Source organism: Streptosporangium sp. NPDC053982 (genome assembly GCF_055585205.1).
In genome coordinates, this window is sequence record NZ_JBVJKQ010000008.1 from 137,415 (window position 1) to 368,100 (window position 230,686).

The following is a 230,686-nucleotide window of genomic DNA, read 5'->3' on the forward strand; positions in this document are numbered from 1 at the left end:
GTCGCGGCTCGGGGGCTCTTACCCGGTGTCTTCCCTCGTCACTCCGTCGCTCCGCTCCCTGTTGATGGCGACACTGCGTGTCGCGGCTCGGGGGCTCTTACCCGGTGTCTTCCCTCGTCACTCCGTCGCTCCGCTCCCTGTTGATGGCGACACTGCGTGTCGCGGCTCGGGGGCTGGTGACCGGTGTCTTCCCTCGTCTCTCCGTCGCTCCGCTCCTGCGTTCCTCAGTCCAGACACCGGCGCCCCCTCGCGGCGTTCCTCAGTCCAGACACCGGCGCCCCCGAGCGGGTCCAGTCAGCGGCGCCCCTCGCTGGTTGAGCGATGATCATGCGTAGAGGTCGTCGAGGGTGACCAGGCGGACGTCGCCCGCCGCTTCGGTGCTGAACCCGGCCCCGGAATAGCACGTCAGAACGGTGTCCCGGGTGTCGAACCCCTTGGCGGTGAGCAGGTCGCGCGCGCGCCGGAGCCGTGCCACGTGCTCGGCCCCCATGACCCGGTCCCACTTGACCTCTCCCAGGGAGAGAACCCGGCGCGGACGTCCGTGGTCGGCGGGCGCAAGTACGGCGACGTCGATCTGGATCTGCGTGCGGCCGGCCGGATCGGGGACCACGCCGCTGCCCACCTCACCGGCTTCGGCGTCGCTGGACAGGGCGTACTCCCGGCAGAGCATCTCGATGTGGGGGCCGACCACCTGCGACAGGAAACGCGCCCGGCTGCCCCGCCAGACCGTCGCCGCGTCTCCGCGTTCCAGGCGGGACCACTCCCTGGCCATGATCGCCTGATAGAAGGTGACGAGCGGCTCGGCCACCCGGTAGTAGCTGCGGTTCGGCCTGAAGAGGTCGTGCTCCTTGACCAGGAGATGGCTGTCTCCCAGCACGCGGAGGGGATGGGCGATCTCGTTGGACTTGCGGCCCACGTAGCCGGCGATTCCCCCCGACGTCGTGTTCCCATCGGCGACGGCGGCCAGGACGGAGTGATAGAGCGACGGGTCACGGATCTCCGTCTCCTCCGCCAGCAGGTAGCGGGCCTCCCTGAGCAGCGGTCCCTCGGCGTTCAGGACGGTTCTGATCACCCAGTCGTCGAAGTCGCCGAGACCGGACGGGGTGTCGCCGCGGACGAACTCCCTCCGGTAGGCCGGAGTCCCGCCCACCACCGCGTGGACCAGCGCCGCCAGCCGGGCATCGCCGATACCCCAGAACGCGGCGGCCTGGCGGTACTCGAAGGGTCTGACGACCATCTCCAGCCCGGCGCGTCCGCGGAGCGGGGCCGTACCGGCCAGTAACCCGCCCATCACCGACATGGCTGACCCGCAGAGCAGCATCCGGGCGCTGCTGGAACCCCCGGAACCGCCGGGGCCCAGTTCCCGCTGGATGATCGAGGGCAACTCGGGGGACGCCTTGACCAGGTAGGGGAACTCATCGAACACGACGGGAACCGCCCGGTCGCGGACGACGCCGAAGAGGTGGGGGACGGCGTCGATCCAGTCGCGGAAGGCGGGCACCGGGGCACCGGTGAACCTGATCAGCTCGTCCGTGAACAGGCGAAGTGCCACGGCCTCGGTCACTTCCAGCGCGGGAAAGTAGATGCCGCCCATGCTCGCGGCCAGGGCCTGCAGGATATAACTCTTCCCCTGCCGGCGGCGGCCGCTCACCACGCCGAGCCGGGCTCCCACGCCCTCTTCGGAGGTGAAGGAGACAAGGCTCGCCCATTCCCGCTCACGGTCGAAGACGTGCCCGGGTTTGCGCATGAGTCGAAGTGTAGTTGACCGAAGTATATTTGACTCAACTGTAGTTGACTGAATTTGTCACCGATTTCTCCGCCGGGCTTGGGCGAGAACGGCCGAGGGGTGGCACCCGGGATCCCCCGTCAGAGAAGGGGATGGCGGAGGGGCACTAATTGTTAGTAAGGTTTACTTTTAATAACGTGCTATCCGTCGGCCGTTGGACATGTCCGCCTCCATTCCCCGAAGGAGGAGTCCACGTGCTCCTGCGACACAAGGCGGCGGCCGGCGCCGCCGCGCTCACCATGACGTCACTGGTCGTCCTGCTGCCCTCCGCCCCCGCAGCCGCCCACGGCTCCATGTCGAACCCGCCCAGCCGTGCCTACGTCTGCCATCTGGAGGGCCCGGAGACGCCGAAGTCGGACGCCTGCAAGGCCGCCGTCGCCGCCGGCGGCACCCAGGCGTTCTACGACTGGCACGAGGTCTCGCGGCTGGAGGCCGGGGGCAACCACCGCGCGATCATCCCGGACGGAAAGCTGTGCAGCGCCGGGCGCGACAAGTACCGGGGCCTGGACCTGGCCCGGGCCGACTGGCCCGCCACGCGCGTCTCCCCGGGCCCGCTGACGATCACCTACCACGCGACCGCGCCGCACGCGAACAGCAACTTCGAGTTCTACATCACCAAGCAGAGCTGGAACCCGACGCAGCCGCTGCGCTGGTCGGACCTGGAGCCCATCAAGACCTTCACCAACCAGAACCCGACCACGTTCACCAACTGGACCATCAACCTCCCGCAGCGGACCGGCCGTCAGCTCGTCTACTCGATCTGGCAGCGGGTGGTCGGCAGTACGGAGGCGTTCTACACCTGCTCCGACGTGGACTTCGGCGGGGGCACCACCCCCACCCCGACGCCCACCCCGACCCCGACTGTGACCCCCACCGCGACCCCGACGGCGACGCCCACCGCCACCCCGACGGCGACCGCCACACCACAGCCGGGTGACGTGTGGAAGGCGAACACCGCCTACGCGGCGGGTGCGCGCGTCACCTACGGCGGCCTGACCTACCGGTGCCTGCAGGCGCACACCTCCCTGCCGGGCTGGGAGCCGCCGAACGTCCCCTCGCTCTGGGCGCGAGCCTGATCCGCCGGCGGTCCGGGGCGTCATGTCGTCCCGGACCGCCGTAGCCTTCGCCGAGGAGGTCTTCCGTGAAGCGCATCGCCAGGGCCGTGCCGGGCCCCGTCCTGTGTGCCGTCCTGCTCACCGGGTGCGGCACCGACGCCCATGAGTTCTACGGCACCGGCCCGGGTCACGGGGCGCACGGCGGAGGGAGCGCCGCCGCGTCCGCCCCCGCCGCCGCGTCCGCCCCGGCCGCTCAGCCGGACGCCCCGGCGACCGCCCCGCCCGGGGACGTCAACGCCGCCGACGTGATGTTCCTGCAGATGATGGGCCCGCACAACGGCCAGGGCGTACGGCTGGCACGGCTCGCCCGCGACCGGCCGGCCCGTCCGGAGGTCAGGACCCTGGCGGCGGCCATCGCCACCACCCAGGAGGCGGAGGCCGCGACGATGACCGGCTGGCTGAGAGGCTGGGGGCGGCCCCTGACCGCCGACCCCGGTGAGCACGCCGCCCACGGCGGCATGCCGGGACTGACCGAGACGGAGATCGGTTCCGTCGCGGACGCGCCGCCCGCCGAGTTCGAGCGCAGGTTCCTCAACATGGTGATCGCCCAGCAGGACGACGCGGTCCAGCTGGCCAGGCTGGAGGCGGCGACCGGGGTGAACCCCGAGGTGCGGGCGCTGGCGGGGCGGATCGAGGCGTCCCGCACGGCGCAGATCCGGCGGATGCTGGCGCTGCTCGGCCGGTGACCGCCTGCCGTCGCACCCGTGACCGGACGGCCCGACGCCGACGGCCGTGCGGCCCGGACCGGCCGGGACCGGTGGAGCCGCCGGCTCCGGCCCGGACCAGCGGTTTCCGGGCGAGCCGGGCACTCGGGCCGGGTCAGCGGTTTCCGAGCGAGCCGAGCACCCGGGCGGCGACCTCCTCGGCGGTGAGCGCCGAGACGTCGAACGTCAGGTCCGCGACCTCGGCGAACAGCGGCCCCCGGACCGCGCGCTGCCTGGTGAGCATGGCCGGGAGGTCCGGCTCGAAGTGCGGGCGGTGCCCGCTCGACAGCATCCGCTCGGCGAGTACGGCGGGCGGGGCGTCCAGCCAGACCACCAGCGCCGGGGCCAGCACCCGGCGGCAGGCGGGGTTCTCCACCACGCTGGCCGCGGCGGCGACCACCACCGGAGGCCGTTCGGCGAGGGCCTCGCGAAGGTGCAGGGCCTCCCGCTCGTGGAGCATGTCCGCGCCCTCCCGGGCGGCGGTCTCGGCCGCCGTCGCTCCGCCGTACCGGGCGGCCAGGTCGGGATCGCTGTCACGCAGCGGCCGGTCCAGCTCGCGGGCCAGGATCCGGGCGACGGACGACTTGCCCGCGCCCATCAGGCCCGTGACGACGATCGGAAGGTTGAATTTCACGCGTACTCCCGTGGGGGATGTTTGAGATCCGTGGGTGGGATAGGAGATGGGACGTTGGCTCGAAGGAGGTAATCCCATGACCATCGCAGGCGGCATCATCCTCATAATGCTCGGGGCGATTCTCACCTGGGCGGTCGAGTTCGACATCGCCGGGTTCGACATCAACGTCGTCGGCGTGATCCTGATGCTCGGCGGTCTCGTGTGGCTGCTGTTCGCGCTCTACCGGCTTCGTACCGCGCGCCGGGCCGTGCAGGCGCCCACCACCACGGTGATCGAGGACCCGGTGACCCAGCGCCGCGTCTACGAGGAGCGTCGCTACGACGACCCGCCGGTGGTGTGACCCCGGGTGGTCCCGGGTGGTTCCGGGCGGGGAAGACGTCCTTCCGCCGTCCGTTCCCCCGGTGCGCGCCGTTAACGGCGGCTCCCGCCGGGTAGACGCGGCTCCATAGGACCTGAACGGAGGACGCGAAGTTGAGCAAGATCGTATCCAAGGGCACCGGAGCGGTGACCGGCATGGTCGGCGGCGTCGTCGCCGGAGCCATCTTCAAGCAGGTCTGGAAGTTCGCCTCGGGCAAGGACGAGGCTCCGGACCCGACCTCCGACCAGTATGCCTGGAAGGAGATCCTGGTCGCGGCGGCCATCCAGGGTGCGATCTTCGGCGTGGTCAAGGCCGTCCTCGACCGGACCACCACCGGAAAGATCCATCGAGCCACCGGCCGCTGATCCTCGCGGGAGCGCCCCGGCCGCACCGGACCACCGGTGCGGCCGGGGCGCTTCCGTGTTCCCCGTGAACGTCGGGCGGTTTCCGCGCTCCCGGGTTCTTCCCGGCCGCCGGACGGCGCCGGCGCCCCGGAAACCGCCGGCGCCCCGGAAACCGCCCGCGCCCCGGAAGCCGCCCGCGGCCGTCGGGCGGCTTCCGCGCTCCCGCGGTCCCCGCGGCCGTCAGGCGGCTCCGGTGCCCCGGAACGTGCCCGCGGTCCTCCGGCTGCGGCCCCGCGAGGTGAGCACCTCGGCGTAGACCGCGAGGGTACGGCCCGCCACCTCGTCCCAGCCGTAACCGGACCTCGCCCGCTCGGCCGCGGCGGCGCCGTACGCGTCGAGCCGGGCCGGGTGGGCGAGCAGCTCGCGCAGGGCCCGGCCGAGCGCGACCGGGTCACGCGGCGGGACCAGCAGGCCGGTGACACCGGGGACGACCGTGTCGAGATGCCCGCCAACCGCCGAGGCGACCACCGGCGTCCCGCAGGCCATGGCCTCCAGCGGCACCATCCCGAAGGGCTCGTACCAGGGGACGCTGACCACCGCGTCCGCCGCGCGCATCAACGCCGGGACGTCCTCGCGGGTCACCCGGCCGATGAACCGGACGCGGTCCGCCACGCCGTACATGCGGGCGATCCGCGCCAGGCGGGCCGGCTCCGGCTCCCCGGAGGAGCCGCCGGCGACGACGAGGGTGGCGTCCGGGACATGTCGCAGCGCCCGGATCGTGGTCTCCACCCCCTTACGCGGCACGGGCCGTCCGATGGCCAGCAGAACCGGCCCGGAGGCGTGGGGGCCGAGGTCCGCTCCGGGACCGTCCGGGGTGAACGCGGTCAGGTCGACGCCGCAGGGGACCACCCGCACCGCCCGCTCGGGCGTCCGCATCCGGGCCAGCTCGGCGACCTCGTCGGCGCAGGTGGCGATCACGGCGTCCGCCTGACGGGCGACGAGCGTCTCGGCGCCCACCCGCTCGCGCGGGCTGGTGTCGCCCTTCCCCTGGTGGCGTCGCTTGACCGTGCCGAGGGCGTGGAAGGTGTGCACGATCGGCACCGCGGTGTCCCGCGCGGCGGCCAGCGAGGCCAGCCCGCTCATCCAGAAGTGGCTGTGCGCGATGTCCGGAGGGGCCGCGTGCCAGCGCAGGGCCAGCCATCGGCCGAAGTCGGGCATCCAGGCCAGCAGGTCGTCCTTGGGCAGGGTCACGGCCGGACCGGCCGGTACGTGGACCACGGTGACGCCGGGGGCGAAGGCCACCTCGGCGGGCTGGAATGGGCACTCCCGGCGGGTGTAGACGGTGACGTCGTGCCCCCGCTCGGCGAGCGCGCGGGAGAGGGCGGCGACGTGGACGTTCTGGCCTCCGGCGTCGGCGCCGCCGACGGTCGCCAGAGGGCTGGAGTGTTCGGACACCATTGCGATCTTCATGGGCACGGCTCCGCGGCGGTGAAACGCGACAGGAACGTGCCTGCGTCCTAGGCATCCAATCGGAGGTAATTCCCTGGTCATGGGATCTTTAAACGCGTTTGACCTCGGCGTTCTCGGGAAAGCGAGCGTTTTGGACGAAAGGAGTTCAGGCGATGGAGGCTCCGCAGTACGTCGCCGCGCGCGTGCAGAGCGCGCTGGCGGAGGACGAGAGGACCCACGAGCTGGGCATCCGCGTGGTCGTCCGGGGTGATCAGCTCTTCCTGCACGGTCAGGTCTCCTGTGACGAGCGCCGCGGGCTGATCGCCGACGTGGCCGGCGAGGCGGCTCCCGGGCTGACGGTTCGCAACGAGATCGCCGTCATGGACGTCAGGGAACCGGGGGAGAGGGAGGAGCTGTGAGAGAGCTGCGGATCGCGGCTGTCGGGGACGTGCACCTGGACGAGAGCATGCGGGGGCGCTACCGCGAGAGGCTGGGCGACCTCGCCGACCACGCCGACGTGCTGCTCCTGGCCGGTGACCTCACCCGGCACGGCACGATCGAGGAGGCGCAGGTGGTCGCCGACGAGTTCCGCGATCTACCGGTCCCGGTGGTCGCCGTACTCGGCAACCACGACCACCACTCCGACGTCCCCGCGGAGATCGCGGCTCTGCTGAAGAGCGTCGGGATCACCGTCCTGCACGACGACTCGGTCGTGCTCGACATCGACGGGGTACGGCTCGGCGTGGTCGGCGGCAAGGGCTTCGGCGGGGGGTACGCGGGCAAGTGCGCCAGCGACTTCGGCGAGCCCGAGATCAAGGCGTTCGTCGGGCACACCAAACGGATCGCGGAGCGCTGGCGGGTGGCGCTCAAGGAGCTCCAGGCCGACCGCAAGGTGGTGCTGTCGCACTACTCCCCGGTCAAGGACACCCTTGAGGGCGAACCCCTGGAGATCTACCCCTTCCTCGGCAGCTACCTGCTCGCCGAGGCGGTGGACGGGGAGGGCGCCGACCTGATCATCCACGGCCACGCGCACGCGGGCACGGAGAAGGGGGAGACGCCCGGCGGCGTCCGGGTTCGCAACGTGGCGCTGCCGGTGCTGAAACGCGCCTACGGGCTGTACTGCCTTTGAGGCGGTGGACGGCGGCGGGCCGTACGGCCGCTGAGGCGAGTCGTACGGCCCGCGGGAAAGGATCCTCTCCGGAAAACCGCGGGCCGTACGGCCTCCGGGAGGAGGGCCGCCGCCGGGGAAAGAAGGCGCCGCCGGGGAAGAAGGCCGCGGGGAAAGAAGGCGGGGAGAGAAGCCGGGAAAAGAAGAAGCGGGCCGGGTGTGAACCCGGCCCGCTGAGGCTTCTGTTACGAATTCGGGGCGACTTCGTGTTCGGTTGTTCGGTACGCGGGCTCATTCGCCCGCATCAGACATTGAAGATGCTCACGCCCCCGGGGCCGACCAGGAAGCCGAGGACGATGAGGACGATCCCCCAGAGGAGATCGCGACGGGCCAGGATGACGTAGATCCCGGCGATGACGAGAACGACTGCGATGATCCAGAGCAAGGTAGCCATGACAATGCACTGCCCCCATGTCTCAAGGCTTAACATCCTTGCCGCGACGAAGGTCGACAATGGGCTGAAGGATCCACAGCCACGCGCTGGACAGGGCGATCGCACCGCCGAACAGCGCGGCCGGCCAGGCGTTGATGACGGTCTCCGCGACCAGCGCCACCGAGGCGGTCATCGCGATCGCGAGCCCGACGGCCCCGGCGATGCCGAGTTCGTTGGCCCGGTGCAGCATCCTCTCCTTCAGCCCGGTCCGGAACAGCAGGCGGTGCTGGGCGGCGGGGGTGATGAAGCAGACGGAGGCGAGGGCGGCGCTCAGCAGCGCGATGAAGAACAGCCAGCGGCCCACCGAGTCCACCTTGTGGAAACCGCTGGCGAACGGCAGGGTCAGCAGAAAGGCGAACAGCACTTGGACGCCCGTGACGGCGACCCGGAGTCCCTGCAACAGTTCCCCGAGTTCGCGGTCGACCCGTTCCTTGTGGCTCTCTCCCGGCCTGGCGTCATCCTCGATCGGCTCTTTTTCGGCAAATTCCTGCTGAATCATGACATTCCAATGCCCTGGTAAAGGATTGCCATGCCTACCTGCGGAGACACGGGGTAAGCGAGTCCCATGGGAAGTCACAGCCATGAGGTAACGGATTCGATCCTGGAGACGTTGAAGCGGGCGAGCACGGCGCTGAAGGACGCGAAGGTCAGGTTCGCGCTCGCCGGCGGGTGTGCCGCCTACGCCCGCGGGGCCGCGCCCTCGCTGCACGACGTCGACTTCGTCCTGCCGCAGGAGGACGTGCCGACGGCCCTGGAAGCGCTGCGCGAGCTGGGCTTCGAGACGGCCAGACCCCCGGAGGACTGGCTGGTCAAGGCGTACGACGAGGGCAGGCTGGTAGATCTGATCTTTAACATCTGCGGCAACCCGGTCACCCCGGAGCTGCTTGAGCGGTCCGAGCAGATGAAGGCCTCGGCCGTCATCGTGCCGGTCCTGGAGGCGACCGATCTGGTGATCTCCTGGCTCCTGCCGCTGTCGGAGCACAGTTGTGACTATGGTTCGCTCCTGCCCCAGGTCAGAGCTTTGCGTGAGCAGGTCGACTGGAACCGCGTGGCGTCGGTCGCCCAGGTCTCGCCGTACGCCTCCACCTTTCTGACCCTGCTGGAGCGGCTGGGGGTGATCCCCGGCCCCGTCGAGGCCGCGGGTGATCCTTCGTGGCCCTGAACCCCCCGACGCGAACCTCCGTACGCACGAGCAGGGGCCCCGCCTGACAGGCGGGGCCCCTGCTCGTGCGTATCGCCGTGGCCGGTCAGAAGGTGCCCGGTCCGTCGTAGGGGAAGCGGCCGTAGTAGTCGCCCACCGTCTGGCGGTAGGCCGGCTCCTTGAAGGCCCCCTCGTCGAACTCCGGAGCGTTCTTGATCTCTTCCTTGGTGCGGGCCAGGTAGACCCTGCGCTCCTGCGGGTCGATCCTGGTCACCGTGCTCGCCGGAAGCATGACCTTCTTGCCGAAGATCCACGGGCCGGTGTCGACGACGATGTAGCTCTCGCCGACCTCGTAGGTCGCCTCGTCTACGGAGCCGATCTTCCCATCGGTCGCCTCGACGTGGTAACCCGCGAGATCCAGGGTCTTGTCGTCACCGTAGACGTCGGATCGGTAGTTCCAGAGATCAGGCTGCATGGTGTCTGTCTCCTTCGGTTCGGTTCTCCGGACTCCACCCTGCTACCCCGGAAACGAGACCTAAACGAGACCCGGCGGCGTCTGGGGGAACCGGGGGAACGGCTTGCCCCGGCCGGGAGAAAGGATCATCGGCGTCGACCAGGGGATGGGCGTACGGCGACGCGGGCATGCCGATCGATGCCGGACGGCGAAATATCTCCTCGGAGTGAGGGGGCGCTTACCGGCGCGGGTCCGGGGCGTGCGGCTCCTCCGAACCGGCGGCGACGGACGGGATGGGTCATTTCGGGTACGGACCACTGCCGTGGGTCCGGTAGTCTTGTCGAGTCGGGCGCCGCTAGCTCAGTTGGTTAGAGCAGCTGACTCTTAATCAGCGGGTCCGGGGTTCGAGTCCCTGGCGGCGCACGGAAGGAAAGCCCAGGTCGGCATCGCCGACCTGGGCTTTCTTCGTCATTTCCGACTCTCGAGGTCAGCGGCTCCTCGCCGTTCCCGGCCCCGTGTCGCCGGTGCCGCGGGGAACGGCGTCAGCAGAAGTCGTCGGCGTGGTCGATCGCCCACCGGAGGAACGGCGTCGCCGGAACCCCGGTGACCTTCTCGAACGTGGCGGTGGTCGTCTCCGGTGACGTCACCATGGCGCCGTGGGCGGCGACGATGCCCTCGGCCATGGCGGCCGGCATGCCGCCCGCGACGAGGTCCCGGAGCGTGTTCTCCGGGGGGACCTCCTCCCAGCGCACCGGGCGGCCGATCGCCTCCCCGATGGCCGCGACCTGCTCGGCCTGGGTCAGGGTCTCCGGCCCGGTCAGCTCGTAGGCCGCCCCGGTGTGGCCGTCCCCGGTCAGCGCGAGCACCCCGACGGTCGCGATGTCCCGCTCATGGATCAGCGCCCGCCCCGCCGCCCCGTGGGACCTGCGGACCACGCCCGTGGCGCGGATCTCCGGAGCCCACAGCAGGGTGTTCACCGCGAACCCGCCGGGACGCAGGAACGTCCACTCCACGCCGGTCCCCCTGATCAGGCGCTCCAGGTAGGCGTGGGAGCCCAGGATCGAGCCCGGCGCGCGCTCCAGGTCGTCGGACACGCCCCGCGCCGAGACGTAGACCACGCGGCGCGCCCGCCCGGCGATCTTCTCCACGGCCGCCTCGGCGGCGTGGTCGGCCGCCAGCGTGGGCCAGAGCAGGAACACCGCCTCCACCCCGTCCAGCGCGGCGTCCAGGGAGGCGGGGTCGGCCAGATCGCCCCGCACCGCCTCGGCGCCGTCCGGCAGGGCCGCCCCGGCGGGATCGCGGGTCAGCGCGCGTACGGCGACGCCCCTGCCCAGAAGCTGGGACACGACGTGCCCGCCGACGTTGCCGGTCGCCCCGGTTACCAGAATCATGGAAGAACTCTTTTCTCGGTGGAAGTGCCGAGATCAGCCTGCAACCTCGACCAAAGTCGAGGTCAATCCGGCGGAGCCGGGGCGGCGGGTCCGTCGTGCGGCGGTCAGGTCGTGGGGGAGGGGTCCTGCGGGGCGTAGGAGAGGACGACGACGCCCGAGTCGAACCTCAGCGTGTCGAGGAGCCTCAGCCGGGCGTCGGTGCCCTCCCGGAACAGGCGCCTTCCTCTGCCCAGGATCCGCGGGTGGACCCAGATCCGGTACTCGTCGAGGAGGCCGTGCTCCATCAGCGTGTCGGTGAGCCGGCCGCAGCCGTAGATCAGCATCTGCCGTCCGGGACGCCGCTTCAGCTCGGCCACCGTCTCGGTGACCTCGCCGCCCGGGATGACCGAGGTGTTGTGCCACTCGTCGGCCTTGTCCAGCGTCGAGGACACCACGTACTTGGGCATGTCGTTCATCCGGTCGGCGAACTCCCCGGTCCTGCCGGGCCAGGCCAGTGCGAACCCCTCGTAGGTCACGCGGCCCATCAGCAGCGCGTCGCTCGCGAAGAGCTGGTCATGGGAGTACGCGGCGGCCTCGTCCGTCCAGTACTCGAGCGACCAGAGGTGCGGGTCGTCGATGAAGCCGTCCAGCGTCGTGTAGACCGACGCGATGACCTTTCTCATCCTGCTCTCTCCTCCGTAGGGGCCTCCGCCGGAGGCGGTGTGCCGTACAGGTCCGCGGCGCCCGGCGGTTCATGACTTTCTGCCATGCAAACACTACGGAAAGTGATCGTCGCATGGTGGCTCCAACGCGGCTTCGTATCGTTTGCCGCTGGGCGAGCCGGGGGAGGCAGGTGTGGGTGAGGGGCCCATGGGGACATGGAGGCCCACATGACCTGGGAGAACGTCATGGCGGCCAGGGGGCGCGCGAGGAGCGGCGGGGCCGCCGTGCGGGGGGAGGGGGCGCGGTGTCCGGGACGCCCGGGGTGACCGGCCTCGTCGGCCTCGCCGTACCGGCGCTGACCGCGGCGGCCGGCCCCGCGAGCCCGGCCGACCTGGTCGCGGCGCGCACACAGATGGCCTTCTCGCTGGGCTGGCACATCGTGCTCGCCTGTCTCGGGGTGGGGATGCCCGCGCTGCTGCTGTTCACCGAGTGGCGGGCCCTGCGCACCGGTGACGACGACCACCTGCGGCTGGTCCGCCGCTGGGCCAAGGCGGTGGGCGTGCTGTTCGCCGTCGGAGCGGTCTCCGGGACGATTCTCAGCTTCGAGATGGGGCTGCTGTGGCCGGGCCTGATGGGCGTCTACGGGGAGGTGATCGGCCTTCCCTTCGCGCTGGAGGGCAACGCCTTCTTCCTGGAGGCCATCTTCATCGGCGTCTACCTCTACGGTTGGGGCCGGCTGTCGCCCCGGCTCCACCTGCTGAGCGGGGTGCCCGTGCTGGTCGCCGGGGTGGCCTCGGCGTTCTTCGTGGTGACCGCCAACGCCTGGATGAACCAGCCGGTCGGCTTCACCCTGGAGGGCGGCCGGATCCGCGACGTCGACCCCTGGCGCGCGATGATGAACCCGGCCACGCCGCCGCAGACGTTGCACATGATCGTGGCGGCGTTCATGGTGACCGGTTTCGCGGTCGCCTCCGTCTACGCCGTGGCGCTGCTGCGCGGGCGGCGCGACCGCTACCACCGCCTCGGCTTCGCCATCCCCTTCGCGCTCGGCGCCGTCTTCGCCCCGATCCAGATCGTGGTGGGCGACTACGCGGCCCGGTTCCTGGCCGAGTACCAGCCCGTCAAGCTCGCCGCGATGGAGGGGCTCTTCCAGACCCGCTCGCATGCCCCACTGAGTCTCGGCGGCATCGAGTCCGGCGGCGCGTTGCACTACGCGGTCGAGATCCCCAGCGGCCTGTCCCTGCTGGTCGGTGACAGCCCGGGCACGGTGGTCCGCGGCCTCGACATGGTCCCGGCGGCCGACCGGCCCCCGGTCAACCCGGTCCACCTGGCCTTCGACGCGATGGTGGGGATCGGGTTCTTCCTGCTCCTGCTGTCGGTGTGGTTCGCCGTGGCCTGGTGGCGCCGGCGCGACCTGCCGCGTTCCCCGTGGTTCCTGCGCCTGGCCGCGCTCTCCGGGGTGGCCGCCGTGGTCGCGGTGGAGGCCGGCTGGATCGTGACCGAGGTCGGCCGCCAGCCCTGGGTGGTGTACGGCAGGCTCCGCACCGCCGACGCCGTCAATCCGGTGCCGGGGCTGTGGGCGGGATTCGCGGCCGTCCTGCTGGTCTACGCGATCCTCACCGTCGCCACGGTCTACGTGCTGCGGCGCATGGCGCGCGACTCCGGGACGCCGGAGACCGCGGGAAAGGGGGCGCATGCCCCCCAGGAGCCGGAGGAGCCCGCCCAGGGCGCGACGCCCGTGGCCGGGGACCGGGGGTGACCCGGTGGACCTGGTGCAGGCGACGCTGGTGGTGCTGTGGGTCGGTGTGACGCTGTACGCGCTGCTCGCCGGGGCCGACTTCGGCGGCGGAGTCCTCGACCTGCTGGCCGGACGCGCCACGACGGGCATGCCGCAGCGCAGACTCATCGAGCACACGATCGGGCCGGTGTGGGAGGCCAACCACGTCTGGTTGATCTTCGTGCTCGTCGTGCTCTGGACCGCCTTCCCCGCCACGTTCGCCGCGGTGATGTCCACCCTGTACATCCCGCTGACGCTCGTGGCGCTCGGCATCATCGCCAGGGGCGCCGCGTTCGCCTTCCGTAAGGCCAGCACCGAGCCGTGGCAGCAGCGCCTGTTCGGCGCGGCCTTCGCGATCTCCTCGCTCCTGACGCCCTTCTTCCTCGGCGCGGTCGCCGGGGGGATCGCCTCCGGGCGCGTCCCGCCGGGACTGGGGGCCGGGAACATCGTGACGAGCTGGGTGAATCCCACCTCGATGCTGGGCGGCGTCCTCGCGGTCGGCGTCTGCGTCTACCTCGCCGCCGTATACCTGTGCGACGACGCGCGGCGGGCCGGGCTGCCGGATCTGGCCGAGGGGTTCCGGCGCCGGGCGCTGGTGACGGGCCTCGTCGTGGGCGCCGTCGCGCTGGCCGGCGTCGCCGTGCTGCGCTGGGACGCGCCCCGGCTGTTCGGCGGGCTCATCCATCGGGCGCTGCCGCTGGTGGTGGGCAGCGCCGTGCTCGGCCTGGTCTCCCTGGTCCTGCTGTGGCGCAGGCGTTTCCTGCTCGTCCGGGTCACCGCCGCGCTGGCCGTCACGGCGGTGCTGTGGGGGTGGCCGGTCGCGCAGTATCCCGCGATGCTGCCGCCCGGCCTGACCGTCTACCAGGCCGCCGCCACCCGGTCGGTGCTCGGCGCCACGCTTCTCGTGCTCGCCGTGGGCGCGTTGCTGGTCCTGCCGTCCATGGCGTGGCTGCTGCTGTTGCAGCGGCGCTCGCCGTACGACGCCGGATCCCACGGCTGACCCGCCCCGAAGCGGTGCCGGTGGCCGGTGCCGCCCGGACCCGGACAGGGCTCTGGCCAGACCCGGGGGAGGTCTGGCCAGAGTGGGGGAGGCGGGTCAGCTGACGTTGGCGCAGATCGCGTAGACGCTGATGCCGACGTCGCCGTAGCGGTTCTGCCGGCCGAGGCCGATCCAGCCGGTGCCGTCGTCGGTCGGGAAGGAACCGACGAGGATCGCGTCCGCGCCCTGCGCCTCGGCGCCGCCGCCGACCGCCCGCTTGCCGTCGGGGCACCGGACCACGCGGCGGGTGAAGTTGGGGACGTTGGCGTTGGGGAGCTTGACGATCTGGTAGCCGGTGAAGTCGGCCGCCGAGCTGGCGGCGGTGTCGACGGTGGCGGTGGCCGGGGAGGCCGCCGCCGCTGCCAGGCCCGCGCAGCCGGTGACGGTCGCGAGGGCGATGGCCATGAGTTTTCCGTGCCGCATGATTCCTCCTGAAGCAGGGGGTGCCGGAGTGAACACACAAAGTAAACGAACAATCACTCTTCGTGTCCAGTCATGATTCTGTGGCCCCTCCGCCAGTTGCGGCGCGCGGATCCGCGCTCTCCGCGCCGACGCGGGATGAGGGTGCGGCCCGGCCTGCCTGGCGTTATCGGGAGAGCGCTCTCAAGATATCGGACGGCTGTTCGTGCCACCGGTCAGGCGACCTGTCAGTTTCCCGGTGTGCGGATGAAGGAGTTCCCGTCAGCGATTAGCTCGGTTGTAGGGGCGAAGAAAATTCATTCCGGGGTAATCGCGGCGAAACATTGACGAGGGCCGGGCGGCTGACTAACTTCCGCTGTGAGAGCGCTCTCTCAGCCGCACCACTCCAGATCCGACCCCTCCCCTGGAGGCACCCCCATGGATCAACCGACCCATGCCGTGAAGCCGGACACGTCCCGTCCCCCTCGAAGAGGCCCCGCCCGCCGACGGGCCCTGGCCACGCTCACGGCCGTCACGCTGCTGGCCGGCGTGTTCGGCCTCGGCGCCGGGCTCGGCGCGGCGCGTCCCGCCGAGGCGGCCACCGTGGGCGCCGGCGGCTACGCCGACACGCTGCCCGCCGGCCGTCCCCTGCCGACCGGCTGCGCCGACCTCTCCACCAACCCGCGCCGCTGGGTGACCGCCAACGCCCCCAAGGGGGCCGTCCCCACCAACGACTGGTGGTCCTCGATCCTCTTCAAGCGGGACGACTGCTCCTACGGCACCCCCCTGCACGCCCACCCGGCCTCCTACGACACCTTCGCCGACGGCCTCGGCTTCTCCTACGGCTCCAAGCCGACGGCGATCACCGGCACGGCGACCGGCGTCGGGGAGTACAAGTACGCCTACAGCGAGGACATCCGGGTCGGCGTCACCGGGATGAGCTCCCCCGACGTCAAGGTGGACGGCTGGAGCGACTGGACCGTCACGCCGTACTGGAGCGACGGGACCCGGACGATGAAGGCGACCATCGGCCACGGCCTGCCGTTCACCTACTTCCAGGTCACCGGCGGTGACGCGCGGATCAACGGCACCGCCGGCGCCCCCGCGGTCTGGTCGAACGACGGCTCCATGATCGGATTCACCGTGGGCGGCAGCGACTACGTCGCCTACGCCCCGCAAGGAGCGACCTGGACCGTCAACGGCGCGGCGATCACCTCCTCCCTCGCCGGCAAGGGCTTCTTCTCGGTGGCGGTGCTGCCCGACGTCCAGGACAAGGCGGCGCTCGCCGCCACCTACGCCCGGTACGCGCACGCGCACGTCACCGGAACCCGCGTCTCCTACGCGTACGACCCGTCGAACGGCACGGTCAGCACGACGTACGGCTTCACCACCACGGCCAGGCAGGGCACGGAGAAGGGCACCGTCATCGCCCTGTACCCGCACCAGTGGAACCACCTGACCGGCTCGACCCCGCTCACTCCCACTTACGCCTCGGCGCGCGGACCGATGAAGATCATCACCGGGACGGGGTTCAGGACGACGATGACCTACACCGGTGTGCTGCCCGAGGTGCCCGCGGTCGCCGACGGTTCGGGCGCCGACCTCACCGCGATCACCGGATACCTCAACGCCGAGCTCGGCGACCCGATGGCGATCCGGGGCGACGACACCTACTGGACCGGCAAGGGCCTGGGCCGCGCCGCCCGGATCGCGGAGATCGCCGACCAGCTCGGCCTCACCTCGGTCCGCGACACGGCGCTGACCGCCATCCGCGCCCGCATGGAGGACTGGTTCACCGCCACCGCGGGCAAGACCTCCCGCGTCTTCTACTACGACCGCAACTGGGGCACGCTGATCGGCTACCCCGCCTCCTACGGCTCCGACACCGAACTCAACGACCACCACTTCCACTACGGCTACTACATCGCCGCCGCGGCGACCCTCGCCAAGTTCCAGCCGGACTGGGCGAAGAAGAGCCGGTACGGCGGCATGGTGGACCTGCTGATCCGAGACGCCAACAACTACGACCGCGGTGACGAGCGCTTCCCCTACCTGCGTGACTTCGACATCTACGCCGGCCACGACTGGGCGTCGGGCCACGGGGCGTTCGTCGCGGGCAACAACCAGGAGTCCTCGTCCGAGGGCATGAACTTCGCCAACGCCCTCATCCAGTGGGGCCAGGCCACCGGCGACACCGCCGTCCGCGACGCGGGCGTCTACATCTACACGACCCAGGCGGAGGCGATCAAGGAGTACTGGTTCGACACCCGCGACCAGAACTTCCCCAAGGAGTTCGGGCACGGCGCCGTCGGCATGGTCTGGGGCGACGGCGGCGCCTACGCCACCTGGTTCAGCGCCGAGCCGGAGATGATCCAGGGCATCAACATGCTCCCGATCACCGGCGGCCACTTCTACCTCGGCGACGACCCCGGCTACGTGCGCCGCAACTACGACGAGGTGGTCAGGAACAACGGGGGAGAGCCCACGGTGTGGCAGGACATCCTGTGGGAGTACCTCGCGCTCGGCGACGGCGACACCGCGCTGGCCAAGCTCCGCGCGGCGCCCGGCTACACCCCCGAGGAGGGCGAGAGCAGGGCGCACACCTTCCACTGGATCCGCAACCTCGCGGCGCTCGGCACGGTGGACGCCACCGTCGTCGCCGACCACCCGCTGGCCAAGGTGTTCAGCAAGAACGGCGCCCGCACCTACGTGGCGTCCAACATCACCGGCACCGACATGACGGTGACCTTCTCCAACGGCACCCGGCTCACCGTGCCGGCGGGCAGGACGGTCGCCTCGGGCGCCCGGAACTGGAGCGGCGGCGACGCGGACGGCGGCGTCACCCCGACCGCCACCCCGACGGCGACCGTGACCCCGACGATCACCCCCACGGCGACCATCACGCCGACCATCACCCCCACCCCGACCCCGACGGTGACCGTCGCCCCCTTCACCGCGACCCGGTACCCGCAGGCGGACGGGACGCTCCCGGGCGCCAAGGGTGCGGCGGGCGCCGTCACGATCGCCTCGGCCGGCGGCGTCAACCACGACGGCGCCCCGGCGAACGCGCGGGTCTTCACCGCGACCGGCCTGACCGCCGCCTACAACGGCGGCACGACCGCCTTCGACCTTTCCGTGGACGCCGGGACCACGGTCGGCAACGGCACCCAGCTCAGGATCTCCTACGACCTCACCGGGAACGGGACCTGGGACAGGGTGGAGACCTACCGCTACTTCGCCACCGACCCGCTGGCCGGGTGGGAGCACTACACCCAGGCGGCAGGGCTGCTGTCGTCGTCCGGGGCGTACGGCGACCTCGCCGGCGGCACGGTGAAGGTCGAGGTCTGGAACGCCATCGGCAACGGCGCCACCACCCTCGGCGCGGGCGACACGTCGCCGGTGCGGCTGCCGTTCGGCTGATCCGCCGCGACACCGGCGGCCGGCCGTACCCCTGGGCGGGGTGACGGCGCGGCGCGGCCAGGTGGAAGATGAGACGGCCGGGGCCACGATGGCCCCGGCCGTCTCGTGTGGCACGGATGGGCGTTCTCACCCCGTACCGGGGCATAGGGAGGCGGGACGGAACCGTTCAGGACTCGTGGGCGTGCCGGAGGCCGGCCCTCTCCGCCATCGGAGACGCAACGCTCACCAAGCGCAAGGAGACAGGGTGACCACGTCCGCCTCGCCGGACACCGGGTCGGGGGTCCGCAGGTGGCTGCTGCAGGGCCTGCACCGCGCCGACCTGAAGACGCCGGGCCCGCATCACGAGGAGACGCCGCACCGGCAGCACCGCTGGTGGCAGGTCATGTGCCTGACCGGCGTCGACTACTTCTCCACCCTCGGCTACCAGCCGGGCATCGCCGCGCTCGCCGCCGGAACGCTCAGCCCGGTCGCGACGCTGCTGCTGGTCGCGCTGACGCTGTTCGGCGCGCTGCCGACCTACCGGGCGGTCGCCAAGGAGAGCCCGCACGGCCTGGGCTCGCTGTCCATGCTGGAACGCCTCCTGCCCGGCTGGCCCGGCAAGCTGCTCGTGCTGTTCCTGCTGGGGTTCGTCGCCACCGCGTTCATCGTGACGATCACCCTGTCGGCGGCCGACGCCACCGCCCACGTCCTGCACAACCCGTTCGTCCCGGCGGTGTTCCAGGGCTGGCAGGTGCCGGTCACACTGGTGCTGATCGCCCTGCTCGGCCTGGTGTTCCTCATGGGGTTCAGCGAGGCGATCTCCATCGCGGTCGTGCTGGTCGGCGTCTACCTCGCCTTCAACGTGGTCGTGCTGGCCGTCGCCCTGACGCACGTGGCCGGTACGCCCGGCCTGGTCGTGAACTGGTGGTCGGCGCTCACCGCCGACCACTCCAGCCCGATCGCGATGGTCGCCGTGTCGCTCTACGTGATGCCCAAACTGGCCCTTGGACTGTCCGGGTTCGAGACGGGCGTCGCGGTGATGCCCCTGGTCGAGGGCGACCTGAAGAAGCGGATCCACGGCGCGAGGAAGCTGCTGACCACGGCCGCGCTCGTGATGAGCGTCTTCCTCATCGCCTCCAGCTTCGCCACCACCGTGCTGATCCCGGCGAAGGAGTTCGCCCCCGGCGGCGGGGCCAACGGCCGCGCCCTGGCCTACCTGGCCCACGCCTACCTCGGCGAGTGGTTCGGCACCGCCTACGACGTCAGCACGATCGCGATCCTGTGGTTCGCCGGAGCCTCGGCGATGGCGGGCCTGCTCAACATCGTGCCGCGCTACCTCCCCCGGTACGGCATGGCCCCCGACTGGTCGCGCGCGGCCCGCCCGATGGTGCTGGTCTTCACCGCCGTCTCCTTCGTGATCACCCTGTTCTTCGGCGCCGACGTCGAGTCTCAGGGCGGCGCCTACGCCACCGGCGTGCTGGCGCTGATCCTGTCGGCGGCGGTCGCCGTCACGCTGTCGCTCTGGAAGAAGGGACGGAGGAGGGCCGCGGCGCCGTTCGGGTTCATCACGCTGGTCCTCCTCTACGCGACGGCGGCGAACATGATCGAACGTCCCGACGGCCTGGTGATCGCGCTGTTCTTCGTCCTGGCGATCGTCGTCACCTCGCTGGTCTCCCGGGCGACCCGCTCGACCGAGCTGCGCGTCACCCGCGTCGACCTGGACGAGACGGCCCTGCGCTTCATCAACGAGTGCGGGGACATCCACCTCATCGCCAACGAGCCGCACGCCCGCGACAAGAAGGAGTACGTCGACAAGGCCCGCGAGGCGTGGCAGCGCCACCGGCTGCGCAGCGCCGAGAAGGCCGTCTTCCTGGAGATCACGGTGCCGGACGCGTCGGAGTTCGCCTCCGAGGTGTGCGTGAAGGGCGAGGAACGGCACGGCTTCCGCGTCCTGCGGGTGGAGAGCGCCTCCGTGGCCAACGCGATCGCCGCCGTTCTGCTCCACCTGCGCGACAGGACCGGCAAGCTGCCGCACGTCTACTTCCACTGGGCGGAGGGCAACCCGGTCGGCGCGTTGCTGCGCTACCTGGTGTTCGGCGGGGGCGACGTGGCGCCGCTCACCCGGGAGGTCCTGCGCCAGGCCGAGCCCGACGTGGAACGCCGTCCCATCGTCCACGTGGGCTGACCCGTCCACCCGCGGTCCAGGACGAGCGGCGCAGGAGTGGCCGTTACGCACATGTCTCCTGAGCGTCGCCCGGGCGACTCGGCGCCGGGGGTATACCTTGATCACTGGCCGGCTACCGGCGCGGGTGGCACCTCAGCCGCGTGGAATGAGTGGATGACGATGAGTAGAGAGCTGTTCGTCGACGTCTCCCACCATCATGACGCGGGCTGCGCCGTGGTCACCGTCACCGGCGACATCGACCGGACCTCCAGCCCGCTGCTCAGAGGCGCCGTGGACCGCCTGGTCTCCGGCGGGCAGGCGCACATCATCCTCGACGTCGAGGGCGTCACCTTCTGCGACTCCACCGGCCTGCGGACCTTCCTGAGCGGGGTGAACACGACCTACGAGGCGGGCGGCTGGCTGCGACTGGCCGGGGTGAGCGGCCACCTGGAGCGGCTGCTGCAGATCACGGACCTCTACACCTTCTTCGCCATCGACACGGACGTCGCCCGTTCCCTGGCGAGCGCGCGGACCCGCGGCTGACGGCCCCGCCCGCCCTCCGAGAAGGGGCGGCCGAGCCCGGCGCCGCGGGTCCGGGAGGCGCGGTTCCGAGGGCCATGGGGCCGAAGTCATGAGCCGGGGTGTCACGGAGCCCGGTCGTCCGCCGGGCCGCCGGTCAGGCCGTCCACCGGTTCGGGCGGCCACGGCATGCCGACCGGGTTCGGCACCGGGAACGTGCCCGACCCCATCACCGCGGACGCCAGCGGCCACAGCAGCCGGGCGAGCGCGGAGGTGGACTCCCCGCCCAGCGCCCGCCAGGGACCGGCCGCGGCCTCGTCGGTCAGCCGTTCGATCCGGTCGCGTTCCCGCGCGCCCTCCCCGGTCAGGCGGCCCCCGCCGTCCAGCCACCCCCGCGCCCGCAGGGAGCCGAGCGCCGCGTCCCACTCCGCCTCGTCCCACTTCCTGGCCAGGCGGAGCCCGTCCGCGTCGGCCTCGGTCGCGGCGATCTTGAGGAGGTGGGCCTCGACCGGGGACACGCCACCGGCGACGAGGACGGCGACATGCCCGTCGCCGCGGTGCTCGCGTAGCGTGGTCGCCGCCTGCCACAGCCGCAGGTACGGATCCTCCGGCTCGGGAACGGCCTGGTTCGCCGCGGCGAGCACCCGCCCGGCGGTGTCGGCCCGGCGGGCCGCCTCCCAGGCGAGCGAACCGGCCTCCTCCAGGCCGTCCGGCGGCGAACCCGCCCGCGGGGCGCCCGGCTCCTCCCCGCCACCCGGTCCCTCCACGGCGTCCGGCGGTTCCGGGGCCCCCGGCGCCGTCGCGTCCGTGAGCAGCCGTCGCAGCGCGGCCCCCGCCCCGTCCATACGGGCCCGGAGCACGGCGTCCGGGGACGCGAACCCCCAGGCGTCCGGCAGCGCCCTGGCCACCCGGGCGGGCGGGAACCCGTGGAAGGCGGCGGTGACCACCTCCGGGCCCACCGCGCCGAGCGGGGCCGCCCGGGTCGCGAAGTAACCCATCCAGAAACCGCGCAGGCCGGCCGCGTCGGCCGCCGCCCGCGCCTCCGGCGCGAAGTAGGTGACGGCGTGCAGGGGCTCCAGCAACTGCCACATCAGCCGGGGCACGTTTGGGTCCACTCCGGACTCCCTCCTCGTTGAAGATCCTCCGTCCCCAGCATGCGTGACGGGCACGAGACCGTCACGTGCCGTCCTGAGTGAATCGTCCGGGTTCGGGTAGCCGGGCGACATGGCGACCTATGGCTTCCATTCATCACACGAGCAGATCCACCCGGCCGAGCTGCTGAAGGCGGTGACGCAGGCCGAGCAGGCGGGGTTCGCGGCGGCGATGTCCTCGGACCATTTCTCGCCCTGGAGCACGCGGCAGGGCCAGTCCGGGTTCGCCTGGTCCTGGCTGGGCGCCGCCCTGCAGGCCACGAGCCTTCCATTCGGCGTGGTCAACGCCCCCGGCCAGCGCTACCACCCGGCGATCATCGCCCAGGCGATCGGCACGCTGGGGGCGATGTTCCCCGGGCGGTTCTGGGCGGCGCTGGGCACCGGGGAGGCGAGCAACGAGCACATCACCGGCGACCGCTGGCCGCGCAAGGACGTCCGTACGGCGCGGCTGCGGGAGTGCGTCGACGTCATCCGGGCGCTGCTGGCGGGCGAGGAGGTCAGCCACGACGGCCTGGTCACCGTGGACCGGGCCCGGCTGTGGACCAGGCCGGAGGTCCCGCCGGAGCTGTTCGGGGCGGCGGTGAGCGCGAAGACCGCCCGGTGGTGCGCGGACTGGGCCGACGGGCTGATCACCGTGAACGCCCCCCTGGAGACGCTGCGCGAGGTCCTCGGCGCCTACCGGGACGCCGGGGGGAAGGGCAAGGCGGTCCTGCAGGTCCACCTGAGCTGGGCCGAGACCGACGACGAGGCGCTGGCGATCGCCCACGACCAGTGGCGGAGCAACGTCTTCGGCCCGCCGGCGAGCTGGGACATCGACACCGCCGAGCTGTTCGACATGGTCACCGAGGAGGTACCGCCGTCGAAGGTGACCGAGTCGGTCAACGTCTCGGCGGACCTGGGATGGCACGCGGCCCGGATCGGCGAGTACGTGGAGCTGGGCTTCGACCAGGTCTATCTGCACCATGTGGGCCAGGAACAGGAGGCGTTCATCGACGCCTTCGGGGCGAAGGTCCTGCCGCAGCTTCCCTGAACCCGCCGGCTCTCCTGAACCCGCCGGCTCTCCTGCGCCGGCGCTCTCCTGACCCCGCCTGCTCCGGGCCCGCCCGCCCGCTCCGGGCCCGCCCGCCGGTCGCGGGCGGATCCGGCGGGTCCGGTGGGTCCGGTGGGCCCGCCCGCGACCGGCGGGTCCGGCATGCCCGGCGAGGAAATGAGAACTGGACGAAACAGTTGTGTCGCAATCAGTTCACATAAGCCGGTCATCTCCTCTACATTGGATTGTGGGAGCGCTCCCACACAGAGGAGAAGCAGGTGACCCTCCAGCCCAGCTCGTGCGTCGAGCCGCTCGGCCCGGCGTCCGCTCACGGATCCGCCACCCACGCCGCTCATGAGCCCGCCGCTCACGGACCCGCCACCCATGCCATGACCCACCGGGCGGTGTCCGCCCGTACGGTGTTCACCCGCACGGCCGAGCGCCTGCTGCCCGCGACTCCCACGAGCGTGCGCGATGCGCGCTCCCTGGTACGTGACGAACTGGTCCTGTCCGGAGCCGGAGACCTGGTGGACGACTGCGTGCTCGTCGTCAGCGAGCTGGTCACCAACGCGGTGCGGCACGGCGGCGCGGCATGCGCGCTCAGGCTGCGCTGCGGCACCGGCCACGTGTACGGCGAGCTGTTCGACCCCGGGGCCGGGGCGCCCCGGGTGTGCGAGGCCGACGACGAGGCCACCGGGGGGCGCGGCCTGCAGATCGTCGGCGTCCTGACCGACGGCTGGGGCGTCACCTGGCCGGCCACCGGCGGGAAGATCGTCTGGTTCGTCTTCGGCGCGCCCGTCCCGCATCCGCGGACCCCGGGCATCCCGGTGACCGGGATCGGACGGGACCGCACGGCGTGACGGGCCGGCCGGTGGGCGTGGCCGTACGGTGTGGTGGACGCGCCGTGACGAGCATGGCCGTACGGTGCGACGAGCGGTGTGCCGGATGGGAGCCTCACGGGACGGACCCGGCCGGGCGACGGTCTGGGCGGTGCGACGGAGGCGGAGGGGATCGAACCGTCACCCTCTTTTGAACATATTGTTTAAATCAATACGTTGACAATGAAGTGTTGACGCGGCCATGCTGGTCGCATGTCTTCCGATACCGATCAGCCACCGCAGTCGCTCGACCCCTTCACACCCCCGGACCCGGGGCAGGCGCGGGCGCACCGCGTCTACGCCGCGCTGTCGCGCATCGCCGACCGGCACGCCGCCACCGAGGAGCAGCGCTCCCGGCAGGTCCACCCGTCGGTGCTCGGCCCGCACGAGGCCGTCAGGCTCGTCTCTTTCCTCGCCGCGGGCTCCGCCCTGCCGGAGGAGGGTGAGCCGGAGGTGGACGAAGCCGACATCACCGCCGCCCTGACCCTCATCCCGCTGGCCCGCGCGGAGATGGACCAGCTTGAGGCGGGGCTCCTGCAGATGGCCAGGGGCCGCGGTCTCACCTGGCAGGAGATCGCCTTCGGGCTGGGGCTGGGCACCTCCCAGGCCGCCCGGCAGCGCTACGAGCGCCTGGCGGGCCGGATCGCCGCCGAGACGGGCGGCGCCGGCTGACCTCCGGCGGCACCGCCACGGCCGCACCGCCACGGCCGCACCGCCCCGGCCGGGCCGTAGCGGTCGGCCGGGGGCGACCGCGAGGAGGCTCGCGGCGAGCCGCACGACCGGGCCGTGCCGCCGGGCCGTGCGATAGACCGGGTCGTGCCGACCGGGCCGTAGCGGTTGAGTCGTGCCGGTCGGGGCCGTAGCGGCCGGGCCGTGCGGTCGGCTAGGGGAGCCTGTAGTCCCAGTCGAGGCGGCCCGTGCGGAGGTCCTCGGTGAGGCCGCGGACGTAGCCGAGTTCCGCGGCGAGCACGGCCCGCTGGTGCTCGCTCTCCACGAGGAAGACGCGCGGCAGGAAGGCCGCCCCCTCGGCCATCTCCTGTTCCAGCGAGGCCAGCCGGGCCTCCAGGGACGCGACCCGCTCCTCCAGCGCCGCGTGCACCTCGCCGGGCTCCAGCACCGGCAGGAAGGCCAGGGCCGCGGGGAACTCGGGGAACTCCCTGGCGGGGGTGGAGAGCATCTCCCGCATCCACCGCCGCAGCGTCTCGCGGCCCTCGCCGGTCGGCTCGTAGACGGTCCGCTCCGGGCGGTTCTCCTCGCGCGAGGTCTCCCGGACCGCGATGAGCCCGGCGCGCAGCAGCCGGTCGATGGTCTGGTAGACGCTGTTGCGCTGCGCGACGTTGACCACGTCGTCCTTGTGCCGCTCCTTGATCATCTGCTGCATCCGGTAGGCGTGCATCGGCGACTCGCAGACCAGGGAGAGCAGCGCCACGGCCAGGGGCGATCGCCTCGTCGACATGCCTGACATCGTAACGGCGGCCGTCCCTGGTCCCCGATAGTCATTTTATGTATATTCATCTTATGACCAAGAAAGCTCTGATCATCGGCGGGGGCATCGCCGGTCCGGTGACGGCCATGGCCCTGCGGCGCGCAGGCATCGACGGCGAGGTGTTCGAGGCGTACGACCGCGGCTCCGAGGGCGTGGGCGCCTTCCTCACGCTCGCGGTCAACGGGATGGAGGCGCTGCGCCTGCTCGACCTGCACGACCTCGTCCGCGACCTGGGCATGGACACGCCGCGGATGGAGATCCTCAACCGGCGCGGCAGGCTGCTCGCCGTCCAGCGCCAGCCCTCCCGGACGATCAGGCGCGCCGACCTCTACCGGGTGCTGCGCGACGAGGCCGTACGGCGCGGCGTGCCGATCCACTACGGCAGGCGTCTCACCGACGCCTCGGTCACCCCGGACGGCGTCAGGGCCGTGTTCGCCGACGGAAGCACCGCCGAGGGCGACCTGCTGGTCGGCGCCGACGGCCTGCGCTCACGCACCCGGACGATCATCGATCCCGGAGCGCCGCGGGCCCGGCACGTCGGCCTGCTGAACACCGGCGGCTTCGCCCGCGGCGTCACGGTGCCGGGCGTCCCGGGGACGAGTCACTTCATCTTCGGCAGGAGGTGCTTCTTCGGCTACCTGATCCACCCGGACGGAGAGGTGTGGTGGTTCGCCAACCCGGCGAGCCCCGGGGAGCCGACCCCCGAGGAGCTCGCCGCGATCACCCCGGAACGGTGGCGGGCCAGGCTGCTGGAGCTGTTCGAGGGCGACACCGGGCCGATGGCCGACGTCATCGGCGCGACCCGCGACATCCTGGGCCCCTGGAACACCTACGACTTCCCGACCGTGCCGACGTGGTTCAACGACCGCATGGTGCTCCTGGGCGACGCCGCGCACGCGACCTCGCCCTCCTCCGGTCAGGGCGCGTCGATGGCCGTCGAGGACGCGGTGGTGCTGGCCAGGTGCCTGCGCGACGTGCCCGGCACGCGCGACGCGTTCGCCGCCTTCGAACGGCTGCGGCGCGGGCGGGTCGAGAAGATCGTGGCCCAGGGGAGGCGCAACGGCAGCGGAAAGGCCCCGGGGCCCGTCGGCGCGTTCCTCCGCGACCTCACGCTGCCGACGATCATGCGGCAGGTGGAGAAGAGGGACATGCTGGCCTGGATGCACGACTACCGCCTCTCCTGGGACGACCCGGTGTCCACAATGGTGGGAGAGCGGCCGTGAGGCGGGCGGAGGTGGTCCGATGGCCGGCCTGGAGGCCCTGCGGCGGGCGATCGGGGAGATCCCGCTGGTGGACCACCACGTCCACGGGGCGCTGGTCCGCGACCTGACGCGGCGGGAGTTCGAGGAGGCGCTCACCGAGTCGGACCGGCCGGTGCCCGCCTGGATGAGTCAGTTCGACTCCCAGCTCGGCTTCGCCGTCCTGCGCCACTGCGCGCCCGTACTCGGCCTCGTCCCGTGTCCCGAGCCGGACGCCTACCCCGTCCCGTGTCCCGAGCCGGACGCCTACCCCGTCCCGTGTCCCGAGCCTGACGCCTATCTCGCCCGCCGCGCCGAGCTGGGCGCCGAGGAGGCCACCCGGAGGCTGCTCGCCGCCGCCGGGGTGGACCACTTCCTGGTGGAGACCGGCCACCGGCCGGGTGAGCTGCTGGGACCGTCCGGGATGTCCGCCCTGTCCGGTCGTCCCGCCGACGAGATCGTCCGGCTGGAGGCGGTCGCCGAGCGGGTCGCCGCCGAGGGCGCCGGCGCCGCGGCCTTCGCCGCCGCCTTCGAGGCGGCCCTGTGGGAGCGCAGCCGTACGGCGCGCGGGCTGAAGACCGTCGCCGCCTACCGCTGCGGCCTCGACTTCGACCCCGCCCCGCCCTCCCCGGGCGAGGTGACGGCGGCGGCCGGCCGCTGGCTGCGGCGGATCGAGCGGGCCGGGCAAGCCGGGCAAGCCGGGCGGGCCGGGCGGGCCGGGCGGATCGAGCAGGCCGGGCAGAGCGGCACGGTCCGTCTGGACGACCCGGTGCTGGTGCGCCACCTCGTCTGGACGGGCGTCGGGCGCGGGCTGCCGCTGCAGTTCCACACCGGGTACGGTGACCCCGACCTCGACCTCCGCCGCGCCGACCCGTTGCTGCTGCGCGGCTTCGCCGAGCTGGCCGAGCCGCGCGGGGTCCCGCTGCTCCTGCTGCACTGCTACCCGTTCCACCGCGACGCGGGCTTCCTGGCTCAGGCGTATCCGCATGTCTTCTTCGACGTCGGGCTGGGGGTGCACCACACCGGGGCGCGGGCGGCGGCCGTCGTGGCCGAGAGCCTGGAGCTCGCGCCGTTCGCCAAGATCCTCTTCTCCTCCGACGCCTGCGGGCCGGCGGAACTGCACCACCTGGGCGCCCTGCTGTGGCGACGGGCGATGACGAGGGTCCTCGGCGGTTTCGTGACCGAGGGGGAGTGGAGCGCTGAGCAGGCGGTGCGGGTGGCCACGATGATCGGCTCGGCGAACGCCCGCCGGGTCTACCGGCTGGGGGACGGCGGTGCGGACGATGTGACCCGGGCAACAGCCTGAGCCGCATCATCCGCGTCCTCTGGGGAAGCGGAACACGTATTAAGTGGACGTAACGGACTTACCGCATGTCTATCTCGGGGAGGAAGCATGTACGGCACCCACGCCCACCGGCCCACGGGAAGCCCGGAAGGAAGCGGGGTGACCGGCGCCCATCGTCACGGGGCCGGGGAGGCCAGGTGAAGGACGTTCACGAGCGACTCTACGCCGCGCTCCACGAAGAGCTCCCCGCCGCCTACGAGCTGCGAAGGGAACTGCACGCCGAGCCGTACGTCGCGGGCACCGAGGAGCCGACGCTCAAGCGGATGCTCGACGCGCTGCCCGAGGACGGCGTCCTGGAGCGGGTGGCCGGAACCGGCGCGATGCTCCGCATCGGCGACGGCGGCTCCGCCGTCGGGGTGCGCGGCGAACTGGACGCCCTGCCGATCACCGAGGAGACGGGCGTCCCCTGGGCCTCGCGCAACGGCGCCATGCACGCCTGCGGCCACGACGTCCACCTCGCCGCGCTGGCCGCTCTGACCAGGGCCGTCGACCGCGTCCGGCCGGACACCCCGATGGTCGCGGTCCTGCAGCCCCGCGAGGAGACCCATCCCTCGGGAGCGCTCGACATCGTCAAGTCCGGCGCGCTCGCCCGGCACCGGATCGGCGCGATGATCGCCGCGCACGTCCAGCCGGTGCTCGACGCCGGTCAGACGGCCTGCACGTCCGGTGCGGTCAACGCCTCCGCCGACGAGTTCACCCTCACCGTGCGGGGCCGCGGGGCCCACGCCGCCTACCCCCAGCTCGGCCGGGACCCGGTCCTGGCGCTGTCGCAGATCGTCGTGGCCGCGCAGCAGCTCGTCAGCCGGGACGCCGACCCCATGGTGCCGACCGTCATCACCTTCGGGACGGTGAGCGCCGGCACCGCCCCCAACGCCATCCCCGGCCGGGCCGTCGCGAGGGGGACGCTCCGCGCGATGTCGGAGACCTGGCGCTGGCGGCTGCAGGACAGGTTCCGCGAGATCGCCGAGGGGATCGCCCGCGCCCACGGCTGCGAGGCGGAGGTGTGGATCGCGCTGGGTGAGCCGCCGCTGGTCAACGACGAACTCCTGGCCGGCGAGACGGCCCGGCTGCTCGCCGAAGCCGCCTGGCACACGCCCGCCACCCTGCGCTCCTGCGGGGCCGACGACTTCGCCCACTTCGCGTCGGCCGTACCGTCGCTGATGCTCTTCGTGGGCACCGACACGGAGTCGGGGCTGCACACCCCGACGTTCCTACCGGGGGACGAGACGGTCAGGGCGGTGGCCGAGAGCCTGCTGGCCGCCTACCTCGCCGCGGCCCGCGTCGTCGCCGGCGGCGGGAAACGGTCCGCACGGAAGTGACCGCGCCGCCGAAGGCCGGCGGACGACCGCGGCGGTCGCGGGGCCGCCCGGACGTGGCCGCCGTGGGCCCGCGCGGACACGACGGCCGCGGGACCGCCCGGACGTGGCCGCCGTGGGCCCGCCAGGCCGCGACGGCCGTGGGCCCCGCGCCGCGACGGCCGAGGCCGTCAGCCCAGCCTGAACGTGCTCGCGAACGTGTTGATGTACGAGGTGGCGCCGGACCGCTCCGCCGGGGTGGAGAACCAGAACATCCCGGCGCCGCCGCCGTCGCGGACCAGGCACCGGGCGTAGAAACGGACCTGCTTCGGCGACCCCTTGCGGGTGAAACGGAACTCCAGCTCGGCGCCCTTCCCTCCGGGGAAGGCGACCGGGCCCTTGTGTAACTCCCGGTAGGAGCCGCGCTTCATCAGCAGCGGCTTCAGCCCGTCGCGCAGCTCGGCGAGGATGCGCTCCGGAGAGCGTTTCTCCTTCTTCCCGGGATCTGCCAAGACACCCAGGAGCCGGACGGAGGGGCTCTTGCTCTTACCGGACGTCCAGCCCACCTGGCCATTCCGTACCTCCCGGCGCCAGCCCTCGGGGACGGCTAGGGAGAAGTGGCGCCTGCCGTCCCGGTAGAGGCGGAAACCCGGCGGCGGTGTGGCCGGTGCGGCGGGCTCTCCGGTGGACCCCGGACTCGGGCTCCCCGACGGACCGGTCGTCCCGTTCGGGCCGGGACTCGCGGCGGGAGCGGCGGTCCCGCCCGGACCCGGTCCGTGCGTGCGGTTCGCCACGGTCGCCGGAGTCCGGCCGACGGCCGGACCGGACGTCGGAACGGTGGACATCGCCGACCCCTCGGCGACGGTGGACGTCCGGCCGGTGCTCTCGCCGGGGGCGACGGCCTGGGCCGCCACGACCACCGCGATCGTCACCATGGCCGCCAGCAGGGCGGCACCCGTCGCCACGGCCGCCCGGGCGCGCAGCCCGGCGGTCCCGGCCGCCGCCGACATCAGGGAGCGCCGCCGCGCCGTGTCCCCGGTGAGCAGGGCGTGCGACCACGCCGCCACCGCCCGCGCCCCCGGCAGCGGCGCGCGCAGCCGTTCCGGCGCGGTCGCCGTCAGCGCCCGGACGTATCCCGTGCCCGCCGCCGCGGTCTTCCGCGCCCGCGATCCCGCCCCGGCCGCCCAGGAGTTCCACCTCGGGGTGGTGGTCCGCCCCCGAGGCTCCGTGTCGCTCAGGTCCCGCGGCCCCGCCTCGCTCCGGTCCCGTGGGTCCGTGGCACCCGGGATCCATGAGTCGGCGGCGCCCGGGTCCTGCGGCTTCACGGTGTTCGAATCGTGGGGCTCGGCGGTGTCCGGGTACCGGGACCCGGCGGCGCCGGGGATCCGCGACTCCGCGTCGGCCCGCCGGGCGGCCGATCCCGGCCCGTCCGCCGCGTACCGCCGGGCCGCCGCCCGCTCGCCCGGCCGGGGGCTCGGCGTGCCCGCCCACGAGTCCTGTTCGCCCGCCTGCGTGGCCGGGATGTCGGCCGCCGCCGGGCTCCGGCCGGGGCCCGCCGTACGGTCCCGGCCTTCTGCGCGGCCGGGGCCGGTCGCCGGGGACGGGGCGGCCGCGCCGGTCGCGCCGGTCGCGGCGACCGGCGCGAGGAGCGCGAGCGCCTCGGCCGCGGTCAGCCGTTCGGCCGGGTCCTTGCGGAGCAGCCCCTCGATGACCGGACGAAGCCGGTCCGCGTGCTCGGCCGGGTCCGGGAGCCCGTTGATGATCGACGCGATCGTGGCGGCCGTGCTTCCCCGGGCGAACGGCTTGCGGCCCTCCACCGCCTCGTACAGCGTCACGCCCACCGCCCACAGGTCGGTGGCGGCGGAGGCGGGAAGGCCCGCGAAGCGCTCGGGCGCGAGATAGGGGATCGTGCCGACGAGCCGGCCGGTGCCGGTCAGGTCGGTGTGGTCGTCGTCGGCGGCCGCCGAGATCCCGAAGTCGGTCAGCACGGCCTGACCGTCCCCCAGGAGGATGTTGGCGGGCTTGACGTCACGGTGCACGATCCCCGCCGCCTCGGCCGCGATCAGCGCGGCGATCACCTGCCGTCCGACCACGGCGACCTCGGCCTCGGGCAGCCGCCGCCGGGCCCGGATCGCGCCGGACAGGGTCGACCCCTCGACCAGGGCCATGATGATCCACGGACGGTCGTCCTCCTCGACGACGTCGTAGACGGTCACGATGCCGGGATGGTCGCGCAGCGCGGCGGCCGTACGAGCCTCCCGGAGGGTGCGCCGCAGCCGCTCCTCGCGGTCCTGCTCGGACAGGTGGGCGGGCAGCGAGACCTCCTTGACCGCCACGCTCTGGTGCAGCAGCTCGTCCCTGGCCCGCCAGACGACGCCCATTCCGCCCGCGCCGAGCGGGGACAGCAGCCGGTAGCGGCCGGCCAGCAGGCGCGAACCGCCCTCCGGCACGCCGGGACCGCCCAGCGCGCCGGGACCGCCCAGCGCGCCGGGACCGCCCAGCGCGCCGGGACCGCCCAGCGCGCCGGTGGCGTCCGGCATCCCCGGACCGCCCGGCAGGCCGGGACCACTCAGCGCGCCGGGACCGCCCAGCGCGCCGGTGGCGTCCGGCTCGTGGGAGCCGGCCGGCGCGCCGGGGCCGCCCGGCACATGGGAGCCGTCCGGCGCGTGAGAGGGGCCGCTCGTTTCGCCGTGTCCGATCCGCATTCCGGTCCCCTGCCCGATCTAAGCCTCTTCTCCCTCATCCGTGGCGCATATCCCCGGCGCACCGGCGGACGGATCACTGGGAAGCTGACGGTATGCGCATCGACCTGCACACCCACTCCACCGCCAGCGACGGCACCGACTCCCCGGCGGAGCTGACGGCCGCGGCCGCCGCGGCCGGGCTGGACGTGGTGGCGATCACCGACCACGACACCACGGCCGGATGGGAGGCCGCCGTGGCCGCGCTGCCCGCCGGACTGACGCTGGTGCGCGGCGCCGAGCTGTCGGGACGGTGGTACGGCACGGAACCGACGATGGGACTGCACCTGCTGGCCTACCTGTTCGATCCCGCGTACGAGCCGCTGACCGCGGAACTGGCCAGGGTGCGGCGCTCCCGGGAACGGCGGGCCGAGAGGACCGTCGAACTGCTGAACGCCGACGGCATCGACGTGACCGTCCCCGAGGTGCGCGGGTACGCGGCGGGCGGCACGATCGGCCGCCCCCACCTGGCGCGGGCCCTCGTCCGGCGCCGCCTGGTCGGGAACGTGAACGAGGCGTTCCGGCCGGAGTGGCTGGGCCGCCGCTACCGCCTGCCCAAGGACGACATCGACGTGTTCACCGCGATCCGGCTGGTGCGCGAGGCCGGCGGGGTGTCCGTGCTGGCGCATCCGAAGGCGGAGGTCCGCGGCCACGCCCTGCCCGACGCGCTCATCGCGGACCTCGCCGGAGCGGGCCTGTGGGGCGTCGAAGCCGACCACACCGACCACACCGAGGCCGACCGGGCCCGCGTCCGCGCCCTCGCCGGGGACCTGGGCCTGCGGGTCACCGGCTCCAGCGACTACCACGGCACCAACAAGACCGTACGGCTCGGCGCGTTCACCACCGACCCGTCCGTCTACCGGGAGATGGCCGACGCCGCGACCGGCGCCGCCCCCGTCATCGGGGCATGAGTCGCGCCGGGGCGTGAGCCGCGTCGGCGTCTACGGCTGAACCGGGAAGAGCCACGTCATCGCGACGACGCTCTTGTCGGCGTACGCCTCCTGCCCGGGCTCCAGGCCGTAGGCCAGATCCTCCAGGGCTCCGCACCTGGCGTAGAAGACGGCCCGTTCGCGCAGGGACGCGGGCTCCGCGCCGCCGCGGTAACCGCCGACGGCCGCGTCGAGGGCGGAGGGACCGAGGTCGCGGTACAGCAGGCCGAAGTCGTAGACCGGATCGGTGATCGCCGCGTCGCCCCAGTCGATGACCCCGGTCACCCGCCCGGTGGCGGGATCGACGAGGACGTGCTCGACGCCCAGGTCGTTGTGAGAGAACACCGGCTCCCACCCGCCCGCCGGCGGTGGCGCGGCGAGGAACTCCTCCACGGCGGGCCGGTGCGCCGCCGGAACCCGCCTGGATACCGTCTCGTATGTCTCCGCGGCCTCCCGCAGCCACTCCTCCGGTGGGAAGTCGTCCCGCTCCACCAGACCCGCCAGCCGCTCGGCCGGTACGGTGTGCAACGCGGTGAGCAGCCCGCCGAGCGCCGCCGCGACCGACGGGCCGTACGCCTCCCGCGTCGGGCCGGGCAGGCGCAGCAGGGGCAGACCCGGCAGCTTGGCATAGGCCAGGCAGCCTCGGCCGGGATCGGTGAACATCGGCTCGGGGACGGGCAGCGGTGACATCTCCGCGACGGCGGCGAGCAGGCGGGACTCGTGCTCCACCCGCGCGGCCCGTTCGGCCGGGTCGTCCTGGAGGCCGAAGCGGACGATCAGCTCGCCGTCCACCTCGTAGGCGACGTTGTCCTGGCCCGCGCCGCTCCGCACGACCGTGCCGGCGCGATGGCCGGGCAGGTGCGCGGCGACCACGGCGCGGACATCGTCGACGTGGTGGTCGTTCCGTCCGCCCATCGTGACACCGTGCCTTTCGCAGGGGTCTTCCATGAGCGGAGCGACGCGCTCGGCCTCATGGCGCCCGAGACCGGGCGGAGGCTGGGAGACTACCGCGAGCCGAGCGGGTGCCGCCATCGGGCGCCGGGGCCGTCCTCCGCGGCTGAAGACGCGCTCCGGGAGATCCCGCCGCGCGCCCGGCGACGCGGTCAGTACCCCGCGTCGGGGTCGATCACGCCCTCCAGGGGCCGGCCCGCCAGCAGGTTGCGCACGTTGCGTTCGACCCGTTCGCCGAGCACCCGGGTGGTGTAGTCGGCGGAGTCGGCGCTGTGCGAGGTGATGAGCACCCGGGGGTCGTCCCACAGCGGATGCCCCTCGGGCAGCGGCTCGGGGTCCGTCACGTCCAGCCCGGCGGCGGAGATCGTCCCGGAACGGAGGGCCTCGACCAGCGCGCCGGTCCGGATGTGCTCGCCCCTGGCGACGTTGACCACGACGGCGTGCGGCGGCAGCAGCGCCAGCTCGGCGGCGTCGACGACGTACCGGGTCTCGGGCGTCAGGGCGAGGGCGAGCACCAGGACGTCGGTGTCGCCGAGCACGTCGTGCAGGGCCGAGGCCGGCAGCGTCTCCTCGGCGCCCTCGACCTCGTCCGGCCGGCGGCGCAGCACCCGGACCCGGCAGCCGAACGGCGCGAGCAGGCGGACCAGCTCCGCGGCGATGCCCCCGCCGCCGAGGATCGTCACCCGGCGGCCGTGCAGGGAACGCGGGTCCGTCGAGCACCAGCGGGGCGTGCGGGCCTGCCGTACGACGCTGCGCAGACAGGCCAGCGTCAGCAGCAGGGCGTGCTCGGCGACCTGCCCGGCGAACGACCCCTTGGCGCAGGTGAAGGTCTGCGGCCGGCGGAAGATCCCGGCCTCGGCGAACTTCTCGACACCCGCCCAGGGGAACTGCACCCACCCGATCCCGGGATTGCCGTCCAGCAGCCGCGCGAGCCCGTCCGGGTCGCCCGGCGTCAGCCACACGAGCCCGTTGGCCTCGGCGGGCGGGACGTTGGAGCCGCCTCCGGCGGTCACGGCCTCGGCGACCCGGGCGCGCAGGAGGTCGAGGGCGGGGGAGTTGGCGCGGTCGCCGTCCCCGTCCGCCTCCGGACCGGGCGGCGGCGCCGTCGCGATGCGGGCTTCTTCCATAGGGGGACATTCTTCCGCGTCCCGCCCGCCGGACGGCCTCCGGGGGCGGCCCGGACGGTCACGCGTGGACGGGTTCGCGGTCGTTCTCGGCTAGCTGGAACCACACCACCCGTCCGGCCGGGTCGTCGCGCCAGCCCCACGAGGTGGACAGCTCCCGCACCAGCCACAGCCCCCGCCCGCCGCCGCAGTCGGTCCGGACGTCCGACCTGAGCTCGGGGGCGGTGCCCGGCGACCCCTCGTCGACCACGTCGATGAGGATCGTCCCGTCCCGGTTCATGATGATCACTGTGATCGTCCCGCCGGGCTGACGGCCCGAGTCGGAGTGCCGCACGGCGTTGCTCACCAGCTCGGTGACGAGGAGGAGGGCGTCGTCCGTACGAGGATGGCCCGCGGCCTCCAGGAGGTCGCGGACGTACCGCCGGGCCTGCGGAACGGACGCGGCGTCTCCTGGTAGTGAGATGTGCCCCAGCAGCTCGGATCCCTTCACGAGATCACCGTCCCCGCAATGAGCCGGGTCATGTCTTCCAGACGGCTGTGCTTATGGCGACGCTGTTCTCATGGCGACGCTGCGCGTCGCGGCTCGGGGGCTGGTGACCGGTGTCTTCTGTTCTCATGGCGACGCTGCGCGTCGCGGCTCGGGGGCTGGTGACCGGTGTCTTCCCTCGTCACTCCGTCGCTTCGCTCCTGCGTTCCTCAGTCCAGACACCGGCGCCCCCTCGCGGGTCCAGACACCGGCGCCCCCTCGCGGGTCCAGACACCGGCGCCCCCTCGCGGGTCCCGACCACCGGCGCCCCCTCGCGGGTCCCGACCACCGGCGCCCCCTCGCGGGTCCCGACCACCGGCGCCCCCTCGCGGGTCCCGACCACCGGCGTCCCCGAGCGGGTCCGGACACCGGTGGCCCGAGGGGGGTCCGGTCGGCGGCACCCCTCCGGGGCGGGGGTATTACGGTTTATTCAAGAATCTTGTCAAAGTAGGATCGGGTGTATGAGACAGGTGAGCGGTGACGCGTCCGTTCTGAGAAGGCTCAACTCCGACGCGATCCTGCGCATCCTGCGCGGACGGGAGCTCGCCACGCTGACGGAGCTGGCCGCCGCCGCCGGTGTCTCCAGGCCCACGGCCGAGGGGATCGTCGAGGACCTGCTGGCCGACGGCTGGGCCGAGGAGTGCGGCGAGGACGAGCGCGCCGACCGTCAGCGCGGCCGTCCGGCCCGGCGCTTCAGGTTCCGGGCCTCCTCCGGGCACGTGGCCGGCGTTCACATCGACAGTTCCAGCCTCCAGGTCATGGTCTGCGACCTGGGCGGGGAGGGCAGGGCGGTGCGCAGGCAGCCGCTTCCCGCCGACACCCCGGCGGCCGACCGGCTGTCCGCCGTCGCCGAGCTGGTCCGGCTGGCCGCCGCCGACGCCGGGCTCGCCGTCGCCGAGCTGGCGGTCGTGGGCGTGGGCACCACCGGTGTCGTCGACGGTGAGGGCCGCGTGGTCAAGAGCATCGTGCTGCCCGGCTGGACCGGGCTGCACCTGCACGCCGAGCTGTCCGCGCGGATCCCCGCGCCGGTGGTGGTCGAGAACGACATGCGCCTGGCCGTCATGGCCGAGCACTGGCGCGGGGCCGCCCGGGGCTGCGACGACGTGGTCTACCTCTTCGCCGGTGACCGGATCGGCATGGGCCTGCTCATCGGCGGCCGGGTGCACCGGGGCGCCCACGCCGCCTCGGGCGAGATCGGCTCCCAGCCCAACGACAACTGGTCGGCCTTCCGCCACGTGATGGACTACTCGATGGCGGTGGAGCCCGGCGAGCTGCGGGGCGGCCGGCAGAGCGCGGAGTTCGCCGTCGGCAGGGCGCGGGCGGGCGACGAGAAGGCACGCCTGGCGGTCGGGGAGTTCGGGCGCGCCCTGGCGGCCGGGCTGATCACCGTGGTCAACCCGCTCGATCCGGAGATGGTGATCATCGGAGGCGGCCTCTCCTCCGCGGGCGACCTGCTGGTGGAGCCGATCCAGGAGTCGCTGGACGAGCACTGCCTGTACCCGCCGCGGGCCGTCGTCTCCGGGCTCGGCGGCGAGTGCATCGTCCTGGGCGCCGTACGGCTGGCACTCGACCACGCCGAGCGGCTGCTCTTTACGCTCCCCGCTTGAATATTCCCTCCCGGGCCGCAGCGGTCCGTCCGTGACATCGCGCCCTGGGATCGGGCGTGTCCCAGAGCAGTTCAGGCATGCCTGGAGGCGGCCGGTCCGCCGTAACCCTTGGGTCACGGCCGGATCGCCGCCGCGCATCGATTGCTCATTTCTGCGCTATTTACTCTAGTTACTTGCATAAATGAGCGCTAGCCTCCAGGGACTTCGTTCCGACCCTGGAGGTGAGACGTGGTCGCATCCACGGCGGCCCCCGCGGCGGAGGTCCAGGTGGCCGCCCGCCCCCGACGCCGGACCCTCCGCGATCGGCTGAGACGTGACTGGACGCTGCTGCTCCTGTGCCTGCCGGGCGTGCTGTACTTCGTCGTCTTCTTCTACGTCCCCCTGCTCGGGAACGTGATCGCGTTCAAGGACTACGCGCCGTTCCTGGGGATCGACGGGAGCCCGTGGGTGGGGCTGGAGAACTTCGTGACGCTCCTGGAGGAGCCGGAGTTCTGGACCGCGGTGGGCAACACCCTGCAGATCACCGCGCTCCAGCTCGTCCTCTACTTCCCCGCCCCGATCGCGCTGGCGCTGCTGCTGAACTCGCTGGTCGGCGACCGGGTCAAACGCCTCGTCCAGACCGTCGTCTACCTGCCGCACTTCCTGTCGTGGGTGGTCGTGGTCGCGATGTTCCAGCAGGTCATCGGTGGCGCCGGCACCATCACCACGTTCCTGGCCGCGCACGACGTCACCATCGGCAACCTGATGGCCGACCCGGGGCTGTTCAAGCTCATGGCCACCGCGCAGGTGATCTGGAAGGACACCGGCTGGGGGACCATCATCTTCCTCGCCGCCATCACCGCGATCGACACGAGCCAGTACGAGGCCGCCGCGATCGACGGGGCCGACTGGAAACGCCGGCTGTGGCACGTGACGCTGCCCGGAATCCGGCCAGTGATCATCATGCTGCTGATCCTGCGGCTGGGCGACATCCTGTCGGTCGGCTTCGAGTAGATGGTGCTCCAGCGTGACGCCGTCGGGGCCGAGGCGTCCGAGGTGATCGACACCTACATCTACTACCACGGCGTCATCAACGGCGACTGGGGGATGAGCACCGCCGCCGGCCTGATGAAGGGCCTCATCGGCGCCGCCCTGATCTACGCCGCGAACAGGCTCGCCCATCGCTTCGGAGAACAGGGGATCTACCGATGAGACCGCCGCGGACGCGACGCCCGGCAGCCGCGGGCCGCGCACAGAGGTTCACGAGGCCGCCGACGAGGCCGCCGTGGATGGAGCGCCCGACCGTCGCGGGCCGCACGCTGAAGACCGCCGCGCTGACCGTGATCGTGCTGGCCGTGCTGTACCCGTTCGGTCTGGCCGTGGGCACCAGCCTCACCGGGCGCGCGGAGAGCGTCGCCAACGGCGGCGGCTACGTGCTCCTCCCGTCCCACCCGACGCTGGAGGCGTACCGGCTGGTGCTTTCCGGCGGCGCGGTGACCCGCGCCGTGCTGACCAGCGTCGGCATCACCCTCAGTGGCACCGCGCTGAGCCTGCTCTGCACGGTCTTCCTCGGCTACGCGCTGTCGCGCCGGGGCATGCTCGGCGGCAGGCCGATCCTCGTGATGGTGCTGGCCACCTTCCTGTTCACCCCCGGCATGATCCCGACCTACCTGATGGTCAAAGAGCTCGGCATGCTGAACACCTACCAGTCGGTGATCGTGCCGGTCCTGGTGAACGCCTTCAACGTGGTCGTGGTCCGCGCCTTCTTCCAGGGGCTGCCCGACGAGCTGTTCGAGGCGGCCCGCATGGACGGCGCCGGCGAGTGGCGCATGATGTGGCGGATCGCGATCCCGCTGTCCAAGGCGGTGATCGCGGTGGTCGGCCTCTTCTACGCCGTCGGCTACTGGAACAGCTGGTTCAGCGCGCTCCTCTACATCGACGACCACGACAGGCACCCGATCCAGCTCGTCCTGCGCCAGTACATCTTCCGCGGCGGGGCCGCGCAGGGCACCGACGTGGCGATCGTCCGTGACCTGCCCACCGCCTCGGTCCAGATGGCCGTGCTCGTCATCGCCCTGGTGCCGATCCTCCTCGCCTACCCCTTCCTGCAGAAGTACTTCACCAAGGGCGTCCTCACCGGCGCCATCAAGGGCTGAGAACCACCCCCCAGGAGAGACCCATGTCCATGAGCATGTCCCGCCGCGGTTTCCTCGGACTCGCGCTCGCCGGCGCCACGGCCGCCGGGCTCGCCGCCTGCGGAGGCGAGGGCGGCGGCGCCGCCGGAGCCGCAAAGGGCGGCGCCGACCTGTCCAGGAAGCTCCGGCTTCCCACCTACACCCCCGCGCAGATCCCCACCCCCGACCTGCCGATCGACGCCGGCCAGGACCCGTCGTACCTGAAGTACCCCGAGAAGCTCGTCAGGTCGGTCCCGGCGCCGCCCGGCGACGGCAGCCGCATCACCTCCCTCACCCAGACCTGGGACGTGGCGCCGCCCGGCGCCGACAAGAGCGCCTACCTGCAAGAACTCGGCAAGCGCCTCAACGCCCAGTGGGACATGAACATCGTGGTCGGTGAGGGCTACCCCGACAAGTTCAACGCCGTCATCGCCAGCGACGACCTGCCCGACCTGGTGTGGTTCCCGCCGAACCAGGGCCTGCAGCGCGTGCCCGAGCTGCTGGAGGCCAAGTTCCACGACCTCACCCCGCACCTCGCCGGCGACGCGATCAAGAAGTACCCGAACCTGGCGAACCTGGGGGACGTCGCCTGGAAGTCGGCCGTCACCAACGGCAAGATCTTCGGTGTGGCCGTCTCCTACAGCCGCTTCGGCCAGGTCTACCTGGTCAACCAGGACTTCTGGCGGCCGGTCGGCGGCATCGGCTTCACCGGCGCCGACGACTTCTTCCAGAAGTCCGTCCAGCTCCTGGACGCCAAGCGGAACAAGTACGTGCTCGAACCCTCCTACGTCAACCACGTCCACATGTTCAGCCAGTGGTACGGCGCGCCGAACACCTGGCGGCTGACGGGGGGCAAACTGGTCCACCAGTACGAGACGCCCGAATACCAGGCGGCCCTGGAGTTCGCCGTCAAGTGCTTCAAGGCCCGCCTCTTCTGGCCCGACGCCACGCTCGCCACCACCAAGGAGAAGGTGGCCAACGGCCAGCTCGGCGCCTACGTCGAGTCCTTCCCCGGCTTCTACAACGACGCGCGGACGCAGAAATACGAGCTGGGGGCCATCGTCCCCTTCGCCGCCACCCCGGACGCCAAGCCCGTCTACAACGCGGGCCTCGGCTCGGTCGGCTTCACCGCCATCAGCAAGAAGGTCGATCCCAAGCGGATCGAGATGCTTCTCAACGTGCTGAACTTCATGGCCGCGCCGTTCGGCACCGAGGAGAACCAGCTCGTCAACTACGGCGTCGAGGGCGTCCACTTCACCCGGAAGGACGGCGAGCTGACCTTCACCGACCGGGGCGCCGCCGAGGTCCCGGCCACCCAGCAGCCGATCTCGTTCGTCGTCGGCTCACCCGCCGCGATCTACCTGCCCGGCAAGCCGGAGGGGACCCGGCTCATCCACGACTTCGAGACGAAGGTCGCGCCCCTGCTCCAGGAGCGCGTCACCACCGGCCACTTCTCCGACACCTTCACCACCAAGGGCGGCGAGCTGTCCACCATGGGCTCGGACATGGTGGTTGACGTCGTCACCGGCCGCAAGCCGCTCTCCGAGTGGCAGGGGTTCGTGAAGAAGTGGATGGACCGCGGCGGCGCCGCGATGAGGGCCGAGTACGAGGCGTCCATCGCCAAGGGCTGACGCCCCGCCGTACCACCCGCCCCGCCGTACGGCCTGCGGAGCCGTACGGCCCAGGGACGCTCCGCCGTACGACCTGAGAGGCCGTACGACCTGAGAAGGGATGAGAAGTGGAAGACCTGCGCATCGGAGTCATCGGCCTCGGCCTGCGGACCAGCCTGGCGCTCTCGGCCCACCGGCCGGGCCGGGGGTCGGTGGTCGCGGCGCTGTGCGACTCCGATCCTGCGGTGCTCAAACGGCAATCCGCGCGGTTCGACGCCGACGTCCTCACCGAGGACTACCGCGAACTGCTCGGCCGCCCCGACCTCGACGCGGTCATCGTCATGACCCCCGACGACACCCACGAGCGCGTCGCGATCGACTGCCTGCGCGCCGGAAAGGCCGTCTACCTGGAAAAACCCCTGCACATCACCGTGGAGGGCTGCGACGAAATCCTGCGCACCGCCAGGGAGACCGGCACCCGCCTCTACGTGGGGCACAACATGCGGCACATGGGCGTGGTGCGGACCATGCGCGACATCATCCGCAAGGGCGTCATCGGCGAGCCGAAGACCGTCTGGGTGCGCCACTTCGTCTCCTACGGCGGCGACTACTACTTCAAGGACTGGCACGCCGACCGCACCCGCACCACGGGCCTGCTCCTGCAGAAGGCCGCCCACGACCTCGACGTCGTCCACTGGCTGGCCGGCGGCTACACCACGCGCGTCAACGCCTTCGGCGACCTGATGCTCTACGGCGACCTGCCGCGCCGCGCGCCCGGCACCCCCCGGCCGGAGAACTGGCTCAAGGAGTTCGAGTGGCCGCCCGCCCGGCGCGGCGGCCTCAACCACGTCGTGGACGTCGAGGACGTCTCGGTGATGAACATGCGCCTGGACAACGGCGTCATCGCCGCCTACCAGCAGTGTCACTTCAGCCCCGACTACGTGCGCAACTACACGGTCATCGGCACCGAGGGGCGGCTGGAGAACTTCGGCGACGGACCCGGCGACACGGTCAAGGTCTGGAACACCGGGCCGAGCGGCTACCGCGACGACTGCGACATCGCCTACCGGGTGCCCGCGGCGGTCGGCTCGCACGGCGGCGCCGACACCGGGATCATCGCGGAGTTCAACCGGTTCGTGCGCGAGGGCGGGGCCACCGACACCTCACCGGTGTCGGCCCGGATGAGCGTCGCCGCCGGGTACATGGCCACGATGTCGCTGCGCGACGGCGGCACACCGTACGACGTGCCGCCGCTGGACCCGGAACTGGCCGCCTACTTCGAGCGCGGCCAGCGATGACCCGTTACCACCTGCGCTACCAGGTCCTCCCCGGACGCGACCCCGGCCCGCTGGCGGACTTCTGCGCCGCGCACGGGGTGGAGGAGGTCGTGCTGATGACCGGCGCGGAGGAACTGCACGCCGGGCACCCCGCCGGCGACGGCGAGGACCTGTGGTTCGAGACGGTCCGCGCGGCCCGGGACGCCCTGTCCGCCCGGGGCGTCTCCGTCAGCCTCAACCCGTGGGTCACCGTCGGCCACGCCGACCGCGGGCGGATCCAGGACCTCGGCTTCGCGCCGCTGGTCTCACCCGCGGGCGAGACGTCCACGGCCGCCGCGTCGCTCGCCTGCCCCGTCTGGCGTGACTGGCTGGCGGCGCACTACGGGCGCTTCGCCGGCATCGGCTTCCGCGTCATGTGGCTGGAGGACGACTTCCGCTTCCACAACCACGCCCCGCTGACCTGGGGCGGCGGGTTCGAACCCGGGATGCTGGCGCGTTTCCACCGCCTCGCCGGGGAGGAACCCACCCGCGAGGAGCTCGTCGCCGCGATCACCGCGCCCGGCGAGCCGCACCCGTGGCGGGCGCTGCTCCAGCGGACCTGGCGCGAGGCGCAACTCGAGGTCGTCACCCTGGTACGGCGGGCCGTCGCCGGCCGCGCGCGGCTCGGCCTGATGAGCTCGGGCCTCGGCGTCGCCTCGGCCGAGGGCAGGTCGTGGGGCGCGCTCTTCGACCTGGTGGAGGCGCACCGCCCGCATTTCGCCCCGTACGGCGACGCCCCCGGCCGGCGGCTCGCCTACTCCATCGCGATGCTGGAACTGCAACGGCCGCCACGCCCCGCCGGCGTCGAGGTGGCGCCCGAGGTGGAGAACTGGACCCACACCGAGTGGAGCAAGTCCGACACCCAGACGTGGTCGGAGATGGTGACCGCCCACCTGTCCGGTGCGGACGCGCTGCTGCTCGACGTGTTCCCGTTCGTCACCGGCGACCCCGGCCGTTACCCCCGGGTCGGGCGGATGCTCACCCGTTCCCGCCCGGCGCTGGACGCCACGGTCACCGGTGAGCTGGAGACCCTCGGCGTCGGAGTCCCGTGGTGGGAGGACACCGCCGCCCGCGTCCACGGCGACGGAACGCTCGGCGGCCTCGTGGCGGACCCGCTGCGGGCCGCGGAGTACCTGCTCCCGTACGGCATCCCGATCCGGGCGGGCGTCGCACCGGTCACCGCGGTGTTCGGCGCGACGGCCTGGGCGGTGCCGGACCCGGCGGAGCTGCTGCGCGGCGGGGTGCTGCTGGACGGCGCCGCCGCGGCGATCCTCACCGAACGCGGATACGGCGAACTGCTCGGGGCGTCGGTGTCCGAGGTCGTCACCCGCGAGACGACGTCGCCGCGGCCGTACGCCGTGGAGCGCGTCCGGGACGGCGGCGCGCTGCTCAGCGTCAACGTCCAGGCGGCGGTGGCACGGCTGACGGCCGCGCGGGACGCCGAGGTGTGGACGGACGTGCTCACCCCGCGCGGCGAACACTGGGGCGCCGGACGGGTGGCGCACGTCAACACCCTCGGCGGGCGCGTCCTCACCATGGCGGCGTGCGCGCCGGAGCGGCTGGGCCGGTGCGACGACGGGCTGCGCCTGGCGCAGGCGGCGGTCCGCTGGCTCGGCGGGTCGCCGGCGGTCACGGGCGGAGCGGACGGCGGACGGTCATCGGCGTCGGACGGCGGGTCGCCGCCGGCCCCGGGCGGACCGGACGGCGCATGGTCGCCGGCGTCGGACGGCGGGTCGCCGATGGTCTCGGGCGGGCCGTACCTGATGCCGCAGTACGCGCGGGTGGGCGGCCACCGGCGGCTGGCCGTCGTCAACGGCTCGGCCGACCCCGCCGTGCCCGTCGTCACCGGCTTCCCCGCGGGTGAGGGGCTCCGCGCCACCCTGCTGGAACCGCTCACCGAGCCGCGGGAGGTCCCGGTGCGGCGGGACGGCGACCGGGTGACGGTCGACGCGGAGGTGCCACACCGCGGCTACCTGATTTTGGAAAGCTAGGGGAACTCGAAGCGGGGGGCGGAGGGGGTCAGGACCGCGCTCTGCGATGTGATTCCCCACACGCGGTGCAGTTCGCCGGTGACCGCGGACACCAGTTCCGGGATGTCCGCGGACGCGGTGCCGTGCACGGCCTCCGTGACGATCAGCACGGTGGCCGTCGTGTCCCGGACGGCCGAGTGGCCGCTCTGCCGGTTGGTCCAGCGCCGGGCGTGCGACCGTCCCGCGGCGTCGGCGAAGATCACCTCGCCCGGGTCGGGGTGCTCCGTCTCCCCGGAGAAGGTCCGGTAGACCTCGTCGCCGTCCGCGTGCCGTACGTCGAGCCCCTTGGAGACCCGGGAGAGGTCGAGCGCCGCCACCGGGATCGCGAACGCCAGCGAGATCGCGTTGCACAGGTCGATCAGGGGGTGGATCCGCGGGAGCACCCCCTCCTTCCTGAAGCGCCGCAGCAGCGCCTCCGAGGCACACCGGTACTGGGTCGGCTTGAGTCCCATCCTGGAGAACGCCCGCCGCCAGGCCTGGATCTCGGGGAACCCGGTCTCCGGGCCGGCCGCGAGCCGGGACTCAGCGATCGCGGTGTACACCGCGATCCGGGACTCGGCGGAGACGTCCGCGGTGATCCCGGTGGCGAACACGGCGCCGGCCACGAGCTCCGGATGTTCCGCCCGGACCTCGGGCGAGTGCTGCAGATGCATGGGATGGACCTCTGTCGTGGATCGGGCTGACGGTCGGTGAGGGCGAGCCGGACGCCGAGCGCCACGAAGGAGACGGCGAAGACCCTCCCCGGCCACGCCGTCACCCGCGGCCGGGAGACGGCCCGGTCGCGCACCGAGGCGGCGAAGAGCCCGTAGACGGCGAAGACGGCGAAGGTGATCAGCATGAAGACCGCGCTCAGCTCCAGCGTCCGCGCCTGGCGGATCCCAGGCTCGCGAGTTCACCCTGCCGCCACATCGGTCCAACGGACAGGTCCAATGGCGTCGCGTCAGACAGGTCCATACGGTCCACCGCGCGTCCGGTGTCCGGTTCCGGGAGGCGGGACCGCGCCGTGACCGGAAACGCCTGGTTAGGGTGAAGCGATGGCGAACTCTGCGGCGAGGGAACACGGACGGGCGGAAGAAGGCGGCCGGGAGAGGCGGCTGCGCCGGTACTGGGACCGGCAGGCCGACTCCTACGACCGTCGGATGGCGTTCGCGGAACGCAGGTTCTTCGGTGACACCCGCCGCTGGCTGTGCGGGCAGGCGGCCGGCGACGTGCTGGAGGTGGCCGCGGGCACCGGCCTGAACCTTCCCCACTACCCGCCCGGCATCCGGCTGACCGGGGTGGAGTGGAGCGACCCCATGCTCGTGATCGCCCGCCGCCGGGCCCGTGACCTCGGCCTGGCGGCCGATCTGCGCCAGGGCGACGCGCGGGCGCTGGAGTTCCCCGACGCGCGCTTCGACACGGTCGTCTGCACGTTCTCGCTGTGCGCCATCCCCGACGAGGAGGCGGCGCTCGCCGAGATGGCCCGGGTCCTGCGGCCGGGCGGCCTGCTGCTCCTGGCCGACCACGTGGTCTCGACCTCCTGGCCGGTCCGGGTGCTGCAGACGCTGGCCGACGCCGTCTCCGTGCCGTTGCAGGGCGAGCACTACCGCCGCCGGCCGTTGCCGCGGGTGCGGGCGATGGGGCTCGGGATCGAGCGCCACGAACGCCTCACGCGCGGCGTCATCGAACGGTTCGCCGCCCGCAAGCCCTCCGCTCACGAACCCTCCGCTCATGAATCCTCCGCCCGCGAGCCCTCCGCCTGAGGCCGCGGTATCCGCCGGGCCGAGCCCGGAGAACCGGTCCCCACGGTGCGGGCCCCGGAAGTCGCCGCGGTCCCCGCGGCGCGGGGACCGGCGAGGACGGCCACGGGCGTGGGGGAGCGGAGCCCGTTTCACGGGCAGGCGGGATCAGCCGCCGCAGCCGGCGAACGACATCGTGTCGGACAGGACCTTGTAGGACTCCCGGACCCTGCTCTTCCCCGTGGCCGTGTCGATCCGCACGACGCGCACCCGGGTCGGCCGGATGCCGTTGACGTTCCCGCCGTACGTGACGAAGTGGGCGGTGACCTCCTCCGGACCCGTCCAGGCCAGTGTCTCGGGCGGGTTCTTGCCGACCGGCACCCGGGTCAGGACCCTGCCCGACGCGAGGTCGTGGACGACGACGTCCCACCGGCCGTGCTTCTCCTGCGCCGTCACCACGGTCGTGCCGTCCGCGGCGAGGCCGTAGGGGGCGTAGACGCCCTCGGCGACGTCCAGGGTCCGGCCGCGCAGCCGTTCCCCGGACGGCCCGAGGACGCGCAGGACCGTGTCGGTCGTCTCGCTGTGCGTCAGGAGTTCGTCGTCGTCGGCGCTGAACCCGAGGAGCACCCGGTTCCACGGCACGGTCCAGAGCAGCGCGCCATTCGCGGTGTCGTACACCCGGGAGTGCAGCTTCCGGTCCTCCGGCAGGACGACCGCCAGGCGGGCGCCGTCCTGGGACAGGATCAGCGTGACATCGTCCATCCCGACGCGGGCGGGCAGCACGCCGGCCATGGCGCGGACCTGCCCGCCGATCTCCCGGACGACCAGCCGGCCGTCGGACTTCCTGAAGTAGGCGACGTGCAGGCCGTCGCCGCTGACCTCGATCGGCGCGACGGAGTACTTCCGCGGCCTGCCCTTCCCGTCCACCGGCGTGGTGCGGGCGTCCGGCAGTTCCCGCCGCTCGCCGCCGTGGGTGACCAGGCGCCACCTCCCGCAGGGGTACCGCACCTCGTGCTTGTCGGTGCAGCCCCGCACCGAGGCGTACCGGATCGCCTCCGAGTGCGGTGCCGCGTCCGCGTGATGTCCAGCGTCCGCATGACGCGCGGTCCCGCCGTACGGTGCCGCGCCGGCGTGGAGTGCCGTCCCCGTCGGCGACACCGCCTTCGTCTGCGACGCCGGTGCCGCGTTCGCGGTCCCGATCCCCCCGAGCGCCGTGGCGGTCAGGATCGCCGCCGTGACCGCTGCGACCTTCGTTCTCATCGGACCTCCCGAGTCGATGAGTCCCCCGTGTGGACTTCACCCGGTTGGACCGCCGGATCCGGGGAGAAGTTCGATGGGATCGATCCCGGTTAAGGAGGATTTTCCCACGCTTCCCGCACCGGGGACGGCACGGACCGCCGTCACCCGCGGCCCGCCGGGACCGCCGGTTCCGGGGCGGAGGCCGCGGCACGCGGGCGCAGGGCCACGGCCAGGAACGGCACCAGCGCGATCACACCGGTGATCACTCCGAACGCCGCCGGATAGGACAGGCCGTCGGCGATCCAGCCGGTGACGGCGGGGGCGAGCAACCCCGACAGGTACGTGATGGTCGCGACGCCCGCCACGCCGTCCCCCGGCGTCGGACCGATGTTGCCCGCCGTGACGAACACCAGCGGCACGATCACCGCGATTCCGAGCCCGAGCAGGGCGAACCCGGCGATGCCCGGGACGGGCGCGCGGGAGGCGACCACGATCACACCGCCGATCACGGCCACGGCGCCGCCTGCCCTGACGGTCGCCACCGCCCCGAAGCGCCGGACGAACCGGTCCCCGATGAGACGGGTGCCCGCCATGAAGAACATGAAGACCGTGTAGCCGGCGGCGGCGACGCCCGGCCCGGCATCGGTCACCTCGGTCAGGTAGAGAGCGGACCAGTTCGTGCTCGACCCCTCGGCGAAGGTGGCGCAGAACCCGAGCAGGCCGACGACCGCGATGGCCCGCGAGGGCAGGGCGAAGCGGCGCGGCGCCGGGGCGCCGGCGGAGGTGGTGTCGGCCAGCAGGCCGCGCCCGGCGACGGCGGCGAGGGCGACCAGTACGAGCGCGGTCACCCCGAGGTGCAGGCGGGCGTCGATCTCCGCCTGGGCGGCCAGGGTCCCGGCTCCGGCGGCGACCAGGCTGCCCACACTCCACATGCCGTGCAGCCCCGACATGATGGACCGCCCGAGGTGCCGCTCGACCACCACGGCGTGGGAGTTCATCACCACGTCGCTCATGCCGGCGGCCGCGCCGTACAGCAGGAACGTGGGGAACAGCCAGGCGGGCGCGGGCATGAGGGCGGGCAGAGCGAGGCCCGCGCACCACAGCGCGATCAGGAGGCGGGTGGCGACGGTCCCGCCGAGGCGGTGGGCCAGCCGGGCTGCCATCGGCATCCCCACGAAGGCCCCGATCGAGGGGCAGAACAGAACGAAGCCGAGGACGGCCGGGCTGAGGCCGAGGTGGTCCTGGATCCAGGGGACGCGGGTGGCCAGGCTGCCCGCGACGGCGCCGTGGAGGGCGAAGACGGCGGCGATGGCACGGTGGGGGCTCATGCCGGAGAATCTAACAGGCAGGCTTCCTGATTAAAAGATGAACAGGCAGGATCCCTGACTAATATGGCGGGATGAAGACCGCGACCCCGGCGACGGCCCGGGCGATCAACGATCGGCTCGTCCTCGATCTGCTGCTCGAACGCGGTCCGCTGACCGCCCCGCAGCTCCGCGAGCTCACCGGTCTGTCCAGGCCCACCGTGTCCGACCTGATCGAGCGGCTGCGGGACGGCGGCCTGATCGAGGTGGCCGGCGAGTGCGGTGAGAACCGGCGGGGACCGAACGCCCGGCTGTTCGGGATCGTGGCCGGCCGCGCCCACGTGGCCGGGGTGGACGTGCGGCGCACCGCGGTCGACGTGACGGTCGCGGACATCACCGGCCGGACGGTCGGCTCCGCCGTACGCGACTTTCCCTGGACCGGTCGCGGTTCCACTCCCTGCTTCGGAGGGGGCGCGGTCCCGGGCGGGCCCTCCGGTCCCCTGGGCTCCTCTGATCCCTCCGTCTCGTCCGGCACTTCCGGCACTTCCGGTACGGCGGGGCCGGACGAGGCCGGCGCCGCTTCCGCGTCCTCCGGCGCCGACGGGACGTCCGGCCTGTCCGCGCTCATCGAAAGCGTCGTCGCCGAGGCCGCCGCGGGCCGGGCCCTGGACGCCGTCGTGCTCGGCGCGCCCGGCCTCGTGGACCCCCGGCGCGGCGACCTGGTGGCCCCGAACGACGTACCGGGCTGGGAGCCCGGCCTGCTCCAGACGGTACGGCGCGGCCTGGGCGTCCCGGTGACGCTGGAGAACGAGGTCAACCTCGCCGCCGTCGCCGAGCACCGCACGGGAGCCGCCACCGGGCGCGACGACTTCGTGCTGCTCTGGCTCGACGAGGGCGTGGGCGCCGCGCTCGTGCTGGACGGCCGGATACGGCGCGGCGCGTCGGGCGGCGCGGGCGAGATCGGCATGCTGCGGACGGACGGCGGGTTCTTCTGCGACCTCGTGGGGCCCGACGTCCTGCGCGATCTCGACAGGGACGAGACGGCGGGGCGGATCGCCGCCTGCGCCGCCGCCCTCGTCACCATCCTCGACCCCGGTCTGGTCATCCTCGGCGGGAGCATCGGACGCGAGGGCGGCGCCGGCCTCGCCGAGCCGGTCGCCGGGCGGCTGCGCGACCTGTCCCCGGCTCCGACGGAGGTCCGCGCGAGCACGGTGGCGGGCAACGCCGTCCTGCAGGGCGCGGTCCTGACCGCCCTGGACCTCACGCGCGACAGGGTCTTCGGCTGATCCCCGCCGCCGGCGGAAACCGGAACCGGAAACCGCCGGGAAAACGCCCCCGGCAGGGCAAGCGGAGCCTGACGGGCCCGGCGGAAAACGCTCATCGAGGCGATGGCGGGAACTGTGGCCGTTCCGCCGGAAAACGTCCGTCAAGGCGGCGAGAGGGGCCGGGACCGTGCGACCGGAAAACGCCCCGCCGACGGGGTGACGGAGGCCGGGATCGGCCGATTGCTGAGACGCCTCGGCGGCGCGGCATGCGAACCTGTATTTTTCCGTCGTAAGGTTCTCCGGATTTATCCGACAAGTTGACGCCTTTCCTGGAGGCGGGGTTTTGGGCAGAGGAACCGTCATCGGCGGACGTTACGAGCTGGATCCCGCATCCCGCCGTTCCGGCGGAATGGGGGAGGTCTGGTTCGGCTACGACAACCGCCTGGACCGGCGGATCGCCGTCAAATTCATCAAAACAGCCCGGTTTCCCGATGGCCGCCCGGACAAGGAACTGGCCCGGCGTTTCGTGCGCGAATCGCGAATTACGGCCAGACTGGAACACCCCGGCGTTCCCACCGTTTATGACTGCGGCCCACATGGCGACGACCTCTACATGGTCATGCAGCTCATCAGGGGGATCCCGGTCTCGGCGCTGCTCGACGAGACCGCGATCCCCGTGGCCTGGGCCGCGGCGATCGCCGCGCAGGTGTGCTCCGTGCTGACCGTGGCCCACGCCGACGCGCTGGTGCACCGGGACCTCAAACCCGGGAACCTGATGCTCTGCCCCGACGGCACGGTCAAGGTCCTCGACTTCGGCATCGCCGCCGCCCTCGCCTCCGCCGGGGCGGACGCCGACGGGGGGATCCGCCTCACCGGGACGGGCGAGGTGCTCGGCACTCCCGCGTACATGGCGCCCGAGCAGGCCATGACCGGGGCCGTCAGCCCGCGGAGCGACCTGTACGCCCTCGGAGTGATCCTCGACGAGATGCTCGCCGGGGACAACCAGTTCGCGGCCCCCACGGCGCTGGCCACGATGCGCAACCACACCGACGTCCCGCCCAGGTCGCTGCGCGCCAGGCGGCCGGACGTCCCCGAGGAGCTGGAACGCCTCGTCCTGTGGCTGCTGGCCAAGGATCCGGACGACCGGCCGGACGCCGCGGACGTCGTCTACGACCGGCTGCTGGACTTCTGCCGCGAGCTGCCGCCCTTCCCCGGCTACGTCGACCTGGACACGCCCCATCCGGCACGGATGTACGCCACGGTCGTGGGCCGCATCACCGCCCCGCCGCACGCCGACCGGGTCCCGTACGCCGACCGGGTCCCGCACCCCGACCGGGCCTCGCACACAGACCGGGCCCCGCAGGCCGAACAGACCCCGCAGGCCGAACGGATCCCCCACTCCGGCCGGGCCGCGCACCCCGAACGGGCCCCGCACGCCGAACGGCAGCAGCACCGCGAACGGCGGGGCCTCGCCCACCCGGTGCGGCCGCGGTTCCGGTTCGCCGCCGGGTCGGTGCAGATCGGGCACGAGGACATCGAGCGGGCCCGCCGGGAGGCCGAGGCGCTCAAGGCGTCGTCCCGTTTCGGCCAGGCGGCCGACGCGCTGGCGGAGATGGTGGGCCCCGCGGCAGGGTCGTTCGGCCCGACCAGCTCCGAGGTCATCGGCCTGCGGATCGAGCTCGCCGAGCTCCTCTTCCTCGGCGGGGACTACCGCAGGGCGGCGCCGGAGTTCCGCAGGCTGGCCGCCGACGCCACCGCCGTGGAGGGGCCGGGCAGCAACCTCGCCCTGCGCTGCCGGCTGATGGAGGCGAACTGCCACGCGGCCGTGGGCGAGACCGACCTCGCGTTGTCCGATCTCCGCCGGCTCCTCGACGACGAGAGGCGGCTCGGCGCCGAGGAGGACCGCATCCTCGAACTCCGCTGCCAGATCGGCCTGGTGGAACTCGGCGCGGGCCGTACGGCGCGGGCCGGGCACACGCTCGGCCGCCTGCTGCCCGACCTGGAACGCAGGTACGGCCCGCACCACGCCAACGCCAGGAAGGTCCGCGCCATCCTCGAGAACCTCGGCGACCGCTGACACGGAGCCGATGAAGATCGGCGTTCCCGGAGCGGCTCGCCGCAACCCGGCGTCCCGCCCATCCCGTCCGTCCTCCTTTTCCGTCCCCTCACCCCCCAGAGAAGTACTCGTGCACCGCTTCCGTCCCGGTCACCGCGACCGTTCCAGCGGCACCTCCTCCGAAGGCGCCGGCCCCTCCCACGACGCGGGCCCCTCCCACGATGCCGGTGCTTCCCGGGACGCCGTCCCCTTCGGGGGCGCCGAGGTCCCCGGCGGTGAGCCCGTCGGGGGCGGCGAGGTCCCCGGCCGCCGGTACCGCTTCGGGCGGCTCGCCGTGCTCGCCGCCGCCGGCTACGCCGTCGCGGCCGTCGTCTCCGTCATCGTCGCCGCGATCACGGGCGAGGGCGGCGCCGCCTGGTGGCTGGTGACCCACGAGACCTTCATGGAGCCGCCCGCATCCCCGGGATGGTTCTGGCTGCCGCTGCTCCTTCCCGGCGTGCTCCAGGGGTGGATGCTCTGGCAGATCCTCCGCGGCCGAGCGGCCGGGCCGTTCCGGGCGCCGGACGGAGACGTCCGCCGGCTGCGGGCGGTCCTCTACGCCGACCTGGTCTGGTACCTGGTCGCGTGGCTGACGCCGCTCCCGTCACCGTTGACGGGTGTGGTCCACGGGTTCATGGCGCTCGCCCTCGCGGTGCTGTTCCATCGGGTGCTGACCGGCGCCTCCCCGCTGCTCCGCCGTACCGCGCTCGTGGCCGGGCTGGCCGCCGGGATCTCCTCGATCGGCCAGGAGACGGCCGGCCTGCTCGACCTCCTCGCCGTGGAACGGCTCTTCGACGTCGCCGGGCTGGGCGGGCTGCTCTCGTCCCTCTGGATGGTGCTGGTCCTGGCGGCCCAGGCCGGGGACGGCCGGTGGGGCCGGGTCACCGTGTGGTCGGGGGTCGGCGCCCTGTTGCTGCCCCTCGCCCTCACGGCCCGGTTCTTCGGTGACTTCACCGGGGCCGGCGAGTTCGTCGGGTTCGGCGGCTTCGCCCTGCCCGGCGACCCCGGCCTCCTGCTGCTCCACGGCGTCACCGCTGTCCTCCAACTCTTCGGTCCGGTGTGGCTGGCCCGGTCCGCCCACGACCTCGGCGACCCGCGCGCGCGGGCCGTGCCGTATGGGGAGCGGCCGCGTCCGGTCCGGGCTCCGCTCGGACCGTGGCCGCTCGCGGCCGCCACGGTCGCGCTGCCGGTGGTCCCCGTGGCCCTCAACCTCGCGTACGGCCTGCCGTTCTGGATCGGGCCGAGGGGAATGATCGAGTACGTCCTCCCGGTCCTCCCGGTGCGTCTCATGACCGTGAGCCCGTCCCCGCTCTGGCCGGGCCTCGACCTTCTCGCCGGGCCCGTCGGCCTCACCGCGGCGGCGCTGGTCGCGGTGGTGCGCAGGACTCGCGGTTGGGCGCGGTGGACGGCGGGCGCGTTGCTGCTCAACGCCGCGGTGGGGGTGATCGTCGCGTTCGGCGCCCCGGCGGGCCTGCCGGGAGACGCGATCCGGGACACCGTCGGTGTGGCGGGTGAGGGGCCGGACTTCGTGTCCGAGGGCCTGCGGGTCTACCCCGACTGGACGTTCACCGCCGAAGCGGGCGCCGACGGGCCGTTCCGTGCCTTCTCACCGCTGTGGGGTGGCGCCGCACTCACCGTCTCCGCGCTCATCCTGCTGCTCCGGTACGGCGGCCGCCCCGCGCGCCCGCCGTACCGGACGGCGTAGACCGTTCAGCGGGCCGCCGTCGCCGCGAGTGCGTGGTCCCAGAGGCGGTCCGCGGCGACCGGGTCCATCGACCAGTCCGCGACGCCCGCCGTCGTGCCCGCGCCGCCCGGCACCCGTTCGGCCTCCTGGTTGTCGGAGGAGAAGTACCGGCCCGTCACGCCGTCCAGCAGCGGGGACGCGGCGAGCAGCACCGAGGTGGCCGCGCCCTGCTCGGGGGACTTGTAGTAGTCGGGGGTCAGCAGGTTCCCCTCGTCGTCCATCGCGCCGAGCGCCCGCATGGCGTCCGCGTCGAGGTGCCGCTGCAGGTTGGTGTGGATGTAGCCGGGTTCGAGGGCGTTCGCGGTGATGCCGTCGGCGGCCCAGCGACGGGCGATTCCGACCGCGAGCAACACGTCGGCCGTCTTGGACTGCGCGTACGCGACCCACGGGTCGTACGGACGACGCTCGAAGTGCGGGTCGTCGAAGTCGAACGGCGCGCCCAGCTGGGCGCCGGAGCTCACCATGACGACCCGGGCTCCGGCGGCCCGTCGCAGGTTCTCGTACAGGCCGGTGATCAGCGCGAAGTGCCCGAGGAAGTTCGTCGCCAGCTGCAGTTCCCAGCCGTTGGCGGCGACCCGGCGGGTGGGCAGCGCCATGATCCCGGCGTTCGCCACGATCGCGTGGACCGGCCCGGTCCAGCCGGCCGTGAACGTGCGGACCGAGTCGAGGTCGCTCAGGTCCAGGGGCCGCTGCCCGTCGCCGGGGTCGCGGGTCGCGACGGTGACCTCGGCCCCCGCGTCCCGCAGTGCCCGGACGGTCTCCAGGCCGATCCCGGATGCGCCGCCGGTGACGATGATCCGCCGCCCGGTGAGGTCCACGCCGGCGAGGACTTCGGCGGCCGTGGTCCTGGCGTTGAACGGAGTGGTGATGCGTGTCATGACCACAACGGTAGGAACCGGGCGTTGGACGCGGAATGGTTCAGGGTCCACCATGGTTGCGTGAGCGTCCAGCAAGCCGATCCCCTCGAAGACGTCCTGGCCCTCGTCGGCACGACCAGCCGCCTGTCCGTCAGGCTGGTGGCGGGCGGCGAGTGGGCGCTGTCGTTCGAGCCGCCACCGGCGGTCAAGTTCAACGCGGTGCGCCGCGGCCACTGCCTGCTCACCGTCGAGGGTGTTCCGGAGCCGTTCGAACTGGCCGAGGGCGACTGCTTCCTGCTCACCCGGTCGCGTGCCTTCACCCTGGCGAGCGGTCCGGGGGTGCGTCCGGTCCCGGCAGGCCCGATCTTCGCGGCGGCCGACGGCGACGTCGCGCGGGTCGGCGCCGACGAGGACGTGGTCCTCATCGGCGGCCGGTTCGACTTCGGGGAGCGAGCCAAGGAACTGCTGCTCGACGTGCTGCCGCCGGTGATCCACGTTCCCGGGCACACCGCCGAGGCCGCGACCGTACGCTGGGCGCTGGAGCAGATCGACGCCGAGCTGCGTGCCCGGCCGCTCGCCTCGACCCTGGTCACCGGGCATCTCGCCCTGGTCATGCTGATCCACCTGCTGCGCCTGCACCTGGCCGGTGCCGGGGCGGAAGCGGCGTCCGGCTGGATGGCCGGGCTCGCCGACCCGGTCGTGGCGCCCGCGCTGCGGGCCATGCACGCCCGGCCGGCCCACGCCTGGACGGTGGCCGAGCTGGCCGGGGTCGCGGCGGTGTCCCGGTCGACGCTGGCCGCCCGGTTCAAGCACGTCGTGGGGCAGGGGCCGCTCGAATACCTGACCGCCTGGCGGATGGAACTGGCCGCCGACCGTCTGCGCCGCGGCGACGACACGGTGGCGATGATCGCCCGTGAGGTCGGCTACGGCTCGGAGAGCGCGCTGAGCAGCGCGTTCAAGCGGGTCACCGGGGCATCCCCGCGTGAGTTCCGCCGCCGGGACCTCCGCCTCCGGCACGGCGGACGGGAACCGGCGTCCCCGCGTGAGTCCCGCCGCCGGACCGGCCCGGCGGGTGACGGGCGGCCGTGAGACGGGCGGTCATGAGACGGGCGGTCATGAGACGGATGGTCGTGTGACGGCGAAACGCCGGGCGGCCGTGAGGCGGCGAAAACGCCGGGAAGCCGTGGGACGGCGAAGACGCCGGGCGGCTGTGGGACGGCGAAAACGCCAGGAAAAGGCGGACAAGCCGGTGTTATCGTTCCAGGGCCGGCCGCGGGACTTCGGTGCGACTTCCGGAAACGGCTGTGAAACGTTGGCTTGCAGTTCGTGCCTCCACACCCCGGCCGGCGCCGTACCGTCGCGACCACCGAGAACGGGGCGATCACCGTGGCCGCTGAGAGCACGGAGACCTTCGCGGACCTGGTCGCCGCCGAGGACGTCCTGCTGTTCGTGAACGCCGCGATCACCTCCACCGGGCAGAGCGAGTTCCACTCCGGCGCGGGCGAGCAGAGCCTGTCCCTGGCCTTCCTCCACGACTACATGGTCGGCAACTACCGCGACCTGTACGCGGCCACCCTCGCTCTGGACGTCAACCACCACAACGCCGCCCGGATCATCCGGAACCTGCTGGTCACGGCCGCCGAGGCGGACCCGGGACGACGCCGGGCCGAGGGACGTCTGATCGCCCGGCGGCTGGCCCTGCTGCCGCCGCCCCGGGTCTACCGGCTGTTCCACGAGCTGCGCCGCGCCCGGGTCAACAACCGCCGCACCAGGGCGATCATGCGGGACTGGCTGGCCGCCCGTCCCGACCTCGCGTTCGACGCGGTGAAGTACCGCGGAGCCGTCAAGACCGCCTTCCGTCACGCCCACCTGGCGCCGGGAGGGGAGCTGGGCACGTTCCTGTTCGCCCCGCACCGCAAGGCCGCCTACGCCACGCCGATCCTGGAGAGCTGGCGGCAGGCCCACCACCGCAAGGCGGCGATCTACGACCTGCCCTACACGGTGGCCGAGGGGTTCGCGGCGAAGCACGGCATCCCCCGCGCCGCCTTCCTGGAGCGCATCGCGCCCCGGCTCACCCGGCTGGAACGGCTGCGCGTGCAGGAGTCGGCCCACACCCTCGGAGCGGAGGCGGCGCGCGCCGACCTCACCACGATGCCCCTGACCCGGCTGGCGTCCTACGTACTCGGTCTCCCACTGGACGACCGGGTGCGCCGCCGCGCCGAGCTGACGGAGGCGCTGCGCGCGGCGGCCCGCCGTACCGCGGGGGAGCAGGCCGGACGCTGGGGCCGGGTGGCCGCCGTGCTCGACGACAGCTTCTCGTCGTACGGCTCGGCGCAGAAGCGCCGCCGCCCGCTCGCCGTCGCGCTGGCCTGTGACTTCCTGCTGGAGGCGCTGGCCTCGCGGTACACGCCGCTGTGGTTGTCGGGCCGTACGGACTCGCTGCTCGTCCGCCCCCACGGCGCGACACCGCTCGGCGAGCGCGTCCTCGACGCCCTGGAGGCCCGGCCCGAACGTCTCGTCATCGTCTCCGACGGCTGGGACAACGCGCCGCCCGGCCTGGCGGGAGAGGTGCTGCGGGTCTGGCGCACCCGGCTCGACCCGGACGGCGCGTGCGGCGTCGTGCACCTCAACCCGGTGTACGACGCCGCCGCCTTCGACGTGCGGCGACTGGCGCCCGGCGTGCCGACCGCCGGGATCCGCGATGCCGAGGACCTCGTCGCCCTCGCGGAGCTGGCCCGGTTCGCCGAGGGCCGCACCGGGCTGCCGGAACTGCGCGCCCACCTGGCACGCCGCGTCGCGGCCTTCCTGGGCGCGGAGCCCCCGGGGGCCGGGGAGCTTCCGAAGACGGCGGAGCTTCCGGGTACGGCGGAGTCCACGGAGACCTCGCAGTCCCCGGAGCCCTCAGAGACGGCGGACCCGGTGCCGGACGAGGGCGACCGGACGGCCCGTACGACCGGGGAGGCAGGGGAGAACGCCCGGCGGACCCCGGGGGAGGACGCATGACGGAGGAGCTCACCCTCACCGGGCTCACCACCCGCCCGGCACAGACATGGGGCGGCGTGCGGCTCGTGCCGCTGGTCCGCGACGAGCCGATCGAGGACCTGCGGCTCGACGCCCTCCTGCACGACGACCCCGGCCTCGACGAGGACGCCCGCCCCGACGCCTTCCGCGGCCTCGACGTCGTCGAGGTCAGGCCGCGCAGGCACTACGTCTCCTACATCCCGCACGCGTTCGTGGCGACCTGGACGTCCGACGGCACGCCCGCCGCGGCGTACGGGACCCAGCTCCGCGACCCGGCGAAGAACGGTGCGCCCGCGCCCCGCCGCATGCCGCTGCGCTTCCACCACCGCATGGTCCGCCGCGAGGCGCGGAACCGGCTGCGCTTCATGCCCCAGCACCTGGCAATGGAGGGTTACCTGGCGCTGCACTTCGGCGGACCCGAGATCGCCTGGGAGGAGTGGTCGCGGCGTGCGATCGACCACGGGCTCTCGCCCCGCGCCGAGGAGGCCTACACCGGCGTCCAGGTCCGGGGGCTGGCGGACGCGCTGCGCGTCTTCGAGATCCACCCCGGCCAGTGCGGCGTCGTCGTCTACGCGGCCGACGCCCTCGCCGCCGCATTCGTGGTGCCGCACCCCGCCGACTACCGCGCGCTGCACGCCACCCTGGTCCACGACCTGTACGGCGAGCTGATCCACCACTACGCGACGCTCACCATGCCGGTGCCCGACTTCCGCGCCCGCGTCGTGGACGCCGAGGTGCGCTCGCTCGCCGACCTGCGCGCCGCGGCCCGCCGCCAGACGGAGGAGTGGGCCGCCTTCCACGACCGGACCATGGCGGCCGACCTGCTGGGCCTGGGATACACCCGCCGGAAGGTGTACACGATGGGCCGCTACCGGCTGTCCCGTTTCCTGCCGCCCTTCGAGCCGCAGCGGGGGAACCACATCGGCGAGCTCATCACGGACGAGGACGGCCGGCTGGCGTACCTCAAGACGTTCCGGCTGTCGCAGAGCCAGGTACGGCGCGGCCGCCTGCTCAACGACCTGGCCGTGTGCGAATGGAACCTGGCCGCCACCGCCGCCGCGCTCGGCGTGACCGAGCCCGAACTGGGCCTGCGCATCGAGGACGCGGGCTTCGGGCACCTGCTGCGCCAGGACATCCTCGACCACTACCGCGCCCACGCCCGCCGCTCGGACCGCGCCCGCTGACCTGTACCGCGTCCCCGGCGGGGAGGGCGGGCCGTACCGGGCGCGGGTGCCGGACGGCGAGCCGCGCCGGGCGCTCGGCTCCGGTCTCCGGAGCCCGCCACGGGCCCGCCCTTGACCTTGTCACCGGCGTCACGGTCTAGCATCGCGGTCCTTCGGCCCCGAAGGGGTTCCCTTCGGTCCCGAAGGAGTTCCCTCGGCGTCGAAGGGGTTCCCTCGGCACCGAGGGAACGGACACCATCGATGAACGGACACGACCGATGACCATCACCGCCACCCCCGGCGACCGCGCGTCCCTGCTGGACCACGACCGGCGTTTCTTCGACGCGCTGGTCACCGCCGACACCGCCGCGCTGGGAGACCTGCTGGCCGGCGACTTCGTCATCGTCGCCGTCAACGACGGCGCCGTCGCCACCGCGGCCGACCTGCTCGGCGCGATGTCCTCCGGAGACCTCCGGTTCCCGGCCGTGCGGTCCTTCCCGGAGGAGGCCGTCGTCCGCCGCGTCGGGGACGTCGGCATCGTCGTCGGGCGGACCGAGATGAGCTTCACCGGCGACGACGGGACGGCCTTCACGGCCGGCAGCCGCTACACCCACGTCTTCGCCGCCGACCCGGCCGGAGGCTGGCGCCTGGTCTCCGCCCAGGGTACGGAGATCAAGCCGGCGCCGTAGCCGGGTCCTGCCGGAGCGGCCCGGCACACGCGACCGGCGGCATCCCCCGGAACCGGCCGGCATCGGGACATGACCGATCGCCGGTCGGCGCCGGGGTACGACCGATCGTCGGCTGGCCTCCGCGGACGCGTCGTGCTACTAATTGGACGAGTGACCAAGTCGTTCGACCAAGGCGATCGTCCGATGAGAGAGGCGGCACGAGGGTGAAGACGTCGGCGGAGCGCGGCCGGGAGGTGCGGCGGAAGCTGCTGGACGCCGCGGCCGAGCTCATCCCCGAGCGGGGGTGGGCCGCGGTCAGCACGCGGATCCTGGCCGAGCGGGCGGGTGTCGCACCCGGCCTGGTCCACTACCACTTCCCGTCCCTGCAGGCGCTGCTGAGCGAGGCGGCCCTCGACGTCATCGGCGGCGTCGTCGCGCAGACCGGTCCGCTGCTGGAGCGGGCCGAGACCCTGGACGACGGGCTCGCGGCGATGTTCGGCGCGCTCGACGCCTTCACCGGGAGCGACCCGGTGTCGGTGCTGTTCACCGAGACCTACCTCGCCGCCGCCCGGGACGAGGACCTGCGCCGCGAGTTCACCGCCCTGGTCACCCGGTTCCGGCGGGAACTGGCCTCCTGGCTCCGGGCCCGCGGACAGGAGGAGCCGGAGGAGACCGCCTCGGTGCTGGCCGCCGCCCTCGACGGGATGATGCTGCACCGGCCGCTGAATCCGGAGCTGACGTCGGCGGCCGTCACGACCGTCCTGCGCCGCCTCCTCACCCGCCCCGGAATCCGCCCAGGCACCCGCCCCGGAGGTGACGATCGCCGCGCCCGACGATGAGGCGCCGACCGGGTCCCCGTACCGAAGAAGCCGGAAGGATCGAGATGAGAAGAGCAGTGATCTGCGGGGCCGGCATCGCCGGCCTGGCCGCCGCCCAACGCCTGGACGCCCACGGCTGGGACGTCGTCGTGGTCGAGAAGGCGCCCGGCCCGCGCAGCCAGGGATACATGATCGACTTCTTCGGGCTCGGCTACGACGCGGCCCGGAGGATGGGGACGCTGCCCCGTCTGAAGGAACTCGGCTACCGGCTCGACGGGGTGCGCTACCTCGACGAGGCGGGCCGTTCCCGCGCCCGCCTGGACTACGAGCGCTTCGGCCGCGTGCTGGACGGCCGGCTGCTGAGCGTCATGCGCCCCGACCTGGAGCTGGCGCTCCGCGAGCAGGTGGAGGACCGCGTCGACCTGCGCTACGGCAGCGGCGTCACCGGGGTCGAGAACCTCGGGGCCGCAGGGAACGGTGGACGCGGCGGGGACGGCGGACGTGGCCGGGACGGTGGGGGCGATGGGGGCGGCGGGGCCGGCGTCCGGGTGACGCTCGGCGACGGCACGACGCTCGACGCCGACCTGCTGATCGGCGCCGACGGCGTCCACTCGGCCGTGCGGCGGCTGGTCTTCGGCGAGGAGGAGCGGTTCCTGCGGTATCTCGGCTTCCACACCGCCGCCTACGTGTTCGACGACCCCGAGATCTACAAGGCGGTGGACGGCCGCTTCTGCCTCACCGACACCGTGGGCCGGCAGATGGGCCTGTACGGCCTGCGCGACGGCCGGGTGGCGGTCTTCACCGTCCACCGCTCCGCCGATCCCGCCCTGCCGGAGGACGCGCGGGAAGCCGTACGGCGGGCATGCTCGACCCTCGGCTGGCTCGTCCCCCGGGCGCTGGAACGCTGCCCCGAGCCGTCGGAGGTGTACTACGACCAGGTGGCCCAGATCGAGATGCCGCGGTGGAACAGCGGCCGGGTGACGCTGCTCGGCGACGCCTGCGGCGCGGTGTCGCTGCTGGCCGGTCAGGGCGCCTCGCTCGCCGTGGCCGGCGCGTACCTCCTCGGCGAGCGGCTCGCGGCCGCCGACCCGTCGAGCCCCGCGGCCTCCCCGGACTCCGTGGAGTCGGCGCTGGCGGGCTACCAGGAGCAGTGGCTCCCGGTGGTCACCGAGAAGCAGAAGGTCGCGCGGAGCGGGGTGGAGTGGTTCCTGCCGTCGTCCCCGGCGCGGCTGCGGCTGCGCAGGATCGCCCTGAGGCTGATGAACCTCCCCGGCCTCGACAGGTACTTCGGCACGGCCCTGATCGGCAAGTCCGGCGCCTCCCTCGAATCCCTCAGCGGCTCCCGCTGACCGGTGACGTCCTGGAGTCGCACGCCCCGGACCGGGGTGAAAGAGGGGGGAGATCCGGGGGCGGACGCCGCCGAGGATGTGAAGCCCGCTCTCGGGTGTGGAAGCGGACGCGCCAGGTCAGACGGAATCCAGGGGGTGTGGATCAGGCTGCCGGGCTCCGGCTGACGTCTTCGTGCCCGGGAAGGTGACGGCGACCGCCACCGCGACGACGACGGCCAGCAGCGCGTCGAGCAGGAAGACGAAGTCGAACCGGAAGTGATCCGCGATGACGAGGCCGAGCACCGACCCCGTCATCAGACCCACCATGGCCGCCACCAGGGGCGCCACGGCCGCCGTCCACACCCGAGTGCCGGGGAAGGCGCCGGTCATGAACATGATGCCTGCCCGGATCACGACCGCGGCGGCCAGGCCCTGCAGCACCCGGCCACCGATCAGCACGCCGACGTCGGTGGCGAAGGCGCACACCAGGGACGCGAGGAAGAAGGCCGCGAGCCCTGAGATGAGCAGGCTCTTGCGCGCCTTCAGCGGAAGAACGACCGCGACGAAAGCCAACAGATACGAGTAGGTGATGCCGAACTCTGAGGTGGGGGGAACCGCCAGGCCGTCTGCGAGCGCCGGTCCCAGCGCGTTCAGCACGGTCACATTGGTCGCGAAGAGAAGGACGGCGAGGGTGAATGAGGCGAGCATCCATCGGCGTCTGGTCATATCCCGAACTCTAGTGATCGGCTGGTGATCGTGGTGAGAAGTGACCGATGCCCGGAGCCGGCCCCTCCCGAAAGGCCCCGGCGCGGGTCCGGGCGGGTCTCCGGAAGAGGGGGCCCTCTCTCACTCACCGGCCCGGAAAAGGGCATCCCGCGGTCCACATCGGACAGGCGTCCTCATGGCCGATCGCTTTTCTACCGGTCGGAGATGTGCGCACGGTGATACGCCTCGACCACTCCTTCGGGAAGACGGCCGCGCTCGCCGACGGCGTATCCCTGGCTGCGCGCCCAGGAGCGTATCCGAGCCGTGGTCGATTCCGCGGATGAACCGGTCAGGGGGACACCCGTCAACGCGCCGGCCGTCAGCGTTCCCACATCGTCGAGCACATCGAGTCCGTCGAGCAGGTCGTCGAGCCGGTCCCAACCGTCCTCTCCCGGCAGAGCGAGCGCGTTCCACGACGAGGACGCGCCGCCACTCTCCTCGCCCGCGACCTCGCCCGGCCGGATGCCCCGCCGGTCGAGCTCGGACCAGAGGGGTTCCAGGGCGGCCTCGGGGTCGAAGTGGAACTCGCTCTCACGGACCCGCCAGAACCGCCAGCCCGCGCGCTTGAGCTCCCGCTCCCGGTCGAGGTCGGCCTCCCGCTGCTCGGGCGTGCCGTGCCAGAAGTCGCCGTCGCACTCGACCGCCAGACGTCCGCCCGCACCGCTCACCACGAGGTCGATCCGGCGGCCGTTGACCTCCACCTGGGGGACGACGTGGTAGCCGCGCTCACGGATGCGCAGGAAGACCCGCTGCTCGAAGAGCGAGTCGAACTCCGGATGGGAGACATCCGGGGTCACATCGTCCAGCGTGGCCGAGAGCAGCGCCGACGGGGGGTTCAGCAGGTAGGTGAGCAGCGATCTGCGCAGGCAGGCGGGAGAGAGCAGGTCAGGCGTGACGGAGTGGAACAGCCACATCTGGTCCTTGGCCCGTGACGCGGCCACGTTGAACCTGCGCTGCCATTCGGTGCTCGTCAGCGCGGACCGTCTCTCGGCGACCACCATGGACAGGAACACCACGTCACGCTCGTCGCCCTGGAAGTCGGGCGGCGTCCCGACGCGCAGCCTGCGCTTCTCCCACTCCTTGGTGTCCAGCCGGTCGAGCAGCATGCCGTGGATGAGCTGCGCCTGCGCTCCGCCCTGCAGCACGACGACGCCGAAGGTCCGCTCCCGGTAGGCCGGATCCTCCGTACAGGCGAGGATCCGCTCCACGATGGCCTCGGCCTCGGCGAGGTTGCGCAGCCGGGTCGTCGTCCCCTCGGTCACGGCGCCCGGCACGTACTCCGTCCGCAGCGGGGGCAGCCGGTCGGCGCCGAACTGCCGCAGTGGCACCAGCGGCTCGTCCGCGTAGAACTGCCGCGAGGAGAAGTCGATGATCTCCGGCATGCACCGGAAGTGCTCCTTGAGCCGCAGCACCGAGCCGAACCGCGTGGCCAGCAGGTCGAACAGGCTCGACTTGGGGGTGAACGCGTCCCGCAGGTACGCCGGGAGGTCCGGCAGATAGCTCGACAGCTTGGCGAAGATCGGTGCGAGCTCGCCGTGGCTCACGGTCGAGGGCGCGCACTGCTTGTCGTCCCCGACGACGATGACCCGGGGAGCGAGCCACAGCAGGAAGAGCGCCTCGATGCTCGCCTGGCTGGCCTCGTCGACGATGACCACGTCGAAGGAGTCCCGGACCGGCGGGATCGTCTCCAATACCTGCTGCAACGGCATGATCCAGGCAGGTACGGCGTCGCGGGCGTGCGACATCGCCTCGCGGGCGAGCGACTGGAACTTCGCGGCGTACCGGCCGGTGCCCTTGCCGAGCTTGCCCATGTGGTCCTGGTAGGAACGCAGCGCCGTGGTCTGCCGGGAGTTCATCCTGCTCAGCGCCGCCTGCCAGGACTGCTCGGCGGCGAGCTCCGCGGTCAGTCTCATCTCGCGGGCGGTCGCCGACTCCAGCTCGGCCTCCAGCCGCTGCTCCAGGCCGGGGCGGCGTTGCTCGGTGAAGAACGTCTGCGCCTTCGCCCACGCCCACGCCCTCTCCCACGTGGAGAACCCGGGCCGCCACGACCCGGCCTCGGACAGCAGGTGGAGCAGCGCCGGATGGGCGGCGCGGACCCGGCCGGCGAGCTCGTCGCAGTGCCGCTGCTCGGCCTGCTCCCGGTGCGCCTCGGTGAGCGCGTGCAGGCACCGCCGGTAGGCGGCGTCGTCACGTACGGCCACCGCGTTCGCGGCCTCGACGAGCTCTGGGGCGGGGGTGCCGAGCTCGACCTCGCGCCGCAACGCCGCGTGCAGCTCACCCAGCGCTGAGGTGGCCCGCGCGGCCTCGGCCCGGAGCCGTACGGCACGCAGCGCCGCGGCATACGCGGTCCAGTCGGCGGGCGTGCCGAGTCTGACGTGCGCGCCCGCCATGGTGAGCAGCCGCGTGGTCTCCGCCACCGCCGACAGGACGTGGCGCACCTGGCCGAGCCGGTCGAAGGCGTCCCCGAGCTGAGCCACCGCCCGCTGGAGCGGTACGTCCTCGGGGAACTCCACCCCGACGAGCCACCAGCCGCGCCGCAGTTCGGCCGCGGCGGCCCGGCCATCGAACTCCGCGACGACCAGCGACAGCAGCTCGGCGTTGGACGGGGGGATCCCGTCGACCAGCGTCCCTTCCAGCCATGGCGCGGCCCGTTTCTGCACGGCGGGCCTGAAAGGGCCGCGCTTGAGCTGGTTGCCTGCGGCGAGGTGGTCGCGCAGCTCCCGCATCGCCTGAAGGTAGGCTCCGGTCGCGCCCGGCGTGTCCAGCGGCGGGTGGCTGATCGCCCGGAACCCGACCGTCCTGACGGCGTCCCTGGCAGCGGCGAGCCGATCGGCGTGTGCGGCGAGTTGTTCCCAGACCGTGACCTCGCGTCCGGCCAGGCCGTCCCGCAGCGCACGGACCGTCCAGTCCTCGGAATCCCAGGCCGCCGCCTCCTCTGGCAGGTCGAGCCGGTGAAGACGCGCGGCGACGTCGGCCGCGATCCCCTCCAGCCGGGCGAGCAGGGCGGGGGTGAGGTGCTCGATGCGCCGGGAGACCTCCGTCTCGGCCTGCCGCGCCACGTCGTGCGCGGCGGACTCCGCCGCGATCAGGCCGTTCAGTCTCTCCACACCCGGCAGGGAGGCCACGTCGGGAAGGCGCTGGGAGAGCCGGGCCTTCCGCCGCGGCGTCTCCCCGGCCAGCAGGGTGATGAGTTCCGCCGCCTCACCGACGGTGATCGGGGCCGCAGGCGGCGCGGAGGCGGGCAGCGGTACCGGCATCCACGAGCACTCCGCCGCCTCCTGCCGCAGCCGCCGCGCGATGCCGGCGAGGGTGCCCGCGTAACCGGTCGCGACCTCGGGGTGGTGGTAGGTCTCCGACTCACGCAGAGCCCGGATCCGCTCGGTCAGCTCCGCGGTGGCACGGCGGGCGCCTTCGAGCTGACTCCGCTTCTCGGCGATGCCCCGGGCCTGCCGGGCGGGGTCGAAGGAGGAGAAACGGCCGGACAGCGCCTTGACGCCGCCTTCGAGCTCCGCCGAGCCGCCGCGGCCGAGGTCGGTCATGGAGACGCACAACGCGGCGATCTCCGCCGGGAGCTTGTCCCGCAGGACCCGCAGCGCCTGCGCCTTCTGGCTGGTGACCAGCACCCGCTGCCCCTGGGCGAGCAGCGCCGACAGCAGGTTGGCGATGCTGTGGGTCTTCCCCGTCCCGGGCGGCCCCTGGACGACGACGCCGTTGTCCGCCCCCAGCCGGGTCATGATCGTGCGCTGCTCGGGGTTGGCGGGCAGTGGGAACAGCGGGTCCTGTCCGAGGACGTCTCCTGAGACGGCCTTCCTCTCCGGAAGCTCCCGGAGGAAGGCCATGCGCTCCTCCGGTTCGAGAGAGCCGACGAGCTGGGCCAGCCCGAGAGGCGTCTGGGCGTCCGGGCCGGTCAGCGCGGAGATCATCTCGTCGTAGTAGGAGATGAGGGAGCCGTGGTCTCGCTTGCGCAATACGAGCGCGGGCGCCGGCCGTACCTCGGTGGGGCCACCGGACGCCTTCCCCGGCGCCCAGTCAGGCAGGAAGCGGGGCGTGGGCCTGACGTCGAGCCCGCGGTCGCACCATGCCTCCAGCAGACCGGTGACGCCGCTCTGCAACCCGGTGGCCTCCCCCTCCCGGACGCGCCGCCGCAGGGGGTCGGTCCGCTCAGGGGTGAACCCGTCGAGGTCGGCCAGAAGCTCGCGGTCCTGCAGGGCCGGCGCCGCCTCACCCAGCAGGACGTCGACCCGCTCGGTATCCGGATCCACCCGCAGGTGGAGGCGGGTCGCGATCAGGTGGTTGCGGATGCCGACGCCACCGGGGGCGGCCCAGGACAGCAGTCCGGTCGCCAGCACCAGCTCCCACTCGTCGTCGATCTGCCCCAGCTGGTTGGCGATCGAGTAGAGGTCGCGGTGCCAGCGCTGCTGCCGGACCCGCTCCCGCTCCCGGTCCGCCCACGCCCGCCATAGGGGAAGCCACGTCTCGTACGCGGTGACCACGTCGGGCCGGTCGTCCTCGGTCTCCGGCCGGGACACCGGGCGACCGTCCTCTCCGGGCTCCTCGATGAGCCCCGGTCCGGTCTCCGACAGTTCGGGGGCGTCCAGCTCGGGGTCGATGAGCTCGTTCGGCCGCAGCCAGCCGTGGAGTTCCTCGGGTGGGGACGGGTGGGGGACGCTCCGGACGTGGTCGACGGAGAGGAGGACCTCGCCGGGCCCCGCCTCCGGACGGGGCCGTACGGCGTCGGGCAGGTCGACCAGCCAGAGCACCTGGCCGTGTTGCCGGACGTCTCGAACCGGGGCGCGGCGCGCGGTCGCCAGGTCGCGGAGGAACTCCACCAGGCGCGTGGTGGAGTCGATCAGACGGGGGTCCCGGGCCCGGGACTGCTGCGCGCTCACGCGGCTTGTCTCCTTCACGTCGTACGGCTCGTGCTCGCCGCATGATGTCCGTGCGAACCCGGCCCCTCCCGCCCAGGTGATCGGGCGGGTGGCGTGATGCTAGTGGTCGGTGATCTCTGATTGTTGGAACGTTCCCGGAATGAGATCACATCGGTGGACTCATCACCGCAGCGCCACCTGCGTGCCGCCGGAGAAGAGCGAGTCGTGCAGTTCGATCGCCTTGATCTTGAAGTCGTCGGGGACGTCGAAGAGCAGGATGCCGCTGACGCCGTTGCCGGGATTGATGTTGTTGAGGAAGGCGTTGGAGTTCTTCAGACCGAGCACGGCGGCCCCCGAGTCGGCGTCGTACTCGCGGCCGGCCGTGTCGATGAGCTTCTGCGCGGAGTCGAGGAACATCTGCGCCTCGTCGCCGATGTTCCTCACGGTGACGTGCACGAGGACGTACTGGCCCTGGGCGTCGGACCCGACGTACTGGTCGCCGACGCGCTCGACGCCCTTCTCCACCTTGGTCACGGTGAAGGAGAACTTGCCGTCCTTCACCGTGTCGCCGATGCCGGCCGCGGCCTGTTCTCCGGCTTTCCCGTCCTTCCGGTCCTTCTCGGCTTTCCCGGCGGGGGCGGAGACGCCGACGTCCGATCCGGGGGAGTCGCCGCCCCCGCCGCTGAGGAGCACACCGACGCCCACCAGGACCAGCCCGGCCAGGAGGACCACAGCGACGACGAACGCCCGCAGGCAGCCACCCCTCTTCGGCGCGGCCACGAACCGGGGGTGGACGGGCGGCGGACCGTACTGCGGCGGCGGGCCGTACCGCGGGGGCCGACCCTGCGGTTGGGGGCCGTGCGGGGGCTGCTCGTTTCCGTGCATGACGAGGGCTCGCTTTCGGGGGACGCGAGTGAATGGACTCTCGGGGGAACGCGAGTGGATGGACCGGGCGGCGCTCGCACGCCGCCCGGTCCTACGAGTTAACCACACTGTGAATTGAGTCAACAATAGCAAATCTGGTTTCCGGCGTATGGTGTGTATCGTCTTCCTCTGGTGGATCTCCCCTCCATCTGCTTCAATCTCCGCCCAAGCCGAACGAACCCCCGTGGAGGCCGCGTGCTGTCGCTGCTGTCAGGTGATCCACGCGAGATCGGCCCGTACCGGCTGGTGGGACGTCTCGGCGCGGGCGGCATGGGGGTCGTCTACGCGGGCGTCGACGACACCGGCCGCCGGGTGGCGGTCAAGCTCGTGCACGAGCCGCTCTCCGTCGACCTGGAGTTCCGCCGCCGCTTCAGCCGGGAGATCTCCGTGCTGGACGGGGTGGAGGGCGTCTGCCTGGCCCGGGTCCTCGGCTCCGATCCCGGTACCGAGCGCCCGTGGCTCGCCACCGAGTACATCCCCGGTCCCACGATCGAGCAGCACGTACGCGCCGGGGACCCGCTGTCTGGGGACGCCCTGTACGGCCTGGCCGCCGGGGTCGCCGAGGCGCTGGTGGCCATGCACGCGGCCGGCGTGGTCCACCGCGACCTCAAGCCGTCCAACGTGATCCTCGCCCCCGACGGGCCGCGGCTGATCGACTTCGGCATCGCCAAGGTGCTGGACGGCGGCACGGTGACGCACACCGGCACGCTCGTCGGCTCACCCGGCTGGATCAGTCCCGAGGAGTACGGCGAGGGCTCCGCGGGCACCCCGGCCGACGTGTACGGCTGGGCCCTGCTCGTGCTCTTCACCGTCACCGGCGAGCCCCCGTACGGCGCCGGCCGACCCGAGGTGCTCGCCTACCGCGTCCGCGAGGAGACGCCGGACACCGGGGCCGTCCCCGCCGACCTGCGCGACCTCGTCGAACGGGCGCTGGCCAAGGACCCCGCGGAACGGCCGGCCGCCGCCGAGGTCCTGGCCGGGGTCACCGACGCCTGGCGGAACCGGGCCGACGGCACGGCGGAGCCGGAGGCCGACGCCACGGCGATGATCCAGCGCACCTGGGTGCTGTCGCCCGGCGAGACGACGGAGTGGCCCGAGCCGCCCGCCGCGTCGCCGGCGACCGTGGCGGCCGCGCCGGTTCCGAAGGTTCCAGAGGTTCCGGCGGCTCCGGAGGTCAAGGCGCTTCCGGCTGGCGACTCCGCCGAGATCGCGCGCGGGCGTTCCGGGCCGTCGTGGGTGCACGCCTACATCGCCACGGCGGCGGCCGCTGCCCTGGTGGCGGTCACCGCGATCATCGCCGCCGCGGCGACCTCGTCCCCGGCGGAGCCCCTCCGGGAACGCTCCAATGAGACGACCGCCGGACCGAAGGCACTCGCCCAGTTCGCGGCCACGACTCCGCCCGCGCCGGTTTCAGGCTCCCCGACTCCGGCGACAGCACAGCAGACCTCGACCGGGGCGACGGAGAAGGCCCGGACGGTCCCGCGCTCCGGCGGTGAGGCCGTCTCCTTCCGGGGAATCGCGATGACGTTGCCGAAAGGATGGCGGCTGCTGCGCGTCCGCAAGGACCTGGCCTGCATCGAGTCGCCTAACGCGCGGGGGAGCAGCGGCCCGTGGGAACTCGCCTGCCGCCCCGACGCCATGGTGCTGGAGACCGGTTCCGGTCCCGACTCCTGGCCGGGCCGCTCCATCGACGACCCCTATTCGGGCTGGGCGATCGGTGACCCCGCGCCGTGCCTGGCCGGCGGTTCCGTGTTCCGCGATCCCAACGGCTCCTACGACGACCAGGACATCGGGGAGTTCGGTCTCTACTACGGCGTCTACGGGGACGGCGCCCGCCTGCGTCGTTCCAGCCTGGCCCGCATGTCGGACGGCAGGAAGGCCGCCTACCGGGAATGGTCGATCCCCTGCATGGTCAACATCGAGTACACGATGAAGATCTGGCATCTCCCCAAGTCGAAGGTCTCGTTCTACGTGCTCAGCGCGCGCCCGGAGGACGCTGCGGGCTACCGGCGGATCATCTCCTCGGTTGATCTGTCCGGATATCGCTACGCGGCACCATTGTGAGGCGGATTCGCGGTATGAAACGCGTATGAGACGCCGCGGGGGCCGACCGGCCCCGCCCGCCTTCGAACCACCTACCGGGCGCGGGACCACGGCCCCGACCTGCCCGCGGACGCCACCTCCCCCTGGCATGATCGACCGGCATCTCTACACTGACCCCGTGCGAGACATACGGCGGCCATCCGGTGTGCCGGTGCGGAGAAGGTGAGATCGCCGATGCGGGACAGCGCCACGGTGGCGGCGGCCGACATCGCCCGGCTGGCGGGGGTCGGCCGAGCCGCCGTCAGCAACTGGCGAAGACGCTTCGAGGACTTCCCCGCCCCGGTCGGCGGGACGTCGAGCAGTCCTTTGTTCTCCCTGACCGAGGTGGAGGAGTGGCTGCGCCGCCAGGGCAAGCTGGCGGAGGTTCCGCTCGGCGAACGCGTCTGGCAGGAGCTGCGGGCCGACGTCGAGGACCTCCGCCTCGCCGAGGCCGTCGGCCGGGTCGGCGCGTTCCTGCTCTTCCTCGACCGGTCCCCGAAGACGTGGGCGAAGCTCGCGAGGAAGGACGACGACGCGCTGTCCGAGTCGCTCGCCGCCGAACTCGACATGGACGACCTTCCCGAGCCGACGGGTGCTCCGTCTGTCGCGGTCGCCGTCCAGTTGCTGCGCTCCGTCGCCGAGCTGGCCGCCGGGCAGGGCGCCGCCGCGACCTTCGACTTCCTCTGCGAGCGCTACCTCGACGCCCACTCCCGGCGCGTCGTGACGCTGTCACCCGAGGTCGCGGACCTCATGACGAGCCTGTCCGCCGCCGGGGACGGCACCGTCCTCGACCCGCTGTGCGGTCTCGGCACACTTCTGCTGTCGGCCGCCGCCTCGGGCGCGACCGCCCTCTCCGGTCAGGAACGGGACGAGCACGCCGCCCGCATCGCCGCCGTACGGCTCCTGCTGCACGGCCACCCCGCGACGGTCCGCGTCGGTGACGCCCTGCGCGACGACCGTTTCCCCTCCCTCCAGGCCGACGCCGTCGTCTGCGGCCCGCCCTTCGCCGAACGCGCCTGGGGCTACGAGGAACTGTCCGGAGACGTCCGCTGGCAGTACGGCCTGCCCCCGCGCGGCGAGCCGGAGCTGCCCTGGGTCCAGCACGCGCTGTTCCACCTCAAACCCGGCGGCCATGCCGTGGTGCTGATGCCCTCCGCCGCCGCCGACCGCCGCTCCGGCCGCCGCATCCGCGCCCAGCTCCTGCGCGCGGGCGCGCTGCGCGCCGTGGTCGCCCTGCCCGCCGGGGCCGCCCCGAACGCCCTCGGCTCACCCCACCTGTGGATCCTGCGCCGACCCGAACCCGGCGACCCGATCCCGTCCCACGTTCTGATGATCGACGCCGCCGACCTGCCCTGGCCCCGGGTACGGGAGACCGTCCTGGACGGCTGGCGGTCCTTCACCGGCGTCCCCGGGGAAACCGCGGACGAGCAGGGGGAAGCGGGTCCCCGGGCAGCCGCGGCTGGGCGGGGAGGACCGGGTCTCGGGGGGACCGCTGAAACACAGGTGGGCGCGGACATCCAGATGGGCGCGGACACGCCGGGAGCCGTACCGCTCATCGAGCTGCTGGACGAGGACGTCGACCTGACCCCCGCCCGCCACGCCACCGTCCGCTCGGCCGCGAGCACCGGCCAGGAGTTCACCACCGCGCTCGACGCGCTGGCCGCCTCCGCCGCCGCGCTCCAGCGGGCCGCCGAGGACCTGCGCGCACTCACCGCGTCGGCGGACGAGCTGCCCAGGACCACGGTCGCCGAGCAGGTCAGGGCGGGCGCGATCGTCGTCTGCCAGGCGCCCCGCGGCGAGCCCGGCGCGGTCGCCGTTCAACAGGCGCCTCCCGGTGAGCCCGGCGCGGACATGGTTCCGGTGCTGACCGTGGACGACGTGATCGCCGACCGCCCGCCCACCGGCCGCGCCGCGCCCGCCCCCGTCGCGTCCGCCCCTGCCCCTGTCACGTCCGGCTCCTCGACCACGTCCGCCCCCGGCGTTGTCGTCCTCGAACCCGGCGACGTCGTCGTACCGGCCGGAAGCCGGGTCCTCGCCGCCCGTGTCGTCACCGAGGGCGGCGCGTTGCTGGGCCCCGGCCTGCACCTGCTGCGTCCCGACCTCGAACGGATCGACCCCGACTGCCTCGCCGGCTTCCTCCGGATCGCCGGCTCCCAAGGCCCTCGGCGCGGCCAGACCGGCGGCTCCCGCTCCGACATCCGCCGCGTGGAGCTGCCCCGCCTGCCCCTGGCCGAGCAGCGCCGCCTCGGTGACGCCTTCCGGCGGCTGGCCGCCGTGGAGACTGCGGCGTCCGGCCTGGCGGAACAGGGCTCGGCCCTGGTACGGCTGGCCCTCCAGGGCCTCGGCGACGGCACCCTCCGCGGCTGACCGCCTCTTCGGGGTCGGCCCATGCCGCCCCGTGACGCCCGGCTTTTTCCGGCCCGTCCCGATTCCGCGGCCTCAGGCTCGGCTGCCGTCCTCGTGCTCGCCCCAGCCGGGCCGCGGCCCACCCCCTGTGGTGCCGGCCGGTGGCGCCGGCGCACTAGCTCGGAGGAAGCACGGCGACGGCCACGACGACGCTGTTGACGACCGTGGCCGTCACGGTGCGGTTCACGGCCTCCGCCGCGGCGTGGGCGCCCCAGTCGCCGCGCTCGAGCTCCTCGGCCCGCTCGATCACGGCTGACGTCCAGGGGATCTCGGGGTGGAACCGCGGAAGCGTCCCGCTCGCCGAGAGCAGCGCCGCGAGCGCGGCCACGCGGGCCGACGGCTCCGTGCCGTCCACGAGGACCCGCCGGACATCGGCGAGGAGACGGGCTCGTCGCCCGGTCCCGCCGTCCCGGAGGGCCGTCGTACGGAACAGGCCGAGCAGCCTGTGCGGCTCCCGGTCGATGTCGCCTCGTCTGACGAGCCTCTCCAGCACCGGTTCGCGCAGGGCGGGGCCGATCGCCGCGAGCGCCGCCTGCACCCCCCGCGGCTTCTCGGACAGGTGGTCCCACGCCGGGCGGAGGAGATCATCCGAGGGCGGGTGACCCTCCGTGCCCCTGACCCGGTCGCGGGCCTCCACGGTCAGGTGGCCGCCGAGGGCGAGGTCGGCGAGCACGGCTCCGCCGAGGACGTAGAAGAGCGTGTTCTCACCCGCGATGGTCCCGGACCCGGGCTGGAACAGCAGGAGCAGGAGGTCTTCCGCCAGGGCCGGGACGGCCGGCGGGGATTCGGCGGTCATCGGCGGGGCTCCCAGCGGAAGAGGCGGGTGGCGAGGACGACGGCGACGACGACCCAGCCCAGGGTGGGCGCGAGCAGGAGCAGGGAGTCGGCCACGGCGACGCCGCCGTTCCAGGCGTTCACGGTCAGTTCGGTGGCCGCGCCGCCGGGCAGCAGCCGTTTGAGCCAGGTGAGGTCCGCGGTGCCGCTGATGCCCACCCAGCTCGCCACGGCGATCACGCCGAGGGTGACCGGCAGGGTGGTGACCTGGGCGTGTTCGGGGGAGTTGGTCAGCCCGGCGGTGGCCAGGGCCAGTCCGACCATCATGGCCAGGGCCGCGAGCGCCGCCGCCACGAGCAGGGCGACGTCGGCCGGTCCACCGGCGACCACGGCCAGGGCGATCAGGATCGCGGTCACCTGGATCACGGCCAGCACGGTGACGGGCAGCAGCAGGCCGGTGAGGATGCCGGCGTCGCCGGCGGCGGTGGAGCGCAGCCGCTTGAGGAAGAGGTTCTGGCGCCGGGAGGCCAGGGTGGTGACGGCGGTGGTGTAGAGCCCGAACGCGGTCACGGTGAAAAGCACGATCGCCGCGATGTAGCCGAGGCTGCCGATGGCTGTGAAGGTCTCGTGCTGGCGGACGAAGAGCACGCAGACGGCCACGGGGATGATGAGGCTCGTGATCAGCACGAGCCGGTTCCTGAAGATCTGGACCAGTTCGCTGGACGCGATGGACAACACGGTGAGGCTCCTTCCCGAAGGACGAATCAGTGGTCGATGGCCCGGAACACGTCGTCTAGCCGGGTCGGCCCGGCCTCCAGGTCCCGCAGCTCCACCGCGTGCTCCTCCGCCCACCCCAGCAGAAGGTGCAGGTCCTTCTGCAGTTCGAAGGTCTCGACCACGACCCTCCCGTCCGCGTCGGCGACGGCCCGCACCGGCGGCGACGGCATCGGCGCCGGTGACGGCGACGGGAGGGAGAAGCGGATGACGGCCGGCAGGGTGCGGGTCAGCTCGGAGACGGTTCCCTCCCGGCGGAAGGTCCCCTCGTGCATCAGCCCGATCCGGTCGGCGCGCTGCTGCGCCTCCTCCAGATAGTGGGTGGTGAGCACGATGGTCGCGCCGTTCTCGCGCAGCCGGTCCACGGTCGCCCACACGGCGTCGCGGGAGGAGATGTCCAGGCCGGTGGTCGGCTCGTCCAGGAAGATCAGCTCCGGGGTGCCGTAGACGGCGGTGGCGAAGTCCAGCCGTCGTTTCTCCCCACCGGACAGCTGGGACACGCGCCGACCGGCCCGGCCGGTGAGGTCGACCAGGTCGAGCACCCGGTCGACGTCGTCGGCGCGCCGGGTGAGCCGGCCGATCAGCCGGACGGACTCGCGGACGGTGAGGTCAGGGGAGAAACCGCTCTCCTGGAGCATGACGCCCATCCGTGAACGAACCGCTCGCCGGTCACCGGGGTCGTGCCCGAAGACGCGTACGGTGCCCGAGGTCGGCGCGCGGTGCCCCTCGACGGTCTCTAGCGTCGAGGTCTTCCCGGCCCCGTTGGTGCCCAGCAGAGCGTAGAGCTCCCCGGGCCGCACCTCGAAGGACAGATCCTTCACTGCGTGGAAGTCACCGTAGGTCACGTTCAGCCGGTCGACCTCGATGACGGGCGTGGTAGACATGTACCCATGACAGCGGGTACGCACGCGACGCGTCAGTGGCGCGGTGTCACGACCGCATGTGACGTGGTGTCACTGGTCATGGCCGGTGGGAGCCGGAAACTGGGGTCGTGACCGAACGACCACCGCGTTTCACCGAGTCGACGCAGGGACGACTGCGCCGCCTCAACCTGGCGACGTCCCTGCCACCGGTCGTGTTCGCCGCCGTGTTCCTGCTCTACACCGACACGCATGCCTGGTGGCACCTCGCCGTCCTGGCGCCGGGCGCCGTGGCGGCCGTGGTGGCCTTCGAACGATGGACGGCGGACGACCTGGCGCGGGTGGCGCTTCCCTGCATGATCGTCGCGGCGGTGGTGTGGCCGCTGGGGGTGCTGGTGACCGGCAGCCCCAACGCGTACTGGGGGGTCTGCGCCGTGGGCTCCTTCTCACTGCGCGAGGTCCGGCGGCGTCGAGGGCCGGCGGCGGCCGGTCTGTTCGCCTACGTCGCCGCCGTCGGCGCGGCCCGGCTGCTCGTGCAGCGGGACGACGTCCGCGAGGTCCTGGTCGTCTACGCCCTCGTCCCGACCGTGCTCACCGCGCTGGTGATGCTCATGACGGCGGTGGGAGAGCGGTTCTACGACCTCATCCGGGAGCTCGAACAGACCCGGGAGCGCGAGGCGGAGCTGGCCGTGGTCCGGGAGCGGTTCCGGTTCGCCAGCGACCTGCACGACATCCAGGGCCACACTCTGCACGTGGCCAAGCTGAAGATAGCCCTGGCCCGGAGACTGCTGCCCCACGACACCGCGCGGGCGGACAAGGAGCTGCGGGAGACGTACGCGCTGGTCAGCGAGACCATCGCGCAGACCAAGGAACTCGCGCACGCCCAACGGAGGCTCAACCTCACCGCGGAGATCGAGAACGCGAAGAACCTGTTCGAGGCCGCCGGCATCCGGGTCCGGGTGACCCGGGAGGCCGAAACCGACTCCCGCGTCGGTGAGCTGCTCGGCCAGGTGCTGCGGGAGACGACCACCAACATCCTGCGCCACGCGCAGGCCACCCAGGTGCGGATCACGCTCGCCGAGTCGGGCATCACCATCGTCAACGACGGCGTGACCGCCACGACGCCCCCCGAGCTCAGGGGGCTGGCGGTGCTGCGGCGACGGGTGGCGGGCGACGGGGGCGAGCTGACCGTGGAACAGACCGGCGAGCGGTTCCTGACGGCGGCGGTCTTCCCGCCCGTCCGTGCCGGCGCGGCGCCGGAGGTATCAGCGGCCCCGGCGGCCCCGGGGGAGAACGGCCGATGACCACCATCGTGCTCGCCGACGACGAGGCGCTGCTGCGCACGGCCCTGGCCGCGCTGCTGCCGATGGAGGGCGACATCACCGTCCTCGCCGAGGCGCAGGACGGCCGGACGGCGATCGACGCCACCCTGCGGCACCGGCCCGACGTGCTGGTCATCGACCTGGAGATGCCGGGCGTGGACGGCCTCGGCGCGGTCGCCGAGATCCGCCGCGCCCACCCGGAACAGGTGGTCCTCATGCTGACCCGGCACGCCCGCCCCGGCGTGCTGCGCAAGGCGTTGAGGCTCGGCGTCCAGGGCTTCGTCAGCAAGTCCGCGGAACCGGCCCACATCGTCTCGGTCATCGCCACCCTGCACGCGGGCAGACGCTGGATCGACTCGGACGTGTCCGCGCTCGCCGTCACCGACGACTGCCCCCTGACCGACCGTGAGGCCGACGTGCTGCGGGTCACCGGCGAGGGCTACTCGGTGGTCGACATCGCCGCCCGGCTCCACCTTGCGCCGGGCACCGTACGCAACTACCTCTCCAACGCCATGCGCAAGACCCAGACCCGGACCCGCCACGACGCGGCCCGCTACGCCCGCGAACACGACTGGCTGTGACGGGCGATCCCGCGGGTATCCGCCGTGGGACCGTACGACACCGATCGATGGACCGAGGACATGACCACCACCTGGATCACCACGCCGATCAGCACGGACATCCTGCGCGGCGCGCTCGACCTGCAGCGCACCGCCCGCGGCCTGCTGCCGCACCGGCTGCCCGCGTGGGCCCGCGCCCAGTACACCGACGGGCAGCTCGCCATGGTGGAGGCCCAGCCCGCCGGCGTACGGCTGGCCTTCCGCACCCGGGCCACCGCGGTCGAACTCGACACGCTGCCCACCCGGCACACCTACACCGGCCTGCCGCCCCGCCCGGACGGCGTCTACGACCTGCTCGTCGACGGCCACCTGACCGACCAGGCCGGGGTGACCGGCGGCGACACGGTGACCATCGACATGGCCGCCGGGACCGCCGACCACCGGTCCGGCCCACCCGGCACCGTCCGCTTCACCGGCCTGCCCGACCGGGTGAAGGACCTCGAGATCTGGCTGCCGCACAACGAGACCACCGAACTCGTCGCCCTGCGCACCGACGCCCCGGTCGAACCCGTACCGGAACGGGGCCGCAGGGTCTGGCTGCACCACGGCAGCTCCATCAGCCAGGGTTCCAACGCGACCAGCCCCACCGCCACCTGGCCGGCCGTGGCCGCCTCCCTCGGCGATGTCGAGCTGGTCAACCTCGGCTTCGGCGGCAGCGCGCTGCTCGACCCGTTCACCGCCCGCACCATGCGGGACATCCCGGCCGACCTCATCAGCGTGAAGATCGGTATCAACCTGGTCAACGCCGACCTGATGCGGCTCCGCGCCTTCACCCCGGCCGTGCACGGCTTCCTCGACACCATCCGCGACGGCCACCCCACCACGCCGCTGCTGGTCGTCTCACCCATCCACTGCCCCATCCACGAGGACACCCCGGGGCCCGGCGCGTTCGACCCCGCCGCCTTCAGCGCCGGACAGGTGAGCTTCATGGCCACCGGCGATCCGGCGGAGCGGGCGAACGGGAAGCTGACCCTCGGCGTCATCCGCGACGAACTGGCACGGATCACCGCCCAGCGGGCGGCCGGCGACCCGAACCTGCATCACCTCGACGGCCTGGACCTCTACGGCGAGGCCGACTTCGCCGAACTGCCGCTGCCCGACCGGCTCCACCCGGACACCGCCGCCCACCGGCGCATCGGCGAACGCTTCGCCGAGCGGGCGTTCACCGCCGGCGGCCCCTTCGCGGGGCACGGCTCCTGACCGGCCCCCGGCCCCCGGCCCGCTCCGAGCCGGGGCGGGCCGTGAGCCGGTCGGGCCGGCGCGCTCGGCCTTGCCGTCCGCATTGGGGAACTCCCCGGTGTCTCCTGACGACCAGGCCAGCCGCATCGGGGAACTCCCCGGTGGCCGACGCCGGGCGGGTCTCCCGTCGTGCCCGGCGCGGAATGTCACGGCGAGGTGGTGACGTGGTGACACTGCCCGGAGGGACGCGGTGAGCGTTGCAATGGAGGGCATGTTCACCCCGCGGGGCATCGACCTCGCGATCCGGGTGTGAGCACCGATGTGCCCGCCTGGACGGACGTCATGGTCACCGGTGGCGGCGCTCTCCGGCGTGCGCCCAGGAGGCATGGCGTTTCGCCCGCGGGCCCACCTGCCGGCGCAAGCCCGAGAGGAATCCCCCGATGCACGCACCACGACCCGACGGACCCGGAGACGCGACGGGTCACCCGATCCCATCCGACGCGGGACGTTCGCGTCTCCTGACGCCGGAGCGTTCCCGGCCGGCCGTCGACGGCTCCCGGCCGTTCGGCGCCCATCTCCGCATGAGCCGGTGGAAGCCGCTCGTGGTCATCATCGGGTCGCCGCTGCTGCTGCTGGTCCTCCAGGTGCTTCTCTACCAGGTCGTAGGCGTCCTCGAGGGCAGCGACGACCCGATGGCGCCCGCCTTCACACCGCTGAAGTTCCTGGCCGTCAACCTGAGCACGGGCGTGACGGGCGTGCTGACGATCCTGCTCCTGGCGTGGCTGGCCAAGGTGCCGTGGCGCAGCCTGATCAGTTTCCCGCGGGCCTTCGACACCCGCCGCCTGACGTACTACCTGATGGGCGCGGTGCCGCTGGTGGGCGCGGTGATCGGCGTCGTGGCGCTGATCGCGCCGGACTCGCCGGGCTGGACCGCCTTCGGCGTCACCGGCACGACGATCGTCATGCTGGTCATCGTGGTGCTGAGCACCCCGATGCAGACCGCCGGCGAGGAGCTGATGTTCCGAGGCGCCATGCTGCCCGCCGCCGCGTCCTGGGTGCGTGCGGTGCGCCCGGCCATGGCCGTCGGACTCGTGATCTCCAGCCTGGCCTTCGCGGCGAGCCACGGGTCGGCCGACCCCTGGCTGGCCGGTTACTACGCCGTGTTCGCCGTCAGCACCGGCCTGATGGCGATCATCAGCCGGGGCCTCGAAGCGTCCATCGCCTTCCACACCGCCAACAACGTCCTGTGGACGGCCGTCAACACGCTGATGGCGGACGGCGAGGCCTTCGCGATCGACCGGTCCGCCGGCAGCGGCGGCCCGTCCGTGCTGATCCTCGCCGTCGCGAACATCGGCATGGTGGCGTTCGTCTGGCGGCGTGAGCGGCGGCTCCGGCGGGAAGCCGCCTGACTCCATCGGGGCGGGACGTCCGTCCGCAGTCGGCCCGGGGAGAAGGTGGCGCGGCCTACCGACAGGTGGCCGGGTGCGCCGCCCGGCCCCATCGCCCGGGGTTTCTGTGAGGAACGGCGCCGCGGCCGTCAGGCCTGGCTGCTGTCCTTGTGCTCGCCCCAGCCGTGCCAGCGGTCCACCTCGATCCAGGCGCTGACCCGCTTGCGGTCCCGCCGCGGGTACGGGTTGCCCCCGTAGTGCGTCGACAGCCGGTCGATGTCCTTCAGGCCCTCGTCGTCACGCATCTCGACGACGTGCCCGATGATGCTGACGTGGGTGTACCAGTTGCCCTCGTCGAGCACGGTGAGCGTCACCCGGGGGTCGTTGCGCAGGTGGTCCAGCCGCTTGCGGCCCTCGTCCATGTTGACCAGGATCCGGCCGTCGTCCTCCCAGAGGTACCAGGTGGCCGTGGACACGGGCTGGCCGTCGGACCGTAGCGTCGCGATGACGGCGGGGTTCGGCTTCTTCAGCATCTCGACGACGCCCTCGGGAAGCGGCGGGTTCGACATGGCTCTCCTCGTTCGGCTCGGCGTCCCCGAGGTGTTACGGGTGACGCGGGTGTGATTCATGAGAAGTATGTCCACAGCGTCACGTCGGAATCCGCCGGAGGCCCACGCCTCGCCGTACGCGTGCCGATGCTGAGACGGTCCGGCGCACCCGGGGAGACCAGAGGCGCGGCCGGATCGTCGCTCCACGGTCCGGCAGGTGTCTCGACGCGACCGGCATCAACGTCGCCGACGGCACCCGGTGACGGATCTGGACCGCGACGGTACCGACCGGCACTGGACATGTGGCTGAGCGAGGGGTCCCTTGCGCACGGCAGGCCCTGTCTTCCCCCAAGAACGCGCTTCCCCGACCAGGACGGAGCGTTCTTGATCACGGTTTGGTCTCGCGCAATCGGCTGATCTTGACGGGATGGAGATCATGGGAGGTTATTAGAACACACGTTCCCATCTGTGCAGGAGGTCTTGTGCGCCACCCACTGGTTCGTCGATTAGTCGCTCACTGCGGCGTCGCCGGTCTGATCACCGGCCTTCTCACCGGTCTGCTCACCGTCGCGGCCCCCGCCGCCTCGGCAGCCGACATCACGACCGACCTCGGGGTGACCTTCGACTCCTACACCGCCGACCTGGCCGTCGGCGGCGGCCGGGTGTTCGTCTCCGCCACCGATCGGATCATCGTGGCCGGCACCGACGGAAACCTCACCGGCGGTGTCGTCACCGGCCTGTCCGACGTCCGCGAGCTGGCCATGAACGCGGACGCCACCCGCCTGTACGCGGCGCTCACCGGCTCGAACGAGGTGGCCGAGATCGACACCGCGAGCCTCGCCGTCACCCGGCGGATCGACCTTTCAGCTCACCCGTGCCCGTCCACCCTGGCCCTGCTGGGCGAGCGACTGTGGGTGGGGTACGGATGCGACGATCCCGGCGGCGTCGTCGGCCTGGACCTGAGCGTGGCCGTACCGACACCGACGGCGGTCGGGGGCGAGCACCTGAGCGCTCCCGTGCTCGCGGCCGCCGGCGACACGCTCGTGGTCGGCCGGACCGGCCTGCACCACGCCGACATGCTCGTCTATGACATCGGCGGCGGCACCCCGGAGCTGCGCGGCACGATCGACGGCACGAAGTGGCGCATGGACTACCTGCGCGACCTCGCCCTGACCTCCGACGGCGCCACCCTGTACTCCGCGGCCGACGGTCCCGGCCGCTTCAACAGGTACGACACCCGGACCCTGGCGGTGACCGGCACCTACGGCGACGGCTGGGACGGGTACCCCTCGGCCGTGGCGCTCGGCTCGGACGGCGCCTACGTCGCCGCGGGACGCCAGTACGGCAGCACCGACCTCACGCTCTACGACGCCGCGACCGGCGCGAAGCTGTTCGCGGCCGACAAGCCGGACGCCGAACTGCTCCCGGACGGTGTCGCGTTCTCCGGCTCGGACGTCTTCGCGCTGCTGCGCAATTCCGCGGACCGGCTGCTGCTGTGGCGGGTGACGGGCGTCGCGCTGCCGGCGTCCACTCTGAAGGTGACGGCCCCGGCGCGCGAGTTCATCGGCTCGCCGGTCACCGTCGAGGGGCGGCTCACTCGCGCCGACGGCAAGGCGCTCGGGCTCAGGCCGATCGCGGTGACCCGGCGCTCGGTCGAGGGGAGGAAGGATCCGATCGCCGGCGTGACGACTCGGAAGGACGGCACGTTCACCTTCCAGGACACGCCGCCGGAGGTCGGTGAGGTGACCTACCAGGTGTTCTGGGACGGCGACGACAGCTACCGCCGGAGCGACGCCTCCGTCACCGTGATGATCAGGCACGTGTCCACCCTCACCATGGACGGGCCGCAGTCGGGTGTCGCCGGCACGCCCGTCACACTGACCGGCGTGCTGACGGCGGGTGACCATCCGCCCGTGAGGGCCACGCTCACCGTGCAACGCAGCGTGTACGTCGACGGCGTCAGCGGTAAAAGCGTCACGCTGCCGCCGGTGAGCGTGAACGACGACGGCACGTACACGTTCACCGACACGCCCGCCGTCGCCGGCAGGTACGACTACCTCGCGATGTGGTCGGGGGAGGCCACAGCCGGACCGGCCAAGGCCACCCACCGGATCACGGTCGAGTGACCTGAAGGCCGTGCCCGGCCATCGGGCCGGGCACGGCCGTGGGCGCGTTCCCGGTGAAAGCCGGTGCGCGCTCGCTCACCGAGGGCGTGCCGGGCCGGTAACAAGATCGGAAGACCCGGTGGCGCGGTAAGGTCCTGGAACCCCCCGTAGACCAGGAGAGACCCACGTGCAGGCTGAGGAGAGCCCCGGTTCCCGGACGCTGTGCGCGATCCTGCTGAACCCCGCCCTCCGCCCGGCCACGGAGACCATCTCGTTCCGCAACCTGGGCTGTGCCCTTCCCCTCGTGGGGTGCGACCGGCTCCGGCTGGCCAACCTGCTGGACGTCCCCTCCAAGGACCAGACCCAGCTCGCCGTCCTCCCGATCGGGGAGCCGGAGGTGACCCGGTCCCGGGCCCTGCTCGCCGAGGCGCTGCGGGGAGCCGACGAGGTCCTGTTCGCCTGGGGATCGAACCGGGTCAGCGGCCGTACGGGCGCGGTCCTGCGGGAACAGGTGGCCTGGCTGCGCCGGCACCTCGAGACGTCGGGCGTCCGCCGGGCGTGGATGGTGGCGGGCACGCCACGGCACCCCTCCCGCTGGCGGCAGTACGTGGGGCCGGAGAAGGCCCGCGTGCAGGGCAGCACCTTCGAGGACCGGCTGGCGAAGGTGCTCGCCGCGCACCACCTCGACGCCCCGAGTCTGACCCGAACCCCGGACTCACTCGAAGCTCCGCACCCGGTCGGGGCCGCGCCTCCGCTCGAAGCTCCGATCCTCATCGGAGTCGAAGCCCCTCACTGAGGGGGCCCGCTCCAGAAGCAGGGGCTTCTGTCCGGTTCCGGACATACTTCGGTGTCATGCCTGATAAGTCCCTGCGATCGGCGCGATCATCGGTGTAACTTTGCCGGATGGCGAGGCTCCGGGAGGGCTGGTGACGGCGGGACGCACGGTCGTCGGCGACCGCTACGAGCTGGACCCCCTTCCCCTCGGCCGGGGCGGGATGGGCGAGGTCCACGGCGGCTACGACCAGAAGCTCGACCGCAGGATCGCGGTCAAGCTGATCCGCTTCCCCTACGGGCAGCCCGACGAGGCCCTGGTGAAGCGCTTCGTCCACGAGGCGCGGATCATGGCCAAGCTGGAGCACCCCGGCATGCCCGCCATCCACGACGTGGGCGTCCACGACGATCCGCGCGTCGGGCCCCGGCCGTTCATGGTGATGCAGTTCGTCGAGGGCGCCACGCTGGACCACGTCCTGGGGGAGCACGAGACGCTTCCCGTCGGGTGGGCCACCGGGATCGCCGCGCAGGTCGCGGCCGTGCTCAGCGCCGCCCACGCCCGGGGCGTCCTGCACCGGGACCTCAAGCCGTCGAACCTCATGATCTGCCCGGAGGGCACCGTCAAGGTGCTCGACTTCGGCCTGGCCATGTTCCACGACCCCGAGCTGTCCCGGCTCACTCGCACCGGGACCGTCATGGGAACCCCCTCCTACATGTCGCCGGAGCAGGCCCAGGGGGCGGCGGTGGGCCCGCAGAGCGACCTGTACTCCCTCGGCCTCGTCCTGCACGAGATGCTCACCGGGGAGCGGGTGTTCGACGGGGCGACCGAGTACCGGATCCTGGAACGGCAGGTCCACGAGCCCGCCCCGCCGGTGCACGACGGACGTCCCGACGTGCCCGGAGAGCTGGACCGCCTCGTCCTGCGGCTGCTGGTGAAGCGCGCCGAGGACCGCCTCGCACGGGCGGAGGAGGTCCACCGGGCGCTGCTGCCCTTCGCGACCGGCCTGCGGCCGCTGCTCGGGGTGGTGAGCCCCGGCCCCAGCCCGCTGCGGATGTACGCCGAGGCCGTCGGCCGGGTCCTCGACGGCGTGGACCCGCGTCCCACTCCCGCCCCCGAACCGCGCTCCGACCTCGACTCCGGCCAGTCGCAGTCGGCCCGGCAGCCCGGCCCAGGTGACGCGGCCTTCGACCGGGACTCCCTCTCCCGGGCGCGCGGCGAGGCCGAGGCCCTGGCCGGGGCGTCGCGGTACGGCCAGGCGGTCGAGGTGCTCGACGCCGCCGTCTCCTCCGCCGGGCGGACGCTGGACCCGCTGGACGAGGAGGTCCTCGCCCTGCGTCTGCGCCTGGCCGAGGCGCTCTTCGAGGGCGGCGACTATCGCCGGGCGGCGCCCGCCTTCGGTGAGCTGCACCGCGACCTGGCCCGCCGGTACGGCCCGCACGACGAGCGGGCCCTGCACTGCCGCCGCCAGGAGGCGACCTGCCAGGCCCTCATGGGCGAGACCGGCGGCGCGCTGGAGCGGCTGCGGCGCCTGCTGATCGACGTCCAGGCCGTCCACGGCCGCACCGACACGCGTCCGCTGGGGCTGCGGCGGCAGATCGGCCTGCTGGAGCTGGGCGCGGGCGACACCGACCGGGCTCACCGCACGCTCTCGGCGCTGCTGGAGGACCTCGTCGAGCTCCACGGGCCGGAGCATCCCGACGCGGTGAAGGTCCGGGAGAGCCTCTCCCGTCTCGCTCTGTGATCACAGGGTAACGCCACCTCTTCGACATTCAGGCGACGTGAATTTGATACACACAAACTTATTGTGTGAGTTGAAAGTTTGATCTATGTTTGACCCGTCCTTGGGGAATCTAACACGCCCCCATGGCTGCAAGTGGATCATGCGCGAAAGTTGCTGTGAAGCGGGAGGCCAGGGTGGCGGGCGTCAGACTCGAGGAGCTGACTCCGGGCGCGGTCGTCGGCGGCGTGACACCTGGAGGAGACGTCTCCGTCGTCGCGGTCAAGTGGTACGGCTCCAACGCCGTCAACCTCACCTACCGGACCTCCGGCGGCCGGATCGAGGATCAGCTCCTCTCCCGCGACCACGAGCCCCGGCTCAGCCTGCGCAAGCCCTCGGCCGCCTACGGCTTCGACGGCGACGGCGCGCTGTTCAAGCTCGCCGCCGAGGCGCTCCGCATCCGCATGGCGGCCCGCTTCGACCCGATGCTCGCGGTCACCACCAGCGACCTGGAGCCGCTGCCGCACCAGATCCAGGCGGTCTACGGCGAGCTGCTCGACCGCACCCCCCTGCGGTTCGTCCTCGCCGACGACCCCGGGGCCGGCAAGACCATCATGGCCGGCCTCTACATCAAGGAGCTGATGCTCCGCGGCGATTTGGAACGGTGCATGATCGTGGCGCCGGGCGGCCTGGTCGAGCAGTGGCAGGAGGAGCTGCTGGAGAAGTTCGGCCTCCGCTTCGAGCAGCTCACTCGCCAGCTCGTCGACGCCCAGCTCGACCAGAGCGTCTTCGAGCGCCACCCGCTGCTGCTTGCCCGCATGGACCAGCTCTCCCGCAACGAGGAGCTGCAGGCCCAGCTCGCCCGGAGCGACTGGGACCTCGTCGTGGTCGACGAGGCCCACCGGATGTCCGCCCGTTACTTCGGCGACGAGCTGAAGAAGACCAGGCGATACCAGCTCGGCGAGCTGCTCGGCCGGCATGCCCGCCACCTGCTGCTGATGACCGCCACCCCGCACGCCGGCAGCGAGGCCGACTTCCAGCTCTTCATGGGCCTGCTCGACTCCGACCGCTTCGAGGGCAAGTACCGCGAGGGCATCAGCTCCGCCGACACCGACGGGCTCATGCGCCGCATGGTCAAGGAGGACCTGCTCACCTTCGACGGCAGACCGCTGTTCCCCGAGCGCCGCGCCTACACGGTGCCGTACGACCTGTCCGACCCCGAGCGGGAGCTGTACGAGGTCGTCACCGACTACGTCCGCGAGGAGATGGGCCGGGCCCAGCAGCTCGCCGCCCAGGGCGAGGGCCGGCGCGGCAACACCGTCGGCTTCGCGCTCACCGTCCTGCAGCGCCGCCTCGCCTCCAGCCCGGAGGCGATCCTGCAGTCCCTCGTCCGCCGGCACAAGCGCCTGCAGCGGCTCCGCCACGAACTGGCCACCGGCGGCAGCGCCATGGAGTCCCGGCTGAAGGACCGGCTCGCCGCCGCCCTCGGCAAGGCCCCGGACGACCTCGACGCCGAGCTGGACGAGCTGCCCAGCTCCGAGGTGGAGGAGCTGGAGGACGACGTCGTCGACGCCGCGACCACCGCGCAGACCATCGCCGAGCTCGACAAGGAGCTGGGCATCCTCGCCGACCTCGCCGAGCTGGCCCGCCGGGTGCGCAACTCCGGCACCGACCGCAAGTGGACCGAGCTGTCCGACCTGCTCTGCGACGACCCGCTGATCCGCGACGCCGACGGCAGCCCCCGCAAGCTCATCGTCTTCACCGAGCACCGCGACACCCTGGAGTACCTCGTCGAGAGGATCCGCGGGCTGATCGGCCGCGAGGAGGCCGTCGTCGCCATCCACGGCGGCGTCTCCCGCGACCAGCGCCGCCGCGTCAAGGAGGTCTTCACCCAGGACAGGGAGTGCCGCGTCCTCGTCGCCACCGACGCCGCGGGCGAGGGCCTGAACCTTCAGCGGGCCCACCTCATGGTCAACTACGACCTGCCGTGGAACCCCAACCGGATCGAGCAGCGCTTCGGCCGCATCCACCGCATTGGCCAGACCGAGGTCTGCCATCTGTGGAACCTCGTCGCCGCCGACACCCGCGAGGGCGCCGTCTTCCTGCGCCTGCTGGAGAAGATCGAGGAGCAGCGCCGCGCCTACCGGGGCAAGGTCTTCGACGTCCTCGGTGAGGCGTTCCACGGCGAGCCGCTGCGCAAGCTCCTCGTCGAGGCCATCCAGTACGGTGACCGCCCCGAGGTCCGCGACCGGCTCAACCAGGTCATCGACGACTCGGTCGGCCAGGGCCTCGACCGGCTGATGCGCGAGCGCGCCCTGGCCCACCAGCGGCTGGCGGAGACCGATGCCGCCCGGTGGCGGCTGCGCATGGAGGAGGCCCAGGCCCGCCGCCTGCAGCCCCACTACGTCAAGGCGTTCTTCCTCGCCGCGTTCAAGCTGCTCGGCGGCCGGATCGCCGAGCGCGAGACCGGCCGCTACGAGATCACCCACGTCGCCGGCGACCTCGTCGAGCACGACCGGCAGATCCGGGCGGGCGTCCCGGTGCTGCGCCGCTACGAGCGCGTCACCTTCGACCGCGAGCTCGTCCGCGTCCCCGGCCGCCCCCGCGCCGACCTGCTCGCCCCTGGGCACCCGCTGCTCGACGCGGTGCTCTCCCTGGTCGTCGAACGGCACGGCACCCAGCTCAAGCAGGGCGCGGTGCTCGTGGACCGCCGCGACCCGGGGGAGGAGCCGCACCTGCTGGTCGCCGTCTCCCAGGAGGTCGCCGACGGCCACAACCGCGTGGTCAGCAAGCGCTTCGACTTCGTCGAGCTCGGCCGGACGGCGGCCCGTACGGCGGGCGCCGCGCCGTACCTCGACTACGCGCCCGCCTCGGAGCGGGAGCGGCGGCTGGTGGCCGGTGTGCTGGAGGAGGACTGGCTCGCGGCGGGCGTGGAGGACCTGGCGATCGGCTGGGCCGTCGAACACGGCCTGGCGACGTTCGTCGACGACCTGCGGACCCGGCTCAAGGCGCAGACCGCCCGCACCCGGACGCTCGTCCGGCAGCGTCTCCTGCAGGAGATCAACTACTGGGACACCCGGCACGCCGACCTGCTGGACGCCGAGCTGACCGGCAAGAAACTCAAGATCCGGCCGGAGACCGCGCAGCGGCGGGCCCGCGACCTGGAGGCCCGGCTGGAACGCCGCCTGGCCGACCTGGAGCGCGACGAGCTGCTCCAGGTGCGGACCCCGCTGGTGGCCGGCGGCGCGCTGGTCGTCCCGCAGGGCCTGCTCGACCGGCTGGACGGCCTGCGCACCGGCCCGCCGGAGGCGTACGCCAGGGACACCGCCGGGGTGGAGCGGCGCGCGGTGGACCGGGTGCTGGCCGAGGAGCGCAAGCTCGGGCGGCTGCCGGAGGAGATGGCGCACAACAACCCCGGCTACGACATCCGCTCCCGGACGGTGGACGACCACTGGGTCTTCCTCGAGGTCAAGGGCCGGATCGCCGGGGCGACCGACTTCCACGTCACCCGGACGGAGGTGCTGACCGGCAAGAACTCCGGCCGGTCCTTCCGCCTCGCGCTGGTGAGCGTTCACCCGGACGGCCCGGAGCACGACGAGGTCCGCTACCTCGTCGACCCCTTCCGGGACGTGGAGTTCGGCGACTTCGCCGCCACCGACCTGAGTGGCGACTGGAACAAGGAATGGGCACGAGGAGGAGCACCGGTATGAGCGACATGGGCGTGGGCACGGGCGGCACCGGTGTGGATGGCGGTACGGGTTCGGGCGGGTACCGGAAGAAGCTGATCGAGGTCGCGCTGCCGCTGGAGGAGATCAACAAGCAGTCGGCCCGGGAGAAGTCGATCCGGCACGGCCACCCGTCCACCCTGCACCTGTGGTGGGCTCGGCGTCCGCTGGCGGCCTGCCGGGCGGTACTCTTCGCCCAGCTCGTGGACGACCCCTCCTCGCGCCCGGAGGAGTTCCCCACCGAGGCCGAGCAGGAGGTGGAGCGCAAGCGCCTCTTCGGCATCATCGAGCGGCTCGTCGACTGGGACAACATCAACGACAAGGCGCTCTACGAGGAGGCCCGCCGGGAGATCTGGAAGTCCTGCGACGGCAACCCGCCGCCGATCCTGGACCCGTTCGCGGGCGGCGGGTCGATCCCGCTGGAGGCGCAGCGGCTGGGGCTGGAGGCGCACGCCTCGGACCTGAACCCGGTGCCGGTGCTGATCAACAAGGCGCTGATCGAGATCCCGCCGAAGTGGGCGGGGCAGCCTCCGGTGTTCCCGGGGGCGGCCGAGGAGCGGATGGGGGACTGGCCGGGGGCGACCGGCCTGGCGGAGGACGTTCGCCGGTACGGGAAGTGGATGCGGGACGAGGCGGAGAAGCGCATCGGGCATCTGTATCCGAAGGCGAAGCTTCCGGATGGGACAGAAGCCAACGTTATTTCCTGGATATGGGCGCGTACAGTTACATGCCCTAACCCGGCTTGCGGTGGAATCACCCCCTTAGTTAGCTCCTTCTGGCTTGGCAGAAAGAAAGGAAAAGAACGTTATGTAGAACCCATTATTGAAGGAAATCGGGTCCGTTTTGAAATTCGTGGCCCAGGAGGTATCCCTAAAGATGGAACGGTTAAGCGGACTTTCTTTACTTGTGTTATATGTGGCTCATCAGAAAAGCGTATATTTCTTAGCAAGGAGGGCAAGGCGGGGCGAATTGGAAGTCAGCTCATGGCGGTTGTTGCGGAAGGAGTCAGGGGCCGTTACTACCTGGCGCCAAACAATAAGCATGAGGAGGCCGCCGACGTTTATCGCCCGGAAAACATTCCTGACGCAGATATAGCCAAAGAAGTAAAAGATGTCTGGTGTGTTAATTATGGAATTAACACCTATGACAAGCTATTCACTAATAGGCAGCTAGTAGCGCTTTCGGTATTCAGTGACTTAATCTCCGAGGCTCAGGATAAGGCTCTCAGCGAAGCTGTTGCTGCTGGTCTCCCGGTCGGCGATTCTCTCGTGAGTGGTGGCCTGGGGGCTCAAGCTTATGCAGAGTCTGTTGCTGTTTACCTCGGAATTTTGGTTAGTAAGGCTGCGGATAGACTTTCGAGTGTTTGCGGATGGGACTCAAGCACAAAGACCGAGGGGACTCGTAATGTCTTCGCGCGTCAAGCAATTCCCATGGCATGGGATTACTCGGAGGCTAATCCCTTTATTGAAGCGTCAGGGGGGGTGCAAAAGTCAGAGCAGGCAATATTTTCGGTATTGCGTAATCTTCGCGCTCAAGGTGTAGGGACGGCAGATCAGGTAGATGCCGCTTCCCGTTCTTATGAGGGTGTTCTTGTATCTACAGACCCTCCATACTATGACAATATTAGCTACGCCGACCTGTCTGATTTCTTTTATGTATGGATCCGTCGCTCGCTTGGTCGAATATTCCCCGAACTTCTTGGGACAATGCTTACCCCCAAGGACCAAGAACTCGTTGCTAAGCCTTATCGTCAAGGTGGAAATGATGGGGCGACGCGGTTTTTCGAAGACGGATTCCGTCGCGTATTCTCTAAGATCCAAGAGGAGGCACCAGCGGATTACCCCATAACGGTTTTCTATGCCTTCAAGCAATCTGAAACAGAAGGTGAAGGCGAGGCTTCGACAGGCTGGGAGACACTCCTTGAAGGAATGATTAAATCCGGATGGTCGATCACCGCAACTTGGCCGATTCGAACCGAATTGGGCAATAAAATTCTAGGTATCGGTAAAAATATACTTGCTTCTTCAATTGTCTTGGCCTGCAGGCCAAGACATGGGGCGGCTGGATTAATCGATAGAAGAGGATTAATAAACGCACTTAAGGTGGAGCTTCCAAGCGCGCTGCGAGATCTACAGCAAGGTGGTGTTGCGCCTGTGGACTTAGCTCAAGCGGCAATTGGTCCAGGAATGGCAATTTTCTCGCGGTATGCTCAGGTTGTTGATCCTGATGGTTCTCAAATGCGGATTCGAGCAGCGCTCGTTTTGATCAATCAAATCCTTGCCGAGGTGCTCTCTGAACAGGAGGGCGACTTCGACTCCAATACGCGATTCTGTATTAAATGGTTCGAAACTCATGGTTTTGATGAAGGTGTCTATGGTAGTGCTGAGACACTTTCCAAGGCTATGAATACGTCTGTTGATGGCCTCGACAGATCGGGTGTTCTGAGGTCACGGGCAAATAAGGTTCGGTTATATAGCTTTGATGATCTACCAAGTGACTACGACCCCCGGGGCGATGACCGGATTTCAACCTGGGAAGTCGTGATGCACTTGGCCAAGCGGCTGGACGAGGAAGGCATCGAGGCGGCCGGGCGGCTTATGGCTGCCGCGAAGACCAGGATTAGTAGCCTCGACACCGCGAAGGAACTCTCCTACCTGCTCTTCTCGATCTGCGAGAAGCGCAACTGGGCCAAGACTGCCCTGCTGTTCAACGCGCTCGGTTCCTCCTGGCGGGAGATCGAGAGCGCGGCGCGCAACGCGCCGACCCCGATGACCCAGGGAATGTTCGACTTCACCCCCGAAGAGGACTGACGAGATGGCGCTCAGCAACAGGGACAGGATCGGTCGGGGCCTGGAGATCCTCGGGAAGGGCCTGGAGCCGTTCGTCGAGTTGATGATGAGCATGGCCACGACCGGCAGCCATGACTGGCTCCAGGTCATCGAGGCCCGTGACGCGGCCAAGCACGGCGTGAACAGGTCCTACGAGAAGACCGACGTCCGCTTCCTGCTCCGGGTCCTCACCGAGGAGTGGCGGGTCTTCAAAGACCGCTTGTCCCGGGTGGAGCAGAACTTCGCCAGTGAGCTGCGCGAGGTCGGCAACAAGTGGGCGCACACCAAGCCGTTCTCCGGTGACGACACCTACCGCGCCCTCGACACGATGGAGCGGCTGCTGACCGCGATCGGCGCCATGGACCGGGCCGACGAGGTGCGCAAGCTCCGGTTGGACCACCAGCGCGGCCTCTACGACAGCGAGGCCCGCAGGGCCGCGCAGTCGGTGACCTCCATGCCCGTCGTCGAGGCCAACGGGCTCAAGTCGTGGCGGGAGGTCATCACCCCGCACCAGGACGTGCAGCGGGGCAGACTGGACGCCGCCGAGTTCGCCGCCGACCTGCACATGGTCTCCATCGGGGAGAGCGTCGGCGAGGAGTACTCCCACCCGGTCCAGTTCTTCCGGCGCACCTACCTCACCGAGGGTCTGAAGGACCTGCTGAAGCGTGCCGTCGAGCGGGTCGGCGGCGACATGAACGCCACCCCGGTCTGGAACCTGCAGACCAACTTCGGCGGCGGCAAGACCCACTCGATGCTCGCCCTGTGGCACCTCTTCTCCGGCACGCCCCTGCACGAGTTCCCCCAGGAGGTCGTGGACCTGCTGCAGGAGACCGATGCCCGAGCGGTCGGCACGAAGGTCAACCGGGCCGCGCTGGTCGGCAACCACATCGACCCGAAGGCCGGCAAGGTCAAGGAGGACGGCACCCACGTCCGCACGCTCTGGGGCGAGCTGGCCTGGCAGCTCGGCGGCCGGGAGGCGTACGAGTTCGTCAGGGAGTCCGACCAGGCGCACACCAACCCCGGCGACGCGCTGCGCCGGCTCCTGGCCGCGTACTCGCCCTGCCTGATCCTCATCGACGAGTGGGTCGCCTACGCCCGGCAGCTCTACGGACGCGAGGACCTGGAAGCCGGGACGTTCGACACCCAGTTCACCTTCGCGCAGACCATCACCGAGGCGGCCAAGGCAGTGCCCGGCGCGCTGCTCGTAGTCTCCATCCCCGCCTCCAGCCACAAGGAGGCGGAGGAAGGGATCATGGGCAGCGCCCTGGAGGTCGGCGGCGTCAACGGCCAGGCCGCCCTCGACCGGCTGCAGAACGTGATCCGTCGCGTCGCCCAGCAGTGGCAGCCCGCCCGTGCCCACGAGTCCTTCGAGATCGTCCGTCGCCGTCTGTTCGAGGAGCCCAGTGCCGCGGCCAAGGCCGAGATCGCGGCGATCGCCAAGCAGTTCTGGAAGTTCTACAACGACCACAAGGGCGAGTTCCCACGCGAGTGCTCCGAAGTCGCCTACGAGAAGCGGATCATCGCCGCCTACCCGATCCACCCGGAGCTGTTCGACCGGCTCTACGAGGACTGGTCCACCCTGGACCGCTTCCAGCGCACCCGAGGCGTGCTGCGGCTGATGAGCATGGTCATCCAGCGGCTCTGGCAGTCCCAGGACGCCGGGCCGCTGATCATGCCCGGCTCGCTGCCGCTCAACGATCCATTGGTGGTCGGTGAGCTGGCGCAGTACCTCCAGGATCACTGGAAGGCCGTCCTGGAGACCGACGTCGACAGCGAGACGGCCACGCCGGTCCAGATCGACCAGGAGCGGACCGTCTTCGGCAAGCGGGCGCTCACCCGTCGGCTGGCCCGGACGCTCTTCTTCGGCTCCGCCCCGACGCTGACCAGGCCGCACAAGGGCATCGAGCAGCAGAACATCCGGCTCGGCGTCGCCCTCCCCGGCGACGTGGTGGGCAATTTCGGCTCCGCGCTGCACGTCCTCACCGACCGGGCGACCTTCCTCTACGTGGACGGGTTCCGCTACTGGTACGACACGCAGGCGTCGGTGACCCGTACGGCCAAGGACTACGCCGAGCGGCTGCACGTGGAGGACGTCTGGCTGCAGATCACCGATCGGCTCAAGAAGGAGCTCAGGTCGCGGGGCGACTTCTCCGCCGTACACGTCACCAGCGGCGGCGCGGACGTGCCGGACACCGGTGACGCGCGCCTGGTCATCCTGCACCCGAGCGTCGTCCACGCGAAGAACGACCGCGGCTCCTCGGCCATGGTCCGCGCGCAGGAGATCCTCGACAGGAAGAGCAGCGCCCAGCGGATCAACCGCAACATGCTCGTCTTCCTCGCCGGTGACGCCAAGCGGATGGAGGAGCTGGCGGAGGCCGTACGGGAGTATCTCGCCTGGAAGAACATCACCGACCGCCGGGACGAGCTGGACCTCACCGTCCAGCAGATCAAACAGGTCGAGACCCGGCTCGCCAACGCCGACCAGGCCGTCGAGCTGCGGATCAGGGAGACCTACTACTGGGCGCTGGTCCCGGCGCAAATGCCGGGGGCCCACATCACCTGGCAGATGGAGAAGGCGGACGGCAGCAAGGAGCGGCTCGCCGAGCGGGTCAGCGCGAAGCTGCGCCAGATCGACGCGCTCCGGGTGATCCAGGCCGCCTCGGTCATCCGGGGAAACCTGGACAATGAGCTGGCCAGCGTCTGGCAGCGAGGCCACATCTCCGTCAAGGAGCTGTGGGACTACTACTGCCGCTATCCCTACCTGCCGAGGCTACGGGGCCGCGAGGTGCTGGAGGACGGCATCGTCGCCGGCCTCGACGAGCTCGACTGGGAGCGCACCGGGTTCGCCCTCGCCACCGGCTACGACGGCGAGCGGTTCGAGGGCCTGGTCCTGCCCTCCCGGGCGGGCTTCGGGCAGGTCACCGACGGCACCCTGCTGGTCCGGCCGGACCTGGCCGTCGCCCAGCGCGACGCCGAGGAGCGGGCCCGCGCCGAGGCCGAGGCTGAGGCCGCCCGGCGGGCCGGGGGAGTCGGCGACACCGTCGTGCCGGCCGGATCGGGCAGCGGGATGGACGAGGTGACGGTCACCGTCCCGGGACCGGGAGGGGCGATCCCGCCTCCGCCTCCGCCGGGGCCCAAGAACGTCAGGTTCTACGGGGCCACCAGTTTGGACCCGGAGTTCTACCAGAAGAGCTTCACCAAGCTGGCCCAGGAGGTCATCCAGCACCTGGCCGCGGCCGAGGGCGTGGAACTGGAGCTGAGCATCGAGATCACCGCGCGCAAGGCGGACGGCTTCCCTGAGGACAAGGTGCGGATCGTCTCGGAGAACGCCCGCGTGCTGAGGTTCGACCAGTTCGGCTTCGAGGACCGCTGAGCGCGCCGATGTGCCCGCCCGTTACCACCGGGCGGGCACATCGGCCCAGGTAGACCCTCATGCGATGGCAATTTGCCGGATTTACCCAATTAGTTACATGTCTGTCCTTAGCAAAAAATCGCCTCGCCTTGCCGGTCTGTTGGAAAGAAGATTTCGCCTCAGTAAGGTGAAAATTCAAGCGATATCCCTCGACTGATTGCACGGAGTCCGCATGCCGGTGGAGAAGACAGAGCGCGACATCCAGACCCTGGTGGGGCAGATCTCCAGCGGAGAGATCAAGCTTCCCGAGATCCAGCGTGGTTACGTCTGGAAACCCACCCAGGTCGCCAAGCTGATCGAGTCGCTCTACCGGGGCTATCCCACCGGATCACTCCTCTTCTGGAGGACGGTGGAGAGTCCCGCCACCCGGTCAGTCGCGATCGGCAGCCAACCGGCGAACCCCGCAGTGCAGCCACTCTTCCTGCTCGACGGGCAACAGCGCCTGACCTCCCTCCACCGGGTGCTGAACGACCATCATGAGGCGCAGATCGTCTTCAACGTTGAGACCGAGGCGTTCCAGAACCAGAGCGCGGCGACAGCGAAGGATCCGCGCTGGATCAAGGTCCATGATGTCGCCCGGCCGGGTGTCAAACAGTTTCCGCTCGTCAGCAAGATGCACGCTGCGGTGCCGTCCCTCGACCCGGATCTCATTGGGGAGCGGCTGGGGCATCTGGCGGCCATCCGCAACCGTGCGTTCCACCTGGAGATCCTCACCGAGTTTCCCTACGAGGAGATCGCGCAGATCTTCGTCCGGGTCAACAGCGGTCGTCCGCTCAAGACCAGTGACCTGGCGCTGGCGACCCTGTCGGCCCGCTGGACCGGGGTGCTCCAGAAGCTGGAGGACGAGGCGGACCACTGGGCCCAGCAGCACTACCAGGACCTCGACATCACCTTCCTGACCCGGGCGCTGACCGGCACGGTGCTGGGCCGCGGCCTGTCCACCTGGTCGCACGGCCGGCTCGTCGCGGCCAGTGACGAAGAACTGGAGAAGGGGTGGGCCACCGTCCAGCGCGGCCTGCGCCACCTCATCCCGCTGCTCCGGGAGAACCTCAAGGTCAGCAACAGTAACCTGATCCCCTCCCACGTGGCGCTGCTCCCACTGATCGTGCTGCTCGGCGAGCACCCGGACACCGGGCTGGACGTCGAGACGGCGAACGGGATCATCTACTGGTTCCTGCTCGCCAACCTCCGCAACCGCTACAGCAGTTCGACCGACACCCGCCTCGGCCAGGACATCCCGGCCGCCCGCGGTCCCGAGCCGGTGAAAAAGCTCCTTTCGAACCTCGGCGTCAACGGCGCCCACTTCGAGGTGACCCCGCAGGACCTGATCGGCCGTACGGTCGGCAGCCCGTACTTCTTCCTCAGCTTCCTGGTGGCCAAGAACGCCGGCGCGCGGGACTGGTGGTACTCCACGGAGATCTCGGCGACCGCGGAGGCGGGCCAGAAGCTGGAGTATCACCACATCCACCCGCAGGCGACGCTCCGGAACCACAAGAAGGACTACAGCAAGACCGAGATCAACGATCTCGCCAACCTGGCCTTCATCTCCGCCAAGGCGAACCGCAAGATCAGCGACCGGTCGCCCGGCGAGTACTTCGTGGACCCGAAGCCGCCGCTGCTCACCGAGGAGGAGCTCGCGGCCCACTTCGTGCCGTACGACGAGTCGCTCCGGCACGCCGGCGCCTACCGCGACTTCCTGAACGCCCGCCGTACGCTCCTCGCCCGGGCCATGACCGAGCTGCTCGACCGCTTCCGGCCGGCGTGGATGGACGAGACCGCGGTGGTGTCCGACCCGCTCGCGGGCTGCGCCCTGGAGTTCACGCTCTACCAGAGCTCCTGGGACGCCGGCCGCATCGTGGTCAACGCCAGGCGGGAGGACGACGAGTGGACCGGGACGTTCGGCTTCGCCGACCTCGAGTCCGTCATCGAGGCCGCGAACGGCGGCCTGGACAGTGACCTGGAGATCGCGGGGGAACCCGTCCCCGTGCGGACCGAGAGCGACACCGTCACGATCCCCATCGGGCCGTTCCTGGCCTCCGGCACCATCGACGCCTGGCGTAAGAGCCTCGAACGCGAGAAGGCCGACGCCCAGCCGCTGTCCCGCTGCCCGGTCGTCGAGCCCCGGCCGTGGGAGGGCGAACGACTCCTCTTCCCCGTCACCAGCATCGAATAGCGACCGCCGCTTCCCGCGAGGTGCCCCCCACATGAGAACATCGCGCACCGGCGGCCGGGAGGAACGGTGACTTCCGGCCGCTACCGCACCGTCTTCCACACCGACCTGGCTCCGGCTGACGCCTTCGCCAGGGCCAAACGAGAGCTGCGTTCCTGGCTGGTCGCCAAGGCCAGGCACAAGGACATCGACATCGCCGCCTACGATGCCGAGCAGGCGCGCCTGGGGGAAGGGATCATCTTCCTCCACAATGCCCGTTCGGATGGGGACGGCGCCCACACCCGGCGGTGGCAGCTTCGTGAGAACCAGGACGGCGGATACTGGCTCAGCTCCCTGATTGTTCACGCGCCTTTCAGCCCCAGAAGCCCTGAGCAGCGCACCTGGTTCTGGCTTGATGTCGAGTACATCCAAACCACCGATGAGACAGAGGAGGAACGTAAGCCACCACGAGCCGCCGTACCGGGCCTCGCCCGTCAGTTGCTGGAGGTCGTGGACGCTCGTGACCACTGGGCCCAACTGACCCCGAAGCCCACCGTCATCAGGCCGAACAGGGTCGACGAGCTACTGGAGATCCTCGTCGACGAGAAGCGGCGGCTTCCGGCCGTCGTGGCGTCACCGCACAACCGCACTCCCTTCGAGGAATGGCGGAAAACGGTCGAGAAACTCCTGAGGTTCCTCCCCGGCCTGGCGAGCCTTTACATCCTCGATCCGCTGGCGGTAGATCAGTTCAATAACGCGGTGCCTGCCCCTTTCGGTGTCTGGGGTGGGGCGGTCAGGACATACCTTCCCGACCTCGACCTGGCGGTCGATGGGGACGCCGCTCGCCATCGAGTGCTGTCCGAGCCACGTATTCAGGCTGAAGGCGGTCGAGCCGCACAGCTCCTCGCAGGTCTTCCCCGAAGACTCGCGGCCGACGGCCACCTGCCCGATCCGCTGAACAGGCTGGCTCGTACGGTTGCTGCCAAGCCAAGGACGGCTCCTCCAGCAGAGGACAGCAGGATGTCCTTTGCGGCACTCCAGCAGGAGATAGTGAGCCTGCGTCAGGAGAATGACGAGCTTCGGGAACTGTTCGACATGGCGGGGCATGAGGAGAAAAAGCTCCGAGGGGAACTCGCCGAGGCGCAGGACAGCCTGATGGGCGTCACTGACGACCTGGAATCGGCGAACAAGAAGATCGCTGAGCTGGCGGACTGGGTGCGTGTTCTCCGAAAAAGGCTCATGGACGCCGGTCGTCCCGCCGAGGCGCACGCACCGATCGAGGAGCCGACCAAGCTCCCCACGGAGCTGTCCGAGGTGCTGGAGCGGCTCGACGATTTCGATCGGGTGGAGTTCACCGGAGATGTCGACAAGGTTCGGAAGCTGGAGGAGAAGGCACAGTCATCGGCGTGGGCACAGACCACCTGGCAGGTCGTTCTCGCGCTCCAGGAGTACGCCGAGTCGGTGATCGAAGGGAAGTTCAAGGGCGACTTCTGGCGCTGGTGCAGCGAACCGCCCTCCGGGGTCTCGGCCATCCCCGCCGGAAAGGTGAAGCCGAACGAATCCAAGACGGTGCACACCAACTCCAGGATGCGGCGTCAGCGGGAGCTTCCGGTGCCGCAAGAGGTCCACCACTCCGGACGTGTCCACATGTGGTCGCACATCTACATCGGCGGGAACGCGGGGATGAGCTCCCCGCGCCTGCACTTCCACGACGACGTGCATGGGACCGGGAAGATCTACATCGGCTACCTCGGGCCTCACCTGGAAGTGAAGTCGACTAACTGATCCGGCGAGGTGGGCGGTCCCGGCTTGCCCGGCGCCGAAGGCTGCTTTCCGGGAGGTGGCGCTACACGACGGCCTCCCGGAAGCGTCTCGCCTCCAACGGGGTGAGCTCGCCGATCAGGTGAGGTCGTCGAGGCCGCCGCGCTTGATGTCGCCGACGAAGGCGGCCCAACGGTCGCGATGGAAGACGAGCGTGCCGCCGTCGCGGTCCTTGGTGTCGCGGACGGCGACGGCATCGTTGACGAACGCCACCTCAACGCAGCTCGGGCCGTCGGCGCTGAGGCTGCTCTTGCGCCAGCGCGCACCGGAGAGGTCGGGCTGCTGCATCCTGCTTCCTTCCCCTAGCGATCTTCACGCAGGGACGCGATGAGAGCGGCCGTGTCGGCGGGGCTGAGGGCTATCGCGCGAAGATGCTGGCATGTGTCGTTGTATTGCCGGATATCCGCCTCTTTCTCAAGAAACAGACCGCCGGCCATGCTGTCAATGTGAATCACGTCGGGGCCGTCATCGTCAAACTTGAGCACGATGAAGCTCCCCGGCATGCCGGGATGGGCTCCGGCTGAGAACGGAATGACCTGGACGGTGATGTGTGGGTGCTGGGCCTGCTGAGCAAGGTGCGTGAGCTGGTCACGCATGATGGCGTCATCACCGACCGTCCGCGACAGCGCGGCCTGATCCAGGATCGCCCATAGCCGCAGAGGCGTTTCGCTCTCCAGAAGCGCTTGGCGGTGCAGCCGGGCGGCGATCCGCGTCTCGATCTCGTCGTCGGTGATGGTGGGCCGCACGCCGCGCATCACCGCCCGCGCGTAATCCTCGGTCTGGAGCAGTCCCGGGATGAACAGCGACTCGTAGTTGATGGCCTCGCGGGCCTCCGCTTCCAGGCCGATGTACGCGCTGTATTTGTCGGGAAGGTCTACCTCGAACCCGTGGATCCAGCCGCGTTGCTTGGCCTCCTTCTGTAAGGCCACCAGTCCGGTGCGGCGGTCGCCGGTCACGCCGTAGGCGTCGAGCAGAGCGTTGAGGGTCCGGAGCTGCGGTTTCGCCTTGGCCGTCTCGATCCGGTGGAGGGTGGCGAGGTTGACGTCGGTCTTCTCGGCCACCTCGGTCTGGGAGAGTCCGGCGTCCTCGCGGAGGCGACGCAGCTCGGAGGCCAGGCGGCGCAGACGCACCGTAGGCGGCTGGCGTTTGGGCCGTGGCAGGGGTCCGACCGGGCCCAAATCGGGCTTCACCTGCATCTTTAACGCCTTTCTGGATTATGCGGCCAGTGTGAACGCCTGTATTGCGTTCACTCATTGTGATGGTGCATGCTCTCAGCGTAAAGCCTTCCGAGCCGATTCTTCTCCGGAAGGCGAAACATCTGATTTCCCTGGACAGCCGGGCGGATGATCTTCCCTCCCGAAGCGGCCCACCCCGTTCGGGGTCCGTCCGGCTCAAGCGGCATGACCCGCGCGGCAGCCCCCTGCCGCGTCCCAGGTCGTGCCCTCATGGGACCGGCGTCGTGCTCCCATCCCCCGTGGGGAGAGCAGCCGCCCCCGTCTGCGAACGGCGCCGGTCCCATGCCCTGCCGCCTGTCATGCCGACCAGGAACGGGTAGCCGATGACCGACTTCAGCACCGGAAAGCACCACCTGGAACTCCCCCTCTTTGCGACCTCGCCCTACTACGCCCGCGTCCACGTCCAGCGCGTACTGGAGGGCTGGGGTCGGGACGACCTGGTCGATACGGCCCAGCTCATCGTCTCCGAGCTGGTCTCCAACGCCATCAAGGCCCACCTCGCCCCCGTCCCCGGCGCGGACCTGGAGACGGCGACGCCCCCGCCCCCCGACCACATCTGGCTCGACCTCTACCGCCCCGGCGACCCCGACCACACCGAAGCCCGTGAAAGCACCGGAAGTGAGGGGTCCACCGGAGCTGCCGAAGAGCCCGGAAGCCCCAACCCTGGGAGCGCCGCGAACGCGCAGGACGCCCAACGATCCGGTGACCTGGTCGTGCTGCGCGTCTGGGACGCCGCCGGCCGTACCCCGCCGGTCCTCCGCGATCCCGGCCCGGACGACGAGGGCGGTCGCGGCCTCTGCCTCGTCGACCTCCTCGCCCGAAGCTGGGGCCACTACCGCCTCGCCACCGGCGGCAAAGTCGTCTGGTGCGTCCTGACCGCCCCGCCGATGCTTTCCGGCGGCTCGCCCGGTCCCGATGACCCATACGTCCCGCCAGCGGGATCGAAGGCCGGGAGAGGATCGCATAATGCCTGATCAACAGCGGGATATTTGCGATGATGGCCGGGCGGGAACGGGCTTCGCAGCACGGGGAAGGGGTGGGACGGTGGCGTACGATCCGAAGCTCACTGCGGCGCTCTCGGGTGCCACGCTCCGCCAGCTCGCCCACTGGCGCAAGTCCGGAGCGAGCCGGGGCGCGGTGCTGGTGCCGGAGATCTCCGGCACCCGGCCCGTCCTCTACTCCTTCCGTGACGTGGTGGCGCTGCGGACCTGCGTCAGGCTGCGTAATGACGCCTCCCTGCAGAAGATCAGGCGCGCGCTCGACACCCTCCGCGAGGACCTGAAGGAGCGCGACCACCTGTCGTCCTACACGCTGGTCGCCGATGGCAGCAGCATCTACCTCGCCGCCCCCGACCAGGCAGTTGACCTGGTGCGGACGAAGGGCAACGTGGTCATCCACGAGATGGTGGACGTGCTGCGGCCGTTCTACCGCGACGGCCGGCACATCCCCGACCTGTTGCGGCCCCGCGAGCACGTGGCGGTGGACCCGGCGATCCGCGGTGGGGTTCCGGTGATCGACGGCACTCGCGTCCCCTACGACGAGGTCGCCGCGCTGCTCCGGGACGGTATACCACCGGAGCGGATCTCCGACTACTACCCGAGCGTTACGGCTTCGGCGGCGCGCGACGCCGCCGACTTCGCCGACTACGTCGACAGCTACGATCCCCCCAAGGAGCCACGTGAGGCTGCTGCTGGGTGAGAACGTGTCCAAGCCGCTCCACCAGGCCATCGGCGCGTTCGTCGTCGGACACGAGATCGTCCATCTGCTCGACCTCGATCGATGGTCGGGTACGCGGGACGAACGCCTCTACCCTCGGGCGGCGGCCGAGGGGTTCCACGTCATCCTGACCAACGACGCCCGCCAGATGCAGCGCCCCCGGGAGGTCGAGGCGATCGCCGCTTCCGGACTGCACCGGATCGAGTATCCGCACAAGCACCCCGGCCTGATCGGCCTCGGTCTCGCGATCGCCACGGTCGCGGCCGGGCTGCCCGCCGTCCTGACGCTGCTCGCCGAAGCAGATGGGCAGCGCCTGGTGACGCTACGCGGCATAGGCCCGGCCCCGGCAAGCCGTCTGCACGTGATCGACCCGGCCATCGCGCCACCGAAACACTGGCCGGACCTGACGTGATGACTCGCTCATCGTGCCGTGAAGCGTCAGAGGCGTGACCGGAGAAAACGCGAACGCCGGGCTCCCGATTCCATCGGGGGGTTCCTGGCGCCGCTTCCGCGCCCCCAGGGACGCGGCGTCTTCAGTATCTCTCGCGAAGGAGCAACGGTGGGTGGATTCCGTGAATCGCCCATCCCTCTGGCGCGTGCCGTACTGGCGGTGCTGAAAGCGGCTCGTGAGCTGCACGTGGAGATCACCCGAGCGAAGCTCGCACCCCTTATCTACCTGACCGATCTGGACGCCAGCGAGTCGGGGCGCGTCCGGTTCAGCGGTGCCGCCTGGCGCTGGGACGGTCACGGCCCCTACGACCGCGCGCTCATCCACGCCGAGGAGTGGACCGTGGAGAGCGAGTCGGCAGAGCGCCGCTACTCGCCGCCCGCCGAGTACGGCTCGCACGTCCTCTCCCTGACCGTCGACATCGACGACCCACTCGGCCCGGCCGACATGGACTGCGTGCGAACCGTGATCCACCTCCACGGCGGCCGGAGCGAGGCCGACTTGAGCGACCTTTGCCGTGAGACCGCTCCGATCGTGGAGGCGTACGCGGCCGGTGGGCGGGGAGTCCTGCTCGACCTCGACCGGGCGCGTCGCCGTAGGCAGGCGGAGGCGCTCCGCGAGCGATGCAGGACGCGACGCGAGGCCCGGCCGCCGCAACACGACGACCCCGGTGTCGGCGAGGTGCTCAGGTCGGAGTTCCTGGAAACGCGAGACGGTCTGCGCCGAACCAACACGAGGGTCCTCGGCGATCGGTGAAGATGAAATCCGCTGAAACGCGATGGCCGGGTGCCCGTCATGCGGCGGGAAACCCGGCCTCACTTCGCGGTTCGTACCCGACCGAGCACTGCTCATGTTAACCGGGCCACCGCACGTATCAACCGCTTACGCCGACCCGCGGGCCGGAGGGGAAAGGTTTCGAGACGCTCCATGAAGACACCGCCTTGCGAAGCATCAGCTGGATCTGACGTCGCTCTCCTAGCACGCGTTGTCGGTGATTCTTCCGGTGATCCGCGCGTTGTTCATGGCGGCGAGCCGCGACGCCTCATCGAAGTCGGCGGCGCAGACGAAACCGTGACGGGTGACGGAGTAAGGCTCCGACACCCAGCGTCCGGGGTTCGCTATACAGGCGGCTTCGCTGTAGCCGACGGCAGAGCAGGCCGGGCTGCTGATGTGGACCTGCCTCGTCTGTATCGCGGTCCACTCGGTCTCGTAGGCCAGGTCGGCCCCCGTGGCACCCCCATCGTCGGTGGTGCCTGAGTCGTCGGCCGAGCCATCGCTGACCGACAGGGTGTCGCCGTTTCCATCCGAGGCCGGGGTCGAGTGTGGCCGAAAGACAACGACCCAGAATACGAGAACCATGACTCCGACCAGAAACCCCGCGATCACAGCGGTCTTCGTGCCGCTGTGCCGCGACGCCTTCGGCGGCGGCCCAAGCTCTCTGTCCGAGGTGGGGACATCGGTTGCGGAGTCGGCGGCCGATACGCCACTATCTGGAACGGTCCACCAGTTCCAGTACGGCGGAGCGGCGGGCCAGTCTTCGTCGGGACCGCCCCAACCTGGTGTGGGCTCCCAGTCGGCCGGAACGGGAGGCCATCCCGGTGGAGGATTGAACTGCCATTCGGCACCTGGACGCGGGGGGATGCGCACGGTATTCCTGTCGGTCGAGACCTGGTGGGCCGGGAGGCCAAATTATGCATGCCGAGAAGGTTCGATGTCCATCGGCCCACGATCCCTATGTAAGGGACAAGTAAGGGCAGGCCATCGACGCTTTCTCGTGTCGTTGAGAACGCTGTTCTGGATTATCTGCATGATCTGAGACGAGCACCCTTGAACACTCCTCCATGCCCGGGCATCGGCTGGCGATTCAATGCCCCTCCTGGTTGGCCGACTCCCCCTGAAGGCTGGGTTCCCACTGTGGCCTGGGGAGGGCCTGAAGACGATTGGCCCGCGGCGCCCCCGTACTGGCGCTGGTGGATCCCGGAGGAAAACGCCGGAGACCTCTCTGTTTCCAATGTGGATCCGACACCGGAGAGGTCGTCAGGGAAGCGCGGGCTGGTCGCGGTCATCGCACTCGTCGCGGCGGTGGGAGTCGTGATAGCGGTCTTCGTCTCCGTTCATCGCTCAGGTGAGAGCGAGTCCCGTGTGCGGCAGGTCGCCGCCGAAACCGGGATGATAACGGACTCTTCAACTGCTGTTGCCGTCTCAGCGCCGGCCTCTCCGGCATCGGCCTCTCCGACGGTGCAGGAGACGGAGAGCGAGGAGGAGGCGTCTGCGGCGCACGAGCAGGCGGTAGCGGTCGACGAGTTGCTCGGTTTGAGCGAGCCCAGTCGCGGGGCCCTGCGTCGTGGCATCGAGCAGGTCCTCGGCTGCGCGGACGCCGAAGAGGGAGCCGAGACCATCCGCCGGGTGATCGGCGAGCGAAAGAAACAGCTCGCCCAGGCCGAAGAGCTCACCGTCGCCGCCCTTGAGGGTGGTGACGCGCTGAAAACAGCGCTCGTGGACGCGCTCTCCGCCTCCTACCGCGCCGACCGGTCCTATTCAAAATGGGCTGAGCGCTTCAGATCCGGTCGCTGTCACGGGAAAACCGTGGGTGATCCCGCCTATGACTCCGGGAATTCCCTGTCCGCCGTCGCCTCCACAGCTAAGGAGAGTTTCGTGGCGTTGTGGAATCCGATCGCCGACCAGGAGGGGCTGGCGACCCGCGCTCCGGATGAGATCTGATGCTCCGCCCAACCGGTGTCACCGTACCGGCAGACCCGCCGGGAGGGCATGGAAGGGACAACGCGGATGACGCTACCCGCCCGCGACGCTCTCGGGCGCCACACTCCGCGAGCGCGCCCACTGGCGCAAGTCCGGAGCGAGCCGGGGCGCGGTGCCGGAGATCTCCAGTACCTGACCCGTCCTCTACTCCTTCTGCGGCGGAGTTCCAGCGATCGGAGACACCGGTGTCCCCTACGACGAGGTCGCCGCGCTGCTCCGGGACGGGATCCCACCGGAGTGGATCTTCGACTATCACCCGGGCGTCACGGTTCCGGTGACCTAGGATGCCACCGACTTTGCCGCTTACGTTGACAGCTACGACCTCTTAGAAGCCGCGCGCGATTACTGTCAATGAAGGCATATCCCATGGCCACAGTTCTCCGGCTCCATCTCTGACAACGTAACTGAGCGCCAAGGGCACTGGCACAGCGGCGGCGCCTATGGCGATGACACAAAGATCATCGGCCGTAAACAGGTCATCACCAGCGGAAATCTTGGTCTGCTACTGACGGTGATAGTTGGCGCGACCCATGCGCAACCCTACTGAGGTACGAATTGTCAAATATGTACCTATTTCATGCTTATTGAGTGCTTTTCGGCAGCTAGGGCTCGTTGGGCGACTAGTGAACCTGGGCGCATTAGCGGCAATCGGCGCGCCTCCACGGTTGACTATGCGGAGACTCCCTGGTCAAGGGCCCGGAGCGAGGTCAATCGGGCAGGGCCGATGTGGCGCATATCAGTTCCCGAGCGTCTTCTGGTTCCTGTGAGGCTGTGTCGAGATGTCCTCATGTGGCCTACTTTCACAGCAGAAAGCTTGATTGTGCTGCGAAAGATAGGAGTTTCAGGCTAAAGTAGGACGTTCTGGCAATGTTACGGCAAGGGGACACCATGGTGGAGCAGGAAGAGACGGGTCCGGAGTTTGAGGAACGTGCTCTGAAGTTAGCGAGATCCATCCATGACCATCTAGGAATTCAAGGAGCGGTGATGCATGGAGGACGTGAAAGAGACGCTGTGTTTATCGGCGACGACTCCATTCACGCCTACGAGTTCACTATTCGACGAGATGCTGAAAAAGCGAGAGGAGATACTAGGAAGCTACGCGATCTGCTAGTCGAATTGCAGCGTCAACCAGCTAATGCTTTTAAGAGCTTGACTGGCTGGTTCGTCACTAGAGATGAGCCGACCGCCGATCAGAGGGCCGCGATCGCGCGTGAGCTTAAAAATTCTAAGGTAGTGGTTCATGCCATAAGCATTGGCACCTTACAGCGGCGCCTTTGCGACTCTGAGGCGTATCTTTCGGCTAGAAGCAATGCTCCGTTCGGGAGTATTTCTTATTCTGTTCGTCAGAGTCTTCCAGATGTGAAGGTTCAAATATCCTTTGCTGGAAAGGGTATCTCGGAACTGACCATTAAAGAACTCGCGGATAAGCTTCTTTCGGGGCAAGACTTCCTTCTTATTGGCGAGTTCGGGGTAGGTAAAAGCCATGCGCTGCGCGATGTCTTTGTGGAGCTAAGGAAGCGTCATTTTAGAAGCAAGAAGCTCACTCCATTTCCTATGCATATAAATCTAAAAGATTGTGTAGGTCTTAAAACGCCGGCCGAAATTATACGACGTCATGCTGAGGAGATAGGATTTCCTAACGCCAGTAGCTTGATTTCTGCTTGGCGAGCAGGTGCCTGCGTGCTTTTGCTTGACGGCTTTGACGAGATCGTGCCCCCTCGTTGGTTGGGTAGCGCGTCCGATTTGAAGGACTTTCGCTGGGAGGCTCTGTCGCCTGTGCGGCGTCTAATTGAGGAGGCTCCCAGTAATGCTGGAGTCATTACGTGCGGACGTTCGCACTATTTCTCATCACTTGCTGAGATGGTTACTGCATTAGGGTATGAATCAGAGTCCAATATTCTGAACCTTCAAGATTTTACACGAGAGCAGCTCGATAAGTACCTAGAGCTTGTCGGTGTGCAATGGAAGATCCCCGAATGGATGCCGGCCCGTCCGCTTCTTCTCGGCTACTTGGTGGCCATGGGAGCATTTAGCGATGTTGATCCCACGCTTACTTCTCCTGTAGTGGCATGGCGTAGGTTCTTTCAGTTGCTGTGTGAACGGGAGTCCCGGATGTTCACTGCAGTGCGCCCAGAGATCATCAAGCACTTAGTTTCCCGAGTAGCCACAATTGCTCGTTCAAGAGGAGATGAGACCGGACCCGTAAACATGGATATGTTGCGGGAGGCGTTCATTGACGTCAACGGTAGGGAGCCCGATGCCGAGGGGTCCCAGGTCCTCCTCCGTCTTCCCGGACTAGCCCTTGGTGATTCCAGCGCCGAGAGCAATTCGGATGATGAACGACGTTTCTTTGTGGATAGAAACCTCGCAGAAACAGCTTACGGGGAAGACCTCGCTCGATACCTTACAGCTCCCTATGATAATCACCCGCTATCAAGAAGCGCCTCTTGGGCTTCAGCGGCAGGCGAACTCGGGATCGGAGCGGCTGCCGCAGCACTCTTAGAAGAGAATACGACCTCTAGCGCTGTGCTTGCGGCAGCAAATAGGCGCCAGAATAATCATCAATTCGATGCTGTTTTGGCCGATGCGCTTAGGGTCTGCGCCGAGCTGGGAGTAGAACAAAAATCTGTTCGTAACAACTTTCTTGTGGAAGGGGTTCTTTTTCACTTCATCTCGGTTTCTGGGGACGATCCCATCTTATCGCGAGTCACATTTAAAAACTGCGTATTCGAAGTTCTGGATATGTCCGATGCGGAGCAAGATGCTCGGCATCCACTCTTTCAGTCGTCGCTCATTGGCTACATGGATGGGCTATCTCGGATCCCCTCGTGGCTGGAAAGCAGCTTTGACCAGTGTGACATCGAGTCATATTCGGATCAGCTCCAAACAACTGCAGGCATCATGGAGCTAAGAATTCCACCTGAGCGGCGTATTGCGCTAACGATTCTGAAGAAAATATATAATCAACCAGGTAGTGGGCGCAGGGAAGGGGCTTTGTCGAGGGGTATCGATATGAGAAGCCGCGAACTCGTTCCCGAGGTCATTGCGAAACTTATTTCGAGCGGCTGGATCCTGCGGGCTCCGACTGGCAGGGAAACGATATATGTCCCCGTTAAGGGGAGAAGGGCTGAAGCGCTGAGGATCCTTAACGATCCTGCGAACTTTCGCCTTTAGCTTCTATGCTGGTCGGACCATTAGTTAGGCGGAGGTCGGTGAGGAGGACTTGTCGGGGCGGAAGCACGGGGACCCCACCGACAGCAGGATCTGCGGGGTGGAGTCTCGTTCGACGGTGTCCAGGGCGAGGCGGAAGTCATCGCCGGTCCGCCCGGAGAGCTGCGGCTCACCCATGTCGAAGGCGTATTCGTTGGTGATTCTGTGCCCGGCCTTCTTCCAGTTGGCCTGGATCTGTCGGGCCGCCTCGACGATACGGTCCTTGGGAATCCCGGTGAGGTAATACTTCCTGATCACGTAGACCTTGCCGGTAGGGGTGTTCCCCTCATCGGGAAGGCAGGTCTGACTGCCGGGACTTGTCGGGATGAGGTCCATGCCGGGGGCCGGCGTCACCCCCACGAGGACCGTGTGAATGAGATCCTCCGCCCGGGCGGTGGCCTGGGCTTCGGTGATGTCCGGTCCGTCATCCATTGGCGACTCCTTCGTGCAGCCACTGAGCCAGCCGATCATCGCCAGCGCGGTGAGCACCGCGAACACACGCAGTCGCCGTTCCATGGGTTCCCTTCACCATTCGTTTGGCTGATCGACGGCTGTCCCGGCCGGCGCCCGGTGTGATTCTCTTCATGACGTGGCTTCTCATGAGAACGTGCTGCCGTTCATAGAAAGGGTACGAACATTTTCTCGACTTTGTCGGTCTTCCCGGTGACGATGCGGCCGATGTTACGCAGGGAGTCCGAACGATCCTGCCAGTAGTCGGAGTGGCCGCCCTCGCCGGCGCGGAAGCGGATGGCCCCGAACTCCGGGGAGTCCGGATCCCCGCCGAATCGCCCGAACTTGGCGACGGGGTCGTTGTCGCTGGCCCCTACCCACACGTGGTCCCTGCCCATGCTCAGCTGGTCGGCGTGTGAGGTGCTGACACCGGGGCTGCCGACGAACACCACGTCGTCGGCGAACGTCCCGGGGCGCAGCCTGGTGGCCTTGCCGGTGGTCAGTGAGCCGTAGCTGTGACCGACCATGGTCAGGCGGGCCGGCACGGCGAGGTCGTGGGTGGCGTGCAGCCCGTCGGCGAAGGAGGCCAGTTCCTGGGCGCCTTTGTCGGCGGCTCCATCGAAGGCCACGGAGTGACCCGGAGTGAGGGTTCCCATGGCCTGGGGGGCGTCGTAGCCGAGCCAGGCGATCGAGGCCGTCCGCTTGTCAGGAGCGAGTTCGGCCGCCACCTTCCAGGTAGTCAGGGAACGGTCGAAGTCGGTGCCGTCGCCTTCCACCGTGGTGGAGAACCCCGGCACGTACGCGGTGATGTTGTTCGCCTTGTCGGGGTCGCCGTACGACAGCACCGCGCGGCCATGTCCGTGCACCGCGTCGAAGCTGAGCAGCAGCGCCGGGGGCACACCGTCCTGTCCTCCCTTGGCGAGGGCCGTCTTCACCGCCTGGACCCTCTTCAGCATGTCGCCGATCTGCGTGGCCGCGGCCGACACCGCGCGGGGGTCGGCGAGAGCCGGGAACCGTCCGCCGCGCGCGCCCTGGTCAAGCTCCGACAGTTGCTTGGTCAGGCGCTTCTCCTCGTTGGCGAGGAAGGTCCGGTTGAGCTGGTCGCGGGTGGCGGAGGGCAGCCCGTTCAGTGAGCCGACCAGGCCCGGGGCCGCACCGCCCAGCTTCTTCGCGGTGGCCGGGTCCAGCGCCTCCCACCAGGCTTTGACCCGCCCCGCCAGGCTGGCATCCTTGCCTCCGCGCTGAATGTCCAGAAGACCCTTCAGGGCGTCGGCGTCTCCCTTGCCCGCGCGGGCGAGCAGGTCCCTGGCCTTGCTCGGGGCGGTGTCGGACGCGCCGAACAGCTCGTAGGCAGCGGTGGCCGCACCGATCATGCCCGCCCCAGGGAACGGTCCCACGAGGGGGAGCCCGCTCTCGGTCGTCGGCACCCTGCGCTTGATGACGTCCAGGCGTCTGCGCAGTTCCCTCGTCTGGGTCTCGGCCCAGGCTCCGGCGGCGCCGACCGTACGGCCCGCGCCGGGGGCCACGCATAGTGCCGAGCAGGCGCTCTGCAACTGGGAGCCGGCCGCCGACAGCGTGTCGCCGGCCCGGTCGAGCTCTTTGACGAGGACCTCCATCTGGCCCTCATCTATCCCCCTGAAACCACCGGTGCCCGCACTCATCGTCGTCGGCATCGGGGTGGTCACGTGCAGGCGCGGGGGAGCGGGCCCGTCCTCGCGCACGATCAGTTCGGCGAGTTCGTCCAGCGCCGACTGGAAGGCCTGCTGGATCCGCGTGCGGTGGGCGAACAGTTCCTTGCTGAAATTGGCCGCCCCGCCGCCCACCCAGGCGTTGGTCTGCATCGTCTGGGCCGCCTTGTTCAGCGCGGGGGCGTTGACCTGCGCGAGCTCGGCGATTCTCTGGTATGCCGCGATCGCAGATTTCGCGGTGGCTGTCATACCGGGAGATGTCACCGGCGCATTTAATCACGTATGTGATCGTTGCTCCAGAGTTAATGAGCGACCGCCTGGAGTTCCGCTCGGCGCCGCGATTTGTCACAGACCGAAATCGATTCCCGCTTCCTGTTCCATATTCCGCTGAAGATCATTACCTTTCTGGGATGGAAGGTTCCAAAGCGGGGTCCGTACGGAAGGTCAAGCCGCTGGAGCTGCTCGACCTCCGGGAACACGCCTGGTCCAGGCGGCTGCGCGGTTCGTCCCTGGTCGCCGAGGTGGACGTCAAGGACGTCCACAGCGAACAGGTCGCGGCGGTGCTCGGGCCGGTCTACAAGAAATGGGTGGCCGCCGGGAAGCCGCCCGAGAGGTTCTTCACCCGCTGGCCCGCCTGCGTCGCGGTCGCCGTCACCGGGATCGCCGCCCGCGGCTACCGGCGGGGCACGCTCTGGCCCGAGCTGTGGAACGCCATCCGGTTCACCGCCCTTCCAGAGGACCGCGCCGTCTGGGGACAGGGCTTCGCGGCGGCGCTCGGTTCCCTCGGCCTGCCGGCTTTTCCCGACATGCCGATGCCGTACCTCGGCCCGATCCTCATGCACACCGGCATCCCGACGTTCTGCCTGGAGGACTACTTCCGGCTGATCGTCCAGCGCCGGACGGCGGAGCGGGGGCTGGACGCCGAGGGGTTCCTGGCCTGGGCGACCGAGCCGGGCAAGGAGAAGCGCATCCAGGAGCTGGACGTGCCCGCGCGGCGTTTCCTGCAGCACGGCACCGAGTTCGCCGCCGACTTCGTCGAGCGCAGCTTCGACCTGCTCGACCGGCTCCGCGACGCCGACCCCGACCTCGACGGCGTCGGGCTGCCGGTCCGGGTGGTCGTCCGCGCCCAGGAGCTGGCCGCCGAGAAGCGTCTCGGCCTCGGCTCCCGGCGTTCGGCCGGCGGGGGCGGGCCCCGGGCCGAACGACCCCGGATCGCCCTCGACCCCTTCGGCCGCGGCGTCGAGGTGGTGCTGCCCGCGACCAGCGACGCCCCCGACGGGATCGCCCGCTGGAACGTCACCGCAGACGGGGTGACCACCACGGTCCGCAGCCAGGCGCTGTGGGTCGGGGCGGCGGAGGGCGCCCCCTCGACCTCCTTCGGGCTGCCCCGGCCGGTCCGGACGGCGGTGGTCGCGCTGGCGGGGTGGAACCACCAGATCGAGCTGCCCGTCGTCGATCCCGCCGCGCCGCTGCTGGTCTTCGCCGAGGACGGCCGGCGACTGCCGCCGAGCCTGCCGCTGCCCCCGGACGTGGTGTGGGCGGTGTACCCGGCCGAGCACGAGCTGGTGGCGGACGGCACGCTCGCGGTGACGATCGAGGGGCAGCTCCCCCTGGGTTGGAACGGCTGGTGCCTGCGGCAGGTCTCGCTGGAGGGGGCGCGCTCGCTGGGGCTCGCCGGGATCCCCGGGAGCAGGCGTCCGGTGCGCGGCCACTCCCACCCGCGCGTCGTCACCGGCGACCCGGTGCCGGGGGTGGCCACGCCGTACGGTTCCCCGGTCCACGCGCGGGCGCCGGAGGTGTGGCTGCCGGGTGAGGTCGGGGCCGAGACGACCTGGCGGATCGACGTCCGCCGCAGCGGGGACGACACCGTCGTCCTGTCGCGCGGCTACATGACCACCGAGCCCCGCTCGGTCACCGACCTGTGGGACGGGCTGCCCCGGCCGCTGCTCGGCTCCTTCGACCTCGTGGTCCGCGGCCCGCTCGGGCGCGGCGTCCGGCGGACGGTGTTCGTCGCCGAGGGGCTGGGGGTGCGGTTCACCCCCCGGGTCCGGGTGTTCGGCATGTCCGGTCTGGCCGACGGGCGGGCCGAGCTGTCGGCGGCCGTCGGAGCCCGGGCCAACCCTCGTGTGCTGTCCTTTTCCGCCGACCGGCTCAGGGAGGTGGCCGAGTACCGGACGGAGGAGGGCTCCCAGCCGCTGGTGGTCACCCCTCCGCACGTCCAGGTGCTGCGCGAGGGCGGCGCCGACGCACAGGGCTGGCAGGCCGGGCCGTTGTGGCTCGTCACGGACGAGTTCTCCGACGAGCCGGGGGCGCTCCTCGTGCGGGTCCCGGAGGCCCGCGCTCTCCCGCCGATGCGGGTGGCCGCCGGGAGCGGGGTCGTCCAGGACGTCCCGGCCAGCGGCCGGATCCAGGGCGGAACGGCCCGGTACGACCTGGTCAGGATCGCCGACACGGTCAGGGCGTACCAGCGGGCCGACCTGCTGCTGGAGGTGGACGACGAGGTCGTCCGGCTCGCGAGCGTACGGCCCCGCCGACTCGCGCTGGGCGCCGAGCACGCCGGCGACCACCTCAGGCTCGACGACTGCGCGGCCGTCGAGGGGCTCACCGCGGGCGTCTACGCCACGACGGCCCCCTGGCGCGAACCCTGGATCGTGCCGGTGGAGGACGGCGGCCTGGTGCCGCTGCCCGAGGAACTGCGGGACGCCGGGCCGCTCCTGGTGTTCCTCCAGGTCGAGGAGCAGTGGGCGCCCGCGGAGTGGCCGCGCTGGCCCGAGCACTTCCTGCCGGTGGACGGGCGGGGCCACCTGACCGGCGACGACCCGGAGGAGACGGCCCTGTCCCGGTTCGCCGCCGGGGAGGGGGAGTGCCCGCAGGAGGTCGAGGACCTCGGGCGGGTCTGGGTCATGGTGGAGCTCGCCCGGGAGCTCTGCGCCCCTTCCGACGTGCAGAGGTTCCTCCAGGAGTGCTCGCGGCCGTTGCAGCGGCGCCCGTCCGCCGCGCTGGTCGCGCTGGCCGAGCTGGGCCTCGAACCCGGTCGCGCCCTGGTCGCGCTGATCTCCTCCGGCCTGGCGGCGACGGCCGTACCGGACCTCGAACGCGCCGCGGCGGCCCGGAAGATGTGGCCCGTCCTACCGGGTGCCGCCGTACTCGCCGGGGACCTCGCCGACGGCGACTGCCGAGCGGCGGCGGAACGGCAGTGCGGGGACTCCCTGACCGAGATCAGGGAGAAGGGATCCGACCCGCACGCGGCGGTCGGGCGGTTCGGCCCCGAGGTCGAGCGGATGGTCCACCTGACCCCCGAGCAGATCGAGGGCATCTGGCGGGCCGCCGACGTCGTGCCCCGCGCGCTGCTCGACGCCGACAGCCGGGCCGCCGCCGCGCGCCGCCTCTTCGACCTGCGGGAGGAGGACGCCGTCGGCGAGCTCGGCAGGCTCGCCTCGTATGTCGTTAGAACGGCGCGCACGCTGATCCGGCGGCCACGCCTCGTGCGCCAGCTCGAACAGCGCGGCCACCCGGGAGGCAGGGGCGGCTGGTACGCCCTCTCGGCGGCCTCGGCGGCGTTCGCGCTCACCGCCCGGCTCGCCGCCAGAGGCGACGCCGGATGCCGGTCCGCGGAGCAGACGTTCCGTGCCGACTGGGCCAGGCTCGCCGCCGTGGCCCCCCAGCTCGTGACCACCGACCTCATCCTGGCCGAGCTCCTGGCCGGAGCCGAGCGGGCCGGCGAGAAGCTCGACGAGAAGGCAGAGAGGACGGAGACGCAGTGAGCCACACTCTGGACCCGCTGGGCACCAGCGACCTGATCATCGCCAGCTACCGCCGCTACCTGCGGTCGCTGCTGCCGGTGCGCGAGCCGCGCATCGCGGAGGCGCTGGCGGCGGAGATCTCCCGCAGTCCCATGCTGACCAAGGGGCCGCTGCTGGAGGCCACCCCGCCGTACGCGACCGGGGCCACCCCGGAAGGGCTCATCGCCGAGGGCGTCCTCGACCCGGCGTTCCACGCGCTGGCCGGCACCAAACTGCCGCTCGACAGGCCGCTGTACCGACACCAGGAGAACGCGCTCCGCAAGGCCGTACAGGGACGTAACCTGGTGGTCGCCACCGGAACCGGCTCCGGCAAGACCGAGAGCTTCCTGCTGCCCATCCTCAACTCGCTGCTCGCCGAGCACTCACGTGGCGGACTCGGCCCCGGGGTGCGGGCGCTGCTCCTCTACCCGATGAACGCGCTGGCCAACGACCAGCTCAAGCGGCTGCGCGAACTGCTCGGGCACGTGCCGCAGATCACCTTCGGCCGCTACACCGGTGACACCCCGGAAAGCGCCCGGGTGGGCGCGGACACGTTCGAATCACTCAACCCCGACCAGCCCCGGCTGCCCAACGAGCTCCTCAGCCGGGAGGAGATGCGGGCCACGCCGCCCCACCTGTTGCTGACCAACTACGCCATGCTGGAGTATCTCCTGCTGCGGCCCGCCGACCTGGAGTTGTTCGAGGGGCAGGGCTGGAGGTTCGTCGCACTCGACGAGGCGCATGTCTACGACGGCGCCAAGGCCGCCGAGCTGGCCATGCTGCTGCGCCGCCTGCACGACCGGGTCGCCCCGGGGCAGACGTTGCAGTGCATCGCCACGAGCGCGACGGTCGGCGACGACCCGGCCGCGGTGACCGGTTTCGCCACCAAGCTGTTCAACGTGCCCTTCGAGTGGGAGCCCGGGGACACCTCCCGGCAGGACCTGGTGCGGGCCACCCGGGTGAGGATGCCCGCCGAACCCTTCTGGGGGCCGCTGCCGGCCGAGGCGTACCGCGAGCTGGCCGCGGCCGGAGACCCCGGCGCTGACCTGCTGCGGCTGGCCAAGGAGCACGGCTTCACCGCCGACGACCCCGGGACGGCGCTGGCCCACGAGCGGGGCATGGCCGAGCTGCGCACCCGGCTGGCCGCCGCGCCCGAATCGTTCGGCGAGCTCGCCGGACTGCTCTTCGACCCCCACGAGCGGCCGGAGACGGCTCTGGCCGCGCTGGTGGCCGTGGGCAGCAAGGTCCGCGACGCGGCCGGCTCCCCGGTGCTGTCCGCCCGCTACCACCTCTTCGCGCGGGCCACCGAAGGGGCGTTCACCTGCCTCACCGAGACCGGCCCGCATGTCTCCCTGGGCCGCCGGGAGGTCTGCGACTCCTGCCGCGGGGCCGTGTTCGAGTTCGGTGCGTGCAAGCGCTGCGGCGCCGTCCACCTGCTCGGCGCGGTACGGCCGGGCGACGACGGCCACGTCTTCGCGCCGAGGATCAAGAAGGACGAGCGCCGGGTGTGGCTGCTCCTCGGCGACTCTCCCGTCGTGGCCGACGAGGACGACGAGGACATGGAGGGCGCCACACGGGTCACCGGGGAGGACGCGTTCCTCTGCGCCTCCTGCGGAGGGCTGCACTCCTCGCCCCGGCTCCTGTGCGGGCGGAAGGGCTGCGACTCGACGACGCTCTGGCCGGTCCGGCGGCTCAACACCCACCAGGACTCCCCGTCGGGCTGCGTCTCCTGCGGCGCGCGGGGCACGGGGATGGTCCGGCGGTTCGAGAGCGGCAACGACGCGGCGGTGGCCGTCCTGGCCAGCGCTCTCTACCAGGCGCTGCCGCCCGCCGCCGATGACCTGGCCGACCAGCCGGGGGAGGGGCGCAAGCTCCTGTCGTTCAGCGACAGCCGGCAGGCGGCCGCCTTCTTCGCCCCCTACCTCGAATCCAGCTACTCCGGCATCCAGCACCGCCGCCTCATCCTCGAAGGGCTCACGGCGGCCACCCGCGACGACGAGGCGGTCGGCGTCGCCGACCTCACCTACCACGTGGCCAAGGCCGCCGACCGGGCGCACGTCTTCACCCGGCGCATGTCCCGCCAGCAGCGCGAACGCGAGGCGGCCCTGTGGGTCATGCGGGAGCTCGTCGCCTTGGACGACCGCCAGTCCCTGGAAGGGCTGGGCCTGTTGCGGGTCGACCTGGACCGCGACCGGCGGTGGACCGTACCGCCGGTGCTGCGCTCTCTCGGCCTGTCCGCCGAGGAGGGCTGGGCGTTGCTGTCGGAGCTGTTGCGCAGCCTGCGTCAGCAGGGCGTCGTCACCATGCCGGAGGAGGTCGACCCCCGCGACGAGGCGTTCGACCCCCGTCGCGGTCCCATCTACGTGCGCGAGGACGGCTCCGAGCCGCCCCGGAAGGTGCTGAGCTGGCTGCCCACCCGGGGGATGAACCGCCGCCTCGACTACGTGATCCGCGTCCTGGAGAGGCTCGGCGCGCCCGCCGACCCCATGGAGGTGCTGCGCGGATGCTGGAAGCTGATCACCGCGCAGCGGGACGGCTGGCTCGCCGCCGACACCGTCCGCGGCCTGGGGACGGTCCGGCAGATGGACCACACCTGGCTGCGGCTCGCGCCCGCCGAACCGGACCGGCCCCTGCACCGCTGCGACCTGTGCCGGAGGGTCACCGCCGTCTCCGTCCGCGAGGTCTGCCCGACCATGGGCTGCCGGGGCGCGCTCAGGCCGTTCTCCGTTCCGCCGACGGCCGAGGACGACAACCACTACCGGGCGATGTACCGGTCCATGACCCCGGTGCCGCTGGTCGCCCGGGAGCACACGGCCCAGTGGACCGGCCTGGAGGCGGCCGACATCCAGCAGCGGTTCCTGCGCGGCGAGGTCAACGTCCTGTCGTGCTCCACCACGTTCGAGCTCGGCGTGGACGTCGGTGAGCTGCAGTCGGTCGTGCTGCGCAACATGCCCCCGACCACCGCCAACTACGTCCAGCGAGCCGGGCGCGCGGGACGCCGTACGGACTCGGCGGCGCTCGTGGTCACCTACGCGCAGCGGCGCTCGCACGACCTCTCCCGCTACCAGGACCCCGTGTCGATGATCGCCGGTGAGGTGCGCGCGCCGTACGTGCCGCTGGGCAACGAGCGCATCGACCGGCGGCACGCCCACTCGATCGCGCTGTCGGCGTTCTTCCGGCACGCCCGGCGGACCACCGGGGAGACGTGGGCGACCGCGGGCGAGTTCTTCCTGCCCCAGGCCGGGACGGTGGCCGCCTCACGGGTGCGGTCCTTCCTGTCGCCCGTGCCGCGCGACGTCATGGAGTCACTGTTGCGGGTGCTTCCTCCCGAGGTGCAGCGGGAGATCGGCGTGAACGACGGCGCGTGGGTCGACAGGCTGGGGGAACTGCTCGAAGAGGTCAGGGCCCAGCTCGCCTACGACGTGGCGATCTTCGAGGAGCGACGCCGCCAGGCGTACGAGGCGCGCCAGGACCACCTGGTCGCCCGGTACGCCAAGACGGTCAACACGCTGACCCGGCGCAACCTGCTCGGCTACCTCGCCAACCGCAACGTGCTGCCCAAGTACGGCTTCCCCGTCGACACCGTGGAGCTGCGGACGTCCTACTCGGGCGAGGCGGTCGGCGCCAAGCTGGAGCTTACCCGCGATCTGTCGGCCGCCATCTACGAGTACGCGCCCGGCGCCGAGGTCGTCGCGGGCGGCCTGCTGTGGCGCTCGGGAGGGGTCTACCGGCTGCCGGACCGGGAACTCGTCGGCAAGCACTACCTGGTCTGTGAGCACTGCCAGCACTACCGCGAGAGCGACGAGCCTCTCGACCCGGCGTGCCCCTCCTGCTCGACCGTGGCGCGGCAGGCATCCCGGCAGTACTACGTGCCGGAGTTCGGCTTCGTCGCGGACGCCAAGCCGTCGAAGACGACGACCACCCCGCCGAAGCGGAGCTGGAACGGCGCGACGCACGTCCTGTCGCTGGCCGCCGAGGTGGAGGAGACCACCTGGAAGGCGCCGAACGGCGGGACGCTCTGGGGCCGCGCCGGCTCACGCGGCCGGCTGATCGCCCTCTCCGAGGGACCGACCGGGGGCGGCTACCTGATCTGCGACTGGTGCGGCGCGGGGATGCCCCTGAACACACGGGCAGCCAAGACGCACACCCATCTCCTGCGGGGGTCCGAGTGCTCCGGACCCCTGCGGCGGCGCTCGCTCGCCCACCCCTACGAGACCGACCTCCTCGAGCTGGTCTTCGACCGCCTGGCCATGCCGCTGGCGGCGGGCCCCGCGCACTGGCGCTCCACCCTCTACGCCCTGCTGGAGGGGGCGGCCGAGCGGCTGGAACTCAGCCGGGACGACCTCGGCGGCACGCTGTACGCCCAGCCGGGCGGCGAGACCGGGCTGGTCATGTTCGACGCCGTGCCCGGCGGGGCGGGGAGCGTGCTGCGCATCGCCCGATCCCTGGACGACGTCGTGGAGACCGCCCACGCCAGGGTGTCGGACTGCGACTGCGGCGAGGAGACCTCCTGCTACGGCTGCCTGCGCAGCTTCGGCAACCAGGCGTATCACGAGGACCTCAGCCGGGCCGCGGCGATTCAGGCGCTGCGGCCCCTGGTGACGGGAGGACGACTGGTGGCCGCCGAGCGCTGGCCCTGAGTCTCCGGAGCGGCTCACGCGTTCAGTCCTGGACCCGGTCCACCGCGACGGCCGGCTCGCCGCGTGTTCAGTCCTGGACGAGCCCGCGCAGGAACTCTTGGGTCCGCGGGTCGGTGGAGTACATGAAGGTGCCCACCATCCCGCGGGTGAGCAGGACCTTGTAGGTGTTCCTGATCAGGCGGTCGGCCTGCTCGTCGGTGACCTTCTTGGTGAGGGCCGGGTCCTTGCTGGCGGAACGGACGGTGACGAGCCGGCCGTCGCGGTAGACCAGGTCGGGGCCGAGGATGACGCCGTTCCAGTCGTACTCGAAGCCCTGGGCGGTGTAGACGCAGCCGATCTGCTCGAAGCCGCCATCCTGCGTCGCCCACATTGCGCTCGGCGGCGCGTCGCCCACGGCTCGGTCGCCCTTGACGTTCCAAGGACGGGACCAGTCGCCGATCCGGACGTCGTGGACGAGGGTGTCGTCCTTGCGCGGGTCGCTCCACGGCCAGCAGAAACCGGCCGTCATGCGGGCGGAGTAGTCCTTCTTCTGCCTGTCGCGTAGGAGGGACTCCAACTCGTACGGCGAGTCCGCCAGGGACACGGCGAAGTGGTCGTCGCCGGTCCATGCTTCGGGGCCGTCGCCGTCCAGGCCGAGCAGGCGCAGCACCCACTGCTCGTAGGCGCGGCTGCCGCCACAGCGGAACTGTCCGTCGAGGGAGACCTCGTGGACGCGGAACCCGCGGGCCTCGGCGTGCTCCCTGATCTCGGCGACGGTGCCCAGCTCGCCGGGCCGTACGACCTGGTGCTCGTCCAGCAGGAAGACCGGCACCCGCGCGGCGTCGATCAGCTCGTCGATCTGGCGGCGGTCGCTGCGCAGCCGGGCGGGGGTGTAGCGGTTCTGCGAGGTCTCGCGGATCCGGTGCGCCTCGTCGCAGACCAGCACGTCGAGGCCGTTCCGTTCGGCCTGCATGAAGCTGTTGAAGTACTTGAACAGGCCCTTCACCTTCGAGGAGCCCTTGCCGGGGACACGGCGCAGCGTCTCGGTGAAGGAGCGGGAACCCGTGGCGTGCAGCACGGTCCGCCCCTGCCGCGACAGCTCGCCCAGCAGGGACAGCGCGATGACGCTCTTGCCGCTTCCCGGGCCGCCGGAGACGATGACGACCTCCTTGGAGTCGGCCCCGCGCGCCCGGTCCACGGCGTTCAGGACGATCTCGTAGGCCAGCCGCTGCTCGTCCAACAGGACGAACTGCTTACGATCCCTGATCTCCTCGGCGGCGAGCTTGAGGAGCTGCTTGGAGGGCCGTACGGCGCTGCTCAGCAGCCGGTCGGCCGCACCTGCTCCCGGAAGCGGGGCGAACCGGTCCCGAAGGTAGTCGACGAAGGCGCCGCGCCGGGTCTTGGTGAACAGCCGGGTGCGCTCGTCCTGGACGTGCCCGTAGAGGTCCTCGACGTCGAGGTCGGCGGCGTTGTGCAGGTAGGCCACACCCCGGAGCGCATCGTCCCGGCCGGCCAGGGCGCCGACGAAGTCGGCGAGGTAGTCGCAGTAGTCCCGTACCTGAAACGACGGGTGCAGCCTGGGGCCGCCCGGCAGGCCCTCGACGAGCACCAGCTTCGGATCGTCCTCGAACCGCTCCGCGCGGCTCCACTGCTTGAGCTTCACGACCACGTAGGCGTCTTCGCCCGTACGGCGATCCACCCCGGCGAGCACCACGTCGGCCCGCTTGCTGGTCAGCGGGAGCTGGTACTCCACCAGCATCTCGACGCCGCCGAGCCCGGCGTCCAGGAGGTCCTGGGCGAGGACGGGAAGGCTGCGCTCCCACGACCTGCGCTCAGCCAGGGAGGGGTTGATCCGCGCCGTCCTTCGGAGACACTCGGCGATGACCTCGCTGAGCCGTCTTTCGGGAACCGAGCCGTCGGTCGCCAGTCTGGCCAGACCTTCGGCGGAGTGCCGGAACGCCGTCACGGACCTACCCCCAGGCAGCACGAGAGACTCGTGCGGTATGGGGGCGTGTCCGCGTGGATCAGACGATCAAGCGATCAGGTGATCAGACGATCAGCGGAAGCCCGTCGGGCCGCATCACTACGCCAGGAACATTACAGCGATCTTCCGACGAAATCAGACGAGTGGCAGGGGCTTTCAGCCGGTCTTCGAGGGTTTCTATCGGAAAGCGGTTTTTATTCTGGTCGATGCTGTTCTCATGCACCGTCGTCCTCGCGTCGGTCGTTCCGGTCCAGCGTGCCGTCGGACCGTCGCAGTCGGACCGGAAAGGCGTCGCGCCGTCAGACGGTGTCGGATGACGCCCTCCCGGCCCGTCCTCGCGTGGTCCGTACCGGGAAGCGTTTCTCGTTCTGGTCGATTTTGGCGTGGGTGGCCTTGATGAGGTCCACGTTCAGCACGTCGGCGAGGCGGACCAGGTAGGTGACGACGTCGGCCAGCTCGGACCTGACGCGTTCGGCGGCCTCAGGATCGTCCATGACCGCGGCCGACTCCTCGGGCGTCAGCCACTGGAACTCCGCTACGAGTTCGCCGGCTTCTCCGGCGAACGCCATGGCGAGGTTCTTGGGCGTGTGGAACCGCTCCCAGTCGCGCTCCCGCGCGAACCGCCGCAGGCGGTCGGCGAGATCTCCGAGCTCCGTCATGCGAGCACGCTACCGAAGGGTGCCCCGGTGCAGTCATCCGCTGCGGCTTCGGAAGATTGGATGGTGAACTCCGCGACCTGCGGCGGAACCCCAACGATCGAGGACGCCCGCATCCCCTGCGCCGGGGTTGTCGCACTGCTCTGGGCGAGACCACCTGGAGCGGATCCGCCGTACCGCCTGAGCGTTACAGCGCAGGTGGCCCGGGATGCCGTCGGCTGTGAACCGGCCGTCGGGACGTCGGCTGCGGGTGTAATGATCAGGTTGGATTTGCCGATCTTGCAGCTATGACGTCGCGGACGGAGCTCACCCGACAGATCTTGTTTATGGCCGCCCGGGTTCTGGCCGATCACCCCGAGGGCCTGCCTGTTTATGAGATTTTGCTCCTGGTTCAGAGTCAGATGCCAGATCTGGCCCAGGAGTGGAGCAAGGGAGGGGTGGCGAGTAATACGCCGGAACTGGCTCTCCGATGGAAGAGCGGTGGCCTGGGGAAGTCCGGTTGGATCACCAAGGCGCATGGCCGCTGGTACCTGACCCCGCTCGGCAGTCTCGCCCTCGAGCGGCATAGGGACGTTTCCTCTTTCGTCGCCGAGTCGCATACCGGATATGTCTACTGGGAGAAGAACAGGAAGAGATTCGAGGCTGTCGAGCGCCTGCTGGAGGCCGTACCCGTAGGGCACTGGGTCCCGGCCGAGGACCTGGCGGCCCAGACGGGTGTGGACGCTCCCCACCTGGTCGGGTGGCTTCAGGGGGAGCGGCCCGAGGGCTGGCACCGAGTGCTCGATCGGGACGGCGGCATTCCGGAAGACGCCCACGCCGACGAGCGTCTGCGCAGGACCTGGCAGAAGATGCTCGACGAGGAGGGGCTGCACGCCGTACTCGGCATGGCACCGGCGGGGCGGCGGATCTCCGGCGCCGACCTGCGCCAGCTCCTCGACGAGGACGCGGACACGAACCCGGATGCGGATTCCGGTGGCTCAGAGCGCTCGCGCCGCGCCTGGTTCGTCCGGGGCTCCAACGTGCGGGGCGGGAACCTGGTGCCGGACTGGCTGGCGGAGGGCTACTGTTCGCTTCCGGCTGCCAGGCTGCGTGAGCTGCCGCCGGGCGTGAGCCAGGAAGCGGTCCGGGCGGCCGTGGACGAGGACTATGAGGACGCCTCCTACGGAGAGCGGGTGAAGAAAACGGCCGAGTTCTACGCGTTCCTGTCGCGGATGCGGGAGAACGACCTGGTGCTCACCGAGGACGGGGACAGGATCTACCTGGGTCACCTCACCGGAGGCCCGGTGTTCGAACCCGACGATGACGGTTTTTCCGACCTGCGGCGTACGGTCACCTGGCTGAACGCGGAGTCGCCGCTGAACCGCGCCGACGACCTGCGGGCCGAGATATCGGCGAAGTTCGCGACCCAGCATGACGTGCTGAACCTGACGGAGTTCGCCGAGGAACTGGAACGGCTGAGCAGGCCGGAACTGCCGAGACCCCCGGTCGCCCGGAGGATGACGCTCCCCGACGCCGACGACGAGCTGGCCAGGACGCTGCTCGTCGACCGTGACTGGCTGCAGGAGTGCGTCGAACTGCTCCGCGACCGTCCGCAGCTGGTCTTCTACGGGCCGCCTGGCACCGGCAAGACCTATCTCGCCCAGGAGCTCGCGCACTTCCTGGCGGGCGGCAGGCCGGAGAACGTCAAGCTCGTGCAGTTCCACCCGGCCTACTCCTACGAGGACTTCTTCGAGGGGTTCCGGCCGGTGCAGACCCCCGACGGGCAGGGGGTGACCTTCAAGCCGCTGCCCGGACCGCTGCTGCGCCTGGTGGACGCCGCCCGGCAGCGGCCCGAGGAACCGTACGTCCTGATCATCGACGAGATCAACCGCGGCAACCTGGCGAAGATATTCGGGGAGCTGTACTTCCTGCTGGAGTACCGCAGGAGGGCCATCGACCTGCTCTACTCCTCCGCCGAGGGGACAGGCCAGGCGTTCACCCTGCCGGAGAACCTCGTCATCCTCGGCACGATGAACACCGCTGACCGGTCGATCGCCCTGGTCGACGCGGCCATGCGGCGCCGGTTCGCGTTCGTCGAGCTGCATCCGGAGGAGACGCCGACCCGGGAGATGCTCGGCCGGTGGCTCGGGGAGCGGGACCTGCCGGACGACGCGGCCCGCCTCCTGGCCGAGCTCAACGCCCGCATCGACGACCGCGACTTCAAGATCGGCCCCTCCTACCTCATGCGGGAGGGCATCCATCGGGACGGCAGGGGCTTCGAGCGGGTCTGGCGGACGCAGATCCTGCCGCTGCTGGAGGAGCACCACTACGGCGACGGCATTGACGTCTTCCAGCGGTACGGCCTGCCCGCGCTGCGGAAGGCCCTCAGACTCGACCAGGATCCGGAAGAGGCGGCCGGGGAGCCCGCTTCGTGATCATCCTGGTGGAGGGGGCCCCGCCGGTCGAGTGCGAGCTGACGGCCGGGCAGGCGGCGGCTTTGGCGGCGGCGAAGGCCGTCCGGGTGACCCCTGGCCCGCACGCCGGGCTGTGGCGGGTCCGCGACAACGGCTACGTCGGCGCGGCCGTCATCGGCGGGGTGGAGGTGCGGATCGCCCCGAAGGTCCCGGTGGACCGCGTCTTCTTCCTCCTCGGATATGCCCGCCGGCTCGGCGGCTGGCGGCAGGAGGAGGTGGACGCCGGGGAGCACCCCGACCTGCTCCCCGCGCTGGCGCACGCCTACGCCAGGGCCGCCGACCGCGCCCTGCGGCAGGGCGTGCTCCAGGGATACCGGGAGGCGGAGGAGGCGCTGCCGGTCGTCCGCGGCCGGATCCGCGAGGCCGACCAGCTCCGCCGCCGGTACGGCCTGCCGCTGCCGGTCGAGGTCCGCTACGACGACTACACCGTCGACATCGCCGAGAACCGGCTGCTGCTGGCCGCCTCGGCGCGGCTGCTGCGGCTGCCGGGCCTCGCCGTACCGACCCGCAGGACGCTGCGGCACGTCATCGCCAGGCTGGCGGGCGTCACCCCGCCGGTGCCGGGGCGGCCCGCGCCGGTCTGGCGGCCCAGCCGGCTCAACACCCGCTACCACACCGCGCTCGGGCTGACAGAGCTCGTACTGCGCGGCGCCTCCTACGAACTCGACGACGGCACCGCCGTCCGGGTGGACGGCCTGCTCGTGGAGATGTGGCGGGTGTTCGAGGACTTCGTGACGGTGGCCCTGACCGAGGCGCTGCGGCCGTACGGCGGGCGCTGCGATCCGCAGGACCGCCGTCACCACCTGGACCACGGCGAGCGGGTCCGCCTCAGGCCCGACCTGGTGCGCTACGCCGCCGGTCCCGACGGGCGGGAGGTCCCGGCGGGGGTGGTGGACGCCAAGTACAAGATCTCCACCGGCCCCGACGGCCACAACGCCGACCTGTACCAGATGCTGGCGTACTGCACGGTGCTCGGCCTCGACCGGGGCCACCTGGTGTACGCCGAGGGGGAGGCCGAGCCGTACCGGCACGTGGTGCGCGGCACGGGCATCGAGATCGTCCGGCACGCCCTCGACCTGACCCTGCCGCCGATCGGGCTGCTCTCGGCCGTCGAACGGCTCGCGGGATCGATCGCCCACGAAGCCCCGACCGGCGTTGGTCTTCGGGCGGAGATCTCACCGAGGCGGACGTAGCGGCCGGGGTCAGGAGGAGGCACCAGGTATGGCGGCGCCCAGAACAGGGCGGCTGAGATGGTGCGGGCCGATGATGACGCCGGTGATCCGGCCGGCGAGTGCCAGGGCCGCCGGAATGGGGTTGTCGAGAGTGGTCGTCGGCGGACGCCGTCCGGGGGCCCGCCGACGACCGGGGGTTGTGATGAGGAGGATCGGGTTGCCGCTCGCGGTTTGCGTCGTGCTCGGTTCCGGCTTGGTGTCCGGATGCGGAACATGCGGGGGGAAGGCCGAGGTGCATCGCGTGGCGCCGCCACCCGAGGAGGCATCTCCGGCCGAGGTGGTCCGGAGATACCTGGAGGCCATGGCGGGCCATGACGACAGGACCGGCCGGGCCATGTGGGATCGTCGCAGTCCGCAGTACGAGGCCGAGTTCAGGAGTGTGGACAGCGGCTTCGCCAACTGGACCAGCCTGACCGACGTGGAGGTCGGCGAGCCCGAGGTGGAGAGTTGCGGGGACATACGGCGGTGTGTGCGGGTGCCGGTGAGTTACACCTTCGAGCAGTGCGAGTTCTACACGACGGAGGACGGCCCCTACAGCGAGCGGTTCTTCCTGGAGCGAACCGGTGGCCGCTGGCTGATCAACGGCCACGGCCAAGGCTGATCACCGGGTGACTGCCAGGCCGGGTTCCGACGCGGCGATGAAGCCTTGCATCGGGTTCCGTTCTTGTTCGGCATACAGCTTGGTCTGCTCACGACTTCCCCCGCCTCGGTGACGCGATGTCTCCGATAGGCCACCACCAGGGCGACCACCCCGCCGACCCCCGCCACCACGGCCAGGGCAAGCTTCACCACCTCCAGCACCTGATTCAGCGTCGGCCGGACGGTGGCCAGATTCAACGGGCCCAACGCCGACAGCGCGATGACGATGAGAAGCACAGCCCCACCGGCGGCCAAGGCGAGGGGGAAGAGGCGCGGCATGACACCACGATGTCCTACGTTCGGCGCCGGCGGGGCAGAGCGAGCACATCGTTAGGTGAACGCCGGAGCCCCGACCGGCTTTGATCTCCGGGCGGAGGTCTCACCGAGGCGGACGTAGCGGCCGGGTCAGGAGTAGGCGCCAGGTATGGCGGCGCCGAGAATGGGGCGGCCGAGATGGTGTGGACCGATGATGACGCCGGTGATCCGGCCGGCGAGTGCCAGGGCTGCCGGGACGGGGTTGTCGAGGTGGTCGTCGGCGGCCGGGTCGATGCCCAGTTCGCGGAGGTGCCGGTTGAGCCGGTCGGGGTCCGCGCCCTGTCTGTCGATGGGAAACGCCGGGTTGACGGCGGTGATGAGCCGGCCGTCGGCGGCATGGGCGATGAGGTGCTGGGCGAAGTCATGTCGCTGCACCGCCACGGCCTCTCCGCCATCGCGCGACAGGGCGCCCAGGACGTCCCATTCCACGCCGCGCCCGCCACAGTCCTCGATCGCGACGGTCCAGTCCCCGATTCGCCTCACGGTGATGATCGCAGGTCCCTCCGGCAGAGAGTGGTCCTCATCCTCGATCAGCCGGATGTCCCCGTCTTCGGCGCCGAGCCGGCGCAGCACCTCGTGCTCGTCGAGCCCGCAAACGAGAACGATCGTGTAGATGTCCCCGAGCCGGTCGTCCCCCTGCCACTCGTAGTCCTCACGGTGACGCGCCGGGGGTTCTCGCGGTGGCGTGGACCATCTCGAACTTCTCCGCCTGCTCGTGGACCTCGGGATGGGCGGCGAAGAAGGCATCCATGATCTCCGGCGCGAGGCGGCCACGCTCGCTGACGGGGTGGCCCTTCTGCTGCGCCCACGCGCGGATGCGGTGGAGGGTGTCGAGCCCGAGCGTCCGGTAGGTGACGCGGAGGGGGGTGAAGTCGGCATCAGACATGAGCGGAAACTACCAACACGTCGGTGCCCTGTCCGCTGGTCTGCTCCGGGTCGAGTGGAGTCGCGTTTCCGGAGCGTCAGGTGCTCGACGCGCCCCAGGTTTCTCCGCGAGCCGGACGCGGCCGAGCCGTACGGGATCAGTGGGCGGGGCGGTCGAGATCGTCGACGATGGCGGTGGGGCCCGTATCGTCGGCGGCTCAGCTCTCCTCGGCGTGTTCCTCGCCGTCCCCGCGCCGGCGGAGCACCCGCTCGGTGATCCCGCCGGAGAGCCTGCCCGTCACCGATCTCGCCCGGTCGAGGGTCTCGTTGCCGAGTCTGCCCGTCACCGATCTGGCGCGGTCGAAGGTCTCGTTGCCGAGGCGCCTGGCGGCGTTGACGCCCTCCGCTCCCGTCTCCAGCACCTGGTCCCTCACCTCCACGGCCGCGTCCACCCACCGTTTCGCGTCCAATGAGTGCCGGCCCTGCTCGATCCCGAGCCGCTCGTGGAAGTCGACGACGGCGACCGCGACATGGTTGCTCGAACGCACCACCGCCGGGGACGTGGTCGGGTGCAGCAGCACCTTCATGTTGGCCGTGCCGACGACCGCGACGATGCGTTCCATCAGACGCTCGGTGCTCTGTGAGATGAGTTCCATCCGGTTCCGCCGGGCGGTCCGAAGCGCGAGGCGGTGCCGGTCCAGCTCGTCCGGAGACGCCTCCAGCACGCGGTCGAGTTCGAGTACGGCGATCGCGTCCTGCAGTTGGAGGCAGCGAGCCAGAACGGCGAGCCATTCCTGAACCGTGGACTCCGCGTCCTTGGACGCCTTGGCGAGGTCACTGATCCTGGCCTTGCGCTCCAGCTTCTCGGCGAGCGCGTCGAGCCGGCGCAACGCGTACGCCTGGGTCCGCGCGATCGTCATCGCCGTGGCCTGCACCTTCGACCATGTGACCTCGGAGACCCCGCCCACCTGCTCCCGGACGGTCATGGCCTCCTCGATGACGAAGCCCGCTCCGATCATGTCCGCCAGCACCGCGTCCTTCTGGGCGCGAAGCACATCGTCGATTTTCTGGTCGATCACGGCGAGATAGTCGGTGACCTCGTCCATGGCCTGCTGTATGGCGAGCTGTGCCATGAGCACCGCGACATTGGACAGAACCGCCGGGTTGGTCAGACGCGCCTGGGGCGTCTTCACCAGTTCGAGGAGCCCCTTGATCTTGCCGTTCTCCATCAACACGGCACGGCTGAAATCCGGATTCGACCCCTTCATCAGCGGGTGTTTCTTGAAAGCCCGTGCGGACTGCTCGGTCAGCTTCACCCAGCGGCCCGCTTCGGCGGCGATCCCGGAACCCGCCTGCGCGGCTCCGGCCACGGTACCGAGGACGGATCGGAGCCTCGGCAGTCCGAGGTCCTTCGACGGCAACCCCACGGAGGCGAGGAAGCGTTCGACGGCCGTCTGGCTTCCGATGACCGCCACGCCGTCACCGTCGCTGAACAGCTGAATGTCGTCATCCATCATCGGCTCCTGAAGTGGCTCTTCGTAGTCGGAGGTGCGAGCGGTGCGCGCGGCGGTGACCCGGTAGGGGCCGAGGTCTCCCGACGGCGGAAGTTCTCAACACTCCATCCGGAAGCCCTCAAGGTGCCTGACGTTACCTTCGCCCGCCCTGGCCTGACCACGTTTTGACATTTCGATCGAGTCGGCCTCGTGCCGGCGAGGAACGGCAAGAAAAGAGGGGAACGGTGCCCGCGACGCTGCGCGAAATCGGCGATACCTGGTGAATTCTGTTCAAAACGTACGGGTGCTGATCTGGGTGGCCTGACCTCTCATCGGACGGGGTCTCGTGGCCTGTCACCCGAATCGCCCTTCCAGGCTGTAGTTCCCGGTGAGGGCGGTTCATACGAAAGGACAGGATGGTGGATCGGTTCACCGAATACGCCGGGCACAGCCACGAGCGATTGTGCCGTACCGCGTACCTGCCAACCCGGGACTGGGCGACCGCGGAGGACCTGGTGCAGACCGCGCTGGTCAAGGCGTGGAGGGTGTGGCACAGGATCGAGGACGACCCCGACCGGTACGTGTACCGGATCATCGTCAACACGCACGCCTCCTGGTGGCGGCGGCGCTGGCGGGGCGAAGTGCCCACGGGGGAGATGCCGGAGGGCCCCGCGGAGCGGGACATCGCCAAGGCGGTGACCGACCGGGAGGCCCTGTGGGCGGCGACCGGGACACTGCCCGGCAGGCAGCGCGCGGTGCTCGTCCTGCACTACTTCGGCGATCTGTCGCACCAGCAGGTCGCCGATGTCCTCGGATGCTCGCTCGGAACGGTGAAGAAGCAGCTCAGCAGGGCGCTGGCGCGGTTGCGGGTGGACCCGGCGCTGCACAACTCGGAGATGGAAGGGGCGACCAGATGACCCGGTATACCGAGAACGATCTGCGGACGGTGTACGCCGAGCACAGCCGGAGCGGTCCTGTGCGGCCTCCGAGCCTGGAGACGATCGTACGGCGGGGACACAGAGCGCGGCTGCGCCGTAGGGCGGCGGTCGGCGTGGTGGCGGCGGGGGCCGCCATGGCGATCGTCAGCGCCGGCGGAGCCCTCCTGCCCGGCCTGAACGGGAACAAGGCCGGCCCGGCCTCGGGATCCTCGACGCGGACGACGACCAGCGCCGGACCGTCCGGGACGGTGAAGGGAATGAACGGGGAGACGCTGTCCGTGATCCACTCCGAGACCCATCGGACCATGAGCGCGCCGGTGACGGTGGTCTACCGGCCGACCAGTGTCGAAACCGGTTACTCCGTTCGGTGCGCCGACCGGGACGCGTGGGTGGTGGTCCAGCACGCGGGTACGGGGCAGGCCGACTTCGGGCGCTGCAGCGGATCGAAGGACGGTCCCGACTCCCAGCACGATCGGCTGTCGGTCGCGCCGGGGTGGCTTGATGGACCGCAGACCCTGAAGATCTGGGTTTTCCCGTCCGACGCGCCGATCGCCGAGGGGCCGTGGAAGGATGACGGCACGCCCAACCCCGATGTCCCGACGGGCGATCCGTACGCCGCCTGTGAGAAGGCCGATCGTAAGCGGGGCACCTGTGACGGCAGGTTCGTCCAGGACGTGGTCCAGGTGAAGCCGGAGCGGCTCGCGGCCGTGGTCGGCCGTCGGCAGGGCGAGCCGTGGACGGTGAAGATCTACGACAGGCCCTCCGGCTCCTGATCTCCTTGGCGGACCGCAAGGAGATCAGGCGAGGCCGGAGTGCGGGCCGTCCAGGAAGTGCCCGGTCTCACCCGACGGGTGCGCCGAACCACCTGGACAGCCGGGCGGACAGCTCCTCCTGGTCCTCGCCGACCCACGCCACGTGCCCGTCCGGTCGCAGCAGCGCCGCGGGCACGTCCGGCTCCTCACCGTCGTCGATGACGTGGTCGACCCGGTCCGCCCACCCGGCGACCGAGAGCCGGCCGGTGCGGTCGAGCAGCAGTCCGCGGCCGCCGCGCATCAGCTCGTAGAGACGCCCTTGCTTCAGCTCCACGTCCCGCAGCCGGCGGCCGAGCAGCTCGTGGCCCTCGCCGAAGTCGTAGCGGACCCCGATCGCGGTGATCTTCTCGATCATGCGCCGGTTCACCTCCTCGAAGTCCATCAGCTCCGACAGCAGCCGGCGCAGTGCCTGGGGCCCCGGCTCGGTGGACATCAGTACGGCCTGCGCGCGGGTGTTCTCCAGCACGTCGGCGGCGACCGGGTGCCGTTCGGCGTGGTAGCTGTCCAGCAGGTCTTCCGGCGCCCAGCCGTTGACCTGGGCGGCCAGTTTCCAGCCGAGGTTGAACGCGTCCTGGATGCCGAGGTTGAGCCCCTGCCCGCCCATCGGGGGGTGGACGTGCGCCGCGTCGCCGGCCAGCAGCACCCGGCCGACCCGGTAGCGCTCGGCCAGCCGGGTGGCGTCGCCGAACCGGGAGAGCCAGCGCGGCGAGTGCGCGCCGAAGTCGGTGCCGGCGAAGGCCCGCAGCTGCCGCTTGAACTCCTCCAGGGTCGGCGGGACCGTACGGTCCTCGGCCACCTTCTCGGCGGGCACGATGACGCGGTACACCCCGCTGTCCTTGAGGAATCCGGCGCCGAACCGCAGCTGGGTCCTGCGGACCTCCGCCGTGACGGCGGCGATGGTCTCCGGGTCCTCGGTCAGCTCCATCTCGCCCAGCAGCGTCTCATTCTCGGAGGGCTCGCCGGGGAAGCCGACGCCGAGCAGTCTGCGCACCGTGCTGCGGCCGCCGTCGCAGCCGACGAGGTAGCGCGAGCGCAGCCGCGTGCCGTCGGCCAGTTCGGCGGTCACCCCGTCCTCGTCCTGGCTCAGCCCGACCAGCTCGCAGCCGCGCCGGATCTCGACGCCGACCTCGGCGGCGCGCTCGGTCAGCAGGCGTTCGGTGACGGGCTGCGGGATGCCGAGGATGTACGAGTGCGCGGTGTCCAGCCCATCCGGCCACTCTTTGGTGATCCCGGCGAAGTAGCCGCCGATCCTGAACTGCTTGCCGTGCGCGAGGAACCGCTCCAGCAGGCCGCGCTGGTCCATCACCTCGATGCTGCGCACATGGAGACCGAGCGCGCGGACGTACTTCGCCGGTTCCGGCTCCTTCTCCACCACGACCACGCGTACACCGTGCAGCCGCAACTCGGCGGCCAGCATCAGACCGGTCGGTCCACCGCCGGCGATGATCACATCGATCACGAAATCCCCCATTCGAAGTCGCATCTCAGCCAGTCGCTCCGCACGGTCCGGAGGTACGCGCACCGGAGCCCCGCGACCGCGGCGTCGGTTCCACCGCCGGTCCGGCATGCCGCGTGACCCGGAGGCCGGCAGGAGCACACGTACTCGGTGGGCCCTGTTTCCGCGGGTCATGGCTTCGGACGGAGATTCTGCGGCATGACCCGGGTCTTGCCGCAAGCCCCCCGCTGAGCTATAAGTTGAAAGTGGAAGGGAGTGTTCGACCTCCCTTCCTTTTTCGTCCTCGGTGACGGACGGCCTCCTCCTTCGACGGTGTCGGTTTCGGCCTGTTCCGCTCCGCGTGCCGCCGAGGCGGGCCGTCGCGCAGGATAGAAATGGTCTTATGATCACCTGTGTCGTCGAGTACGTCATCGACCCCCGGAAGATCGACGCGTTCGAGCGTTTCGGTCGCCGCTGGATCGAGCTGGTCAATCTCCACGGTGGGACCCACCACGGCTACTTCCTGCCGTCGGAGGGCGCCAGCGACAAGGCCCTCGCCCTGTTCAGCTTCCCCAGTCTCGCCGCGTACGAGGAGTACCGGGGTCTCTTCGGCGTCCACCCCGACTTCGTCGAGGCGGACCGGATCAGGGACGAGAGCGGGTGCGTGCTCCGCTACGAACGCACCTTCATGCGACCGCTGCTCCCCGAGTGAGCTCCTGCGGCCGGGGCCGTCTCCGTCCGGAACGGCCGGTCAGTGCCTCATCCAGATCCACCCGGCGCTGTCCTCGTCGAAGGAGGGGTTCCCGCCGACCGCGGTCAACCGGCCGCTCCCGGGGACCCGGGCCATGTCGATGACCTCAGGGTCGTTGTTCTCCCAGGGCGCCTTCTCGTACGTCCACGACGGGCCGTCGAAGTGGAGCAGGATGCGATGCCGTCTCGGCCGGGCCATTACAGCCATCTTCCGGTGAGATCAGACGAGCGGCGGGGCTTTCCTGATCGGCCCTCGCGAGAAACAGCCGCCTGCCAGGAGTGAAGCCGAGTACGATCCCCTGGCAAGCCTCGTTCGCGACCCACACGGGGCCGTGGGTCCGCGGCGGCCGGACGGCGAGTGTCCTTCCACCTCCCTCTCGTCTCCACGTGTCCCATGGCGAGGCGCCCTGTCCGATGATGGGCCGATCGGCGATGATGACAACAGGCACAGTGATGAGAGGAGGCGCGCGACATGGACGACGTCAGGACTCGAACAGGCCTGCTGAACCAGAGCGACGCCGCTCGCTTCCTCGACATTCGGCAACGGACCTTCAACCGCTGGGCCCGAGGTTACGAGCGAGGGCGTCCGCTTCTGCACATTCTTCCTTCCGGGGGCTCGCGGCAGGCGACGGTGCCGTTCGTCGCCATGGCCGAGGCGTATGTGCTGGATGCCCTCAAACGGGCCGGCGTGAAGCCGAACAGGATCAGGCCCGCGCTTCAGCGACTTCAGCGGGAGTTCGGTCACGAGTACGTCCTGCTCGCCCCCGAGCTGGCGACGGATGGCATCGACGTGCTGTGGGACTTCTCGCGTACGAAGGCCGGTGCGGGGCTCATCGAGGCTCGGACGGGTCAGCACGTCATCAGGGAGATCGTCACCGACTACCTGGACTATGTGGTCCGCGCGGAGGACGGGTTCCCGGCGAGCCTGCGGCTGCGGAGCTGTCTTCCGTCGAACGTGGTGATCGATCCGCTCCGGGCGTTCGGGCAGCCGATGTTCGCGGAGACGCGCACGCGGGTCTCCGAGGTGGCGGCGATGATGAAGGCCGGAGAGGAGCCAGAGGTGATTGCCGATGAGCTCGGAGTCACCCTCGACGACGTCAGGACCGCCACCCGCATCCTCCTGGGCCACGCCGCCTGAGTTCTACCTCGACGAGAACAGCGTCAGTCGCAGCGTCCGTAAGCTGCTGGCCGGGCTGGGCTATCCGGTTCACACTCCCGCGGAACTGTTCGGCTCGCGTGATGAGGCGCTCGGTGCTCCCGATGAGCGCTGGTTGCCTCTGGTCGGGCAGCGAGGCTGGTTGGTGATCGCGTGTGACATCCGTATCTTTGAGCGCCCGCACGAATACGAGGCGTATCTCAGGGCCAGGGTCGCGGTATTCCTTCTGCCCGGCGAGTCGAGGATCGAGGAGCGTAAGGAGTTGATCGCCCGCAATCTGTCAGGAATGTGTAGTGAAGCCAGCCAGCGGCGCTCCGGCGTATGGCGGCTGACCGTGAATGGGCTGGTCCCTTACGCGGCTCCAGCCGCGAAGAGGAAGCGAGCGCAGCGCTCGAAGAACATCGGATGCGCTCCATACAGCGACATGATCGTCATGGCGGTCGAAAAGGTTCAGCCGCCGGAACGTTGCTCTTCCTCGCCGCACACCGGGGGACTCCGGTCTGATGGGTCGTCAGTGCCGCAGAGCTGAGGGCGGGACCTTCTCCGGGACGGAACGGAGCTCGTCCTCGAGTGCTTCGAGGAGCGCCCTGGCCGCCTGGCGGAGCCGTACCCGGCGGGCGGTGAGGTCCTCGGCGAACCGCCGGGCCGTCGGCCCCACCCACACGGGCTGCCCGGTGAACTGCCCGTGCGCCGGATCGAGTGCCGCCTCCAGGATGGCGACCCGCGCCCTGACCTCGGTCAGCGCCTGCTCCAGCACCTGGCGCCGCGGGTTGGGCACCAGATCCCCGGTTTGAGGATTCATACATCCCCTTTGTGGATCGTGGACACGGCGGCGGCCTCATTGGACATTATTGGATCTACGGCACATCGGCCAGCCCCGGAGGAATCAATGGCGTTTTCTGTACGGCGCGGCGTCGCGGTGTGCGCGGTGACGGTGCTGGTGACGGTTTCGGGGTGCGGGGAGAGCGGGCCTACGGCGGCGGAGGCGGGGGAGACGCTCAAGAGTCACATCACGGAGTTGATGAAGAAACGTTACGCTCTGGATGTCCGAATCACCGATTCTGGCGGACGCAATATTCCCTGCGGGGAGGGCAAGGCCAAGCGGACCTTCGCAGCTACCGGTAGGGATCCCGATTCTGACCGAAAGGCGGACAGTCTCAATAACCTCCTAGTGGGCACACTTTCTGGAGTCGCGTCGTACCGCATCATCGAAGACCGTGGTAACGCCCCCATCCGGCTCGCCAATGAAAAATACAAAACCGTGCTGGTCCTAGAATCACCGGGCAAGGGGCAGTACGCGGTCAGAGGGGAAACGCAGTGCCTTCCGACCTCATGAGCTAGCTGTCGAACACCAGGCCACGCTCCCTGCCTCGCTTGTTACCGCCCTCGAACCAGCTCGCCGTGTCGTTGGACAACGTCCCAAGAGCAGTCCTGTCATCGCTTCCCATACCGTTGACAACGGCCCATCTCTCGAACGCCTCCAGCCCCCTGTTCCCCTGCTTCATCAGGTCCTCGAACGGCCGCAGCCTTCCGTTCCCGTCCGCGATCGCCACCCCCGGCGGGCACTCCGACTGATAGTCGCCCGGTGTCACCTTCGGTGTGAAGCCGTTCGCCATCAGGATCTGCGCGTAGGTGTGCTGGCGGCCGAGGGTGTCGACGGCGTCCTGCTTGTCGGCCTTCTCCATCCGGGTCTCGTCTTCGTCGCCGAAGGCGTCGTCGGCGGAGAACGTGGTGCTCAGGGCCAGCCAGGCGAAGTCCGCGGCCAGGTTGGGCGCGGCGAAGATGCTCGTCACCCCGATGGCCGTGTCACGGATGAACCCCAGCGTGTCCTTCCGCTGCTTGTCGATCGTGTCGAGGTCGCCCTGGACCTTCTCGACGGCGGCCAGTTCGAAGCCGCGCACGTTGCCCAGCGCCGTGAACGCCCGGTCCAGGTGGTCCACGTCCCCGGTCTCCCGGGTCCTCATCGACGCCTCGCGGATCACCTTGCGGGCGAACCACCCCATTCCCGCCTCGAACGGCTTGAGGTTCTCCGGGGAGTCGGCGAAGGTCTTCAGGAAGCGGTAGGTGTCCTTGGGACTCAGCGTGAACGCTGACATCTGGCCGAAGTCCGATCTCGTGGACGTCAGCGCGCTGGGCTGGGTCATGTTGGCGTCACCGATGTTCGCGCCCTCGGTGATCTCGGCGGCGTACTCGCCGGCCAGCAGCGACATGAAGGGCCTGGCTCCGGGGGTGACCTCCATCGGCGTGCCGGGGGTGTCCTTGGTGCTGTCGGCGTCCCTGAGGTCTCCCATGATGGTCATGACGTTGAAGGCGAACTTCGCGGCCTCGGGGCTGTGCGGGCCCCTGTCGTAGGCTCCGCCTCCGGCGGCGAGCATCCGGCCGAACTCCGCGCCGACCTCGAAGTCCAGGCTCCAGGGCCGCCTGCTGGGTAGCGAGGTCTCCGTCCGGTTGAGTTCGGTGAACAGGTCCCGGAGATCCTGTCGCGGCATGTCGTTGAACAGTTCCCTGGCCGCCTCCGGGTTGTTGGCCAGGGCCGGCAGCAGCGGGACGAGGTCGGTCTTCCAGCGCCGGGGGCGGCTGCCGTCGCCGGGTTCGGCCGGGTTTCCCACCCTGTCGCGGGCTATCCCGGCGAGCCACGCCGTGGGGAACGTGCCGTACCGGAGCAGGGGTGCGAGTTCGGCGATCGGTGCCTTCTTGAGCGTGCTCGCCTCCCACGCCTTGCCCAGGAGGCGCGGCTGGGCCCCGATCGCCGTGCCCAGAGCGTCGCCGATGGTCTTCCGGTGTTTCTCGGCCGCTTCCTTGTCGTACCTTCCCAGGCGCAGGATCATGCCGCGCATGCCTTCGGTGCCGATGACCCGGAAGAACGCGGCGGTGAGGTAGGGGTCCTTCTTTCCGTCGGCGAGCCTGCCGAGGATCCGGTCGTAGTCGTCGCTGGGCAGGCCGAGGGAGGAGGGGGGAAGGCGGCTGAGCTCGAAGGCGAGGTCGGTGCCCTTCTTCGCGCTGCCCGCTGGGGACTTCCCCGTCTTCTCGTCGTACGGCAGCAGCCCCCAGCCGAACGGGTCCGCGGACGAACCGGCGGCCGTCGGCATGACCTGCCCGAGGAGAGGGGACGCCGCTCCGAGCATGGGGAGATCCTGGTTGATCGTCCGCAGGCGTTCGCGCAGCTTCGGGAGCTCGTCGCCGACCCAGCCCTGGATCTCCCTGATCGGCTGGAGGCCGGCGGCGGGTACCTGCGCCGTGGCGAGGAGCCGGTGGATCCGTTCGGTCTGCTCGCCGATGACGTCCCGGCCGCGTTCCAGCGCGGTGACGAAGCCCTCCATCAGCTCGGGGTCGATTCCGGTGAAGTCCGGTGACAGGGGCCCCGTTCCGGACGCCATCGGCCCTCCCGCTCATCCCTTTATTTCGGATTTTTCACCTTAACTCGATAAAGGTGGGCTGAGGGTGAATGATGCGAACTCACCGCTCGCCGGGCGGCTTCCTTTCCCGAATCGCCCCGCCGCGAGTCGTGAGAGAGCACCCTGGAGAGCGGGATCGGACACCATCCGTGAATGACGACCATGGGGATCGCACATGAGGTTCCGTCGCTACAGACGACCGTCGGCTCGCGTCTCGTCGCCCGGACGTTCTCCCGCGCGATGGCTCGTGGTCCTGCTGGGGCTGGGGGTGGTCGTGGCGGCGCTCTCCGCGGCCGGCGGGCCGTACCGGCAGACCCGGGAGTTCCGCGAGGTCGTGGCGTGCGAGGAGAGGGGCGGCGCCTGTTTCGCCAGGGAGCCGGTCTCCATCGTCGGCCGGCGCACCTACACCACGACGACGACGCGCACCAACGGCGACGGCACCACGAGTACGGACACGACCACCCACTTCGAGGTCACCTGGCGGCGGGCCGGAGGCTCCCGGCAGAGCCGCGACGTGTCGCCGGGCCTCTACGAGAAGGCGAAGGAGGGACAGCCGGCCACGCTGCGTCTCTGGCGCGGGCAGGTCGTCGGCGTGGACGCGTCGGGCGAGACGGCGCGGTTCGCGCCGGAGGCGAGCGGAACGCTCGGCAACTGGCTGATCCTGGCCTTTTTCGGCCTCGGGATCCTGCTGTGGGGGCTGCTGTTCGGCTGGTGGGACGGGTTCTTCATGCTCTTCTGGCGCGCCTTCGTCTGGACGTTCATGAGCATCGTGCCGGTGCAGATGGCGACGGGCGTCCTGGCCTACGGCATGGACACCGGGGTCGCCCTGGTCGTCGACATCGTGGTGTGCGCCCTCTTCGTCGGCGTTCCCGCCTGGATGCTGCTCGGTTCCCTCGACAGATGGTGATGCCCCGGCCTCGGAGATCCTGTCGTTTAGGGCCGCCGTCCGGCTGGTGGGACGGGTTCCTCGTGCCCGGCCTCCGGATGCCTGCCCGAGGGTTCATGAGCCTTCCGCCGGTCCGCGGCCTCGTGCCGCGCCCCGGAGACGAGCCGCACGCGAGGGCGAAGGTCCTCCGACCCCCGCCCGGCGGACGCCGGACGCGATCTTGATCGCTATCGGCGCAGCCTCTTCAATTGGGGAGGGCATACGGCCGTGTTCCACCGGAGAGGGAGACGATGCTGAGGTTCCAGGTTCTCGGTTCGTTACGGGTACTCGCCGGTCAGAAGGTGATCCCCGTCAACGCGCCCAAGCAGCGTGCGCTTCTCGCCCTCCTGCTCAGCAGGTCGAACCAGGTGGTGTCGGCCGACCGGTTGATCGACGAGTTGTGGGGCGAAGAGCCGCCGGTCTCCGCCCGGCAGACCCTGCAGTCGCTCGTCTCGCGGCTCAGATGTTCGCTGGCCGAGCCGGGAGCGCTGGTGGGCCGGTCGGCCGGGTACGAGCTGAGGCTGACCGACCCCGCCGCGTTCGATATGCGAATCTTCGACGACGCGGTGACCAGCGTCCGCGCGGGGACCGGTGAGGACCTCGCGGAGCGGGTGGAACGGGCGCTGGGTCTGTGGCGCGGCCCCGCCTTCGGCGACGTCCCGGCGACGCCGGCCATCTCGGCGGAGGTCGCCAGGCTGGAGGAGGCACGTCTGCAACTGCGGGAGCTGCGCGCCGATCTCCGGCTCGCCGCCGGCGCCTATGAGGAGGTCGTCACCGGTCACCGTGCCCTGCTGGCCGAGCAACCGCTGCGTGAACGCCTGTGGGAGCAGCTCATGCTCGCCCTCTACCGCGGCGGACGCCGTAGCGAGGCGTTGAAGGCGTACGCGCAGATCAGTGGTCTGCTGGACACCGAGATCGGCGTCGGGCCCGGTGCCGGGCTGCGACGACTGCATGCTCACATCCTCACCGGTGACGTGCCGGGGCAGGAGGGAGACCCGGAGCCCGAGGCCGTTCGAGAGCCCGTACCCGAGGCTGTCCGCGGACCCGCGCCTGAGGCCGTCCGTGAGCCCGTCCGTGAGCCCGTCGCCGTCCTGCCCGGCCAGTTGCCGCCGGACCCGGTCTGCTTCGTGGGCAGGCAGGAACGGCTCGCGGCGGCGCACGAGGCGCTGCGGTTGTCCGGGAGCCGTGACAGGGCCGCGATGGTCGTCGTCTCCGGCATGGCGGGGATCGGGAAGACGGCCTTCGCGCTGCGCCTGGCCCACAGTCTGCGCCACGGCTTTCCCGACGGGCAGCTCTTCGTGGACCTGCACGCCGCCGGGGCCGAGCCCCTCGAACCGGAGGAGGTGCTGTTGCGTTTCCTGCGCTCGGTGGGCGTTTCCGGACAGGACATCCCGGCCGGGGCCGAGGAACGCGCGGCGATGTACCGCAGTGTGCTGGCCGGACGCCGCATGCTGGTGGTGCTCGACAATGCCGCCGCCGAGCCGCAGGTGGAACCGCTGCTGCCGGGCGGCCACGCCTGCGCGGTGCTGGTGACCAGCCGCAGGAGGCTGTCGGGGCTGGTGGGCGCGCACCACGTGGAGCTGGGCCTGCTCACCGAGGAGGAGTCGGTCGAGTTGCTGACCTCCGCCGTCGAGCTGGAACGTACGACTGAGACATGGCGGGCCGTACGCCGGCTCGCCGCCCTGTGCGGTCACCACCCGCTGTCGCTGCGCATCTGCGCGACCCGGTTGTCGGCCAAGCCCCACTGGACCGCCGCCACCCTGGCCGACCGGCTGGCCGACGAGCGCAACAGGCTCGCCGAGCTGGAGTACCGTTCCACCGACGTGCGCGCCAGCTTCAACCTGAGCTACCAGGCGCTTCCGCCGGGCACCCGGCGGCTGTTCCGCCTGCTGGGGCTGTTGCGGGTGTCCGACTTCGCCGCCTGGCTGGCCGCTCCGTTGCTGGACGTGCCCGTGCGCGAGGCCGAGGAGCACGTCGAACTGCTCGTGGAGAACCAGCTTCTGCAGGTCGCGGGCCGCGACAGGATGGGCGCCCTGCGCTACCGCTTCCACGACCTGATCCACCTCTACAGCAGGGAACTGGCCGCCTCCCAGATCGCGCCGGGGGAGCGCGCGGCGGCCCTGTCGCGGGTGCTGGGCGCGTGGCTGGCACTGGCCGACCAGGCCCACGAGGCCGCCTACGGGGCGAACTTCCTGCTCAACCACGGCGAGTTCCCCCGCTGGCCGTTGGAGCCCGCCTACCGCGATCGGCTGCTGGCCGACCCCTGGGCCTGGTGGGGAGCCGAGCGCGGCAACCTCGTCGCCGTCATCACGCAGGCGGCGGACGAGGGTTTCCACGAGGCGTGCTGGGATCTGGCCGTCACCGGGACGACGCTGTTCGGCACCTACGGCCACCTGGACGACTGGCAGCTCACCCACGAGGCCGCCCTGACCGCCACGACGGACGGGGGGAACCGCCGCGGCGCGGCCATCGTGCTCAGCCACCTGGGTGCGCTGCGCATCTACCAGCGGCGTTATGAGGACGCGCTCTCCTGTCTGTCGGAGGCCATGGCGGAGCTGACCGAGCTGGGAGACGGGCGGGCGCAGGCGTTGTGCCGCATCGGCATGGGCATCGCGGAACGCGGGCGCGGAGACCTTCCCACGACGCTGCGGCACTTCCGTGCCGCCTGTGACCTGATCAGCGGCACCGGTGACCATCTGGCGGAGGCGCACGTGCTGCTGCAGACCGGGCAGACCCAGCTCATGCTGGGCGCGACGGCCCAGGCGGCCAAGGTCCTGCGGTGGGCCCTGGAAATCGCCGGCCGGGTCGGCAGCGGGCCGGTCGAGGGCTACGTGCACTACTGGCTGGGCATGGCGCAGCTGCACGCGTGCGACCACGCGGCGGCCACCTGGTCGCTCTCCGCCTCGGCCGGCCTGCTGGCGCCCACCGGGGACGTGCGCGCCGAGGTGTCGGCGCTGCAGGGGCTGGCCCGCGGCCACCTGATGGTGGGCGAGCGGGACAAGGCGCGTCACGCGCTGCGCCGGGCCGCCGCCAGGGCGCGGGAGATACCCCACAGCGGCCGGGCCGCCCGCACCCTCGCGGAGATCGCCGCGCAGCTGTCCGCGCACGGCGACCACGGCCACGCCGCCGAGGTGGCGCGCTGGGCGGTCGACCGGCGCCGGGTCGTCGGCGACGGCGCGCCGGAGGCGGACCTCCCGGCGCGCCACGCCGGCGATTCGGACGGTCACTCGCACAGGTGGGCGCTGCCCGGGTTGGCTCCCGCGCCGGCGGGCGCCGACAGGCCCCAGGGGTTGCCGACCTGACCGGAGCCGGTGCAGTCGCCGTACGGGCTGTCCAGCAGGCCGCCGGTGCGCGGCAGCCGGCTGAACATCCTGAAGTCCCCCCGCATGACCGGCGAGCGGCTCCCCGACCGGTTTCCGTCCAGGTCGATGGCCTGGCCGTTGTGGTAGAGGTACTGGTCGGGCATGAAGCTGGAGCGCAGCACCGGAGCGGCGCCGTTCCGCCGCACGCTGCCGTCCGCGCAGACCTTGAAGTCGAGCTGCTGCCAGATCGGCGGCGCGTTGTTGAAGATCGACCCGTCCAGCTTGGTGACCCCGCCGTCGGCGAAGAAGGCGTTGTTGATCTCGATGACCACCTGGGCGACCTCACCCGGGAGACGGGTGTCGGTGGACACCCTGACCTGCCAGGTGGCGGCTTCGAGGGAGGGGTTCGACGCGCCCAGCATCGGGCGGTAGCCGATCATGCCGCCCGAGACCGACTCGGCCGCCACGCAGGCGCCGCCGTCCACGAGCGCGGCCGCCTTGCGTACGGGCAGCAGGGCCCGTCCCGGCAGGACGCCGGTGGTGTTGGGGCGGGCGGTCCTGATCCTTCCGTCGTGCTCGTTGAGGTCCGCGGTGCTGTAGGTCAGGTCGGGAGGGCTGATCCCGTAGTCGTCCTCCAACGCCCGGATGGTGTTCATCACGAACCGCGGCAGGACCGTGTTACCGGTGCGGTCGTCGTAGTCGGCGTACTGGCTGCCGTCCACGATCAGGCCGTCGCCGGTCCTGACGAAGGAGACGGTGGCCTTCGCCCTGGTCTTGTAGCTGTCGTCCTCCGTGTCGAACCAGGACGGCTTGGACGAGCCGGTGGGCCGGTCGTCGTAGGGGTTGGAGAAGTGGATCCAGTTCGTGATGCCCTTGCCCGGCGGATGCTGGTCCGGGGACGTACCCGCCTCTCTGACCTGCTGGTTCCACTCCTGCATGGCCGCCTTGATCTTCGGCATGGCGCAGCCGCGATCGGGTTTCGAGGTGCAGGTGGGCAGCGCCGCCACGTCGCCCGAGATCTTCAGCCCCCAGTCGTGGAGCGCGTCGCGGTTCTTGAGCGGCGTGTTCATCATCCAGGTGCTGAGGGTGTCGCTGTCGATGTCCTGGTCCTCGTCGAACAACGCGACGGCCTCGACGGTGTGCTCGGCGTAGGTGCCCTGGACGGGCCGGACGGCGACGGCGTCGAAGACGACGGTCTCGTCCCCGCTCGCGTCGCCGACCTTCGTGCTCAGCCTGATCCTGGGCACGCCGTCGAACATGAACGCGCCGAGCGATTTCCACTGGTTGCCGCCCACGCGCTGGGAGACGGTGCGTTTCCGCACGCCGTGCGCGGTCTCGATCTCGTACGTGGCCTCGTGGGTGTAGCCGTAGTGGTCCGGCAGGTGGACGAGGATCTGCGCGGGCTGGCTGATCGACCTGCCGAGCGTCCAGGTGCCCTCGACCGCCATCGACGGGCGTCCCGGGTCCCGGGTGTGGCCGAAGTAGTAGTGGCCCGCGTAACCGCCGTCGATCTGGTGCAGGTCGATCTTCGACGGGTACATGCCCTGGCCGTCCTGGGCGAAGGTGAGGCCGAACGTGCCCTGGCTTCCTCCGGTGGTGCCGCAGCGGGGCGTCGGTGTGCCGCCGGGCAGGTCGTCGATCACCAGGGAGCCGGGCGGCAGTCCGCCCGTGCCGCACGTGGGCGGGTAGGCGGTGCCGTTGCCCTGGTAGGGGTAGCCGGGGTCGAAGCGCAGAACCTCGTTGCCGCAGCTGTAGCCGCAGTCGCTCTTCCAGGTCGCGGGCTGGTGGAACCAGCAGCGCAGGTCGCCCCGGCCGCACGGCCCGGCGGGCTCGCCGAGGTCGTTGGGGAACCTCTCGCCCGGGTGGCACTCGTTGGAGTCGTTGCAGAACAGTGTGAGCGGCGGCTTGACGTTGCGCCGGTTCACGATGGAGCCGGTGTCGGTGCCGTTCCACCAGGCGGGCCGGAAACCCACCACGTACGTGCCGGGTGACTCCAGCGCTTCGAGGGGGTGGCCGGCCCAGCCCAGCACCTTCTCGGGGTAGGGCCACTGCTGCGGCACCTTGGCGTCGGAGTAACCGGACTCGAGGAAGGGCGCGCGGTCGGCGGGGTAGCGGGGGTTGATCGGGTTGTTGGCCCAGCCGACGCCCCAGAAGCCGCCGCCCGTGTCGGGGTAGAAACCGCTGTTGTAGGCCCACAGGGCGAAGAACCAGTTCTCCAGCTTCGCCGGGTCACCGTTGTTGATCTTCATGCCGTTGTTCATGGTGGCGTTCCACTTGTCCTCCAGGATGCGAACGCCGGCGGCGATGTTGACGTTGAAGTCCAGCGCGACCGCCCGCTGCACGCGGTACGGCAGCGCCGTCTCGTGCTCCTTCTCCCGGCCGGCCAGGCGCATCCCGTCGGTCACCTGCGTGACGCCGTAACCGCAGTCCGCCTCGCTCCACCACACGTCCCAGTCGTCGGAGGGGGTGGCGTTGTAGATCTGCAGTCCGTAGAAGTTGCCGATGAGCGGGTTGCCGCTCTCCCCGGGCACCACCAGGCGGCTGGCCTGCCACATGTTGGACTCCTGCGCGGTCACGCCCAGCATCACCTGGGCCGGGATGAAACCGCCGGTGACCAGCCCGTGCCTGGGGAACAGCGTCTGCGGCGAGCCCATGCCGTGGTCGTCCAGCAGCGCGCCGCGCACGGCCTGGTCGACGGCCCATTCGACCTGGCGCGGCTTGGGCTGCAACGCCTGGCTGGCCGGGTCGTTGCGGGGCACCGAGCAGCTCCGCTCGGCCTCCACCGGATCGTGGGGAGACCCGGTGGAAGCCGCCGTGAGCGATGTGCCGGTGTCCGGCGCGAGGGCGGGACTGAGCGCGCGGCCCGAGCCGGCCTCGGCGCTCATCGCGCGGTCGGTGGCGGCGGTGAGGTCCAGGTTCCGGCCGGTGGCGGTGAGCCGCATCGAGACGTTCACCGGGCGGGCCGCCGCCGGCGCGGCCACGGGGGCGCGGGGATCGGCGGCGCCCGCCCAGTCCACGGCGGTCAGCGCGGCCCTGCCGTACGTGCTGGGCTGCGCGTTCGCGGGTACGGCGAGCCTGGTCACCGTGGGGGGAAGGGGAGCGGCGCCGGTGAGCTCTCCGGTCACGAACACCCGGCCGCCGGCGCCGGAGGCGATGCCGACGGAGCCCAGCCGGCCCCTGCCCAGGTCCTTCACCTCCGACGCCCTGAGCGGGCGCGGCCGGCTCGGGATCGCGGCGTGGCGGACGACGGCCTCGTCCGCGGTGTGGTCCATGAACACCACGCCGCCGTCGGCGTCGGCCCGGAGCCGCATGGGCACGTCGCGCGTCCGCAGCAGCGGCACCCGCTCGCCGCCGTCGCGTACCAGGACCAATCGCCTGCCGTCGGCCGCCACCACCCCGCCCTCGACCGGGACGGGTGAGGTCACCTGACCCTTCAGTTCGATCGCCGCGCCGACACGGCCGGCGGCGGCGTCGACCCGCAGCAGCCGGGTCCTGCCGCGGGTGGCCGCCTGGTCCTCCACGCCCTCCTGGGCGAGTACGGCGCTCTCCCCGGCTCCGCAGCCGGGATTGAAGTAGGCCAGCGAGGTCCGCGCGGCCAGCTTGCGGACCGCCCCGGTCTCCAGGTCGACCACGGCGGTGAAGCCCCCGCGCGCCGACAGGTTCTCCTTGTTGGTGAACGTCCTGGGCGCGTAGACCACGACGATCCTGCGCCCCGAGCCGGTCAGGCAGGCGTTGCCGATCCACTGGTCGGCCTCGAAGCCCGGCTCCGACAGCGTGGCCACGGTTCGCCAGGCGTAGCCGTCCCTCTCCCCGGCGACCAGGACGTGGAGGCCGTCACCGTCGCCGGAGGTCGTCCAGGCCAGGTCCGCCGACCGCCGCCAGCCGCCGCCCAGCAGCGCGTCCCGCCGGTCCTCCGCCAGCGCGGCCGGTCGGTCCGCAGGACGCGCGGGCGCGGCCAGGTCCTGCTGGGCGGCCGGCGGCGCGGGCTGAGGAGCGGCCTTCGCCGGAGGGATCGCGGACAACGACATGACCAATCCCGCGGCCAGCGCGAAAGCACTCGCGCGACGCCATGAAATCAACAACCCACTCCTCCGGCAATGCATTTGAACGGTTTTTCGTGGAATGCGCCAGAGTGAAGAGTAGGCCCCCTCCTTGCGTGTGGCTTGCGCCGCGCTTGCGCCGCGCATGCGCGCGTTTCCGGATGAATTTACGGTGGCCCCGGAAAGGCGGCCGCCTGCGATGACGGGCCGGACGAAGACCGGCTGTCACCGGCGCGCTACGGATTCGGCATTGTGGCGCCCGTTCGCGCTCGTTTACGCTCCGCCCGACTCCCGAGGCCGACCAGGCGAAGGGTGGATCACGTCCACGCCGGCCCGAAAAGAAATCGCCGGCCGAATCCTTTGCACCGCCCACTCAGAAAGGAGGACGCACAGGATGGGACACTCTCGTCCTGCCGTCCGCACGGCCACGCGGGGCGCGACGGTGCTCGTCGCCGCGGCCCTGGCCGCAGGGCTCTTCCCAGGCGTCGCGCACGCGGACGGCACGTACCGGTGGCAGAACCAGTTCACCCGCCAATACCTGGACGTCTACAAGAAGTCGAAGGCCAACGGCGGCATCGTGGTCTCCTGGCCGTCCACCGGTTCCAAGAGCCAGCTGTGGAAGGAGACCAAGAGCAGCGCCGGTTACTACCGGGTGCGCAACGTGAACAGCGGAAAGTCGATGGACCGCTGGAACCGGCGTTTCTCCCCCGACTACCACGGCGCCGCATGCGACGTGACGCAGTGGAGCTGGTGGGGAGGAAACCAGCAGCACTGGAAGAGGCGCAGCGTCTGGAGCAACGGATACAATCGCCGCTTCTTCATCTGGTACAACTGGCAGGGCTGCCTGAACGACAGGTGGCACGACACCCTGGGCGTTCTCAATCCCTTCAAATACTCCAACATCATCCTCTACACCCGGAGCTACTGCACCGAGGGCAAATGGATAAGCAAGGGTGAGTGCTACTGGAGGAAGAACGGAAAATGAGAAAGCACACTCCCGCCCTGCTGGCCGCCGGGGCCGTTCTCGCCGTCACCGCGGGCGTCGCCGCCGCCGTCAACGTCACGCCGGCCGCGCAGAGCGCCATGGCCGCCGCCTCCCCGGCTCCCGCCCCCGGTCTGACCCTCGATCCCGACCCCCTTCCCACCACGGGCGACGTCCTGCCGACCCCCATGCCCACGGAGTCGCTCGGACCGGAGCCGTCCCCGATCCCGGAGCCCGCTCTCACCGCCGCCCCCTCGGATCCGGGCCTCCCCATGCCACTCGACCCGTTCATGACGTCCATGGACGACATCCACACCATCGACCTGGCGAAGGACGCCGCGGCGGCGCGGTGCATGCGCTCGCTCGGGTTCTCCGCCTGGACGGACGGGGTCGTGCGGAACTGGAACCCCGAGGACTACATCGAGGCGGACCTGATCGAGCCCCTCGACGCGACCGCGACGACCCGGACCGGGTACCCGCGCACCGGACCCGACCCCGCGGTGGCCGCGCAGGCGGAGCAGCCCGAGGACCAGCGCGCCGCCACGCCGGAGGAGATGGAGGCATACGACGGCACCCTGGACAGGACCGCCTCGGGCGCGGACATCCCCGAGGGCGGCTGCGAGGCGAGTGGCGCGGCCGAGGTGCTCGACGGGGACCCGGCGCTGGTCGCCGACCCGCGGTTGCTGGCCGACGACGCGAGCTTCCTGGCCCTTGAGCACAGCGCCGTCAAGCAGGCCCTGGCCGGATGGACGACGTGCATGAGCGGCAAGGGCTACGGCTACGACAGCCCGATGAGCGCGCGCAACGACATGCGGTGGGCCGAACGGGCGGCCGACGAGCCCGCCACGGCGGCGGAGAAGCAGGTGGCCGCCGCCGACGCCGCCTGCGCCCAGAGCACCGGCCTGCTCGCGACCTACCGGGCGGCCAAACGGGCCTACGAAGAGATCATGGTGGCCGACCGGAGGCCGGCGCTGACCGAATCGAGGCAGGTCTTCGACGGCTGGGTGCGGCGCGCCGAGGCGGTACTGGCGACACGGTGACGCGGTGAACCGTGGTCACGGCCCTGTCCGGCCCCCGCGTCCCCGGCGCGGGGGCCGGACAGCGCACGTCCACGGCCGAAGTGGCAAGGAGTCGAAGCCGATGCGGAGGTATTCATGAAGCACCGTCTGGTGCGCCGCCTCGTCGCCGTGGCCGCGCTGGTGACGGCGCCGCTGACGGCGGCTGGTACGGCGGACGCCGCCTGGGCGAGCACGGCGGACGCCGTCCGGGCGGACCCGGAGCCGTCACAGAAGGTGGACGCCGGGCTGGCACACAGGCTCGCCGCCGGCGGTGACGGCCTGGTGAGGGTGAACGTGGTGACGCGCGACCGCACTGCCCTGGCGAGCGCGGCCTCCGCCGTCGACGCCGCGCAGGTCGTCCAGAAGCTGTCCCGGTTACCGGTGGTCACGCTGCGGGCCGACGAGGCGGCCGTGGAACGGCTGGCGCGGCAGCCCGGCGTGCTCAGCGTGTCCGAGGACGTCCCCGTCGCCCCGGCGCTCGCCCGGAGTGTGCCGCTGATCGGTGGCGACCGCACCCGGGAGGCCGGGCTGACCGGCGAAGGGAGCGTGGTCGCCGTCCTGGACTCCGGGGTCGCGGTCCACCATCCCTTCCTCGGGGGCCGGGTCGTCGCCGAGGCATGCTTCTCTCCCAGCGATCCCGGCTACGCGGCCACCAGCCTGTGCCCCGACGGCGCGGAGCGGCAGGAGGGGCCGGGGGCCGCCGACTCGGAGAGCGGTCCGTGCGCGAACCTGGACTGCGCCCACGGCACCCACGTGGCGGGGATCGTGGCGGGCGACGGCGAGGGCCTGAGCGACGCCGACGGCAGCGGCGTCGCTCCCGGTGCCGCCCTGGCCGCCGTCCAGGTCTACAGCAGGTTCGACTCCGTCGCCTACTGCGGGGCCGCGGGGACGCCCTGCCTGCTGAGCTTCGTCAGCGCCCAGATCGCCGGGATGGAGAAGGTGCTGGAGCTGGCGGAAGGGGGCCTTCCCGTGGCCGCGGTCAACCTCAGCCTGGGCTCCGGCCGCTACACCGCGGCCTGCGACAACGACCCGCGCAAGGTGGCCGTCGACAGGCTGCTGGCCGCGGGCGTGGCCACCGTCGTGGCCGCGGGCAACCAGGGTTACCCCGACGCGGTCAGCGCTCCCGCCTGCGTCTCCTCCGCCATCGCCGTGGGCAGCACCACCGACCAGGACGAGGTGTCCGGCTTCAGCAACGCGGGGCCGCTGCTCGACGTGTTCGCGCCGGGCTCCGACATCGTCTCCTCGGTGCCCAACGGGCAGTGGGCGTCCAAGAGCGGCACCTCCATGGCCGCCCCGCACGTCGCCGGCGCGCTGGCGGTGCTGCGCCAGGCGTTCCCCGGCGCCACCCCGGCCGAGCTGGAAGCGAAGATCAAGGCCACCGGCAAGGACATCATCCACGAGGGCGTCACGATCCCGCGCCTGCAACTGGACGACGCGGCCCTGGGCGCCGCGCCGAGACCGGGACCCGACCAGCTCTTCCAGACCCGGGCCCGCCTCCTGGACAACGTCACGATCGGCGGCAGTTCCACCCTGACCGTCAAGGTCGCCGGCGCCGCCGGGCTGCCCGGGCGGGGCGTCGCCGCCGTCGCCCTCAACGTGGCCGCCAAGGGCGACCTGTTCAACACCGGCTCGCTGGCGGTCCACCCCTCGGACACTGTCGGGCCGAACGGAGGAACGGTCTTCTACGACGCCACCCGTTACGCCTCCACGATGATCCTGGCCAAGGTCGGGGCCGACGGCGCGATCAAGGTGGAGAACCACAGCGGCCAGCCCGTCCGCGTCTACCTCGACGTCCACGGCTACACCCTCGACCACGCCGCGGCCACCGTCGCGGGCACCTATCTGCCGATCACCCCGGTACGGATCGCCGACAGGGTCCCGGTCCCGGCCATGGGCGAACTGCGGCTTCCGACGTCCGCCATCCCTGAGATCCCGCCGGAGGAACTGCAGAGCCTCGCACTGACGGTGCTGGTCAAGAGCCCCTCCACCGGCACGATGCGCGTCTACGCGGCCGGCGACCCCTTCCCACCCGACGCCAACGTCGACTACCCGGCCAACACGCCCACCCAGTTCTTCACCATCGTCAAGCCCGGCACCGATGGCAAGGTCAACGTGCACAACCTGGGCGCCGGTGCGGCGGAGGTGTCGATCGAAGTGAGCGGCTACTACACCACCGCCCGGCGCGGCTCGGTGACCAGGGCGACCGACCCGCTCCCGCTGGCCACCGGGGTGACGATCGCGGCCGGCGGCACGCACGTCCTGCGGCCCGGTGACGTGGAGGGCGTCCCCGCCTCCCGTGTCCGGGCACTCGGCCTCGCCGTCACCGCCCGCGGCGTCGCGGGCGGCACCGTCGAGATCGTCCCGGCCGGCGGCGGGGTCACCGTACGGACGGTGGCCTACACGGCGGGCAAGGACACGGCCGGTTTCGCGACCGCGGCGCTCCGCCCGGACGGGACGATCGTGCTGAAGAACCAGGGCGCCTCGCCGGTGACCGTCTCCGTGGACGCCTACGCCTCCTTCATCGGGTGAATGGACGAACCGGGCGACCCGCCGTCCGCCGATGCCTCTCGTTCGTTTCGGCAGATAGGGCTTAACCTGCGGAAACAGGATCAAGTGCAGATCGGCAGGACGTGACCACGCCCCAGGACGGCTCTTGGAGCATTCCGGCGGTTGTCCGGTGAACGAGCGAGGAAAGGGCCTGACATGTCCAACCACTTCACCGGCCTCAGCCTCGGGCCGCCACTCGGAGACCAGCGCCTCGATCTGTGCGACCTGTACGCCTTCACGGCGCCCGGGGATCCGAGCAGGACCGTTCTCATCCTCAACGCCAATCCCAACGCCGACGCGCTGCACCCCGACGCGATCTACCGCCTGAACATCGACAACGACGGCGACTACCTGACCGACGTCGCCTTCAGCTGGGTCTTCAGCCCACCGGCCTCCGACGGCTCCCAGACCTACAGCGTGTTCATGGCCACCGGTGCGCAGGCCCGCGAGCCCGGGGCGGTCGGCACCGAGATCGTGTCGGATGCCGCCGTCTCCTTCGGTCCGCGGGCCAACGTGGTCGGCAGCGGCGACTACCAGGTGGCCGCCGGCAGCCGCAGCGACGCCTTCTTCTTCGACTTCGACGGCATCAAGAACCTGTTCGACACCGGCGGCAATCGGAACTTCACCGCCCCGCATCTGGGCGGGCGGTCCCCCTGGACCGGCGTCGACTCCAACCTCACGGCCAACGTCTTCTCCATGGCCATCGAACTGCCGACCGCGGAGCTGGCACCCGACCCCGAACTGCACATCTGGGGCCGGTGCAGCGTCATGCGCGACGGCCGACTCGTCCACGCCGACCGGGCCGGACACCCGTCCATGAGCAGCTTCTTCAACACCGACGACACCAAAGAGGACTACAACGCCGGCGAGCCGGTCGACGACCGCGACAGATGGACGGATCAGTTCGTTCACCTGCTGGGCCACACCGGTGGCTACTCGCGCGAGGAGGCCATCGCCGCGATCGACGAGCACGGCCTCCTGCCGGACGTGCTGAGCTTCGACCCGTCCAAGCCGGCCGCCTACCCCAACGGCCGGACCTTCACCGAAGACGTCATCGACATCCGCGTCGCGTTCCTCACCAAGAACGAGGCCCCGCCCACCGGGCTGAGGCCGCACACCGACACCCTGGACCGATTCCCGTACCTCGGCGACCCGCATCCGGCGGCCGCCTCCTGACGGACCCCGGAGGGACACACCCGCAGGCTCCGCCGGCCGAACCGGCTCACCGCCGACGACCTGGCCGGACGGCGCCGGAACGGGCCCGTAACAGGTCTGGAACAGGCCCGGAACGGGTCCGGAACAAACCTGGAGCAGGCTCGGATCGATCCGGGCGGGGGCGCGCCCGGTACGGCCCGGCCGTACCGGGACGCCCCTCACGGCCGGGTGCGGGATGCCTCTCCCGGCACATCGACGGGTCCGGGGTCCGGCGACGCGGCCCTCCACGACGCGGAGCACGTGAGTTGAGTGAGTTGAGCGAGTTGAGGATCCTGGTGGACGACCTGTCCGGTCCGCGGATCATCGAGTTCCTCCGGGAGCACGTCCGGCAGATGCGGTCCATCACCCCGCCGGAGAGCAAGCACGCCCTCGACCTCGACGGGCTCCGCGCGCCAGGGGTCACGTTCTGGTCGGTCCTGGACGGTGAGGACCCGGTGGGCTGCGGGGCGATCAAGAGGCTGGACGCGGGCCACGCCGAGCTGAAGTCGATGCGCACCGCGCCGGAACGCGCCCGGAGCGGCATCGCGTCCCGGCTGCTGGAGCACATCATCGCCGAGGCCGGGGCCATGGGCTTCACCCGGCTGAGCCTGGAGACCGGGTCGGCCGGGTTCTTCCTGCCCGCCAGGAGGCTGTACGAGAAGCACGGGTTCACCTACTGCGAGCCGTTCGCCGGCTACCGCCCCGATCCCAACAGCGTGTTCATGACCCGGTCCCTCTGACCCCGCCCCCGGTGCGTCCGGGGCGGGCCGTGCGCCGGTCACTGCGGAGGCCCGTACGGGCTCAGGCCGTGTGCCGGTAGGCGGTGTAGGTGAGATAGCCGGCGTCGCCGCCCTGGTACCAGGTGGACATGTCGTGCGGCGCGATCGGGAGCCCCTGGCGCAGTCGTTCCACGAGGTCGGGGTTGGCGATGTAGGCGCGGCCGAAGCTGATCAGGTCGGCGCCGAGCCCCAGCCAGTGGTCGGCGGCGGCACGATCCGTCTGCCGGGGGCCCAGCGGGAAGACCGGGTTGACGATGAGCGTGCCGGGCCACTCCTTGCGCAGCCCGACGAGCACGTCCTCGTCGGTGCTGGCCTCCAGATGGACGTACGCCAGGTCCAGGGGGGCCAGTTCGGCGAGCAGCGCGCCGTACAGGGCGGGCACGTCGGCGTCCTCCGCTCCCCAGAGTCCCGCGCCGGGCGAGAGCCGGATGCCCGTACGGTGGCCTCCCACCGCCTCGACGGTCGCGGACACCGCCTCCACGGCGAACCGGATCCGGCCGGCGATCGACCCGCCGTAGGCGTCGGTGCGCAGGTTGGCGCTGCTGGAGAGGAACTGGGCGATGAGGTAGCCGTTCGCGCCGTGCAGTTCCACGCCGTCGAAGCCGGCGTCGACGGCGCGGCGGGCGGCTTCGGCGTAGGACCGCGCGTGTTCGGGCACCTCGGCGGTGTTCAGCGCCCGCGGCACGGGCGCCGGCTTGAGGCCCGACGGGGTGAACACCTGCCCGGTGGCGGGGACGGCCGACGGGCCGACCGGCAGGGTCCCGATGGTGTCGGGATGGGAGACCCGCCCCCCGTGCATGAGCTGGGCGAAGACACGCCCGCCGTTGGCGTGGACCGCGTCGGTGACCGGCAGCCAGGAGGCGGTCTGCTCGTCGGTGTGCAGGCCGGGGGTGCCCGGACTGGACTGCCCGACGAGGCTCGGCTGGACGCCCTCGGTCACGATGAGCCCGGCGGTGGCGCGCTGGGCGTAGTAGGCCGCCATCGACGGCGTCGCCAGGCCGCCCGCGCCCGCGCGGGCCCGGGTCATCGGGGCCATCACCACGCGGTTGGGCAGGGTCAGCGCGCCGAGCCGGTAGCGGTCGAACAGGGTCGTCATTGTCGCGTGCCTTTCGGAGGTTCCCTCGGATGGACACGTCCGCCGGCTGGACGCTGCGACTACGCTAAGACCTGACATTGACGTCAGAGGCAAGCGTTCGGAGGAGACTCCCGGAGACCGCGGTCCCCGGCGGGCCGGGCCTTCGGCGAAAGTGGCCTCCGGGCTGGAGCCTTCCGAGGGCGGCGGCCTCCGGAGACCGCGGTCCCCCGCGGGTGGAGGCCCGCGAGGAGCGCGAGGAGGAGGAGCGATGCGGATCGGGGAACTGGCGGCGCGGGCCGGGGTCAGCGTCCGCTCGCTGCGCTACTACGAGGAGCAGGGACTGCTCACCAGTACGCGCAGTGCCAGCGGCCAGCGCCACTACACCGACGACGATGTCGACCGGGTGGCGTTCATCCAGCGCCTGTACGCCGCCGGGCTGTCCAGCCGTACGATCGCCACGATGCTGCCGTGCCTCGACGCTCCCAGCGAGTACAACTCCGACGAGGCGTTCGACCGATTGATGCGGGAGCGGGACCGCATCGACCGGCACATCGGGGAGCTTCTCCAGGCCCGCGACGCCCTCGACCGGCTCGCCGAGGACAACCGCGCGCACCGCGAACGGCTGACGGATGCCGGGGTACGCCTCCGCGTGCCGTGACGGGCCGTACGGTGAGGCGGTGCCCTCGCCCGCGCCCGGCGCCGGTGGGCCGGGCGATCGATCCTCCGGAGGACGCCTAACGGTGACCGCGGCCGGCGTCCGGTTCCCCGGCGGCCCCGTGGCCGTCGCCGAACCGGGTGGCGAAGTCGTCGGCGAGGGCCGCGACGGCGTCGCGGCCCTCCAGATCGGCGAGCCAGCCGGCGGGGAGCGCGGACTCGCCGTGCAGGGCGCCCAGGAGGTTGCCGCAGACGGCGCCGGTCGAGTCGCTGTCGCCGGAGTGGTTGACCGCGAGCAGCAGCGCCCGCCCCAGGTCGCCGGGGTCCGGGTGGGACAGCGCGCAGTAGACCGCGATGGCCAGCGCCTCCTCGGCGACCCACGCCCCGCCGAGCGACTCGACCCTCTCCGGGCCCGGGCCGCCCTCGGCCGCCAGGGACACGGCGGCGCGCAGCGCCCTGGTGGTCTCCTCGTGGGCGGGGTAGGTCGCCAGCAGGTCCATCGCCAGCCGTACGGCGGGCACGAGCGGTTCCCCGGCCACCACCAGGTGAACGGCGGCGGCGAAGGCCCCGGCGGCGAGGTATCCGGTGGGGTGGCCGTGGGTGAGCCGGGCACACGCGGCGGCCAGGTCGAAGGCGTGCCGGGGACTCGGCGCGTTCAGGCCGAAGGGGGCCGAGCGCATGACCGTCCCGCAGCCCTTGGAGTCGGGGTTGACCGGTCCGGGGCCGCCAGGGAACGTGAGGCCGCGGCCGTCCGGCCGGGAGCCGGCGGAGGTCCCGGAGGCGGGGCCGTCCGGTCCGGACGCGGAGCCGGGGGCCACCGCTCCGGGCCCGCCGGAGGGCCCGAACCCGGGGCCGGCCGTTCCCTGATCGCCGGGGAGCGACGCGGCCCGGTCCCGGCTCAGGCCGGACAGGCAGGCGTTGCCGGGGGCGCGCCGGGAGTAGAGCCACGTCTGCTCGCGCAGCGCGCCGGTGCGGAACGCGGCGCCGTCCGCCGGGGGAGGGGCGGGGTGCCGCTGGGTGTCCAGCCAGCGCAGGTAGGCGTGGTGGACGGCGGTGACGTCGCCCCCGCGGAGCAGCCCCTCCACGGTGAACAGCGTCATCTGCGTGTCGTCGGTGATCAGACCGGTCCTGCCGGACCCGTCGGGGACGAACCCGGTCACACCCGCGGGGCCGTACCGGTGGCGGATCGCGTCGATCGGGTCGAACTCGATGACGGCGCCCAGCGCGTCGCCGAGCGCGCCGCCCAGCAGGCAGCCGCGCACCCGGTCGCGGTACTCCGGCGGGCCTTCGGGGGAACGAGGCATGACCACTCTCCTTCGGTTCCGGTGAGGCTACCGGTTCTCCTTCTCCGGGGAACCGCGGAGGAAGCCGGTGGGCGGGCGTCCGCCGGCCTCGATGCCGGTCGCCGGCCCGCCGATTTCGGTCCATCGGTCTTGGGTGCCGTTCCATTGCCAGACGCTGCGGCGGTCTTCGGTGAGGCGGTAGAGGTGGTCGTTGACGGCGAATTCGGCGCCGGGTCCGCTGATGGGGGACCAGTGTCCGGGTCGGCCTTCGTATTTGTAGAGGGCGCCGGGGTCGGGGTTGGTGGCGAAGAGTCCGGCGTCTCCCGCGTAGATGTGCTGGGCGGGTCCGCCGATTTCGGTCCATTGGCTTTGGGTGCCGTTCCATTGCCAGACGCTGCGGCGGTCTTCGGTGAGGCGGTAGAGGTGGTCGTTGACGGCGAATTCGGCGCCGGGTCCGCCGACGGAGGACCAGCGCCCCGGCCGGCCCTCGTATCTCTGGAGAACGCCGGTACCGGGGAACACCGCGAAGAGCCCGGCGTCTCCCGCGTAGAGACGCCGGGCCGGCCCGCCGATCCTCGTCCAGCGGGTGCCGGAACCGCTCCACTCCTCCACGATCCCGCGGTCACCGAGCCGGTACAGACGACTCCCGCCGTCCGGCCGGAGCGCCTCCCTCGAGAAGCCCGGGACACCGGTCATCGAGGCGCTCGCGGAGGTGCTCACCGTGGCTGGAACGGTGGTGTCCGCGGCGGGGCGGCCGAACGTCACGATGGCGGTGGCCGCCAGCACGGACCCCGCCGCCAGCAGGAGAGTCCGCCGCCCGGGCCGCCGTACGGCGGGCACGGCCCGGTGACCGGGTGGCGGGTCTTCCGCCGGACGCGCTTCCGGCTCAAGGCGGGGCCGGGGTTCGGCGCCGGCTCCGAGTTCGGTCTGGGCTTCCACCGTGTGCGGGGTTCCGGGCGTGGGGCGGGTTCCGGGCTCGGGGTGGGCTTCCCGGCCGGTTCGGTGAGGTCTCCGCGCCGCGGCCGTCTCGGCCCTCTCGTGCAGGGAGCGGGCCCGTTCCAGCAGGCGGGAGCGGGCGTCAGGACCGGGCTCGCGGTCATGGACGATCCGCTCCAGCAGGTGGAGCGGGATCATCTTGGCGCCGGACCGGTATTCCCCCCAGAGGGTCTTCCTGCCCACGTACCGTTCACTCAGCTCGCGAATGGTGACGCCCTCGGTGAGTGAGCGCAGGAAAGCCGCCAGAGCGTTGGCCTCTTCCGTCTCACCCCTCAAGCCTCCTTGCGGACGTCCTGGACCACCCATTTCCTCCGCCCCTTCCGGACACTCGTTTCCGTCCGCGTTCATTGTCCGCGGAAAACGCATTGTCCGCTCTTCGCGGGGGATTCGGAACGGATGCCTTGCTGGAAAATCATGGGCGGGCGCAGCGTGGTCTCCACAGGTTCCCCGACCCCCTGGAGGTTGTTGTGATCCCTTCCTTCCCGAACCGCCGGGCCCCGGGTGGGCGCCGCGCCCGCGTCCTGTCGCGCCGCGTCGCGCTCCTGGCCCAGACGGTCGTGCTGGCCGCCGGCCTGGTCGCGCTCTTCCCAGCCGGGGCGGACGCCGCCGCGCCGAACGGCTGCGGTGGTTCCTTCGCCCTCCTCAAGACCTGGCCGATCCGGTACCAGGGGACCGAAGCCGGCGGCATCGACGTCTACTACAGCGGCGCCACCGGCCAGAACTGCGTCATCGTGCGCCCGAACGCCGGCTATCCGCACGGCACGTTCGACCGCATCCAGGCCGGGCTGCGCAGGAGCGGGACGTCCCATTGGGAATGGGACGGATACAACGCGAACCTGACGTCCAGCCCGAGCAATTACACCTACTACGCGGGACCGGTCTACGTGTACGCCAAAGGGAGCTGTATCGACTTCTACGGCGAAATGCGGTTCGTCGGGCGGCGACATGCCGGGAAGTCGACTCTCATGGGAAGAATCGGCGCCGCCTTCAGCGACCGGGCGATGGATTATCAGATGAATCGGCACTGCGCCTGACGCCCCCGCGCGTCCCGCCGCCGTCGGTGCAGGGACGGCGGCGGGCGGAACCCCGCACGCGGGGGAGTCCCCGCGCGCGGGGGAGCCGCGCGGGGACGGCCGTGTGCCGTCCGCCGGAGGTCAGGGGAGGGCGGGGGCCTCCGGCACGCCGTCAGGTCTCCACGCCGATGTGCACCGGCCCGCCCGCGTGGTTCACCGCGGCCAGCATGCCCGACGGGACGCGGAACACCCGGCCCGGGGCCGCCGGCCACCACAGCCGCCTCCGGGCGATCACCATCCCGTCCTGCCGTAGGACGACCCGGGGGAACGGGACGAACCGGTCGCTCCACAGCAGCAGCCGGCGGCGGGCCGGGGCGAGGTCGCCGTGCCGGATGATCTCGGGCGTCACCCACCGGAAGGGCGCGTCGGCGACGAGGCGCACCTGCCCGGCCGGCGGGCTCCCGCCGTTCAGCCAGGCAAGGACGGAACGGGCGGCGCGGGCGCCGTCGATCGCCGCGATGTCGGCCGTGTCCACCGGGTGGAGCAGGTTGCCCACGGCGAACACGCCGGGCCGGTCCGTCCGGAACGCGCTGTCGACCAGCGGCCCCTTCGTCCCCGGGTCGAGGGTGATCCCGGCGGCGCGGGCGAGCTCGTGGTCGGGGATCCAGTCGCCGGTGAGGACGAGCGTGTCGCACTCGACGATCCGCCGCGCGCCGGTGTCGAGGTTCTCGATCTCGACCGCCCGCAGATCCGGCTTGCCGATGATCCTCGACACCCGGGTGCGGGTGGCGATCCGGGGCCGGAAGAGCGCCCGGCCGCCGAGGTTGAACAGGGCGTAGGAGCCGGGACGGGGGTACTCGGTGGTCATCAGCACGGTCGCGCAGCCGGCCTCGCGCAGGGTCAGTGCGGCCGACCAGCTCACCAGCTCCGCGCCGGCGATGACGGCCCTCCTGCCGACCTCGCCGTGCTGAAGGTGGACGATGTTCTGCAGGTGGCCGGTGGTGTAGACGCCGCGACCGCGGTCGCCGGGGATGAGTCGGCCCGGACGCGGGCGCTCGCGGGCGCCGGTGGCGAGGACGACGGCTCCCGCCTCGACCAGGAGGCGGCCCTGCGGGGTGGTGACCTCCAGCGTGCGCTCGCCGGCCCAGCCGGTCACGGTCGCGTTCGTCCGGATCGTCGCGCCGGCGGCGCTGGCCTGCTCGACGAGCCGCCGGGCGTAGGCGGGGCCGCTGACGAAGCGACGCATGTCCCTGATCCCGTAGCCGGGGTGGTCGCTGTGCCGGGGGATGCCTCCGGCGGCGCTCTCCCGGTCCAGGACGAGGACCTCGCCGTCGACCCGCGGCGCGAGCTCGCGGGCGGCGCTCAGCCCGGACGGTCCCGCGCCGACGATGACGACGGCCGGGGTGAGGGTGGTGACGCCGGTGTCCGCCGGCGCGGTGTCGGTGCTCATCGGCGGACCTCCGGTGAGAGGGTGGCGACGCCGGTGCTCGCCGGCATGGTGTCGGTGCTCATCGGCGGGCCTCCGGCGAACGGCGGTCCCCGACGTCCCCGCGGTTCTCATCGAGGTCACCGGGGGCGCAGGCGCCCCGGCTCTCCAGCAGTCTCCCCACCTCGGCGCCGCAGTAGAACCCCTGGCAGCGCCCGTTCATCGCCCGGGTACGGCGGCGCAGCCCCTCCAGCCCGGACGGGGGGATCGGCGAGCGGAAGGCGTCGCGGATCTCCCCGGCGGTGACCCGCTCGCAGAAGCAGACCACCCTGCCGTAGGCGGGGTCGGCGGCGATCCGGGCGGCGTCCTGGTAGGGGCGCGTGAACGCCTCCCCGAGGTTGGGCATGCGGGGCGGCTCCGGCAGGTCCTCGCGCGGCACCAGTTCCAGGCCGGCCTCCCCGGCGAGCCCGGCGACGTGCTCGGCGATCGCGATGCCGGCGGTGAGGCCGGTCGAGCGGATCCCGCCGGCGAGGACGTAGCGCCGCCGCGCGTCGGCCTCGATGACGTAGTCGGAGTGGTCGCTGGCCGCGCGCAGGCCCGCGTAGGTCGCAGTCACCTCCTCCTCAAGCAGTTCCGGCATGAGCTTGCGCCCCTTTTCGAGGAGGAAGGCGATGCCCTTCTCCGAGGTGCCGGTGTCGGTGCGGTCGGTGAGGTCCTCGGCGGTGGGGCCGAGCAGGACGTTGCCGTAGACGGTCGGGCTGATCAGCACCCCCTTGCCGCGCGAGGTGGGCACCGGGAGGATGATCCTGTTCGCCAGCGGGCGGGCGAGCTTGTCATAGACCAGCAGCTCGCCGCGGCGGGGCGTGACCGTGAAGCGGTCGTGGCCGAACATCCGGTCGATGACGTCGGCGCCGAGACCGGCGGCGTTGACGACCCAGCGGGTGGTCACGTCCCCGCCGGTGGTGCGCAGCACGGTCGTCCCGTCGCGTTCCTCGACCGCCTCGACCCTGCGGTCCAGCAGCAGCGTCGTGCCGCGCCGTACGGCGTCGGTGGCCAGGGCCAGATTGGTGGTCCAGGTGCAGATGATGGACTCGTCGGGGACGGTCAGGCCGCCCAGCGCGCCCTCCCCGAGGTGGGGGACCTGCCGGTAGACCTCGGCGGGGCCGACGATCTCCGTACGGTCGTAGCCGTTCAGCGCGGCCTTCTCCTTCAGGCCGGGCAGTGCCTCCAGCTCCTCGTCGGTCCAGGCGACCAGCAGGGCGCCGGTGCGTTCGACCGGGATGCCGGTCCGCGCGGCGTAGCCGGACAGCAGGCGGTAGCCCTCGCGCACCAGGCGGGACTCCAGCGTGCCCGGTTTCGCGTCGAAGCCGGTGTGCAGGATCGCGGTGTTCGCCTTGCTCGTGCCGTCGCCGACGTCGCCGCGCGCGTCCAGCAGCGCGACGTCCAGATCGTGGCCGGCCAGCTTCCTGGCGATGGCGGAGCCGACGATGCCCGCGCCGATCACCACCACGTCGAACGTGGCCGGAGCGCTGCCGTTCGCCTTCGTGTTCCTGTCCGTGGTGCTCACCGGTTCCCCTCCCGCGCCAGGACGCCGGCCACCGCGTTCTCCCAGCGGGAGCGGAAGCCGGCCGCCTGGTCGGCGGACCATCGAGGTTCGTATGTCATGGCGGGTTCCCACGCCGGCACCGCCTCCCGGAGGGGGAGTGAGGGGTCCAGTGCAGCGCGGGCCAGCGCCACCGCGCCGAGCGGCGTGGCGTGCTGGGACGGGTAGACGCCGATCGGGATCTGCGTCAGGTCGGCGACCGCCTGCATGAGGACCCGGCTCCGGGTGAGCCCGCCGTCGACGCACATGGCGGTCAACGGCCGCCCGAGGTCGGCGGCGACGAGCTCGCCGAGCCCGGCGACCTGCGCCGCGATCCCCTGCAGTACGGCCAGCACGAGGTGCTGCGGGCCGGTGGACAGCGTCATCCCGGTGAACGCGGCCCTGGCGTCGGGACGCCACCAGGGGGCGGCCAGCCCGGCCAGCGCCGGGACGAACATGACCCCCTCGGAGTCGCCGGCGGCGACCGCGTCGAGGTCGGCGGCGTCGCGGACGAGGCCCAGGTCCTGGATCCACCGTACGGCGGAGGCGGCCGTGTAGACCTGGCCGTCGAGGCAGTAGGAGGTCTCCCCCCTGGCCCGCCAGGCGACGGAGGCGGCCAGTCCCGCCGTGGAGCGGGCGGCCGAGGTCCCGGTGTTGGCCAGCAGGAACGCCCCGGTGCCGAAGGTGCACTTGGCCTGGCCGGCCGTCAGGCAGTTCTGGGCGAGCAATGCCGCCTGCTGGTCGACCACGAGCCCGCCGACGGGGACGTTCCCGCCGAAGGCGGAGGTGTGGCCGACCACCTCGTCGCAGGAGACGACGCGCGGCAGCCGCTCCCCGCCGAGCCCGAACAGGTCGAGCAGCCCGGCGTCCCATTCGGCGTCGTCGAGCCGCGTGACCAGCGACCGGCTGGCGGTGGCGGCGTCGGTGACGAACTCCCCGGTCAGGTGGTGGACGAGCCAGGAGTCGGAGGTGGTGACGACCCCCTCGGCGGTCACGTTCCGGCGCAGCCACGCCATCTTCGGCGCGGAGAAGTACGGGTCCAGGACCAGCCCGGTGATCTCCGCGATCCGGCCGGCGTGCCCGGCCAGCTCCGCGCAGAGGTCCTCCGCGCGGCGGTCCTGCCACACGACGGCGGTGGAGAGGGGCTCGCCGGTGGCGGGGTCCCACGCCAGGACGGTCTCGCCCTGGTTCGCCAGTGTCACGGCGTCGATGGGGACGCCCGCCTGCTCGACGGCCCGGCGTCCGGCGCCGAGGACGGAGTCGAGCAGTTCGCGGGGGTCCTGCTCGACCCCGCCCCCGGGCAGGTAGGCGGGCCGGACGGGCAGCTCAGCGAGGCCGAGCACCGTGTCGTCGCCGTCGACGACGACGGCCTTGGTGCCGGAGGTGCCCTGGTCGATGGCGAGTACGGTCGTCATCGTTCCCGGCTCCGGTGCGCGCCGGGCTCGCGCGCGGTCTCGGTGTGCCCGGCCGTGGGTCCGGCCGCCTCGGCGTGCCCGTGTGCGGTCGCGTCCGCCGCGTCGGCGTGCCCGGAGGTGCGCCCGGCGGCTTCGGCGTGCCCGTGCCCGTGTGCGGTCGCGTCCGCCGCGTCGGCGTCCAGCTCCGCGTCGATGGAGCGCATCGTCGGCATCGCCAGGCCCGCCGCCCCGCCCCGGGAGAGGAGGAGATACCCCAGGTAGAGGGCGCCCAGGACGAGCATGACCAGCACGTAGGTCCACGGGTCGGTGAACGAGGAGTCCCGGAACAGCAGCAGCTCGAAGATGAGCCAGGCCAGTGCCACGACGATCACCGGGATCTCCCACCGTCCCAGGGCGAACCCCCTGCTCGGCGGCAGCGTCCTGCGCTTGACCACGTACAGCACGACGGTCGCGGTGTAGATGATGGCGGGCAGCAGGGTGGCGGCGGCGAACAGGCCGAACAGCGCGTCGGTCCGGGTGGAGAAGACCGCCAGGATCAGCTCTCCGATGACGCACATGAACACGGTGGCGTTCAGCGGCGTGCCGAACCGCGGCGAGACCTTCCGCCACGCCTGCCAGCCGGGGAACCTCTCGTCGCGGGACATCGCCCACACCAGGCGCACCCCGGTCATGAGGATCACCATGCCGCAGGCGAAGATCGCGATGACCACCAGCACCAGCAGCGCGGTGCCCACGAACGGGCCCAGCACCCGGGTGATCACGTCCGCGATCGGCGTCGCCGACTTCGCCAGCTCGACCGGGTCGCCGGCGAGCAGGGTCACCGCGACGAGGAACAGGAAGCCGAGCACGCCGGAGGCGAGGACCGCCTGCCACATCGCGCGGGGGACGACCCGCGCCGGGTCCTTCGTCTCCTCCGCGAGGTTGGCCGCCGACTCGAACCCGACGATCGTGAACGCGCCGAGCAGGAAGCCCAGCATCCACGGGCCCGCGGACGTGAGGGTCCCGAAGTCGAGATAGCCCTCGGACGGGACGGCGCCGGTGCTGAACAGGTTCGCGAAGTCGACCTCGCGGGCGACGAAGCCCACGCCGAGCAGCAGCAGGACGAGGGCGATCATGCCGATGAGCTCGGCCGTCACCGCGAAGTTGTTGACCCGCTCGGTCCACTTCGTGGAGAGCGCCACCAGGAGGGCCTGGGCCAGGATGACCACGCCGGTGATCACCCACGCGTTCAGCGCTGTCCCCTCGTACCGCAGCAGCACGGGCAGGACGGTGGAGGCGATGGTGTAGTCGACCGCCACGACGACGATCGCCAGGAAGGTGAACGAGATCCAGCCGATGATCCAGCCGAGCACGGGGTTCGCCAGCCGGGACGTCCACTGGTAGGAGTAGCCGGTCACCGGGATGCGGGCCGCCAGGGAACCGAAGATGAACGCGACGGCCAGCTGCCCGACGATCACGATCGGCCAGGTCCAGATGCCCGCCGGTCCTGAGCTGTTCAGCACCGAGCCGTAGGTGGTGAAGATGCCGGTGGCGATGGAGACGAAGGCGAACGCCACCGCGAACGAGGCGAAGCGGCCGGTGCCGCGCTTCATCGCCTGCTGGTAGCCGAACTCCTCGACGCCCCCGGCGGTCGCCCGATCACCGGGCGGGGGTGCGGATGGTGAATACTGGGACATGGATCCTCGACTTCTGTGTTTCCTGTGAGATGGCGCATCGTGGGGGGTCCCAGCCGGGTGGCGTTGCCGCGCCGCCCGGCCTTCGAACCATCGGGGAGACGTCTCAGGGCAGCGCTATCACCCCGCCCGCGCGGGTGACGGCGTCCCGGACGCTCGGCGGCGGCTCCGCCTCCGTGATGAGGCCGGTGAACTCCTCCACGCCCGCGACCCGGTGGCGGGCGATCCGGCCGAACTTGCCGGAGTCGGCCAGCACGTACGATCGCGCCGCGTTCCGCAGGATGATCCTGCGGACCGCGATCTCGTCCAGGTAGTAGTCGGTCAGGCCCGCCGCGGCGTCGATGCCGCCGGACCCGAGGAAGGCGAGGTCCGGGTTCAGGTCGTCGAAGAACGACTGGGCGACCGGCCCCGACAGGGCGAGGTCTCCTTTGCGGAGCCTACCTCCGCAGACGAGGATCTCGACGCCCGGACGTTCGGCGAGCTCCGCCGCGACCAGCAGGGAGCACGTGGCGACGGTGCCGGAGAAGTCCATCGGCAGGGCGCGGGCCACCTCGACGGCGGTGGTCCCCACGTCTATCACGATCGTCTGGCCGGGCCGCATGAGCGCGGCGGCGGCGTGCCCGATGCTCCTCTTCGCCTCCGCGGCGGTCACCGACCGCTCGGCGAACGGCGCCTCCTCGCCGGCGGGCCGCCCGAGCGCGATCGTCGCGCCTCCGTGGACGCGAACCAGCTTCCCCTGGCGTTCGAGGAGCACGAGATCGCGGCGGATCGTCTCCGCCGACACGGTGAGCGCGCGGGCGAGCTCCTCCGTGCTGACCACACGGGAGGTCCGCAGCGCCTCGCCGATCCGCGAGTGCCGCTCAGCGGGCAGCATGCTTGCCCGCTTCTGTGGACTTCTGTGGGCTCATGAGGGCGAGTATGCGTCCATGTGGATGGCGTCGTCAACAGAGTGAGCCATCACACTCGGACTTTTTACTCAAATCTTGAACAAAACCCCCGAAAGATCCTCGCTTGGGGTCGCGATCCTCGCCATGTCTCCCGGGCCACGGGTGAAGGGGGAACCAGGAGGGAGCGACCGCTCGCTACGGCGTGGGGTGGCCTCTCGGAGCGAGCCGTCCCGGATCGTGATCGGCCGGTAGGCGCGGTACTGGCTGCCGGGTTCGAGGCCGTGGTTCACGATCCGGTGGTCGGTGCCGCCGGTACGGCGGCGTCACGTGGAACCGGTACGGCGGAGCCGCGTGGAGTCGTACGGCGGTGCCGCGGGGGCGGGGCCGCGACCGGCCCCCGGACCCGGGTGTCGTCGCCCGGGTCCAGGGGCCGTCGAAGGGCGGGGGCTCAGTTCTCGGTCTGGTCGTCGACGGGGGAGGGGGCGTTGGTGCGGACGGACTCGATGCCCTTCACCGCGCCGGCCGTGGTCTTGTAGGACTCGCGTACCCGCCGGGCCGAGACCGTACGGGCCGCCGGACCGGCGGCCCCGCCGTACGGCACGGACCGATCCGCCCGGGGAGGAACCGGTCGTACGGCCCGTGCGCGAGGTCGCCGCCGGAGCCGTACGGCCCGCCCGTCAGGCCGGGGCGGCGCGGAAGTCGCCGGCGTGGTGGGCGGCCCACTCCTCGTAGGTGTGCGCCGGGCGCCCCGTGACCTCCTCCACGGTCGGCAGCACCTGCGCCTCCCGGCCCACCGAAGCGGCGAGCGCGTCGAGCAGGAAGTCGACTCCCTGCGCGGGCATGCGCCGGACGAGGTGCTCCCGGGCCTCCTCCCTCGGCTGCTCCTCCAGCCGCAGCGGCCGGCCGATCGCCTCGCCGATGATCCGTACCCGCTCGGTCTGGGTCAGCGACCGCGGCCCGGTGAGCACGTGCGACCGGCCGGCGTGCTCGTCGAGCAGGGAGCGGACCGCGACCGCGGCGATGTCACGCTCGTCGATCGGCGCCATGGCCGCCTCCCCGTACGGCACGCGCACCACGTCGCCGTGCCGGATCTGCGGGGCCCAGTTCAGGTCGTTGGTCATGAACGCGCCCGGCCGGACGAACGTCCACGCCAGGCCGGAGTCCTGCACCGCCCGCTCGCACGCGATGTGCTGCTCGCCGATCCAGTTCGGCTCGGGGATCGTCACCGCGGAGGAGGACAACAGCGTCACGTGCCGCAGTCCGGCCTCCGCGCCGATCCGCAGGAAGTCGCCGAGCGAGCCGAACACCGGGAAGAGGAACGCCCTGTCGACGCCGCGCAGCGCGACCGGCAGCGTCTCGGGGCGGGTCAGGTCGCCCGGCAGCACCTCGACGTCGCCCGGCAGATCGGCGCGGGCGGGATCACGGGTGATCGCGCGGACCTTCTCGCCCGCGTCGAGGAGCTGCCGCACGACGTTGCGGCCGACGTTTCCGGTGGCGCCGGTTACCAAGATCATGTTCCGCTCTCCTTCGGATGCAAAGGCCCGGATGAGGTGTCGCGTCGACGCGAGTGTCTCCCGGGCGGAGGCCGGTCCCCCATCCGGGGTCGATCTTCAGAAGACACTCCCGTCACCGGGGACCGGCCCTCCGGGGGCCGTTTCCGCCACCGGGGACCGGTCCCCGGTGGCCGCTCCCGCCGTCGGGAGGACGATCTTCCGGGCGGCTGCCCGCGACGCCGGACGTCGCGGCGAACCGGCCCGCCCGGCCCGCCCGGCCCGCCCGGCCCGCCCGGCCCGCCCGGCCCGCCCGGCCCGCCCGGCTGTGCAGCCGCCCGCCCGGGCAGCCCGGCGGCCCCTACGGGGTCCGCCGTACGACCCGGGTGCCGCCGGCCAGGTCGTACGGCGTCCGGGCCGAGGGCAGGAACAGGGAGCCGAGCCAGCAGAACATGACGGCGTAGGTGACGACCGTCAGCGCGACGACGGGTCCGGGGACCTCGCCTCCCGCCTGCGAGACGAAGGCGAAGGCGACCGTGTGTCCCAGCTCCCAGGGGACGGCGATCTTGAGGGTGTTGCGCAGCAGCGCGGGGCCGAACCTCACCGGCCGTCCGGACCGCGCGTCGGCGACGGCCAGCCCCATGCGCCGCTTGCCCGGGGTCGCCTGGAGCGGGCCGGACTCGCGCCGGGCCGCCCACACGGTGACCGGCACGATCAGGATCAGGAACGAGACGACGTTCCACCCCCATGCGGGAAGCCGGAGCCCCATGCCGCCGGCGGCGACGCCGACGGGCACCAGGAGCAGCGGCAGGACCAGGACGCACAGCCAGTCGATCAGCCACGCGACGATCCGTCGCCCGGCGGGGGCCCGGTCTCCCGATCCGGCCGGTGCCGTGGACGACATGCGAGGTCCCTTCCGCGGGGGGCGAACCCGTACGTACGGGGCCTGACCGTACTCGGCGGGAGGACGCGCCCGCGGGAGACGCGCCGGGAGCGTGAAAGGGAATCGCGGGATCGGCGGAGCAAGGGGTATGGGCCGCAGAAAGGACATCCGCTACATGACGCCCCCACCCGACCCGGCACGACATCCCCGGGCAACCCCGCGGGACCGGGATGTGTATGAGATCACGGACGGCGGAACGGCCGCCGCCCTTCTCCCACCCATCCGGAGTTTCCATTGCGCGTACATCTAGTGGTCGCGGCCAGGCGCCCGGGGGTCCCGCTGCCCCCCGCGGTGCTCGCCGCGGCACGCGAGGGGATCACCTGCGCCTTCCCCGTGCCGCCCGCCACCGTGACCGCGCGCGAGTGGCTCTCGGCCAGAGGCGACGCGGCGCTGCTCTCGTGGTCCAACGAGCCCGAGGGCCACGGAACGCCGGTCATGTGCGCCGGGGGCGGCCGGGTGGCGGGCCTCACCGGCCACCTGGCCGACCCGGCCGACGCCGACCGGCTGCTGGCCGCGCCCCGGCTGGGGGAGGTGGCCGCCCATGCGGGAGGCTGCTTCTCGGTCTTCCGGGCCTCCGACGAGGAGGTGGGCGCGGCCACCGGCCTCACCCGGGCCTGCCCGGTCTTCTTCGCCGAGACCTCGGAGGTCCACGTGTTCGGCAGCCGGGCCCTGCTCGTCCACCTCGCCGCGCGGGCCGCCGAGACCGGGTCGGAGCGTCCCGGGATCGTCTGGGACGTGCCGGCGCTGGAGTCGATGGTGCGGATCGGCTACTTCCTGTCCGACGAGACCCCGTTCGACGGGGTCGGCGCGCTGCCGCCGGCCGCCGAGATCAGGGTCGCGGCCGGCCGCCGTACCGTGACCGTGGCGCCCCTGCCCGAGGCGCGTCCCAGACCCGCGTCCAGGCGGGCGATGCGCGCCCAGGTCAACGAGCTGGCCGACGCGCTGCTCGCCGCGGTGGAGCCGCTGCGGGGCACGACCGAGCCGGTACGGCTGTCGCTCACCGGGGGCCGCGACAGCCGCCTGCTCGCCGCGCTGCTGCACCGGGCGGGCATCCCGTTCACCGCGGCGACCGCCGGCGAGGACGACCACCCCGACGTGGTGCTGGCCCGCCGCGTCGCCTCCGCCCTCGGCGTCGAGCACCGCGTGACCCGTCCCAAACGCTCCGAGGACGGCGCGGACCTGGTCGTGCCCCATCCGCTCACGCGGACCCGCAACGTGCTGTCCGCCTGCGAGGGGATGCTCTCGGCGTACGAGAACGTCCCCGCCGCCACGCGGTTCGACCCCGTCCCCCGGATGTCCGGGCACGGCGGGGAGATCCTGCGGGGCGGGTTCCTGCAGAACCAGGAGGACCTGGAGCCCAGGGCCCTGCGGCGCAGGGTGGACGGCTTCTTCACCAGGAACGCCGACCTGCTGACCCGGGAGGGCAGGGAGCACGCCGAGATCCTGGCCGCCCCCTGGCGGGAACGCTGCCGCGCCGACGGCCCCCGGACGCTCGACCACTTCTACCTCATGTACCGGGTCGGACGATGGCACGCCGCGTCACGCGCGTCGCTGCTGCGCACCGGCACGCCCGTCCCGCCCTTCCTGGACAACCGCGTCGTCCGGACGGCGCTGTCCATCGACCCGGTGTGGCGGCGCTCCGAGGAGGTCGTCCACGGGGTGATCGGCGTCTTCGCGCCGCGGCTCCGGGACGTCCCGATCGAGGGCAAGCCGTGGCGCTTCGAGGCCGAACGCACCGAGACCACGCTGCTGGACCGCGTCCGCCGCCGCCTCCGCCCCCCGGCCCCGGATGGGCACCCCGAGAGCGGGCCCGGGAGGGGCGCCTCCCGGGCACCGGCCACGAAGGCGTGGAACTGGCGGCTGAACCCCACCGGCGAGCTGGCCGAGCTCCTCGGAACGGGCATCGCGGACGCGCGCGGCGAGGTGGTGGCCGAACAGCTCACCGGGATCTTCGACGAGGCCGGGGCGGCCACGCTGTCGGCGGCCTTCCCCGCCCGGCGGGTGGACGCCGCCTGGCATCTCTACACGGTCTCCACGATGCTCACCGAGGGCTTCGCGGACCCCGCGCCCCCCGGCCTGCCGACACTGCGCGTCCCCCGCCCGGCGTCCCGGTGACGCCCGCCGCCCGGGTACACGGGAGCCACCCGGGCGGCGACCCCCCGTCCCGGCCAGGCCGTACGGCTTCGTCCTGAAGGTTGTCGCGTCACGGGCTCCGTGGTCCGATCACTACGTATGGTGGACCGGTCTCGTGACCATGTTTCCCGTGTCAGAGGTCATCCGGGAGCAGACGGAAGCAGGCGTGGCCGGTCAACGGGCGGATGGCCCGGAAGTGATCGCGGTCCAGAGTGAAAACGGCGTCCGTGCGGAATTCGGCGGCCAGTGCCGCGTTCATGGCGTCGGTCAGTCCGATGTCCATCGTTCTGTAACGTTCCATGAGGGCGCGGGCGGTGCGCAGGTGCGGCGATACCTCCGGGATCTCGTACCGCTTCACATCGATCTTGCTCATGATGTGGTCGAGGACCATGAACGCGGCGTGCTGTCCGATCCTGCTGTTGAGGAGATAGTCCAGCTCGGCCAGCACCAATGGGGAGATGACCAGGTGGGCCACCTGGGCGCGGGCCTTGACACAGGCCGGGTGTTCCATGTCCCGGCGGTTGAAGAGTGCCAGCAACGCGGAAGTGTCCGCGATGGCGACCGTCGTGCTCACCGGCCGAAACCCTCGGCCAGAAGCGCCTCCGTGCGAGCCGAGAGGTCGGGCGGCCCGTCGAACAGAGGCAGGTCCTCGTCTCCCATCGGATCGGTGGGGAACGGGGGCGGGAGTTCCGCCTTGTCGACGGGAACGAGCGTGGCGATATGACGTCCGTTCTTTGTCACCGCCACCGTCTCCCCGTTTTCGGCCGCCGCGAGGATCCGGGCGGACTGCTGGTTGAACTCGCGCGCCGTGGTTTCCATGCCTCGATTGTACTACCTATGTACTACATGGGGTCGCGAAAGGCGGGAACAGGCGCATGAACCGGCGGGGCCGGTGCAGTGACCTTCGGGCCGGCCTGACCATACGTCATTCTTGGCCGGTCTTCGGCATCACCGGCACCCTGACGGGCCTCGCCGCCGAGTCGCCCGGTCCGCCGATCCACCGTGAGGGTGGAACTCCCGTGTCCGGTGCGCCTCAGCTCACGAGGTGATCGATGAGCAGCCAGGCGCCGACGCCGGCCATGGCGGCCCCCGACAGCCGGCTGACGTGGCGGGCCAGGGTGGGGCGGGCGTGCAGGACGGTACGGGTCAGGGTGCCCAGGCAGAGGTAGAACAGGGCGCAGGTGACCATGAAGGCCAGGCCGAGGGCGCCGATCTGCCCGGCGACGGGCCAGGCGGCCCGCGGATCGGTGAACTGCGGGAGCAGGGCGAGGAAGATCAGCAGGCCCTTGGGGTTGAGGCCGCTGACGCCGATGCCGCGCAGGAAGGTCCCCCAGCCGGTGCCGTCCGGCCCGTCGGCCGGTGAGGTCGATACGGCCGGTGCGGCGGGGCGGGCGAAGGTCGTCACGCCGTGCCACACCAGGTAGAGACCGCCGACGAGGGTGAGTCCGGTCAGGACGGCCGGTGACCGGGCGACCAGCGTCCCGACCCCGGCCGCGACGACGAGCGTGATCACGGCGTAGCCGACGACCAGGCCGCCCACCGCCGGGTACACGGACCGGTCCCGGAGTCCGGCGCCGATGGTGAACGCCCAGTCCGCACCCGGGACGGCGATGAGCAGGAACGCGACCACCCAGAAAGCGAGCAGGGAACCGGCGGCCATTGATGAGTTCCTCTCGGCTGAACGGCGGATGCGGGAAGAATACGATGGATATGAACGAATGTGTTTGCGTATATCTCTCCACGCGGCGGCATTCGTGGAAGGATTTCCCGGGTGGACGGAATCGACCGCAAAATTCTTGCCGTGCTCCAGGAGGACGGCCGCCTGACGATCACCGAACTCGCCGCGCGGGTGGGGCTGAGCGTCTCGCCGTGTCACCGCCGGCTGCGGGAGCTGGAACGCAGCGGGACGATCCGCGGCTACCGCGCGGTCGTCGACGCGGGCGCCCTCGGCCTGGGGTTCCAGGCCCTCGTCTTCGTCACCATGCGCCAGGAGGACCGCGACACCCTCCTGGGCTTCGAGGACGCCGTCGCACGGATACCCGAGGTGGTGCAGGCGCAACGGCTGTTCGGCGACCCCGACTACCTGCTGCGCATCGTCACCGCCGACCTGACCGCATACCAGGAACTGGAGGACGACGTCCTGTCCGCGCTCCCCGGTGTGCAGCGCCTGAATTCCACCCTCGTCATGAAACACGTGGTGAACGATCGGCCTTTTCCCGTCTGATGGGGACTCGTTTCCTGTGAGCTGTTTCCCGCTCGTCCATTCCGTCCCTGCCCGGATCCGCCCGGCGCGGGTTCCGGGCCTCCTGCGGGCGGGAACCGTACGGGGGCCGCACGCTCACCGGGCGGCGGGCATGCGGCGGGCCCCCGCGGGGAGGATGGGGGGATGAAGGTCGTGGTCCTGTCCGACACGCACGCGCCGCGGCGGTGGAAGTCGTGCCCGCCGCGGGTGGCCGGGCACCTGCGCGACGCCGACCTGATCCTGCACGCCGGGGACGTCTGCGTCCCCGAGGTGCTGGAGGAACTGGCCGGCTACGCGCCGGTGCGCGCGGTCAAGGGCAACAACGACGGGCCGGACGTGGTGGCGCCCGAGACCCTGGAACTCGACCTCGACGGACTGCGCGTGGCGATGATCCACGACAGCGGGGCGGCGAAGGGCCGCCTGGCCCGGATGCGCCGCCGGTTCCCCGGCGCCGGTCTGGTCGTCTTCGGCCACTCCCACATCCCGCTCGACGAGAGCGGCGGCGCGGACGTGGGCGGTCTGCGGATCTTCAACCCCGGCTCGCCGACCGACCGGCGCCGCCAGCCGTACGGGACCATCGGGCTGCTGCGGGTCGAGGACGGTGCGCTGGCCGAGGCGCGGATCGTCCCGGTCACCGGCTGAGAGCGGGCACCGGTCCGCACCCGGGTCCCGCCGTACGGGGCGGGGGTCGACCGCCGTACGGGGCGTCAGTCGGGGTGGTGCTGGTGCTGCAGGTAGGCGGCGGTCTCGGGGCTGGCCGGGAAGTACGCCTCGATGGCCAGCTCGGCGACGGTGATGTCCAGCGGGGTGCCGAAGGTGGCCATCGTGCTGAAGAAGACGAGCTCGCGGTAGCCGCGGCGCAGCCGCAGGGGGACCACGATGTCACCGGGGCCGGGCCGTTCGATCTCCGGCTCGGGCTGGTCGCAGGGGTAGCCGTCGAGCTCCCGCCAGAGCGCGGCCAGGTCGGAGTCGGCGGTGAGGCTGATCTGGCGGCGCAGTCGGTGCAGCAGGTGGGCCCGCCACTCGCCGAGATTGATGATCCGCTGGGCCATCCCCTTGGGGTGCAGGCTCAGCCGCAGCACGTTGACCGGCGGGTCGAGCAGCTCCGGCGCGACGCCGCGCAGCAGCACGCCGGTGGCGGCGTTGCGGTCCACGAGGTTCCACCGCTGGTCCACGACCACCGCCGGGTACGGCTCGTGGCCGTGCAGCACCTGGCCGAGCGCCTCCCGCACCGAGGTCATGTGCGGGGAGTTGAGCGGCGTCTCGGAGTAGACCGGCGCGAAACCCCCGGCCAGCAGGAGGTGGTTGCGCTCACGCAGCGGGAGGTCCAGCTCCTCGGCCAGCCGCAGGATCATGTCGCGGCTCGGATTGGACCGCCCGGTCTCCACGAAGCTCAGGTGCCGGGTGGAGATGTCGGCCTGCAGGGCGAGGTCCATCTGACTCATCCGCCGGCGTTCCCGCCACTGGCGCAGCAGCTCGCCGACCGGCCGGGACGCGCTGGTGGTGGTCACGATCACACGATAGTCCCGGCCCCGTAGGCGAAACCATTACCAGGAGCGTAATCGTGACCTTGAAGTCACCGCCACGCCCGGGACCCGAACGGCCGTCACCGCGTGCTTCTCCGACGTCGCTCCCTCCGGATCCCGGCCGTCTCCAATTGCCGGAGTCGGCGATTTCACCCGTCTCCGGTGAAGAGCCGTGGCGTAATCATTCATGTGACGGTTCTTCCTCTGGCCGAGGCTCGTGCGCGACTGTCCCGCATCGTCGAGTCCGCCGTCCGCACGCGTGAACGATTCGTGATCACCCGTGACGGTATGCCCGCAGTCGTGCTGTTGGCCGCCGACGACTACGAGACGATGCGCGAGATGCTCGGCATCCTCTCCTCGGCGGAGGCGGTGGAGGCCATCCGCGAGGGGCTGGCCGACCTGGAAGTGGGAGGCACCTACCCCGAAGGCCGAAGTGGAGGCTGAACTACGCCGGATCGGCCGCCTGTGAACCGCCGATCCGAGTCGGCCGGGACTCCGGGGCCAGGCGACGGATCAGGGGGACGCGGTGAGGACGATGGCGGCGAGGGTGAGGGGGGACAGGGCGCTGGAGAGGAGGATGGCGTCGCGCGGGAGGTCGGCGGCGTGGCCGGACTCGACGGCGTAGACGTAGGTGTTCTGCGCGGTGGGCAGTCCCGCGAACAGGACGGCCGCGAAGAGCGCGTGGCCGTCGAGGTGGAGGAGGAACCGCCCGGCGAGGAAGGCCGCGAGCGGCTGGGCGAGCAGCTTGAGCGCCACCACCGGAGACGTGTCCCGCCAGGCGACGGCCGAGCCGTTCAGCGACATGCCGAGCGAGAAGAGCGCCAGCGGCACGGCGGCCCCGCCGAGGACCTCCAGGGGCTTCGCCACGAGCCCGGGCGGGTGCAGGCCGAGGGCGGACACGCCCAGGCCGAGGAGCGAGGCCATCACGATGGGGGTGCGCAGCGGCGTGAGCAGGGACGGACGCTCCGCTCCGATGCAGAGGACGACCAGCGGCGCGATCAGCGTGACCTGGAAGACGATCACCGACACCACGAACGTCGCGTCGTGCAGGACGTACAGGCCGACCGGGATGCCGAGGTTGCCGGAGTTGACGTAGGCCGACGACATCGCGGCGACCATCCGTTCGGGCGGCTTGCCGCGCCACAGCGCGAACGCGGCCAGGCCGACGACGAGCGTGCTGACGGCGAAGGCCAGCAGCGGGCGCGGCTGGATCCGGTCCAGCGGCGTACGGCTCAGCGTGCCGAACAGCACGGCCGGCATCGCGAGGTTGAACGCGAACCGGGTGAGCGTCCGCTGGAACTCCTCACCCGCCCACCCGGACCGGGCGGCCAGCCAGCCGAGGGCGCCGATGAGCCAGATGGGGGCGAACGCCGCGATCACCGCCTGCACCGCCCCACCGTAACGGTCCCCCGCCCGCACGCCTCGCCGGGGAGGACCTGTCCGCGAGGCCGGCGGACGCTCAGCTATCACGGCTCCGGTGAAGTGCCGCTCCTGCGGAGGGAGGCGGTAAGTGTGGGCGCGGGCCGTATGACCTCCATGAAGGGGCGGACTGAAGAATTATCCGGCCATACCTTTACAAGTCGTCGATAAGATGTCCAGTTCGCTGGACGCCCCCTGTCCAGTACGCTAACTTCCGTGCGTGCTTCAGACCTACCAGGAGATCCGCGATCGGATCTACGAGCTCGCGCGCCGGCATTCTTTACGGCCCGATTGGGTCGATGCAGGGCGGACCATGCGATCCCTTCTCCTCCACAACTCGGAGCAGACGGTGGTGGCCCGCTCCAGGGTCCCCTTGCGGCATATGGACCCCGACCTGCTCGCAGCCCTCGCCTATGACCTGGAGGGGGTGTTCGGAAAGGGATGGATGGATTGATGAACCCCACACCTCTGCAGCTCACCATGCGGGCCGTACGCAAGTCCGACTACTGGATCGCACTTCCGGTGGACGCCCCCATCAGGGGGGGCGTCTCCGGTGACACGCTGGCGGAACTGTACGAAGAGGTGGAAGCGGCCAAGCACTTCATCCTCGACGCTCCAGCCGAGGCCGAGATAGTCGTGACCTATCTGTATGAGGTGGACGGCGTTCCTCCCACGGTGCTCGAGACCTACCGAGAGCTTCGCGCTCAGCGCGATCAGGTGACCACCAGACTGGGAGAGAGCGCCAGAGAGGCTGTGGCCGCTCTCCGAGCGGCGGGCATCTCGGTCCGGGACAGCGCGGCCCTGCTCGAACTGTCGAAGTCCCGGGTCGATCAACTGAGCGCGTGAGAAATCGCATCGATCTCCTCGTGAGTGTGCATGGCCCGGCGGTGTGTCACGGGTGGGGTGGTGGCCTCCGGGGGCATTGCCCGGTATGGGAGGTGGTGAGATGATCGCGCCTTCCGACGGTCTCTCAGCTCGGAGGTGGGCATGGTGCTCGGCGGATCGCAGGGGGAACTCGTCGCGGCGGTGAACGCGCTGACCGCGCGCTGGGCCGCCGCCTGTTCCGGGGAGCCGTCGACCGTGCTGGCGGGGGCGGGCGTCTGGCCGCTGCTGGCGTATCTCGCCTCGGCCGCCGACGGGCCGGGGCGCGGGGAGCTGGAACGGGCCGTCGGGGTGGACGCCGGTGGCGCGGCCCGGGCGGCGGGGGAGGTCCTGGCGATCCTGGACCGCTCGCCGGCCGTCCGCGCGGCGCTCGGGCTGTGGACGGGGCACGGGCTGCGGCTGCGGCCGTCGTGGACCGCCGCGCTGCCGCAGCACCTGCGCGGCGAGCTGACCGGCGTCCCGGAGGACGACCGGGCCGCGCTGGACGCCTGGGCCGCGGACCGGACCGGCGGGCTCGTCCGGTCCCTGCCCGTGTCCGTGACCGGGGACACGCGCCTGGTGCTGGCCGGCGCGCTCACCGTCCGCACCGCCTGGCGTCACCCGTTCCTCGACGAGGGGGCCGAGCCCTCCTCCGGTCCGTGGGCCGGCCGGACGATCGCGGTGCTGCGCCGTACCACCCGGGCGCCCGAGCCGGTCCGGGTCGCCGGCACCCCGGCCGGGCCGCTGACCGTGCTCCGGATCGAGGGGGACGGAGAGGCCGACGTGCACCTCCTCCTCGGCGAGGAGTCCCGCACGGCCGGCGAGGTCCTCGCGGCGGGGGTCGGCGTCCTGGCCGGGCGGCACGCGGCGGTGGACGGCGACGCCCTGGCGGACGGGGACGCGGGGCCGGGCGTCACCGTCTCCCGCGAACGCTCCCACGAGCCGGGCGACCTGCTGGCCGTCACGGTGCCGCGGTTCGCCGTCGCCTCCTCGCACGACCTGACGGCGCTGCCGGAGGTGTTCGGCCTGGGTACGGTGACCGACACGAGCCGCGGGCACTTCCCCGGCATCGGCGACGAGCCGCTCGCCGTCGGGCAGGCCAGGCAGGACGCGGTCGCGACGTTCTCCGCCACCGGGTTCGAGGCGGCGGCCGTCACCGCCTTCGGCATGGTCACGGCCGCGGCGGTGACCCGGCCCGCCCACCGGGTGCGGAGGGTCGAGGTCGATCTCACCCGGCCCTTCGGATTCCTCGCCGCGGACCGGGTGAGCGGCCTGGTGCTGGCGGCCGGCTGGGTGGCCGAGCCGGAGGCGTGGAACCCGTAGGGGCCGCGGGGCGGCCGTGGCCGCCGCAGGGTGCCGTGACCGCTGCCGGGCGCCGCCGGGCCGGAACGCCGGCCCCCGGGTGCGCCGGGGCGCCCGGCCGTGGGTGCGGGCGCGGGCGCGTGGAGACCAGCGGGCGGCGCGAGGGTCAGCGGCGGCCGCGGACCTTGGTGGCCAGGCGGTTGAGGATGCGCTCCCACTCGGTGCCGAAGGGGTTCTCCTGGACGAGGTAGGTCCAGGTGGCGGTGGGCCGCTTCAGGCCCGCGCCGTCGAGGTCGAGGCCGTCCTCGGTGATCTCGGCGGCCTCGAACGCCTCGACCGAGCGGGACTCGATCTCGGCCAGCATCCGCTCGTAGGCCGGCTTGGCCTCCTTGTTGAACTCCTCGATCGGGCTCAGCCGGCCCAGCGCGCGCAGGTGGATGCCCTCGCGCAGGTCGCCGAGGTAGGCCAGGTGGTCGGCCCAGCAGCGGTCGAGGTGGAACAGGACGATCTGCCGGGCGGCCTCGTCGAGCACGTCCTCGCCGACGCGCTCCGACAGCTCCGTCCACCGCTCCGGGGCGGCCCCCGCGAGGGCGTCGCTCGCCGAACGGCCGCGCAGCACCTTCTCCCGCAGTCCCAGGACCATGGCGCGGTGCTGTTCGAGCAGCCGGGTGTAGCGCCAGGTGTTGCGGTGGATCTCCATGTCCACGCCCTCGGCGACGCGCTGGGCGTGGCCCACCAGGTCGCGGTCGGGCACGCCCCTGGCGTACTCGTCGGCCACGTAGTGGGTGATCAGGTCGTCCTCGCCGCTGACGAGGAAGACCGACCCGCCCGGGTCGCCCTGGCGGCCGGCGCGCCCGCGGAGCTGGTCGTCCAGGCGGCTGCTGGCGTGCCGGCCGGAGCCGATGACGTAGAGGCCGCCGAGCTCCTCCACGCCCTCGCCGAGGCGGATGTCGGTGCCGCGCCCGGCCATCTGGGTGGAGACGGTGATCGCGCCGCGCTCCCCGGCGCGGGCGATGATCGCGGCCTCCTCGGCGTCGTTCTTGGCGTTGAGGACCACGCAGTCCAGGCCGCGGCCGGCGAGGTTGCCGGCCAGCCGCTCGGACTCGGCGACGTCGAGCGTGCCGACCAGGATCGGCCGCCCGGTGGCGTGCACCTCGGCGATCTCGTCGACCAGGGCGTGGTCCCGCTCCATCGCGTACTCGAACAACCGGTCCGGCTCGTCGGTCCGCACACACGGGCGGTTGGGCGGGACGGCGGCCACCTTGAGGTCGTAGAACTCCCGGAGCTGGTCGCCGACCGCGACGGCGGTGCCGGTCATGCCGCACCGCTGCGGGTAACGGGTGATCAGCCCCTGGACGGTGATGGAGTCGAGGACCTCGCCGGTCTCGGAGGGGGCGAGCGCCTCCTTGGCCTCGACCGCGGCCTGCAGGCCGTCCGGCCAGCGCTGGAGCATCGCCACCCGGCCCCGGGAGGGGTTGATCAGGTGGACCCGGCCGTCGCGGACGATGTAGTCGACGTCCCTGGTCAGCAGCGCGTGGGCGTGCAGGGCGAGGTTGACCTCGGTGAGCGTGGCGGGGGTGTCGTACAGGTCGACGCCGAGGGCCTCCTCGACGGTGTCGATGCCCTTGGACGTCAGGTGGACGTTGCGCTCGGAGTCGTCGATCTCGTAGTGGTAGCCCTTGACGAGCCGGCGGACCAGCGCCGCCGTCTCCGGCGCGGCGTCGCCCGGGTCGGCGGCCCCGGCCAGCACCAGCGGCACCCGGGCCTCGTCCACCAGAACCGAGTCGGCCTCGTCGACCAGCGCCACGTCCGGCTCGGGCACGACCAGGTCGGCCACGTCGGTGACGATCCGGTCGCGCAGCACGTCGAAGCCGATCTCGCTCACCGAGCCGTAGGTGACGTCCGCGGCGTAGGCGGCGCGGCGCTCGTCCGGGGTGGCGGACTCCGAGATCCAGCCGACCGACACGCCCACCGCCTCGTACAGCGGGCCCATCCACTCGGCGTCGCGCCGGGCGAGGTAGTCGTTGACGGAGATCACGTGGACGTGCTTGCCCTGCAGGGCGTACCCGGCGGCGGCCATCGCCCCGGACAGGGTCTTGCCCTCGCCGGTGGCCATCTCCGCGACGTTGCCGGACAGCATGGCGAGGGTGCCGACGAGCTGCACGTCGTACGGCCGCAGCCCCAGCGTACGGCGCGCCGCCTCGCGCATGATCGCGCAGAACCCGGCCAGGTCGTCGGTGGAGGGCCTGGGCAGCTCGTCCGTCGCCCGCAACTCGTCCTCGCGTTCCCCGGCCGCCGCGACGACCCGCTGGAAGGGGGCGAGGTCGATCGAGCCGGGGCGCTCCAGGAATCGTCTGATGCGTGCGGTTATCGAGGCCACGTTCCCTCCAACGCCCGCTTCCGGGGCCATGGTTCCGCTGTCGCCTCACCGTACCCAGGGGATGGATCACCTGTCGCGGAGGAACGCTCCAAATAGGCCATTAAGCCGCTTTTTCGTGATTTGTAGTGAGGCTCGATGCGGCCGCTCGCCGTGCCGCCGTGCCGGAGAACGGCGACCACCGCGCGCCGCGCCGGGGAGGGACGACCGGACGGGGTCCGGCGGGCCGGGAGAGGGGCGGTCGCGGGGACCGCCCCTCTCGCCGGGGCGGGAGCCGGCTACCTCGGGGGCACCCTGCAGAAGCGGGCGAAGCCGTCGTCGTAGCCGTCCAGCCAGCCCCTGTCGTAGTCGCTCATCCGGGTCATGCCGAAGGGCGTCGCCGTCGACCTGAGCGCGTTCGCACGGGCCGACGCGCAGTCCTGGCCTGCGGCGCGGTAGCCGTCCCGGTAGCCCCGCCAGTACTCGTCGCTGTTGGGTGCGACCGCGGACCGCACCGCGCCCTGCGACGCGCTCGCGGCGTCCGCGGGGGCCGGCGCGGCCGAGGCCGGCGAGACCGAGACCGCCCCGATGGCGAGCGAGGCGAGGAGCGTCGCGCCGAGCGCCGTCAGTTCTCTCTTGCCGTACATGGGTTCCTCCCCGTGATCGGGCCGCGGGCGAAGGTCGCCCGGCGGCCGTATTCGGCGACCACGCTAAGAAGGCGAACGTCCGGAGCGATGGACCGAATCACCCGCTTTCCGGTTCTTGAAGCAGCTTTAGCGAAGCCGGTTTCCCGGCTCCCCGCTCCGGTGGAGGGCCGTGGGCCCACGGTGAACGCAGGAGGTCGTAGACCCGCGGCGAATATGGACATCCGCCTCTTTCAGGGACAGGCTTGGCCCGTGAACTTCTCTGACTACCAGTACGAGATCTACCTGAACGGGCTGGCCGGGCAGCTCCCGCCGTACTCGACCGACGTCGGCAGGCTCGAACAGGCCGTCAGGGAGAAGCTCGATCCCGGCCCCTACTGGTACGTCGCCGGTTCGGCCGGCACCGGGGCGACCGACCGGGCCAACCGCGAGGCGTTCGACCGGTGGCGCGTCGTGCCGCGGATGCTGCGCGACGCCTCGGTCAGGGACCTGCGCACCGAGCTGTTCGGCAGGACCTACCCCGCCCCCGTCGCGCTCGCCCCGGTGGGTGTGCAGTCGATCGTCCACCCGGACGGAGAGCTCGCGACCGCCAGGGCGGCGGCGTCCCTCGGCGTCCCCACGGTTCTGAGCACCGCCTCCTCCCACACGCTGGAGGAGGTCGCCGAGGCCGCCGGCCCCGAAGGCCCGCGGTGGTTCCAGCTCTACTGGCCGCACGACGACGAGGTCACGCTCAGCCTGCTCGACCGGGCGACCCGCGGCGGCTACGACACCCTGGTCGTCACCCTGGACACCTGGACCCTTGCCTGGCGGCCCAACGACCTCGACCAGGCGTACCTGCCGTTCCTGCGCGGCACCGGCCTGGCGATCCCGCTGTCGGACCCGGCCTTCCGCTCCCGGCTGGCGCGCCCGGTGGAGGAGGACCTGAACGCGGCGATCATGCAGTGGGCGCCGATGTTCAACGGCCGCTCCCACACCTGGGACCAGCTGCCGCTGCTGCGCGACAACTGGGACGGACCGATCGTCCTGAAGGGCATCCAGCACGCCGACGACGCCCTGCGCGCCGCCGACGCCGGGATGGACGGGATCGTCGTCTCCAACCACGGCGGCCGGCAGATCGACGGCGCCGTGGCGGCGCTGGACACCCTCCCCGGCATCGCCGACGCCGTGGGCGACCGGCTCACCGTGCTGTTCGACTCCGGAGTCCGCACCGGGGCCGACATCTTCAAGGCCCTGGCCCTCGGGGCGCGCGCCGTGCTGCTGGGCAGGCCGTACGTCTGGGGGCTGGCCGCCGGCGGCGAGGACGGCGTGCGCCACGTGGTGCGGAGCCTGCTCGCCGAACTCGACCTCACGCTCGGCCTCGCGGGACACCGCACGCCCGCCGACCTCGACCCGTCGGTCCTGGCGGCCCGGTGACCCGTCGCGATCCGGGCCCCGAAGCCTTGGGGATCCGCGGTGATCCGGGCCTCGCCGGCCCGGTGACCCGCCGCGACGAGGACCCCGCACTCCGGCCGGTCCGCCCCGGCGGCCCGATGATCTCCCCCCGCCCCGTTCCCGCCCATCCCGACGCGCCCGCCCTGGAGGCACGATGAGTCTGTCCGACCTCAAGCCGGTCCCCACCGACCAGCTCACCTTCCGGCTGCCGCAGAAGTTCGAGAACGTGGCCGACGAGCGCCGCCACCGCCAGGAGCGCCTGGTGGCGGCGCTGCGGCTGTTCGGCCGGTTCGGCTTCGAGGAGGGCGTCGCCGGGCACATCACCGCCCGCGACCCCGAGCACCCCGACCACTTCTGGGTGAACCCGTTCGGCATGTCGTTCAAGCGGATCAAGGTCAGCGACCTGATCCTCGTCAACCACGAGGGCCAGGTCGTCGAGGGCCGCTACCACGTCAACCAGGCGGCGTTCGCGATCCACGCGATGATCCACCAGGCCCGGCCGGACGCGGTCGCCGCCGCCCACAGCCACTCGGTGTACGGCAAGGCCCTGTCGTCGCTCGGCACGCTGCTGGAGCCGCTGACCCAGGACGCCTGCGCCTTCTACGAGGACATCAGCCTGTTCGACGACTACACCGGCGTGGTCCTGGAGGCGGAGGAGGGCCGCCGGATCGCGGCGGCGCTGGGCTCCAACAAGGCGGTCATCCTGCGCAACCACGGTCTGCTGACGGTGGGGGACACCGTGGACGCCGCCGCCTGGTGGTTCATCACCCTGGAGCGCTCGTGCCAGGCGCAGCTGCTGGCCAAGGCCGCCGGGCCGACCGTCCCGATCGAGCACGAGAACGCCAAGCTCACCCACGGGCAGATCGGCAACGACCTGGTCGGCTGGATCAACTTCCAGCCCCTCTACGACCAGATCAGCGCGGCCGAGCCGGAGATGTTCGGCTGACACCGGCCGGAGGAGGCCCCGCGCGGTGCGGGTGTGCGGTGCGGGTGTGCGGTGCGGGTGTGCGGTCCCGGTGTGCGGTCCCGGTGTGCGGTCCCGGTGTGCGGTCCCGCGCCCGCCGGGCGGGGGGCGCGGGACCGCAGCGGGGATCAGCCGGTCACCGGCGCCGGTTCCCTCCTCTCCCGCAGGGCGAGGAGGGCCACCGCGGCGAGCAGCAGGGCCGCGCCCGCCACGCCCTGCGCGGTGAACCGTTCGCCGAACACGAGGATCCCGAGGGCCGCCGCCCCGACCGGCTCCACGAGCGAGATCACCGAGGCCGTCGTGGCCCGTACGGATCCCAGTCCGGTGAAGAACAGGACGTAGGCCAGGGCCGTCGGGACGACGCCCAGGTAGGCGACGGCCCCCCAGAAGACGAGCGGGTCACCGGCCGGGAACAGCCCGCCGTACAGCGCCAGGGGCAACAGGCACAGGCCGCCGACGGCGAAGCCGCCGAAGGTCGCGGCGTACGGCTCGGCGGAGAAGGCCCGGTTGAGCAGGGTCACCGCCGCGTAGGCGGCCGCGGACAGCAGCGCCCAGCCGGTGCCCGCCACCGAGAAGGCCGCCGGGCCGCCGTCGAGGACCAGCATGACCAGGCCCGCCAGGGCGACCGCGGCGGAGCCGAGCCCGGCCGCGCCCAGCCGTTCGCCCAGCAGCAGCCGCGCGGCGGCGGCCACGAACACCGGGGTCGCGCCTATCGTCACCACGGTGGCGACGGCCAGGCCGGTGGAGGCGACGGCCGCGAAGTAGGCCGTCTGGCAGACGGCCATCGCCACGCCGGTGGCCGCGATCCGGCCGTGCCGCCGGGCCCCGCGGTCCCGGCTCCGGCTCAGGTCCCGGCTCTGGTCCCGGTCATGGTTCCGGTCCCGGCCGAGGAGACGGAGGATCGGAAGGAGCGTCGCCGCCCCGGCGGCGAACCGCCAGAAAGAGATCGATACGGGGTCGAGCCCGCCCGAGAGGCGGAGCAGCGCACCGGCCGCACCGCCGGTGCCCCAGGCGGTCGCCGCGATGGAGACGTACAGCAGGCCCCGCCGTACGGAGACGTGCGTCATGGAGTTCTCTCCAATGAAAAAGGTGGTCGTCAAGCCGCACGTGTGCGGGCGGCAGCCACCCACCGGACCACTCGGATCCGGTCATCAGGAGAGGGAACCGCCCGCGTCAGCGGGCGGTCGGCGGAGAAACGATCAGCATGAGCACGGAAGGATCCTAACGCCCTCCCGGGCCGGGAACCCAGGCGTTTATGGCTCCGGCGCCGCGGAACCGGTCACCGCGCGGTCCGCACGACGGTGACGGCGCGGGCGTCGTACGGCGGTGACCACGCGGGTGCCGTGTCACGGTCACCGAGTGGGTGTCGTGTGACGGTCACCGAGTGGGTGTTGTGTGACGGTGACCGCGCGGGCGTCGTGTCACGGTCACCGCGCGGTCTCCGGAGGGAAGAAAGTGATCAGGTCGAGACCGATCTCCCAGGTGCCGCCGTCGAACGCGGCACCACGCAGGCCCCGCAGCGTTCCGGGACCGGCGAGCGACGCGCTTCGCGTGACGGAGGCGAAGCCGAAGGTCCGTTCCGGCCGCCAGCCGGTGCTGTGCCGCAGGCGGCGGCTCATCTGGGCCCAGCCGAGGGGGATGCCGGCCACCACCCAGGCGTCCGGGGCGCCCTCGGTGAAACGCCGGGCCGGGCGCAGCCAGGAGGCGGCCTCCTCCGGCCAGTCGACCACCGCGAGGATCTCCCCGTCCCAGGCGTCGGCGAACGCCGCCGCGGCGGCCGTCGAGACGGCGTCACGGCTGTGACCGACCGTGACGGTCCGGATCCCGGGGCGCCGGGCGCGCAGCAGGCCGAGCAGCGCGGCCAGCTCGGCGGCCGTGTGCGGAGGCGTGATCGTCTCGGTGGCCCGCATCCCGTGAAGCAGCGGCGAGGCCGTTCCGAGGGCGTGCCGCCCCCTGGTTCCCGCGTGGGCCGGGTGGCCGTTCTGTCGTGAGCGTCGGAGGAGGACGTCAGGCCGCGTCATGGAAGACCAGGCCGAGGGTGTGCCGCAGGCCGCGCCGTACCGTGCTGACGCCGTGCCGTACCGGAGAGGCGGACCAGCCTCGTGCGGAGGCGACCGGCCGGTCACGGGTGGTGAAGACAAGCCCGTGGCCCTGCGGAAGCAGGGTCACCGTGCCCCGTGACTGGGCCCGGGGCCGTTGTTCCACCAGCAGGAACTCGCCGCCGTCGTAATCAGTGCCCGGCCGGTCCAGGCCGATCACGATCTGTAGCGGGAACACCAGGTCTCCGTACAGGTCGCGATGCAGGGCGTTCCAGTCGCCGTCGCGATAGCGCAGGAGGATCGGCGTCGACCTGGTCTGCCCGGCGGCACGGCACATCGCGAGCCATTCGTCCAAGGTGTCCGGCCACGGCGCCGGCCTGCCGAGCCTGGTCGCCCAGTCGCGGGCGATGGGCAGGAGCCGCGGATAGAACGCCTGCCGCAGTTGCTCCACCAAGTGGGGGAAGGGCCGGTCGAAGTAGCGGTACTGGCCGCGACCGAAGCGGAACCGTTCCATGTCGATCGTCGAACGGAACCGGGAGACCTCGTCGTACAGTCCGGCGATCTCGCGGCACTCGTCCCCGGTGAGGATCGGACCGGTCGGCGCGCAGCCGTGGGCGTCCATCTCCTCGGCCAGGCGGGCCCAGTCGGTGCCCGCCACGCGTTCGTGCGGGGTGGTCGTCATCGGTGTCGGCATGGTCACTCCTCGGCGTCGGGTCGGTGCGCACCCACCGGAGCACCCGGGTCGGGATCGGGGCGTACGGGCGGCGGAACACGTCCTTTTCCCTGTATAACGCCTGTCCGGCCTCCGCTTCCGGCGGGTTCCGGACGTCGCGTTGCGGCCATGGCGGTCAGGAAGGACCGGCCCCTTTCCTGTACCTGACAGCACATGGCAGGTACGGGCGGCACGATGAGGCACATGACCATGACCGCGAAATTCCTCGCCGTGAACATCGACTGCGCCGACCCCCGTGGGCTCGCCGAGTTCTACTCGAAGGTCTTCGGCTACGAGGTGCAGTACGCCGACGACACCTACGCCGGGATCGGCGACGGCACGATGACCATCTACTTCCAGCAGAACCTCGACCGCAGGCCGGCCGCGTGGCCGGGGCCCGGCAAGCAGTTCCACCTGGACGTCCGGGTCCCGGACGTGGCGCAGGCGGTCGAGGACTACCTGAAGCTCGGCGCCTCCAAGCCGGACTTCCAGCCCGGTGAGGGTCAGTGGGTCGTCCTCGCCGATCCCGAGGGACATCTCTTCTGCGTCTGCCCGCAGCGGGACTGACCCTCACGCCGTCCGGCGGGACCGGCGCGACCCCGGCCGGCCCGGCATGACCCTGAAGGGCCGGACACGATCCCGGAGGGCGGGCAGGGCCGCGCGCCGGGCGGAGGGACGTCCCGCGGTGCGGGGGCCCGGGGGATAGAGGAGGTTTCCACCGCCAAGAGGTATCTGTCGGGACATGACCTGGCGCTTACTTCCCCGCCGGGCCCCCTAAGCTGAAGTAATGACCCGATTGCCATCGCCTTCCCCCGTCCCGCTCGGCCTCGGGGAGTGGCGATGATCTGGGTCGGCGTGTCAATCGCCCTGGTCGGCGCGCTGGGTTACGCGCTCGGCGCCGCCCTCCAGCAGTTCGAGGCGGTCTCCGAGGGCGCCTCGCTCAAACTGATGCGGCGTCCCCGCTGGTGGATCGGCGGCGTCATCGGGTTCACCGGGGCCAGCCTCCACGCCGTCGCGCTGAGCCTCGCCCCCCTGGTCATCGTGCAGCCGATCAGCGTGGCGACCCTGGTGTTCGCCGTGCCGCTGGCGGCGATGCTGCACGGCAGGCGGCCGCACCGGGCGGAGATCCTGGGGTCGATCGCGGTGGCCGTCGGCCTGCTGGGGCTGATGCTGCTGGTCCCCGTCCACCCCAGCGTCCCGCACATGACGAACACCGAGGCGCTGGGCTTCCTGGGCTGCGTCGGGGTGGTCGTGCTGATCTCCCACCTCGCCGCCCGCAGGGCGCGCGGCCCGGCGAAGGCACTGCTGATGTCCGTCGGCGCGGGCGCGGTGACGGCCAGCGTGTCCACCTTCGTCCGGGTGGTGGGCGGCGACCTCCAGGGCGACCTGAGCAGGCTGCTGACCTGGTTCACGCTCGCCATCCCGGTGCTGCTGGTCTGCGCGGTGGTGCTGCTGCAGAAGTCCTACGCGATGGGCTACTTCGGGATCGCCTACGCCGCGGTCCAGGTGGTCGACCCCATCACCTCGGTCCTCGCCGGGGCGCTGCTGCTCGACGAGGCGCTGCCGAGCGGGGCCGCCGACGCGATCCCCGCCCTGCTGGCCTCGGCGCTGCTGATCTGGGGGACCGTGACCCTGGGGCGGCTCTCCCCGGACCACGGCCGCACCCCCGTCCCCGAGGTCGCGCCGGTCACCTCCCCGTCACCCTCAAGGGCGGCTTAGCACCGGGACCCGGCAACGCCTCCCGGGTGTCCCTCGGGCGTTCCCTGGGCCGCCGGATCACCGGATCCCGGCCAGATCGATCAAGTAGAGATCGTCCCCGAGCGTGTAGCTGAGGAGCCTTCCGGTGGAGTCCTCGGGCGGCAGGCCGATGGAAGAGCCATCACCCTTAATACCTAGATATCCGGATTTACCGGTTTTCAGGTCGTACAGTCCCACGCCCTCAAGCTTCTTGTCACCGTAGGCCGAGATGTAGAAGCGGTCCTGGGAGGGCGGCACGGCACCGGACACCCCGGAGGGCACCGTCTTCTGCGAGGAACCGTCCCGGTGCCGGAAGAAGGTCTGGAAGTTCGAGGTGCTTCCCAGGCAGATCGTCACGCCGCAGGAACGGATCGTCTCGCCGGGGTGGGTGACGAAGCTTCTGGTCTCACCGGTCCGCACGTTCAGGATCCGGGCGAACACGGTGCCGTGCGGCTCGCCTCCCCGCCCCGGCGTGCCGATCCAGGGCCAGGCCAGCAGGTGCATCCCGGCGCCTCCCTCGACCGGCTCCACCGCGCCGCCCTCAAGGGGGACGGTGAAGACCCCGCCGACGTAGAGGGAGAAGACGATCTTTCCGTCGGCCACGGCGACGGCGTCGATCCCGCTGCCGTCCCCCTCCTTGATGCCCTGATCGGCGACGCGCTTCGCCGTCCCGCCGCTCACCGGCACGGCCCACAGGTGCGCGATGCGATCCTTCGTCGCGGTCCACCACACCACGTGTCCGTCGCCCACGGCGAAACCATTGGCGCCACCCGCCGCGTCCGCGGACGACGGCAGATCGGCGATCTTACGCCGTGATCCGTCGTCGAGACCGTAGGCGTAGACGGCGGTCGGCTGGTCGAATCCCGCCGGAGCCGTCACGAGCAGCGTGCGGTCGTCGACGAACGTCTCCGGCCGCCACGACGCTCCATCGGGCCCCTTCGCCGGGACCTTCCGCACCGCCTCCGGCCAGACCTTCTCCACGTGCTCGGCCGGGGTCGCGGAGCGTGCCTCCGGAGCGGTCATCGCCGTCATGGTGTCGCCCCCGGGCTCGACCACGACGAAGGCCCCGCCCGCGACCAGCGCGACCACCGCGGCGGCCAGCGCCGTCCGGATCCGTTGCCTCCTGCGGCGATGGATCCGTTCGAGCCGCTCGGGCAGCTGTCCGGGCAACCTGGGCGCCTGGTCGGCGACCTGGCCGAATGTACGGCGTAGGGTCTCCTCGACCTCGGTCATCGCGTGTTCTCCCTGATCATCGGCTTGGTCGGGGCGGCGTCACCCGGGGCGGCGTCACCGGGCGCGGCGCCACTCGGGACGGCGCCACGGAGTTTGCCGAGCGCGCGGGCGGCCTGGCTGCGTACCGTGCCGCGCGAGATCCCGAGCACGGCGGCGATCTCGGTGTCGTCGAGCTGCTCGTAGTAACGCAGCACCAGCACCGCGCGCTGCTTGCGCGGCAGGCCGGCCAGCGCCTGCCACATCCTTCGCTCGTCTCCACTGGGCAGCGGGTCGTGGTGCTCGCGGTCCGGCGGATCCCAGGCGAGTTGCTCGCGTCTGCGCAACCGCCAGGCGGCGATGTGCAGCCTGGCCATCGTGGTGCGCGCGTAACTCTCCGGGTTCTCCTTCAGGCGGAGCCGATGCCAGGCGCCGCGCAGTTTCAGCAGCGCCTCCTGGACCAGGTCGGCCGCGTCATGCGGGTTACCGGTCAGCATGTAGCCGTAGCGCAGTAACGCGTCACCGCGTTCGGTGACGAACTCCGCGAAACGGGGGTCAGGTTCCAACAGTCCTTGTCCTTGCCTTTCGTCGTTCCCTCATTTCCGAGAGAGACCAGGCGCGGAAACCGTTGCATGGCGGGGCGCCGTGAGAGCGGAACCGGAAGTCGGCCGGCCGGTCTCAGGACCCGTTTCGCGCTCCGGCGGGCTCGGGCGGGGTCCAGCCGAGCACTTCGTCCATCGCGGCGGTCATCCACTCGCCGCCGAGACGCCAGGCGAGCGCCATCATCGTGTCGCGCAGCCGTACGGCCAGTGGGTTGCGGATCCGCGTCGTCCGGCAGATCGACGCCGACCTGGCGGTGACCCGGGTGGTCCGCTCCAGCCGGGCGGCGGTGTACGGGGCCAGGTCCACGCCCGCCGCGCCGGCCGTCCCCGTTCCGCCCGACGCTCCGGCCGTGCCCGCCGCACCCGTCGTGCGGGCCGGGCCGTCGCCGTCGCCCGCGACGTGGGCGAGGACCACGGCGTCCTCGATCGCCTGGCAGGCGCCCTGGCCCATGTTGGGCGTCATGGCGTGGGCCGCGTCGCCCAGCAGCGCCACCCTGCCGAGGTGCATCGCGGGCAGCGGGGTGGCCAGGTGGTGGACGTCGTTGCGCAGGACGAGCTCCGGCGGGGCCGCCTCCAGCAGCGCCGGGATCGGGTCGTGCCACCCGCCGAACAGGCGGAGCAGCTCGGCCCGGCGGCTCTCGCCGTCCCCGGGGTCCCCACCCGCCGGGACGGCGTCGGTGGCGTAGCAGTAGGCCGTGCCGCCGGCCAGTGGCATGACGCCGAAGACCTTGCCTTCGCCCCAGCTCTCGAACGTCCGGCCGGGCCTGCCCCCGCCGGGGACGAGCAGCCGCCAGCTCGTCACCCCGGAGTAGACCGGGCCGGGGTGGCCGGGGAACAACGCGGCCCGGATCGGGGAGCGGATGCCGTCGGCCGCCACGACGAGGTCGGCCGTCACCTCGGTCGCCTCGCCGTCGCCGGTCCGGACGGTCACCCGGCCGGTGTACGGGTCCACCGCCGTGACCGTGGAGTTCAGCCTGATCACGCCGGGTTCCAGCCGGGCCGTGATCGCGTCGGCCAGGTCCGCGCGGCGCAGCAGCACGATGGAGTCGCCGTGCCGGGCGGAGGTGGCCTCCTCGGTGGTCCGCATCAGCCACCGGCCGTCCGCGCGCCGGACGCCGGCCTCGCCCTGGACCGCCGACAGCCGCCGGACGTCGTCTCCGGCCCCGATCGTGTCGAGGGCCCGGAGCGCGTTGGCGGCGATGGCCAACCCCGAGCCGACCGGTTCCAGGGACGGCGTCCGCTCGAACACCGTGACCTCCCAGCCGCGCCGCCGCAGTGCCACCGCCGCCGTCAGCCCGCCGATCCCCGCTCCGACCACCACCGCGTGCGCCACGGTTCCTCCTTCGTCACTACGGATGTAGTGACGGTACTACGTCTGTAGTTTCACTACAAATGTAGTTCCAGGGAAGAGGGGCACGACGGGCGGGCCGGGCCGCTCGATGGCAGTTTTCTTCAGGAAGAAGAAGATTCTGAAGAAATGTGTCACAAGATCTAGACGGCCCCCTTGGCACGGGTGACAATCCGCTTGGCAATTGAAGATCATGGAGACGCCGGGCGGCCATCGGCCGCGCGACGTCCCAGCTTGACGACGGCGAGGGCCGATGCGCTTAGCTCGTGGACTGGTCGTGGTGATGTTGGCGGGCGTGGCCGCGACGCCTCTCAACCCTTCGGAGGCCGTCGCCGGCACGTGGAGACAGACCACGGACGCCGTCGTGGGGCAGCGGGACGAGGGTCCCGCGGGGAAACCGGCAGGGGCGCTCGCCGGCCGTACGGGACAGCCGGGGGAGGAACCGGCGGCGGCGCTCGCCCGCCGGACGGGGAAGCCGGTCGAGGTCACCGCGATGCGCACGGAGACGCGGCAGGTCTTCGCCGGGCCCGACGGCGCCTTCACGCTGGAGCAGTACGCGCGCCCGGTGCGGGTGCGGCAGGACGGCCGGTGGGTGGACGTGGACCCGACGCTCCGGGCCCGTCCCGACGGCACGATCGCCCCCGTCGCCACGGCGGTCGGCCTGACGTTCTCGGGCGGGGGCGACGCGCCGCTCGCCCGGATGGCGCGCGGTGACAGGACACTGGAGCTGGGCTGGCCCGGCACGCTGCCGAAGCCCGTGCTGAAGGACGACACCGCGACCTATCCCGAGGTGCTCCCCGGGGTGGACCTCCAGGTCAGGGCGGACGTCGACGGATTCTCCCACCTCCTCGTGGTCAAGTCGCGGGCCGCCGCACGGAACAAGGCCCTCGCCGAGCTGAACTTCCCGATCTCGGCCGACGGGCTGTCGCTGAGGTCCATCGCGGGCGGCAACCTGGAGGCGGTCGACGGGAACGGCGGATCGGTCTTCACGGCCTCGCCGCCGCTGATGTGGGACTCCTCGGGTCTCGCGGCCACGGGCAAGCCGGAGGCGGGGGCCGCGCGTGCGGCGGGGGAGGGAGCGGCGGAGACCGCGGCGGCGGCGAGGGAGGGCGTCCCCCCGGGTGCCCGGCAGGAGGTGATGGGCCTCGAACTCACCGGCGGGAAGCTGGTGCTCAGACCGCACCGCGGCATGATCGAGGACCCGGGGACCAGGTTCCCCGTCTACCTCGACCCGTTCTTCTCCGCGGCCCGCGGGGCCTGGACGGCCGTCTGGAGCAACCACCCCTCGTCCAACTTCCTGAACGCGAGCGACGTCGCCAGGGCGGGACACGTCTCCGGGCAGACCAACAGGTCGTTCTTCCAGATGAACACCGGTACGGCCATCCACGGCAAGCAGATCATCAAGGCGACGCTGCGCACGTACGAGACCTGGTCCTACTCGTGCGGCGCGCGGAAGGTCGAGGCCTGGGCCACGAACACGATCAGCAAGAGCACCACCTGGAGCAAGCAGCCCGCCTGGGTGAAGCTCCTCGACACCGTGAACGTCGCGAAGGGCTGGGGACCGTCCTGCCTGCCCGGCGGCGTCGAGTTCGACGTCACCGGCCAGGCCGCCGACGCCGCGGCGAAGAGCTGGCCCAACATCACCATCGGGATCAGGGCCACGAGCGAGACGGACGTCTACGCCTGGAAGAAGTTCAAGAACAACCCCAGCCTGGTGATCGAGTACAACTCGCCGCCCGCCGCGCCCGTGGCCGCCGACACCTGGTCGGACCCGGGAGGCGACTGCGTCACCGGCGACGGGCGGCCGATGATCGGCACCACCACGCCGAAGCTGTGGGCCAAGCTGCGGGACGCCGACAACGCGGTCAGGGGACGGTTCGAGTGGTGGACCGCCTCCGGCACGAAGATCGGGGAGCGGCTCACCGACTCGCAGGGAACGGGCAGCGCCTTCTCCGCGACCGTCCCGCAGGGCGCCTTCGGTGACGGCGCCGTGATCCGCTGGCGGGTCCGCGCGGAGGACGGCAGGATCGACAGCGCGTGGAGCCCCTGGTGCGAGATGGCCGTCGACGCCTCCGCGCCCGGCCGGGAGCCGGGGGTGACCTCGCAGGACTACCCCGAGACCGGCTGGAGCGACGGCGTCGGCCGGACCGGCTCCTTCACGTTCACCCCGGCGGACGTCACCGACGTCGTCGCCTACGTCTACGGGCTGGACACCGCTCCCAAGACGGAGGTCGCGGCCGGCCAGACGGGCGGGCCGGCGACGATCCGGCTCACCCCCCGCCACGACGGCCCCAACGTGCTCGCGGTGCGCAGCAAGGACCGCGCGGGACACCAGAGCCCGATCCGCACCTACGTGTTCAATGTCAACCCGGGCTCCGGCCCCGACGGGCACTGGACCCTGGACGACGGGCAGGGCGGGGTGGCCGCCGACCGCGCCGGGGCCCACCCGGCCACCCTGTACGGCTCGGCCGCCTGGACCTCCGGCAGGACGGGCACGGGGCTGCGGTTCGACGGCGCCGGCGGCCACGCGCGGACCACCGGCCCCGTCGTGTCCACCCTGGGCAACTTCACGGTCGCCGCGTGGGTGCGGCTGACCGGCACCGGCGCCGCCGCGACCGCGGTCGGCCAGGACGGCACGCGGAACGGAGGCTTCTCCCTGGGCTACTCGAAGGCCGACGACCGGTGGGCGCTGAGCCGTGCCGTCGCCGACACCGACGGGGCGGCGGTCGTGCGGGCGCTGTCGGCGTCCGCGCCGAGACCCGGCGAGTGGACCCACCTGACCGGCGTCTACGACACGGCGGTGGGGGAGCTGTCCCTCTACGTCAACGGCCGCCTGGAGTCGACGGTCCCGTTCACCCGGCCGTGGGACGCGACCGGACCCCTGACGATCGGCAGGGCGAAGGCCGGCGGGGCGGAGACGGAGTTCTGGCCGGGCGACGTCGACGACGTCCGCGTCCACGGGCGCGCCATGTTCGGCGACGAGGTCGCCGACCTGGTGAACAGCGCTGCGACGCTGGTCGGGCACTGGAAGCTGGACGAGGGGACCGGCGGCGTCGCCGCCGACTCCTCCGGCCGGGCGTCGGCGGCGACGCTGGGCGGCGGCGCGTCATGGTCCGAGGGCTGGCTGGACGGCGCGCTCGCCCTCGACGGTACGGCGGGCCACGCGCAGACCGCCCGTCCGGCCGTCAACACCGCGTCGGGGTTCACCGTCGCCGCCTGGACCCAGCTCGACTACCTGCCCACCCGCGACGCGGCCGCCGTCTCCCAGGCCGGGAACAGGGCCAGCGGGTTCCAGCTCGGCTATGACAAGGAGAAGGGACGCTGGACCCTCGGCATGGCCGCCGCCGACACCGACACCGCCGCGATGGTGCGGACGCGCTCCGACGACGTGCCCGCCCCGTTCGAGTGGACCCACGTGGCGGGGGTCTACGACCCCCTCCGGGGCGAGCTGCGCGTCTACGTGAACGGCCGGCTGTCCGTGAGCACGGTCACCGCCCACGTGAGCGCCTGGAACGCCACCGGCCCGCTGCAGCTGGGCCGCGCCAAGTCCGCGGGCGTCTTCACCGGCCACTGGCCGGGGATCGTGGACGACGTCCGTGCCTATGACGGCGTGCTGAGCGCCGAACAGATCGCCCAGCTGGCCGCCCAGTAACCCACCGAAGCGACCCACCGAAGCGACCCACCGAACGGATCTCCCGGCCGCCCGGCGCTCCGCCGGGCGGCCCCGGCCCCGGGCTTCCGACCCACCGACCCACCGGCTGACCCACCGGCTCTCCGACCGTCCCCCGCCTTCCGGCCGTTCACCGGCCGGTTCTCTCCCATGCCTCCGGACCGGCCGTCCACCTCCCCGGCCCGCCTCGACCCGGCCTGGCCCGGCCCGCCTCGACCCGCCTCGTCCAACCCGTCACCCCTGTTCGACCCCCCACAGATTGGGTGAAGTCAGTGAACCTGGCACATGATCCGGATCCTCCGGAGTCCTACTGGAACCGTCTGACGCATCCCGTGCGCCGGTCGCCGTGGCCCCGGCGGCTGGCGGCCACGCTGGCCGTCGTCGTGGTGGCGCCGCTGGTGCACGCGACGCCCGCGAGCGCCGCGCCCCGCTCCGCCCCCGCCGTCCAGCGGGAGACCCCGGTCCTCGGGAAACGGGTCCCCGTACTGCCCAGGACGGCCGATCCGGCGGAGAGACAGGCGTGGAAGACGCCACCGGGCGTCGTCTGGCCGAAACCGCAGGCGGTCGAGCTGGACGCGACCGGCGGCACCGGCGCGCGCACCCTGTCCGCCGACTTCCCGGTACGGATCGTCCCACCGAAGAAGCCCGCCAAGGCCGCGGAGCCCGCCAAGGCGGCGGAGACCAAGACGACGGAGACCGCCAGGGCCGAGGACGGCAAGGCGGGTGAGGAGGTCGCGGCGGCGACCCCCGACAAGGTCCGCGTCGAACTGCTCGACACCGCGTCGTCCGGGCTGCTCGGCCTCGCCCTGCGGGTGACGGCGGGGCAGAGCCAGAGCCAGGGGCTGGCGGCCGCGAAGGGGAGGACCCGGCTGGAGATCGACTACTCCGGCTTCCGGTACGCCTTCGGCGGCGACTACGGCGCCAGGCTGCGACTGGTGAGACTGGGCGAGTGCGCCCTGACCCCCGCGGCCCCGGCGGCCGCGGATCGGACGGCCGCGCCCGCAGCCGCGACCGCCTGTCCGCAGCCCGAACCGATGCCGTCCGACAACGACGCGAAGAACGGCACGCTGTCCGCCGACGTCGACATGCCGGCGCTGTACGCGCTGCAGGCCGCGCCGTCCGGACCGTCGGGCGACCACACGGCCACCTCGCTCGCCCCCTCTGCCGAGTGGAGCGTCGGCACCCAGTCGGGTGACTTCAGCTGGGACTACGCTCTGCGGGCGCCCCCCGCGCTGGGCGGCGACGAGCCGGAGATGTCCCTCGCCTACTCCTCGCAGAGCGTGGACGGCCGTACCGTCTCGACGAACAACCAGCCGTCGTGGGTGGGAGAGGGCTTCGAGCTCAACCCCAGCGGCTACATCGAACGCCGCTACAAGTCGTGCATGATCGACGGCAAGAAGACCGGGGACCTGTGCTGGGACCAGGAGAACGCCGTCATGTCGCTCGGCGACTCCTCCGTCGAGCTGGTCAAGGACGCCACGACCAAGCAGTGGCGGCCCAGGCGCGACGACGGCACCCGCGTCGAGCACCTCACCGGCGCCGTCAACGGCGACGACAACGGTGAGCACTGGCGCGTCACCACCGACGACGGCACCCAGTACACCTTCGGCCTGAACCGCCTGCCCGGCTGGGCGTCGGGCAAGCCGGAGACCGGGTCGGCGTGGACGGTTCCGGTGTTCGGCAACAACAGCGGCGAGCCCTGCCACACGAGCGACGCGGCGTCCTCCTGGTGCCGGCAGGCGTACCGCTGGAACCTCGACCTCGCCGTCGACACGCACGGCAACGCCACCACCTACTGGTACGGGGCCGAGAAGAACTTCTACGGGCGGAACATGAAGCCCGAGCAGGGCACCGAGTACGTGCGCGGCGGATACCTCAAGCGGATCGACTACGGCTATCTGCGGAACGAGCTGTTCACCAGGTCGCCCGCGTCCCGCGTCGTCTTCGACGTCGCCGAGCGGTGCGTACCCGGCGGAACGGTCACCTGCGCCGCCGACCAGCTCAAGAAGGAGACGGCGAGCCACTGGCCCGACGTCCCCTTCGACCAGATCTGCGGCTCGGGGGAGAAGTGCACCGACCGGCTGTCGCCGACGTTCTTCACCCGGCTGCGCCTGGCGAAGGTCACCACCCAGGTGCTCAACACCGACACGGCGAAGTGCTCGGGCCGGCCGTACTGCGACGTCGACTCCTGGACGCTGACGCACTCCTTCCCCGCGACGGGTGACGGCCTCAGCCCGTCGCTGTGGCTGGCGTCCGTCCAGCAGAGCGGCCACGTGGGCGGCACCATCACCCTGCCGAAGATCACCTTCGGCGGGACCCAGCTGCCCAACAGGGTCGACGCGAACGAGGGACGCGCGCCGCTCGTCAAGTGGCGCGTCCAGACGGTGAACAACGAGAGCGGCGGGGAGCTCCGGGTCGGCTACGCCCCGGCCGACTGCAAGCCCGGGGACGTGCCGACCGCCGACCGCAACGCCAGGCTCTGCTTCCCCCAGCGGTGGGCTCCGCCGAACGAGGGCGAGGTCACCGACTGGTTCCACAAGTACGTCGTGGCGCAGACGCTGGAGATCGACCGGGTCGCCCAGTCGCCGCCGGTCGTCACCGACTACGAGTACCTCGACGGCGCCGCCTGGCACTACGCCGACAACATCCTCGTCAAGCCCGAGCACCGCACCTGGTCGGACTGGCGCGGGTTCGGCAGGGTCCGGGTCCGCGGCGGCGACGGACAGGACACCGAGCGCACGCTCACCGAGTTCCGGTACTTCCGCGGCATGGACGGCGACCGCCAGTCCGACGGCTCCAAGCGCCGGTCCCAGGTCACCGACTCCGAGGGCGGCAAGCTGGACGACCTCGACCAGTACGCCGGGTTCGAACGTGAGGAGACCCTCTACGACGGCGACGGCGGGAAGATCACGACCTCCACGCTGGAGGAGCCGTGGTCGCTGAAGACCGCCGAGTCCTCCCAGGGCGGCGTCACCAAGCTCGCCCACATCGTCGCGCCGAAATCCATGGCCACCCGCACCCTGCTGGAGAACGGCACGTGGCGGCGGACCGGGGAGGAGCGCTCCTACGACACCCAGGGCATGCTCACCCAGGTCGACGAGAAGGGCGACCTGGCCACCGGTGACGATGACCAGTGCACCCGCTACACCTACGCCCGCAACACCACGGCGTGGCTGCTGGACTACACCAGCAGGATCCACAAGGTCGCCGCGGGGTGCGGCGCCGGCGTCGCGAAACTCGCCGCCGACGAGGTGATCTCCGACGAGCGGATGCAGTTCGACGGCGGGCCGTACGGCCAGGCGCCCGTCAAGGGCGACATCACCACCGTCCAGACCGTGGCCGGCGACGGCTCGGCCGTCACCGACTCCGTCAAGACCTACGACGCCTACGGGCGCATGACCAGCGAGACCGACGCGGCCGGCACGAAGCTGACCACCACCTACGCGCCGGCCTCGGGAGCCCCGGCGACCGAGGTCATCGAGACCAACCCGCTCGGCCACGTGGAACGCACCCTCATGGAACCGGCCTGGGGCGAGGCCGTCACCGAGATCGACGCCAACAACCGGCGCGTCGACATGGAGCACGACGCGCTCGGCCGCCTCGTCAAGGTGTGGCAGGGCGGCCGCAGCAAGGCGGCAGGCCAGTCGCCCAGCACCGAGTACTCCTACCTGATGCGCAACGACGGCCCCAGCGTCGTCACCACGAAGACCCTGCGGGCGGACGGCGGCTACACCGTCAGCCACGAGCTGCTCGACGGGTTGCTGCGTCCCCGGCAGACCCAGGAGCCGGCGCCCCGGGACGACCAGGCGCAGGATCCCGCGCTGCGTGACGGGCGCACGGTCACCGACACCTTCCACAACTCGCTCGGCGAGGTGTCCAAGTCCAACGGCGGCTACTTCAGCCCCGGAGAGCCGTCCACCGAGCTGCTGGGGGTAACCGACACGGCCGTCCCCAGCCAGATCACCACCTCCTACGACGGCACCGGAGAGGTGGCCGCCCAGGCGTTCCGGGTCAAGGGCGTGGAGAAGTGGCGGGCCACCGCCACCCACCACGGCGACCGGATGCACATCACCGCCCCCGCCGGAGGCCACGCCGTCACCCGCATCGGCGACACCGAGGGCCGGCTCGTCGAACTGCGGCAGTACAAGGGAACCACGCCCACCGGCGACTACGAGTCGACCAAGTACACCTACGACGCCTCCGACCGGCTGCTCACCGTGACCGACCACGCGGGCAACGTGTGGAAGCACGTCTACGACCTGCGCGGCAGGGAGACCAGGACCGAGGACCCCGACAAGGGCGTCACGACGTTCACCTACAACGACGCCGACGAGGTCGTCACCTCCACCGACGCCCGGGGGAAGACCCTGGCGTACGTCTACGACGAGCTGGGGCGCAAGCGCGAGCTGCACGAGGGCTCCACGACCGGCCCGCTGCTCGCGGAGTGGAAGTACGACGCGCTGGCCAAGGGACACCTGAACGCCAGTGTCCGCTACCTCGGCGGCCAGGCGTACAAGGCGGAGATCAACGCGATCGACTCCGACTACCGCACCCTGCGGCAGACCGTCACCGTGCCCGCCAGGGAAGGGAAACTGGCCGGTTCGTACGTGCTGAACAGCCGCTACACCCTCGACGACCAGGTGCAGTCCGTCAGCTTCCCCGCCGCGGGCGGGCTGGCGGAGGAGTCGGTCGTCTACACCTACGACGGGCTCAGCCAGCCGGTCACCGTGACCGGTCTGTCGTCGTACGTCACGGCCACCCGCTACTCCAAGCTGGGCGAGACCCTGCAGTACGAGCTGAACAGCGGCGGGAAGAAGAGCTGGCTCACCTACACCCACGACGAGGGCACCCGGCGGCTGGCCCGGACCCGGCTGGACCGCGAGTCGGCCTCGGCTCCCGACCTGGACCTCAACTACACCTACGACCCGGCCGGGAACATCACCAAGATCGCTGACATGGACGGCGGCAGGTCGAAGGACACCCAGTGCTTCACCTACGACCACCTGCGCCGCCTGACCTCGGCGTGGACGGCCACCGACGACTGCGCGAGCGGCGGCCCGCGGGCGGACGTGATCGGCGGTGCGGCGCCGTACGCGACCAGCTACGCCTACGACTCCACCGGCAACAGGACGAAGGAGACGCAGCACGCGTTCGGCGGGCGCACGGAGTCCGCCCGCTCCTACACCTACCCCGCCGCGGGCGCGGCGCGGCCGCACGCCGCGCTGACGGCGGGAACGGACGTCTTCGCCTACGACGAGACCGGCAACACCACCCGGCGCAAGGTCGGGGCGGCCGACCAGACCCTGGTCTGGGACGCCGAGGGCAACCTCGAATCGGTGACCGAGGCGGGCAGGACCACCTCGTACGTCTACGACGCCGACGGTGAGCGGCTGCTCCGCAGGACGCCCACCGACGCGACGCTCTACATCGACGACATGGAGCTGCGGCTCGACATCGCCAAGGACGTCGTCGAGTGCACCCGCTACTACACCATCGGCGACGAGACGATCGCCGTACGGACCCCGGACAACAGGGTGTACTTCCTGGCGTCCGACCACCAGGGCACCGCGCAGGCGGCGGTCAACGGCGGCACGGGGGACGTGGCCGTCCGCCGGACGACCCCGTTCGGCGAGGACCGCGGCCCGCAACCGGCGTGGTGGCCCGGCCAGCGGGGATTCGTGGGAGGCGTGCGCGACACGTCGACCGGGCTCGTCGAGCTCGGCGCCCGCGAGTACGACCCGAGGAACGGCCGGTTCCTGTCCGTCGACCCCGTCATCGACGAAGAGGACCCGCAACAGCTCAACGCCTACGCCTACGCCAACAACAGTCCCGTCACGATGAGCGACCCCGACGGGCAACTCGTCTGGATCGTCGTCGGCATCGCGGCCAGGATCGCGGCGCGGGCACTGGCCAGGAGGCTCGCCCAGGCGGCCGCCAGGCGGGCGGCTCAGGCGGCGGCCCGGCGGGCGGCCATCGCGCTGGCCAAGCGGCGGGCCGCCGCCCTGGCCAGGAAGAAGGCGTTGGAGGCGGCGAGGAAGAAGGCCGCGCAGCTGGCCAGGAAGAAGGCCGCGCAGGCGGCGAAGAAACGAGCGGCCGAGAAGGCCAGGAAGGCGGCCGCCGCGGCGGCCAAGAGGAGAGCGGCGGCGGCCGCGCGCCGGGCGGCGGCCAGGCGGGCCAAGGCGGCCGCGGCCAGGGCGCGGAGCAGGCGGGTGAGCAGGGCCCCCGCCAAGGCCGCGCGGCACCGGCCCGCCCACCGGCCGACCAGTCGCCGGGCGGTCCAACGGCAGTCCCCGCCCAAGGCGCGCCGCGCGCCCGTCAGGGACAGCCATACCTACGACATCTCCGGGAGCAGGCAACCGACCAAGTCCGTCAGCGTCTACCGCAACGGGAAGCTGTATCCGGAAGGACAGCCGCCGGCGGGCCTGGGACGGCCCTCGGGGTCGGGGCAGAACCTCCGGCAGGACTACAAACCGGCGGAGCTGGAGCCGCCGTTGACGGGGAAGGGCATCACCGCCGAGGCGGTGGTCAGGACGACCCGGTTCATCGACCAGGGCGACCTGGACAGTCTCCTCATGCACATCCTCCGCCTGGCAGGAGGCTGATCGCGGCCGACCTGAGGAACGGTGGGAGACCGGCTGGGGCGGCCGGTCACGGCCGACCTGAGGAACGGTGAGAATCGGCTGGGACGGCGGCGGGCCTCGGCGCACCACGGTGTGCCGGGGCCCGCCGTCCTCCGGCTCCGGTTCCGGCTCCGGCTCCGGCTCCGGCTCCGGCTCCGGCTCCGGCTCCGGCTCCGGCTCCGGCTCCGGTTCCGGTTCCGGTTCCGGTTCCGGCCCTGGCCCCGGCCCCGGCTCCGACTGCGGCCCTGGCCCCGGCCCCGGTTCCGGCGGCGTGAGCGAGGTGCGCCCGACGCCGATACGCTCATGACCTGGTCGCGGGACTCACGGTAGGTGAGCGCGGATTCACTACAGGTGTAGTCTCGACGTATGAAGTCGGAACGCGCCCTGGTCGTCGCGGAGGCCGCCATCACCCTGCTGGCCGAGCGGGGCATGCGCGGCCTGACCCACCGGGCGGTCGACGAGGAGGCCGGGCTGCCGCCCGGCTCGACCTCCAACCTCGCCCGGACCCGTTCGGCCCTGCTGGAGCTGGCCCTGGAGCGGCTGGCCGAGATCGAGGGCGCGGTCTTCGAGCCGCTCCTCGGCGCCACCGAACGCGCCGCGACCGGGGTCGAACCCGTCGCCCCGGGTCCGGGGCCCGGGACCGCGGGACATGCGCCGCCCGGCGGGCACGCCGCCCCGGGCCCGGAGCACGCGCCGCCCGGCGGACACATCGCCCCGGGCCCGGTGCCGGACCGGGGGCCGGAGCCGGAGTCGGGGCACGAAGAGAGCCTCGGGCCGGTCATCCCCGGGGCGCTCGCCGAGATGACCGCGCAGGCCCTGTGGGCGCAGCTCACCGTCGACCGCCGCCGTACGGTCGCCCGCTACGAGCTGGCGCTGGAGGCCACCCGCCGCCCCGAGCTGCGCAGGATCTACGACGCGGCGGGGGCTCGCTTCCGCACGCTGGCCGTCGCGGTCCTCACCGCGGCCGGGTCCACCGACCCGGTACGGCACGGCCGCCAGATGGTCGCCTACGGCGAAGGAGTGATCTTCGACGCCATCGCCGGCGCGGGAGCCGAACCCACCCTCGACGACCTGCGCCTGGGCGTCGGGGAGGTGCTGGCGGGCATGCTGGGCTCCGCCCCGGCCGGTGCCGAATCCGTCCGCCCCTGACCCGGCGCGCCCCGGTCGGGTATTCATGGCCGATGAGGTTGGCGATGGCGCTCTGTGTCTCAGGCGACCGAGAACGTCCTCAGGTAGTCGACCACCGCGTCGCCTGACCGGGTCCGGAGGGCCACATAGCCGTCCGGCCGGACGAGGACGAACGTGCCCTCGGCGGCGCCATAGCGCTTGCTCGGGGGCCCCGGCTCCAGATGGTGGACACGGATGTCGTCGCCGCAGAGCGCGTCCAGGCGCTCGGCCAGACCCGGCACCACCGCGCCGAACCGGAGCAGCGTGAAGTGAGGACCGCGGAAGAGGTCGAACAGCCGTGACCGCTCGCCGGTCACCGGGTGCCGGCACGGCGAATCGGGCGCCCGGTCGCCGGGGCGGACCTTGCCCTTGTCTCCGACCGACAGCTCGGAGTCTCGGTAGTTCACGTTGAGCTGGGAGGTCCTGCTGATGATCGCCTTGGTCACCGCGGTGCTGCGCATCAGCGGCAGGACGATCCGGTCGCGTAAGAAGGTCATCAGAGGCCTGGTGGAGAACAGCGCGGTCATGCCGGTGCCGCTGGTCCTGAGCACGGATTCGGCCACCGGGCGGCGCTCCCGCTCATACGTGTCGAGCAGGCTGTCGGAGGCTTGGCCGCGTACCGCGAGGGCCAGCTTCCAGCCCAGGTTGTAGGCGTCCTGGATGCCGGTGTTCATGCCGAGACCGCCCGCGATCGGGTGGACGTGGGCGGCGTCTCCGGCGAGGAAGACGCGGCCGGACCGGTAGCGGTCGGCGAGCCGTACCTTGTAGCTGAAGCGCGACAGCCAGGTCGCATTGTGCAGGCGTACATCCGTCCGGCCGGTGCGCTGCGCGAACAGACGCTGGAAAAGCTCGAGTGAGGGCTCCTGGCCGGCACCCTCCTCACCGGGGCGTACGGTGAGGCCGAACTGCCACGACCGCGTACCGGGCAGCAGCGCGAGGCCGACGGAGGACTCATCCGCTGAGTACCAGACATAGGAGCCGTCGCGGGGCAGGCCGTCCACCTCCACGTCACCGAGCAGGTAGTGCTCGGTCTCCGACACCAGCCCGGGGAAGGCGATCCCGGCGGCTTCGCGCACGGCGCTGCCGCCGCCGTCGCAGCCCACGAGGTAGGAGGCGTGGATCACCTCGCCCGTGGCGAGGTGCGCGACGACCTGGCTGCCGGACTGTTCGAGGCCGGTCAGTCGCAGGCCGCGCTCCACGTGCCCGCCCAACTCGGCCAGGCGGGCGCGGAGTATCTGCTCGGTGCGCCACTGCGGCAGCAGGACGAGCGTCGGGTACGGCACATCCGGCCGCGGGCGGACATCGGCCAGGAGGTGCAGCTCCGCGACGAACCGGCGGTCCATGTGAATCCGCGCCGGCATCTCGGACGTCCCCGCGTCCAGGAAGTCCCGGACCACACCGAGATCGTCGAACACCTCCAGACTGCGTGGCTGTATGCCCTTACCCCGGGACTGGCGGTGGAATTGGGGAGATTTGTCGATCACTCGGAAGGTGACGCCGCGCCGGGCCAGTTCGCAGGCCAGCGTCAGCCCGGTCGGTCCGCCTCCGACGATGAGCACCTCTACGTCGGTCATGTCATCCCTCGATTCAGGACGGAACCCAGAGAGGTTTCGGCCGAAGTCCTCGGTCAGTGGATCGATCGCTGTGAACCAGTTTCCATACTATACCGTATGGTACGTTCTTAAGGGCGGCCCGACCTTGCCGGAACCGGTATGGGCGATCTTGTCCTCGGTGTGCACGTATTGCCCAAGGTCATCTGAAAAGGGTCTCTCATGCGAAGAAAACCACGGGCCGCAGGAGTCGCCGCAGGCTTCGCTCGTTCCGGAACCGGTGCATCCTGCCTCACGTCTCGTCGGATCCTGGCCCTGGCCGCCGTACTCGCGCTCGCCACGGCCGGGTGCGGGGTGCTGCCGATGAAGGAGCCCGCGCCCGCCGCCACCGCGCCGACGGTGAGTGCCCCGGCCACCGGCGCTCCGCCCGCCACGCCCGCGGCATCGGATCAAGCCGTCCGACCGGCCCTGGCCGCAACCCGCAGCACCATGACCGAGAACCTCAAGGTCGAGGTCGTGGGCCTCAACCGCGTCAAGGGCAAGCACCTCATCGTCCAGATCCGCCTGTCCAACACCGGCACCGACAGGCACCTGTCCTGGCCCGGCGAGATGGCCGACCGTACCCGCCCCCTCGGTGCGATCAGGTGGGCCTCCGGAATCGGCGTCCTCGACACGCGGGCCCGCACCTGGATCCTTCCGTACGAACCCGCGGGCTCCCCGTGTCTCTGCAGCGACCTGGACCGCGACGGCCTCGGCCGCTTCATCGGCCCCGGCCGATCGGTCACCGTCTACGCGGTGCTGCCCGCACCGTCGGGCAACCCCGCGACGACCACCGTCGTCACCCCCGTGGGCCCGCCGATGCTCAACGTGCCCATCAGTGACGAGGCTCCGGCCGGCGACTTTCCCGACCCCGACGCCGAGCCTGTCACGCCGGTCGCCCGCCGCCTCGTCCTCACGTCCGAGTCCCTGGACGAATCAGAGGAGACCGCCGACGACGGCAAGGAGTTGCAGGTCAACCTCTCCTCCGACGTGCTGTTCGCGGTGAACGAGGCCGCTCTCACCTCCGATGCCAAGGCGATCATGGATCGCACGGCCAAGCTCATCGACGCCTCCCCCGCCACGGTGGTGACGGTGGCGGGCCACGCGGACTCCTCCGGAGACGACGCCATCAACGACCCACTGTCACTGCGCCGCGCCCAGGCGGTGCGGCGCACCCTGTCGGCGCTGCTGTCCCGGGACGGGATCCGCTTTCAGGCCAAGGGGTACGGCTCGCGCCGCCCGCTGTACGACAACGACAGCGACGAGGGCAGGCGCCGTAACCGCCGCGTCACCGTGACCTTCCCCAAACCCCGGCCCGCCACCCGGGAGCCGGTGGCCACGACGTCTCCCGGCGAGACCGGCCTGACCGGCGCCGCCAAGGCGGGCGGCCGGCCCATCGCCGTGGAGGTCACGGGTCTCCGCCGACTGCCCGGCGGCCTCGGCCTGCTCACCTACAAGATCACCAACGAGGGTTCGGACGAGATCTGGTTCACCGACCTTCACCGCGCCCAGGACTGGGAGGCGTACAAGTACCGGGCCGCGAGCAACGTCCGCGTGACCGACGTCGCCGCCGGCCGCCGGTACCCGCCCGGCCGCCTGGAGGTCCCCACCGATGACGGCGTGGACTCCTACTGCGCATGCACGGACGTCTCCGGCGTCCGCATCGGCACCGCGAAGTTCGCACCGGGCCAGACCCGCGAGTTCTGGAGCCTCTTCGCCCTGCCCGGCACCGACGGCGCCCTCAAGGTCGAGATCGGCCCGTTCCGCGACCTGCGGATCCCCGTTCGGTAACGGCGTTCAGGGGGGAGGGCTGTCGGGCGGGCGACGGTCCGCTCACCGGGTCACCGACGGCACGTTCGAGGTGCCGCGGTCCCACCGTCCACGGCCGGAGCTTGTCGGGGTTACGTACCGCCCAGATGTGCTTGATCCGGTCGCCTGCGATGTCGAATGCGTACACCGACACGGTGACGCCGTCCTGCTGGGCGATCAGGCCGGGCCGGCCGTTGACCGTACTCTCCAGGAACGTCAGGCCGCGGAGCCTGCCATCAAGACTGAGCAGTGAACGCACGATCTGCTCAACGCCTTCGACCGGGCGGAGCACGGCGCCGACGACGCCGCCGCCGTCGGCGATCGCCGTGGCGTCGGGGTCGAGCAGGGCGATGAGGGCGTCGATGTCCATGGCCTCCCAAGCCTGCTTGAAGTCCCTGACGATCCGGGCCTGCCGGGCCGCCGGAGTCGTGGGCGCCTGCGTGGCACGGATGCGGCGGCGGGCCGAGGAGGCCAGCTGGCGACAGGCCCCCGGGGTACGGCCGACGATCTCGGCCACTTCGGCGAAGGAGTACCGGAAGACATCGTGCAGGACGAACGCGACGCGTTCGGCGGGGGTCATCGACTCGAGCACGACGAGGAAGGCCATGTTGACCGATTCGTCCAGGGTGACCCGATCGGCCGGATCCACGGCGATGCCGTCCGGCCGCCCACTGATCCACTCCGCGGGTCCGGGCAGCGGCTCGGGGATCCACTCGCCCACGTAGGTCTCGCGCCGGGCCCGTGCCGAGGAGAGAACGTTGAGACAGAGACGGCCGACGACCGTGGTCAGCCAGGCGCCGGGGGATGCGATGGCGTCCCGCTGCCGCCGGGACATGGCGCACCAGCGGGCGCAGGCCTCCTGGACGACATCCTCGGCGTCGGCCAGGGAGCCGAGGAGCCGGTACGCGAGATTGATCAGTTGGCGCCGCTCGCGCGTGATCACGGCCAGGCCCGGATCGAGCCGGCCGCCTCCCGGCTCGGACGGGGTGGTCATGGTGTCCTGGTCATCGTGCACCGACTCCCTCGGTTCGGGTCCGCTCTCACCGGTTCGACAAGACAGCGTGGCGAACTGTGAGGTCGACGCGTCGCCTCACATTCCACAGTGCCGCGTTGTCGAACCAGCGGGACACCATCGAGCACGCGGGAAACCGTCCCCGGCAGGTACGCGGGTCGTCGTCGGGCACCCGCGGCGGAACACGTGATCGCCCCCGCGGCGGCCACTTCGTGACGGAGGACCGGCTCCGCCAGGTCGCAAAGCCTCAAACCGCTGAAGTCGAGAAGGAAAGGCCTCGTCATGTCCACATCCGAACGCCACACACCCAGCAAGGTCGTCGTCATCGGTGGCGGCTACGCCGGAACGGTCGCGGCCAACCATCTGCGGATGCGCGCCGACATCGACATCACACTGGTCAATCCCCGCCCCGAGTTCGTCGAACGAATCCGGCTGCACCAGTTCGTGGCCGAAACCGGTGAGGTCACGGTGGACTACGGCACACTGCTCGGTGAGGGCGTCCAGTTGATCGTCGACAGCGCCACCCGCATCGACACCGCCACCCGCACGGTACGGCTGGCGTCAGGGCGCGCACTGGACTACGACCATGTCATCTACGCGGTCGGCAGTACCGCGGCGATACCGTCATCGGTTCCCGGCGCCGCCGAATTCGCCTTCGACATCGCCGAACTCGAATCCGCGCAGCGGCTGCGCGCTCAGCTGGGGAAATTGCCGTTCGATGCTCCGATCACCGTGGTCGGCGGCGGATTGACCGGCATCGAGACGGCCGCCGAACTGGCCGAACAAGGACGTACGGTCACACTGGTGTGCGGCCGGACCCTCGCACCGTCACTGAGTGCTCCCGCTCGCCGATCCGTGGCCACGTGGCTGTCCCGGCACGGTGTCGCCGTGCTTGAGGCCGAGGTGGTGGCCGAGGTCCGGCCGCACGCGGTCGTCTTCGCCGGTGCTGCGGTGCGTGCGAGCGCTCTCACCATCTGGGCGGCCGGTTTCGGTGTACCGGAACTCGCGGCCGCGAGTGGGCTGCGCACCGATCGGCTCGGCCGGCTGCTCACCGACGAGACGCTGACCAGCCTCGACGACGACCGCGTCATCGCGGCGGGCGACGCCGCCGCGCCCTCGGGCCGGCCGTTGCGGATGAGCTGCCAGGCCGCGCAACCGCTCGGGGCACAGGCCGCCAACACCGTGCTGAGCCGCATCGCGGGAACCGAACCGGCGGTGATCGACCAGGCCTTCACGGGGTCGTGCGTCAGCCTCGGCCGCCGGGGCGGCATACGACAACTCTCCCGCAAAGACGACACCGCGGTGAATCTCTACGTCGCGGGGCGCATGGCCGCGGTTATCAAGGAGGCGACCTGCAGACTCGGGGTGTCGAGGATCCGCCGCGAGGCCCGCAAGCCGGGCTCCGGCTTCTGGCCCAAGGGCGGCCCGCGTCCCGAGCAGCCGACCTTCGCTCCACGAGGGGTCACATACCCGTGACCACCTGCGAATGCGTTCTCACGCTCGGGCCGTTGCGATCGGGCTCCTCGTTGTGCTGTACGCCGTTTCGTTCCTCACGCCGCCCGCGGCCGCAGCCATGGCGCACGGGTGGGCGGTTGGACTCGGCCGGATCGACGGGTAGAGGCCGGTGAACCACCCCGGGCCCGCACGCCGGTTCGGGCGGTCCGGGGCTCAGCGTGCCAGCAGGCGGGCGCGGTGGGCGGGCCACTCCTCATCGAGGATGCCGAAGTAGGCGGTGTCGCGCCAGGTGCCGTCCGGGCGGAGGCGGTGGCGGCGCAGGACGCCCTCGTGGACCCCGCCGATGCGCCGGATCGCGGCCTGCGAGCGGGTGTTGAGGATGTCGGTCTTGAGCATGACGCGGTTCACGCCGAGGTGGTCGAAGGCGTGGTCGATCAGCAGGATCTTGCAGGCGGTGTTCACCTCCGTGCGCCACACGGCCCTGCCGTACCAGGTCCAGCCGATCTCGATGCTGGAGTCGAAGCCGGGGACGTCGGCGTAACAGGTCCAGCCGACCGGGCTGCCGGTTCTCCGGCGGATCACCGCGAACGGCACGTAGCCGGGATCGTCGATCAGCCGCTGCGCCATCATCGCGAGCTCCCCCTCCCCGTGTGGCGTGGGATGCTGCCAGCGCCACACCTCCTCATCGCCGCCACCCGCCACGAACAGATCCGGGACGTGGCCGGCGGTCAGCGGCTCCAGCCGTACGGCGGGGCCATCGAGGACGAGCGGGTCGGGCATCTTCGCGGTCATGGCGGCGACCCTACGGCCGTCGGCACACGGCCCGGAAGGTCCACTCGGCGCGGTTGCCGGGCGACCACTTCGGCGCCCGGGGACCGTTCCGGCGACCAGGGGATCCCGTGATCGGGCGGCCGCTCCGGCGACCGGACGGCCGACACCCCGGCGTTCCCTGTCGACAGTCATACCGTCCGGTCGGTACGCTCCGGGGAGACCGTGAGGAGGGCCATGGATTTCGCGTTCGACGCCAGGACCGAGGAGCTTCGGGAGAGGCTGCTCGCCTTCATGGACGAGTGCGTCCACCCCGCCGAGGAGGCGTTCGAGGCACAGGCCGCCGAGAGCGGGTGGTCGAGCCCGCCGCTGATGGAGGACCTCAAGCAGGAGGCGCGCAAACGCGGCCTGTGGAACCTGTTCCTGCCCGGCGAGCACGGCGCCGGCCTGACCAACCTCCAGTACGCCCCGCTGGCGGAGATCATGGGCCGCTCGCCGAGGATCGCCCCCACCGCCACCAACTGCGCCGCCCCCGACACCGGCAACATGGAAGTGCTGTCGATGTTCGGCGACGAGCGGCAGCGCGAGGAGTGGCTGGAGCCGCTGCTGCGCGGGGAGATCCGGTCGGCGTTCGCCATGACCGAGCCGGACACCGCCTCCTCCGACGCCACGAACATCTCGCTGTCCATCGTCCGCGACGGCTCCGAGTACGTCATCAACGGCCGCAAGTGGTTCGCCTCCGGCGCGATGAACCCGAACTGCCGGATCCTCATCGTGATGGGCAAGACCGACCCGGAGGCCGACACCCACCGGCAGCAGTCGATGGTCCTGGTGCCGCGCGACACCCCGGGCCTTGAGATCAGGCGTGGCATGCACGTGTTCGGCTACTCCGACGCCGACCACGGCGGGCACGCCGAGATCGACTTCACCGACGTCAGGGTGCCGGTGGAGAACCTCATCGGCGAGGAGGGCGGCGGCTTCGCCATCGCCCAGGCCCGCCTCGGGCCGGGCCGCATCCACCACTGCATGAGGCTGATCGGGATGGCCGAGCGCGCGGTCGAGCTGATGTGCCGGCGGACCCTGTCGCGTACGGCGTTCGGCAAGCCGATCGCCCAGCAGGGGGTCGTCCAGGACTGGATCGCCGAGTCGCGGGTCAGGATCGAGCAGCTCCGCCTGCTGGTGCTCAAGACGGCCTGGCTGATGGACACCGTCGGCAACCGCGGCGCGCACACCGAGATCCAGGTCATCAAGATCGCCACCCCGCGCGAGGTCGAGTGGATCCTGGACAAGGCCATCCAGGCGCACGGCGCGGGCGGCGTCAGCCAGGACTTCCCGCTGGCCGGGCTGTGGGCGGGCGCCCGGTCGCTGCGCCTGGCCGACGGCCCGGACGAGGTCCACAAGCGCTCGCTGGCCTACCGCGAGCTGAAGAAGCACATGAACTGACCCGGTGCCGGAGGCGCCCCCCGGCACCGGGTCACCGCGGGGCCGCCCCGGGCAGGGCCAGGGCTCCGGGACCCCCGGGCCCGGATTCCGGGGTTCCGGGTCCGAGACCCGGTCCGGGCGCGTCCAGGACCTCTTGGACGCGACCGGGCCCCTGGACGCACCCGGACCTCCCGGACCGCCGGTACGTCCGGGGCGTCGTGAACGGGCCGGACGATCGCATGGCCGAGTGATCGCGTGACTGCGAAGGGAGCGTCGTGACGATGGACGAGGAGGCGGTCAGGGAACGCGCCGTCGCGTTCCTGGCCGGGGGGCACGACCCCGGGGACCGCACGCGGTTCCTGCGGGCGCGGTTCGACGCCGGGCTGGCGTGGGTCCACTTCCCCGAGGGGCTCGGCGGGCTCGGTGCGTCCCGGGAGCTGCAGAACGTCGTCGATCGGGAGCTCGCCGGCACCCCGCAGCCCGACCCGGGCACGCAGGCCATCGGACTGGGCATGGCGGCGCCGACGATCCTGGCGTTCGGCACCCGCGAGCAGCAGGAGCGGTTCCTGCGTCCGCTGTGGACGGGCGAGGAGATCTGGTGCCAGCTGTTCAGCGAACCCGGCGCCGGCTCCGACCTGGCGACGCTCGCCACGCGGGCGGTCCGCGACGGCGACGAGTGGGTCGTGGACGGGCAGAAGGTGTGGACCTCCGGGGCGCACCACTCCCGGTGGGCGATCCTCGTCGCCCGGACCGACCCCGACGTCCCGAAGCACCGCGGGCTCACCTACTTCGTCTGCGACATGCACGCCCCCGGCGTCGAGGTCAGGCCGCTGCGGCAGATCACCGGCGAGGCGGAGTTCAACGAGGTCTTCCTGACCGGTGTGCGGCTCCCCGACTCCCTGCGGCTCGGCGCCGTCGGCGACGGCTGGCGGGTCGCGACCACCACGCTCATGAACGAGCGGGTGGCGATCGGCGGCGGCCCGGTACGGCGGGGCGGCGGCATGATCGGCCTGGTCGCCGACACCTGGCGGTCCCGCCCCGAGCTGCGCACCCACGACCTGCACCGGCGGCTGCTCGCACTGTGGGTGGAGGCGGAGGCCACCCGGCTGGCCGGGGCGCGGCTGCGCGAACAGCTCGCGGCGGGCCAGCCCGGCCCGGAGGGCTCGGCCATGAAGCTCTCGTTCGCCTCCCTCAACCAGGCGCTCAGCGCGCTGGACGTGGAACTGCGCGGCGAGGAGGGCCTGGAGTACGACGACTGGACCTTCCGCCGCTCCGAGAGCGTCGACTTCTTCGGCCGCGGCCCCGGCTACCGCTACCTGCGGGCCAAGGGCAACTCGATCGAGGGCGGCACCTCGGAGATCCTGCGCAACATCGTCGCCGAACGCGTGCTGGGCCTGCCGCCGGAGCCCCGCGTGGACAAGGACGTGCCCTGGAAGGACCTGCCCCGATGAACGGCCCGTACGGCCCGCGCGGCGTCGCGGCGGGCGAGGAGTGGTGAGGAACCGATGACGCTGCTGTACACCGAGGTCGAGGAGGAGCTGCGCGCCTCCGTCCGCGACCTGCTGGCCGACCGCTGCCGGCCCGACGCCGTGCTGAGGCGCGCCGAGTCGGCCTCGCCGTACGACGCGGAGCTCGCCGGCCTGTGGAGGACCCTGGCGCGGGACATCGGGGTGGCGGGCCTGCTGGTGCCCGAGGAGTACGGCGGGGCCGGCGCGTCGGCCCGCGAGGCCGCGGTGGTGCTGGAGGAGCTGGGACGGGCCGTGGCGCCGGTGCCGTTCCTGACCAGCGCGGTGCTCGCGACCGAGGCCCTGGTCCAGGCGGGGACCCCGGCGGCGCTCCGGGAGGCGGCCGCGGCGGGACCCTCGGAAGGAACCCCGGCGGGACCCCGGGAGGGGACCCGGTCCCCGGAGGAGACTCCGGAGGGATCCGGGGAGGGGCTCTCCGCGGGCGGGCGCGACCTGCTCGCCGAGCTGGCCGCGGGCGAGACCACGGCGGCGCTGGCCGTGTCGCTGGCGGCCTCGCCGTACCGGCCGTTGCCGTCGGCGGTCACGCTGAACGACGCCGGAACGCTCGACGGCGAGGTCCGGGCGGTGGCCGGGGCGGACGCGGCCGACGTGCTGCTCGTCCCGGTCGGCACGGCGCTCTACCTGGTGCGGGCGGGGGACGCCCGGATCGACGTCGTGCCCTCGCTGGACCTGACCCGGCCGATCGCCGTCGTCACGCTCTCCGGCGCGCCCGGCGAGCGGGTCGGGGCCTTCGACGCGCGGCGGGTGCTGGCGTCCGGGGCCGGGCTGCTCGCCTCCGAACAGCTCGGGGTCGCCGAGTGGTGCCTTGAGACGACGCTCGCCCACATCAGGGAGCGCCATCAGTTCGCCCGGCCGATCGGATCCTTCCAGGCGATCAAGCACCGGATGGCGGACCTGTGGCTGGACGTGGCGCGGGCCCGCGCGGCGGCCAGGAACGCCGCGAACCTGCTGGCCGCCCGCCCGGTGCCGGGCACCGAGGCCGCCCTGGAGGCCGGGGCCGCGACGGCGGTGGCCAAGTCGTGGTGCTCGGAGGTGGCGGTGCGCGTCGCCGAGGAGGGCGTCCAGCTCCACGGCGGCACCGGGATGACCTGGGAGCATCCGCTGCACCTGTACCTCAAGCGGGCCAAGACGTCGGAGACGGCGCTCGGCACCCCCGGCACCCACCGCGACGCCCTGTCCGCCCTCGCCGACCTCCCCGCCCCGATCTGACGCGCCGCGATCTGACCGGCTCCGGTCTGGCCCGCCGCGGTCTGACCGGCCCGGTCTGACCGGCGCCGCGCCGGTGGCACCGGCCCGGCGCCGGAGACGTCCGGTCAGGGGGACCGTTGCTCCGCCAGGACGTCGCGCAGCACGTCGGCGATCGTGGTGGTGGCGAGCTCCTGCCGCAGCACGTCGTCCAGCCGGCCGTAGACGCGGCGCAGGGTCGGGCGGATGCCGAAACCCACGGGGCAGGAGGCGTTCGGCGGGGTGTGGTGCATCGCGAACAGGGTCTCGTCCTCGATCGCGCCGTAGACGTCCAGCAGGGTGATCGCCTCGGGCTCGCGTGTGAGGCTCCACCCGACTCCCGCACCGCGCCTGGCCTGGACGAGGCCGGCCTTGCGGAGATCCCCCAGGCAGCGGCGGATCACCACGGGGTTGGTGTTGACGCTGCCGGCGATCCGCTGCGAGGTGGCGCCCTCCGGGTTGTCGCGCCGGTCGAGGGCCATCCACGTCAGCACGTGTACCAGGACGCTCATCCTGCTGTTCGCGCTCATCTGCCTCCCCTCCCGGACTGTAACCACTGATATTACATTTTTGACCTTGGAAAGGGGGTGTCCGGCCTTCTTTATGTAACTGCTATGGTTACATTATTCAGTGGCTGGAGGCCGCCGTCGAGGCGTGCTCAAGGTCGAGTCGCCGACTTGGCTGTAACAAAAATTGTTTCTTCAGCCAGTGATCATGAAGAGGAGAAGACCGTGGGACAGCTTGACGGGAAGACAGCGGTCGTCACCGGGGCCAACAGCGGGATCGGCCTGGCCTCCGCCCGCAGGTTCGCGGCCGAGGGCGCGTACGTGTTCATCACCGGCCGCCGCCAGGAGGCGCTCGACGCGGCGGTCGCCGAGATCGGCGCGAACGTCACCGGCGTCCGCGGAGACGTCTCCGACCCCGCCGACCTGGACCGGCTCTACGCCGTCATCGCCGAGCAGGGCCGCCGCATCGACGTGCTGTTCGCCAACGCCGGGGGCGGTGAGTTCTCCCCATTGGAGCAGGTCACCGAGCGGCACTTCGACCAGACCTTCGGCAGCAACGTCAAGGGGACGCTGTTCACCGTGCAGAAGGCGCTGCCGCTGCTCAACGACGACGCCTCGGTGATCTTCACCGGTTCGACCGCCGCCACCAGCGGTGCCGAGGCCTTCGGCGTATACGCCGCCTCCAAGGCCGCCGTCCGCTCCCTCGCCCGGACCTGGGCCAACGAGCTCAGAGGCCGTGGGATCAGGGTGAACACCCTCGTTCCCGGTCCCATCGACACCCCCGGGATCGCCGGACTGGCCTCCGATCAGGAGTCGGCCGCGCAGCTCAAGGACTTCCTCGCGAGCACGGTGCCCCTCGGCCGGATGGGCCGCCCCGAGGAGGCGGCGGCGGCCGCCCTCTTCCTCGCCTCGGACCAGAGCAGCTTCGTCACGGGCAGCGAGCTGTTCGTCGACGGCGGTCTCAACCAGATCTGACCACCCCGACGAGCCCGCCCGCGCGGGTACGGCCTGCACCTGGGCGCCGGCCGTACCCGCGGCGGCGGGTCAGTGGACGGCCTCGGCGGTCTCGCCGGCCCGGCGGGGGAGGAGGAAGCCGGCGAGGAAGGTCAGGACGACCATCCCGGCGACCACCCAGAACGTCTGACGGGCGGCGGCGGTGGGGTCGCCGCCCGTCGCGCCGAAGAAGACCGTGCCGAGCAGCGCCACACCGAGCGCCGCGCCGACCTGCTGCAGGGCGGTGAGCGTGCCGGAGGCCGACCCCGTCTCGTGCGGTTCGACGCCGGCCAGCGCGATCTCGAAGTACGGGCCCATGATCAGACCCGAGCCGACACCGGTGACGAGCAGCGCCGGGGCGAACTGCCAGGGGCCCGCCTCCGCGCCCAGGAGCAGCAGGAGGGCGACGACCCCGGCCGTCATGATCAGGGCTCCGGTGTGCAGCAACCGGCGGCCGTGCGCGCGGAGCGCCTGCACCAGACCCATGCCGACGATCATGCCCGCGGACAGCGGGATCCCGGCGAGGCCGGCCTTCAGCGGGCTGTAGCCGAGGCCGAGCTGGGTGTAGAGGTTGAAGACCAGGCCGAAGCCGGTGAAGGCCGCGAAGTAGACCGTGCCGGTGAACATGCCGCCCACGAACGAGCGCTTGCGGAACAGGCTGGGCGCGACCAGCGGGTCGCGGCCCCTGCCGGCGCGGCGTGACTCGTACCGGCCGAACAGCGTGAACACCGCCGCCGAGGCGGCCATCATCGCGAACGTCCAGGCCGGCCAGCCGTACTCACGGCCCTGGACCAGCGGGAAGACGACCAGCAGCGAGCCGAGGGAGGCCAGGGCGGCGCCGGGCAGGTCGAGGGTGAGCGACCGCGACGGGCGGGAGGCGGGCAGGAAGCGCAGTGCGGCGGCCAGGGTGGCCAGCCCGATCGGCAGGTTGATCAGGAAGATCATGCGCCAGCCGGTGCCGAGGAGGTCGGCGTCGACCAGCCAGCCCGCCAGGACCGGCCCGCCGATCGCCGAAAGGCCCATGACCGGGCCGAACATGCCGAGGGCCGCACGCAGTTCCGTGGGCGGGAACATCTCCCGCATCATGCCGAGACCCTGGGGGACCATCGCGGCTCCGAAGAGCCCCTGGACGATCCGGGCGGCGATGACGGTCTCCGGCGAGAAGGACACCGCGCACAGCAGCGAGCCCACGACGAACCCGGTCGCGCCGATGAGGAACATCCGCCTGCGCCCGACGATGTCGCCCAGCCGGCCGCCGGTGAGCAGCCCGGCCGTCATGGCGAGGGTGTAGGCCGCGCCGAGCCACTGGATCATCGAGGTGCCGCCGCCCAGGTCGGCCCGCATCGTCGGCCCGGCGATGTTGGTGACGGTCGCGTCGAGGAGCTCCATCACCGACCCGGCGAGGATCACGAAGAGCGCGGGCCAGCGCCAGCGGTACGGCGTGGGCCCGGCGGCCTCCGGTGCCTCGGCCGATCGGGTGTCGAGAGTGGTCATCGCTCCTCCAGAGCCGTCTTTCGGGGGACGGGAGGAACGCTACGAGCCGATGCGGAAAGGATGATTCCGCATCGGCCCGGAAACACGGGGCTCCGGGAAAAATCCGGCGGCGATGGGCGCGGTCACCGGGACCGGGCCGGGGGGACGCACCCGTGCCCGCGTCACGCGGCTCCCGTGGCCCGGGGATCCGGCGGATCGTCAGGGCAGGATCCGGACCAGGCGGTCGGCCAGCTCACCCGGCCGCGACAGCATCGCCATGTGGCCGCCGGGCATCTCGTCGGGGACGATGCCGAGCCGTTCCTTCACGTGGCGGCGCACGAAGCCGGGGACGAAGCAGCGGTCGTCACGGCAGAGCAGATACCTCGTCGGGACGTCCGGCCAGGCGTCCAGCGGCCAGGGCTCGCGGCTCGCCCGGTCCATGCTCACGTTCGCGGCGAGCGCTCCGTCGTGGGCCATCACCCGCTCGGCCAGCTCGCGCGGAACGTCGTGCATGTAGAGCTCGTACTCGTCGTCGATGCCGGACGAGGAGTAACCGCTGCGCTCCCACCACTCCTCCGGAGTCTCACCGGGACTCGGGATCATCGCGGTCAGCAGCACGAGCGCGGCGGCCCCGGCGCGCGCGCAGACGAGCGGGGCGACGAAGCCGCCCCACGAGTGGGCCACCACGACGAGGTCCCGGCGCTCGCCGGCCGCCCGGACGACGGCGTCCGCGTAGTCCCACAGTCCCGCCTGCGGATCGGACATGGGCAGGTCCACCGCGACCGTGTCATGCCCGCGGCCGCGAAGCTCGGCTTCGAGCAGATGCCAGTCGAAGGCGCTTCCGCCGCCGCCGTGAATGAATGCGAAAGTTGTCATGACGGTGCTGACGGATCGCGGAGAGGAAACTCATCGCCGGTTCGCCCGTCCGTCCCCGCCGCGCCGGTGCGGTCGCGCTGAGCATCGAGGAGGCCGCCGGCATCCTCCGTTCCCGTCGTGCCGGTGCGGCCGTTCCCGGGCCGGCCTTCCGCCGCGCGGATGTAGCGGGCGCCGATCTCGCGCAGGTGCGCGGCCAGCTCCGGCGGATCGACGACCTCGAAGTCGAGGCCGGTCATCCCGAGATGGATCGCCAGGGCCTCCAGGGACGAGGCCCCGGCGTGGAACAGGCAGCTCCGCTCGTCCGACGCCTCCAGCTCCCCCCAGTCGGGCCAGATCCGCTCGGCGACCGCCTCGGCCGGCGCGTGGAACCGTACGGTGGCCCGCTGCCGGATCACCGCGGAGGTCACGCCCCGGGTGACGTAGGCCGCGACGTCGCCGCCGGGCGCCTCACGGGGGACGAACCGCCCGCCGTTCGGGGTGCGCAGCCGGATCCGGTCGACGCGGAAGCTGCGCCAGTCCTGCCGCGCGGTGTCCCACGCCGCGAGGTACCACCGCCGCCTGGTGTGCACGAGCCGGTGCGGCTCCACCTCCCGGACGCTCTCGCCGCCGTCGTGGTTGAGGTAGTCGAAGCGGAGCCGCTCGTGGTCCCGGCAGGCGCTCGCGATGGCGCTGAGCACGGCGGCGTCCACGCTGGCGGGGGAGCGGTCCGGGACCGCCACCGTCGCGGTGTGCAGGGCGGTGACCCGGTGGCGGAGCCGGGACGGCAGCACCTGCTCCAGCTTGGCCAGCGCCCGCAGCGAGATCTCCTCGATGCCGGAGATGGAGCCGGTCGCGGCGGTGCGCAGTCCCACGGCGACCGCGACGGCCTCCTCGTCGTCGAGGAGCAGCGGCGGCATCTGCGCGCCCGCGCCGAGACGGTAGCCGCCCGCGACGCCGGGGGTGGCGTGCACCGGGTAGCCGAGCTCGCGCAGCCGCTCGACGTCGTTGCGGATGGTCCTGGTGGTCACCTTGAGCCGTTCGGCGAGCTGGGGGCCCGTCCAGTCACGAGGGGTCTGCAGCAGCGAGAGCAGGCGCAGCAGCCGCGCCGAGGTTTCCAGCATCCCCCGATTGTGCCGCCCATCGCGGAAGGTTCCTTTCCGCCATGGGCGGGCCTTTCGCCGCGCGGCGGCCGGGGGAGGGGCTGACGCCGTGGCGGAACCCGGCGGCCGCCGCGCCTTTCGCCGCGTGACGGGGGAAGGGGAGGGGCCCCCTCCGGGGTGTGGACGCCTTCGAGCGCCGTCGTCCACTGCCCGGCCTCGGCGTGTCCTCCCCCGGGTGTGGACGCCTTGACCGCGTCGTGCCGTGGCGTCGAGGGCCGGCCGGCGTTATTCGGTGAACTCCGTCCAGGAGACGGCTCGGTCGAATCGCTGGGCGGTGAGGTCATCGACACGGATCAGGAAGCGGCCGAAGTAGACATCGTCACCGGGGTCGAATTGGACGAGTGGAATCCACTCCCGTCTGACCCGCTGCAGTTCCTCCTCCACCAGGAAATCCTCCAGTTCCTTGTCGATGGCCGGGTCGCCGGGATTCTGCCGGGCTTTGAAATTCTCCTCCGCGATCGTCAGCTCGGGATCGTCGTACAGGTGGTTCCTGGAGATCCCACCGGTGTTCCACGAGTAACCGCCGAACTGGAAGGTGGCGGAGTTCCCGGCCGGCCACAGCCGGTCGACCAGGGCGCGGAGCTCCCGGCGGTGTGGCAGGTCGCGCGCCACCTGCTTCTGGAAAGAGGACAGGTCCGCCTCCTCCTCCTTTACCCACTCGGGAAGGTCGGCGTGGACGACGGCGAAAAGGTCCCGCTCCGGGCCGATGAACCCGCGCTGCGAGGAGAAGGGGCGTTGCGGGGGGTCCGCGGGGGTCACCACCACGGTGTCCGTGCCGGCCGGAACGTGGACGACGCGCGCGTGCTTCTGCTCCTCGCCGCGGTCGAAGGTGTCGTAGGCCTCTTCGTGATGCAGAAAAACGAGCAGCGAGCCGTCCGGCGGTAACGCGAGCCCGTCGACCCGCGGGAGTGCGGCACAGTCGAAGGACGCGACGAACGGCAGCGGGGACTGCGAGTCGGTCGGCCATGGCATGCCCACCGGGAGCCGGGGCAGCCCACCGGTACGGCCGACCAGCAGATCGGCGGGCTGCCCCGGCGGAAGGCCCCGGGGGTGCGCCACGATTTCGCCGCCGTGGCGCTCGTTCGCCCAGATGGCGAAACGGAGGAACCCGGCGAATTTCTCCGCCTCTTCCTCGGGGATGCCTTGTTCGATCGCCGCGCGACGGAACCGATCACAGTAGTCCACGGCCGACATATTGTCAGACGCGGATCTGCGGCTGAGAACTCCTGATGGTCGGGCATCAATTTGTGATCCTCGGTGCGCGGCGCGTCGTTCCTGCGACGGATCATGATGCCGCCGCGCGGATGGCGGGGGACCCGTGGTTTCGGGGGCGCCCGGGGGTCAGGGGCGCAGGGAGGCCAGGAGGAGGTCGGCGAAGTGGCCGCCGACCTCGGCGCCGGACAGCGGCCCCTCGGTGCTGTACCAGGTGCCCAGGTGGTGGACCGAACCGAAGAAGAAGTCCACCACGAGCTCGGCGGGGGAGGCGGTGCTGAAGACGCCCTCGCGCTGCCCCTCGGTCACCAGGTCGCGGAAGCGCTCGTGGTAGCGGCGGCGCTCGGCGCGCACACTCCTGCGGGTGTCGGGGGCCAGCAGGTGCATCGAGCGGAAGAAGATCTTGGAGTCGTCCAGGTTCTCGACCGTGGTCCGCACGACGTCCGCGGCGGCGGCGTGCAGGCGCTCCCCCACCGTGCCGGGGCCGTCGGCGATGGCGGTGAGCCGCTCCATCTGCATGCGCAGCACGCGCCCGTAGATCTCGTGGAGCAGGTCGTCCTTGGAGTCGAAGTAGTGGTACATGGCGCCCTTGGTGACGCCGGCCGCCGAGACCACCTCCTGCACCGAGGTGCTCTCGAAGCCCTGCTCGGCGAACAGGCGCGTGGCCTCGCCCAGCAGGCGCTGCCGTACGGACTCCCTGTCGCGTGTCATCTGGCCCTCCCCGCCGTCCGGCCCCCGCCGCCCGCTCCGGTCGTCAGGCCCCCGGACCTTCGGCCGCCGCCGTGTGCCGGCTCAGCATACCGACTGGTCGGTTAAAGCGCCGGTGTATGGCGTAGGTGTGTTATTTGCGTCACCTTCGGCTGCCTGGAGCCCCCGGTTGGGTATTTTCTGGCACAGGGATCTTCAGCGTGGCAGATCCGTTCCTTGTCGGCTCTCGACTCCCGGGGGTTCGCTGTGCCCGGCGGATCAATCTATGTGACGCCAGAGGACCAGGTTCACGGCCTGTCCCCTCAGGTCATGTACGAGCAGTTCTGGATCAAGGAGGCGGGCGAGCGCCGGAAGGCGCGGGCGGTCAAGGCCGTCGGCGGCCTGTTCGCCGGTCTGCTGCTCGGCTACCGCTTCGGCCTCAACCTCCCGCTCGCCGGGGTGGTGACCGCCCTGCTGGTCGCCGCCGCCGACGCCGCCTGGGCCTGGTACTCCTACAACTCCACCGCCGTCTGGCGGGGCAGGAGACGGGGCGAGACCATCACCGGCAGGCTGCTGCGCCGCAGGCTCCGCAGGCGCGGCTACCACGTCCTCGACGGCCGCGCCGTCCCCGGACAGGCGTCCATCGACCACCTCGTCATCGGCCCCGGCGGCGTCTGGGTCGTCGACAACGAGGCGTGGGACCCCGACACCGAGATCGCCCGCTACGGCGACCGTCTGTTCCTGGGGGAGAAGTACGGCACGAAGGTGGCGAAGGCGCTCGTCGACGTCTCCGACGCCCTGGCCGGGGTGCTCACCCGCGAGTCGGGCATCGAGGTGACGATCGAGCCGCTGCTCGCGGTGCACGGCGGCAGGCTGCGCCGTACGGTCACCGCCGAGGGGATCACCCTCCTCAAGCCGCGCCTGGTGACCCGCTGGATCCTGACCGGTCCGCGGGCGGACTACGACGACCGGCAGGTGGAACTGCTCGCCCGCACCGCCGCCCGGGTCCTGCGCCGGATGAACTGACCGCCGGACGAGCTGACCGCTGGACGAACCGGCCCCTCCCGTGCACCGGCCGCTCGTCCGTACGGGTCCCGCACCGCCCTGAGCCGTCGATCCCGCCGTCATGGCCGCCGCCCGTGAGGTTCGGCGGCCATGACGGCGGGATCGACGCTCTCCGGCCGAGGCGCCGGTCTCCACGCGATGCGACGAGCCCTCCTCACCGTGACCGTGAGCCCGTGGACGGGCGTCGCGGCGCGAGACGCGGGACGGTCGGGTGAGGACTGCGTCAACGGGCCCGTCCGGGCTTTCCATGGAGCCGCCCGCTCACCGTTATTGCAAACGGTTGTTGCAGAAATAGCGGGCGTAACCAGGCAGGACGCCCCGCGGCGTTTGCAGGTTTACTCTGACCTGTTGACGTTCCCGCTATGTAACGTCACTGTTTCCTACAACCGGTTGCCGTCGGTTGCACAGAAGGTGAAACGCGCGTGACAGCGAATCCGTAGTCATCCCCGTCATCCCATTCCCAGAGCCCGCTCATCGCCCGGTCGCCGACGGAGCTCCGCCACGACGCTCCGCGCGACGGACGGTCCGGGCCGGTCCACCCCGCTTTACGGCTTGCTTCGCCATGCCCTGAAACGACCCGTCCTCAGTCACCCCCTGTACGAATGGAGCCGGACGTGCGCAGAAACGAACCCCTCGGAAAGAAAACGGCGGTCGTGCTGACCGCAGGCGTCGTCGCGACCGGCGGACTGCTGGCCGCGCTCAGCGCGCCGGCCGCGGCGGCCCCGCCGAACGGAAACTACACGCTGGTCAACGCCGGGAGCGGGCTGTGCGCCGCGGTTCCCGGACAGAGCACCGGCGACGGCGTGCAGCTCGTGCAGAACGGGTGCGACCAGTCCGCCGGACAGACCTTCACGCTCACCGCCTCGGGCTCCGGCTACCAGATCAGGGCCTCGCACAGCGGAAAGTGCGTCGGCGTCCGCGACGCCTCCACCAGCGCGGGCAAGGCGGTGCAGCAGGAGGCGTGCACCGGCGCCGCCTCGCAGATCTGGAACCTCACCGCGGCCGGGGCCGACTACCGCCTGGTCAACTCCAACGGCGGCAAGTGCCTCAACGTCAAGGACAGCTCCACCGCCTCCGGCGCCCTCCTGCAGCAGAACTCCTGCGACTCGGTGACCAGCAAGCAGTGGAGCCTGCGCCCCGCGGGCGGCGGCCCCTCTCCGACCCCGACGGTCACCCCCACGTCCACGCCGACCTCGACTCCCACGTCGACCCCCACCACCCCGCCCCCGTCGAGCGGCACGCTGTACGTGGCGCCCGGCGGCAGGGACGGCGCGGCCGGGACGCAGTCGGACCCGACGACACTCACCTCGGCGCTCACCCGCGTCGCCTCCGGCGGGACGATCTACATGCGCGGCGGGAGGTACGACTTCTCGCAGACCGTCACCATCGCGGCGGGCAACAGCGGCACCTCCGGCGCCCGCAAGACCCTGTCGGCCTACCCGGGTGAGACCCCGGTCCTGAACTTCTCGGCCCAGAGCGAGGACCCGGCCAACCGCGGCCTCGCGGTGAACGGGTCGTACTGGCGCGTCTACGGCATCGTCGTCGAGCGCGCCGGGGACAACGGGATCTTCGTCGGCGGCAGCAACAACGTCTTCGAGCGCACGGTGACGCGCTTCAACCGCGACACCGGACTGCAGATCTCGCGGATGGCCTCCGACACCCCCCGCGACCAGTGGCCGTCCAACAACCTCGTCCTCAGCGCGGAGTCGCACGACAACGCCGACTCCGACGGCGAGGACGCCGACGGCTTCGCCGCGAAGCTCACCGTCGGCTCCGGCAACGTCTTCCGCTACGCGGTGTCACACAACAACATCGACGACGGCTGGGACCTCTACACCAAGACGGAGACGGGCCCCATCGGCACGGTCACCATCGAGGACTCCCTGGCCTACAACAACGGCACCCTCAGCAACGGCGCCCAGGCCGGCAACGGCGACCGCAACGGCTACAAGCTCGGCGGCGACAAGATCGCGGTCAACCACGTCGTCCGGCGCAGCATCGCCTACAAGAACGGCAAGCACGGGTTCACCTACAACAGCAACCCCGGCTCGATGACGATCTCGGACAACGTCAGCATCGACAACACCGAGCGCAACTTCTCCTTCGACGCCGGCACCTCGGTGTTCCGCAACAACACCTCCTGCCGCAGCGGCAGCGGGAGCAACGACAAGACCGTCGGCAACGTCGACGGCTCCAACCAGTTCTGGTCGGGCTCGAACGGCTCCCGGTGCTCCTCCTACGCGGGCGCCATGCACTGGTCCTTCGCCTCGGACGGCCGCCTCAACGTGACCTTCGGCTAGTCCGTACGGCACGACCCCCGTCCGGCTCGTGAGGCCGTGACACCCCGCCCGGCGGGCTCGGCGCCCTGACCACGCCGAGCCCGCCGGGCGACCGGTTCCGCCGGGGCGACCGGTTCCCCGCCCCGGCGCCGCCGTCGTCGCCCGGCACGGGTACGGCCGGCGGCCCGGCGGTATGCGAAGTCGCTCGTCCATGACATCCGCGACCGTTTTTTTGTCATGATGTCGCCTGTGTCGGGTGGCGCGTTCGGGAGCCACCGCGTGGAAGAGGCGGTGCGGCACGTATGAGAGGTGTCATCGTTCAGCTCCCCGCGTCACGAGGCGCCGATGTCCCGGAGCTCCACGAGCTCGCCGTCGGGCAGGACGCCACCTTCGGCCGTGGGGCGGACGGATACCCGGTGGACATCCGGCTGCCGAACCCGGGTGTGTCACGGCTGGCGGGGCGCGTGCGCGCGGTCGAGGACCACTGGACGATCAGCAATCTGAGCGCCACCGCCACGTACGTGGTCGAGAACCCCGAGGGCGGCGGGGAGTTCGTCAAGGTGGCGCCGCGACGGCTGGACATGCCGGTGCCGTTCGAGTTCGCCCGCGTCGTGGTTCCGGGGACGCAGGGTTCGGCGTCGTTCATGGTCTTCGCGTCGCAGCACGCCTACGCCGATCCCGGGATCCCGGAACCCGGTCACGGCGAGGCCACCACGGCCGCGTTCTCGCTCGACGAGACGACGAAGTACTTCCTCATCCTCGTGGCCCTCTGCGAACCCCGGCTGCGGGACAGCTCGACCGTGGTGATCCCCACGGTGCCGGAGATCCTGGAGCGCCTCCACGGGCTTCCCCAGTGCCCGGACCTCACCCGTTCCGCGGTGAACTTCCACATCGACTACCTGGCCCGTACGAAGCTGCGGGTCAAGGAGCCGTCGGAGGGAGGGGCGCCGGCCAAGGCCGACTGGCAGCGGGCGGCGCTGGTGTCGCTGGCCCTCCGGTTCGACCTGGTGCGTGAGGAGCACCTCGCCCTCCTGCCCTGACCGCGCCCCGCGGAGGGGAGGCCCGGTCAGTCCGTGGGTCGCTCCCCGGCGGAGGCGACGGGTGACGGCGCCGCGGGCCGGTAGCGGGACAGGGCCCGCAGGACGCGTTCGGTGTAGGGCCGCAGCCGCGCGGGGATGCCGTTCTCCTGGCGGATGACGTAGTCGGCGGTCCGGTAGGAGGCCGCGAGGTTCAGTGCGGGATCGCCCGGAACCGCCTCCAGGGCCGGGGCGAAGCGGCAGAGGTAGCGGCCCAGGGCGGGGATGGAGTCCTCCGGGGTGAACGGCGGCTTCGGGACGACGCTGCGCCTGCCCGGGGGCAGGTAGAGCTGCAGCACCTCCGGAGACCAGCGCGCGATGCCGTACTCGTTCTTGACGGGGTCGCTGAGCCGGGGGTCGAAGCCGCTCTCCGCCTTGAGGATGGCCGCCACGGAGGCCGGGTACACGCCCGCCTCGTGGCACATGGTGCCGGCCTGGACGATCAGGTCGTAGTACCGCCGGGGGATGTCGGCGTCGGTCCGGAACCACTTCGAGTAGGCGGACGCCGGACGCTCCCCCTGCCGGATGTCCCCCTGCTGGGCGGACGTCCGGCGCTCCTGCCGCGGGATGCCCGCGCCGTCCCCGTGGACGGGCAGGAGGACGATCCCGGCCGCCACCACGGGAACGACGAGCCTGGCGAGCGCGCGCGGCCGTGACGCCGCCGGTGTACGGCTCGCCGCGACGGGCCGGTCCGCGGCGAGCTCCCGCACCCGTGCCAGCAACCGTTCGGCGCTGTGCTCCCGCCGGTCGGCGTGCCGCGGCGTCAGGCAGTCGGAGATCACCTCCCGCCACTCCGCCGGGAGCGAGGGGTCGAGCGCCGGCGTCGCCTTCCCCCCGGCGTACTCCGCCGCCGCGGCGGCCCGGCCGCGCGCGGTGGTCCCGGCGAACGGGAAGGAGCCGGTGAGCATCTGGTGGGCGATGACGCCGAAGGCCCAGATGTCGGCGGTCGTACGGACCGGCATGCCTCGCTGGCCGAGGGGCTCGGTCCAGCGCTCCGGAGGCACGTAGTCGGACGAGCCGAGGGGCGGGAGGTAACCGTGGGTGCCCTCCAGTTCGGCGGCCAGCCCGAAGTCCGCGAGCCGTACGGAGCCGTCGGCCATGATCAGGATGTTGCTCGGCTTGAGGTCGCCGTGCACCCACCCCTCGGCGTGCAGGTGCGCGATCCCCTCGCAGACCTCCGCGAGCAGCCGCGGGGCGTCGGGGACCGGTCCCGCGTCGTGTTCGCGGCGCAGGTCGGCGAGCGAGCCCGAAGCCAGCTCCATCACCAGGACCGCGGCGCCGTCCAGTCCGGGATGGGCCGGATCGTCGACGGTCAGGGTGTCGAAGAGCCTGATGAGCCGGGGATGTTCCAGACGCTCGTACAGCCTCATCTCGCGGTGCGTCATGTCCGCGAGATGACCCAGCTGACGCCGGTTCAACGTCCCGGTCGGGATGAACTTCAGCGCCACGCGGTCCGGGACGTCATCTCGCCCCTGAGCCGTCCGCCGCGCCTCGTAGACGCTGCTCCAGCCTCCGGTCGCGATGCCGGAGCAGATCTTCCACGCCCCCAGCGTGTATCCCGTCGGAACCCGTACCGCCCAGCCAGCCGGCTCCATTCCTCGATTATGTCGGACGTCCCCGGTCCGCGAGGAAGAAATTGATCTTTCCTCGGAAAAGCGGGCGAATGGGACGCGCTATCGGCGATTTACGGCCGGGCCGTACGATGCCCCCGTCCGGTGAGACCGTACGGCCCGGCCGCGGCTCTCAGCAGCGCGGCAGGCCGGGGATCGGCTCCCAGTTGCCGCCGACGGTCACGTAGACCGCGGAGATCCACCCCTTGGCGCCCCTTGGGGTGTCCAGGTCGGTGTACAGGTACCAGTTGTTCTTGTACTTCCCCTCGGTCCAGGGATGCGCGGCGTTCTGCCTCTGGCAGAAGAAGTAGTTGCGTCCCGCGTAGAGCGTGCCGATGGGAAGGTCGTCATGAGGGGTGGGGGCCGCCCAGCCCGAGGCGTTCTTCCAGGTGTTGTAGTAGTAGCGGGCCTGCGCGTTCGCGGCCGGTCCGGCCGCGGTGAACACACCGCCGCAGACGGCCAGGGCCGTCAGCACCGCACCGATTCGTCGTCTGCTGTTCAAGCTTTTCCTCCCGTGCCTGAAAAAGAATTCCCCGTAGGCGGTTGTGCTCGAAGCGGGTGAGAACGAGCCGCGTGGGCGGGTCCGGTCCCCTCGGTGGGCCGTCAGCCGTCGATGCAGACCCTGTCCACCTTGTTGCTGTTGTCCGTCAGGCTCTTCATCGCGCCCTTCGGGACCGATTCCAGGTAGTCCCAGTAGCCGATCTCGTAGCCGATCCAGTTGTAGAGGTGGACCGTCCCGTTGCCCCTGTTGTAGATGGAGGAGATCCGGTCGTTGAGGCCCATCTGCCCCAGGTCGAAGCACTTGCCGCCGCTGGGCGCGACCCAGATCCTGTTCGTCCCGTTGCCGCCGTCGTAGTAGCAGGAGTAGCCGGGGCTGCAATCCCACGCGAGGGCGCCGGCCTGCGCCGGGGTGGTGGCCAGGGGCGTCACCGCGACCGTGGCCGCCGCCAGCAGCACGCCGATCGTGCGTCGTGTCCTCACTATGATCACTCTCCTCTTGGGCTCGGTGACGAGTGGTGCGTGATCGTTCTGCGCCGGGGGTCATGGTCCGTCGCTTCCCCGTCCGTGTGTTCTCCGGGCGCAGGGACATCCTGTGCCGAGGACCCGGATTTCCGTAACCTGTAGGGTTCGAGGGAGCGGGAGGGCGCACTCCTTTTCAAGCCTTCAAGCCTTCAAGGCACCGAGGCCGAAGATCTCACGGCCCCCGGGGCGGGTCGCGGAGCATTTCGAACCAGACGGATCTTCCCGCCTCGTCGTCGTGTCCGGAGGCGCCCCAGGCGGTGGCGAGGAGGGCGACCAGCCACAGCCCCCGTCCGCCGTCGTCGTCGGTCCGCGGCACGTGCACGGCGGGCGCGCTGGTGGCCGAGCCGTCGTCGACGACCTCGACGTGGACGCCCCCGGGGCCGTGGGCCAGGTGGACGGTCACCCGGCCGCCAGCCGTACGGCCGGAGTCTGAGTGGGTGACGGCGTTGGTGACGACCTCGCTGAGCAGCAGCAGGACGTCGTCGAGGACGCCGGGGGCGAGCCGTACGGCCAGCAGGTCGCGGGCCCAGGCGCGGGCGGCCGGCACGGAGGACACCCGACCGGGGAACTCCCGCCGCCACACGCGGGCCCGTACGGCCCGCCCGTCCGGTCTCACGCGGCCACCCCGGTGGCCCCGGAGACCTCGGCCCTGACGATGTCGGCCGCGTTGTCGGCCTCCGCCCACACCCATTCGTCCCGCCGCCATAGACGCACCCACCAGGGCCGCCAGGTGAAGACCCAGTCGCGGCGGTGCCGCACGGCCGTGATTCGGGCGAGGACCCCGGCCGCCGCGTGAACCTCCAGGACGGGGTCCCCGGCCACCGGCAGGACCAGCGAGGTGCGCACCCCGAGGACGCGCAGGTCCCAGCCGAGCCGTACCAGGTGGATGAACCGGGTCTGCTGCTCCACGGTTGCGGGGTCCGGGATGTTCGAGGGGCCGGGAGAGGAATGGGAAATGCTGTTTTCCTGATGGGGCATCGCTGATTTCTCTCCTGTCCGAAGGGGGCTCATCCGCTTTCCCGTCCTTCCTGCCGGAAGGGGAATGCGTGTGATTAGATTGCCCTCGCGGCAGGTGAGGAAATTGCCGGTCCGCATAACCGGAGATGGCGGGGGATGACGACCGCCGGTTTACGCAAACCGTGTCGCGGTATCGCCGCCGGAACAGGGAGCCCGTTTTTCTCATTTTCGGGAGGAATGCGATGAGCGTCGAGCCTTTCCTCGACCCCGCCTCACCGCGGATGCGGTTCGGCGCGGAGATGCGCCGGCTGCGGGAGGAGGCCCAGCTCTCCCAGGCGGCGGTGGCCGCCCGGCTGGGCTGCACCCAGACCCAGGTGAGCCGCCTGGAAGCCGCGACCCGCACCCCGTCGAGGTCGGACGCCGAGCGGCTGGACCGCTTCTACGGCCTGGAGGGCGCCACCTCCTTCACCCGGCTCTACCACCGCATCCTCGCCAAGCCGGGCAGCCCGGCCTGGTTCATGAGCTGGACCGAGGAGATCGAACCCAACGCACTGGTCCTCCAATCATGGGATCCACTCCTCGTCCCGGGTCTCCTTCAGGCCGAGGCGTACGCGCGGCACGTGCTCAAGCACAGCGTCCGGATCACTCCGGAGGAGTTGGAGGAGCGCGTGAGGATGCGCATGAGGCGAGGTCAGATCTTTGACAGAGATGCCTCTCCGTTGTTCACGGCCCTCATCGACGAGGGGGTGCTGCATCGCGAGGTCGGAGACGCCGAAGTGATGCGCGAGCAGCTCGATCATCTACTGGAGATGGCTCAGCGGCCTGCGATCTCCGTGCAGATCGTCGATCCGAAATGCCTGGCGGGCATGTCGGGTGCTTTTATGATCGCCGAGCTTCCGAACGGCCAGCCGGACACGATCCATGCCGATTCCTCGGTTGAGGGGCAGGTTACGGACGACTATGAATCCGTGGTTTCGGTTAGAAACCAATATGAGGCGCTACGCCGAAGTGCTTATCCTGAACGTATGTCCCTCAAAATGGTCGAGGAAGCGAGGCGGACATGGACCTGAGCGGTGCCGTGTGGCGCAAGTCATCATGTTCCGGTCCTAACGGTGGGCAGTGCGTCGAGGTCGCTTCCAACCTGCCCGGAACCGTCGCAGTCCGCGACAGCAAGGACCCCTTCGGTCCCGCGTTGCTGTTCGCTCCCGCCACATGGCGATCCTTCGTCGGCGAGGTCAAGGCCGGCGAGTTCGACTCGCCGGCCTGATCGATACGGCCGAGTCAGCGAAGTGCCTGGATGACGCGGTGCCGCAGAGCGGTGCCGTTGATGTCGTCGGCGGCCCGCCAGGCGGCGTCGGTGATCTCCTCGGTCTGGAGCGGGCCGACATCGGCGGTGGTGCGGAAGAGGAACCGGAAGTCGAAGTGCTGGTGAGCGGGCTCGCCCTTGGCGTCGTTGGCTGGAATCGGGTGGACGTCGATGTGGACGGGACGGTCACCGACCGGGGTGACGGCGTGGGAGGGGACGCCGGTCTCCTCGACGAGTTCACGCAGGGCCGCGTCCAGGAGGGTGGCGTCGGACGGCTCCAGATGACCGCCGGGCAGGAGCCATCTGTCCAGGGCGAGATGGTGGATGTGCAGGACGCGCCCGTCAGGGTCGGCGAGGATCGCGCCTGCGGTGGCATGGCCGCGGAACTCCTTGCGGGACGTGAGGCCGGCGCCGTCGTCCAGCAGTTCCAGGATCGGGGCGAGGCCGCGCTTCTCCTCGGGATGCGCGTCGAGGTAGTCGCCGATGACGGCGCGGATGTGGTCTGCCGTGATGGCCAAGTCGATCACCTGTTGAAGTAGGAGAGCCAGATCGCCGCGATGGCGGCGCGGTCGGCCGTGGAGACCTCGTGTATACCGGGGGCGAGGTCGCCGCGGGTGAGCATTCCGATTCCGGCGAGTATCTCGGCTTGGACCAGGAAGATGAACGGTCCGACACTCGCGCCGTGCAGGAAGTTGACGGCGTTACCGCCGTTCGCCAGGTAGAAATAGTGACCGGTTGTCTGATAGCGGGTGACATGGTCGCCGACCATCGTGCGGGTGTAGACGTCCGGCAGTCCGTCGAGTTCCAGTTCGTCCTCACTTGAGGTGACGGTGGCAACGTAGGCGCCGTTGCGCAGATGGGGGAAGTCCTCGCCGCGCAGGGAGACCGCGCCGGTCGCGCAGAGCACAAGCCCGGCTCCGGCCAGGGCGCTGTGCCGGTCATGGGCCACGGCGAAGCCCTGGGACATGGCCTGGGTGCGCCGGACGGGGTCGATGTCGAAGACGGTGACCTGGACTCCCTTGGCGTGCAGCAGGCGGGCGATCGAGCTGCCGAGTTTGCCGAAGCCGATCACCAGGGCCGTGCGGCCGTGCGGGATGTCACCGCGGCTGCGCATGACGGCCTCGGTGGAGAAGACCACCGACTGGCCGACGAGGAAGTCCTCGGGGTCCTTCAGCGGCGAACGGGCGACCGAGATCACCGGGCAGGGAAGTCCGCCGAGAGCCTGGTAGCGCCGGTGGCCGTTCTCGGTGTCCTCGATCACTCCGAGAAGACGGCCGGAGAAACTTCCGTTCAGGTCGTTCAAGGTCGGGGCGAAGTAGCCGCCGACGTCCAGCAGCACGATCGGCTCGGCGGCGGCCCGGGACTCGAAGTAGTCCAGCGCCGTCTCGGGCCGGTCGAACAGCTCGCGGGAGAGCGCGTCGACCGGGACGGTCTGTTCGACCTCGCGCTGCGCGGCAGCAGTGATCGACTTCGGCTTGGGCAGCACCGCCCGCAGACGGCTCATGGCCGCGACCGCGTGGACGAAGCATGGTCGTTCGGGCAGAAGGTGCGTCACCAGAAAGGACGTGACCTGTTCATCGGTGACGAACCGAGCGGTGATTTTGGCGAAGTAGGCGTCCAGCCGGGCACGTTCGAATGCTTCCATGATCATCTCTCTCGGGGTGAAGGTGGATCTTGTACGGGATGGCCGGACGCCGCGTCGGTGAGTCAAGGGCCGGTTCCGGGTTGTGGCGACGAAGGGACGGCCGGTGCTGGACGAGCGGAGGGGAGCGCCCTGTCATGTGTGGTGCGGGCAGAGAAGAGCCTGCCGGAAAGGTTGCTTTCCCGATGATGTACCGCTGGTTTCTCTCCTGTCCGAAGGGGGATCATCCGCTTTCCCGCCCTTCCTGCCGGAAGGGGAATGCGTGTGATTAGATTGCCCTCGCGGCAGGTGAGGAAATTGCCGGTCCGCATAACCGGAGATGGCGGGGGATGACGACCGCCGGTTTACGCAAACCGTGTCGCGGTATCGCCGCCGGAACAGGGAGCCCTTTTTCTCTTTTTCGGGAGGAATGCGATGAGCGTCGAGCCTTTCCTCGACCCCGCCTCACCGCGGATGCGGTTCGGCGCGGAGATGCGCCGGCTGCGGGAGGAGGCCCGGCTCTCCCAGGCGGCGGTGGCCGCCCGGCTGGGCTGCACCCAGACCCAGGTGAGCCGTCTGGAGGCCGCGACCCGCACCCCGTCGAGGGCGGACGCCGAGCGGCTGGACCGCTTCTACGGCCTGGAGGGCGCCACCTCCTTCACCCGGCTCTACCACCGCATCCTCGCCAAGCCGGGCAGCCCGGCCTGGTTCATGAGCTGGACCGAGGAGATCGAACCCAACGCACTGGTCCTGCGCTCCTGGGACCCGCTCCTCGTCCCCGGCCTGCTACAGACTGAGGCATACGCCCGGCATATCTTCATCAATGGCCCCCGTGCTGCTCCCGAGGAGGTGGAGGAACGCGTCCAGGCCCGCATGCGACGTCAGCTGATCCTCGGTCGAGAGAACTCTCCCCTGCTTCTGGTTCTCCTCGATGAGGGTGTGCTGCGTCGCAAGGTCAGCAGCTCGGAAGTGATGCGTGAGCAGCTCTCACACCTGCTGGAGATCACGCAACGACCCGACGTCTCAATTCAGATCGTCGACCCGGAGTGCATGGCCGGACTGGCCGGGCCTTTTATGATCGCCAAGCTTCCGAACGGACAACCGGACACCGTTCACGCGGATTCGCCTGTCGAAGGACAGGTTACGGACGACCCTATCTACGTGGCCTCGATATGGGACCGCTATGAAGCGATACGCCAATGGGCTTATCCTGGACATATATCCACGAAAAAGATCGAGGAAGCGAGGCGGGAGTGGACCTGAGCGCCGCAGTGTGGCGGAAGTCATCACGTTCTTCAGACAATGGTGGGCAGTGTGTCGAGGTCGCCTCCAACCTGCCCGGGACCGTCGCGGTCCGCGACAGCAAGGACCCCGCCGGTTCCGCGCTCCTGTTCGCCCCCGCCGTATGGCGGTCCTTCATCGAGGAGGTGAAGGCCGGAGGGTTCGGCCCTCCGGCCTGACCGATACGACCGGATCAGTTTCGATCATTCCTTAAGCCGAGTGCCGCCCATACCTTTCACCTGTAACCCTCGTCCGGACAACCGGTCGGGTCTCCTGTGTCTCGTAATGTTGTCGAGCCGTCCGATGAGGAGACCCGACAGCTCATGATCACGGCCCCTGAACCGGTTGCCGGATGGCACGATCACTCCCCGTCATAAACGGCCACCGTCAGCGTTCCGGGGCGCCGCAGGTACTGCGGGATGGACGTCTCCAGGTGGACCCTGATCGTTGTCGTCTTCTCACCGCTTGGCCGTTTGCCCAGATGGAGATACCCGCTCTCGGGAAGGGCGGAGCAGACGAGAAAGCCCTTGACCGGGCGCCCGTTCACCCACACCTCGTGCCTGAGCCGCTCGGCGAGGTCGTCGCCGCAGTAGGTGACGACGGCCAGGCTGCGGCCCCTGTTCGGCACGGTGAGCGTCACCTCACGGGTACCGGGCCAGGTGGCGCTGCCCTTGGCGGTCAGGCTGAGGTCCTTCCCGATCTTCGCGGGCGGGTCCACCGGGGGTGAGGCGGTCCGCGTCGTGGCCGGCGGGGTCCACTCGTACACGCCGAACCGCCATTTTCCCGGAGGCATCTTCTCCGAGTATGCCTTGACGGTGAATCTCACCGTCCGTGTCCCGGCGGGGAAGGGCTGCATGTCGACCGCCTTGCCCCGCTCGCACGAGTTCATCAGAAAGGGCGCCGGTGACAGCATGAA

At 71.2% G+C, this 230,686-nt stretch carries 185 protein-coding genes, 1 tRNA gene and 2 pseudogenes (1 of these 188 running past the window's edge); 105 read left to right on the plus strand and 83 right to left on the minus strand.

What is annotated here, in order from left to right; all coding sequences use genetic code 11:
• Positions 1 to 325 precede the first annotated feature (325 nt).
• Positions 326 to 1,747: an AAA family ATPase gene (locus ACZ6W9_RS16085; RefSeq protein ID WP_470118321.1), complete on the minus strand. Its 1,422-nt coding sequence runs from the start codon at positions 1,745 to 1,747 to the stop codon at positions 326 to 328.
• 233 nt (positions 1,748 to 1,980) lie between these two features.
• Here ACZ6W9_RS16085 and ACZ6W9_RS16090 point away from each other — a divergent pair, with 233 nt between their 5' ends.
• Together ACZ6W9_RS16090 and ACZ6W9_RS16095 are read left to right on the plus strand one after the other, a co-directional pair.
• Positions 1,981 to 2,862 (plus strand): lytic polysaccharide monooxygenase, encoded by an 882-nt coding sequence (locus ACZ6W9_RS16090; RefSeq protein WP_389960015.1) that lies wholly within the window; start codon positions 1,981 to 1,983, stop codon positions 2,860 to 2,862.
• 65 nt (positions 2,863 to 2,927) lie between these two features.
• Complete coding sequence (locus ACZ6W9_RS16095; RefSeq protein WP_470118323.1) at positions 2,928 to 3,587, plus strand: DUF305 domain-containing protein; 660 nt, start codon at positions 2,928 to 2,930, stop codon at positions 3,585 to 3,587.
• A 133-nt stretch (positions 3,588 to 3,720) separates the two neighbouring features.
• Here the strand turns inward: ACZ6W9_RS16095 and ACZ6W9_RS16100 are convergent, their stop codons facing one another.
• Positions 3,721 to 4,239: a shikimate kinase gene (locus ACZ6W9_RS16100; protein ID WP_470118325.1), complete on the minus strand. Its 519-nt coding sequence runs from the start codon at positions 4,237 to 4,239 to the stop codon at positions 3,721 to 3,723.
• 76 nt (positions 4,240 to 4,315) lie between these two features.
• Between ACZ6W9_RS16100 and ACZ6W9_RS16105 the strand changes: the two genes are divergently transcribed.
• Together ACZ6W9_RS16105 and ACZ6W9_RS16110 are read left to right on the plus strand one after the other, a co-directional pair.
• Positions 4,316 to 4,579: a DUF6458 family protein gene (locus tag ACZ6W9_RS16105; protein WP_389960023.1), complete on the plus strand. Its 264-nt coding sequence runs from the start codon at positions 4,316 to 4,318 to the stop codon at positions 4,577 to 4,579.
• 131 nt (positions 4,580 to 4,710) lie between these two features.
• Positions 4,711 to 4,962, plus strand: coding sequence for a DUF4235 domain-containing protein (locus tag ACZ6W9_RS16110; RefSeq protein WP_362932439.1), 252 nt, complete (start codon positions 4,711 to 4,713; stop codon positions 4,960 to 4,962).
• Positions 4,963 to 5,181: 219 nt separating this feature from the next.
• Here the strand turns inward: ACZ6W9_RS16110 and ACZ6W9_RS16115 are convergent, their stop codons facing one another.
• Positions 5,182 to 6,411 (minus strand): glycosyltransferase, encoded by a 1,230-nt coding sequence (locus tag ACZ6W9_RS16115; protein WP_470118327.1) that lies wholly within the window; start codon positions 6,409 to 6,411, stop codon positions 5,182 to 5,184.
• 152 nt (positions 6,412 to 6,563) lie between these two features.
• Between ACZ6W9_RS16115 and ACZ6W9_RS16120 the strand changes: the two genes are divergently transcribed.
• Complete coding sequence (locus ACZ6W9_RS16120; protein WP_389960029.1) at positions 6,564 to 6,809, plus strand: BON domain-containing protein; 246 nt, start codon at positions 6,564 to 6,566, stop codon at positions 6,807 to 6,809.
• Positions 6,806 to 7,519, plus strand: a complete 714-nt coding sequence (locus ACZ6W9_RS16125; protein WP_389960031.1) for a metallophosphoesterase family protein — start codon at positions 6,806 to 6,808, stop codon at positions 7,517 to 7,519. The genes ACZ6W9_RS16120 and ACZ6W9_RS16125 overlap by 4 nt, the downstream gene beginning before the upstream one ends.
• Positions 7,520 to 7,802: 283 nt before the next feature.
• On the opposite strand, the gene ACZ6W9_RS16130 is transcribed toward ACZ6W9_RS16125, so the two are convergent.
• The gene (locus ACZ6W9_RS16130; protein ID WP_175593845.1) at positions 7,803 to 7,952 is read right to left on the minus strand and encodes a GPGG-motif small membrane protein; all 150 of its coding nucleotides are present in this window, start codon (positions 7,950 to 7,952) and stop codon (positions 7,803 to 7,805) included.
• A gap of 22 nt (positions 7,953 to 7,974) precedes the next feature.
• Entirely contained in the window at positions 7,975 to 8,490 is a 516-nt protein-coding gene (locus tag ACZ6W9_RS16135) for a DUF6328 family protein (protein ID WP_470118330.1), read from the minus strand.
• A 111-nt stretch (positions 8,491 to 8,601) separates the two neighbouring features.
• Between ACZ6W9_RS16135 and ACZ6W9_RS16140 the strand changes: the two genes are divergently transcribed.
• Entirely contained in the window at positions 8,602 to 9,153 is a 552-nt protein-coding gene (locus ACZ6W9_RS16140; RefSeq protein ID WP_389960037.1) for a nucleotidyltransferase family protein, read from the plus strand.
• An 85-nt stretch (positions 9,154 to 9,238) separates the two neighbouring features.
• Here ACZ6W9_RS16140 and ACZ6W9_RS16145 read toward each other — a convergent pair whose 3' ends face one another.
• Positions 9,239 to 9,607 (minus strand): PRC-barrel domain containing protein, encoded by a 369-nt coding sequence (locus tag ACZ6W9_RS16145; protein WP_389960039.1) that lies wholly within the window; start codon positions 9,605 to 9,607, stop codon positions 9,239 to 9,241.
• A 328-nt stretch (positions 9,608 to 9,935) separates the two neighbouring features.
• On the opposite strand from ACZ6W9_RS16145, the gene ACZ6W9_RS16150 reads away from it, so the two are divergent.
• Positions 9,936 to 10,009 (plus strand) — tRNA-Lys (locus ACZ6W9_RS16150).
• A 119-nt stretch (positions 10,010 to 10,128) separates the two neighbouring features.
• On the opposite strand, the gene ACZ6W9_RS16155 is transcribed toward ACZ6W9_RS16150, so the two are convergent.
• The gene (locus ACZ6W9_RS16155) at positions 10,129 to 10,977 is read right to left on the minus strand and encodes an NAD(P)H-binding protein (protein ID WP_470118333.1); all 849 of its coding nucleotides are present in this window, start codon (positions 10,975 to 10,977) and stop codon (positions 10,129 to 10,131) included.
• Positions 10,978 to 11,081: 104 nt separating this feature from the next.
• Positions 11,082 to 11,639, minus strand: coding sequence for a dihydrofolate reductase family protein (locus ACZ6W9_RS16160; protein WP_470118335.1), 558 nt, complete (start codon positions 11,637 to 11,639; stop codon positions 11,082 to 11,084).
• Between the two features lie 284 nt (positions 11,640 to 11,923).
• Here ACZ6W9_RS16160 and ACZ6W9_RS16165 point away from each other — a divergent pair, with 284 nt between their 5' ends.
• Positions 11,924 to 13,378, plus strand: coding sequence for a cytochrome ubiquinol oxidase subunit I (locus ACZ6W9_RS16165; RefSeq protein WP_389960047.1), 1,455 nt, complete (start codon positions 11,924 to 11,926; stop codon positions 13,376 to 13,378).
• 4 nt (positions 13,379 to 13,382) lie between these two features.
• Positions 13,383 to 14,396, plus strand: coding sequence for a cytochrome d ubiquinol oxidase subunit II (locus ACZ6W9_RS16170; protein ID WP_389960049.1), 1,014 nt, complete (start codon positions 13,383 to 13,385; stop codon positions 14,394 to 14,396).
• A gap of 96 nt (positions 14,397 to 14,492) precedes the next feature.
• On the opposite strand, the gene ACZ6W9_RS16175 is transcribed toward ACZ6W9_RS16170, so the two are convergent.
• Positions 14,493 to 14,858 carry a hypothetical protein gene (locus tag ACZ6W9_RS16175; protein ID WP_362932417.1) on the minus strand — a complete coding sequence of 122 codons (366 nt, stop codon included), beginning with the start codon at positions 14,856 to 14,858 and terminating at the stop codon, positions 14,493 to 14,495.
• 414 nt (positions 14,859 to 15,272) lie between these two features.
• Here ACZ6W9_RS16175 and ACZ6W9_RS16180 point away from each other — a divergent pair, with 414 nt between their 5' ends.
• The 3 genes from ACZ6W9_RS16180 to ACZ6W9_RS16190 all read left to right on the plus strand — a co-directional run bounded on the left by ACZ6W9_RS16180 (position 15,273) and on the right by ACZ6W9_RS16190 (position 20,940).
• Positions 15,273 to 18,254 carry a glycosyl hydrolase gene (locus ACZ6W9_RS16180; RefSeq protein ID WP_470118338.1) on the plus strand — a complete coding sequence of 994 codons (2,982 nt, stop codon included), beginning with the start codon at positions 15,273 to 15,275 and terminating at the stop codon, positions 18,252 to 18,254.
• 244 nt (positions 18,255 to 18,498) lie between these two features.
• Entirely contained in the window at positions 18,499 to 20,418 is a 1,920-nt protein-coding gene (locus ACZ6W9_RS16185) for an APC family permease (protein ID WP_389960056.1), read from the plus strand.
• Positions 20,419 to 20,571: 153 nt separating this feature from the next.
• The gene (locus ACZ6W9_RS16190; protein WP_389960058.1) at positions 20,572 to 20,940 is read left to right on the plus strand and encodes an STAS domain-containing protein; all 369 of its coding nucleotides are present in this window, start codon (positions 20,572 to 20,574) and stop codon (positions 20,938 to 20,940) included.
• Between the two features lie 101 nt (positions 20,941 to 21,041).
• Here ACZ6W9_RS16190 and ACZ6W9_RS16195 read toward each other — a convergent pair whose 3' ends face one another.
• The gene (locus ACZ6W9_RS16195) at positions 21,042 to 22,031 is read right to left on the minus strand and encodes an SCO6745 family protein (RefSeq protein WP_389960061.1); all 990 of its coding nucleotides are present in this window, start codon (positions 22,029 to 22,031) and stop codon (positions 21,042 to 21,044) included.
• Between the two features lie 109 nt (positions 22,032 to 22,140).
• Between ACZ6W9_RS16195 and ACZ6W9_RS16200 the strand changes: the two genes are divergently transcribed.
• The 3 genes from ACZ6W9_RS16200 (at position 22,141) to ACZ6W9_RS16210 (ending at position 24,647) form a co-directional block, all read left to right on the plus strand.
• Complete coding sequence (locus tag ACZ6W9_RS16200) at positions 22,141 to 23,097, plus strand: TIGR03885 family FMN-dependent LLM class oxidoreductase (RefSeq protein ID WP_389960064.1); 957 nt, start codon at positions 22,141 to 22,143, stop codon at positions 23,095 to 23,097.
• Positions 23,098 to 23,375: 278 nt separating this feature from the next.
• Positions 23,376 to 23,957: an ATP-binding protein gene (locus ACZ6W9_RS16205; RefSeq protein WP_389960067.1), complete on the plus strand. Its 582-nt coding sequence runs from the start codon at positions 23,376 to 23,378 to the stop codon at positions 23,955 to 23,957.
• A 231-nt stretch (positions 23,958 to 24,188) separates the two neighbouring features.
• On the plus strand, positions 24,189 to 24,647 hold the full coding sequence (locus tag ACZ6W9_RS16210; protein WP_389960070.1) for a DNA-binding protein: 459 nt from the start codon (positions 24,189 to 24,191) through the stop codon (positions 24,645 to 24,647).
• A 211-nt stretch (positions 24,648 to 24,858) separates the two neighbouring features.
• Here the strand turns inward: ACZ6W9_RS16210 and ACZ6W9_RS16215 are convergent, their stop codons facing one another.
• Positions 24,859 to 25,431 carry a PadR family transcriptional regulator gene (locus ACZ6W9_RS16215; RefSeq protein WP_389960072.1) on the minus strand — a complete coding sequence of 191 codons (573 nt, stop codon included), beginning with the start codon at positions 25,429 to 25,431 and terminating at the stop codon, positions 24,859 to 24,861.
• Positions 25,432 to 25,493: 62 nt separating this feature from the next.
• Between ACZ6W9_RS16215 and ACZ6W9_RS16220 the strand changes: the two genes are divergently transcribed.
• The 3 genes from ACZ6W9_RS16220 to ACZ6W9_RS16230 all read left to right on the plus strand — a co-directional run bounded on the left by ACZ6W9_RS16220 (position 25,494) and on the right by ACZ6W9_RS16230 (position 29,363).
• On the plus strand, positions 25,494 to 26,684 hold the full coding sequence (locus tag ACZ6W9_RS16220) for an FAD-dependent oxidoreductase (RefSeq protein WP_389960075.1): 1,191 nt from the start codon (positions 25,494 to 25,496) through the stop codon (positions 26,682 to 26,684).
• 19 nt (positions 26,685 to 26,703) lie between these two features.
• Entirely contained in the window at positions 26,704 to 28,005 is a 1,302-nt protein-coding gene (locus tag ACZ6W9_RS16225; protein ID WP_470118343.1) for an amidohydrolase family protein, read from the plus strand.
• Positions 28,006 to 28,181: 176 nt separating this feature from the next.
• The gene (locus ACZ6W9_RS16230) at positions 28,182 to 29,363 is read left to right on the plus strand and encodes a M20 metallopeptidase family protein (protein WP_389960080.1); all 1,182 of its coding nucleotides are present in this window, start codon (positions 28,182 to 28,184) and stop codon (positions 29,361 to 29,363) included.
• Positions 29,364 to 29,530: 167 nt separating this feature from the next.
• Here ACZ6W9_RS16230 and ACZ6W9_RS16235 read toward each other — a convergent pair whose 3' ends face one another.
• Complete coding sequence (locus tag ACZ6W9_RS16235; RefSeq protein WP_470118345.1) at positions 29,531 to 32,044, minus strand: serine/threonine-protein kinase; 2,514 nt, start codon at positions 32,042 to 32,044, stop codon at positions 29,531 to 29,533.
• Positions 32,045 to 32,136: 92 nt separating this feature from the next.
• Here ACZ6W9_RS16235 and ACZ6W9_RS16240 point away from each other — a divergent pair, with 92 nt between their 5' ends.
• Positions 32,137 to 32,991: a PHP domain-containing protein gene (locus tag ACZ6W9_RS16240; RefSeq protein ID WP_389960086.1), complete on the plus strand. Its 855-nt coding sequence runs from the start codon at positions 32,137 to 32,139 to the stop codon at positions 32,989 to 32,991.
• A gap of 30 nt (positions 32,992 to 33,021) precedes the next feature.
• Here ACZ6W9_RS16240 and ACZ6W9_RS16245 read toward each other — a convergent pair whose 3' ends face one another.
• From ACZ6W9_RS16245 to ACZ6W9_RS16255, 3 genes are all read right to left on the minus strand, one after another.
• Positions 33,022 to 33,924, minus strand: coding sequence for a phosphotransferase family protein (locus ACZ6W9_RS16245; protein WP_470118347.1), 903 nt, complete (start codon positions 33,922 to 33,924; stop codon positions 33,022 to 33,024).
• A 188-nt stretch (positions 33,925 to 34,112) separates the two neighbouring features.
• Positions 34,113 to 35,087 carry a D-isomer specific 2-hydroxyacid dehydrogenase family protein gene (locus tag ACZ6W9_RS16250; RefSeq protein WP_470118349.1) on the minus strand — a complete coding sequence of 325 codons (975 nt, stop codon included), beginning with the start codon at positions 35,085 to 35,087 and terminating at the stop codon, positions 34,113 to 34,115.
• 58 nt (positions 35,088 to 35,145) lie between these two features.
• Complete coding sequence (locus ACZ6W9_RS16255; RefSeq protein ID WP_389960095.1) at positions 35,146 to 35,574, minus strand: ATP-binding protein; 429 nt, start codon at positions 35,572 to 35,574, stop codon at positions 35,146 to 35,148.
• Between the two features lie 497 nt (positions 35,575 to 36,071).
• On the opposite strand from ACZ6W9_RS16255, the gene ACZ6W9_RS16260 reads away from it, so the two are divergent.
• From ACZ6W9_RS16260 to ACZ6W9_RS16290, 7 genes are all read left to right on the plus strand, one after another.
• Positions 36,072 to 37,217, plus strand: a complete 1,146-nt coding sequence (locus ACZ6W9_RS16260; RefSeq protein WP_470118351.1) for an ROK family protein — start codon at positions 36,072 to 36,074, stop codon at positions 37,215 to 37,217.
• 228 nt (positions 37,218 to 37,445) lie between these two features.
• Positions 37,446 to 38,210, plus strand: a complete 765-nt coding sequence (locus ACZ6W9_RS16265) for an ABC transporter permease subunit (RefSeq protein ID WP_470118353.1) — start codon at positions 37,446 to 37,448, stop codon at positions 38,208 to 38,210.
• Positions 38,211 to 38,408, plus strand: a complete 198-nt coding sequence (locus ACZ6W9_RS16270; RefSeq protein WP_470118355.1) for a hypothetical protein — start codon at positions 38,211 to 38,213, stop codon at positions 38,406 to 38,408.
• A gap of 77 nt (positions 38,409 to 38,485) precedes the next feature.
• Complete coding sequence (locus ACZ6W9_RS16275; RefSeq protein ID WP_389960102.1) at positions 38,486 to 39,352, plus strand: carbohydrate ABC transporter permease; 867 nt, start codon at positions 38,486 to 38,488, stop codon at positions 39,350 to 39,352.
• 23 nt (positions 39,353 to 39,375) lie between these two features.
• Positions 39,376 to 41,001, plus strand: coding sequence for a type 2 periplasmic-binding domain-containing protein (locus ACZ6W9_RS16280; protein ID WP_389960104.1), 1,626 nt, complete (start codon positions 39,376 to 39,378; stop codon positions 40,999 to 41,001).
• A 107-nt stretch (positions 41,002 to 41,108) separates the two neighbouring features.
• Entirely contained in the window at positions 41,109 to 42,278 is a 1,170-nt protein-coding gene (locus ACZ6W9_RS16285) for a Gfo/Idh/MocA family protein (protein ID WP_389960106.1), read from the plus strand.
• The gene (locus tag ACZ6W9_RS16290) at positions 42,275 to 44,287 is read left to right on the plus strand and encodes a hypothetical protein (RefSeq protein WP_470118358.1); all 2,013 of its coding nucleotides are present in this window, start codon (positions 42,275 to 42,277) and stop codon (positions 44,285 to 44,287) included. The genes ACZ6W9_RS16285 and ACZ6W9_RS16290 overlap by 4 nt, the downstream gene beginning before the upstream one ends.
• Here the strand turns inward: ACZ6W9_RS16290 and ACZ6W9_RS16295 are convergent.
• Entirely contained in the window at positions 44,284 to 44,979 is a 696-nt protein-coding gene (locus ACZ6W9_RS16295) for a B3/B4 domain-containing protein (RefSeq protein ID WP_470118360.1), read from the minus strand. The two genes, ACZ6W9_RS16290 and ACZ6W9_RS16295, sit on opposite strands and share 4 nt — an antisense overlap.
• Positions 44,980 to 45,360: 381 nt before the next feature.
• On the opposite strand from ACZ6W9_RS16295, the gene ACZ6W9_RS16300 reads away from it, so the two are divergent.
• Complete coding sequence (locus ACZ6W9_RS16300) at positions 45,361 to 46,068, plus strand: class I SAM-dependent methyltransferase (RefSeq protein WP_470118362.1); 708 nt, start codon at positions 45,361 to 45,363, stop codon at positions 46,066 to 46,068.
• 144 nt (positions 46,069 to 46,212) lie between these two features.
• On the opposite strand, the gene ACZ6W9_RS16305 is transcribed toward ACZ6W9_RS16300, so the two are convergent.
• Entirely contained in the window at positions 46,213 to 47,304 is a 1,092-nt protein-coding gene (locus ACZ6W9_RS16305) for a YncE family protein (RefSeq protein ID WP_470118364.1), read from the minus strand.
• A gap of 140 nt (positions 47,305 to 47,444) precedes the next feature.
• Complete coding sequence (locus tag ACZ6W9_RS16310; protein ID WP_470118366.1) at positions 47,445 to 48,611, minus strand: MFS transporter; 1,167 nt, start codon at positions 48,609 to 48,611, stop codon at positions 47,445 to 47,447.
• A 71-nt stretch (positions 48,612 to 48,682) separates the two neighbouring features.
• On the opposite strand from ACZ6W9_RS16310, the gene ACZ6W9_RS16315 reads away from it, so the two are divergent.
• The 3 genes from ACZ6W9_RS16315 (at position 48,683) to ACZ6W9_RS16325 (ending at position 53,652) form a co-directional block, all read left to right on the plus strand.
• Positions 48,683 to 49,873, plus strand: coding sequence for an ROK family protein (locus ACZ6W9_RS16315; RefSeq protein ID WP_470118368.1), 1,191 nt, complete (start codon positions 48,683 to 48,685; stop codon positions 49,871 to 49,873).
• Positions 49,874 to 50,195: 322 nt separating this feature from the next.
• Positions 50,196 to 51,929: a serine/threonine-protein kinase gene (locus ACZ6W9_RS16320; protein WP_470118369.1), complete on the plus strand. Its 1,734-nt coding sequence runs from the start codon at positions 50,196 to 50,198 to the stop codon at positions 51,927 to 51,929.
• Between the two features lie 109 nt (positions 51,930 to 52,038).
• On the plus strand, positions 52,039 to 53,652 hold the full coding sequence (locus tag ACZ6W9_RS16325; RefSeq protein WP_389960122.1) for a hypothetical protein: 1,614 nt from the start codon (positions 52,039 to 52,041) through the stop codon (positions 53,650 to 53,652).
• Between the two features lie 5 nt (positions 53,653 to 53,657).
• Here the strand turns inward: ACZ6W9_RS16325 and ACZ6W9_RS16330 are convergent, their stop codons facing one another.
• A complete protein-coding gene (locus tag ACZ6W9_RS16330; RefSeq protein ID WP_389960124.1) occupies positions 53,658 to 54,569 on the minus strand; it encodes an SDR family NAD(P)-dependent oxidoreductase in 912 nt (303 codons plus the stop codon).
• A gap of 60 nt (positions 54,570 to 54,629) precedes the next feature.
• Between ACZ6W9_RS16330 and ACZ6W9_RS16335 the strand changes: the two genes are divergently transcribed.
• From ACZ6W9_RS16335 to ACZ6W9_RS16360, 6 genes are all read left to right on the plus strand, one after another.
• Positions 54,630 to 55,637 (plus strand): AraC family transcriptional regulator, encoded by a 1,008-nt coding sequence (locus ACZ6W9_RS16335; protein ID WP_470118372.1) that lies wholly within the window; start codon positions 54,630 to 54,632, stop codon positions 55,635 to 55,637.
• 237 nt (positions 55,638 to 55,874) lie between these two features.
• Positions 55,875 to 57,551, plus strand: coding sequence for a hypothetical protein (locus tag ACZ6W9_RS16340; protein ID WP_470118570.1), 1,677 nt, complete (start codon positions 55,875 to 55,877; stop codon positions 57,549 to 57,551).
• Positions 57,548 to 58,753, plus strand: a complete 1,206-nt coding sequence (locus tag ACZ6W9_RS16345; RefSeq protein WP_470118374.1) for an ARPP-2 domain-containing protein — start codon at positions 57,548 to 57,550, stop codon at positions 58,751 to 58,753. The genes ACZ6W9_RS16340 and ACZ6W9_RS16345 overlap by 4 nt, the downstream gene beginning before the upstream one ends.
• A gap of 257 nt (positions 58,754 to 59,010) precedes the next feature.
• Entirely contained in the window at positions 59,011 to 59,421 is a 411-nt protein-coding gene (locus ACZ6W9_RS16350) for a YybH family protein (protein ID WP_470118376.1), read from the plus strand.
• A gap of 203 nt (positions 59,422 to 59,624) precedes the next feature.
• The gene (locus tag ACZ6W9_RS16355; protein WP_389960132.1) at positions 59,625 to 60,239 is read left to right on the plus strand and encodes a TetR/AcrR family transcriptional regulator; all 615 of its coding nucleotides are present in this window, start codon (positions 59,625 to 59,627) and stop codon (positions 60,237 to 60,239) included.
• 44 nt (positions 60,240 to 60,283) lie between these two features.
• The gene (locus tag ACZ6W9_RS16360) at positions 60,284 to 61,567 is read left to right on the plus strand and encodes an FAD-dependent monooxygenase (protein ID WP_470118378.1); all 1,284 of its coding nucleotides are present in this window, start codon (positions 60,284 to 60,286) and stop codon (positions 61,565 to 61,567) included.
• Positions 61,568 to 61,684: 117 nt separating this feature from the next.
• Here ACZ6W9_RS16360 and ACZ6W9_RS16365 read toward each other — a convergent pair whose 3' ends face one another.
• The 3 genes from ACZ6W9_RS16365 to ACZ6W9_RS16375 form a co-directional block, all read right to left on the minus strand.
• Positions 61,685 to 62,272, minus strand: a complete 588-nt coding sequence (locus ACZ6W9_RS16365; RefSeq protein ID WP_389960136.1) for an MFS transporter — start codon at positions 62,270 to 62,272, stop codon at positions 61,685 to 61,687.
• Between the two features lie 191 nt (positions 62,273 to 62,463).
• A complete protein-coding gene (locus ACZ6W9_RS16370; protein WP_470118380.1) occupies positions 62,464 to 67,200 on the minus strand; it encodes an AAA domain-containing protein in 4,737 nt (1,578 codons plus the stop codon).
• A 162-nt stretch (positions 67,201 to 67,362) separates the two neighbouring features.
• Positions 67,363 to 68,064, minus strand: coding sequence for a DUF4352 domain-containing protein (locus ACZ6W9_RS16375; RefSeq protein WP_470118382.1), 702 nt, complete (start codon positions 68,062 to 68,064; stop codon positions 67,363 to 67,365).
• 234 nt (positions 68,065 to 68,298) lie between these two features.
• On the opposite strand from ACZ6W9_RS16375, the gene ACZ6W9_RS16380 reads away from it, so the two are divergent.
• Positions 68,299 to 70,167: a serine/threonine protein kinase gene (locus ACZ6W9_RS16380; RefSeq protein ID WP_470118384.1), complete on the plus strand. Its 1,869-nt coding sequence runs from the start codon at positions 68,299 to 68,301 to the stop codon at positions 70,165 to 70,167.
• Between the two features lie 213 nt (positions 70,168 to 70,380).
• Positions 70,381 to 72,552: an N-6 DNA methylase gene (locus ACZ6W9_RS16385; protein WP_389960144.1), complete on the plus strand. Its 2,172-nt coding sequence runs from the start codon at positions 70,381 to 70,383 to the stop codon at positions 72,550 to 72,552.
• Positions 72,553 to 72,706: 154 nt separating this feature from the next.
• Here the strand turns inward: ACZ6W9_RS16385 and ACZ6W9_RS16390 are convergent, their stop codons facing one another.
• From ACZ6W9_RS16390 to ACZ6W9_RS16400, 3 genes are read right to left on the minus strand one after another with little or no spacing between them, the layout of a single operon-like run.
• Entirely contained in the window at positions 72,707 to 73,387 is a 681-nt protein-coding gene (locus ACZ6W9_RS16390) for a GOLPH3/VPS74 family protein (protein ID WP_389960146.1), read from the minus strand.
• A complete protein-coding gene (locus ACZ6W9_RS16395; protein WP_389960148.1) occupies positions 73,384 to 74,103 on the minus strand; it encodes an ABC transporter permease in 720 nt (239 codons plus the stop codon). The genes ACZ6W9_RS16390 and ACZ6W9_RS16395 overlap by 4 nt, the downstream gene beginning before the upstream one ends.
• A 26-nt stretch (positions 74,104 to 74,129) precedes the next feature.
• Positions 74,130 to 75,023, minus strand: a complete 894-nt coding sequence (locus tag ACZ6W9_RS16400; protein ID WP_470118386.1) for an ABC transporter ATP-binding protein — start codon at positions 75,021 to 75,023, stop codon at positions 74,130 to 74,132.
• Positions 75,024 to 75,130: 107 nt separating this feature from the next.
• Here ACZ6W9_RS16400 and ACZ6W9_RS16405 point away from each other — a divergent pair, with 107 nt between their 5' ends.
• From ACZ6W9_RS16405 to ACZ6W9_RS16420, 4 genes are all read left to right on the plus strand, one after another.
• Positions 75,131 to 76,303: a sensor histidine kinase gene (locus ACZ6W9_RS16405; protein WP_470118388.1), complete on the plus strand. Its 1,173-nt coding sequence runs from the start codon at positions 75,131 to 75,133 to the stop codon at positions 76,301 to 76,303.
• On the plus strand, positions 76,300 to 76,902 hold the full coding sequence (locus tag ACZ6W9_RS16410) for a response regulator transcription factor (protein ID WP_389960154.1): 603 nt from the start codon (positions 76,300 to 76,302) through the stop codon (positions 76,900 to 76,902). The genes ACZ6W9_RS16405 and ACZ6W9_RS16410 overlap by 4 nt, the downstream gene beginning before the upstream one ends.
• Before the next feature lie 60 nt (positions 76,903 to 76,962).
• Positions 76,963 to 78,141 carry an SGNH/GDSL hydrolase family protein gene (locus ACZ6W9_RS16415; RefSeq protein WP_470118390.1) on the plus strand — a complete coding sequence of 393 codons (1,179 nt, stop codon included), beginning with the start codon at positions 76,963 to 76,965 and terminating at the stop codon, positions 78,139 to 78,141.
• 560 nt (positions 78,142 to 78,701) lie between these two features.
• Positions 78,702 to 79,529 (plus strand): lysostaphin resistance A-like protein, encoded by an 828-nt coding sequence (locus ACZ6W9_RS16420; RefSeq protein WP_470118392.1) that lies wholly within the window; start codon positions 78,702 to 78,704, stop codon positions 79,527 to 79,529.
• A gap of 128 nt (positions 79,530 to 79,657) precedes the next feature.
• On the opposite strand, the gene ACZ6W9_RS16425 is transcribed toward ACZ6W9_RS16420, so the two are convergent.
• Positions 79,658 to 80,077 (minus strand): PPOX class F420-dependent oxidoreductase, encoded by a 420-nt coding sequence (locus ACZ6W9_RS16425; protein WP_470118394.1) that lies wholly within the window; start codon positions 80,075 to 80,077, stop codon positions 79,658 to 79,660.
• 461 nt (positions 80,078 to 80,538) lie between these two features.
• Between ACZ6W9_RS16425 and ACZ6W9_RS16430 the strand changes: the two genes are divergently transcribed.
• The 8 genes from ACZ6W9_RS16430 (at position 80,539) to ACZ6W9_RS16465 (ending at position 98,549) form a co-directional block, all read left to right on the plus strand.
• Positions 80,539 to 82,182 (plus strand): YncE family protein, encoded by a 1,644-nt coding sequence (locus ACZ6W9_RS16430; protein ID WP_470118396.1) that lies wholly within the window; start codon positions 80,539 to 80,541, stop codon positions 82,180 to 82,182.
• Positions 82,183 to 82,348: 166 nt separating this feature from the next.
• Positions 82,349 to 82,957, plus strand: a complete 609-nt coding sequence (locus ACZ6W9_RS16435; RefSeq protein WP_470118398.1) for a DUF1643 domain-containing protein — start codon at positions 82,349 to 82,351, stop codon at positions 82,955 to 82,957.
• A 130-nt stretch (positions 82,958 to 83,087) separates the two neighbouring features.
• Entirely contained in the window at positions 83,088 to 84,674 is a 1,587-nt protein-coding gene (locus ACZ6W9_RS16440; RefSeq protein WP_470118400.1) for a serine/threonine-protein kinase, read from the plus strand.
• 173 nt (positions 84,675 to 84,847) lie between these two features.
• Positions 84,848 to 88,360, plus strand: coding sequence for a helicase-related protein (locus ACZ6W9_RS16445; RefSeq protein ID WP_470118402.1), 3,513 nt, complete (start codon positions 84,848 to 84,850; stop codon positions 88,358 to 88,360).
• On the plus strand, positions 88,357 to 91,185 hold the full coding sequence (locus ACZ6W9_RS16450; RefSeq protein WP_470118404.1) for a DUF1156 domain-containing protein: 2,829 nt from the start codon (positions 88,357 to 88,359) through the stop codon (positions 91,183 to 91,185). Before ACZ6W9_RS16445 ends, ACZ6W9_RS16450 begins: the two co-directional genes overlap by 4 nt.
• A gap of 4 nt (positions 91,186 to 91,189) precedes the next feature.
• A complete protein-coding gene (locus ACZ6W9_RS16455; protein WP_470118406.1) occupies positions 91,190 to 94,576 on the plus strand; it encodes a Swt1 family HEPN domain-containing protein in 3,387 nt (1,128 codons plus the stop codon).
• 217 nt (positions 94,577 to 94,793) lie between these two features.
• A complete protein-coding gene (locus tag ACZ6W9_RS16460; RefSeq protein WP_470118408.1) occupies positions 94,794 to 96,788 on the plus strand; it encodes a GmrSD restriction endonuclease domain-containing protein in 1,995 nt (664 codons plus the stop codon).
• Between the two features lie 66 nt (positions 96,789 to 96,854).
• The gene (locus ACZ6W9_RS16465; RefSeq protein WP_470118410.1) at positions 96,855 to 98,549 is read left to right on the plus strand and encodes a hypothetical protein; all 1,695 of its coding nucleotides are present in this window, start codon (positions 96,855 to 96,857) and stop codon (positions 98,547 to 98,549) included.
• Between the two features lie 114 nt (positions 98,550 to 98,663).
• Here ACZ6W9_RS16465 and ACZ6W9_RS16470 read toward each other — a convergent pair whose 3' ends face one another.
• Both ACZ6W9_RS16470 and ACZ6W9_RS16475 read right to left on the minus strand, forming a co-directional pair.
• Complete coding sequence (locus tag ACZ6W9_RS16470; RefSeq protein ID WP_470118412.1) at positions 98,664 to 98,873, minus strand: DUF397 domain-containing protein; 210 nt, start codon at positions 98,871 to 98,873, stop codon at positions 98,664 to 98,666.
• 14 nt (positions 98,874 to 98,887) lie between these two features.
• The gene (locus tag ACZ6W9_RS16475) at positions 98,888 to 99,781 is read right to left on the minus strand and encodes a helix-turn-helix domain-containing protein (RefSeq protein WP_470118414.1); all 894 of its coding nucleotides are present in this window, start codon (positions 99,779 to 99,781) and stop codon (positions 98,888 to 98,890) included.
• A 362-nt stretch (positions 99,782 to 100,143) separates the two neighbouring features.
• On the opposite strand from ACZ6W9_RS16475, the gene ACZ6W9_RS16480 reads away from it, so the two are divergent.
• From ACZ6W9_RS16480 to ACZ6W9_RS16495, 4 genes are all read left to right on the plus strand, one after another.
• Complete coding sequence (locus ACZ6W9_RS16480) at positions 100,144 to 100,794, plus strand: ATP-binding protein (protein ID WP_470118416.1); 651 nt, start codon at positions 100,144 to 100,146, stop codon at positions 100,792 to 100,794.
• A 70-nt stretch (positions 100,795 to 100,864) separates the two neighbouring features.
• Positions 100,865 to 101,518: a DUF433 domain-containing protein gene (locus ACZ6W9_RS16485; RefSeq protein ID WP_470118418.1), complete on the plus strand. Its 654-nt coding sequence runs from the start codon at positions 100,865 to 100,867 to the stop codon at positions 101,516 to 101,518.
• Positions 101,499 to 101,948 (plus strand): PIN-like domain-containing protein, encoded by a 450-nt coding sequence (locus ACZ6W9_RS16490; RefSeq protein WP_470118420.1) that lies wholly within the window; start codon positions 101,499 to 101,501, stop codon positions 101,946 to 101,948. Before ACZ6W9_RS16485 ends, ACZ6W9_RS16490 begins: the two co-directional genes overlap by 20 nt.
• Positions 101,949 to 102,095: 147 nt before the next feature.
• Positions 102,096 to 102,740, plus strand: coding sequence for a hypothetical protein (locus ACZ6W9_RS16495; protein WP_470118422.1), 645 nt, complete (start codon positions 102,096 to 102,098; stop codon positions 102,738 to 102,740).
• Positions 102,741 to 102,959: 219 nt separating this feature from the next.
• Here the strand turns inward: ACZ6W9_RS16495 and ACZ6W9_RS16500 are convergent, their stop codons facing one another.
• Entirely contained in the window at positions 102,960 to 103,343 is a 384-nt protein-coding gene (locus tag ACZ6W9_RS16500; RefSeq protein WP_470118424.1) for a hypothetical protein, read from the minus strand.
• A 654-nt stretch (positions 103,344 to 103,997) separates the two neighbouring features.
• Here ACZ6W9_RS16500 and ACZ6W9_RS16505 point away from each other — a divergent pair.
• The 3 genes and pseudogenes from ACZ6W9_RS16505 (at position 103,998) to ACZ6W9_RS16515 (ending at position 107,918) form a co-directional block, all read left to right on the plus strand.
• The gene (locus tag ACZ6W9_RS16505) at positions 103,998 to 104,705 is read left to right on the plus strand and encodes a hypothetical protein (protein WP_470118426.1); all 708 of its coding nucleotides are present in this window, start codon (positions 103,998 to 104,000) and stop codon (positions 104,703 to 104,705) included.
• A gap of 205 nt (positions 104,706 to 104,910) precedes the next feature.
• Positions 104,911 to 105,027: pseudogene (locus tag ACZ6W9_RS16510) on the plus strand (hypothetical protein); the annotation flags it as partial.
• Positions 105,028 to 105,632: 605 nt separating this feature from the next.
• Positions 105,633 to 107,918 (plus strand): NACHT domain-containing protein, encoded by a 2,286-nt coding sequence (locus tag ACZ6W9_RS16515; protein WP_470118428.1) that lies wholly within the window; start codon positions 105,633 to 105,635, stop codon positions 107,916 to 107,918.
• Between the two features lie 24 nt (positions 107,919 to 107,942).
• On the opposite strand, the gene ACZ6W9_RS16520 is transcribed toward ACZ6W9_RS16515, so the two are convergent.
• Together ACZ6W9_RS16520 and ACZ6W9_RS16525 are read right to left on the minus strand one after the other, a co-directional pair.
• A complete protein-coding gene (locus ACZ6W9_RS16520; RefSeq protein ID WP_470118430.1) occupies positions 107,943 to 108,470 on the minus strand; it encodes a hypothetical protein in 528 nt (175 codons plus the stop codon).
• Positions 108,471 to 108,571: 101 nt separating this feature from the next.
• Positions 108,572 to 110,341 carry an alpha/beta hydrolase gene (locus ACZ6W9_RS16525; RefSeq protein WP_470118432.1) on the minus strand — a complete coding sequence of 590 codons (1,770 nt, stop codon included), beginning with the start codon at positions 110,339 to 110,341 and terminating at the stop codon, positions 108,572 to 108,574.
• Between the two features lie 161 nt (positions 110,342 to 110,502).
• Here ACZ6W9_RS16525 and ACZ6W9_RS16530 point away from each other — a divergent pair, with 161 nt between their 5' ends.
• Positions 110,503 to 113,856 carry a hypothetical protein gene (locus tag ACZ6W9_RS16530; RefSeq protein ID WP_470118433.1) on the plus strand — a complete coding sequence of 1,118 codons (3,354 nt, stop codon included), beginning with the start codon at positions 110,503 to 110,505 and terminating at the stop codon, positions 113,854 to 113,856.
• Complete coding sequence (locus ACZ6W9_RS16535; RefSeq protein ID WP_470118435.1) at positions 113,853 to 118,514, plus strand: DEAD/DEAH box helicase; 4,662 nt, start codon at positions 113,853 to 113,855, stop codon at positions 118,512 to 118,514. Before ACZ6W9_RS16530 ends, ACZ6W9_RS16535 begins: the two co-directional genes overlap by 4 nt.
• 67 nt (positions 118,515 to 118,581) lie before the next feature.
• Here the strand turns inward: ACZ6W9_RS16535 and ACZ6W9_RS16540 are convergent, their stop codons facing one another.
• From ACZ6W9_RS16540 to ACZ6W9_RS16550, 3 genes are all read right to left on the minus strand, one after another.
• Positions 118,582 to 120,459 carry a DNA/RNA helicase domain-containing protein gene (locus ACZ6W9_RS16540; RefSeq protein ID WP_470118437.1) on the minus strand — a complete coding sequence of 626 codons (1,878 nt, stop codon included), beginning with the start codon at positions 120,457 to 120,459 and terminating at the stop codon, positions 118,582 to 118,584.
• 82 nt (positions 120,460 to 120,541) lie between these two features.
• On the minus strand, positions 120,542 to 120,700 hold the full coding sequence (locus tag ACZ6W9_RS16545; protein ID WP_389960186.1) for a hypothetical protein: 159 nt from the start codon (positions 120,698 to 120,700) through the stop codon (positions 120,542 to 120,544).
• A 76-nt stretch (positions 120,701 to 120,776) separates the two neighbouring features.
• Positions 120,777 to 121,136, minus strand: coding sequence for a nucleotide pyrophosphohydrolase (locus tag ACZ6W9_RS16550; protein ID WP_389960188.1), 360 nt, complete (start codon positions 121,134 to 121,136; stop codon positions 120,777 to 120,779).
• Between the two features lie 398 nt (positions 121,137 to 121,534).
• Between ACZ6W9_RS16550 and ACZ6W9_RS16555 the strand changes: the two genes are divergently transcribed.
• The 3 genes from ACZ6W9_RS16555 (at position 121,535) to ACZ6W9_RS16565 (ending at position 125,419) form a co-directional block, all read left to right on the plus strand.
• A complete protein-coding gene (locus ACZ6W9_RS16555; protein WP_470118440.1) occupies positions 121,535 to 123,547 on the plus strand; it encodes an AAA family ATPase in 2,013 nt (670 codons plus the stop codon).
• Positions 123,544 to 124,779 carry an McrC family protein gene (locus ACZ6W9_RS16560; RefSeq protein ID WP_470118442.1) on the plus strand — a complete coding sequence of 412 codons (1,236 nt, stop codon included), beginning with the start codon at positions 123,544 to 123,546 and terminating at the stop codon, positions 124,777 to 124,779. Before ACZ6W9_RS16555 ends, ACZ6W9_RS16560 begins: the two co-directional genes overlap by 4 nt.
• A 280-nt stretch (positions 124,780 to 125,059) precedes the next feature.
• Positions 125,060 to 125,419 (plus strand): hypothetical protein, encoded by a 360-nt coding sequence (locus ACZ6W9_RS16565; protein WP_470118444.1) that lies wholly within the window; start codon positions 125,060 to 125,062, stop codon positions 125,417 to 125,419.
• A 443-nt stretch (positions 125,420 to 125,862) separates the two neighbouring features.
• Here the strand turns inward: ACZ6W9_RS16565 and ACZ6W9_RS16570 are convergent, their stop codons facing one another.
• From ACZ6W9_RS16570 to ACZ6W9_RS16580, 3 genes are all read right to left on the minus strand, one after another.
• Complete coding sequence (locus tag ACZ6W9_RS16570; protein ID WP_470118446.1) at positions 125,863 to 126,519, minus strand: DUF6461 domain-containing protein; 657 nt, start codon at positions 126,517 to 126,519, stop codon at positions 125,863 to 125,865.
• Positions 126,425 to 126,658 (minus strand): Lsr2 family DNA-binding protein, encoded by a 234-nt coding sequence (locus tag ACZ6W9_RS16575; protein ID WP_470118448.1) that lies wholly within the window; start codon positions 126,656 to 126,658, stop codon positions 126,425 to 126,427. The genes ACZ6W9_RS16570 and ACZ6W9_RS16575 overlap by 95 nt, the downstream gene beginning before the upstream one ends.
• Positions 126,659 to 126,854: 196 nt before the next feature.
• Entirely contained in the window at positions 126,855 to 128,150 is a 1,296-nt protein-coding gene (locus ACZ6W9_RS16580) for a hypothetical protein (protein WP_470118450.1), read from the minus strand.
• Between the two features lie 395 nt (positions 128,151 to 128,545).
• Between ACZ6W9_RS16580 and ACZ6W9_RS16585 the strand changes: the two genes are divergently transcribed.
• Together ACZ6W9_RS16585 and ACZ6W9_RS16590 are read left to right on the plus strand one after the other, a co-directional pair.
• Positions 128,546 to 129,046 (plus strand): SigE family RNA polymerase sigma factor, encoded by a 501-nt coding sequence (locus ACZ6W9_RS16585; RefSeq protein WP_470118452.1) that lies wholly within the window; start codon positions 128,546 to 128,548, stop codon positions 129,044 to 129,046.
• Positions 129,043 to 129,840: a hypothetical protein gene (locus tag ACZ6W9_RS16590; RefSeq protein WP_470118454.1), complete on the plus strand. Its 798-nt coding sequence runs from the start codon at positions 129,043 to 129,045 to the stop codon at positions 129,838 to 129,840. Before ACZ6W9_RS16585 ends, ACZ6W9_RS16590 begins: the two co-directional genes overlap by 4 nt.
• 67 nt (positions 129,841 to 129,907) lie before the next feature.
• Here the strand turns inward: ACZ6W9_RS16590 and rox are convergent, their stop codons facing one another.
• A complete protein-coding gene (gene rox / locus ACZ6W9_RS16595) occupies positions 129,908 to 131,338 on the minus strand; it encodes a rifampin monooxygenase (protein WP_470118456.1) in 1,431 nt (476 codons plus the stop codon).
• A gap of 379 nt (positions 131,339 to 131,717) precedes the next feature.
• Between rox and ACZ6W9_RS16600 the strand changes: the two genes are divergently transcribed.
• A complete protein-coding gene (locus ACZ6W9_RS16600) occupies positions 131,718 to 132,026 on the plus strand; it encodes an NIPSNAP family protein (protein WP_179824508.1) in 309 nt (102 codons plus the stop codon).
• A gap of 39 nt (positions 132,027 to 132,065) precedes the next feature.
• Here ACZ6W9_RS16600 and ACZ6W9_RS16605 read toward each other — a convergent pair whose 3' ends face one another.
• On the minus strand, positions 132,066 to 132,263 hold the full coding sequence (locus ACZ6W9_RS16605) for a hypothetical protein (protein ID WP_389960198.1): 198 nt from the start codon (positions 132,261 to 132,263) through the stop codon (positions 132,066 to 132,068).
• A gap of 273 nt (positions 132,264 to 132,536) precedes the next feature.
• Between ACZ6W9_RS16605 and ACZ6W9_RS16610 the strand changes: the two genes are divergently transcribed.
• Positions 132,537 to 133,202 carry a DUF433 domain-containing protein gene (locus ACZ6W9_RS16610; RefSeq protein ID WP_362932277.1) on the plus strand — a complete coding sequence of 222 codons (666 nt, stop codon included), beginning with the start codon at positions 132,537 to 132,539 and terminating at the stop codon, positions 133,200 to 133,202.
• Positions 133,135 to 133,749, plus strand: a complete 615-nt coding sequence (locus tag ACZ6W9_RS16615) for a PIN-like domain-containing protein (protein ID WP_362932275.1) — start codon at positions 133,135 to 133,137, stop codon at positions 133,747 to 133,749. The genes ACZ6W9_RS16610 and ACZ6W9_RS16615 overlap by 68 nt, the downstream gene beginning before the upstream one ends.
• Here the strand turns inward: ACZ6W9_RS16615 and ACZ6W9_RS16620 are convergent.
• Positions 133,732 to 134,022, minus strand: coding sequence for a hypothetical protein (locus ACZ6W9_RS16620; protein WP_389960203.1), 291 nt, complete (start codon positions 134,020 to 134,022; stop codon positions 133,732 to 133,734). The two genes, ACZ6W9_RS16615 and ACZ6W9_RS16620, sit on opposite strands and share 18 nt — an antisense overlap.
• An 87-nt stretch (positions 134,023 to 134,109) precedes the next feature.
• On the opposite strand from ACZ6W9_RS16620, the gene ACZ6W9_RS16625 reads away from it, so the two are divergent.
• Positions 134,110 to 134,556, plus strand: a complete 447-nt coding sequence (locus tag ACZ6W9_RS16625) for a hypothetical protein (protein WP_470118459.1) — start codon at positions 134,110 to 134,112, stop codon at positions 134,554 to 134,556.
• A gap of 1 nt (position 134,557) precedes the next feature.
• Here ACZ6W9_RS16625 and ACZ6W9_RS16630 read toward each other — a convergent pair whose 3' ends face one another.
• On the minus strand, positions 134,558 to 136,597 hold the full coding sequence (locus tag ACZ6W9_RS16630) for a hypothetical protein (protein ID WP_470118461.1): 2,040 nt from the start codon (positions 136,595 to 136,597) through the stop codon (positions 134,558 to 134,560).
• Between the two features lie 265 nt (positions 136,598 to 136,862).
• On the opposite strand from ACZ6W9_RS16630, the gene ACZ6W9_RS16635 reads away from it, so the two are divergent.
• Entirely contained in the window at positions 136,863 to 137,522 is a 660-nt protein-coding gene (locus tag ACZ6W9_RS16635) for a hypothetical protein (RefSeq protein WP_470118463.1), read from the plus strand.
• Between the two features lie 269 nt (positions 137,523 to 137,791).
• Positions 137,792 to 140,842 (plus strand): AfsR/SARP family transcriptional regulator, encoded by a 3,051-nt coding sequence (locus tag ACZ6W9_RS16640; RefSeq protein ID WP_470118465.1) that lies wholly within the window; start codon positions 137,792 to 137,794, stop codon positions 140,840 to 140,842.
• On the opposite strand, the gene ACZ6W9_RS16645 is transcribed toward ACZ6W9_RS16640, so the two are convergent.
• Positions 140,764 to 144,870, minus strand: a complete 4,107-nt coding sequence (locus ACZ6W9_RS16645; RefSeq protein ID WP_389960213.1) for a golvesin C-terminal-like domain-containing protein — start codon at positions 144,868 to 144,870, stop codon at positions 140,764 to 140,766. The two genes, ACZ6W9_RS16640 and ACZ6W9_RS16645, sit on opposite strands and share 79 nt — an antisense overlap.
• Before the next feature lie 406 nt (positions 144,871 to 145,276).
• On the opposite strand from ACZ6W9_RS16645, the gene ACZ6W9_RS16650 reads away from it, so the two are divergent.
• From ACZ6W9_RS16650 to ACZ6W9_RS16670, 5 genes are all read left to right on the plus strand, one after another.
• Positions 145,277 to 145,867, plus strand: coding sequence for an RICIN domain-containing protein (locus ACZ6W9_RS16650; protein WP_389960215.1), 591 nt, complete (start codon positions 145,277 to 145,279; stop codon positions 145,865 to 145,867).
• Positions 145,864 to 146,904: a hypothetical protein gene (locus ACZ6W9_RS16655; RefSeq protein ID WP_389960217.1), complete on the plus strand. Its 1,041-nt coding sequence runs from the start codon at positions 145,864 to 145,866 to the stop codon at positions 146,902 to 146,904. Before ACZ6W9_RS16650 ends, ACZ6W9_RS16655 begins: the two co-directional genes overlap by 4 nt.
• 114 nt (positions 146,905 to 147,018) lie before the next feature.
• Positions 147,019 to 149,451: a S8 family peptidase gene (locus ACZ6W9_RS16660; protein WP_470118468.1), complete on the plus strand. Its 2,433-nt coding sequence runs from the start codon at positions 147,019 to 147,021 to the stop codon at positions 149,449 to 149,451.
• Between the two features lie 174 nt (positions 149,452 to 149,625).
• On the plus strand, positions 149,626 to 150,645 hold the full coding sequence (locus tag ACZ6W9_RS16665) for a DUF4331 family protein (protein WP_389960221.1): 1,020 nt from the start codon (positions 149,626 to 149,628) through the stop codon (positions 150,643 to 150,645).
• A 293-nt stretch (positions 150,646 to 150,938) separates the two neighbouring features.
• Complete coding sequence (locus ACZ6W9_RS16670; protein WP_362932249.1) at positions 150,939 to 151,403, plus strand: GNAT family N-acetyltransferase; 465 nt, start codon at positions 150,939 to 150,941, stop codon at positions 151,401 to 151,403.
• Positions 151,404 to 151,464: 61 nt separating this feature from the next.
• Here the strand turns inward: ACZ6W9_RS16670 and ACZ6W9_RS16675 are convergent, their stop codons facing one another.
• On the minus strand, positions 151,465 to 152,538 hold the full coding sequence (locus ACZ6W9_RS16675; protein ID WP_389960223.1) for an alkene reductase: 1,074 nt from the start codon (positions 152,536 to 152,538) through the stop codon (positions 151,465 to 151,467).
• Between the two features lie 247 nt (positions 152,539 to 152,785).
• Here ACZ6W9_RS16675 and ACZ6W9_RS16680 point away from each other — a divergent pair, with 247 nt between their 5' ends.
• On the plus strand, positions 152,786 to 153,175 hold the full coding sequence (locus ACZ6W9_RS16680; RefSeq protein ID WP_389960225.1) for a MerR family transcriptional regulator: 390 nt from the start codon (positions 152,786 to 152,788) through the stop codon (positions 153,173 to 153,175).
• A 76-nt stretch (positions 153,176 to 153,251) separates the two neighbouring features.
• On the opposite strand, the gene ACZ6W9_RS16685 is transcribed toward ACZ6W9_RS16680, so the two are convergent.
• Both ACZ6W9_RS16685 and ACZ6W9_RS16690 read right to left on the minus strand, forming a co-directional pair.
• The gene (locus tag ACZ6W9_RS16685) at positions 153,252 to 154,475 is read right to left on the minus strand and encodes an ADP-ribosylglycohydrolase family protein (protein ID WP_470118471.1); all 1,224 of its coding nucleotides are present in this window, start codon (positions 154,473 to 154,475) and stop codon (positions 153,252 to 153,254) included.
• A gap of 27 nt (positions 154,476 to 154,502) precedes the next feature.
• Positions 154,503 to 155,726: a hypothetical protein gene (locus ACZ6W9_RS16690; protein ID WP_470118473.1), complete on the minus strand. Its 1,224-nt coding sequence runs from the start codon at positions 155,724 to 155,726 to the stop codon at positions 154,503 to 154,505.
• 191 nt (positions 155,727 to 155,917) lie between these two features.
• On the opposite strand from ACZ6W9_RS16690, the gene ACZ6W9_RS16695 reads away from it, so the two are divergent.
• Positions 155,918 to 156,484 (plus strand): hypothetical protein, encoded by a 567-nt coding sequence (locus ACZ6W9_RS16695; protein ID WP_389960231.1) that lies wholly within the window; start codon positions 155,918 to 155,920, stop codon positions 156,482 to 156,484.
• 151 nt (positions 156,485 to 156,635) lie between these two features.
• Here ACZ6W9_RS16695 and ACZ6W9_RS16700 read toward each other — a convergent pair whose 3' ends face one another.
• The 8 genes from ACZ6W9_RS16700 to ACZ6W9_RS16735 form a co-directional block, all read right to left on the minus strand.
• On the minus strand, positions 156,636 to 157,913 hold the full coding sequence (locus ACZ6W9_RS16700) for an NAD(P)/FAD-dependent oxidoreductase (protein WP_470118475.1): 1,278 nt from the start codon (positions 157,911 to 157,913) through the stop codon (positions 156,636 to 156,638).
• Positions 157,914 to 157,971: 58 nt separating this feature from the next.
• On the minus strand, positions 157,972 to 159,456 hold the full coding sequence (locus tag ACZ6W9_RS16705) for an NAD(P)/FAD-dependent oxidoreductase (protein WP_389960235.1): 1,485 nt from the start codon (positions 159,454 to 159,456) through the stop codon (positions 157,972 to 157,974).
• Entirely contained in the window at positions 159,453 to 160,886 is a 1,434-nt protein-coding gene (locus tag ACZ6W9_RS16710; RefSeq protein ID WP_389960237.1) for an FGGY family carbohydrate kinase, read from the minus strand. Before ACZ6W9_RS16710 ends, ACZ6W9_RS16705 begins: the two co-directional genes overlap by 4 nt.
• Positions 160,883 to 162,562, minus strand: a complete 1,680-nt coding sequence (locus tag ACZ6W9_RS16715; protein WP_389960239.1) for an amino acid permease — start codon at positions 162,560 to 162,562, stop codon at positions 160,883 to 160,885. Before ACZ6W9_RS16715 ends, ACZ6W9_RS16710 begins: the two co-directional genes overlap by 4 nt.
• A 103-nt stretch (positions 162,563 to 162,665) precedes the next feature.
• On the minus strand, positions 162,666 to 163,433 hold the full coding sequence (locus ACZ6W9_RS16720) for a DeoR/GlpR family DNA-binding transcription regulator (protein WP_389960241.1): 768 nt from the start codon (positions 163,431 to 163,433) through the stop codon (positions 162,666 to 162,668).
• Between the two features lie 461 nt (positions 163,434 to 163,894).
• Positions 163,895 to 164,047 carry a DUF1508 domain-containing protein gene (locus tag ACZ6W9_RS16725; RefSeq protein WP_362932233.1) on the minus strand — a complete coding sequence of 51 codons (153 nt, stop codon included), beginning with the start codon at positions 164,045 to 164,047 and terminating at the stop codon, positions 163,895 to 163,897.
• Positions 164,048 to 164,123: 76 nt separating this feature from the next.
• Entirely contained in the window at positions 164,124 to 164,960 is an 837-nt protein-coding gene (locus ACZ6W9_RS16730; RefSeq protein WP_470118479.1) for an NAD(P)H-binding protein, read from the minus strand.
• 337 nt (positions 164,961 to 165,297) lie between these two features.
• On the minus strand, positions 165,298 to 165,840 hold the full coding sequence (locus tag ACZ6W9_RS16735) for an RDD family protein (RefSeq protein ID WP_470118480.1): 543 nt from the start codon (positions 165,838 to 165,840) through the stop codon (positions 165,298 to 165,300).
• A gap of 273 nt (positions 165,841 to 166,113) precedes the next feature.
• On the opposite strand from ACZ6W9_RS16735, the gene ACZ6W9_RS16740 reads away from it, so the two are divergent.
• The gene (locus ACZ6W9_RS16740) at positions 166,114 to 167,994 is read left to right on the plus strand and encodes an asparagine synthase-related protein (protein WP_470118482.1); all 1,881 of its coding nucleotides are present in this window, start codon (positions 166,114 to 166,116) and stop codon (positions 167,992 to 167,994) included.
• Between the two features lie 151 nt (positions 167,995 to 168,145).
• Here ACZ6W9_RS16740 and ACZ6W9_RS16745 read toward each other — a convergent pair whose 3' ends face one another.
• From ACZ6W9_RS16745 to ACZ6W9_RS16755, 3 genes are all read right to left on the minus strand, one after another.
• Positions 168,146 to 168,586, minus strand: coding sequence for a PIN domain-containing protein (locus tag ACZ6W9_RS16745; protein ID WP_470118484.1), 441 nt, complete (start codon positions 168,584 to 168,586; stop codon positions 168,146 to 168,148).
• Complete coding sequence (locus ACZ6W9_RS16750; protein WP_389960251.1) at positions 168,583 to 168,831, minus strand: type II toxin-antitoxin system Phd/YefM family antitoxin; 249 nt, start codon at positions 168,829 to 168,831, stop codon at positions 168,583 to 168,585. Before ACZ6W9_RS16750 ends, ACZ6W9_RS16745 begins: the two co-directional genes overlap by 4 nt.
• Before the next feature lie 214 nt (positions 168,832 to 169,045).
• Positions 169,046 to 169,672 carry a LysE family translocator gene (locus tag ACZ6W9_RS16755; protein WP_389960253.1) on the minus strand — a complete coding sequence of 209 codons (627 nt, stop codon included), beginning with the start codon at positions 169,670 to 169,672 and terminating at the stop codon, positions 169,046 to 169,048.
• A 111-nt stretch (positions 169,673 to 169,783) separates the two neighbouring features.
• Between ACZ6W9_RS16755 and ACZ6W9_RS16760 the strand changes: the two genes are divergently transcribed.
• Positions 169,784 to 170,236 carry an Lrp/AsnC family transcriptional regulator gene (locus ACZ6W9_RS16760; RefSeq protein WP_389960255.1) on the plus strand — a complete coding sequence of 151 codons (453 nt, stop codon included), beginning with the start codon at positions 169,784 to 169,786 and terminating at the stop codon, positions 170,234 to 170,236.
• 162 nt (positions 170,237 to 170,398) lie between these two features.
• The gene (locus tag ACZ6W9_RS16765; RefSeq protein WP_389960257.1) at positions 170,399 to 170,896 is read left to right on the plus strand and encodes a metallophosphoesterase family protein; all 498 of its coding nucleotides are present in this window, start codon (positions 170,399 to 170,401) and stop codon (positions 170,894 to 170,896) included.
• 65 nt (positions 170,897 to 170,961) lie between these two features.
• On the opposite strand, the gene ACZ6W9_RS16770 is transcribed toward ACZ6W9_RS16765, so the two are convergent.
• Positions 170,962 to 171,765, minus strand: coding sequence for a helix-turn-helix domain-containing protein (locus ACZ6W9_RS16770; protein ID WP_362932217.1), 804 nt, complete (start codon positions 171,763 to 171,765; stop codon positions 170,962 to 170,964).
• Positions 171,766 to 171,969: 204 nt separating this feature from the next.
• Here ACZ6W9_RS16770 and ACZ6W9_RS16775 point away from each other — a divergent pair, with 204 nt between their 5' ends.
• Positions 171,970 to 172,224: a type II toxin-antitoxin system Phd/YefM family antitoxin gene (locus ACZ6W9_RS16775; protein ID WP_389960260.1), complete on the plus strand. Its 255-nt coding sequence runs from the start codon at positions 171,970 to 171,972 to the stop codon at positions 172,222 to 172,224.
• 69 nt (positions 172,225 to 172,293) lie between these two features.
• Here the strand turns inward: ACZ6W9_RS16775 and ACZ6W9_RS16780 are convergent, their stop codons facing one another.
• Positions 172,294 to 173,169: an AEC family transporter gene (locus ACZ6W9_RS16780; RefSeq protein ID WP_470118487.1), complete on the minus strand. Its 876-nt coding sequence runs from the start codon at positions 173,167 to 173,169 to the stop codon at positions 172,294 to 172,296.
• Positions 173,170 to 173,419: 250 nt separating this feature from the next.
• On the opposite strand from ACZ6W9_RS16780, the gene ACZ6W9_RS16785 reads away from it, so the two are divergent.
• The 3 genes from ACZ6W9_RS16785 to ACZ6W9_RS16795 all read left to right on the plus strand — a co-directional run bounded on the left by ACZ6W9_RS16785 (position 173,420) and on the right by ACZ6W9_RS16795 (position 175,383).
• Complete coding sequence (locus ACZ6W9_RS16785; RefSeq protein WP_470118488.1) at positions 173,420 to 173,653, plus strand: hypothetical protein; 234 nt, start codon at positions 173,420 to 173,422, stop codon at positions 173,651 to 173,653.
• Complete coding sequence (locus tag ACZ6W9_RS16790; protein ID WP_470118489.1) at positions 173,653 to 174,045, plus strand: hypothetical protein; 393 nt, start codon at positions 173,653 to 173,655, stop codon at positions 174,043 to 174,045. The genes ACZ6W9_RS16785 and ACZ6W9_RS16790 overlap by 1 nt, the downstream gene beginning before the upstream one ends.
• 141 nt (positions 174,046 to 174,186) lie before the next feature.
• The gene (locus ACZ6W9_RS16795; protein WP_389960268.1) at positions 174,187 to 175,383 is read left to right on the plus strand and encodes a serpin family protein; all 1,197 of its coding nucleotides are present in this window, start codon (positions 174,187 to 174,189) and stop codon (positions 175,381 to 175,383) included.
• A 145-nt stretch (positions 175,384 to 175,528) separates the two neighbouring features.
• Here the strand turns inward: ACZ6W9_RS16795 and secA2 are convergent, their stop codons facing one another.
• Both secA2 and ACZ6W9_RS16805 read right to left on the minus strand, forming a co-directional pair.
• Complete coding sequence (secA2, locus tag ACZ6W9_RS16800) at positions 175,529 to 177,742, minus strand: accessory Sec system translocase SecA2 (protein ID WP_389960270.1); 2,214 nt, start codon at positions 177,740 to 177,742, stop codon at positions 175,529 to 175,531.
• A 275-nt stretch (positions 177,743 to 178,017) separates the two neighbouring features.
• Entirely contained in the window at positions 178,018 to 178,365 is a 348-nt protein-coding gene (locus tag ACZ6W9_RS16805) for a hypothetical protein (protein WP_389960272.1), read from the minus strand.
• 249 nt (positions 178,366 to 178,614) lie between these two features.
• Between ACZ6W9_RS16805 and ACZ6W9_RS16810 the strand changes: the two genes are divergently transcribed.
• Complete coding sequence (locus ACZ6W9_RS16810; protein WP_389960274.1) at positions 178,615 to 179,775, plus strand: lactate 2-monooxygenase; 1,161 nt, start codon at positions 178,615 to 178,617, stop codon at positions 179,773 to 179,775.
• 172 nt (positions 179,776 to 179,947) lie between these two features.
• Entirely contained in the window at positions 179,948 to 180,739 is a 792-nt protein-coding gene (locus tag ACZ6W9_RS16815) for a class II aldolase/adducin family protein (protein ID WP_362932197.1), read from the plus strand.
• Positions 180,740 to 180,885: 146 nt separating this feature from the next.
• Here the strand turns inward: ACZ6W9_RS16815 and ACZ6W9_RS16820 are convergent, their stop codons facing one another.
• The 3 genes from ACZ6W9_RS16820 to ACZ6W9_RS16830 all read right to left on the minus strand — a co-directional run bounded on the left by ACZ6W9_RS16820 (position 180,886) and on the right by ACZ6W9_RS16830 (position 183,490).
• Complete coding sequence (locus ACZ6W9_RS16820; protein ID WP_470118491.1) at positions 180,886 to 181,824, minus strand: DMT family transporter; 939 nt, start codon at positions 181,822 to 181,824, stop codon at positions 180,886 to 180,888.
• A 360-nt stretch (positions 181,825 to 182,184) separates the two neighbouring features.
• On the minus strand, positions 182,185 to 182,667 hold the full coding sequence (locus ACZ6W9_RS16825) for a hypothetical protein (protein ID WP_389960279.1): 483 nt from the start codon (positions 182,665 to 182,667) through the stop codon (positions 182,185 to 182,187).
• Positions 182,668 to 182,764: 97 nt separating this feature from the next.
• On the minus strand, positions 182,765 to 183,490 hold the full coding sequence (locus ACZ6W9_RS16830; protein WP_389960281.1) for a 2OG-Fe(II) oxygenase: 726 nt from the start codon (positions 183,488 to 183,490) through the stop codon (positions 182,765 to 182,767).
• A gap of 222 nt (positions 183,491 to 183,712) precedes the next feature.
• Here ACZ6W9_RS16830 and ACZ6W9_RS16835 point away from each other — a divergent pair, with 222 nt between their 5' ends.
• Positions 183,713 to 184,075, plus strand: a complete 363-nt coding sequence (locus ACZ6W9_RS16835) for a VOC family protein (RefSeq protein WP_389960283.1) — start codon at positions 183,713 to 183,715, stop codon at positions 184,073 to 184,075.
• Between the two features lie 273 nt (positions 184,076 to 184,348).
• Positions 184,349 to 185,227, plus strand: coding sequence for a DMT family transporter (locus tag ACZ6W9_RS16840; RefSeq protein WP_389960285.1), 879 nt, complete (start codon positions 184,349 to 184,351; stop codon positions 185,225 to 185,227).
• Positions 185,228 to 185,284: 57 nt separating this feature from the next.
• Here the strand turns inward: ACZ6W9_RS16840 and ACZ6W9_RS16845 are convergent, their stop codons facing one another.
• From ACZ6W9_RS16845 to ACZ6W9_RS16855, 3 genes are all read right to left on the minus strand, one after another.
• Positions 185,285 to 186,478: a TolB-like translocation protein gene (locus ACZ6W9_RS16845; RefSeq protein ID WP_470118494.1), complete on the minus strand. Its 1,194-nt coding sequence runs from the start codon at positions 186,476 to 186,478 to the stop codon at positions 185,285 to 185,287.
• Positions 186,475 to 187,020 (minus strand): SigE family RNA polymerase sigma factor, encoded by a 546-nt coding sequence (locus tag ACZ6W9_RS16850; protein ID WP_389960289.1) that lies wholly within the window; start codon positions 187,018 to 187,020, stop codon positions 186,475 to 186,477. The genes ACZ6W9_RS16845 and ACZ6W9_RS16850 overlap by 4 nt, the downstream gene beginning before the upstream one ends.
• Positions 187,021 to 187,132: 112 nt before the next feature.
• The gene (locus ACZ6W9_RS16855; RefSeq protein ID WP_389960291.1) at positions 187,133 to 188,389 is read right to left on the minus strand and encodes an FAD-dependent monooxygenase; all 1,257 of its coding nucleotides are present in this window, start codon (positions 188,387 to 188,389) and stop codon (positions 187,133 to 187,135) included.
• 310 nt (positions 188,390 to 188,699) lie between these two features.
• On the opposite strand from ACZ6W9_RS16855, the gene ACZ6W9_RS16860 reads away from it, so the two are divergent.
• The 3 genes from ACZ6W9_RS16860 (at position 188,700) to ACZ6W9_RS16870 (ending at position 199,843) form a co-directional block, all read left to right on the plus strand.
• A complete protein-coding gene (locus ACZ6W9_RS16860) occupies positions 188,700 to 192,056 on the plus strand; it encodes a LamG-like jellyroll fold domain-containing protein (RefSeq protein WP_470118497.1) in 3,357 nt (1,118 codons plus the stop codon).
• 290 nt (positions 192,057 to 192,346) lie between these two features.
• Positions 192,347 to 198,676: an RHS repeat-associated core domain-containing protein gene (locus ACZ6W9_RS16865; protein ID WP_470118499.1), complete on the plus strand. Its 6,330-nt coding sequence runs from the start codon at positions 192,347 to 192,349 to the stop codon at positions 198,674 to 198,676.
• A gap of 384 nt (positions 198,677 to 199,060) precedes the next feature.
• Positions 199,061 to 199,843, plus strand: a complete 783-nt coding sequence (locus ACZ6W9_RS16870) for a TetR/AcrR family transcriptional regulator (RefSeq protein ID WP_470118501.1) — start codon at positions 199,061 to 199,063, stop codon at positions 199,841 to 199,843.
• Between the two features lie 59 nt (positions 199,844 to 199,902).
• Here ACZ6W9_RS16870 and ACZ6W9_RS16875 read toward each other — a convergent pair whose 3' ends face one another.
• Positions 199,903 to 201,435, minus strand: coding sequence for an FAD-dependent monooxygenase (locus ACZ6W9_RS16875; RefSeq protein ID WP_470118503.1), 1,533 nt, complete (start codon positions 201,433 to 201,435; stop codon positions 199,903 to 199,905).
• 465 nt (positions 201,436 to 201,900) lie between these two features.
• On the opposite strand from ACZ6W9_RS16875, the gene ACZ6W9_RS16880 reads away from it, so the two are divergent.
• Positions 201,901 to 203,241 carry an OmpA family protein gene (locus ACZ6W9_RS16880; protein WP_470118505.1) on the plus strand — a complete coding sequence of 447 codons (1,341 nt, stop codon included), beginning with the start codon at positions 201,901 to 201,903 and terminating at the stop codon, positions 203,239 to 203,241.
• Here ACZ6W9_RS16880 and sigJ read toward each other — a convergent pair.
• Positions 203,192 to 204,274 (minus strand): RNA polymerase sigma factor SigJ, encoded by a 1,083-nt coding sequence (gene sigJ, locus ACZ6W9_RS16885; protein WP_389970025.1) that lies wholly within the window; start codon positions 204,272 to 204,274, stop codon positions 203,192 to 203,194. The two genes, ACZ6W9_RS16880 and sigJ, sit on opposite strands and share 50 nt — an antisense overlap.
• 279 nt (positions 204,275 to 204,553) lie before the next feature.
• Here sigJ and ACZ6W9_RS16890 point away from each other — a divergent pair, with 279 nt between their 5' ends.
• Entirely contained in the window at positions 204,554 to 205,747 is a 1,194-nt protein-coding gene (locus tag ACZ6W9_RS16890) for an NAD(P)/FAD-dependent oxidoreductase (protein WP_470118507.1), read from the plus strand.
• A gap of 192 nt (positions 205,748 to 205,939) precedes the next feature.
• Here the strand turns inward: ACZ6W9_RS16890 and ACZ6W9_RS16895 are convergent, their stop codons facing one another.
• Positions 205,940 to 206,518, minus strand: coding sequence for a GNAT family N-acetyltransferase (locus ACZ6W9_RS16895; protein WP_389970029.1), 579 nt, complete (start codon positions 206,516 to 206,518; stop codon positions 205,940 to 205,942).
• Positions 206,519 to 206,731: 213 nt separating this feature from the next.
• Here ACZ6W9_RS16895 and ACZ6W9_RS16900 point away from each other — a divergent pair, with 213 nt between their 5' ends.
• The 3 genes from ACZ6W9_RS16900 to ACZ6W9_RS16910 all read left to right on the plus strand — a co-directional run bounded on the left by ACZ6W9_RS16900 (position 206,732) and on the right by ACZ6W9_RS16910 (position 210,651).
• Positions 206,732 to 207,937, plus strand: coding sequence for an acyl-CoA dehydrogenase family protein (locus ACZ6W9_RS16900; RefSeq protein WP_389970031.1), 1,206 nt, complete (start codon positions 206,732 to 206,734; stop codon positions 207,935 to 207,937).
• Between the two features lie 260 nt (positions 207,938 to 208,197).
• Positions 208,198 to 209,367 (plus strand): acyl-CoA dehydrogenase family protein, encoded by a 1,170-nt coding sequence (locus tag ACZ6W9_RS16905; protein WP_389970186.1) that lies wholly within the window; start codon positions 208,198 to 208,200, stop codon positions 209,365 to 209,367.
• Between the two features lie 54 nt (positions 209,368 to 209,421).
• Entirely contained in the window at positions 209,422 to 210,651 is a 1,230-nt protein-coding gene (locus ACZ6W9_RS16910) for an acyl-CoA dehydrogenase family protein (RefSeq protein WP_389970032.1), read from the plus strand.
• A 104-nt stretch (positions 210,652 to 210,755) separates the two neighbouring features.
• Here ACZ6W9_RS16910 and ACZ6W9_RS16915 read toward each other — a convergent pair whose 3' ends face one another.
• A complete protein-coding gene (locus ACZ6W9_RS16915) occupies positions 210,756 to 211,196 on the minus strand; it encodes an Rrf2 family transcriptional regulator (RefSeq protein ID WP_389970034.1) in 441 nt (146 codons plus the stop codon).
• Between the two features lie 201 nt (positions 211,197 to 211,397).
• On the opposite strand from ACZ6W9_RS16915, the gene ACZ6W9_RS16920 reads away from it, so the two are divergent.
• Positions 211,398 to 212,147 (plus strand): SDR family oxidoreductase, encoded by a 750-nt coding sequence (locus ACZ6W9_RS16920; protein WP_389970036.1) that lies wholly within the window; start codon positions 211,398 to 211,400, stop codon positions 212,145 to 212,147.
• Positions 212,148 to 212,216: 69 nt separating this feature from the next.
• On the opposite strand, the gene ACZ6W9_RS16925 is transcribed toward ACZ6W9_RS16920, so the two are convergent.
• The 5 genes and pseudogenes from ACZ6W9_RS16925 to ACZ6W9_RS16945 form a co-directional block, all read right to left on the minus strand.
• The gene (locus tag ACZ6W9_RS16925) at positions 212,217 to 213,659 is read right to left on the minus strand and encodes an MFS transporter (RefSeq protein ID WP_470118511.1); all 1,443 of its coding nucleotides are present in this window, start codon (positions 213,657 to 213,659) and stop codon (positions 212,217 to 212,219) included.
• A gap of 198 nt (positions 213,660 to 213,857) precedes the next feature.
• Complete coding sequence (locus ACZ6W9_RS16930; RefSeq protein WP_389970040.1) at positions 213,858 to 214,514, minus strand: alpha/beta fold hydrolase; 657 nt, start codon at positions 214,512 to 214,514, stop codon at positions 213,858 to 213,860.
• Positions 214,515 to 214,651: 137 nt separating this feature from the next.
• A pseudogene (locus ACZ6W9_RS16935) lies at positions 214,652 to 215,614 on the minus strand (helix-turn-helix transcriptional regulator); the annotation flags it as partial.
• Between the two features lie 264 nt (positions 215,615 to 215,878).
• Complete coding sequence (locus ACZ6W9_RS16940; protein ID WP_389970042.1) at positions 215,879 to 216,838, minus strand: DUF1963 domain-containing protein; 960 nt, start codon at positions 216,836 to 216,838, stop codon at positions 215,879 to 215,881.
• A gap of 156 nt (positions 216,839 to 216,994) precedes the next feature.
• Positions 216,995 to 217,576 (minus strand): TetR/AcrR family transcriptional regulator, encoded by a 582-nt coding sequence (locus ACZ6W9_RS16945; RefSeq protein WP_470118514.1) that lies wholly within the window; start codon positions 217,574 to 217,576, stop codon positions 216,995 to 216,997.
• 306 nt (positions 217,577 to 217,882) lie between these two features.
• Here ACZ6W9_RS16945 and ACZ6W9_RS16950 point away from each other — a divergent pair, with 306 nt between their 5' ends.
• The 3 genes from ACZ6W9_RS16950 (at position 217,883) to ACZ6W9_RS16960 (ending at position 221,936) form a co-directional block, all read left to right on the plus strand.
• Entirely contained in the window at positions 217,883 to 218,578 is a 696-nt protein-coding gene (locus ACZ6W9_RS16950; protein WP_389970046.1) for a nuclease-related domain-containing protein, read from the plus strand.
• 653 nt (positions 218,579 to 219,231) lie between these two features.
• Complete coding sequence (locus tag ACZ6W9_RS16955; RefSeq protein ID WP_470118516.1) at positions 219,232 to 220,917, plus strand: RICIN domain-containing protein; 1,686 nt, start codon at positions 219,232 to 219,234, stop codon at positions 220,915 to 220,917.
• Positions 220,918 to 221,198: 281 nt separating this feature from the next.
• Positions 221,199 to 221,936, plus strand: a complete 738-nt coding sequence (locus tag ACZ6W9_RS16960) for an FHA domain-containing protein (RefSeq protein ID WP_470118517.1) — start codon at positions 221,199 to 221,201, stop codon at positions 221,934 to 221,936.
• A gap of 26 nt (positions 221,937 to 221,962) precedes the next feature.
• Here the strand turns inward: ACZ6W9_RS16960 and ACZ6W9_RS16965 are convergent, their stop codons facing one another.
• The 5 genes from ACZ6W9_RS16965 to ACZ6W9_RS16985 all read right to left on the minus strand — a co-directional run bounded on the left by ACZ6W9_RS16965 (position 221,963) and on the right by ACZ6W9_RS16985 (position 225,514).
• On the minus strand, positions 221,963 to 223,567 hold the full coding sequence (locus tag ACZ6W9_RS16965; RefSeq protein ID WP_470118519.1) for a serine/threonine protein kinase: 1,605 nt from the start codon (positions 223,565 to 223,567) through the stop codon (positions 221,963 to 221,965).
• A gap of 148 nt (positions 223,568 to 223,715) precedes the next feature.
• A complete protein-coding gene (locus ACZ6W9_RS16970) occupies positions 223,716 to 224,084 on the minus strand; it encodes a hypothetical protein (RefSeq protein ID WP_389970054.1) in 369 nt (122 codons plus the stop codon).
• A 101-nt stretch (positions 224,085 to 224,185) separates the two neighbouring features.
• A complete protein-coding gene (locus ACZ6W9_RS16975; protein ID WP_389970056.1) occupies positions 224,186 to 224,563 on the minus strand; it encodes a peptidase inhibitor family I36 protein in 378 nt (125 codons plus the stop codon).
• Positions 224,564 to 224,777: 214 nt separating this feature from the next.
• Positions 224,778 to 225,221, minus strand: a complete 444-nt coding sequence (locus ACZ6W9_RS16980; RefSeq protein WP_470118521.1) for an ATP-binding protein — start codon at positions 225,219 to 225,221, stop codon at positions 224,778 to 224,780.
• A complete protein-coding gene (locus tag ACZ6W9_RS16985) occupies positions 225,218 to 225,514 on the minus strand; it encodes a hypothetical protein (protein ID WP_470118524.1) in 297 nt (98 codons plus the stop codon). The genes ACZ6W9_RS16980 and ACZ6W9_RS16985 overlap by 4 nt, the downstream gene beginning before the upstream one ends.
• Before the next feature lie 290 nt (positions 225,515 to 225,804).
• Here ACZ6W9_RS16985 and ACZ6W9_RS16990 point away from each other — a divergent pair, with 290 nt between their 5' ends.
• On the plus strand, positions 225,805 to 226,632 hold the full coding sequence (locus ACZ6W9_RS16990; protein ID WP_470118527.1) for a helix-turn-helix domain-containing protein: 828 nt from the start codon (positions 225,805 to 225,807) through the stop codon (positions 226,630 to 226,632).
• Positions 226,623 to 226,829: a DUF397 domain-containing protein gene (locus ACZ6W9_RS16995; RefSeq protein WP_389970065.1), complete on the plus strand. Its 207-nt coding sequence runs from the start codon at positions 226,623 to 226,625 to the stop codon at positions 226,827 to 226,829. Before ACZ6W9_RS16990 ends, ACZ6W9_RS16995 begins: the two co-directional genes overlap by 10 nt.
• Positions 226,830 to 226,843: 14 nt before the next feature.
• Here the strand turns inward: ACZ6W9_RS16995 and ACZ6W9_RS17000 are convergent, their stop codons facing one another.
• Positions 226,844 to 227,386: an NUDIX hydrolase gene (locus tag ACZ6W9_RS17000; protein ID WP_389970068.1), complete on the minus strand. Its 543-nt coding sequence runs from the start codon at positions 227,384 to 227,386 to the stop codon at positions 226,844 to 226,846.
• Positions 227,387 to 227,391: 5 nt separating this feature from the next.
• The gene (locus tag ACZ6W9_RS17005; protein ID WP_470118530.1) at positions 227,392 to 228,513 is read right to left on the minus strand and encodes an adenosylhomocysteinase; all 1,122 of its coding nucleotides are present in this window, start codon (positions 228,511 to 228,513) and stop codon (positions 227,392 to 227,394) included.
• 411 nt (positions 228,514 to 228,924) lie between these two features.
• Here ACZ6W9_RS17005 and ACZ6W9_RS17010 point away from each other — a divergent pair, with 411 nt between their 5' ends.
• Together ACZ6W9_RS17010 and ACZ6W9_RS17015 are read left to right on the plus strand one after the other, a co-directional pair.
• Positions 228,925 to 229,752: a helix-turn-helix domain-containing protein gene (locus ACZ6W9_RS17010; protein WP_470118532.1), complete on the plus strand. Its 828-nt coding sequence runs from the start codon at positions 228,925 to 228,927 to the stop codon at positions 229,750 to 229,752.
• Complete coding sequence (locus tag ACZ6W9_RS17015; protein WP_389970077.1) at positions 229,689 to 229,949, plus strand: DUF397 domain-containing protein; 261 nt, start codon at positions 229,689 to 229,691, stop codon at positions 229,947 to 229,949. The genes ACZ6W9_RS17010 and ACZ6W9_RS17015 overlap by 64 nt, the downstream gene beginning before the upstream one ends.
• Positions 229,950 to 230,131: 182 nt before the next feature.
• Here the strand turns inward: ACZ6W9_RS17015 and ACZ6W9_RS17020 are convergent, their stop codons facing one another.
• Positions 230,132 to 230,686, minus strand: the 3' portion of a protein-coding gene (locus ACZ6W9_RS17020) for a hypothetical protein (RefSeq protein ID WP_389970080.1). It continues 438 nt past the right edge of the window; 555 of the gene's 993 nt are visible here — the last part of the coding sequence; its start codon lies beyond the right edge, outside the window; it ends in the stop codon at positions 230,132 to 230,134.

Excerpts from the sequence above, each read along its gene's own strand:
- ACZ6W9_RS16240 (WP_389960086.1), top strand. The coding sequence starts at position 32,137 with ATGCGCATCGACCTGCACACCCACTCCACCGCCAGCGACGGCACCGAC.
- ACZ6W9_RS16890 (WP_470118507.1), top strand. The coding sequence starts at position 204,554 with ATGTCCACATCCGAACGCCACACACCCAGCAAGGTCGTCGTCATCGGT.
- ACZ6W9_RS16845 (WP_470118494.1), bottom strand. The coding sequence starts at position 186,478 with ATGACCGAGGTCGAGGAGACCCTACGCCGTACATTCGGCCAGGTCGCC.
- ACZ6W9_RS16580 (WP_470118450.1), bottom strand. The coding sequence starts at position 128,150 with ATGGATGACGACATTCAGCTGTTCAGCGACGGTGACGGCGTGGCGGTC.
- ACZ6W9_RS16615 (WP_362932275.1), top strand. The coding sequence starts at position 133,135 with ATGAGCTCGGAGTCACCCTCGACGACGTCAGGACCGCCACCCGCATCC.
- ACZ6W9_RS16755 (WP_389960253.1), bottom strand. The coding sequence starts at position 169,672 with ATGGCCGCCGGTTCCCTGCTCGCTTTCTGGGTGGTCGCGTTCCTGCTC.
- ACZ6W9_RS16735 (WP_470118480.1), bottom strand. The coding sequence starts at position 165,840 with ATGTCGTCCACGGCACCGGCCGGATCGGGAGACCGGGCCCCCGCCGGG.
- ACZ6W9_RS16085 (WP_470118321.1), bottom strand. The coding sequence starts at position 1,747 with ATGCGCAAACCCGGGCACGTCTTCGACCGTGAGCGGGAATGGGCGAGC.
- ACZ6W9_RS16270 (WP_470118355.1), top strand. The coding sequence starts at position 38,211 with ATGGTGCTCCAGCGTGACGCCGTCGGGGCCGAGGCGTCCGAGGTGATC.
- ACZ6W9_RS16315 (WP_470118368.1), top strand. The coding sequence starts at position 48,683 with ATGAAGACCGCGACCCCGGCGACGGCCCGGGCGATCAACGATCGGCTC.
- ACZ6W9_RS16765 (WP_389960257.1), top strand. The coding sequence starts at position 170,399 with ATGAAGGTCGTGGTCCTGTCCGACACGCACGCGCCGCGGCGGTGGAAG.
- ACZ6W9_RS16305 (WP_470118364.1), bottom strand. The coding sequence starts at position 47,304 with ATGAGAACGAAGGTCGCAGCGGTCACGGCGGCGATCCTGACCGCCACG.
- ACZ6W9_RS16625 (WP_470118459.1), top strand. The coding sequence starts at position 134,110 with ATGGCGTTTTCTGTACGGCGCGGCGTCGCGGTGTGCGCGGTGACGGTG.
- ACZ6W9_RS16365 (WP_389960136.1), bottom strand. The coding sequence starts at position 62,272 with ATGACCAGACGCCGATGGATGCTCGCCTCATTCACCCTCGCCGTCCTT.
- ACZ6W9_RS16620 (WP_389960203.1), bottom strand. The coding sequence starts at position 134,022 with ATGAATCCTCAAACCGGGGATCTGGTGCCCAACCCGCGGCGCCAGGTG.
- ACZ6W9_RS16700 (WP_470118475.1), bottom strand. The coding sequence starts at position 157,913 with ATGAGCACCGACACCGCGCCGGCGGACACCGGCGTCACCACCCTCACC.
- ACZ6W9_RS16245 (WP_470118347.1), bottom strand. The coding sequence starts at position 33,924 with ATGGGCGGACGGAACGACCACCACGTCGACGATGTCCGCGCCGTGGTC.
- ACZ6W9_RS16710 (WP_389960237.1), bottom strand. The coding sequence starts at position 160,886 with ATGACGACCGTACTCGCCATCGACCAGGGCACCTCCGGCACCAAGGCC.
- ACZ6W9_RS16415 (WP_470118390.1), top strand. The coding sequence starts at position 76,963 with ATGACCACCACCTGGATCACCACGCCGATCAGCACGGACATCCTGCGC.
- ACZ6W9_RS16610 (WP_362932277.1), top strand. The coding sequence starts at position 132,537 with ATGGACGACGTCAGGACTCGAACAGGCCTGCTGAACCAGAGCGACGCC.
- ACZ6W9_RS16250 (WP_470118349.1), bottom strand. The coding sequence starts at position 35,087 with ATGGAAGAAGCCCGCATCGCGACGGCGCCGCCGCCCGGTCCGGAGGCG.
- ACZ6W9_RS16795 (WP_389960268.1), top strand. The coding sequence starts at position 174,187 with ATGGTGCTCGGCGGATCGCAGGGGGAACTCGTCGCGGCGGTGAACGCG.
- ACZ6W9_RS16160 (WP_470118335.1), bottom strand. The coding sequence starts at position 11,639 with ATGAGAAAGGTCATCGCGTCGGTCTACACGACGCTGGACGGCTTCATC.
- ACZ6W9_RS17010 (WP_470118532.1), top strand. The coding sequence starts at position 228,925 with ATGAGCGTCGAGCCTTTCCTCGACCCCGCCTCACCGCGGATGCGGTTC.
- ACZ6W9_RS16585 (WP_470118452.1), top strand. The coding sequence starts at position 128,546 with ATGGTGGATCGGTTCACCGAATACGCCGGGCACAGCCACGAGCGATTG.
- ACZ6W9_RS16130 (WP_175593845.1), bottom strand. The coding sequence starts at position 7,952 with ATGGCTACCTTGCTCTGGATCATCGCAGTCGTTCTCGTCATCGCCGGG.
- ACZ6W9_RS16400 (WP_470118386.1), bottom strand. The coding sequence starts at position 75,023 with ATGTCTACCACGCCCGTCATCGAGGTCGACCGGCTGAACGTGACCTAC.
- ACZ6W9_RS16175 (WP_362932417.1), bottom strand. The coding sequence starts at position 14,858 with ATGCGGCACGGAAAACTCATGGCCATCGCCCTCGCGACCGTCACCGGC.
- ACZ6W9_RS16190 (WP_389960058.1), top strand. The coding sequence starts at position 20,572 with ATGACGATGAGTAGAGAGCTGTTCGTCGACGTCTCCCACCATCATGAC.
- ACZ6W9_RS16455 (WP_470118406.1), top strand. The coding sequence starts at position 91,190 with ATGGCGCTCAGCAACAGGGACAGGATCGGTCGGGGCCTGGAGATCCTC.
- ACZ6W9_RS16520 (WP_470118430.1), bottom strand. The coding sequence starts at position 108,470 with ATGGAACGGCGACTGCGTGTGTTCGCGGTGCTCACCGCGCTGGCGATG.
- ACZ6W9_RS16470 (WP_470118412.1), bottom strand. The coding sequence starts at position 98,873 with ATGCAGCAGCCCGACCTCTCCGGTGCGCGCTGGCGCAAGAGCAGCCTC.
- ACZ6W9_RS16515 (WP_470118428.1), top strand. The coding sequence starts at position 105,633 with ATGGTGGAGCAGGAAGAGACGGGTCCGGAGTTTGAGGAACGTGCTCTG.
- ACZ6W9_RS16570 (WP_470118446.1), bottom strand. The coding sequence starts at position 126,519 with ATGCCTTCTTCGCCGCCCATCCCGAGGTCCACGAGCAGGCGGAGAAGT.
- ACZ6W9_RS16235 (WP_470118345.1), bottom strand. The coding sequence starts at position 32,044 with ATGCGGATCGGACACGGCGAAACGAGCGGCCCCTCTCACGCGCCGGAC.
- ACZ6W9_RS16675 (WP_389960223.1), bottom strand. The coding sequence starts at position 152,538 with ATGACGACCCTGTTCGACCGCTACCGGCTCGGCGCGCTGACCCTGCCC.
- ACZ6W9_RS17015 (WP_389970077.1), top strand. The coding sequence starts at position 229,689 with ATGGGCTTATCCTGGACATATATCCACGAAAAAGATCGAGGAAGCGAG.
- ACZ6W9_RS16215 (WP_389960072.1), bottom strand. The coding sequence starts at position 25,431 with ATGTCGACGAGGCGATCGCCCCTGGCCGTGGCGCTGCTCTCCCTGGTC.
- ACZ6W9_RS16145 (WP_389960039.1), bottom strand. The coding sequence starts at position 9,607 with ATGCAGCCTGATCTCTGGAACTACCGATCCGACGTCTACGGTGACGAC.
- ACZ6W9_RS16750 (WP_389960251.1), bottom strand. The coding sequence starts at position 168,831 with ATGGAAACCACGGCGCGCGAGTTCAACCAGCAGTCCGCCCGGATCCTC.
- ACZ6W9_RS16115 (WP_470118327.1), bottom strand. The coding sequence starts at position 6,411 with ATGAAGATCGCAATGGTGTCCGAACACTCCAGCCCTCTGGCGACCGTC.
- ACZ6W9_RS16530 (WP_470118433.1), top strand. The coding sequence starts at position 110,503 with ATGGAAGGTTCCAAAGCGGGGTCCGTACGGAAGGTCAAGCCGCTGGAG.
- ACZ6W9_RS16260 (WP_470118351.1), top strand. The coding sequence starts at position 36,072 with ATGAGACAGGTGAGCGGTGACGCGTCCGTTCTGAGAAGGCTCAACTCC.
- ACZ6W9_RS16550 (WP_389960188.1), bottom strand. The coding sequence starts at position 121,136 with ATGACGGAGCTCGGAGATCTCGCCGACCGCCTGCGGCGGTTCGCGCGG.
- ACZ6W9_RS16275 (WP_389960102.1), top strand. The coding sequence starts at position 38,486 with ATGGAGCGCCCGACCGTCGCGGGCCGCACGCTGAAGACCGCCGCGCTG.
- ACZ6W9_RS16805 (WP_389960272.1), bottom strand. The coding sequence starts at position 178,365 with ATGTACGGCAAGAGAGAACTGACGGCGCTCGGCGCGACGCTCCTCGCC.
- ACZ6W9_RS16925 (WP_470118511.1), bottom strand. The coding sequence starts at position 213,659 with ATGACCACTCTCGACACCCGATCGGCCGAGGCACCGGAGGCCGCCGGG.
- ACZ6W9_RS16210 (WP_389960070.1), top strand. The coding sequence starts at position 24,189 with ATGTCTTCCGATACCGATCAGCCACCGCAGTCGCTCGACCCCTTCACA.
- ACZ6W9_RS16360 (WP_470118378.1), top strand. The coding sequence starts at position 60,284 with ATGAGAAGAGCAGTGATCTGCGGGGCCGGCATCGCCGGCCTGGCCGCC.
- ACZ6W9_RS16815 (WP_362932197.1), top strand. The coding sequence starts at position 179,948 with ATGAGTCTGTCCGACCTCAAGCCGGTCCCCACCGACCAGCTCACCTTC.
- ACZ6W9_RS16650 (WP_389960215.1), top strand. The coding sequence starts at position 145,277 with ATGGGACACTCTCGTCCTGCCGTCCGCACGGCCACGCGGGGCGCGACG.
- ACZ6W9_RS16875 (WP_470118503.1), bottom strand. The coding sequence starts at position 201,435 with ATGACCGACGTAGAGGTGCTCATCGTCGGAGGCGGACCGACCGGGCTG.
- ACZ6W9_RS16900 (WP_389970031.1), top strand. The coding sequence starts at position 206,732 with ATGGATTTCGCGTTCGACGCCAGGACCGAGGAGCTTCGGGAGAGGCTG.
- ACZ6W9_RS16645 (WP_389960213.1), bottom strand. The coding sequence starts at position 144,870 with ATGTCGTTGTCCGCGATCCCTCCGGCGAAGGCCGCTCCTCAGCCCGCG.
- ACZ6W9_RS16420 (WP_470118392.1), top strand. The coding sequence starts at position 78,702 with ATGAGCCGGTGGAAGCCGCTCGTGGTCATCATCGGGTCGCCGCTGCTG.
- ACZ6W9_RS16225 (WP_470118343.1), top strand. The coding sequence starts at position 26,704 with ATGGCCGGCCTGGAGGCCCTGCGGCGGGCGATCGGGGAGATCCCGCTG.
- ACZ6W9_RS16480 (WP_470118416.1), top strand. The coding sequence starts at position 100,144 with ATGACCGACTTCAGCACCGGAAAGCACCACCTGGAACTCCCCCTCTTT.
- ACZ6W9_RS16590 (WP_470118454.1), top strand. The coding sequence starts at position 129,043 with ATGACCCGGTATACCGAGAACGATCTGCGGACGGTGTACGCCGAGCAC.
- ACZ6W9_RS16500 (WP_470118424.1), bottom strand. The coding sequence starts at position 103,343 with ATGGTTCTCGTATTCTGGGTCGTTGTCTTTCGGCCACACTCGACCCCG.
- ACZ6W9_RS16880 (WP_470118505.1), top strand. The coding sequence starts at position 201,901 with ATGACCGAGAACCTCAAGGTCGAGGTCGTGGGCCTCAACCGCGTCAAG.
- ACZ6W9_RS16605 (WP_389960198.1), bottom strand. The coding sequence starts at position 132,263 with ATGGCCCGGCCGAGACGGCATCGCATCCTGCTCCACTTCGACGGCCCG.
- ACZ6W9_RS16790 (WP_470118489.1), top strand. The coding sequence starts at position 173,653 with ATGAACCCCACACCTCTGCAGCTCACCATGCGGGCCGTACGCAAGTCC.
- ACZ6W9_RS16375 (WP_470118382.1), bottom strand. The coding sequence starts at position 68,064 with ATGCACGGAAACGAGCAGCCCCCGCACGGCCCCCAACCGCAGGGTCGG.
- ACZ6W9_RS16730 (WP_470118479.1), bottom strand. The coding sequence starts at position 164,960 with ATGATCTTGGTAACCGGCGCCACCGGAAACGTCGGCCGCAACGTCGTG.
- ACZ6W9_RS16720 (WP_389960241.1), bottom strand. The coding sequence starts at position 163,433 with ATGCTGCCCGCTGAGCGGCACTCGCGGATCGGCGAGGCGCTGCGGACC.
- ACZ6W9_RS16680 (WP_389960225.1), top strand. The coding sequence starts at position 152,786 with ATGCGGATCGGGGAACTGGCGGCGCGGGCCGGGGTCAGCGTCCGCTCG.
- ACZ6W9_RS16385 (WP_389960144.1), top strand. The coding sequence starts at position 70,381 with ATGCGGGACAGCGCCACGGTGGCGGCGGCCGACATCGCCCGGCTGGCG.
- ACZ6W9_RS16830 (WP_389960281.1), bottom strand. The coding sequence starts at position 183,490 with ATGCCGACACCGATGACGACCACCCCGCACGAACGCGTGGCGGGCACC.
- ACZ6W9_RS16180 (WP_470118338.1), top strand. The coding sequence starts at position 15,273 with ATGGATCAACCGACCCATGCCGTGAAGCCGGACACGTCCCGTCCCCCT.
- ACZ6W9_RS16105 (WP_389960023.1), top strand. The coding sequence starts at position 4,316 with ATGACCATCGCAGGCGGCATCATCCTCATAATGCTCGGGGCGATTCTC.
- ACZ6W9_RS16715 (WP_389960239.1), bottom strand. The coding sequence starts at position 162,562 with ATGTCCCAGTATTCACCATCCGCACCCCCGCCCGGTGATCGGGCGACC.
- ACZ6W9_RS16905 (WP_389970186.1), top strand. The coding sequence starts at position 208,198 with ATGGACGAGGAGGCGGTCAGGGAACGCGCCGTCGCGTTCCTGGCCGGG.
- ACZ6W9_RS16295 (WP_470118360.1), bottom strand. The coding sequence starts at position 44,979 with ATGCATCTGCAGCACTCGCCCGAGGTCCGGGCGGAACATCCGGAGCTC.
- ACZ6W9_RS16220 (WP_389960075.1), top strand. The coding sequence starts at position 25,494 with ATGACCAAGAAAGCTCTGATCATCGGCGGGGGCATCGCCGGTCCGGTG.
- ACZ6W9_RS16310 (WP_470118366.1), bottom strand. The coding sequence starts at position 48,611 with ATGAGCCCCCACCGTGCCATCGCCGCCGTCTTCGCCCTCCACGGCGCC.
- ACZ6W9_RS16870 (WP_470118501.1), top strand. The coding sequence starts at position 199,061 with ATGAAGTCGGAACGCGCCCTGGTCGTCGCGGAGGCCGCCATCACCCTG.
- ACZ6W9_RS16135 (WP_470118330.1), bottom strand. The coding sequence starts at position 8,490 with ATGATTCAGCAGGAATTTGCCGAAAAAGAGCCGATCGAGGATGACGCC.
- ACZ6W9_RS16200 (WP_389960064.1), top strand. The coding sequence starts at position 22,141 with ATGGCGACCTATGGCTTCCATTCATCACACGAGCAGATCCACCCGGCC.
- ACZ6W9_RS16915 (WP_389970034.1), bottom strand. The coding sequence starts at position 211,196 with ATGAGCGCGAACAGCAGGATGAGCGTCCTGGTACACGTGCTGACGTGG.
- ACZ6W9_RS16600 (WP_179824508.1), top strand. The coding sequence starts at position 131,718 with ATGATCACCTGTGTCGTCGAGTACGTCATCGACCCCCGGAAGATCGAC.
- ACZ6W9_RS16350 (WP_470118376.1), top strand. The coding sequence starts at position 59,011 with ATGACCATCACCGCCACCCCCGGCGACCGCGCGTCCCTGCTGGACCAC.
- ACZ6W9_RS16525 (WP_470118432.1), bottom strand. The coding sequence starts at position 110,341 with ATGACAGCCACCGCGAAATCTGCGATCGCGGCATACCAGAGAATCGCC.
- ACZ6W9_RS16950 (WP_389970046.1), top strand. The coding sequence starts at position 217,883 with ATGTACGAGCAGTTCTGGATCAAGGAGGCGGGCGAGCGCCGGAAGGCG.
- ACZ6W9_RS16825 (WP_389960279.1), bottom strand. The coding sequence starts at position 182,667 with ATGCGGGCCACCGAGACGATCACGCCTCCGCACACGGCCGCCGAGCTG.
- ACZ6W9_RS16120 (WP_389960029.1), top strand. The coding sequence starts at position 6,564 with ATGGAGGCTCCGCAGTACGTCGCCGCGCGCGTGCAGAGCGCGCTGGCG.
- ACZ6W9_RS16475 (WP_470118414.1), bottom strand. The coding sequence starts at position 99,781 with ATGCAGGTGAAGCCCGATTTGGGCCCGGTCGGACCCCTGCCACGGCCC.
- ACZ6W9_RS16965 (WP_470118519.1), bottom strand. The coding sequence starts at position 223,567 with ATGGAGCCGGCTGGCTGGGCGGTACGGGTTCCGACGGGATACACGCTG.
- ACZ6W9_RS17005 (WP_470118530.1), bottom strand. The coding sequence starts at position 228,513 with ATGGAAGCATTCGAACGTGCCCGGCTGGACGCCTACTTCGCCAAAATC.
- ACZ6W9_RS16640 (WP_470118465.1), top strand. The coding sequence starts at position 137,792 with ATGCTGAGGTTCCAGGTTCTCGGTTCGTTACGGGTACTCGCCGGTCAG.
- ACZ6W9_RS16660 (WP_470118468.1), top strand. The coding sequence starts at position 147,019 with ATGAAGCACCGTCTGGTGCGCCGCCTCGTCGCCGTGGCCGCGCTGGTG.
- ACZ6W9_RS16930 (WP_389970040.1), bottom strand. The coding sequence starts at position 214,514 with ATGACAACTTTCGCATTCATTCACGGCGGCGGCGGAAGCGCCTTCGAC.
- ACZ6W9_RS16910 (WP_389970032.1), top strand. The coding sequence starts at position 209,422 with ATGACGCTGCTGTACACCGAGGTCGAGGAGGAGCTGCGCGCCTCCGTC.
- ACZ6W9_RS16630 (WP_470118461.1), bottom strand. The coding sequence starts at position 136,597 with ATGGCGTCCGGAACGGGGCCCCTGTCACCGGACTTCACCGGAATCGAC.
- ACZ6W9_RS16685 (WP_470118471.1), bottom strand. The coding sequence starts at position 154,475 with ATGCCTCGTTCCCCCGAAGGCCCGCCGGAGTACCGCGACCGGGTGCGC.
- ACZ6W9_RS16390 (WP_389960146.1), bottom strand. The coding sequence starts at position 73,387 with ATGACCGCCGAATCCCCGCCGGCCGTCCCGGCCCTGGCGGAAGACCTC.
- ACZ6W9_RS16345 (WP_470118374.1), top strand. The coding sequence starts at position 57,548 with ATGACGGAGGAGCTCACCCTCACCGGGCTCACCACCCGCCCGGCACAG.
- ACZ6W9_RS16450 (WP_470118404.1), top strand. The coding sequence starts at position 88,357 with ATGAGCGACATGGGCGTGGGCACGGGCGGCACCGGTGTGGATGGCGGT.
- ACZ6W9_RS16665 (WP_389960221.1), top strand. The coding sequence starts at position 149,626 with ATGTCCAACCACTTCACCGGCCTCAGCCTCGGGCCGCCACTCGGAGAC.
- ACZ6W9_RS16960 (WP_470118517.1), top strand. The coding sequence starts at position 221,199 with ATGAGAGGTGTCATCGTTCAGCTCCCCGCGTCACGAGGCGCCGATGTC.
- ACZ6W9_RS16330 (WP_389960124.1), bottom strand. The coding sequence starts at position 54,569 with ATGACACGCATCACCACTCCGTTCAACGCCAGGACCACGGCCGCCGAA.
- ACZ6W9_RS16840 (WP_389960285.1), top strand. The coding sequence starts at position 184,349 with ATGATCTGGGTCGGCGTGTCAATCGCCCTGGTCGGCGCGCTGGGTTAC.
- ACZ6W9_RS16655 (WP_389960217.1), top strand. The coding sequence starts at position 145,864 with ATGAGAAAGCACACTCCCGCCCTGCTGGCCGCCGGGGCCGTTCTCGCC.
- ACZ6W9_RS16835 (WP_389960283.1), top strand. The coding sequence starts at position 183,713 with ATGACCATGACCGCGAAATTCCTCGCCGTGAACATCGACTGCGCCGAC.
- ACZ6W9_RS16290 (WP_470118358.1), top strand. The coding sequence starts at position 42,275 with ATGACCCGTTACCACCTGCGCTACCAGGTCCTCCCCGGACGCGACCCC.
- ACZ6W9_RS16945 (WP_470118514.1), bottom strand. The coding sequence starts at position 217,576 with ATGACACGCGACAGGGAGTCCGTACGGCAGCGCCTGCTGGGCGAGGCC.
- ACZ6W9_RS16300 (WP_470118362.1), top strand. The coding sequence starts at position 45,361 with ATGGCGAACTCTGCGGCGAGGGAACACGGACGGGCGGAAGAAGGCGGC.
- ACZ6W9_RS16990 (WP_470118527.1), top strand. The coding sequence starts at position 225,805 with ATGAGCGTCGAGCCTTTCCTCGACCCCGCCTCACCGCGGATGCGGTTC.
- ACZ6W9_RS16575 (WP_470118448.1), bottom strand. The coding sequence starts at position 126,658 with ATGTCTGATGCCGACTTCACCCCCCTCCGCGTCACCTACCGGACGCTC.
- ACZ6W9_RS16155 (WP_470118333.1), bottom strand. The coding sequence starts at position 10,977 with ATGATTCTGGTAACCGGGGCGACCGGCAACGTCGGCGGGCACGTCGTG.
- ACZ6W9_RS16895 (WP_389970029.1), bottom strand. The coding sequence starts at position 206,518 with ATGACCGCGAAGATGCCCGACCCGCTCGTCCTCGATGGCCCCGCCGTA.
- ACZ6W9_RS16425 (WP_470118394.1), bottom strand. The coding sequence starts at position 80,077 with ATGTCGAACCCGCCGCTTCCCGAGGGCGTCGTCGAGATGCTGAAGAAG.
- ACZ6W9_RS16280 (WP_389960104.1), top strand. The coding sequence starts at position 39,376 with ATGTCCATGAGCATGTCCCGCCGCGGTTTCCTCGGACTCGCGCTCGCC.
- ACZ6W9_RS16995 (WP_389970065.1), top strand. The coding sequence starts at position 226,623 with ATGGACCTGAGCGGTGCCGTGTGGCGCAAGTCATCATGTTCCGGTCCT.
- ACZ6W9_RS16410 (WP_389960154.1), top strand. The coding sequence starts at position 76,300 with ATGACCACCATCGTGCTCGCCGACGACGAGGCGCTGCTGCGCACGGCC.
- ACZ6W9_RS16555 (WP_470118440.1), top strand. The coding sequence starts at position 121,535 with ATGCCAGATCTGGCCCAGGAGTGGAGCAAGGGAGGGGTGGCGAGTAAT.
- ACZ6W9_RS16820 (WP_470118491.1), bottom strand. The coding sequence starts at position 181,824 with ATGACGCACGTCTCCGTACGGCGGGGCCTGCTGTACGTCTCCATCGCG.